Genomic DNA, 220,125 nt, shown 5'->3' on the forward strand with positions numbered 1-220,125 from the left:
GGGCGCTGACGAACTCGTCGTGGACCGACTCGTGGACCAGGACGCGGGTGGCCGCCGTGCAGTCCTGCCCGGCGTTGAAGTAACCCGCCTCCGAGATGCCCTCGACGGCCTTGGGGATGTCGCTGTCCTCGAAGACGACGACCGGCGCCTTGCCGCCCAGCTCCAGGTGGACCCGCTTGAGGTCCTTGGCGGCCGACTCGGCGACGGACATGCCGGCCCGCACCGAGCCGGTGATGGACGCCATCGCCGGGGTCTCGTGCTCGACCATCAGGCGGCCGGTGTCGCGGTCGCCGCAGACGACGTTGAAGACGCCCTTGGGCACGATCGAGCCGATGATGGCGGCCATCAGGGCCGTGGAGGCGGGGGTGGTGTCCGAGGGCTTGAGGACGACCGTGTTGCCCGCGGCGAGCGCCGGGGCGAACTTCCACACGGCCATCATCATCGGGTAGTTCCACGGCGCGACCTGCGCGCAGACGCCGATGGGCTCGCGGCGCACGAAGGAGGTCAGCCCCTCCATGTACTCACCGGCACCGCGTCCTTCGAGCATCCGCGCCGCGCCCGCGAAGAAGCGGATCTGGTCGACCATCGGCGGGATCTCCTCGGAGCGGGTCAGCCCGATCGGCTTGCCCGTGTTCTCCACCTCGGCCGCGATCAGTTCCTCGGCCCGCTCCTCGAACGCGTCCGCGATCTTCAGCAGGGCCTTCTGCCGCTCGGCCGGGGTGGTGTCGCGCCACGCCGGGAAGGCCGCCGCCGCGGCCGCCATCGCGGCGTCCACGTCCGCCTGCCCGGACAGGGGGGCGGTCGCGTAAGCCTCGCCCGTGGCGGGGTTGACCACTTCGGTGGTCCGTCCGTCGGCGGCGTCCCGGAACTCACCGTCGATGTAATTGCGCAGACGACGCAGCTCGGTGCTCACTGCCGGCCCTCCAAATTCGCTGTCCAGTGACTGAGACACCCACCCTAGACGGAGTCCCGACGTTTTCAACACCCCCACCGGCCCCCGGGGTGCGATATCCGCAGATTGAGACTCGCCAAACAACGAATTTCATCGATCCGGCCTTGCGAAACTGTCGATACGTCGTGCACAGTGAAGCCGTGGCCAGTCGAAGCGCAGACCAGAAGGACTCCCGCGAGTCCAGGAACGGCGGTCCCCAGTTGGACGCCGTCTCCCTCGCCATCATCGAGCAGCTCCAGGAGGACGGCCGCCGGCCGTACGCCGCCATCGGCAAGGCCGTGGGCCTGTCGGAGGCGGCCGTGCGCCAGCGCGTCCAGAAGCTCCTCGACCAGGGCGTGATGCAGATCGTCGCCGTCACGGACCCGCTCACGGTGGGCTTCCGGCGCCAGGCGATGGTCGGTGTCAACGTCGAGGGCGACGTGGAGTCCGTCGCCGACGCGCTGACGGCCATGTCCGAGTGCGAGTACGTGGTGATGACCGCGGGCTCGTTCGACCTGATGGTGGAGGTCGTCTGCGAGGACGACGACCACCTCCTGGAGGTCATCAACCGACGCATCCGGGCCGTGCCCGGCGTGCGCTCCACCGAGAGCTTCGTCTACATGAAGCTCAAGAAGCAGACCTATATGTGGGGAACCCGATAATCGTGAGCACCGACAGCCCCAAGGACCTCAGCAGGACCGCCTACGACCACCTGTGGATGCACTTCACCCGCATGTCGTCGTACGAGAACGCCCCCGTCCCCACCATCGTCCGCGGTGAGGGCACCCACATCTACGACGACAAGGGCAAGCGCTACCTCGACGGTCTCGCCGGCCTCTTCGTGGTCCAGGCCGGACACGGCCGCCAGGAGCTCGCGGAGACCGCCTCGAAGCAGGCGCAGGAGCTCGCCTTCTTCCCGGTGTGGTCCTACGCCCACCCCAAGGCCGTCGAGCTGGCCGAGCGCCTGGCGAACGAGGCCCCCGGCGACCTCAACAAGGTCTTCTTCACCACCGGCGGCGGCGAGGCGGTCGAGACCGCCTGGAAGCTCGCCAAGCAGTACTTCAAGCTGACCGGCAAGCCGACCAAGTACAAGGTCATCTCCCGCGCGGTGGCCTACCACGGCACCCCGCAGGGCGCCCTGTCCATCACCGGCCTGCCGGGCCTCAAGGCCCCCTTCGAGCCGCTGGTCCCCGGCGCGCACAAGGTGCCGAACACCAACATCTACCGCGCCCCGCTCTTCGGCGACGACCCCGAGGCCTTCGGCCGCTGGGCCGCCGACCAGATCGAGCAGCAGATCCTCTTCGAGGGCCCGGACACCGTCGCCGCGGTCTTCCTGGAGCCCGTGCAGAACGCCGGCGGCTGCTTCCCGCCGCCGCCCGGCTACTTCCAGCGGGTGCGCGAGATCTGCGACCAGTACGACGTGCTGCTCGTCTCGGACGAGGTCATCTGCGCCTTCGGCCGCCTGGGCACGACCTTCGCCTGCGACAAGTTCGGCTACGTACCGGACATGATCACCTGCGCCAAGGGCATGACCTCGGGCTACTCCCCGATCGGCGCGTGCATCATCTCCGACCGCCTCGCCGAGCCGTTCTACAAGGGCGACAACACCTTCCTGCACGGCTACACCTTCGGCGGCCACCCGGTCTCCGCCGCGGTCGGCATCGCCAACCTCGACCTGTTCGAGCGCGAGGGCCTCAACCAGCACGTGCTGGACAACGAGGGCGCCTTCCGCGCCACCCTGGAGAAGCTGCACGACCTGCCGATCGTCGGCGACGTCCGCGGCAACGGCTTCTTCTACGGCATCGAGCTGGTCAAGGACAAGAACACCAAGGAGTCCTTCACCGACGAGGAGACCGAGCGCGTCCTGTACGGCTTCCTCTCCAAGAAGCTCTTCGAGAACGGCCTGTACTGCCGTGCCGACGACCGCGGCGACCCGGTCATCCAGCTCGCCCCGCCGCTGATCTCCAACCAGGAGACCTTCGACGAGATCGAGCAGATCCTGCGCGCCACGCTGACGGAGGCGTGGACGAAGCTCTGATCCTCCGTCCGGTCGCCCCGGTCCGGCCCCCGGTCCGGCCCCCGGTCCGATCGCACCGGCCGATCACCGGTCGTCCTGTCGGATGATCATCACGGCCCCGGTGCCGCCCGTTCGAGTGAGACACGGCGGCCCGGGGCCTCGTGCTGTCCGGCCCGTGCGCGGGGACTGCTTAGCGTGCCCAGTGACCGATCGGCCCCGTCTTCGTTCCCCCGGAAGGGGGACGACCCGACCGGGGAAATACGGATCAGAACCGAGGTGTACGCCCATGGAGGCCCCGCCGGACAACGACGTGCTCTGGGCCCGCGCCCTGCACTTCCAGCACCACGACGGCTCCCCCGCGCTGCAAGGCGTGTCGCTCGGCGTGCGCGAGGGCGAGATCCTCGCCGTGAGCGGCCCGCGCGGCAGCGGCAAGACCACGCTGCTGCGCTGTCTGTCCGGCCTGGTCAAGCCGCAGGACGGCGAGGTGTGGTTCAACAGCGTGCCGGTGCACACCATGGGTCCGCTCGGCCGCGAACGGCTGCGCCGCGACCGCTTCGGCTGGATCGACCCCGTCCCGGCGCTCGTCCCGGAGCTGAACGCCTGGGAGAACGCCGCTCTCCCCCTCATGCTGCGCGGCACCGGCCGGCGCCGGGCCAAGACCGCGGCCCTGGAGTGGCTGGACCGTCTCGACGTCGGCGGCAAGGCCCGCAGGCGCCCGCACGAACTCCAGCAGGCCGAGCGGCAGCGCGTCTGCATCGCCCGCGCGCTCGCCGTCGCCCCGACGGTCCTCTTCGCCGACGAGCCGACCGCCCCCCTGCACCGTGCCGACCGCGCCCACGTGCTGCGGACGCTCACCACGGCCGCCCGCTCGCACGGCATCACCGTGCTGCTCGCCACGCACGACGCGCAGACCGCCGCCCTGGCCGACCGCTCGGTGGCGCTGCTCGACGGACGGCGGGTGCGGACCGTGCACCTCCCCCCGCTCGCCGAGACCACGGTGGCCACGGGCGCCGCCGGGACTCCCGGAACGGAAGGCCGGGCGGCGTGCTCGCTCTCCGCCTGACCCGCACCGCCCACCTCGCCGTCCACCTGCGCCGCCTGCTGGTCGCGGTGGCCTCGGCGGGAACGGGCTTCCTGCTGCTGTGCGCCCTCGGCCACGCGCTGAGCCACCCGGACGCGCCCGGCGCCTCGGCCCTGCGCCTGGCCTGGTGCGCGGCGCCGCTCGCCGCCGCGGTGTACCTCGCGGTCGCCGTGGCCCGCACCGATCCCGGCACCCGGCCCCGCTCGGGACTGTCGGCGATCGGTCTGGGCCCCGGCCGGCTGATGGCCGTCTCGGCGACGACGACGGCCCTGTCCGCCGCGCTCGGTTCGGTGGCGGCCCTGCTCGCCTTCCTCCACCTGCGCGGTGACCTGACCGGCGGCCGGCCCTCCGGCCGCGTGGCGGCCGACGCCCTGGCCGTCGGCCAGTCCCTCCCGGCCCCGGCCGCCCTGACCCTGCTGGTCCTCGTACCGGCCCTCGCCTCGGCCGCGGTCGCCCACACGCTGCGCCCCCGCGACCCCCGGCCCGCCAAGGCCACCGCACCCCGCGGTTACGGCCGCTTCGGCGCGTACGGCTGGGGCAAGGCCCGCGAGACCTTCGGCGCCTACGGCCGCTTCGGCGCCCGCACCGCCCCGGCCGCCGCGCCCGCCGGCACCCACGCCGCCGTAGCCGCGGACGCTCAGGCCGCCGTAACTGCGGGCAGTCGTGCCGCTGGGGCGGCACGGGTGGGCGAAGGCGGCGCCCTGCTCACGCAGGCGAGTGATCCCCACCCCTCAGCCCTCGCGGACGCCACCCCGCAGACACCGGACACGCACCCCGACCCTGCCCCCCGCCCCCAGAGCACCACCGCCCTCCCCTGGGGCATCGCCGTACTCGCCGCGGGCCTCACCGTCGAGACCTACACCGGCAACGCCTCCGCCGCCCCCGCCCCCGGCACCGCCCCCTCCGCCGGCGTCCTGATCGGCTGGGCCCTCACGGCCCTGGGCCTCGCCCTGGCCGGGCCGGGCCTCACCCACTGGTGCGGCCGCCTGCTCCAGGCCGGCCGCCCCGGTGCGCTGCGCCTGCTGTCCGGCCGCGTCCTCATGGAGGAGTCGCACCGCGTCGGCCGCCCCCTCGGCGTCGTGGCCGCCGTCGCCGCCGCGGCGTACGTGGCCGCCACGGTGTACGACGGGGACGGGCCGGCCTTCGGGCCGCTCGCCGGCCTGGGCGCCCTCCTGGTGGCCGGCTGCACGGTGGCCACCCTCCTGACCGCCGCCGTGGAGGCCAAGCACGCCCGGGCCGACACCACGGACGCCCTGCTGCGGCTGGGCGCGCCCCCGGCGACCCTGCGTGCCGCCGCCGCCGTACGCGCCGCCGCCCTGCTCGCCCTGTTCGGTCCGCTGACCCTGATCGTCGCGGTGCTCGCGGCGCTGCCGCTGGACCACTGAGCGGGGGGAAACTTCTTTCGAGAAAGTCCGCCGAGCGCCGATGACTTCCGGCGCCGTCCCCCGTCTACCTCTTCGAACGGCACGACATCGGCAGCACCTCGAACGGGAGAGACCCCCATGTACCAGCAGATGATCTTCGTGAACCTGGCGACCGGCGACCTCGACGCCGCCAAGAAGTTCTTCACCGGACTGGGCTGGGAGCTCAACGCCCAGTTCAGTGACGACTCCACCGCCTCGTTCCCGGTGAGCGACACCATCGTCGTGATGGTCCACACGCCGCAGAAGTACCGCCAGTTCACGAAGAAGGACATCGCCGACTCGACGAAGTCCAGCGAGGTGCTGATCGCACTGAGCGCCGAGAGCCGCGAGAAGGTCGACGAGCTGGTGGAGAAGGCGGTCGCGGCCGGCGGTTCGGTCTCCGGCGAGACCCAGGACCACGGCTTCATGTACGGCCGGGCCTTCGACGACGTCGACGGCCACACCTTCGAGGTCGTGTGGATGGACCCGGCGGCGGTCCAGGGCTGACCGGGGCGCATGCCTAGCATGGGCGGGTGGATCCGATACCCGCCCAGCGCAGGGCCCGGCCAGAGCACGGGCCGCTGTCCCAGTTCCAGTCCCACCACGCCTCCCACGACCGCGAGATCGAGAGCCTCGACGCATTCGACGCCGTCGTCTCGGCGCACGGCTCCCTCGCCCATCACCGCGTCCAGGCGGTCGACCTGACGGACCGTACGGACGTTCTGCTCGCCACGGACACCGAGGGGGCCGTCTTCCTCGGCTGCCCGATGGACCCGGGTGCCGCCGCCCGGGTGCGTGCCGCAGGCGCCCTGGTCTTCCCGCCCGTACCGGGCCTCCCGTTCGACCCCTACCGGGGGCACCTCTACTCCCCCGGCGAGCTGTTCGCCCGTCTCGACGAGGGCTACGCGGCGACACCGGACGCCCTGGCCTACGAGTGGTTCCAGCAGACCGGGGCCGACGGGGACGTGTTCGCCTCCATGCTGCGCGCCATTCACGACGACTCGGTCTCGGACGCCCTGGACGAACTCGTCGCCGGCGCCCGGGTGGTGGGCGTCATGGGCGGTCACGCCATGGCCCGGGGCACCGTGGAGTACGCGGGGGCCGCGCGCCTGGGCCGTGAACTGGCCCGCGCCGGGCTCACGGTGGCGACGGGCGGCGGACCGGGCGCGATGGAGGCGGCCAACCTCGGGGCGTACGCCGCCCCCTTCGCGGACGGCATGCTGGACGACGCCCTGACGCTGCTCGCCAAGGTCACCTCGTTCACGCCGTCGGTCACCGACTGGGCGCGGGCCGCGTTCGAGGTGCGCGAACGCTGGCCCGGCGGCGGGGAGTCGGTCGGCATCCCCACCTGGTTCTACGGCCACGAGCCGCCCAACGCCTTCGCCGCGCACATCGCCAAGTACTTCGCGAACGCCACCCGCGAGGACGGCCTGCTGGCCCGCTCCACCGCGGGCGTGGTGTTCCTGCCGGGCGCGGCCGGCACCGTGCAGGAGATCTTCGACAACGCGACGCCCAACTACTACGAGTCGCGCGGCGAACCCACCCCCATGGTGCTCGTGGACCGGGAGCACTGGACCAGGACGCTGCCGGCGTGGCCGCTGCTGCGGTCGCTCGCCAAGGGGCGGGCGATGGAGTCCCGGATCGCGTTGGTCGACCGGATCGAGGAGGCGCCCGAGGCGCTGAAACGCGTCGGCGGTTAATAAGAAGGCAAAGTCAACGTCCGGCGCGGGCATATGCGTTGACACTTCTTACGCTCCGCTTATAGACCTGTGAGGCTCATGGGTGTGCTGATGCCGCGCCATCGAGCGTCGGCACTCTCTCCACCCCCCGCATCCGCGCTCCCGTAAAGGACAAACGTGGCAGCCCTGTCCATAATCAGCCGTACGGCATCACGCCGTGGCGTCCGCGCCCTCGGCGTCGTCGCCGCCTCCGCGGCCCTGGCGCTCAGCGCCTCGGGTTCCGCCCTCGCCTGCAACATCGGCGAGTTCTCCGCCGAAGCCATCTGCGACGGGGACAACGGTGTCATCACCGTCACCGACGTGGACCCCGCCGGCGTCCCGGCCACCGTCACCGTCTCCCTGAAGAGCACCGGCGAGCAGGTCGGCCAGGAGACGGTGAAGGGCTCCAAGGAGGGCACCACCGTCTCCTTCGCCGTGGACTGGAAGCCGAACACGGAGTACCGCGTCCACGTCAAGGCGGACCGGTACGTCGACGAGTACATCAAGCCGGACGTGACGACCCCGTCGACGCCGTGCAAGACCGAGGAGACCCCGTCTCCGACGCCGACCCCGTCGGAGAGCTCCTCCACCCCGTCCGACGAGTCCCCGGCGCCCGAGCCGTCCACGTCGGCGCCCGCTCCGTCGCAGCCGGAGAGCAGCGCCCCGGCGGCCGCGCCGAGCGAGAACGCCCCGTCCCCGGCGGCCGGTGACTCCAACCTCGCCGAGACCGGTGCCAACTCCAACACCGGCATGATCGCCGGTATCGCGGCGGCCCTGGTCGTCGTCGGTGGCGGCGCCGTCTTCTTCGGCCTGCGCCGTCGCGGAGCGAACAGCAACAGCTGACGCCCGCACCCCGCTCACGCACCGCGGTGGCCCGTCCCGTTCCGGGGCGGGCCACCGTCGTGTCAGCGGCTGCCCGCGGCGGATGGCGGCAGGGCGTCCGTGCGGGGCCCGCGCGGGTCGTGCCCCGTGCCCCGTGCCCCGTGCCCCGTGCCCCGGGAACGGGACGATCACCCGAGCACGACGATTTCCGCCCCGTCGAACTCCACCCCGACCGCGTCCCCGACCTCCGGCGCGTCCCGCAGGGCGCACGCCGCCTCCAGGCGGGGCGCGTCCTGCGGCTGGAGGTGCACGGCGACGTGGGTGCCGCGGAAGGTGCGGGCCGTGACCGTACAGCGCAGGCCCTCGTCGGCGGGGACGACGCGGACCCCGGCCGGCCGTACGAGCACCGTCCGCGTGCCCTGCGGGGCGCCCTCGGGGACCGGCACCTTGCCCCACGGCGTGTCCGCGGCCTGTCCGGCGACGGACGCCTCGGTCACGTTGTCGAAGCCGAGGAAACGGGCCACGAAGGCGTCGGCGGGCCGCTGCCACACCTCCAGGGGCGTCCCCGACTGTGCGATCCGTCCGTCCCGCATCACCACGACCCGGTCGGCGAGCGCGAACGCCTCGCCCTGGTCGTGCGTGACGGCGAGCACCGTGGTGCCCAACCGCCCGAACAGCTCCCGCAGTTCCACCACGAGACGCTCCCGCAGCGAACGGTCCAGCTGGCCGAGCGGCTCGTCCAGCATCAGCAGCCGGGGGCGGGGCGCGAGGGCGCGGGCCAGCGCCACCCGCTGCTGCTCCCCGCCGGAGAGCGCGGCGACGGACCGGCGGGCGGCGCCCGGCAGTCCGACCAGTTCCAGCAACTCCGCCACCCGGGCCCGCTGCTCGGTCCGGGACGCGCCGCGCATCCGTGGTCCGAAGGCGACGTTCCCGGCCACGTCGCGCTGCGGGAACAGCTGGTGGTCCTGGAACATCAGCCCGAGCTCACGCCGGTGCGCGGGCACTCCCGACTGGTCCCGCCCGTCGAGCGTCACCCGTCCGGCGTCCAGCGGCTGGAGCCCGGCGACCGCCCGCAGCAGCGTCGACTTGCCGCTGCCGCTGGGCCCGAGCACGCACACCACCTCGTGCTCGGCGACATCGAGGTCGACGGCGTTGAGCACGGCCCGCCCACCGAAGCGGACCGTGGCACCCTCAAGACCCAGCAGGCTCGGCGGCATGTCAGAACTCCCCGCTCCGGTCGGTCCGCAGTCGCTCCAGCACCACCAGGGCCACGGCGCACACCAGCATCAGAATCGTCGAAAGGGCCATCGCCTGGCCGTAGTTCATGTCCCCGGGCCGGCCCAGCAGCCGCGCCACGGCGACCGGCAGGGTCGGGTTGTCCGGCCGCGCGATGAACACGGTCGCCCCGAACTCCCCCAGCGACACCGCGAAGGCGAACCCGGCCGCGACCAGCAGCGCCCGCCGCACCATGGGCAGGTCCACCTCGCGCCACACCCGCCACGGCGACGCGCCCAGCACCGCCGCCGCCTCCCGCAGCCGCCCGTCCACCGCCCGCAGCACCGGCAGCACGGTCCGTACGACGAAGGGGACGCCCACCAGCGCCTGCGCGAGCGGCACCAGGATCCAGGAGGACCTGAGGTCCAGCGGGGGTTCGTCCAACGCGATCAGGAATCCGAAACCGACCGTCACGGCCGACACCCCGAGCGGCAGCATCAGCAGCGCGTCGAAGCCGCGCACGAAGCGGCCCGCGTCGCGCCGGGTGAGCGCGGTCGCGGCCAGCGCGCCGATCACCACGGCGATGGCGGTGGCGGCGACGGCGTACTGGAGCGAGTTGCCGATCGCCTCGATCGGCGGGACGAGGAAGGCACCGCCGTCCTCGTCGGCCAGCGCCCGGTAGTAGCCGAAGCCGGACGCGCCCAGCGACCGCTGCACGAGCACCGTCAGTGGCAGCACCAGCAGCACGAGGACGGTGCCGAGGACCCCGGCGAGCAGCGCCCACTGCCCGGCTCCGCGCGGCCGGCGCGCGGTGGTGGCCGCGTCCACCAGCCGCAGAGCCGTCTCGCGCCGCCGTACGGTCCAGGCGTGCACGGCGAGGATCGCGGCGACGGCCGCGAACTGGACCATCGTCAGCACGGCGGCCGTGGACAGGTCGAAGAGCTGCGAGGTCTGCCGGTAGATCTCCACCTCGAGGGTGGAGAAGGTGGGCCCGCCGAGGATCTGGACGACACCGAAGGAGGTGAAGGTGAACAGGAAGACCATCAGCGCGGCGGCGGCCACGGCGGGCGCCAGCGCGGACAGCGTGACCCGCCGCCAGGCCCGCAGCCGGGAGGCGCCGAGCATCCGCGCCGCCTCCTCCTGCCGCGGGTCGAGCTGCGCCCACAGGCCGCCGACGGTGCGGACGACGACGGCGTAGTTGAAGAAGACGTGCGCGAGCAGGATCGCCCACACCGTGGTGTCCAGGCGTACGCCCCACAGCTCGTCCAGCAGCCCGCCGCGCCCGACCAGGGCCAGGAACGCGGTGCCGACCACGACCGTGGGCAGCACGAACGGCACGGTCACCACGGCCCGCAGCAGCTGCTTGCCGGGGAAGTCGAAGCGGGCGAAGACGTACGCGCCGGGCAGCGCGACCAGCAGGGTGAGCGCGGTGGACGCGAGCGCCTGCCAGCTGGTGAACCACAGGACGTGCCGCACGTCGGACTGCGCGAGCACCTCCCCGATCCGCCCGAGCCGCCAGGCCCCGTCGGTTTTGAGGCCGCGGGCGACGATCGCGGCGACGGGGTAGGCGAAGAACACCGCGAAGAACGCGACGGGCACGGCCATGAGCCCGAGCCGCACCGCGCCGCCGCGCCCGGTCCGCGCCGGCCTCACCGGCCGTTTGACCGCCTGCTTCACCGCCTGCTTCACCGCCCGCGTCCCTTCGTGGCTCGCTTCAGGCTCACTTCAGTACGAGCGAGGTCCACGACTTGACCCACTGGTCACGGTTGTCCGCGATCTTCGCCGGGTCCAGGGTCTGCGGGTCCTTCGCCTGCGGCCCGTACTTCGTGAACACCTCGGGGAGCCGCGCGCCCTCCCGCACCGGGTGGACGAACATGTTCAGCGGCATGTCCTCCTGGAAGTCCTTGCTCAGCAGGAAGTCGAGGAGTGCCTTGCCGCCCTCGGGGTTCCCGGCGTTGGCGAGCAGGCCGGCGTACTCGATCTGGCGGAAGCAGGTGCCGTCGGCGACGCCCGTGGGAGCGGTGGCCGGCTGCGGGTCGGCGTAGACGACCTCGACGGGCGGGGAGGACGCGTAGGAGACGACGAGGGGCCGGTCGCCCTTGGCCTTCTTGCCGCCGGCCGAGCCGGAGAACTCCTCGTTGTACGCCTGCTCCCAGCCGTCGACGACCTTGACCCCGTTCGCCTTGAGCCTCTTCCAGTAGCCCTCCCACCCGTCGTCACCGTACTTGGCGGCGGTGCCGAGCAGGAAGCCCAGGCCGGGCGAGGACGTGCCGGCGTTCTCGGTGACGAGCAGGTTCTTGTACTCGGGCTCGACCAGGTCGTCGAAGGACTTCGGCGGGGTCAGGCCGTGCCGGTCGAAGTAGGCCTTGTCGTAGTTGACGCAGATGTCGCCGGTGTCGATCGGCGTGACCCGGTGCTCCTCCCGGTCCGCCTGGTAGTCGGCGGGCACCTGGTCCAGGCCCTTGGCCTCGTACGGCTGGAACAGGCCGTTGTCGAGGGCGCGGGACAGCAGGGTGTTGTCGACGCCGAAGAAGACGTCGCCCTGCGGGTTGTCCTTGGTCAGGATGGCCTTGTTCACGGCCTGCCCGGCGTCGCCGTCCTCCAGGACCTTGACCTTGTAGCCGGAGCTCTTCTCGAAGGCGGCGATGACGTCCTTGGACGCGGCCCACGAGTCGTGGCTGACCAGGGTCACGGTCTTGGAGTCGCCGGAGCCGCTGCCGGCGTCGTCGGACGACGATCCGCAGGCGGCCAGCGTGCCGACCATGCCGAGTCCGACGGCCAGGACACTGACCTTCTTGGTGATGCTCACTGAATTCCTCCTGGGTGACCAGGAGAAGACGCGGCCCCGCCCGGGCCTCTGGCGAGGGTCCCGGGCAGGGCGCAACAGCTCGAGTGGTGACCGATCTCCCTACCCAGAATGACCTGGGCCAGGTTCGGAGGGTCTGCGGCCGGTGCCGCACTCTCAGCGCTGTGGCGCTCCCCTGTCGGAATATGAAGATGTGACTGTGCTGACGTACTTCCGCCGGTCAGGTTACCGCTCGCTCGCGGCCAGCTGACCACACGCCCCGTCGATCTCCTGCCCACGGGTGTCCCGGATGGTCACCGGCACACCGTGCGCGGCGATCGCTTCCACGAACGCCTTCTCGTCCTCGGGCCGCGAGGCGGTCCACTTGGAGCCCGGCGTGGGGTTGAGCGGGATCAGGTTCACGTGCACGGGCCTGCCCTTGAGCAGCCGCCCGAGACGGTCACCGCGCCAGGCCTGGTCGTTGATGTCGCGGATCAGGGCGTACTCGATGGACAGCCGGCGCCCGGACTTCGCCGCGTACTCGAACCCGGCGTCCAGCACCTCGCGCACCTTCCACCGCGTGTTGACGGGGACGAGGGTGTCGCGCAGCTCGTCGTCGGGGGCGTGCAGGGAGATGGCGAGGCGGCACTTGAAGCCCTCACCGGTGAAGCGATGGATGGCGGGGACGAGACCGACCGTGGAGACGGTGATCCCGCGCTGGGAGAGCCCCAGCCCGTCCGGCTCGGGGTCGGTGAGCCGGCGAATCGCGCCCACCACCCGGTTGTAGTTGGCGAGGGGCTCGCCCATGCCCATGAACACGATGTTGCTGAGCCGCGCGGGGCCTCCCGGGACCTCGCCGTCCCTGAGCGCCCGCATGCCGTCCACGATCTGGTGCACGATCTCGGCGGTCGACAGGTTCCGGTCCAGGCCGGCCTGGCCGGTGGCGCAGAAGGGGCAGTTCATGCCGCAGCCGGCCTGAGAGCTGATGCACATGGTCACCCGGTCCGGGTAGCGCATGAGGACGGACTCGACCAGCGTCCCGTCGAACAGCTTCCACAGCGTCTTACGGGTGGTCCCCTGGTCGGTCGACAGGTGCCGCACGACCGTCATCAGCTCGGGCAGCAGCGCTTCCCTGAGCCCCTCCCGCGCACCGGCGGGGATGTCGGTCCACTGCTCGGGGTCGTGCGCGTACCGCGCGAAGTAGTGCTGCGAGAGCTGCTTCGCACGGAACGGCTTCTCACCGATCGCGGCGACAGCCTCCTTGCGCTCGGCAGGCGTGAGATCGGCAAGGTGCCGCGGCGGCTTCTTGGCTCCGCGCGGCGCGACGAATGTGAGTTCTCCGGGCTTAGGCATGACCTTCCCAGTGTGGCAGATCATCTCCGGGAGCCCAGGCCAGAGCGGGGTGGGGGTGGTCACCCGTGGGTGCCGACTGTCAGCGCTGGTCGGCCTCGGACCGCCCAGGGACGGCCCAGGACTCGGTCAGCCGTCGTCGTAGGTACCCAGGTGGCGGCGCCACGGCCCGTCATTCCATCTGCGCTGGAGGGACCGGGAGCTGTTCCTTGTACGGCCATGTGAAGGTGCGGTCGGGCTCTAGATGGGCGTCGCCCCAGTGAATGGCATGGACGCCGTTCTCGGCGTCGGCCGTGAAGAACACGCAGACGAGCTTGGTGGAAGCTCCCAGCTCCTCGAACGCTTCGTGCAGCCCCAGGTACTCCTCGGTCACCAGGTCGTCGTCGACCTCGAACAGCCCCTCCGGAGAATGCGGCCCGTGCGCCCGGAACAGCCGTTGCCGCGTGGGCGAAGCATTGGCGGGCAGCCGGCCCGGTCCAGTGGCCTGGGCCTGTCGGCGCCGCCAGGGCGACACCGTACGGACTCCGCTTCTTCAGCCCCGCAGCGAGGTGCGCGGCATGTACGCGCACCTGATGCCGTCGAGCCAAGAGCGCAACAGGAAGGCCGTGGACCGGGCATTCCTGCCTATGGAGCCGGGCACACGCGAGGAATGACCTCCTGTCTCGCGGCATCGGTTCAACTGGCAGAGCGCTGGGACGGCCCTCCGTGGTTCAAGTGGGCCTTCTTGGGCGCGTGGGTGCTCTGCGGAGTGTTCGTGCTCTACAAGCTGAGCCAGAACGGTTGGAAGTTCCCCCGGCGACGTTGAGGCGGCCTCACTGGGCAGAGGTGATACGGCCCTGCGAGTCCGACGGCCCGAAGACGGCCCGGCACCACGAAACAGGCCCCCTATCCGCACTGAACGTGCCGGTAGGGGGCTTGTTCTGGTCTCTTGCCTGCCAGTCCTCCAGGCTTAAGCACGGCTGTACCAGTGGTGCAGATCGACTCCGAGGGCCCGTTCCGGTGCGGGGTGGGGGTGGTCACCCGTGGTCACCCGTGGCTGCCGGCTGTCGGCGCCGGTCGGCCTCCGACGCCTCAGGACCGCCCAGTGACGGCCCAGGGACGTCCCAGTGACCGCCCAGGACTCGGTCACCCGGACGAGCGCGGCGTTCTCCGCCTACGCCTTGAGCCAGGTGACCCAGGTCGGCATGGCCTCGCGCATCACGGCCATCGCGTTCACCGATTCCCGGAGTCTCCGAGCGAAGCCGGCCCGGTACTCCGGACTCCCGCCCCGGTGGCCGCAGGCCACCCACAGCTCCCACGCCGCCACTCCCACGTGTCCGGCGAACATGCCGGTGAACGCCGACTCGTCGACCGCCCCGACCGCCCCTCCCGCAGCGACGTACCCGGAGAGGCACGCTTCGACGACACGGCGTTCGGGCACCTCCGGGCCGCGGTCGAAGCCGGCCAGCTGGAAAGCGGTGTAGACCAGCTCCCACCAGGGGTCCTGCGCCCCGGCGGCATCGAAGTCCAACAGGACGGGCCCACCGGAGCCGATCAGGATGTTCTGGTGCCGGATGTCGCGATGCATGACCAACCTGGACTGCCACAGCTCCTGTTGGTCCTCGATCATGGCCTCGGTCCGCTCCACCGACAGCCTGAAGGTGCGGACGTGCTCGGCACCGAGGACCTCTAGGCGTTCGGCATGAGCGAACCATTCCTCCCACTCGTCATGGGAGTTCGGCGAGTAGTCGCCACCGACGGTCGGGTCGGCCGGAATCGCGCACCGTGCGAGGTCGGCGACGAGCCCGCCCGCCCAGGCCACCGACGCTTCCGACATCGGCCCCGTCGGATGCGCGCCCTCGGCGAAACGCACCGCACGGGCGTAGAAACCGTCCCCGACCGGTCGCCACAGACCCGCTTCTGCCAGAGCCGTCGACTGCGGCTCGGGCATCGCGACACCGATCTCCCACGCGGCGGCTTCCAACCTCCCCGCCTGGGCAGCCATGGGCAGCCAGAAGTCACCCCCGGGCTGGGCGATCTTCACCACCCATGAGCCGGAGTCGGTAACGGCCTTCCACACCGGGCTCCGCTCGTCATCCTTGAGCAGCAGCGGGACATCCAGCAACCGCCCCAATCCGAGCCGCTCGGCCACCTGCGCCAGGTTCATGACCAGTCATTCAACGGTCCCACCGCCCCGGCAACAACCGAATTAGGGAGCGTTTGATCCTGATTCTGGCTGGTTCGGCAGATCCGATGGGGCAACCTGTGGCGCCCGCGAGTGGGCCCCGGCCGTGGCCGCGACCGGGGCCCCTCACTCGCTCCCCGTACGCCTAGCCGCAGGCACAGCTCGCGGCATCCGGGGCCTCTCGGGTGGTCCGACCGGTGCAGCAGCCGTCTCCGTCGGTGTCGGGGGCGGCGCTCTTGCCGAGGGTGTCGGCGTCGGCCTTCACGACGTAGACCTCCCAGGGCTCCTTCCCGGGGCCGTGCACCCACACCTTGTCCTGGAGGGCGTAGCAGCAGGAGGTGTCGTTCTCCTCGAAGGTGGCCAGACCGGCGTCCTTGAGGCGGGTCGTGGCCGCGGCGACCCGGTCGGTGGACTCGACCTCCACGCCGAGGTGGTCCAGCCGGGTCTCCTCGCCGGGCTCGCCCTCGATCAGGACGAGCTTGAGCGGGGGTTCCGTGATGGCGAAGTTGGCGTAGCCCTCGCGCCGCTTGGCCGGGTCGGTGCCGAACAGCTTCGCGTAGAAGGTGATCGACGCTTCCAGGTCGCTGACACGCAGGGCGAGCTGAGCGCGGGACATGGCAGGGCTCCCATCGGTTTGTTTCGATGTTCTTCGATACACGATTGCGCAGTGCATCGAAGGATGTCAACATAGAGGCATGTCGAATCAAGACGAGGTGGCGCTCGGCCGGACCGACGAGCCGGGGGCCTGCTGCCCCGGGCTGCTGACCGCTCCTCTGGACGAGGACCAGGCCGTGGACCTGGCGAAGGTGTTCAAGGCACTGGGTGACCCGGTGCGGCTGCGCCTGCTGTCGATCATCGCCTCCCGGGCGGGCGGTGAGGTGTGCGTGTGTGATCTGACCCCGGCCTTCGACCTGTCCCAGCCGACGATCTCGCACCACCTGAAGCTGCTGCGGCAGGCCGGTCTCGTCGACTGCGAACGGCGCGGCACGTGGGTCTACTACTGGCTGCTCCCGGAGACGACCGACCGGCTGGCGGGCATCCTGTCCCGTCCCGTGGGGGAGCCTCTTCCCGACCGCCGCGCGCCGGCCGGGGCCGCTTCGTGAGCACTGCCGCACCTGAGCGGGGCGTGGCGGGGCGCCTGTCCTTCCTGGACCGCTTCCTCGCCGTCTGGATCCTCGCCGCCATGGCCGCCGGACTGGTCCTGGGCCGCCTGGTCCCGGGCCTGGGTGACGCGCTGGCCGAGGTGACCGTCACGGGGGTGTCCCTGCCGATCGCCCTGGGACTGCTCGTGATGATGTATCCGGTGCTGGCCAAGGTCCGCTACGACCGCCTCGACACCGTCACACGCGACCGCCGTCTCCTGCTGCCGTCCCTGCTGCTCAACTGGATCATCGGCCCGGCGCTGATGTTCGCCCTGGCCTGGCTGCTCCTGCCGGACCTGCCCGCCTACCGCACCGGGTTGATCATCGTCGGCCTGGCCCGCTGCATCGCCATGGTCGTCATCTGGAACGACCTCGCCTGCGGTCACCGCGAAGCCGCCGCCGTCCTCGTCGCCCTGAACTCCGTCTTCCAGGTCATCGCGTTCTCGGCACTCGGCTGGTTCTACCTCTCCGCCCTGCCCGGCTGGCTCGGCCTGGAACGAACCGCCCTGGACGTCTCGGTCTGGGAGATCGCCCGCAGCGTGCTCATCTTCCTCGGCATCCCGCTCGCAGCCGGCTACCTCACCCGCCGCATCGGCGAGCGAACCAAGGGCCGCACCTGGTACGAGGCCACGCTCATCCCGCGCATCGGCCCCTTCGCCCTGTACGGGCTTCTCTTCACGATCGTCATCCTCTTCGCCCTCCAAGGCGACGCCATCACCTCGCAGCCTCTGGACGTCGCTCGCATCGCCCTGCCGCTGCTGGTCTACTTCGCGATCATGTGGGCCGGATCAATGCTCCTGGGACGCGCCGTCGGCCTGGACCACCCGCGTGCGACGACGCTGGCCTTCACGGCTGCGGGCAACAACTTCGAACTGGCCATCGCGGTCGCCATCGCCACCTTCGGCGCCTCCTCCGGGCAGGCCCTCGCCGGCGTCGTCGGCCCCCTCATCGAGGTCCCCGTACTGATCGGCCTCGTGTACGTCGCCCTGCACGCTCGCCGCTACTTCACCACCCCGGCCGCCGCCCCCGCGACCCAGGAGGACGCCGCCCATGCCTGACACCGCCGTCCCGTCAGTCCTGTTCGTCTGCGTCCACAACGCCGGACGCTCACAGATGGCCGCCGCCTTCCTCACCCACCTCGCGGGCGACCGCGTCCAGGTCCGCTCCGCCGGCTCCGCTCCCGCCGACACCGTCAACCCCGCCGTCGTCGAGGCCATGGCGGAGGTGGGTGTCGACATCGCCGCCGAGGTACCCAAGGTGCTCACGACCGACGCGGTCCAGGCGGCCGACGTCGTGATCACGATGGGCTGCGGCGACACCTGCCCCGTCTTCCCCGGGAAGCGGTACCTCGACTGGGACCTCCCCGACCCGGCCGGGCAAGGGGTCGAAGCGGTCCGCACGATCCGCGACGAGATCGAGAAGCGCATCCGCGGCCTGGTCGACGAGGCGAACCTCACCGGGCCGTCGTCGACAGGACCGGCGGATCCGAGCCCCGACCGTCAGCGCTGCCCCTGAGCAGGACGAACCGCCGGTCCGGCGAGCAGCGAGCGCGCGAGTCGGGGCAGCCGCGCAGCGCCGCTCCCTTGGGCGGAGACGAGTCCTTCTCCGAACCGCCCGCCGACGCGGTGAGCCCGGCTGCCCGCCACCACGGCCGGCAGCAGAGCCACCCAGCGCTCGCGATTTCTTCCCCTCCAGTGGTGACGCGGGAGCACCACGTCGGCCGGCGTGGAGCTCCGAAGGGCTCCGCCGCCTGCCGACGACTCACCGCCGCCGCGGAGGGGGTGACGGGAACCCCGGCCGCATGCGTTCCGCCGACGCCCGCAGGGACGAGGCGAGCCGCCCCGGAACGCACCGCGCCCCTCCCGCGGGGGCGGCCACGCGTCGTGCGGCCGCGGATGCGGGAGGGGCGGGGGCGCCGGTACGTCGGCGGCGGCCGGCCCGGCGTCAGCCGGATCCGACGAAGATCACCAGCAGCAGCCACACCACCGGCGCCGTCGGCAGCAGGGAGTCCAGCCGGTCCATGATGCCGCCGTGGCCCGGCAGGAGGGTGCCCATGTCCTTGATGCCGAGGTCGCGCTTGATCATGGACTCGCCGAGGTCGCCCAGGGTGGCGCTGACGGCGACGGCGAGGCCGAGCAGCAGGCCCTGCCACCAGGTGCCGTCGTCGATCAGGAACTGCGTGCACAGCGCGCCCGCCGCCATCGCGAACCCCACCGCGCCCAGCAGGCCCTCGCGGGTCTTGCCGGGGCTGATGCGGGGGGCGAGCTTCTTCTTGCCGAAACGCCAGCCGACGGCGTACGCCCCGGTGTCGCTGACGACCGTCAGTATCAGGAAGACCAGGACGCGCCAGGCACCGTCGTCCGCCATCAGCATCATGGTGACGAACGTGGCCAGGAACGGTACGTAGAACGCGGCGAACAGGCCGGCCGTGACGTCCCTCAGGTAGCCCTCGGGGGGCTCCGTCATCCGCCAGACGAGGACCGCGAGCGCCGTGAGCGCCATGGCGACCCACGCCCCCTCGGCGCCGCGGGCGTAGCCGGCGACCACCATCGCCGCGCCGCCGATGGCGAGCGGCACGAGGGGCGCCTTGATGCCCTTGCGCTCCTCCAGCCGCTTGGTCAGCTCCCACAGGCCCACCACGACGGCGATGACGACCACACCGACGAAGACGGCCTTCACCACGAACAGCGACGCGATGATCACCACGCCGAGGCCGACGCCGACTCCTATCGCGGACCCCAGGTCGCGCCCCGCGCTCTTCTTCTGCGGCGGCTGGGAGTGCGCCGGCTGCGGGGCGTCGGGCATGGGCTCCGGATTCTGCGGCACCACCGCATACGGCTGCGCCGGCGGGGTCTGGTCGCGGTACGGCTCGTCGCGAGCGGGCTGGGCGTGGAACGGCTCGTCCCGGAACAAGGGACCGCTCAGCCGAGCGGTCCCCTGGTCGTCGTCCTGGTCACCGCCGTGTTCGGGTACGTCGGGCACGATGGGCATGGGGCGAGTCTGCTGCGCGTAGTGCGCATCGTACGCGGGACCCGCCGGGTCGGCGCCCTGGGCGGGTCCCCGGTCGGACGGCCCCCAGTACCCGGCTTGTGGCGGCGCCCCCCAGGAAGAGTCGTTCATCAGACCTCGAGCAGCTCCGCTTCCTTGTGCTTCAGGAGCTCGTCCACCTGTGCGACGTACTTGGCGGTGGTGTCGTCGAGCTCCTTCTCCGCACGGCGGCCCTCGTCCTCGCCGACGTCGCCGTCCTTGACCATCTTGTCGATGCCGTCCTTGGCCTTGCGGCGCACGGAGCGGATCGAGACCTTGGCGTCCTCGCCCTTGGCCTTGGCGACCTTGATGTACTCGCGGCGACGCTCCTCGGTGAGCTCGGGGAACGTCACCCGGATGATGTTGCCGTCGTTGCTCGGGTTGACGCCCAGGTCGGAGTCGCGGATCGCCTGCTCGATGTTGCGCAGGGCGCTCTTGTCGAAGGGCGTCACCACGGCCATGCGCGGCTCGGGCACGGAGAACGAGGCCAGCTGGTTGATCGGCGTCAGCGCGCCGTAGTAGTCGGCCACGATCTTGTTGAACATCGCCGGGTGCGCACGGCCGGTGCGGATCGCGGCGAAGTCCTCCTTGGCGACCACGACGGCCTTCTCCATCTTCTCCTCGGCCTCGAGGAGGGTCTCTTCGATCACCACTTGCTCCTGCGTGTCTTGAGTAGGCCCGGCTGCGGTTCCCTGGGGACGGCGGCCGGCTGCGTCGCGTTCTTCCTGCACGGTTCCCGACCGGTGGGACATTGTCCATCCCCCGGCCCGGTCCCGTCCCGTCCGTCCCCCGGACAGGGGGCGTCCGCGGACGGGAGGTGTTCTCCGGTCAGTCCCGGCTGCCCTGGTCCCCCACGAGCGTGCCGATCTTCTCACCCTTGACGGCGCGGGCGATATTGCCCTCCTTCAGCAGCTCGAACACCACGATCGGAAGGCTGTTGTCGCGGCAGAGGGTGACGGCCGTGGCGTCGGCGACCTTCAGCTCGCGGGTGATGACCTCGCCGTAGCCGAGCGCGTCGAACTTCACCGCGTCCGGGTTGGTCTTGGGGTCGGAGTCGTAGACACCGTCCACGCCGTTCTTGCCCATGAGCAGGGCCTCGGCGTCGATCTCGAGGGCACGCTGCGCGGCGGTGGTGTCGGTGGAGAAGTACGGCATGCCCATCCCGGCGCCGAAGATGACCACGCGCCCCTTCTCCAGGTGGCGCACGGCGCGCAGCGGGATGTACGGCTCGGCGACCTGGCCCATGGTAATGGCGGTCTGCACGCGGCAGTCGACGCCCTCCTTCTCCAGGAAGTCCTGGAGGGCCAGGCAGTTCATCACGGTGCCGAGCATGCCCATGTAGTCGGAGCGGGCCCGGTCCATGCCGCGCATCTGCAGCTCGGCGCCGCGGAAGAAGTTGCCGCCGCCGATGACGATCGCGATCTCGGCGCCGTCCCGGACGACGGCCGCGATCTCACGGGCGATGGCGTGCACCACGTCGGGGTCGACGCCCAGGCCCCCACCGCCGGAGAAGGCCTCTCCGGACAGCTTCAGCATGAAGCGGCCGCGTACTTTGCCGTCGTCGCTCTTCTCGGCCTTGGTGGTCATGGAGATCTCGCCTCTTTTACGTGGGTCACACACACGAAGAAGGCCACTGCCGGTGGGGGCGTGTTTCGCATCCCATACGCGGCAATGGCCTCCTCGTCAGATCTGCTGTCGTCCGCCGCCACGCGCGTGTACGCAACGGCATACGCGAACGGCGCCGACGACTGCTGTCGACCCTACCGGGGTCGCACGTCCGTCGCGGTACGGACTCAGATGCCGACCTTGATGCGCGAGAAGCGCTTCAGGCTGACACCGGCCTCTTCCAGCACCTTCTGGACGGACTTCTTGTTGTCCAGGGCGTAGGGCTGGCCGAGCAGGGTGGCGTCCTTGAAGAAGCCGTTGAGGCGACCCTCGACGATCTTCGGCAGGGCGGCCTCGGGCTTGCCCTCGGCGCGGGTGGTCTCCTCGGCGACGCGGCGCTCGGACTCGACGACGTCGGCCGGCACGTCCTCCTTGGAGAGGTACTTCGGCGCGAAGGCGGCGATGTGCTGGGCGACGCCCTTGGCGATCTCGGCGTTCGGCTTGTCCAGCTCGACGAGGACACCGATCTGCGGGGGCAGGTCGGGCATCGTGCGGTGCATGTACGCGGTCACGAAGCCGCCGGAGAACTGCGCGAAGCGGTCCAGGACGATCTTCTCGCCGAGGTTGGCGTTGGCCTCGTCGACGTACGCCTGGACGGTCTTGCCGGGCTCGATCTCGGAGGCGAGCAGCGCCTCCAGGTCGGCCGGGGCGGCCTTGGCGACGTGCTCGGCGATGGCCGTGGCGACGCCCTGGAACTTCTCGCCCTTGGCGACGAAGTCCGTCTCGCACTTCAGCTCGACGAGCACACCCGAGGTGTTGTCGTCGGCGATGATCGAGACGACGGCACCATTCTCGGCAGAGCGGCCCTCGCGCTTGGCGACGCCCTTCTGGCCCTTGATACGGAGCGCCTCGACGGCCTTCTCGACGTTGCCCTCGGCCTCGTCCAGCGCCTTCTTGCAGTCCATCATGCCGGCGCCGGTGAGCTCGCGGAGCTTCTTGACGTCGGCGGCGGTGTAGTTCGCCATGATTCCGGAATCTCTCTCGAAGTCTGAAGATCTACGGGCCGGACGGCGGGGGCTTCGTGGGCCCCCGCCGTCCGGCACCCGAAGGTGGTGAGGGGTCAGGCCTGCTCGGCGTCCGCGGCCGGAGCCTCGGTGGCCGGGGCCTCGGCGGCGGGCTCCTCGGCGGCAGGGGCCTCGGCAGCCGGAGCCTCGGCGGGCTTCTCGGCGGTCTCGGCGTCGTCCTTCTTCTCGGCCTTCTCGCCCTCGAGCAGGTCGCGCTCCCACTCGGCGAGCGGCTCGCCGGCGGCCTTCTCGCCCTTGGCGCCACCGGCGGCACCGGAGCGGGCGATGAGGCCCTCGGCGACGGCGTCGGCGATCACGCGGGTGAGCAGGGTGACGGAGCGGATCGCGTCGTCGTTGCCCGGGATCTTGTAGTCGACCTCGTCGGGGTCGCAGTTGGTGTCGAGGATGGCGACGACCGGGATGTTGAGCTTCCGGGCCTCGCCGACCGCGATGTGCTCCTTCTTGGTGTCCACGATCCAGACGGCGCTGGGCACCTTGGACATCTCGCGGATACCGCCGAGGGTCTTCTCCAGCTTGGCCTTCTCGCGGGAGAGGACCAGCAGCTCCTTCTTGGTGAGGCCGGAGGCGGCCACGTCCTCGAAGTCGATCTGCTCGAGCTCCTTCAGGCGCTGCAGGCGCTTGTAGACGGTCGAGAAGTTGGTGAGCATGCCGCCCAGCCAGCGCTGGTTGACGTAGGGCATGCCGACGCGGGTGGCCTGCTCGGCGATGGCCTCCTGCGCCTGCTTCTTCGTGCCGACGAACATGACCGTGCCGCCGTGGGCGACGGTCTCCTTGACGAACTCGTAGGCGCGGTCGATGTACGACAGCGACTGGAGCAGGTCGATGATGTAGATGCCGTTGCGCTCCGTGAAGATGAAGCGCTTCATCTTCGGGTTCCAACGGCGGGTCTGGTGACCGAAGTGGACGCCGCTTTCCAGCAGCTCCCGCATCGTGACGACGGCCATGGCCGTATCTCCTTGATTTTCTCGGTTGTGCCGCGCGAGCCGGACGGCTCCCGCGCCTGACGCCCGGATGCGCCTGCCGCAAGGGACCGAGGGGCGCTGACACGGACCTGTACGGGCCTCGTGCCGGGGCGTGCGAAGTCGACCCGGTGACCCGGATCGCCACCAGAAGTGTACGGGACCCGCGGGGTACCGGGTGACGCGGCTGTCCACAACCGGAGCGCGGTCCACAGGGCGGGGCGGCGACGGGCGCCGGCGCGGCACGGTGCTCGTATGCGAACGACGCGATGGACGAGTGCGCGCAGGTGGCCGGTGGTGCTGCTGGCCGGTCTGACGCTGCTGACCGGGGGGCCGCCGCACCCGGCGCCGGCAGTGGCCGTGATGGAGGCCGCGGAGGCGGGGCGGAGGGAGCCGGCCGGGCCGGCGGCCTCGGGGCCAAAGGCGGCGCGAACGGCTCCCGCCGGTGCACGGAGGCTGCTTCCGGGGGCGATGCCGGACCCGGCGGTGCCGGACCTGGCCCGCTTCTGGCCGGTCGGCGACCGGCCCACGGTCGTCCGGGGCTGGGAACCCCCGGCCACCCCGTACGGACCGGGCCACCGCGGCGTGGACCTCGCCGCGGCGGGCGGGACTCCGGTACGGGCGGTGGCCGCGGGGCGGGTGTCGTTCGCGGGGCCGGTGGGGGGCCGGGGTGTGGTCTCGCTGGAGCTGGCGGGGACGGGTGAGCCACCCCTGCGCACGACGTACGCACCCGTCGGGGCGGCGGTGGAGAAGGGCGACCGGGTCGCGGCCGGCGACGTGCTCGGCACGGTGCAGCCGGCGGGCTCGCACTGCACGGCCTGTCTGCACTGGGGCCTGCTGCGGGGCGAGGTCTATCTGGACCCGCTGACCCTGCTGCCGCCGTGGCTGCTGGACACGGGCCCGTCCAGGCTGCTGCCGGTCCTCGGGGTGCCGCTGCCCGGCCGCACCGAGGTCAGCCCCGCACGCCCCGCAGCGCCATGGAGACCGCCGCCCGCGTGATCGCCTCGGGTTCCTCCGCCGCGCCCAGCTCGATCCGGCGCACGGCCGCGTCCACGACGCCCTGGAGGAGCATCGCCGCCAGCCGCGGCTGCTCGTGCCCCATCTCTCCCAGCGCCTCGACGATCATCGCGACCAGCCCACCGTGCGCCGCCCGGATCTTCTCCCGCGCGCCGGCGTCCAGCTCGCTCGCGGAGATGGCCACGACGGCCCGGTGCCGCCGGTCCCCGACCAGGTCGAGCTGACTGCGCACATACGCCTCGACCTTGGCCTCGGGAGCCGTCTCGCGCTCCATCGCCGCCTCGACCTCCGCCGCCCAGACGGGGAAGTCGACGGCGCACAGCTCCTCGACCACGGCCGCCCGCGACCGGAAGTACTCGTAGACGGACGACCGGGCGAGACCCGTCCGCTCGGCGAGGGCGGGGAAGGTCAGCGCCTCCGTCCCGCCGTCGGACAGCAGGGATCGTGCCGCGTCCAGCAGGGCGGCACGCTGCATCGACCGGTGCTCGGCCACAGAGGCCGCTCGAATCCTTGGCACGTCACCACTTTACGGACGCGGCACCCGGTACGGGAGTCACTCACCCGGCCGCACGACCGCCCGGCCGGGTCACCGGCGGCGCCGATCCGCCTCCGGGCGCCCGATCAGCGGCCGAAACCGGCCAGCTTGGCGCGCAGTTGCAGCACCGACTTGGTGTGGATCTGGCTGACCCTGCTCTCGGTCACACCCAACACGTTGCCGATCTCGGCGAGCGTGAGGCCCTCGTAGTAGTACAGCGTGACGACGGTCTTCTCGCGTTCCGGCAGCGTGTTGATCGCCCGGGCCAGCAGCCGGCGCAGCTCCCGGCCCTCGGCGACCTCCACCGGGTTGTCGGCGGCGGTGTCCTCCAGCGTGTCCATCAGACTCAGCCGGTCGCCGCCCTCGCTGCCCGCGTGCAGCAGCTCCTCCAGGGCCACCACGTTCGCCAGTGACAGCTGGCTGAAAACCGCGTGGAGGTCCTCCACCGCGATCCCCATCTCCGCGGCCACCTCGCTCTCCGACGGGGTGCGGCGCAGCCGTGCCTCCAGCGTCGCGTAGGCGCGCTCCACGTTGCGCGCCTTCTGGCGCACCGACCGCGGGATCCAGTCGAGGGCGCGCAGTTCGTCGATCATGGCGCCGCGGATCCGGGTGATCGCGTACGTCTCGAACTTGATCTCGCGGTCGACGTCGAACTTCTCGATGGCGTCGATCAGGCCGAACACCCCGGAGGAGACGAAGTCGGCCTGCTCGACATTGGACGGCAGTCCCACGCTGACCCGGCCCGCCACGTACTTCACGAGGGGCGAGTAGTGCAGGATCAGCTGTTCCCGCAGCCGCTCGTCGCCGGTCGCCTTGTACGACCGCCACAGCTCGTCGAGTGTCGAGGGGGCGGACGGTCGCACGCTGCCACCGTCACGGGCGGCTGGGGGGATCGCCGCCCGGTCGGACCCGGAGGTGTGCTGGGGCATTCGTCGCCTAGTGCCGTTTCTGCCGTGTCGTGGTCTGTCTGAGGCCGCCGGTCTGCTCTCTGGTCGTCGCCCCGTGGTCGGCCGTCCGCGTGGGCTCCGTGAGCGTAGCGTGACTGAGCCGTCGCGGTGTGCGAAGGAGAGGGCGGTGACCCTACGCAGATACGTTCCGCTGAACGCTCCGCAGGGGAAATGATGATCGCTCTGAGTGATCACTCGAATACCTCAACTGCCCGAATCCCCATGGGCGTCGGGGATCCCCCGGACGGCCGAACACGGTGCGTCAGCACGGGCTGCGACCACCGCGAACCGAGATCATCGCCTGGCGTGTCAACTTCCAGCCGTCGCCGTGTCGTTCGACGTAACCAAGTGCGCGAAGCTCGTACAGCCTCGCGATGGCGTCGTCCTCGGTGGTCTGCGCTCGGCTCGCCACCCGGGCCGCAGTGGCCGTCCCGCGTCCGGGGAGCCCGGCCAGCACGTGGCGGGTCCTGGGCTCCAGGAGGTCGGTGGGCAGGACGGGCCCGCGCCGCTCCGGAGGCAGCTCGCCCATGTCCCCGACCAGCTCGACCACCTCCGCGGCGTCGCCGACGAGGACCGCGTCGCCGCGCAGCAGTTCGTGCACGCCCGCGGAGAGCGCGCTGGTCGCCGGCCCCGGTACGCCCATCACGTGCCGGCCCAGACGCCGGGCGGCCCGGGCGGTCACCAGCGAACCGCTGCGGTAGGCGGCCTCGACGACCACGGTGCCCCGGGTGAGTGAGATGTTCTGTATGGCTACTGACGAGTAGAACAGTCTCCGCCCTGCCGCATGCCTGGTTGAGCGGGGGTAACGCTCGACGGGTTCTCGCGACAGGTGTCGTGCACGGGTTCCGGCTTCCATCAGGTCACTCCCTTCGTGGTGTTGAGCTTGGCCATGAGCTGGCGGTTGGCTGAGCGGGCCGCGTCGAGGTCCTCGTCGCGGTCAGCGATTTGTCGTTGCAGGTCGGTGACCTGCTGTTCCAGGTAGTTGACCCGCTTTTGCAGGGCCTCGTGGTCGGGAGGTCCGCCGAGGCCGGCTCGTTGCCAGACCTGTTCGCCGAGGGATTCGGCGAGGCGTTGTTCGAGGTGGCGGATGTGGGCGTCCTGGCGACGAACGCGGTCCGTGAGGTTCGCGATGTCCGTGAGGAGCGACTGTTTGCTCGCGCTCGGACCGGTGGCCGTGCTGATCTGCGGCTCGGCGGCGCGCGTGATGACAGCGGCGTGCAGGTCGGGGTGGCGATAGATGAGGCTGCGATGCACTCCGGCGGCCCGCGAGACGGCGGAGACGCTGATGTCATCGCCGCGGGCGACGAGTTGATCGAGCGCGGCCAGAACCTTGGCGCGTCGGCGTTCGCTGTCCTGGCGGCGCCCGTCGGTGAGGCACTTGGTGTTGTTCATGGGCGGTGCTCGTTCCTGGTCTGGTCGACGAACGAGCCGATGACGGGCATGCCGAGGTCGACGACCTGGCGGGTGCGACGCAGGGCGGTGGCGGCTTCCTTGATCTGCTCGCGATCATCGTCGGTGAGCTCGTCCATGGAGTCCTCGACGCGGTGGATGAGCTGGCGGAGTTTGGCGATCTCGGTCTCGGAGGGTGCCGCTTCGGCGCGGGCCCACGAGTCGAGTTCCCCGGTGGCCAGGGCGCGTTCGCGGTCGCGCAGGAGGGTGGCGAGGTAGTCCTTGAGTTCGGGGAGGTAGGACGCGTCGGTGCGGAAGTGGCCGCAGCCCAGGCAGCGGAACCGGAACGGGCAGGCGTGTCCGCCGGCCTTGACGTTGCTGGGTTCCATGCAGATCCCGAAGGGGACGGAAACCTGCCCGATGCGGAGACGGACGTGTTCGTCGTCCAGGGTTCCCTGGATCTTCTGCCAGGTGCGTTGTCCGTTGCGGTCGAATTGGTGGGCCGCCACTCGCTCGACCGCCTGACGCATTCGCTTGCCCGTAATGCGGTAATAGGTCTGGGTTGTGACCATTGATCGATGGCCCATCAGATCGCGCAGGACGTCGGGCGGCACTCCGGCGTCCGCATGCCGTTGGGCATAGCTGTGCCGGTAGGCGTAAGGGAAGACGGACTGCTTGTTGAACTCGATGTCGCCGTCGGCAAGGAGGACGGGCAGGGCGTCCACCCAGCTCCGGTGGGCTGAGCTGAGCGAGGTGTCCGTCAGGCGCCGGGTGCCGTGGGGATTGCGCTTCGGGGCGGGCAGCAGGGCGAGCTCGCCCAGTGGGGTGTCGGGGAAGCGATCCTGGACGGCGCGTTGCTGGTTGCGTACGACTTCAGCGGTGGCATCGGCGATGGGGAGCCGGCGGCCGGAGCGGTTGTTCTTGTAGTCGTGATAGATCAGCATGCTCTTGCCGCTGGCGTCGGTGGCGAGGCAGTCCCAGGGCAGTCGGCAGATCTCATCGGGCCGGCGGCCCGTGTCGATCAGGAGCTCTGTGGCGACGCGGATCGAGGAGCCGGAGCGTTCTTCCAGCTCCGGAAGACTTCGGCAGAGCTGGGCGAGAACGGTTTCGGGAAGGCAGCGGCCCGGTTCGTCGCTGGTGTCCTGGCGAGGGATGTCCTCGGGGAAGAAGGAGAACTCCAGCGGCAGTGCGGCGATGTCGTGGCCGGGCAGTCTCTTCCCGCGGTTGCGCAGGTCGCCCAGGATTCGCTTGACGTTGCGGCAGTCCTTGATCCGGGCGTCCTGGCTGATCTTGCCGACGCTGACCAGGTAGGCGAGACGGTTGAGGAAACTGATGGCGTCGCCGCGGCTGAGCTTTTCGGGAATGTCGCCGTGGTCATCGGCGCGATGCAGACGCAAGCTCTCGGAGAGCCGGGTCATGCTGTGCACGTAGTGCTGCATGACGCCGCCGACCGAGTCGCCGCGACGACGTGGCATGTCCTCTCCGACCCAGTACTTGACCATCTCGCGGAGCCAGGGCTGGGTGATCCCGGTGAAGTCGAGGGTTCGGTTGCCCTGCCCGAACACGGCCAGGTTCCAGAAGTCCTTGCGCCGTTCGGAGTCGGGGTCGGCAGCGGCAAGGTAAGCGGCTCTGGCGATGGTCGACCGCAGTGACTCGATGTTGCGTGTGGGGGTGACCAGGTCCTGGAGGGTTGTGACCTGCTGGGTGCGTGCCTGGGTGGCGAGCAGGCTCAGGCGGGGCATCTCCGTGATGTTCCCGGCCCGGTAGCGTTCCTGAAGCCCGACCAAGATCTCGGCGACGACCCTGGGTGGCAGGCGCCGGAGGTCGACTTGACGGGCATCGTGGCGGGCCGGTGCGGTCCGCAGCCAGTGCTCCAGGTCGAAGTCCGGGTCCTTCCTCCGCAGGACCTGGACCCTCTTGGTGTGCGGATTGCAGAGCCCTAGGCCCTGCGTCGTGTGACTGCGCCAGTCGCAGAGTTCCACCCGGCAGAAGCCAGGGTGGGAATAGCGGGGCAGATCGGGGCGGGCGAGGAACTGTTCGAGGCTCAGGTCGCTGCGCTGAAAGTGCCAGAGATGGGCCGCGCAGATCTTCGCTCGGCCCGTTTTGGCGGGCCGCTCGCAGTGGCCGACCGCGCAGATGGTCTCGTCCCAGACCTTGACGTTGCGCCGGTATGTCGCCTGGAATTCCTCCTTGCCCCGTCCGCTGGTCCTCCATTGATTGGTGCAGGCGTGACACCACTGCCGACGATGGCCGATCACGGTGTTGCAGCCGTCGATGCGGCAGATCGCGTAGCCGACGAGCGGGTCTTCGCGGGGCGGGCGCCAGAGCAGCTTCTCCTCGATCCAGCCGATCCTCGTCAGGAAGTCGAGGTCCAGCTGGGCTCGAAGACGTCCGACGACCTCATCGTCTTCCGACGGGACGTCGTCGGGCGGACTGACCACCTGGATGGCCATGGTCATGAGTGCGGTCCTTCCGGGAAGAGGCGCGGGCTGGGGACTCGTTCGACGGCCTCCCGCAGGCGCTCGTGCGAGGGGTGCAGGTAGGGCTGGGACGACAGCAGCGAGTCGTGGCCCAGCAGCTCGGCCAGTTCGTCGAGCTTCCCGCCGGCGGCCACGATGTTGTCCGCGAAACCGTGGCGCCCCTGGTGCGGGCGGACGCGGCGTTGCAGACCGGCCCGGCGGCTGAGAGAGGTGATCAGTTCGTTGATCGCTCCGAGCCGCATCGGAGCCCCGATGCGGCCCCGGAAGAGGTTCACCAGCAGGAAGTCGCTGTCCGCGGCCGCCGCGATGCGGGCCCGCTCGATGACGTACTGGTCGTGGGCCTGCATGAGCAGTGCATCGACCGGGATCGCGCGGGAATTGCGGGACTTGGCGGAGGCCCGGTTGATGTTGTCGCGGCGGATCACGTGGAGGTGACTGCCCGGAACGGGGCAGCCCAGAGGGCGGGCATCGAGCACAAAGTGCAGGTCAGCCCTGCGCAGGCCGGCGAGTTCACCACGGCGGATGCCGGCGCGGGCCATCAGCAACACGATCAGGCGGTCTCTCGCCGAGCGGCAGGCCCTGACCAGGGCGACGATCTCCTCATCGGTGGCCCGGTCGACCGGCTCGTCCGGCTCGTGAAGGCGGTGGCGGACCTTCGCGTAGCCGTGTGGGACGCCGTACTCGCCCCGCACCTCGGTCGGAAGGTCCTGGCCGTCGCCGACCTCGTAGAGCTGGTCAATGACCCAGGCCGGGGCCGAACCGATACTGACCGTGTACTTCAAGTACTCGCGTACCGCGGCGAGTACGACGTTCACGCGACGCGGACCCCGAACTTGCTTGGCGCCCTGGCTGGGAACCACCGGTGCCCCTGTCGGGTGCTGCGGCGCGTACTTGAGCCAGACCATGAACATGCCCAGATGGCGGGCTCCGGCGGCCCAGGCCCGGCCGCTCTCCCTGCACCAGCGCAGATACAGGGCGACGGCTCCGGCGTACGACTCTGTCGTGGACTCCGCACGCTCGCGGCCGAACCGCAAGTGCCGCAGGAACTCGTCCGGTGTGTCGATGACGCGCAGTTCACTGTCCAGGACGGTCCAGTAGGCGACGCCTGAGGGCAGGACCACGCGGAAGGACCGAAAGGCGGCTGAAGGAAGCGTTTGTAGGCTCACGCGATCACAACGACATGACCGACGTGCACGACACCCCTTCGGATGCTGTCCCACTCGACCGGGTTGCCCCAGGTTCTACGACAGTGCACGACACGCTTCCCAACCCAACAGAAGCGGCGATGACCCGGTTGCGCAGGATGAATCTGCTGGGCGTCGGGTGGTCCCCCGGTGGCAGCTCCCCGACGACCAGGCCCTGCTCGGCGATCCTGGTGATCAGGGCGGTGTGCCCGGGAGGGTAGGGGCGGTCGACCCCGCAGGCGAGGACCGCCGCGGTGGCTCCGCCCGCGCCGAGGGCGCCGCGGTGGGCGGCGCCGTCCACGCCGTAGGCGCCGCCGGACACGACGACCCACCCCCGTTCGGCCAGGCCGGCGGCGAGGGTGGCGGCCATGTGGGCGCCGTACTCGGTGCAGGCGCGGGCGCCGACGACGGCGACCGACCGCAGCGCCCACATGCGCAGACTGGGAGCGCCCCGCACCCACAGGCCGAGCGGCCGGGCGTCACCGAGGTCGTCGAGCTGTCCCGGCCACTCGACGGTCCCCGGCGTCACGAACCGCGCGCCCGCGGACCGCGCGACGGCCAGGTCCCGTCCCGGGTCGGCCGTGCTCGCCCGGGCGCACAGTCCCGCCCACCGCTTCGCGCTGATCCCCGGCAGGGCGCGCCCGCCCTCGCGCAGCCGCCGCGCCACGTCCAGGACGCCGTGCTCCCGCACCCACCGGCCGACCGTCTCGTCACCGGGCTCGGTCACCCGGGCGAGGAAGACCCGGCCGAGCGTCTCACCGTCGGCCGGTCCACCGCCGTGGGCTCCGCTCGCACCCGAGCAGGAGCCCCCGACGCCCGGCTCGTCGGCACCACGTGCATCACCGGCACCACGTGCATCACCAGCACCATCTGCAGCGTGAACCCCACGAGCATCGCGGGCATCACGGGCAGCGGCACCGGCACGGAACCCGTTCGCGCCGTCTCCGGCCGCCTCATCGCCGAGGGCCACGCCGTCGTCGCCGAACAGGGCGCCCTCCCCCGCCGGCACACCGTCCCCGCTCACGTCAGCGCTCCCAGGGCCATCGGGACGCCCCGCGGCACCCCGGTGCGCAGCTGCAGGGCGAGGGCGACGTCCCGCGCGTCGGGGCGGTCCCGACCGACGAGGTCCGCGACGGTCCAGGCAACGCGCAGCACCCGGTCCAGCCCGCGGGCGGTGAGCACGCCGCGCTCCAGACTGCGCTCCGCCTCCTCCATCGCGCCGGGAGCCGCGCGCCAGCGGCTGCGCAGCTCCCGGCCCGGCACCTCGCTGTTCGACCGCCACGGGGTGTCCGCGAGGCGGGCGGCGGCCCGCTCCCTGGCCGCGCGCACCCGGTCGGCCACCGTCGCGGTGGCGTCGCCCCGGGGTCCGTCGCCCGCCAGCTGGCCGCGCGTGACCCGGTCCACCTCGACCCTCAGGTCGACCCGGTCGAGCAGCGGCCCGGAGAGCCTGGCCTGGTAGCGGCGGACGGAGGCCGGCGAACAGTCGCACAGCTCGTCCGTCCGGGAGAACCGCCCGCACGGGCAGGGATTGGCGGCCAGCACCATCAGGAACCGCGCCGGGAAACGCATCACCCCCGCACTGCGCGCGATGACGACGTGCCCCGCCTCCAGCGGCTGGCGCAGGGCGTCCAGGGCGTGGCCGCTGAACTCCGGGGTCTCGTCCAGGAACAGCACGCCTCGGTGTGCCAGCGACACGGCTCCCGGCCGCGCGACGCCGGGGCCGCCCCCGACGAGGGCCTGCATCGTGGCGGAGTGGTGGGGAGCGCAGTAGGGGGCCACGTCGATCAGGGGCTTGCCCGGCGGCAGCAGTCCCGCCACCGAGTGCACGGCGGTGACCTCCAGGGACTCCGTCCGGCAGAGCCGGGGCAGGATGGCGGGCAGCCGCTCGGCGAGCATCGTCTTGCCGGCACCCGGCGGCCCCTCCAGGAACAGGTGGTGCCGTCCCGCGGCGGCCACCTCCACCGCGGTGCGCGCCGACTCCTGGCCGACGACGTCGGCGAGGTCGTGGCCGTGGTCGTGCTGCGCCGCCCCGACGGTGTGCATGCCGGTGGCCGCGCCGGTGCCGGGCATGCGCAGGCCGGCCAGGAGCGGATCCGGGCGGCCGGGCGGGTCCTGCTCCTCCTCCGGCACGGGTTCGTCGGCGAGGACGGCGATCAGCTGGCGCAGGCTGCGCACGCCGAGCACGGACACACCCGGCACCAGGGACGCCTCGGCCGCGGCGCACTCCGGTACGACCACCTGTTCGTAGCCGGCCTCGGCCGCGGCCAGCACGGCCGGCAGGATGCCGCGCACGGGCCGCACCCGGCCGTCCAGCCCCAGCTCACCGATCATGACGATGTCGGCGAGCACCCGCGGGTCGATCCGCTCCGCGGCGCCCAGGACACCGGCGGCGACGGCGAGGTCGAAGCCGCTGCCGCTCTTGGGCACCGAGGCCGGGCTGAGTCCCACCGTCAGCTTCTTCTGGGGCCACTCCGCGCCCGAGTTCACCACGGCCGCCCGTACCCGGTCCCGGCTCTCCGTCAGGCTCTTGTCCGGCAGTCCCACCAGCGTGAAGGCGGCCACGCCCGGTTCCAGGTCGGCCTGGACCTCGACCACCACGCCCTCGACGCCGACGAGGGCCACCGAGCACGTACGCGCGAACCCCATCACGCCACCCCCCGGGCGTGCTCGACCACGGGCGCGCCGCGCTGCGGGAGGAGCACGCCGACCAGGTCGATGCGGACACCGCCGGGCGGGGCTCCCCCGTGGGTCTGGATCCAGCGCTCGGCGAGCCGCCGCAGCCGCTCCGCCTTCTCGGGGGTCACGGCGGCCATCGGGTGCTCGAAGGAGCCGCTCCTGCGTGTCTTGACCTCGCAGACGACCAGGACGTCCCCGTCCCGGGCCACGATGTCGATCTCGCCGGTCCTGCCACAGCGCCAGTTGCGCTCCAGGACGGTCATTCCGGCCCCGGTCAGCCGGCGGGCGGCGAGCGTCTCGCCGTACCTGCCCATCGCACCTCGTGCGTTCATGTCGGCACCACCTCCGGCGCCAACGATGAGGGCGGTTCAGCGAGTTGTTGGATCTTGGTGGACGGCCGCGGGACTGTGGACAACCCCGCCACCCGCACGGGTGAAAAGCGGTGCCTTCCAGGCCGGTCGGCCGGGAAGGCACCGGGCGAGCCGCGGGCGGGGTGCGTCGCTCAGCTGCCGGGAAGCTCCAGGTCGCTCTTGTTCAGCTCCTCGATGTTCACGTCCTTGAACGTCAACACCCTCACCTGCTTGACGAACCGGGCCGGCCGGTACATGTCCCACACCCAGGCGTCAGCCATGGAGACCTCGAAGAACACCTCGCCCTGGACCGAGTGCACCTGCATCTCGTAGTCGTTGGTGAGGTAGAAGCGCCGCTCGGTCTCGATCACGTATTTGAACAGACCGACGACATCGCGGTACTCCCGGTAGAGCTTCAGCTCCATCTCGGTCTCGTACTTCTCGAGGTCCTCGGCGCTCATGGCATGTTCCCCTTCAGCCGTACGGTCTCCCCATTGTGCGCCAGTCCCGTGCGCCCCTAGACGATTTCGGTGTCCAAGGTCACCGGCCCGGCCGGGGGACCTTCGTCGAGCAGCGTGCGCAGCAGCCCGGCGAGTCTGGTCGGGTACACCGTCTCACGCGCCCGGGCCAGTTCCTGACACGTCCACCAGCGCGCTCCGGCGACGCTGCGCCGCTCCAGTTCGGTCAGGCCGGCGGCCTCGGTGGCGGTCTGGCTCGTGCGGGCCAGGTAGTACCACTCGTCCTGGTCCCAGCGGCGGCCCGCGAAGGGGAAGGAGCACCTGCGCCGCCACAGCACCGGGCCCAGCTCGACCTCGGTGATGCCGGTCTCCTCCAGCAGCTCTCGCCGGGCGGCCTCCTCCCGGGTCTCGTCGCCCTCCACGCCTCCGCCGGGGGTGAACCACCAGTCGTCGGCCGGATCGTCCGGTTCGTGCCCGTGCAGCAGCAGGATGCGGTCCTCGGGGTCGAGCAGCACGACCCGGGCGACCCGGCGCACTCCGCCCTCGTAGGTGTCCTCTCCCGCCGGGGTCACCTCAGCGGCCACCGGCCGGCCCCGCTCCCCGCCGCGCGCGGGAGGCCCCGGCCCGCTTGGCGAGGGGGCCGTAGGCGGCGCCGCCCAGAATCAGCACGGCACCGGCGACCACCAGCGCGACGACCGTCCGCAGCGGACCCGGCGACGAGAGGTCGCCCAGGGTCCGGAAGCCGGTCGGCCGCTCCAGCATGCCGTTCATCGGCCAGGCCACGGCGTCGACGCGGGCGTTCACCGCACCGCGCGACACGGTGCCGCCGGCCGCGTCGGTGAGGTGGGCGGTGGAGTCCACGGAGTTGTCGCGCTCGTCACCCAGCAGGAACAGGCGTCCCTCGGGGACGGTCACGGTCTGGAAGTCGCTGATCTCGGCCGGGGTGCCGGCGGGCAGGTACGGCTCGTCGATCACCTTGCCGTTGACCTTCAGCTTGCCCTGCTGGCAGCAGGAGACGGTGTCCCCGCCGACGGCGACGACCCGCTTGACCATCGGGGCGTTGGCCCAGGTGGCGTCCTTGAACACCACGACGTCGCCCCGGCGGACGTCGGCGCCGTCGATGCGCTGCGCCAGGACCCGGTCACCGGCGTCGATCGTCGGCGTCATCGAGCTGGTCGGCACGGTGTAGGGCCGGTAGATCACCGCTCCCCAGCCGAAACCGCCGAGGAACAGCACCAGGCCCAGCGCCACGGCGATGCCGGACAGCCGCTGCCCGGTCCGGCCGCCCCCCGCGCCCTTGTTCGCTCCACCGCCGCGCGGGACCGTACGTGTCGTGCTCTCGCCACCCATGGAGCCGCACCTTACCCGGCGGTACGCCGACGGGGCAGCCCCTCCCGGAGGCCGGAGAACGGCCGGGAGGGGCTGCCCCGTCGAGAAGCGGCCGAGGAAACGGCCGCGGAGCCACGACCGGGATGCTCAGGATGTCAGGATGCTCAGCGGTTCTCGGTCCGCGTGGAGGGGCCGGAAGCGGCAGACGCGGCGGACGCGGTGCGACGACGGCGCCACCACACGACAGGGACCACGCCGGCGACGGCCATGCCCTGGGGGGCGACCGACAGTGCGGCGGCGGCCGAGGACGCCTTCAGGCCGTCCTGGTCGAAGGTGTCGGGGATCGACAGGGTGCTCCAGCGGTTCATCGGCCAGGCGACCACGATGGCGCGGCCGACGACCTCGTCCACGGGGACCATGCCGCCGTTCTTGTCCGCCTGGTTGTAGCGCGAGTCCCGGGAGTTCTGCCGGTGGTCGCCCATGACCCAGATTTTGCCCTCGGGCACCGTGATCTTGAATCGTCCGCCCTGGTCGTCGTCCGAGCACGGCGTGTTGCCCGGGTAGACGTACGGCTCGTTCAGCGCCTTGCCGTTGACCTTGAGCGGGCCGGTCTTGTTGCACTCGACCGTGTCGCCGGCGACACCGATGACGCGCTTGATCAGGTCCTTCTCGTCCGCGGACGGCATCAGGCCGATCCAGCTGAGGACCGTCTGCAAGGCGTTCGGATCGGGCGTCGGCTCGCCCGCCAGCCAGTCGTCCGGGTCGTGGAAGACGACGACCTCGCCGCGCTCGGGCTCCGAGCCGAACCAGGGGGTCAGCTTGTCGACCAGGACCCGGTCACCGATCTGAAGGGTGTTCTCCATCGAGGACGACGGGATGGAGAACGCCTGCACCAGGAACGTCTTGATCAGCAGGGCGAGCACCAGCGCGATGCCGATCAGGATCGGCAGTTCCTTCCAGAAGGAACGCTGCTTCTTCTCCGCGGGAGGTGCCGCGGGCGGTGTCCCGCCGACTCCCTCGTCCTCGGTCCCGCCGTTGTGCGCGTTCCCGCCGCTCTGTCCGTTCGTCACCCTGCCGTCCTCGGTTCCGGAGCCGTACCCGGAGTCCGGGGCGTCGGCCCGGGCCGGGCCGGCCGTCTCCACGGGGCGTCCGCGGTTCTCCTCGCCGTCGTGTCCGGACCGTGCGCCAACCGCCACATCCCCCACGCCAACTCCTTACTCTCTGCCGCCGCCCGCCCCGGAAACGGCGCAGGCCCACCACTCCCATAACGAGCGGGAGTTCCGCAGGGGTCGGGAGTTGCATCATCGCGTTCGGATCGTAGGGGGCAACCCTATGCGACACGTCGGGAGCGGCGGTCGCACCGGGAGCCGCGTCGGAGACGGTCGCGTAGGTTTTCGGCTCGTCCAGGGTGGTCCAGTGACCGAACGGCCACGCGATCACCATGGCCCGGCCCACCACCTCGTCCTCGGAGACGGTGCCGAAGTCGGTGTCCTGGTGGAAGCGGGAGTCGGCGGAGTTGGACCGGTGGTCGCCCATCACCCACAGCCGTCCCTCGGGGACGGTGACGTCGAACGGCGTCCGGGACGGGCTGTCCCCCGGGTACAGGTAGTCCTCGTTCAGGGGAACGCCGTTGACGGTGACGCGGCCCTGTGTGTCGCAGCACTTGACGTGGTCCCCGCCCACACCGACGACGCGCTTGATGAGGTCCTTCTCGTCGTCGGACGGCAGCAGTCCGATGAAGGCGAGGCCCTCCTTGACCTGCTTGACGCCGACGGGGTCGTCCTTCTTGGTGGTCTGCTCGCCCGCCAGCCAGCCGCCGGGGTCGCGGAAGACGACGACGTCCCCGCGTTCCGGCTCGGAGCCGAACCAGGGGGTGAGCTTGTCCACCAGGACCCGGTCTCCGATCCGGATGGTCTGCTCCATGGAACCGGACGGGATCACGAAGGCCTGGACGAGGAACGTCTTGAGCACCAGCGCGATGAGGACGGCGACCCCGATGAGGAGCGGGATCTCCTTGACGGCGCCGCGTCTGCGCCGCCGTTTGACCTTGCGCTGGAGCTTGCGGCGCTCGGCGCGCGAGCGGCCGCCGGACGGCGCGGCGGTGCGCCGCGAACCGGTGGGCAGCAGGTTCTCCGCGGGGCTGCCGGCCGCTCCCCTCGGCTTGCCCCGGCTACCCATCGGCGTCCCCGGCGCGCGCCGCCCCGGTCCCGGCATCGGACGCGGCGCCGGCGTCGGCCTCCGCCTCCGCCTCCGGCACGCGCGCGTAGGCGTCGGGCCGGTCGATGCGGGTGGCGTGTCCGACCGGCCAGACGATCCAGTCGGCGCGGCCGATCACGGCGTCCAGCGGGACCATCCCACCGCCCGGGGAGCCCAGGTGGTCGCGGGAGTCGCTGGAGTCGGCGCGGTGGTCGCCGAGGACGAAGAGGGTGCCGTCGGGGACGACGACGTCGAAGGGGACCGTGGACGGGCGGTCGCCGGGGTGGAGGAAGGCCGACTCGTCGACCGACTGGCCGTTCACCCGGACCCTCCCCTCCTCGTCGCAGCAGACGACGTGGTCCCCGCCCACACCGACGACGCGTTTGATGTAGTCGCCGTCACCGAAGAGCCCGGTGCCGTCGAAGACGACGATGTCCCCGCGTCGCGGCCGACCGTCGAAACGGTACGCCAACTTGTTTACGAGAACGCGGTCGCCGATCCTCAATCCCCGCTCCATCGATCCGCTGGGGATCTGGAACGGCTGCAGCACGAAGGTGCTGAGCAGGAGCAGGAAGAGCATCAGGACCAGCAGGGTCACGGTGATCCGGCCGCCCGGCACCCAGTGCGAGATCCGCCCGGGGAACGCGGAACGCGACCGTCCCTCCGGGCCCTCCGCGTCCGAGGGGTGCTCGGAGTCGGAGGGGCGGGAGGAGCGGTCGCGCTCCGTGTGCTGTGCTTCGGTGTCCATCGGGGCCAGATGTTATCCGGCCCCGGCACGGACCTCGGAGGGCGCTCAGCTCTCGCGCTTCTCCTTGATCTTCGCGGCCTTGCCGCGCAGCTCGCGCAGGTAGTACAGCTTGGCACGGCGGACGTCACCGCGGGTGACGAGCTCGATCTTCTCCACGATCGGGGTGTGCACCGGGAAGGTGCGCTCGACGCCGACGGAGAAGGAGACCTTGCGGACCGTGAAGGTCTCGCGCACGCCGGCGCCCTGACGGCGGATGACGACGCCCTTGAACTGCTGCACACGGGAGCGGTTGCCCTCGATGACGCGCACGTGGACGTTGACGGTGTCGCCGGGGCGGAAGGCCGGGACGTCGCTGCGCAGCGACGCGGCGTCGACGGAGTCGAGCAGGTGAGACATTTCGTCTGCTTTCCTCGCTGATGCCACAGGTCATCAGCGGAAACTAGGTGTTTCGGAATCAGGGTCGTGCGGGTCGGGACGGGCGTCGTCTCCCCCTGTGGCAGGGGCGCGCTCCGGACGGACGCACAACAGCCGCCTATTCTTCCATGCCCGGGGTCCTGCGCCAAAATCGGCCGTACGGTTCCCCGTCCGGGTCGGGCTGCCAGCCCAGGATGGAGAGCATCTCGCGGTCCTTCTTGTCGAAGGCGGCGGGCTCGCACCGTTCGATCAGGTCGGGCCGGTTGGCCGTGGTGCGTCGCAGGGCCTCGTCGCGGCGCCAGCGGGCGATCCTGCCGTGGTGGCCGCTGAGCAGCACGTCCGGGATGCCGCGCCCGCGCCACTGCGGCGGCTTGGTGTGGACGGGGCCCTCCAGCAGGTTGGCCATGGCGCCGGGGGCGAAGGAGTCGTCGCGGTGGGACTCGGCGTTGCCGAGCACGCCGGGCAGCAGCCGGGCCACGGCCTCGGTGACGACGAGGACGGCCGCCTCGCCGCCGGCCAGGACGTAGTCGCCGATGGACACCTCGTACACCGGCATCCGGGTCGCGTACTCGTCGACGACGCGGCGGTCGATGCCCTCGTAGCGGGCGGGGGTGAAGATCAGCCAGGGCCGCTCGGAGAGGTGGACGGCGAGTTCCTGGGTGAAGGGCCGGCCGCTGGGCGTGGGCACGACGAGGGCGGGCTCGCCGGAGCCGCGCTCGTAGCCGTCCGCCAGGACGGAGTCCAGGGCGTCGCCCCAGGGCTCGGTCTTCATGACCATGCCCGGGCCGCCGCCGTAGGGGGTGTCGTCGACCGTGTTGTGGCGGTCGTACGTCCAGTCGCGCAGGTCGTGCACGTGGACGCCGAGCTGTCCGCGCGCGCGTGCCTTGCCGACCAGGGAGACGTTCAGCGGTTCCAGGTACTCGGGGAAGATCGTGACGACGTCGAGCCGCATTACGCGCCGGCCCTCTCGTCGCCGTCCTTCTCGTCGCCGTCCCCCGCGTCGCCGTCCGCCTCGTCACCCGCGGCGTCGCTACGGCCGTGAGCGACTTCGTCGCGGGCGGAGGCGATCTCCGCGCGGTCGTCGATCAGGCCGGGCGGCGGGTCGATGACCGCGCGCTGCTCGTCCAGGTCGATGTCGGTGACGATCTCGGAGACGAACGGCACGTAGACCTCGCTGCCGTCGGGACGCTCCACGACGAACAGGTCCTGCGTGGGCAGGTGGGAGATCTCGGTGATCCGGCCGACCTCGGTGCCGTCGGCGGTCACCACGTCGAGGTCGATCAGCTGGTGGTCGTAGTACTCGTCGTCGTCCTCGGGCCGCTCGTCCGGGTCCACGTCGGCGATCAGGAGGGTGTTGCGCAGGGCCTCGGCCCCGGTGCGGTCGTGGACGCCGGCGAAGCGCAGCAGGAGGCGGCCGCTGTGCACCCGGCCGGTCTCGATGGTGAGCGGCCCGACGGAGGCGGGGTCGGTGGTCAGTACGGCACCGGGCCCGAGCCTCAGCTCCGGCTCGTCCGTGCGGACCTCGACGGTCACCTCGCCCTTGATCCCGTGGGCGCGGCCGATGCGCGCGACTACCAGCTGCACTGTGCTTGATCTCCTGTCGGAACTGCGGACGAGCCGCTCGGGGCCGTACGGCTCCGGGGCTCTTACGACTGCGGGCCGGGGACGGCCCAGTGGCCTTCCCCGGCCCGAGCCGGTGCTGCGATTGCCGTCAGCGGACGTGGTCCACGTCGACGAGGTCGACACGGACACCGCGGCCGCCGATGGCGCCCACGACGGTGCGCAGGGCGCGTGCGGTGCGGCCGTTGCGGCCGATCACCTTGCCGAGGTCGTCGGGGTGTACCCGGACCTCGAGCACCCGCCCACGGCGCAGGTCGCGCGAGGCGACCTGCACATCGTCAGGGTTGTCGACGATGCCCTTCACGAGGTGCTCGAGAGCCTCCTCGAGCATGCTCAGGCCTCGGACGCGGAGGACTCGGCGGCGGCCTCGTCCTTCTTGTCGGCCTTCTTCTTCTGGGTGATCGCCTCACCCTTGCCCTCGTCCTCGCCACCGATCGCCTCGAAGGACGGGCGGGCCGCCTTCTCGGCCGGCTGCAGCAGCGGAGCCGGGGCGGGCTCGCCCTTGAACTTCTGCCAGTCGCCGGTCTTCTTCAGGATGGCGAGCACGGGCTCGGTCGGCTGCGCGCCGACACCGAGCCAGTACGCGACACGCTCGGCGTCGACCTCCATCACCGACGGGTTGTACGTCGGGTGGTACTTGCCGATCTCCTCGATGGCCCGGCCGTCACGGCGGGTACGGGAGTCGGCGACGACGATGCGGTAGTGAGGCGAACGGATCTTGCCCAGACGCTTCAGCTTGATCTTGACTGCCACGGGAGTGGGTTCTCCTGGTTTTGACGTGGTTGGGCACGGCGAGAGAGCCGCGTGGGGTTGCGGTACCCGAGTGCCCGATGGACGCGTCAGCCGGAGGAGAGAGGGGTCCTGTGCGACTGTCGAGTACAGCTAGCCATTGTGCCACACGCGGGCGGGCCCGCCGGACCGAGGGCTCGGCGCCCGCCCGGGGGCGGGCCGCTCGGCCCCGGACGACGGGCCCCGGCCGGCTCCGGCTGCCACGAGCAGCCGGACGCTCAGCCCACTCCCGCGCCGACCACCTCCGGAATCCGGAACGGCTTGCCGCAGCCGCCGCACATGATGGGGGCCTGGGCCAGCACCGACGGGACGACCCGCACGTTGCGTCCGCAGTCGCAGACCGCCTTCACGCGCACCCCTCCCCCGGAGGAGCCGTGACGCGCGGCCGGACCGCGGAAGCTGCGGGCCGTGTCGGTCGCGGTGGCGACGGTGTGGGCCTTCAGCGCGCGCTGGAGGCGTTCGATCGTCGGACGGTAGCGGCGCTTCGCCTCGGGGGTGAGCGTGACCAGCGAGAAGCCGCTGCTGGGATGCGGCTCCTCGGGGTGGTCCAGGCCCAGCTCCTCGGCGATCGCCAGGAATCGACGGTTGTGATAGCGCCCCGCGCGGGAGGTGTCGCGTACTCCGCGCGCGGCGGCGATGCCGTGGACTGCCTCGTGAAGCAGTCGCTCGAAGGAGAGTTCGTGCCCGCAGGCGGACGACGACTCTCCGATCAGGGACTCGGGCGCGGCAAGATCGGGCAGCTCGGTGTGGTGCCGCTGAATGTCGGCCCACGCCTGCGCCAGCTCTGCGGCGAGAACAGGTGGTGTCGTGCTCACGTAATGACAACGAGCCGGGGGGCCGCTGTGTTCCTATTCCGGGGCATCCCAAATAATTTGCACGTACCAGTCAGTTGCCGCTGATGCGTCCCGACGAGGGCGGGTGCGCTGATCTGCGGAGAAGCCTCACAGCTCGTACCAAGCTGGTGCGTAGTCCGACGTACGCGCCGGCGCGTAGCCGCCGTCCACGCGCCGGGGCGGGTGGGATCCGCGCGGGCGCAAGAGGCGTTTCGGCCGCCGTCACGCCGGAGGAAGGCGCTCCGAGCCGGAGCGCCGGCGGAGGTGACGTTACCCGGTGCGCCGCGGACGTCCGGCACCGCCCCGCCCCACGGCGCTCCCCGGCCCCCGGCGACGACCGCCGCGCCGGTCGACCTTGGCCGGAACCGTCCCCCCGGCGCCTCGGCCACCCACGGTCATCGACCGGCGACACGATCCGGCCATCCGGCCGGGGCCGCGGAACGGGGCTACTCGGGGTACCACGCGGCCAGGCCCATGTTGCCGGGAAGTGAATTCTCGCCACGGTGACCGGGACCGGGCAAACCGGGCCCCGCTACCACTGGACGCCACGGCGAGCCCGGAGTTTCCTGGCATACGGGGGGAGTGCGAGCGCACTGCACGGGGGCCATGGAATCGGGCACGGCGGCAACACTCGGCGATTGGGGCGCTTTCCTATGACACCTACGCTCGTGCGGCAGCACACATCTCACGCGGGGGCGACGCCTCACGTGGACCTGCGTGCACGCGCGCGTGACTGGTCCGAGATACAGGAACGGATGCTCGTACCGCTCTACGAGGCCGTCCACGAACGACTGAACGTCGGCGAGGGCACCCGCGTGCTGGGCCTGGGCTGCGGTTCCGGTCTCGCGCTGCTGATGGCCGCCTCGCGCGGCGCCGCGGTGACCGGGGTCGACTCCCGCTCGCCGGAACTCCTGGCCCTGGCCCGTCGGCGCCTGCTGCCCGGGACGTCCGGGGAGTCCGGGGAGCCGGGGACGTCCGAAGGGCCGCAGTCCCCCGGGGCGGGCGCCACGCGCGCGCCGGGCGAGGAGCCCCGGATCGTCGAGGGCCCGCCCGAGGACGCGGCGGACCCGACGGCACCGGCGTTCACCCTGGTGACCGCCTTCGAGCCCATCGGGTGCCTGGCGGGCGACTCGGAGGGACTCGGTGACCTGCTCACCCGGGCGACACCGCTCGCCGCGCGGGGAGCGGCCGTGGTGCTGGCCGGCTGGGGCCCGCCCGAGCGGTGTGCCACGACCTCGGTGCTGCGGGTGGCCACCAAGCTCTCCGACCCGCTGCACGGCAGCTGGCGCCCCGCCCTGCGCGACGACCTGGAGGAGGTGGCGCAGCGGGCCGGTCTCCGGCCGGACGGCTCGGGACGGGTGGCGTGCCCGTTCGGTTACGCCGACACGGACAGCGCGGTGCGCGGGCTGCTGTCGACCGGGCTGTTCGACGCGGCGGTCGCGGCGACCGACCGGGTACAGGTCGACAAGGAGCTGACCGAGGCGCTGCACCCGCACCGGCGGCCGGACGGCACCGTGTGGATGCCGAACGTGTTCCGCTACCTGATCGCCCGGGTCCCGTGACGACCGATCGCCCGGGTTCCGTGACGACCGGTTCCGGCCGGGTCGGTGCGAAGCGTGACCGACTCGTGGTGCGCCGGGGCCGATGCAGGTGTGAATGATGTGAAGGAGCCCGTCCGGGGCTCCTGAGGTTCCTCCTGGTGGATCATGGTCCTCTACTCTGATCCACCGTTCGGAGGAACCAACACATCTGCATACAGGAGCCTTTCGTGCCGCACCGCAAGACCGCACTGCGCCTCGCCGCGCCCGTCGCCGTCCTCGCCCTGGCCCTCACCGCCTGCGGCGGCGGGGACGACGACTCCGGCGCCGACGCGAAGGGCGGGACGGCCGCCACGGCCTCGCCCTCGCCCTCCGCGCCCACCTCGGGCGGCGACATGGCGCAGGGCGAGAGCGCGACGGGCAAGGTCGCGGAGGACCCCGGCCAGGTGACCTACGACGTGGTGGCGCAGAAGGTCGAGGTGGGCACGGAGGCGGAGGCCGCGAAGGCGGTGGCGGACGCCGCGGACGCCAAGGGCAAGGTGCTGGCCACCGCGTACGTCGAGTACACCCACAAGAGCGGTCCGGCCCTGACCGAGGGCTCCGACGTGCACGACGCCACCACCGTGTTCGCCGACGGGCAGCGCGGCGGCGTCCTGATCGGCGCCTCCGAGGACGCGCCGGGCTGCGAGGACCCGTACGACGTGGACAGCTGGAAGCAGGGCGAGAGCCACGTCTTCTGCGAGACCTACGTGATCCCCGCGAACGCCACGAGCGTCGAGGTCCACTGGTCGGAGGAGGACGGCGAGCCGTACGTGTGGACGTTCCCGCAGAAGTAGTGCGGGAGGAGCTCACGCCTCGGGGTCGTCCTTCGTCAGCCGGGTGATCCCGGCGATGCGGTACGCCTCCGCCTCGTCCAGCGTCTCGTTCGCCAGCAGCGACCCGGCGAGCGCGTCGAGCTGACCCCGGTGGTCGCGCAGCTTGCGCACGGCCTCCTCGTAGCAGGAGTCGACGACCCTGCGCATCTCCCCGTCGATGGCGTCGAGCGTCTGGGGTGCGGCGGCGAGGCCGTACGCCTGCTGGGCGTCGCCGGGGAGGGCGGAGAGCCGTCCGACCCGCTCGCTCATGCCCCAGCGCGCGACCATGCCGCGCGCGATGTTGGTGACCTGTTCGAGGTCGCTCTCCGAACCGGTCGTGATCACCCCGTACACCACGTGCTCGGCCGCCATGCCGCCGAGCGCGCCGATGATCCGCCCGCGCAGGTACTCCTCCGTGTACGCGTACTTGTCCGCGTCCGGCGTCGAGAGCGTCACCCCGAGTGCCCGGCCGCGCGGCACGATGGTGATCTTGCGTACGGGGTCGGCGCCCGGCTGCAGCATGCCCAGCAGGGCGTGCCCGCTCTCGTGGTAGGCGGTGCGCCGGCGCTCCTCCTCGGGCATGACCAGCGGGCGCTCGGCCCCCAGCTGGACCTTCTCCAGCGCCTCGGAGAGGTTCGCCTGCGTCACCCGGTCCTGCTTGCGCTTCACCGCGAGCAGCGCCGCCTCGTTGGCGAGGTTGGCCAGTTCCGCGCCGGTCATGCCCGGTGTCGTACGGGCGACCTGGGCGAGGTCGACGTCCGGGGCGAGCGGGATCTCGCGGGTGTGGATCTCCAGGATCGCCTTCCGGCCGCTCCTGTCCGGCGGCGAGACGCTGACCACCCGGTCGAACCGGCCCGGGCGGGTCAGGGCGGCGTCCAGGATGTCCGCGCGGTTGGTGGCGGCGATGACGATCACCCCCTCCGAGCCGGAGAAGCCGTCCATCTCGGTGAGGATCTGGTTGAGGGTCTGCTCGCGCTCGTCGTGGCCGCCCATGCCGGAGCCGCCGCCGCGGGCCCGGCCGATGGTGTCGATCTCGTCGATGAAGATGATCGACGGCGCCACCTTGCGCGCCTCGGCGAACAGCTCCCGCACCCGGGAGGCGCCCACCCCCACGATCATCTCGATGAACTCGGACGCCGAGGCGGAGAAGAACGGCACGCCCGCCTCGCCCGCGACCGCGCGCGCGAGGAGCGTCTTCCCGGTACCGGGCGGACCGGTCAGCAGCACCCCGCGAGGCATCTTGGCGCCCATGCGGCGGTAGGCGTCCGGGTTCTTCAGGAAGTCGACGACGTCACTCAGCTCGCCCTCCACCTCGTCGATCCCGGCGACGTCGGCGAAGGTGGTGCGCGGCTCCCCGGCCTCCAGCTCGACGGGCTTGGGCGGCGCCTTGCGGCCGAGCATCCCGCCCGCCCCGCCGCCCAGGGCGCCCCGCATGCGCCGCGCGATGAAGATCCACAGCACCACGAGGATCAGCATCGGGGCCAGTGCGATCAGCAGGTTGGACAGGAAGCTGCGGTGCTGCACGACGGGCTCGGCGGTGACGGTGACTTCGTTCTTCGTCAGCTCGCTCCAGAGCCGGTCGTCCGCGAAGGTCGGCCGCTCGGTGGTGAACTTGGTGTAGGTGCCGTCGCCCTCGGGATTGTCCCGGGCCTTCTTCAGCTGCCCCTGGATCGCGTCGCCCTTGGCGTAGATCTTGCTGACGTTGCCCTCGTCGACCTGCTTGCTGAACTCCGTGTAGGAGATGGTCGGCTCGTCGCCCTCGTTGAAGAACGAGAGCACGAGGTTGGCGATGAGGTAGACGATCAGCGCGGCCAGGACCAGGTTCCACCAGCCGCCGCGCATCCTCCTGCCGCCGGACGGCGGCTTGGGCGGCTCGTCGGGGGTGCCCTCGGTGCGCCAGGGCGGCTCGGAGGCCTTGCGCGGCGGGGACGGATTGGTCATATCCGGACGCTACGACAGGAAAGCCGCCCGGGCATGTGGGTGTACGACGTCGGGGCGCCCTCCCTTGCGGGAGAGGCGCCCCGGCGACGTGCTGGTGCCGAACCGGCCGAATCGGCGGTCAGCCCATGAACTTCTTGAACTCGTCCGGCAGCTCGAAGTCCTGTCCGCCCTGCTGCGGCAGACCGAGGGCGCCCCCGTTCTGCGCGGCGGCGGCACGGCGGGCGGCCTCCTCCTGCTCCTGCTGCTTGCGCTTCATCGGGTTGCCGGAGCGCTGCTTGCCCTTGGCCTTCTTCTGCTGCTTCTTCTGCCGGCCGGGCCCGCCCCCCATGCCGGGAATCCCGGGCATGCCCGGCATGCCGCCGCCCTGGGCCATGCGGGACATCATCTTGCGGGCCTCGAAGAACCGCTCCACCAGGTTCTTCACCGCGCTGACGTCGACACCGGAGCCCTTGGCGATGCGGGCGCGGCGCGAGCCGTTGATGATCGTGGGCTCCTGGCGCTCGGCCGGGGTCATCGACTTGATGATGGCGGCCGTGCGGTCGACGTCGCGCTCGTCGAGGTTGTTGATCTGGTCCTTCATCTGGCCCATGCCCGGCAGCATGCCGAGCAGCTTGGAGATGGAGCCCATCTTGCGGACCTGCTCCATCTGGGCCAGGAAGTCGTCCAGGGTGAAGTCCTGGCCCTTCTTGGACGCCAGCTTGGAGGCCATCTTCTCGGCCTCTTCCTGGCTGAACGTCTTCTCCGCCTGCTCGATCAGGGTGAGCAGGTCACCCATGTCGAGGATGCGGGAGGCCATCCGGTCAGGGTGGAAGGCGTCGAAGTCCTCGAGCTTCTCGCCGTTCGACGCGAACATGATCGGCTTGCCGGTCACCGAGGCGATCGACAGGGCCGCGCCACCGCGGGCGTCACCGTCGAGCTTGGACAGCACCACGCCGTCGAATCCGACGCCGTCGCGGAAGGCCTCCGCGGTGTTGACCGCGTCCTGACCGATCATCGCGTCGACGACGAAGAGGATCTCGTCGGGGCTGACGGCGTCACGGATGTCCGCGGCCTGCTGCATCAGCTCCTGGTCGATGCCGAGGCGGCCGGCGGTGTCGACGATGACCAGGTCGTGGACCTTGGTCCTGGCGAACTCGATGGAGTCCTTCGCGACCTTGACCGGGTCGCCCACGCCGTTGCCCGGCTCGGGGGCGTAGACCGCGACGCCGGCCCGCTCGGCGACGACGCTCAGCTGGTTGACGGCGTTGGGGCGCTGGAGGTCACAGGCCACGAGGAGCGGCGAGTGGCCCTGCTCCTTGAGCCAGCGGCCCAGCTTGCCCGCGAGGGTGGTCTTACCGGCACCCTGGAGACCGGCCAGCATGATCACGGTGGGCGGCTGCTTGGCGAAGCGCAGGCGCCGGGTCTCGCCGCCGAGGATGCCGACCAGTTCCTCGTTGACGATCTTGAGGACCTGCTGGGCCGGGTTGAGCGCCTTGGAGACCTCGGCGCCCAGGCAGCGTTCCTTGACCTTCTTGATGAACGCGCGCACGACGGGCAGGGCCACGTCCGCCTCGAGGAGCGCGATGCGGATCTCGCGGGCCGTGGCGTCGATGTCCGCCTCGGACAGCCGCCCCTTGCCGCGCAGGCTCTTGAAAGTCGCTGAGAGGCGGTCGGAGAGAGTATCGAACACGGCGGCGTAGGTCCTCGCGTCGGCGTTGGTGTGGGTCGCCCTCCAGGGTATCCGGCCCGGCGAGCAAATCGTCCCTGCCCGTCGCAGAGAGCGGGCGGGGACCCGGAGGGCCCACCGGCGGCGCGGTCACGCCCGCAGCGACTCCTCCAGCTCCCGGGCCACCGACGCCGCCTCCTCGCCCGGCAGCGGCGCACCCCGGTCCCGCGTCACGTAGAAGGCGTCCACCGCGTTCGCACCCAGCGTCGACACGTGCGCGCTGCGCACCCGCACCCCCGCCGCCTCCAGTGCCCGCCCGAGCCGGAACAGCAACCCCGGGGCGTCCTGGGCGCGCACCTCGATCACCGTGGCGAGGCGGGACGCGGCCGGGGCGACGGTGACCCGGGGCGGGGGCGGCTCGACGCCCCGGCGCCGTGGGTGGGCCGCGTCCCGTTCGGCGAGCCGCGCGGCGATGTCCAGCGTGCCGTCCAGGGCCCTGACCAGGTCGGCACGGAGCCGGGCTGCCTGGGGCAGGGAGCCGTACTGGGCCGCGACCCGCCAGTCGAGGAGCAGGACGGAGCCGTCGACGCCGTCCGGCAGCGGGAGCGTGCGCAGTTCGGCGGTGCGGACGGTGAGGCGGTGCACGGCCAGGACCCCGGCGACCGCGGGGAGTACACCCGGCTGGTCGGGCACGGCGATCAGCAGCTCCACGCCGAGCGGCTCCGGGCCGTCCGCCGGTGCCGAACCGGCCGGCGGTTCGGTCTGCGCCCGCAGGGCCAGGACCGGGCCGCCGGTGCGGGAGGCCTCGACCGCGAGCCGCTCCTGTTCCGCGGTGGGCGCGGCGGCCGCGGGCTCGGGCTGCGGCTCCCCGGCCAGCACCCCGGTGACCCGCTTCACCAGGTCGGCGACGAGGGAGGCGCGCCAGGACGACCAGGCGGCCGGTCCGGTCGCCAGCGCGTCGGCCTCGGTCAGGGCGTGCAGCAGCTCCAGCGTGTGCTCCGTGCCGACCGCCTCCGCCACCGCGCGCACGGTGGCCGGGTCGTCCAGGTCGCGCCGGGTGGCGGTCTCCACGAGCAGCAGGTGGTGGCGGACGAGGGTGGCGAGGACGGCGGCGTCCGCGCGGTCGAAGCCGATGCGGGCGGCGACGTCCCGGGCGATGGTCTCCCCCGCCACGGAGTGGTCGCCGGGCCAGCCCTTGCCGATGTCGTGCAGCAGCGCGGCGACCAGGAGCAGGTCGGGGCGGTGCACGCGGCGGGTGAATCCGGCGGCGCGGACGGCGGTCTCGATCAGGTGCCGGTCGACGGTCCACAGGTGCACGGCATTGCGCTGCGGGCGGCAGCGGACCCGCTCCCAGTCCGGCAGCAGCCGCGTGACCAGGCCCTCGGCCTCCAGCGCCTCCCATACCTGCACCGTGGGCCGGCCCGAACCGAGCAGGGTCACCAACTGCTCACGGGCCTCGGCGGGCCAGGGCGCCGGCAGGGGGCGCGCGGTGGCCGCCAGGCGCCGTACGGCGTGCAGCGAGAGCGGGAGTCCGGCCTGTGCGGCGGCGGCCGCGGCACGCAGCGGGAGCACGGGATCGCGTTCGGGGCGTGCGGTGCGGGCGAGGACGACCTCGCCGTCCTGCTCCACGACCCCCTCGGCCAGCGGGGAGCGCTCGGCGACCGGTTTCCCTCCGCCGATCATGGCGCGCAGCCTGGGCCGCACGGACCGCGAGCGCAGCACACGCCCCACCTCCCGCCAGGTGACGTCGCCCGCGTAGGAGACGACACGGGCCGCCTCGTACACCTGCCGCAGCAGCGCGTCGGCGTCCAGCAGGCCCAGCTCGGCCGCCACCTGGTCCTGTTCCTGCAGCGCCAGCCGGTCGGTGGCCCGGCCCGTCGCCAGGTGGAGGGCGTCGCGTACGTCGAGCAGCCGGCGCCGGGCGTCGGCGAGGCCCTCGCGCGGGGCGTCGGCGAGCCAGGAGGCGGCGACGGCACGCAGCGCGGTCGCGTCGCGCAGGCCGCCGCGGGCCTCCTTGAGGTCCGGTTCCAGCAGGAACTGCAGCTCGCCCTGGCGTTCGGCGCGCTCGGCGCACAGGTCGCGGAGCTCGGGCAGCCGCTTGGGTGCCTGGTTGCGCCAGTCGGCGAGGACGGCGGTGCGCAGGGAGGCGGTCAGCCCGAGGTCCCCGGCGAGGTGGCGGGCGTCCAGAAGGCCGAGGTGGACTTTCAGGTCCTCGCCCGCCGTCTTCCGGGCCTGCTGCGGGGTGCGGACGGAGTGGTCGAGGTCGAGGCCGAGGTCCCAGACCGGGTACCAGAGGCGGTCGGCGAGGGCGGCGACCGCCTTGTCGTCGCGGCCGTCGTGCAGCAGGAGCAGGTCCAGGTCGCTGCGCGGGGACAGCTCACCGCGCCCGTATCCGCCGACCGCGACGAGGGAGACCCCCGCGGCTCCCCCGGTGCCCGCGCCGAAGAGACCCGCCAGCCAGTCGTCCGTGAGGTCGGCCAGCGCCCTGCGGCGCGGCGGCCCGGACCGCGCCCCCTCGGTGAGGAGGCGCAGCCGGGCCGCCGCGTAGCCGCCGGGTTCCGAGTCCTCTGCTTCGTGCGTCACGTCCGTACTCGTCACCCGGCGACTCCTGTTCGTTGGTCGTGTCAGAGCGCGTCGGGGCCGCGCTCGCCGGTCCTGACCCGTACGGCCGTGTCGACCGGGACCGCCCAGACCTTGCCGTCGCCGATCTTGCCGGTGCGGGCCGCCTTGACCACGACGTCGATCAGCTGCTCGGCGTCGCCGTCCTCGGCCAGGACCTCGATGCGAATTTTGGGCACCAGGTCGACGGTGTACTCGGCACCCCGGTAGACCTCGGTGTGTCCGCGCTGGCGGCCGTAGCCGCTGGCCTCGGTGACGGTCAGGCCGTGGACCCCGAAGGCCTGGAGGGCCTCCTTGATCTCGTCGAGCCGGTGCGGCTTGACGACGGCGGTGATGAGCTTCATGCGTCCACCTTCTTGCTCGTGGCCGACGCCGCCGCCGAGGCGGCCGGCGTGGCGGTCGTCCGGGCGGCACCGCCACCGGCGCCGCTGAAGTCGTATGCGGTCTCGGCGTGCTCGGCCTGGTCGATGCCGGCCACCTCGACGTCCTCGGATACCCGCATGCCGATCGTCTTGTCCAGCAGGAAGGCGAGGACGGCGGAGACCACCAGGGAGTAGGCGAGGACGCCGAAGACACCCGCGCACTGCTTCCAGAACTGGTCGAGGCCGCCGCCGTAGAAGAGGCCCTCGACGTCGGACTGGCCCTTGCCGCTGGCGAAGAAGCCGATGAGCAGCGAGCCGAGGATGCCGCCGACCAGGTGGACACCGACCACGTCGAGGGAGTCGTCGTAGCCGAACTTGTACTTCAGGCCGACGGCCATGGCGCACACCACGCCGGCGATGAGCCCGACGGCGATCGCTCCGAGCGGGGAGACGGCGCCGCCCGCCGGGGTGATGGCGACCAGGCCGGAGACGGCGCCGGAGGCCGCGCCGAGGGTGGTGAAGGCGCCGTGCCGGATCTTCTCGTAGGCGAGCCAGCCGAGGACGGCGGCGCCGGTGGCGACCTGGGTGTTGACGAACATCAGCGCGCCGACGCCGTCGTCGTTGCCGAGCCAGGAACCGGCGTTGAAGCCGAACCAGCCGAACCAGAGCAGACCGGCGCCGAGCATGACCAGCGGCAGGCTGTGCGGGCGCATCGGGTCCTTCTTGAAGCCGACGCGCTTGCCGATGACCAGGATCACGCCGAGCGCGGCGGCGCCGGCGTTGATGTGCACGGCCGTGCCGCCCGCGAAGTCGATCACGCCCAGTTCGAAGGCCCAGCCGCCGGTGCCCCAGACCCAGTGGGCGACCGGGAAGTACACGACGGTGACCCACAGGGCGATGAACAGGGCCCAGGCCGTGAACTTCACGCGGTCCGCGAGGGCGCCGCTGATCAGGGCCGGGGTGATGACGGCGAACATCAGCTGGAAGACCAGGAAGACGAAGACCGGGATGGTGTAGCCGTCCCACAGCTCGGTCAGGCCGATGTCGCTGAGTCCGACCCAGTCGGAGTTCCAGCCGACGACACTGCCCGAGTCGGTGCCGAACGCCATGGAGAAGCCGTAGAGCACCCACAGGACGGTGACGATGCCGAGGCTGATGAAGCTCATCATCAGCATGTTCAGGGTGCTCTTGACGCGGACCATGCCTCCGTAGAAGAAGGCCAGGGCCGGCGTCATCAGCATCACCAGGGCGGAGCAGATGAGCATGAAGCCCGTGTTGGCGGCAGAGAGCTCCGTCTCTGCGGCGAGCGTGATGGCTGGAGCCATCGGCGTCTCCTCGTCGTTGGTACGGCCCCGTGCGGGCGAAGCCTGGCGGGCGGGCGGTGAGGGGTGGGCCGGTTATGCGCCACGAGATTGACGCAGCGCGGTTTCGGTGGAAGCCCCTCGTTGTTTCGCCGCCGTGACGAAGGCGCGGTGCGTGTTACGCGTGGGTGAACGGCCGGGGGGCGGTCGCCGTCGTGACCGAGCCGTCCCGGCCGGGACGCAAGCCGGCCGCGGCGGCCTCCGAATGACCTGGCATGGGGGAGCCGAGTCGGGCAGTTCGGGAGGGCCGGCCGCGGCCGGGGCTGGTGGGGTTTCAGACCGCTTCGGCGGTCTCCGGCAACTCGACGGCGAGCCGCTCGGTGAGGTCGACGACCTCACCGAGGTCGCCGAAATCGCGTACGGCCGTGTCGACGGTCTTGCGGATGCGGGTGTTGACGCGTTCGGAGCGGACCTTCTTGGCGATGCTCATGGCCTCCATGGCCAGGACCGTGCTCTCCTCGGGTTCGCGGCGCAGCAGGTGCACGGTGGCCATGCCGATCAGGTTGAGCGCGTAGGAGCGCTGGTGTTCCTCGTCCTTGGCGAACAGCTCCACGGCCCGGCGCATGAGGGGGTCGGCCAGCGAGGCGTAGGCGGGACTGCGGCCGGCCACGTAGGCGAGGTCGCGGAAGGAGTGGCTGTTCTCGCCGTACAGCTCGGCCTCGGAGAAGAAGCGGATCCAGTCGGGGTCCGGCTCGTCCCACTCGTCGGCCTCGGTGAAGATGTCCTCCGCCATGCGCACCGCGCGTTTGGTGCGGCCGGGCTGCCCCATGTTGGCGTAGGCGCGGGCCTCCATCGCGTACAGCATCGACTGGGTGCGGGGGCTCGCGCAGTCCCGGCTGCCGTACTGCGCGAGGTGGATCAGCTCCAGGGCGTCGTCGGGCCGGCCGAGGTGGATCATCTGGCGGCTCATGCTGGAGAGGATGTACGAGCCGAGCGGCCGGTCCCCCGCCTCCTTGGCGGCGTGCAGGGCCAGCACGAAGTACTTCTGCGCGGTGGGCTGGAGCCCCACGTCGTACGACATCCAGCCGGCCAGCTCGGCCAGCTCGGCGGCGACCTTGAAGAGCTTGGCGCGGGTGGTCTCGGCCTGGGGTTCCTGGAGCAGGTCGGTGACCTCGTGCAGCTGGCCGACCACGGCCTTGCGGCGCAGACCGCCGCCGCACTGGGCGTCCCAGCGGCGGAACATCACGGCCGTGGACTCCAGCAGCTCCAGCTCCGGCCTGGACAGGCGGCCGCGCGCACGGGAGGCGGGCGCGGTCTCCTGGCCGGCGGACGGGGCGGCCGCGGGCGTGGGGACGAGCCAGCGCTGCATGGGTTCGATGAGGGACGGCCCCGCGGAGAGGGCCAGCGAGCTCCCGAGGAAGCCGCGCCGCGCCAGCATGAGGTCGCTGCGCGAGAACTCGCTGAGCAGGGCCACGGTCTGCGGGCCCGTCCAGGGGAGGTCGACGCCGGTCGCGGAGGGCGTGGGGCGGGTGGAGCGCAGGCCCAGGTCCTCGACGGAGACGACGACGCCGAAGCGCTCGGAGAACAGCTCGGACAGGATCCGCGGGATCGGCTCGCGCGGGTTCTCCCCGTCGAGCCAGCGGCGCACCCGCGAGGTGTCCGTGGAGATGTGGTTGGCGCCCAACTGGCGGGCCCGGCGGTTGACCTGGCGGGCCAGCTCGCCCTTGGACCAGCCGCTGCGGGCGAACCAGGAGGTGAGCAGCTCGTTCGGGCGCTTGTCGGCGTGCGACGCGCTCCCCGCGCTCGTACTGCTTCCGCCGTTGCCGCTCACTGGAACGCCCCCATCCCTGAGACCACCTGTCGCCGAGTGCGCCAAGCCCTATCAGAATGCCGGTGGTTACGGCCCCCCGTCCGGCGGTTGACACCCTTCGAACGGAGAACCGAGTTGCCTCCGGCATACCCACGAGTGCATGTGCCCCACGGCTCCATGCACACAAAGTAGTCCCGCGATCACTCGTTCAGCCATGGCGATCGCGGAATCGCCACCATTCGCCACCCCTTCGAATGAACTCGCGGTGGCGGGGACGCGATTCACTTGACATAGGCCAACCAGGCGCCGGTGCAACGGTGCGGATCGGGGCGCGCGCGGACGGACGCACCACCCGGAACGCCTCCGGACGCCGTCTGAACCGCGTCGGACTGGGGAGCTGGAAGCAGAGAGTCACGTTTCACGTCCGCTGCGTAACCGCCGCTGCGTCGGACCCGTTGGAGGGGGCATGGGCTTCACGATCGGCATCGGCAGCACCCGGGGCATGCGGGACATCCGGTCCGGCGCGCGTCGCCGCGGCCGCACCGGCGAGTGCACCGTGGTGGCGGAGTACACCGGGCTGTGGGGCTGGGACGTGGTCCCGGGCGCCAGGGCGGCGGCCGGCGTCTGCTCCTGCGGCCTGTCCGACTGTCCCGCGCCGGGCGCGCATCCCCTGGACTTCGCACCCGAGGTTCCCGCCGGGGCGAGGCTGGACGAGGCGAGCGAGGCGTGGGCCCGCTTCCCGGGCGCCGCGGTGATGCTGGCGGTCGGGCGGACCTTCGACGTGATCGAGGTGGCCGAGCCGGCCGGCGTGCGGGCGCTCGCCCGCCTGGAGCGCATGGGGCTGCCGCTCGGCCCGGTCGCGGCGACGCCCGAGGGCCGCGCCCAGTTCTTCGTCGCTCCCGGTGCCGCGGCCGAGCTGCCCCGGCTGCTGTACCGCATGGGCTGGGACGATCCGTCCGCCCTCGACCTGTGCGGTCTCGGCCCCGGAGCGTACGTCACGGCACCGCCCTCCGACCGCGGCGGCCGCGGTCCGGTGCGCTGGCTGCGCCCGCCGGCCCTCGATTCGACCACGAGACCCCCGGCGGCACGGCTCCTCCTGGGAACCCTGGCCTACGTCGCCCACCGGTCCCGGGCATGACCCTGCTCCGACGCCGACGACCCCTGTGACCTCCGGCATCACACGCAAAAGCGCCCGTCCCCCGAGTGGGAGACGGGCGCTTCTCGCTCGCGCGGCCTGCGTGGGACGCAGACCGTGTCACTCGCCGATGAGGGCGTCCACGAACGCCGCGGGCTCGAACGGTGCCAGGTCGTCCGCACCCTCGCCGAGTCCGATCAGCTTGACCGGCACGCCCAGCTCGCGCTGCACGGCGACCACGATGCCGCCCTTGGCCGTGCCGTCCAGCTTGGTGAGGACGATGCCGGTGATGTCGACGACCTCGGCGAAGACCCGGGCCTGGATCAGACCGTTCTGGCCGGTGGTGGCGTCGAGGACGAGCAGGACCTCGTCCAGGGGCGCGTGCTTCTCCACGACGCGCTTGACCTTGCCCAGCTCGTCCATGAGGCCGGTCTTGGTGTGCAGGCGGCCGGCGGTGTCGATGAGCACGACGTCCGACCCGATCTCCTTGCCCTCCTTCACCGCGTCGAACGCCACGGAGGCCGGGTCGCCGGCCTCCGGCCCGCGCACCGTGTGGGCGCCGACCCGCTCGCCCCAGGTCTGGAGCTGGTCGGCGGCGGCGGCACGGAAGGTGTCGGCGGCACCGAGGACGACGCTGCGGCCGTCGGCGACCAGGACGCGGGCGAGCTTGCCGGTGGTGGTGGTCTTGCCGGTGCCGTTGACACCGACGACCATCACGATGCCGGGCTTGCCGGTGGCGGGCTCGGTCTTGACCTCGCGGTCCATGTCGGGGCCGACGAGGTTGATCAGCTCCTCGCGCAGCAGCCCGCGCAGCTCGTCGGGGGTGCGGGTGCCGAGCACCTTCACCCGCTCGCGCAGCCGCTCGACCAGCTCCTGGGTGGGCTGGACGCCGACGTCGGCGGTGAGCAGCGTGTCCTCGATCTCCTCCCAGGTGTCCTCGTCGAGGTGCTCCCGCGACAGCAGGGTCAGCAGGCCCTTGCCGAGGGCGTTCTGCGAGCGGGAGAGGCGGGCACGGAGCCGGACCAGTCGGCCGGCGGTGGGCTCGGGAACCTCGATCTGCGGGATCTCGAGCTCTTCGACGACGGGCGGCTCCTCGACGGTGGCGGTGCCGCCGTCCGGGAGGTCGACCTCCTCTATCGTCCGGCGCGTTTCGTCGCGCGGCGTCTCGGCCTCGTCGCCGACGTGCGGCTCGGCCGGAGGGGCGGTGATGTCGGGCGTCGAGGGAGGCGGCGGAGGCAGCTGCTTCTTGCGGCGACTGCCCACGACCAGCCCGCCGAGCGCGCCGATCACGACCACGGCGATGACTACAGCAAGGATGACGATTTCCATAACGGCTCCAGTATGCGGGACCCCCGGCACGGCGCCCCGCTGTCGGTCCCTTGTGGTTTCGTCCGAAGGACAAAGGTCCCTGGAAGGCACGAGTCGGATCAAAGTACGATGGAAGAGGACGCGTCAACGCGCGTAGAGTCCCGACCGCCCCTCTTCCCCACGATCGAGGCACGGACCCCCCACATGAGCAAGACCGCCGAGAACGAAGGCGCCCTGGAGACCCGGGGCATCGAGCAGGTGCCCGACCACGAGCGCACCGCCCGGATCCGCGAGCTGTTCCCCACCTGGGTCGGCGCCAACATCAGCGTGCTGCTGCTCACGATGGGCGCGAGCCTCGTCGTGGCGTACCGGCTCAATTTCTGGCAGGCCCTGGTCGTCGCGGCCGCGGCGCCCGTCGTGTCGTACGGCCTGGTGGGTCTGATCGGCATCGCGGGCAAGCGGGGCGGCGCGCCCGGCATGGCGCTGTCGCGTGCCGTGTTCGGGCAGCGGGGCAACCTGCTGCCGGGCTCGCTGATCTGGGTGGCCCGCTGGGGCTGGGAGACGATCAACGCGGTGACCGGCGCCTATGCCGTGCTCACCGTGCTGGACATCGTCTTCGGCATACGCGCGAACAGCGTGCTGGACATGGTGACGCTGCTCGCCTTCGTCGTGGCGACGTTCGCGATCTCGGGTCTGGGCATCAACGCCGTGCAGAAGTGCAACAAGTACGCGACCTACCTCTTCGGTGCCTTCTCGGTGCTGGTGCTGGGCTACCTGGTCGTCGACACCGACTGGTCCGCGGTCTTCGACCGGCCCGCCGGTACGGTGGCCGCGATGATCACCGGTGTGGGTCTGATCGCGGCCGGCGGCGTCAGCTGGATCCCGTCCGCCCCGGACTTCACCCGGTACCTGCCGCGTACGGCCTCGTCGAAGGGGATCGTGGGGGTCACGGTCGGCGGCGCCGGCATCGTCGTCCTGCCCATGGTCCTGATGGGCATGATCATGGCCGTCTCCACGCCGGACCTGGCCTCGGCCGCCGACCCGGTGTCCTTCCTGGGCGAGATCCTGCCGACCTGGATCGCGGTGCCGTACCTGCTGATCGCCCTGATCGGCATGCTGCTGATCAACTCGATGTCGATGTACTCGGCGGGCTTCACCGCGCAGACCCTGGGCTTCAAGGTCCCGCGGCACTGGGCGGTCTCAGTGAACGCCGTGATCTCGCTGGTCTTCGGCGGTGTGCTGATGCTGGTGGCGACCAGTTTCATGGGGTCCTTCATCGCCTTCCTGTCGCTGCTCGCGGTCGCCTTCTCCGCCTGGGTCGGCGTCTTCGGCGCGGACATGCTGCGCGGCCGGGAGTACGACGGCGAGGCCCTGGCCGACACCGGCCGCACCAGCGCCTACTGGTACCGCGGCGGCTTCTCCCCCGCCGCCGTCGCCGCCTGGGCGGTGGGCCTGGTCGCCGGTCTGATGTTCACCACGTCCGACTGGTTCACCGGCCCCCTCGCCGCGAACAACGTCGTCGGCGAGTACGGGCTCGGCTGGGTGGCCACGGTGGTGGTCTCCGCGGTGCTGTACGCCGTGCTGCCGAAGCCGGCGCTGGTGGTTCCCGCGGCGCCCCGGGAGCGGGCCGAGCAGTCCGAGGCCGTGACCGTCTGACGTACACCGACGGCGCCCCCGCTCCCGAGCGTTCGGGAGCGGGGGCGCCGTTTCGCGTCCCGTCACACCGCCGCCCCGCCCGGTCGAGGACCGGGCGGGGCGGCGGACGGTACGGGGAGAGGGGCAGCGGGGACTTGGCCCTCCTCCCCGGGTTCGGGAGGGCGGGCGGGTCAGCCCATTTCCTCCAGGGCCTTGCCCTTGGTCTCCTTCACGAACTTGAGCACGAAGGGGATGGAGAGGGCGGCGAAGACCGTGTAGATCACGTAGGTGCCGGACAGGTTCCAGTCGGCCAGCGACGGGAAGCTCGCGGTGATGGCCCAGTTGGCGATCCACTGCGCGGAGGCGGCCACGCCCAGGGCGGCGGCGCGGATCCGGTTGGGGAACATCTCGCCGAGGAAGACCCACACGACCACGCCCCAGGACAGGGCGAAGAAGAGGACGAAGACGTGGGCGGCGATCAGGGCGACCCAGCCCTGGGTGGCCGGGAGCTTGCCGTCGACCAGGTGGAAGGAGAAGGCCCAGGCCTCCAGCGCCAGACCGATCACCATGCCGACGGAGCCGACCAGGGCGAGCGGCTTGCGGCCGACGCGGTCCACGAAGATCATCGCGATCACGGTGCCGACGATGTTGATGATCGACGTCGTGAACGAGTAGAAGAACGAGTCCGCCGGGTCGACACCCACCGACTGCCACAGCGTCGAGGAGTAGTAGAACGCGACGTTGATGCCGACGAACTGCTGGAAGACCGAGAGGCCGATACCGATCCAGACGATCGGCTTGAAGAAGAAGCTGCCGCCCAGCAGGTCCTTGAAGGAGGACTTCTCCTCGCGGTGCATGGCGTGCTCGATCTCGTTGACACGGGCGTCGAAGTCGACGTCCTTGCCCTCGACCTCTTCGAGGATCTGCTTGGCCCGCTCGCGCTTGCCCACCGAGATCAAGAAGCGGGGCGACTCGGGGATGGCGAAGGACAGCAGGCCGTAGAGCACGGCCGGGATCACCATGACGCCGAGCATCACCTGCCAGGCCTCCAGGCCCATCAGCTCACCGCGCTGGTCGCCGCCCGCGGCGTTCAGCAGGCCCCAGTTGACCAGCTGGGATACGGCGATGCCGATGACGATCGCGGCCTGCTGGAAGGAGCCGAGCCGGCCGCGGTAGGCGGGCGGGGAGACCTCGGCGATGTAGGCGGGGCCGATCACCGAGGCCATACCGATCGCGAAGCCGCCGATGATCCGCCACATGGCCAGGTCCCACAGCGCGAAGGGCAGCGCGGAACCCACGGCACTGACGGTGAACAGCACCGCCGCGATCTGCATGCAGCGGATACGGCCGATGCGGTCGGCGATACGGCCCGCGGTGGCCGCACCGATCGCGCAGCCGATCAACGCGACGGCGATGACCTGGGCCAGCACCGCGGAACCGACGTCGTAACGGTCCCGGATGGCCTCGACGGCGCCGTTGATCACGGAACTGTCGTAACCGAACAGGAAACCGCCCATCGCGGCCGCCGCCGCGATGAAGATGACGTGCCCGAGATGATCGGGGTGAGCCGTCCCGGCTCCTGGACTGGGCGCCTGCGATGTGCTGGCCACGTGAACTCCTCGGGCTACCGGCAACGCTGCCGGGGCGGTTCGCCCTTCGAGGTACCACTGAAGGGACCTGAAGGTAAAAGCAACGTTGCAGAGACTATGCCTTCAAGTTTCGAAGTCAATAGGACGAGAGGTATGAGATTCGGAGCGAAGAACCGGTCTACTCGTTCAAGACTTGAAGATAGAGAGGTCGGAGACTAGCGCAGCCGCTGACTGATGACCTTCGACACACCGTCGCCCTGCATGGAGACGCCGTAGAGCGCGTCGGCGACCTCCATCGTGCGCTTCTGGTGCGTGATCACGATCAGCTGCGACGCCTCCTGCAGCTCCTGCATGATCCGGATCAGCCGCTGCAGGTTGGTGTCGTCGAGCGCCGCCTCGACCTCGTCCATCACGTAGAACGGACTCGGCCGTGCCTTGAAGATCGACACCAGCATCGCCACCGCGGTCAGCGAGCGCTCCCCGCCGGAGAGCAGCGAGAGCCGCTTGACCTTCTTGCCCGGCGGCCGGGCCTCGACGTCCACACCCGTGGTGAGCATGTTGTCGGGGTCGGTCAGGATCAACCGTCCCTCGCCGCCCGGGAAGAGCCGGCCGAAGACGCCCTCGAACTCCCGGGCAGTGTCCCGGAAGGCCTCGGTGAAGACCTGCTCGACGCGCTCGTCGACCTCCTTGACGACCTGGAGCAGGTCGGCGCGGGTCTTCTTCAGGTCCTCCAGCTGCTCGCTGAGGAACTGGTGCCGCTCCTCCAGCGCCGCGAACTCCTCCAGCGCCAGCGGATTGACCTTGCCGAGCTGCTGGTAGGCGCGTTCGGCGGCCTTCAGGCGCTTCTCCTGCTCGGAGCGGACGAACGGCCGCGGCCGGTTGCGCGGGTGGTCCGGATCCTCGGGGAGCACCTCGCCCTCGGCGGGGGGCGAGGGCGGCACCTCTTGATGGGGGCCGTACTCGGCCGCGAGTCCCGCCGGTTCCACACCGAGTTCCTCCAGCGCCTTGGTCTCCAGCTGCTCGATGCGCAGCCGCTTCTCGGCCCCGAGTACCTCGCCCCGGTGAACTGAATCCGTCAACTTGTCCAGCTCCGCCTTCAGGTCGCGCCCGGCGGTGCGCGCGGCGGCCAGTTCCTGTTCGCGCCGGGTCTTGGCGGCCTCGGCCAGGCCACGCTCCTCGTCGGCACGGGTCAGCGAGACCTCGACGTGGGCGAGCAGCTGCCGGGCGCCGGCGGCGACCGCCTCGGCCACGGCCGCCTCGTGCCGCAGCCTGGCCCGCCGCTGCTCGGCACGCGCGCGTGCCTCGCGTTCGGCGCGCGCGGCCCGGTCCAGGGAGTCGGCCCGCCCGGCGAGCCCCTTGACCCGCTCCTCGTGGGTACGGACCTGGAGACGGGCCTCCATCTCGGTCTGGCGGGCGTTGGCCCCGTCGGCGGCGAGCCGGTCGCGGGCAGCGGTGTCGGGCTCCTCCTCGACCGGCATCTCCTCGGCGACCGCGAGCCGCTCGGCCAGCTCCTCGACCTCCATGAGCGCCTTGTCCAGCGCTTCCTGCGCCCGGGTGGCCGCGGCGGCGGACCGTTCCGCCTCCCCGGCGGCGCCGCGCGCCTGCCCCGCGAGCCGGCCCAGCTGCTGGGCCACGGACGACTTCTCCCGGTCGGCCGCCCTGCGCCGCTCCCCCAGCTCCTCGACCAGCGCGGCGCACTCCCGGCGCCGCGCCACGGCCGCGTCCTGGGCCCCGGCCAGCTCCTCGCACCGCACGCCCAGCTCCGCCAGCCCGGCGGCGGCCTGGTCCACGGACGCCTGGACCTCCAGGAGGCTCGGCGCCCCGGCGGAGCCGCCCTGCGCGAAGTGCGCCCCCAGCAGATCGCCCTCGGTGGTGACGGCGGTCAGGCCGGGGCGGGCGTAGACGAGGTCCTCGGCGTCCTCCAGGGTGGCGACGACGACGATCCCCCGCAGCAACCGCCGTACGGCGGGCATCAGGTCCGCGGGCCCCCGGACCAGGTCGGCGGCGTACGGCGGCCCGTCGTCGCGCGGCTCGTGCGGTACGTCGTCGGGAGCGCCGGCCAGCAGCAGGGCGGCCCGGCCCGCGTCCTGCTTGCGCAGCAGGCGGATGGCGTCGGCGGCGGCCGCAGGGGAGGTCACCGCGAGGGCGTCGGCGGCCGCGCCGAAGGCGGTGGCGAGGGCCACCTCGTGGCCCGGCGTCACGGTGAGGAGAGAGGCGGCGGGGCCGAGCAGGCCGGTGAGCCGGTCCCTGGCGGCGAGCAGCGCGCCGGTGCCGTCCTTGCGGCGCAGGCCCAGCGCGAGGGCGTCGTGCCGTGCCTGTGTGGCGGCGCGTTCGCGTTCGGCCGCGGTGGCGGCTTCGCGGGCGGCGCCGAGGGCGGCCTCCGCCTCGGTCAGCTCGCGCCGGGCGGCGTCGTGCCGCTCGGCGAGTTCCCGGTCGCCGGCGTCGAGCCCGTCGACCTCCGCCTGGAGGCTCTCGTACTCCTCCTGGGCGGCGGCGGCGCGTTCCCGGGACTCGTCACGGGCGGCGGCCAGCCGCTCGATCTCCGCCTGGGCGGAGGCCGCGCGGGAGCGGGCGGCGCCGACCTGACCGCTGAGCCGGGCCAGCCCCTCGCGCCGGTCGGCGATCGCGCGGGCGGCGTCCTTGAGGCGGCGCTCCTCCAGGGCCAGTTCGCGTTCGAGGTCGGCGCGGTGGGCGACCGTGTCCTCCAGGGCGTGTTCGGCCGCCTCCAGGGCCGCTTCGAGCTCGGCCTCCTGCTCACGGACGCGGGCGGCCTCGCGCTCCAGCTCCTCCGGGTCGCGGCCCCGGCGCTCCTCGGGCGGCGCGGAGGTGGCGCTCTTCACCCGGGCGTCGGCCAGCGAGATCGTGCCCCGCACGCGTTCGGCGAGCTGGGACAGCTCGTACCAGGTCTGCTGGGCGCGCTGGAGGCGCGGCGCGAGCCGGCGCACCTCGTCCTCCAGGTCGGCCTCGCGGCGCAGCGCCTTGCCCAGCTCCTGTTCGGCGCTCTCCTTGCGTTCCTTGAGCGCGGCCTCGTCGGCGATCTCGGCCTGGAGCGCCTCCCGCATGCGCACGAGGTCGTCGGCGAGGAGCCGGAGCCGGGCGTCCCGGAGGTCGGCCTGGATGACGGCGGCCCGGCGGGCGACGGCGGCCTGACGGCCGAGCGGCTTGAGCTGGCGCCGCAACTCGTCGGTGAGGTCCTGCACGCGCGCGAGGTTGGCCTGCATCGCGTCCAGTTTCCTGAGCGCCTTCTCCTTGCGCTTGCGGTGCTTGAGGACGCCGGCGGCCTCCTCGATGAAGGCCCGGCGGCCCATCGGGTCGGCGTGCAGGACGGAGTCGAGCTGGCCCTGGCCGACGATGACGTGCATCTCGCGGCCGATGCCGGAGTCGGAGAGGAGTTCCTGGATGTCGAGGAGGCGGCAGGTGTCGCCGTTGATCTGGTACTCGCTGCCGCCGTTGCGGAACATGATCCGCGTGATGGTGACCTCGGCGTACTCGATGGGCAGGGCGCCGTCGGAGTTGTCGATGGTCAGCGACACCTCGGCCCGGCCGAGCGGCGGGCGGCCGGTGGTGCCGGCGAAGATGACGTCCTCCATCTTGCCGCCGCGCAGCGACTTGGCGCCCTGTTCGCCCATGACCCAGCTGAGCGCGTCGACGACGTTGGACTTGCCCGAGCCGTTCGGGCCGACGACACAGGTGATGCCCGGTTCGAACCGGAGCGTGGTCGCCGAGGCGAACGACTTGAATCCGCGGAGGGTCAGGGCCTTCAGGTGCACGCCGTCGGACTCTACCTCTCGGGTGTGTCTCACTCCATGAACCGGTGAACCGCCGCGGTTTCGCGGGTGAACGCGCAGGGCACATCAGACGTTGAAGAGGGTGAAAGGTTGCGCGGGGCAGTGCCGGGGGCCGGAGGCGGGGGCGCGGAGCGAGGCCGGCGGGTGCGACGAGGCCGACGACGAGGCCGACAGGGACGGGGGCCGCGGACAAGAAAGAAGGGACGCCGAAGCGTCCCTTGCAGACTCTGACACCTGAGCGGTTGTACGGGCGGGCCCGAACACTGCCGTGCCGTGATGGAGCGATGCAGTGATCAGGTGAGCGCAGGCTCCGCCTGGTGTGCGTCAACGCTCTCCATGCTCTCCATGATCCTGTCGTGAGAAGCGGCAGCCGCCAGCGCGTCGTTCTCCGCCTGGATTCGTCCGAGCTCGGATTCCAGGTCCTGGACGCGCTGCTGGAGCCGTCGCATCTCGGCGAGGAGTCGCGGGTCGGAGCCGCCGACGTAACCGAGAAGCGCCTTTGCCATGATGGATGGTCCTCCACAATGAGTGACGACCGAAGCGGTGTGGGTCGTGAGGGAATCGCACCCGCGGTGCTTGGCACTCTTGAGTTTTTACTGCCGTTCAACCATGCCAAACAGCTAAGGTGCGCGGGGCTTTCAGCGTCTCACCAAAAAGTTTGACGGTCAACACGATCACGCCCCGTACTGGCGGGCGCCCGGGGGCATGCGGCCGGGAAACGGCGACGCTGCGACTCCTGCGGGCCCCTCGGGGCGTGGCGATCATTCTGCGTGCGGAGCCTGCCACGAGCGGCCGCCCTTGGCAACTACCTGCCCGTTTTCGCCCCGACCACCCCTGCGGGGCGGGCCGGACCCGTCGTCCGCCGGCCCTCCCGCGGCCGGACGTCAGCGGATGGCGAAGCCGTCGTAGCCCCCGCGGGGTGTGTCCCAGATCTCGGTGACTCCGTCCACACGTCCGGGCGTGTCGTCGCCGCGCAGCCAGTCGAGCAGCCCCTCGCAGCGCTCGCGCGGGCCCTCCGCGACGACCTGGACACGGCCGTCGCCCAGATTGAGAGCAAAACCACTCATCCCGCCGAGCTCCAGTGCCCTGGCCCTCGTGAACCAGCGGAAACCCACGCCCTGGACCTGTCCCCGCACCCATGCGACCAGCCGTACATCCTCACTCATGACGGCAACCTAACCAGTCAATGTCTCGCGGGACACTTCACCCCCTTGCGTCATGCGGTACCGTCCCGACCCAATGAATCCCACCTGAAACTCACTCGATGGTGTGAGTTCCGTGTGGATCGTGAGCACAGTCGACCGCAGGGCACGCCCAGCGCGAGGACGAGGAAGGCCAGGACATGGGACGCCACCGACGCTCCGCCGCCGACCGCGCCGCCACGGGCCGCGCCGCGCAGGACCGGCAGCCGGACGGCACGACGGGGCGGGACCGCGGCCGGGCGGCGGGCCCGGACGAGACCCCCACCACGATGGGGATCGCGCCCTACCTGAACCCCGAGGCCTACGCCGAGGCCCGGGCCAGGAGCGACGCCTACCTCTTCGCGGACGGCCCGGACGGCCCGGACGGCGGCGAGGGCCCGGGGTCCGGCCGCACCGTCGCCTTCCCCAGCCACGGCTACACGCCCGACGGGGGTTCGCAGCCCGGCGGCGGGCGTCGCCGACGCCGCAGGAAGGTCGCCACTCCGGTCCGCACCGGCCTGCTCGGTGTGTCCGCCGCGGTCGCCATCGGCACGGTGGCGGTGGCCACGGGTGTGGTGCCCGGTCTGGACAACTACCGGATCGGCGGCAGCACCGGCGGGGGCGACCGGGTGCAGGCCCAGGACGTCCCGACGAACAGCCCCTCCCAGCAGGGCGGCACCTCGGGCAGCGCCGAGGCGGGCCGCGGCGACGACACCGCCACGAGCCGCGGCACCGACCGCTCCGCCTCGCCGTCCCGGTCCTCCGAGGCACCGTCCGAGGAGGAGTCCTCCAAGGACGCCCGCACCCCTTCCGCGTCCTCCGCCGCTCCCTCCACCTCGGCGCCCGCCTCCGAGCCCGCGGCCCCGGCGCAGACGCCGTCGAAGACGAAGAAGCCGAAGACGACGCCGAGCACCGGCTCGAAGCCCACGCCCTCCCGCACGGCCACCGGGAAGCCCGCCGAACCCAGCGCGCCCGCCGCCGTCTCGGAGGCGGCCGTCGCCCAGGCGCAGGTGCTCAAGCTGGTCAACGACGAGCGGGCCAAGGTGGGCTGCACCCCGGTGGCCGCCAACAGCGCCCTGCGCGAACTGGCCGAGGACTTCAGCCAGGACATGGCCACCCAGGGCTTCTTCGACCACACCGACCCGAGCGGCGCCACTCCCTGGGACCGGGCGGCGGCAGCGGGCATAAGCGGCCTCGGGGGCGAGAACATAGCCCGCGGCCAGGCGGACGCCCAGGCCGTCATGGACGCCTGGATGGCCAGCCCCGGCCACCGCGCCAACATCCTGAACTGCGACTTCCAGACCCTGGGCGTCGGAGTCCACTTCGGCACCGGCGGCCCTTGGTGGACACAGGACTTCGGCTACTGACCGCCCCCGGGGGGCGGCGCTTCCCCGCGCTGTCCGCCGCTCCGCGCAACCTGCGGCGCAGCGCTGTGCTCACGTACGCTGGTGACATGTCGACCACGCAGGAGTCCACTCAGGAGCAGGACCTGCCGTTCGACGTGTTCTCCCGGGCCTGTCCCTCGCGCGGCACCCTGGAACACGTCACGGGGCGCTGGGGCGCGCTGACGCTCGGCGCGCTGTACGAGGCGTCCTTCCGGTTCAACGAGTTGCGGCGCCGGGTGGACGGCGTCAGCGAGAAGATGCTGGCCCAGACCCTGCACGCGCTGGAGCGCGACGGGCTGGTGCACCGCGAGGCCCAGCCCACCAATCCGCCCCGCGTGGACTACGACCTCACGCCGCTGGGGCGTGAGGTGGCCGAGCGGCTGACGGCGCTCATCCAGTGCCTGGAGGGGCGGATGGACGAGGTGCTGGCGTCGCGCGAGCGGTACGACGCGCAGCGCACGCCTACGGCGTGATCCTCGGCGGCCGCTGGCACTTCGGGCAGAAGTAGCTGGAGCGGTTCATCCACGGCCGGCGGCGGATCGGTGTGGCGCAGCGGCGGCAGGGCATGCCTTCACGGCCGTACGCGTCGAGCGTGCGGTCGAAGTAGCCGGACTCGCCGTTGACGTTGACGTAGAGGCTGTCGAAGCTGGTGCCGCCGACGGCGAGGGCCGCGTTCATCACGTCCCGGGCGTGGCCGAGGAGTTCGGTGGTGCGGGGGCGGGTGAGGGTCGCCGTGGGGCGCTCGTAGTGCAGGCGGGCGCGCCACAGCGCCTCGTCGGCGTAGATGTTGCCGACGCCGCTGATCAGGGACTGGTCGAGCAGGGCCCGCTTGATCGTGGTGCGCTTGCGGCGCAGGGCGAGGTGGAAGGCCTCGTCGTCGAAGAGGGGGTCCAGCGGGTCGCGGGCGATGTGCGCGATGACGTCGGGCAGTCCGTCGGGGCTCGTTTCGTGCAGGGACAGGCCGCCGAAGGTGCGCTGGTCGACGAAGCGGAGCTCGGTGCCGAGGGCGTCGGCGAAGCGGACGCGGATGCGCAGGTGCTTCTCGGCCGGCGCCTCGTGCGGCTGGACCAGGAGCTGGCCGCTCATGCCGAGGTGGGCGAGGACCGCCTGGTCGGTGTCCTCCAGGGGCAGCCACAGGTACTTGCCGCGCCGGCTGGGGGTGCCGATCCGGTGGCCCTCCAGGCGGTGCGCGAAGTCGTCGGGTCCCGCGACGTGCCGGCGTACCGCGCGCGGGTGCAGCACCTCGGCGTCGGCGACGGTCCGGTGGGCGACCCAGCGCGCGAGGCCGCGCCGTACGACCTCTACCTCGGGCAACTCGGGCATGGCTTCCCCTCGGGTGCGCCCTGGACCGGTCCGGTGAGCCGGGCGGGTGGACGGGCCTGGTGGACGGACGACGAGTCCGAACGCCCGCCCCGGGTGCGGGACGGGCGTTCGGATCGTGCGGTGGGTGGGGTCAGGCGGAGGCGGACGTCTCGTCGGGGTCCACGTCGACGGCGTTCGCCGCCGCCTTGGCGCGCTCGTCCGCCGCGGCCCGGATGGACCGCCACGCGGATTCCGCGGCCTGCTGCTCCGCTTCCTTCTTGCTGCGGCCGGTGCCGGTGCCGTACGAGACGCCTCCGACGCGGGCGGCAGCAGTGAAGGTCTTCTCGTGGTCCGGGCCGGTCTCCGTGACCAGGTACTCGGGGACGCCGAGCCCTTCGGTCGCGGTCAGCTCCTGGAGGCTGGTCTTCCAGTCCAGGCCGGCGCCGAGGTTCGAGGACTTCTCGATCAGCGGGTCGAACAGGCGGTGCACCAGTTCGGAGGCCGCGTCGAGGCCCTGGTCGAGATAGACCGCGCCGATCACCGCTTCGAGGGTGTCGGCGAGGATGGACGCCTTGTCCCGGCCGCCCGTGCCCTCTTCACCGCGGCCGAGCCGGATGAAGGAACCGAGGTCGAGCCCACGGCCCACCTCCGCCAGCGCACGCGAGTTGACCACCGCGGCCCGCAACTTGGCCAGCTGGCCTTCGGGCAGGTCGGGGTGGGTGCGGTACAGCGTGTCCGTGACGACGAGGCCGAGGACGGAGTCACCGAGGAACTCCAGCCGCTCGTTCGTCGGCAGACCGCCGTTCTCGTACGCGTAGGAACGGTGGGTCAGCGCACGCACCAGAAGGGCGGACTCGAGCTGATAGCCGAGCCGCCCTTCCAGAAGCGTGTGGGACGAGGCCTGGGTGTCCGCCTTCTTCTTGGCGGGTGGGTCCGCCTTGGCGTCTTCCGCCTTCTTGGGGACTGACACAGTGCCTCTCACCAGCCGCTCAGACCTCGAGGACCTGGCGCTTGTTGTACGTGCCGCAAGACGGGCACGCGATGTGCTGCTGCTTGGGCTCGTGGCAGCGCTCGCACGCAACCAGGGTGGGGACCGCAGCCTTCCACTGCGACCGGCGGTGGCGCGTGTTGCTGCGCGACATCTTCCGCTTCGGAACAGCCACGGCTACTTCTCCTGCTTCTCGGCGGCGTCCGCGGATTCTGGCCCGTCGCCGCTCATCTCGTCCTTCTCGCCGTCTCCGAGTGAACCGGCGAGTCCCTGCAATGCCGCCCAACGAATGTCGACGGCGTCGTGGTGGTGGTCCGGGTCGTCCGACAGGCGCACTCCGCACTCGGAGCACAGACCCTGGCAGTCTTCCTGGCACACCGGCTGCATCGGCAGTGCGAGCACCACCGCGTCGCGCAGCACGGGTTCGAGGCCGATCAGGCCGTCCTCGACGAAGAACCTGTCCTCGTCGTCCTCGGCGTCGTCGCCCGGTTCCGCCACGGGGCGGCCACGGTCGTCGGCGTCAGGGTACGAGAACAGCTCCTGGAAGTCCGCTTCGAGCTGCTGCTCGAGCGGCTCCAGACACCTTACGCACTCCCCCTCGGCCCTGGCACGGGCGGTACCCGTGACGAGCACCCCTTCCATGACCGACTCGAGCCGCAGATCGAGCTCCACCGGGGCGCCTTCCGGCACTCCGATGACTCCCTGGAGACCGAAGTCCTTGGGAGCGTCGACCGTGCGGGTCAGGCGCTGGAGCGCACCGGGCCGCCGTCCCAGCTCGTGTGTGTCGAACACGAGGGGATCGCGGTGGTCGAGACGCGCGTTCAGAACCATTCCTGCTTTCGGTCTTCGTGGTGGGGGACGCCGCCCTTCGGTGTTCCCGGGCAGCGGCGATCGCGGACGTACGCGCGACCGAAGAGCCAGGATACTGGACCATTCGCTCTCGGCCCAATCCGGTCCTGGGCCGCCCCCGTGGCCCAGGCGGCGGCGGTCCCGCTCCTAGAGTCCGCGGCCCTGTTCGTACGCCCGCAGCTGTTCGGCGCTGATCATGCTGGTGTCGAAGAGGCTGGTCTCGTCGAGCGCCTGCGGCTGGGTCTGCGGGGGCTGCTGCGGCTGCGGGGGGTGGGCGTAGCCCTGCTGTCCTTCGTAGCCGTGCTGCCCGCCGTCGTACGGGTAGCCGTACGGGTCGGCGCCCTGCTGCTGGTAGCCGTAGGGGTCCTGGCCGCCGTCGTAGGCCTGCGGGTAGGCCGCGTACGGGTCGGGCTGCTGCGGGACGTAGCCGTACGCCGGGTCCTGGGCCGGCATCTCCGGCACGGCCTGCGCCGGCACCTGGGCCGCGGCGGGCTGCTGCTCGCCGTACGCGGGCTGCACGGGGTGCTCGGCCGGGGCGGGGGCGTCGGCGAGGCCCGCGAGGCCGGCGAGGTAGTCGGCGTCGCTGGAGTGCTGGACGGTCGTCGGGTCGTCCGCGAGGGCGCCGAGGTCGTCGGTGGCGATCCGGCCGTGCAGCTTCTGGCGGCCCCGGCCGACCGCGTCCAGGGTCTTGGCCAGCACGGCCTCGAAGGCGCCGAGCTTGGTGTCGACGTAGGCGTCGGCGTCGCGGCGCAGGGTCTCGGGGTCGTGGCTGCGCTCGGGGGCGTCCTCGTCCTCGTAGCCGTTCTCGTCGAGGCCGGGTCCGGTGCCGAGGAGCTTCTCGCGGCCCCGGCCCACGGAGCCGAGGGTCTTGGTGAGGACGACCTCGAAGTTGGCGAGCTTGGAGTCGACGTAGTCGTCGGCCTCGGCGCGGACCTCCTCGGCCTCCTGGCGGGCCTCGGCGAGGATCCGGTCGGCCTCGGCCTGGGAGCGGCGGGCGACCTCGGTGCCGGCGATCAGGGAGCCGCGCTCGGCGTGCGCGCCCTCGATGATCCGGTCGGCCTCCTGGCGGGCCTGGGCGACCATCTGCTCGCGGTCGCCGATCAGTTCCTGGGCCTGGGCGAGGGAACCGGGCAGTTCGGCGCGCAGCTCTTCCAGCAGCGAGAGCAGTTCGGCGCGGTTGATCACGCACGAGGCCGACATGGGCATGGCGCGGGCGCCGGAGACCATCGCGGTGATCTCGTCGAGCTTCTTCTGCACGTCCACCGTGTGCTCGCCACTCTCTACAGCTGTGTTGGAGACGGACGGGACGACTGTACGACCCCGGAACGTTCCGGGGACACCGGGTGACGGGTTGTCAGTCTCCGTGGGCCGTGCGAGGTGGCGGTCAGCGGTCCTTCAGGCGCTCCGTGAGGGCTTCGAGGACCAGCGGCGGCACCAGGTGGGAGATGTCCCCGCCCCAGGTCGCGACCTCCTTGACCAGGGAGGAGGACATGAAGCTGTAGGTGGGGTTGGTGGGGATGAAGAGGGTCTCCACGCCCGAGAGGCCGTTGTTCATCTGGGCCATCTGCAGCTCGTAGTCGAAGTCGCTGACCGCGCGCAGGCCCTTGACGATCGCCGGGATCTCGCGCTGCTTGCAGAAGTCGACGAGCAGGCCGTGGAAGGACTCCACACGGACGTTCCCGTACTCGGCGGTCACCTGGCGGATGAGGTCGATCCGCTCCTCGATCTCGAACAGGCCCTTCTTGGACCGGTTGATCATCACCGCGACGTAGACCTCGTCGTAGAGGCTGGAGGCACGGGCGATGATGTCGAGGTGTCCGTTGTGGATCGGGTCGAACGACCCGGGACAGACGGCACGGCGCACTTGAGTTCCCTCGCTCTCCGGTCCGGTCATCGTGCGTCTTCGCACGTAGCGGCGGCGCGACCGTACCAAAACGTTCCCTCGCCGTAGCGGCGGGCCCGGATCGCTTCGAAGCCGTCCGGCCAGCGGAATTCGCCGCCCCTGGTGCTGCGCTCCACGGTGACCAGCGCTTGCGCCCCGAGCCACCCCTGGGTGCGGAGTGTGAGCAGGATCTCCCGGAGATCGTCGTCGGAGACGGCGTACGGCGGGTCCAGGAAGACGACGTCGTACGGCTCGGCCGGAGCCTGGGCGTGGATGATCTGTTCCGCTTTGCCCGTCCTGACCTCGGCGCCGGGCAGACCGACGGCCTTGACGTTCTCCCGGACCGTGCGGGCGGCGCGGGCGTCGGCCTCGACGAGCAGCACGTGTCCCGCGCCGCGGGACAGCGCCTCCAGGCCGACGGCGCCGGAGCCCGCGTACAGGTCGAGGACCCGCTCGCCGTCCAGCGGGCCGCCGAGCAGCGACTGCCAGGTCGAGAACAGGCCCTCGCGCGCGCGGTCGGAGGTGGGGCGGGTGCCGGTCCCCGGCGGGACGGCCAGGCGGCGTCCGCCGGCCTTGCCGGCGATCACGCGGGTCATTTCAGCGTCCTTGTCGGTGTGCTCGGGTGTGCGGAGGGTGTCCGCCCCCAGTCTGTCAGCCCTTCTCCAGGTACTGCTCCCGCTCGTCGTCCAGCAGGGCCTGAAGGGCCGTGCGCAGTCCCGGCAGCCCGCTCAGCTCCGGGTCGGCGGCGACGACGGCGGCCGCCTCCTGCCGCGCCTGCGCGATGATCTCCTCGTCCTCGATGACGGCGAGCACCCGCAGGGAGGTGCGGGCGCCGGACTGGGCCTGGCCGAGGACGTCGCCCTCCCGCCGCTGTTCGAGGTCGATGCGGGAGAGCTCGAAGCCGTCGAGGGTGGCGGCGACCGCGTTCAGCCGCTGCCGCGCCGCGCTGGCCTCGGGCATCTCGCTGACCAGCAGGCACAGGCCGGGTGCGGAGCCGCGCCCGACCCGGCCGCGCAGCTGGTGCAGCTGGGAGACGCCGAAGCGGTCGGCGTCCATGATCACCATCGCGGTGGCGTTGGGGACGTTCACCCCGACCTCGATGACGGTGGTGGCGACCAGGACGTCGGTCTCCCCGGCGGCGAAGCGGCGCATGACCGCGTCCTTGTCGTCGGGCTGCATCCGGCCGTGCAGGACCTCCACCCTGAGCCCCTGGAGCGGGCCCTCGGCCAGCTGCCCGGCCACGTCCAGGACGGCGAGCGGGGGCCGCTTCTCGGCGTCGCCCTCGGGCGGCGTGTCCGGTGCGGCCTTCTTCCCGGCGTCCTTCTTCGGGGCGTCGTCCTCGTCGCCGATGCGCGGGCACACGACGTACGCCTGGTGGCCGCCCGCGACCTCCTCGCGGACCCGCTCCCAGGCCCGGGCGAGGAAGTGCGGCTTGTCGGAGGCCGGGACGACGTGGCTGGCGATCGGGGAGCGGCCGGCCGGGAGCTGGTCCAGGACGGAGGTCTCCAGGTCGCCGAAGACGGTCATGGCCACGGTGCGCGGGATGGGCGTGGCGGTCATGACGAGCAGGTGCGGGGGCTGCTTGCCCTTGCCGCGCAGGGCGTCGCGCTGCTCGACGCCGAAACGGTGCTGTTCGTCGACGACGACCAGGCCGAGGTCGTGGAACTGCACCTTGTCCTCGATCAGGGCGTGGGTGCCGATGACGATGCCCGCCTCCCCGGTGGCGAGGTCCAGCAGGGCGTGCCGGCGGGCGGCGGCGCCCATGGAACCGGTGAGCAGCACCACCTTGGTCGCGTGCTCCGCGCCGCCCAGCATCCCCCCCTCGGCCAGCTCGCCCATCATCTCGACGACGGACCGGTGGTGCTGCTGGGCGAGCACCTCGGTGGGGGCCAGCATCACGGCCTGTCCGCCCGAGTCGACGACGGCGAGCATGGCCCGCAGGGCGACCAGGGTCTTGCCGCTGCCCACCTCGCCCTGGAGCAGCCGGTGCATCGGGTGGTCGGTGGCGAGGTCGTCGAAGATCTCGCGGGAGACCTTCTGCTGGCCGTCGGTGAGGGTGAAGGGGAGCCGGTCGTCGAAGGCGGTGAGCAGGCCGTCGGGGCTGGGCCGCCTGGGGACGGCGGGGAGTTGGGTCTCGGCGTGGCGGCGGCGGGCGAGGGCCACCTGGAGGACGAAGGCCTCGTCCCACTTCAGGCGGGCGCGGGCGTCCTCGATGTCGGCCTTGGTGTGCGGGCGGTGGATCTTGACGAGGGCCTCGGGCAGGGGGACCAGGCCCCGGCCCTCGCGCAGCGAGCCGGGGAGCGGGTCGACGGCCTCCTGGGCGCTGGGCAGCACGGTCTGGATCGCCTTGGCGAGCTTCCAGGACTCCAGCTTGGCGGTGGCCGGGTAGAGGGGGATGAGGGCGCCCGCCCACGACTCGACGCTCTCGGCGGCGCCGTCGTCGCCGTCCTCGGCCCGCAGCAACTCGTACGCCGGGTGCGCCAGTTGCAGCCGGCGGTTGAAGACGGAGACCTTGCCCGCGAACATCGCGCGGGTGCCCGGCAGGAGTTCCTTGTGGGGCTTGTGCACGCCGTTGCCGAAGAAGACCAGTTGGAGGCGGCCGCTGCCGTCGGTGATGGTCACCTCCAGGCGCTGCCCCTTGCCGCGCGGCGCCTTCGAGGAGGCGAAGGTGTGCAGGCGGGCGTCGGCGACCTGGGCGACCACGGTGACGTGCTCGTCCATGGGCAGGTCGGCGAGGTGGGTGAGCTGGCCGCGCTCCTCGTATCTCCGGGGGTAATGGTGGAGGAGGTCGCCGACGGTGTGCAGGCCGAGGTGCTCGGCCATCACCTTCGCGGTGGCGGGGCCGAGCACCTTCTTGAGGGGTTCTTGCAGTGCGGGCACGAGATCCATTGCACACCACGCCACTGACAACGGCCCACAAGGGCGCCGTGGCGGGTCCTGCCCGTGCGCCTACTCCACGCCGACCAGCAGCAGGGCGCCCTGCCGGCCGCCCCGGTAGACCACCGTGTCCACCGCGAGGTGGGTCTCCCGGACGCGGGTCTCCAGGTGGTCGGCGACGGTGCGGGGCGCCTCGTCGCCGATGACGAGGGTGACCAGCTCACCGCCCGCCGACAGCATCCGGTCCAGGACGGTCGCGGCGACCTGGGCGACGTCCGCGCCGATCACGGCCACGTCGCCGTCGATGAGGCCGAGTACGTCGCCGGCCTGGCAGATGCCCGCCGTGGTCCAGGACTGGCGTTCGGCGACGGTGACCTCGGCGTGGCGGGTGGCGCCGGCCGCCGAGGTCATCGCCACCACGTCCTCGTCGAAGCGCCGCTCGGGCTCGTGCACGGCGAGCGCGGCGATGCCCTGGACCGCGGAGCGGGTCGGGATGAGGGCGACGCGGATGCCCTCGGTGCGGGCCTGCTCGGCCGCCGCGGCGGCGGTGTGGCGCAGTTCGGCGTCGTTGGGCAGCAGCACCACCTCGCGCGCGTGGGCCCGCCGGAGGGCCTGGACCAGCTCGCCGCTGGCGGGTGGCTCCCCGGGGCGCGCGAGGAGGGTGGTCGCGCCGCCCTCGGTGTACAGCGCCGCCAGCCCCTCCCCCGGCACGACGGCCACCACGGCGCGCTGGGCCCGCTCCCGAGGGGTGCGCACGCTCGCGGTGGTGTGCGCGTCACCCTGTCCGAAGTGCGTGATGCGGATGCGGTACGGCCGCCCGGCCTCGACACCCGCCTCCACGGCGGCGCCCGCGTCGTCGACGTGCACGTGGACGTTCCACAGTCCGTCGCCGCCGACCACGACGAGGGAGTCCCCCAGGGCGTCGAGTCGCTGCCGCAGCCGGGTCACGGCCGCGTCCCCGGCCTCCAGCAGGTAGATCACCTCGAAGGCGGGGCCGTTCCCGGCATCCGGCTCCGGGCACTCCTTCCCCGGGGCGTGCTCCCCGGCGGGGTGCTCGGCACCGTGCTCCACGCGCGCGTGGGGCACGGCGAACGGTTCCGGCGCCCGGCCGGTGAACGTCTCCACCAGGGCCGCCAGGACCGTCACCAGGCCGCGTCCGCCCGCGTCGACCACTCCGGCGCGCTCCAGGACGGGCAGCCGGCCGGGGGTGGCGGCGAGCGCCAGGCGGGCGCCCTCGTAGGCGGCGCGGGCCACCTCGGCGCAGTCGCCCTCGACGTCCTCGGCCGCGTCGGCGGCGGCCGAGGCGACGGTCAGGACGGTGCCCTCCACCGGGTGGGCCACGGCCTGCCGGGCGGAGACGGCGGCGTGCCGCAGGGCCAGCCGCAGACCGGGACCTCCGGTGTGGCCGGAGTCACCTCCCGTGGTGAGCACCTGGGCCATGCCGCGCAGCAGCTGCGCGAGGATCGTGCCGGAGTTGCCCCGGGCGCCGATGAGCGCACCGTGCGCCATGGCGCCCACGGCGTCGGCCAGCGAGGGCCCGCCGCCCGCGCCCTCGACCCCCTCGCCCGCGCCCGCGGGCCGGTCGTCCGTCTCGTGCGCCGCGAAGACGGCCTCCACCGCGGCGACGGCCGACTCGACGGTCAGGTAGAGGTTGGTGCCGGTGTCCCCGTCGGCGACGGGGTAGACGTTGATGGCGTCGATCTCCTCGCGTGCCCGCCCCAGCGCGCGCAGCGACAGACCGCACCAGGTACGCACCGCCAGAGCGTCGAAGAACCTCTGCGGCACCTGCGCCACCTGCGCCTCCCTGGACTGCGGACGTGGCTGGCAGCGTAGACCTTGGCGGGCCGGCCCACCGGAAGAGGGCCGGGACGGGCCCCTGAGCTGCCGTGGTAGTTTCGTTGTACGGGAGCAGCCGTTGTATGCTGCTCCGGTTGCCCGATCCCGATCGGGCTCTCCCCCTGGCACCGCCACTCAGATCCCGGACCGTTCGCGACTCCGAGAGCTTGATCCCGGCATGCCGGGATCAACCGTAAGTGCATCTGAAGTCTTTGGAGTGACCCGTGGCTGCCAACTGCGACGTCTGCGGCAAGGGGCCGGGCTTCGGCAACAACATCTCGCACTCGCACCGCCGTACGTCCCGTCGCTGGAACCCGAACATCCAGCGTGTGCGTACCGTGGTCGGCGGGACGCCGAAGCGCGTGAACGCTTGCACCTCGTGCATCAAGGCCGGCAAGGTCTCGCGCTGACGCATCAGCTGAGCGCGCGGCCACTGCCTGGTCCGCTGCATGGAGCCGGTCCACCTCGTGTGGGCCGGCTTTCTGCCGTGCCCTCTTTCCTCGCCGGGCCGGAACGCCGGTGGGCCGGCGTGCCAAGGTCCCGGGAGCGCACTCCGGGGTTCTCGTCGGCCCCCTGCCCGTCCGTACCGGCGGCGGCGTTCCCGTCAGCCCCGGCGGCCCCAGGTCCCGAGCGCTCCTGACGCTCCCTCTCCCCGACGCCGCCGACCGTACGGTCTCCCGGCCCGGCCGAGCGGCGGCCTGTACGGCGGCGAGACGCCCGCCGGTGCCGCGAACGCGCTCCAGCCGAGGGACGGGGAAGACCTCCCCGACGGGACCGGGTGCCGCGCCCGGTCCACCGCTCAGGGAGTATCCCGCGTGAGCTCCCAGCCGTGGTCCACCGGTCCGATGCCGCCGCCGAGCGCGAAGCCGGCCGCGATCGCCCCGGTGACGTACTGCTTGGCCGCCGTCACCGCCTCCGGCACCGGCTGGCCCTTCGCCAGGCCGCAGGCCACGGCCGAGGCGAGGGTGCAGCCCGTGCCGTGGGTGTGCCGGTTGTCGAGGCGCGGGGCGCGCAGCCAGTGCTCCTCCGATCCGTCGGTGAGCAGGTCGACCGCGTCCCCGGCCAGGTGACCGCCCTTGATCAGCACCCAGCGCGGCCCGTACTCCAGGACGGCCGCCGCGGCACGGCGCAGATCGGTGTCGGACTCGACGCGTACGCCGGTGAGTTGGGTGACCTCGTCCAGGTTCGGCGTGGCGACGGTGGCGACCGGGAGCAGTCTGGTGCGGACCGACTCCAGGGCGGAGGCGGCGAGCAGCGCGTCCCCGTGCTTGGAGACGCCGACCGGGTCGACGACGGCGGGCGCGTCGGTGCCGGCCAGCAACTCGGCGACCGTCTCGACGAGTTCGGCGGAGGACAGCATCCCGGTCTTGACCGCCTGCACGCCGATGTCGTCCACGACGCTGCGGTACTGGGCCCGCACCGCGTCCACGGGCAGTTCCCAGGCGCCCTGCACGCCGAGGGAGTTCTGTGCGGTGACCGCGGTGAGGACGCTCATGCCGTGGGTGCCGAGGGCGAGCATCGTCTTGAGGTCGGCCTGGATGCCGGCGCCGCCGCCCGAGTCGGAGCCCGCCACCGTGAGGACCAGGGGCGGCCTCACGACTCCGCGTCCCCGCCGAAGTGGTCCCAGCCGCCCTTGCTGGTCCAGGGGGCGCCGTCGACCGTCACCTGGGGCAGCGCGGAGGGGTTGAGGACCTCGCCGATGACCTTCCAGCGGGCGGGCAGCTTCACGTCCGGCGGGAAGGTCGCCACGATCGCGTGGTCCTCACCCCCGGTGAGCACCCACTGCATGGGGTCCACGCCGACGGCCTGCCCGATGTCGTTCATCTGGGACGGGATGTCGATCTGCCCGGAGCGCACGTCGATCCTGACCTTGCTGGCCTCGGCGATGTGCCCCAGGTCGGCGATCAGGCCGTCGCTCACGTCGCACATGGCGGTGGCGCCGAGGCCCGCGGCGGCCGGGCCCGCGTGGTACGGCGGCTCGGGACGGCGGTGGGCCTCGACGAAGGCGCGCGGCGAGCGGAAGCCGCGGGACAGGACGGCGAACCCGGCGGCGGACCAGCCCAGCCAGCCGGTCACCGCCACGAGGTCGCCGGGCTGGGCGCCGGCCCGGGTGACCGGTTCCTGGTTGCGCAGGTCACCGAGGGCGGTGATGGAGACGGTGATGGTGTCGCCGCCCACCACGTCGCCGCCGACCACGGAGGCGCCCGCGACCTGGCACTCGTCGCGCAGCCCGTCCATCAGCTCGGTCGCCCAGGTCACCGGCAGTTCGGCGGGCACGACCAGGCCGAGCAGCAGCGCGGTGGGCACGGCCCCCATGGCGGCGATGTCGGCCAGGTTCTGGGCCGCCGCCTTGCGGCCCACGTCGTACGCGGTGGACCAGTCCCGCCGGAAGTGCCGCCCCTCCACCAGGATGTCGGTGCTGGCCACCACCCTGCGGTCGGGCGCGGCCACCACCGCGGCGTCGTCGCCGGGACCGACCCGGACCGCGGGAGTGGTGGTGAGACGGGAGGTGAGCTCCCTGATGAGCCCGAACTCCCCCAGCTCACCAACAGTGCCCTTCATCGCCTTGGCTCCCCTTCTGTCCCAGTCCCTGTCCGTGCCCGTGTCCGTGCCCGGTCGCGCGTCATCTCTGTGCTCGTTACGGTCGACATGACCGTCGCCACGGTCGGCGTGATCGTCGACTCGTGCCCCTCCGACGCCCCGACGCGGGAGGTCCGCGGCCCGCGGGTCTCCCCGAGGGGAGCGGCTACGCGATACCGTGGCGTTCCTTTTCCCCACATGATCCTCGTGGCCGCTCTGGAGGTTCCGTGGTACAGGCGTACATCCTGATCCAGACCGAGGTCGGCAAGGCGTCGACCGTAGCCGAGACGATCGGCAAGCTCCCTGGGGTGATCCAGGCCGAGGACGTGACAGGACCCTACGACGTCATCGTCCGCGCGCAGTCCGACACCGTCGACGAACTGGGCCGCATGGTGGTCGCCAAGGTCCAGCAAGTGGACGGCATCACCCGTACCCTGACCTGCCCGGTCGTCCATCTCTAGCCCCTCGCCGCCCGTTCGCCGCCTGCCTGCTGCCCGCTTGCTCGCCCTGTTGATCGCCGTCGCGGGCTGCTCCTCGGCAGACGACAGCGAGTCGGCGGCGGTTCCCGGACCGGACGGGAAAACCCGCTGATCATACTGCGAGAAGGCGACCCCCGAGGGGATCGCCTTCTCTGCCGTCCGGGGAGCGGGGTGTCAGCGCAGCCCCGTGGACCGCCGCAGCGCCGCCTGGACCAGCCGGTCCACCAGCTCCGGGTAGCTCACACCGGTCGCCTGCCACATCTGCGGATACATGGAGATGGGCGTGAAACCGGGCATGGTGTTGATCTCGTTGATCACGAACTCGTCGTCCTCGGTGAGGAAGAAGTCCGCGCGCACCAGCCCTTCGCAGGAGGCCGCGTCGAACGCCGCCACGGCCAGCCGCCGGACCTCGGCCGTCTCCTCCTCGGTGAGCGGGGCCGGGACGATGCCGGGCGTGGAGTCGATGTACTTGGCCTCGAAGTCGTAGTACGCGTGCTCCGAGGGCGGCGGGATCTCGGCGGGGACCGAGGCCCGGGGGCCGTCCTCGAACTCCAGCACCCCGCACTCGATCTCCCGGCCGCGCAGCGCCGCCTCGACCAGGATCTTCGGGTCGTGGCGGCGGGCCTCCTCGATCGCCTCGTCGAGCCCGGAGAGGTCGTCGACCTTGGTGATGCCGATCGAGGAACCCGCGCGCGCGGGCTTCACGAAGAGCGGCCAGCCGTGTTCCCCGGCGAAGTCGGTGATCTTCCGGCGGGCGGCGGAACGGTCCTGCTCCCACTCGCGGGGCCGGATCACCACGTACGGGCCGACCTTCAGCCCGTAGGAGGAGAACACCGCCTTCATGTACTCCTTGTCCTGGCCGACGGCGGAGGCGAGCACGCCCGCGCCGACGTAGGGCACACCGGACAGCTCCAGCAGGCCCTGGAGGGTGCCGTCCTCGCCGTAGGGGCCGTGCAGCACGGGGAAGACGACGTCGACCTCGCCCAGCGCCTTGGGCACCGAGCCGGGTTCGCTGTAGACGACCTCGCGGCTCGCGGGGTCGACGGGAAGCAGCACGCCGCCCTCGGTCGACTCGGCCAGTTCCTCGACGTCGGGCGTACGGCGTTCGGTGATCGCCATGCGTTCCGGTTCGTCGGCGGTGAGGGCCCAGCGTCCGTCCCTGGTGATGCCGATCGGCAGGACGTCGTAGCGCGTCCGGTCGATGGCCGCGAGGACGGCGCCGGCGGTGACCACGGAGATCCCGTGTTCGGAGCTGCGCCCGCCGAACACGACGGCCACCCGCGGCTTGCGGGGCGGCCGCTGAGGGCTCTGCTCGGGGTTCTGGGGGAGGTTCTCGGTGCTCATATCGCGTTGAGAGTACCCGCCCTCGGTGCCGCGAGACAGCGTCGACGGGGCCGCGTGGCGCGGGTGGCGGACGGGTTCCGGGTCCGGTTGCGGTGCGGCCCCGGCCGGGCGTCGCTCAGCGTCGTTCGGGCTTCGCGCTGCGCGACATCAGTTCCTTCACGGCCACCACCGGGGACTTGCCCTCGTGCACGATGGCGACGACCGTCTCGGTGATGGGCATGTCGACGCCGTGCCTGCGGGCCAGGTCCAGCACCGACTCGCAGGACTTGACGCCCTCGGCGGTCTGCCTGGTGACCGCGATGGTCTCCTCCAGCGTCATGCCCTTGCCGAGGTTGGTGCCGAAGGTGTGGTTGCGCGACAGCGGCGAGGAGCAGGTCGCCACCAGGTCGCCCAGTCCGGCGAGTCCGGAGAAGGTCAGCGGGTCGGCGCCGAGGGCGACTCCGAGCCGGGTGGTCTCCGCGAGGCCGCGGGTGATGAGGGAGCCCTTGGCGTTGTCGCCGAGGCCCATGCCGTCCGCGATGCCGACGGCGAGGCCGATCACGTTCTTCACGGCGCCGCCCAGTTCGCAGCCGACGACGTCGGTGTTGGTGTAGGGGCGGAAGTACGGCGTGTGGCAGGCGGCCTGGAGCCGCCGGGCGACGGACTCGTCGGGGCAGGCGACCACGGCGGCGGCCGGCATGCGCGCGGCGATCTCGCGGGCCAGGTTGGGTCCGGTGACCACGGCGATGCGTTCGGCGCCGACCTTGGCGACGTCCCCGATGACCTCGCTCATCCGCATCGCGGAGCCGAGTTCGACGCCCTTCATCAGTGACACCAGGACGGTGTCGGGCGCGAGCAGCGGCGTCCAGTCGGCGAGGCCCGCGCGCAGGGTCTGGGAGGGCACGGCGAGGACGGTGAAGTCGGCGTCCCGGGCGGCCTCGGCGGCGTCGGTGGTGGCCCGCAGGTTCCCGGGGAGCTCCACGCCGGGCAGGTAGTCCGGGTTGGTGCGGGTGGAGTTGACGGCGTCGGCGAGTTCGGCGCGGCGTCCCCACAGGGTGACGTCGCAGCCCGCGTCGGCGAGGACCGTGCCGAAGGCGGTGCCCCAGGACCCGGTGCCGAAGACGGCCGCCTTGAGGGGCTTGCTCACGTGCTCCGCCCTTCTGCCCGCGGTCCGTGCGTCCGCGGCGGCGCCGACTGCGCCTGCTGCGTCCGGCGCCGCTGTTCGATCCGCTCGCGGCGCGGGTCGTAGGGGGTGTCGGGTGCCTTCTCGCCGCGGATCGCCTCCAGCTGGTGGGTGACGGCGGCCATGATGACCTCCGTCGCCTCCCTCAGCACGTCCGCGGTCATCTCCTTGCCGTAGAAGCGCGACAGGTCGACCGGCGGACCGGCGAGCACCTGGTGGGTCTTGCGCGGCAGGAGGTTCGGCTTCTTGGCGTACGGCGGCAGCAGTTCGTTGCAGCCCCACTGGGCGACCGGGATCACCGGGCACCTGGTCTGCAGGGCGACGCGCGCGGCACCGGTCTTGGCGGTCATCGGCCAGCCGTCCGGGTCGCGGGTGAGGGTGCCCTCGGGGTAGAAGGCGACGCACTCGCCGCGCTCCACGGCGTCGATCGCGGCCCGGAAGGCGCTCAGCGCGTCCGTGCTCTCGCGGTAGACGGGGATCTGGCCGGTCCCCCGCATCGCGGCGCCGACGAAGCCCTTCTTGAAAAGGCCGCTCTTGGCCAGGAATCGCGGGACGCGTCCGGTGTTGTACTGGTAGTGCGCGTACGCGAAGGGGTCGACGTGCGAATTGTGGTTCACGGCGGTGATAAATCCACCCTCGGCCGGAATGTTCTCCATTCCCCGCCAGTCCCGCTTGATCAGAACCACCAGCGGCGGTTTGCAGATCACCGCGGCCAAGCGGTACCAGAAGCCGATTCTGCGGCGGGGCACACTGACACCTTTCCTCCAGGGCCTGGGGCCGGACAAGTGTCGCCCCGGGCCGCCCGTCTGTCGAGAACACCGTACGCCCCGAAGAGTGAACCGCCAGGTGTCACGGGTGACAATGACGGCGACGAGAGAAGGACGGAACGCTCGTGCAGTGGACCTTGGTCGTACCCGTGAAGACCCTCGCCCGGGCCAAGAGCAGGCTGGCGGACACCGCGCACGACGGGGTGCGGCCGGGACTCGCGCTCGCGTTCGCACAGGACACCGTGGCAGCGGCGCTGGCCTGCCCGGCGGTCGCGGATGTGGCAGTCGTCACGGACGACGCGCGGGCCGCGCGGGAGCTGGCGGCGCTCGGCGCGGGCATCGTCGCGGACGAACCCGACGGCGGCCTGAACGCCGCGTTGGCGCACGGAGCGTCCGTGGTACGGGCGCGCCGGCCCGACAGTGCGGTGGCCGCGCTCAACGCGGATCTTCCCGCACTGCGGCCGGCCGAATTGGCCCGGGTGCTCGCCGCGGCCGGGCAATTCCCGCGTTCTTTCCTGCCGGACGCCGCCGGAATCGGCACCACCTTGCTGGCCGTGGCACCGGGCCGCGAATTGGCCCCGGCATTCGGTGCGGATTCACGTTCCAGGCACCGGGCGTCCGGCGCGGTGGAACTGTGTCCCGAAGCGGTGGATTCCGTACGCCAGGACGTGGACACCGGCGGTGATCTGCGCTCCGCGCTGTCGCTCGGGGTGGGCCCCCGTACGGCCGCGGTGGCGGCGCGGCTGCTGATCGCCGGGCAGTAGGCTGCCGGCATGCAGGCGACCGCGTACACGTACGACCCCGAAAGCCGCAGCGGGCAGGTGCTGCTCGACGACGGCACGCCCGTGCCCTTCGACGCGGCGGCGTTCGACGCGGGCGGCCTGAGGCTGCTGCGGCCCGGGCAGCGGGTGCGCATCGAGACCGAGGACGCGGCCGAGGACGCGGGCGCCGGCGCGGGCCGCCGGATCACGCTGGTGACGCTGCAGACGTTCTGATCCGCGGGGCACGCCGCCCCGCACACGCCGCGGGCCGGACTCCGAGAGGGAGTCCGGCCCGGCGCGTGAGTGCCCTGTGCCCGTTCGCCTGCTGCTGCTCGTCGCTGCCTGCTACTTCTTGCGGGCGGTGGCCTTCTTGGCGGTGGTCTTGCGGGCCGTCGACTTCTTGGCCGGGGCCTTCTTGGCGGTCGCCTTCTTCGCGGGGGCCTTCTTGGCGGCGGTCTTCTTCGCCGCCGCCGTGGTGCTCTTGGCTGCGGACTTCTTGGCGGTGGTCGTCTTCGCCGTCGTCTTCGCCGCTCCGGTGGTCTTCTTCGCGGTGACCTTCTTCGCCGCGGAGGCCGTCTTCTTGGCCGCGCCCGTGGCCTTCTTCGCGGCGCCCGTGGCCTTCTTGGCGGCGGCCTTCTTGCCCGCGGCCTTGGAGATGGTGGGCGGCGGGCCGGACAGGCTGCCCTTGGGGGCCTTCTTGACCGCGATGTCGTTCTTCGGGAGCTTCTTCGAGCCGCTCACCAGGTCCTTGAAGCCCTGGCCCGCGCGGAAGCGCGGCACCGAGGTCTTCTTGACCCGAACCCGCTCGCCCGTCTGGGGGTTGCGGGCGTAGCGGGCGGGACGGTCGACCTTCTCGAAAGAACCGAAGCCGGTGACCGAGACCCGGTCGCCCGCGACGACGGCACGGACGAGGGCGTCCAGGACCGCGTCGACAGCGTCGGCGGCCTGCTGCCGGCCGCCCAGCTTGTCGGCAATCGCTTCTACGAGCTGCGCCTTGTTCACGTCTTCCCCTTCGGAGACATCGCCAGAACGAATGTGTTCAAGCTTTTTCGCACGTTAGGCAGATATATACCGCAAATCAAACACGAAACGGGCTTATCACCCTTGTGCCGCAACGGATTCGGGCTCTCCCGGCCGGTTCAGCCTTCCTCTTCGGGGAATCGACCCGCGTCGAGGTCGTCGGTGAACCGATCCAGGCGCCGTGCCGCACCGGCGAGATCGTGTTTGGCCGCGGCCGTAATGACCAGCAGCTTCCGGGTCAGCGCCATCCGTACGCCCTCCGGGACTTGCAGTGCGCGCACTCTTGTGTGCGCTTCCTTGAGCCGGACCGCGACCGCCGTATAGAGCTCGAGTTGGCCGTCGTGTTCCATGCACAGATTGTGCCATCTGGGGCGAGTTGTCGCCTGCGCAGGGGGCAACTGCCGCCTCGAACGGCCTTCCCGGCGCACTCGGAAGTCGGTCCTCAGGACTGGAAGTACCCCGGCAACCACGCCTCTAACGTGGGAAGTTGTCCGTCGCACCCGCCGCGGACGGCCTCGGGCGGATCCGGAAACGGCCGTACCCCCGATCGGGCTGATCGGGGGTACGGCGGGAATGTTGGGTGGCCGAAACTCGACCTTGCGGGAGCCCTGGGGAGACGCGCCGGGGCTCCGGGGGTCAGACCTGGAGGGTCTGCGGCTTGTAGGACGGGCGCTTCGCCTCGTACGCGGCGATGTCCGCCTCGTTCCGGAGGGTGATCGAGATGTCGTCCAGCCCGTTGAGCAGGCGCCAGCGGGAGTTCTCGTCCAGCTCGAAGGGCGCGGTGACGCCCTCGGCGCGGACCTCGCGGGCCTCCAGGTCGACGGTGATCTCGGCCTGCGGGTCCTTCTCCACCAGCTCCCACAGCGTGTCCACGGTCTTCTGGTCGAGGACCACCGTGAGCAGGCCGTTCTTCAGCGAGTTGCCCCGGAAGATGTCGGCGAAGCGGGAGGAGATCACGGTCTTGAAGCCGTAGTTCTGCAGCGCCCAGACGGCGTGCTCGCGGGAGGAGCCGGTGCCGAAGTCTGGGCCCGCGACCAGGACGGTGGCGCCCTCGCGCTCGGGCCGGTTGAGCACGAACTCGGGGTCCTTGCGCCAGGCCTCGAACAGCCCGTCCTCGAACCCGTCCCGGGTCACCTTCTTGAGCCAGTGGGCGGGGATGATCTGGTCGGTGTCGACGTTGCTGCGGCGCAGCGGGACGGCCCGGCCGGTGTGCTTGGTGAACGCTTCCATGACTCTCAGACTCCAGCGGGCGTGGGGACGTCGGCGTCGGACAGGTCGGCCGGGGAGGCGAGGTGGCCCAGGACCGCCGTCGCGGCCGCGACCTGCGGCGACACCAGGTGGGTTCGGCCGCCCTTGCCCTGGCGTCCCTCGAAGTTGCGGTTGGAGGTGGACGCGGAGCGCTCACCCGGGGCCAGCTGGTCCGGGTTCATGCCCAGGCACATCGAGCAGCCCGCGTGCCGCCATTCGGCGCCGGCCTCCTTGAAGACCACGTCCAGACCCTCGGAGACGGCCTGCAGACCGACCCGCGCCGAACCCGGGACGACCAGCATGCGTACGCCGTCGGCGACTTTGCGGTCCCGGACGATCTCGGCGGCGGCGCGCAGGTCCTCGATGCGGCCGTTGGTGCAGGAGCCTACGAAGACCGTGTCCACCTGGATGGAGCGCAGCGGCTGACCGGCCTCCAACCCCATGTACTCCAGCGCCTTTTCGGCGGCGAAGCGCTCCGAGGCGTCTTCGTACGAAGCCGGGTCGGGGACGGCGGCGGAGAGCGGCGCGCCCTGGCCCGGGTTGGTGCCCCAGGTGACGAAGGGAGCCAGCTCGGCGGCCTCGATGACCACCTCGGCGTCGAACTCCGCGTCGTCGTCCGTGCGCAGCGTCTTCCAGTACGCGACCGCGGCGTCCCAGTCGGCGCCCTCGGGGGCGTGCGGGCGGCCCTGGAGGTAGGCGAAGGTGGTCTCGTCGGGGGCGATCATGCCCGCGCGGGCGCCGGCCTCGATCGACATGTTGCAGATGGTCATGCGGGCCTCCATCGAGAGCTTCTCGATGGCCTCGCCGCGGTACTCCAGGATGTAGCCCTGGCCGCCGCCGGTGCCGATCCGCGCGATGATCGCCAGGATCAGGTCCTTGGCCGTGACGCCGTCGGGCAGTTCGCCGTTGACGGTGATCGCCATGGTCTTCGGGCGGGCCATGGGCAGCGTCTGGGTGGCCAGCACGTGCTCGACCTGGGAGGTGCCGATGCCGAACGCCAGCGCGCCGAAGGCGCCATGCGTCGAGGTGTGCGAGTCGCCGCAGACCACGGTGGTGCCGGGCTGGGTCAGGCCCAGCTGGGGGCCGACGACGTGCACGACGCCCTGCTCGACGTCACCCAGCGGGTGCAGCCGGACACCGAACTCCGCGCAGTTCTTGCGCAGCGTCTCCAGCTGGGCCCGGGAGACCGGGTCCGCGATGGGCTTGTCGATGTCGAGCGTCGGGGTGTTGTGGTCCTCGGTGGCGATGGTCAGGTCGAGCCGCCGCACCGGGCGGCCGCTCTTGCGGAGGCCGTCGAAGGCCTGCGGGCTGGTCACCTCGTGCAGCAGGTGCAGATCGATGAAGAGGAGGTCGGGCTCGCCCTCGGCGCGCCGGACGACGTGGTCGTCCCAGACCTTCTCCGCGAGTGTCCTACCCATCGCTTTCCCTTCGGTCGGCGACGAGGCGCCGACCCAACTAGAGATCTTGGGGAAGCGGTGCCCGCACCCCTGTGCTTCCGGGCAGCCGCCACCAGGCCCTCTCGTCACGGGCCGTTGTGACTTCCTGCCGTCCAGGGTGGCGCGTTCCATGGAAAATTGAACTTGCGTTTCACAGAGTGAGACGGGAGTATCGTGTCATGGACAACAGTAGCGGCGTCGGCGTTCTGGACAAGGCGGCCCTCGTCCTGAGCGCTCTGGAGTCCGGCCCGGCCACCCTCGCGGGGTTGGTCGGTGCGACCGGACTGGCACGACCCACGGCCCACCGCCTGGCCGTGGCACTGGAACACCACCGCATGGTGGCGCGCGACATGCAGGGACGTTTCATTCTCGGCCCGCGCCTGGCCGAGCTGGCCGCGGCGGCCGGCGAGGACCGCCTGCTCGCCACGGCGGGCCCGGTCCTCACGCACCTGCGCGACGTCACCGGCGAGAGCGCGCAGCTCTACCGCCGCCAGGGCGACATGCGCATCTGCGTGGCCGCGGCCGAGCGCCTGTCGGGCCTGCGGGACACGGTCCCGGTCGGCTCCACGCTCACGATGAAGGCCGGTTCCTCGGCGCAGATCCTGATGGCCTGGGAGGAGCCCGAGCGTCTCCACCGCGGCCTCCAGGGGGCGCGCTTCACCGCCACGGCCCTCTCCGGTGTGCGGCGCCGCGGCTGGGCCCAGTCCATCGGCGAGCGCGAGCCGGGCGTCGCGTCCGTCTCCGCGCCGGTCCGTGGCCCGTCCAACCGCGTGGTGGCCGCCGTGTCCGTCTCCGGACCCATCGAGCGCCTCACCCGGCATCCCGGCCGTATGCACGCGCAGGCGATCATCGACGCCGCCGGACGCCTCTCCGAGGCGCTGCGCCGCAACGGCTGACCGTCCCCGGACCCTTCCGACCGGTCACGGGCCCGCCTCAACGCCGCGGCGGGCCCGGCGCCGCTCTCGGACCTTTCGGGGGCCGCCCGGGGCCTCGGAGCGACTGCGGCCTTCTCCGCCCCTCTCCCTGCGCGGAGTTGATGACTCTCGCGGAGTCGACGGCGGAGGTGGGCCGGTGGCACCCGGACCTCGTCGGTGAACGCCGAAGGGGGCTCCCGCCTCAGCGGGAGCCCCCTTCGGGACTCGTGTACCCCCGACCGGATTCGAACCGGCGCTACCGCCTTGAGAGGGCGGCGTGCTAGGCCGCTACACAACGGGGGCGTGGATCTTGCAGGCGTTCCGTACTGCATCGCCGCAGATCCGAGCTGGTCTACCAGGACTCGAACCTAGACTAACTGAACCAGAATCAGTCGTGCTGCCAATTACACCATAGACCAATGTGGTTTAGACCAGTTCGTACCCCCGACCGGATTCGAACCGGCGCTACCGCCTTGAGAGGGCGGCGTGCTAGGCCGCTACACAACGGGGGCCCTAGCGATCCTGCATCGAGAACAGTGGGAGCTACCCGGGCTGTCCTCGCGGGAAGGATCTGTACCCCCGACCGGATTCGAACCGGCGCTACCGCCTTGAGAGGGCGGCGTGCTAGGCCGCTACACAACGGGGGCTTTGCAGATGAGCTCTGCGAGCTGGCCTACCAGGACTCGAACCTAGACTAACTGAACCAGAATCAGTCGTGCTGCCAATTACACCATAGGCCACTGGAACGCAAGCCCCGGAGGGTTCTTGTTCTAGCGTTGCGCTTCCGGTTCCCGGCCCTTGGGCCCGCTCTCCGGCGGCGCAGGAAGAACATTACCCGAAGGTGGACGGGGCTCCAAAACGGGTATCGGCGCCGAGGAGCGCGGGAAGTTCGGAGAGTGAGGCGATACGGCGCGGTCCGGCCGGCGGGTCGACGGCCGCGTAGGCGCCGCCGCGGTCGATCCAGACGGAGAGCAGCCCCGCGTCGGCGGCGCCGCGCCCGTCGATCTCCGGGTGGTCGCCGACGTACGCGACCTCTGCCGGGGGGAGCCCGAGGGCGTCACAGGCCGCGAGGAAGGCCCCGGCCTCCGGCTTGGAGACGCCCAGCTCGGCGGCGCACAGGATGGCCTCGAAGCGGTCGTGCACGCCGAGGACGCGCAGCTTGCGGTCCTGGACGGTGAGGCTGGAGTTGGAGAGCACGGCGTGCCGGTGGCTGTCGGCCAGGGCGTCCAGCACGGGCATCACGTCCGGGAAGAGGGACCAGGCGGCCTCGTAGTGCGTGACGTAGCGCTGGAACCACGCGTCGGCCTCGGCGTCCGTCAGCTCCGGGCGGCCCAGGAAGACCCGGGTGCGGTCGCGCCGCTGTGTGAGGAAGTCCACCTCGCCCGCCGCGAAGCGCGCCCATTGCCGGTCGGTGATCTCCCGCCAGCGCCCGAGGGCCTCCTCGGCCGACCCGTACCCGGCGAGCAGCCCCTCGGCGGCCAGGTGGGCGTGCATGCCCTCGCGGTCGGCGGTGGTGTAGTCGAAGAGGGTGTCGTCGACGTCCCAGACCACGGCGCGGATGCTCATGATCCGACGGTAACGCCGGGACACCGGCCGTGTCCGCCGTACGCCCGAGGGGCGGCCCCGGGAAGTCCGGGAGCCGCCCCTCGGGCGCGCCTGCGTGCCGTTACGCCGCCAGCCGGGCCAGCGCCGCGTCGATCCGGGCCAGCGCCTTCTCCTTGCCCAGGACCTCGAGGGACTCGAAGAGGGGCAGGCCGACCGTGCGGCCGGTGACGGCGACGCGGACGGGGGCCTGGGCCTTGCCGAGCTTGAGGCCGTGGGCCTCGCCCGCGGCCAGGACGGCCTCCTTGAGCGACTCGGGAGACGACCAGTCGGCCGCGTCGAGCTTCTCGCGGGCCGTGGTCAGGAGGGCGTCCGAGCCCTCCTTCATCGCCTTGGTCCAGCTCGCCTCGTCGAGGACCGGCTCCGGCAGGAACAGGAAGTCGACGTTGTCGGTGATCTCGGAGAGGACCTTCAGGCGGGTCTGCGCGTGCGGCGCGATCGCCTGCCACTTGGCCTCGTCGAAGTCCTCGGGCGCCCAGGGGGCGGCGGGGGCCTTCAGCCAGGGCCGGCAGCGCTCGGTGAAGTCCTTGGTCTCCAGCAGCCGGATGTGGTCGCCGTTGATCGCCTCGCACTTCTTCAGGTCGAAGCGCGCCGGGTTGGGCTGCACGTCGGAGACGTCGAAGGCGGCGACCATCTCCTCGACCGTGAAGATGTCCTGGTCCGCGGAGAGCGACCAGCCGAGGAGGGAGAGGTAGTTCAGCAGGCCCTCGGGGAGGAAGCCGCGCTCGCGGTAGAGGTTGAGGCTCGACTGCGGGTCGCGCTTGGAGAGCTTCTTGTTGCCCTCGCCCATGACGTACGGCAGGTGGCCGAAGGCGGGGATCTCCTTGGCGACGCCCAGCTCGATCAGCGCCTTGTACAGGGCGATCTGGCGCGGGGTGGAGGAGAGCAGGTCCTCGCCGCGCAGGACGTGGGTGATCTCCATCAGGGCGTCGTCGACCGGGTTGACCAGCGTGTAGAGCGGGGCGCCGTTGGCACGGACGATGCCGTAGTCCGGGACGTTCTCCGGGAGGTAGGTGATCTCGCCGCGGACCAGGTCCGTGAAGGTGATCGCCTCGTCGGGCATCCGGAAGCGGACGATCGGCTCACGGCCCTGGGCCCGGTACTCCTCGACCCGCGCGGCGCTCAGGTCGCGGCAGTGGCCGTCGTAGCCGGAGGGCTTGCCGGCGGCACGGGCGGCCTCACGGCGGCTGTCCAGCTCCTCCTGGGAGCAGTAGCAGTGGTAGGCGTGTCCGGCGTCGAGCAGCTTGCGGGCGACGTCCTTGTAGAGGTCCATGCGCTGCGACTGGCGGTACGGCGCGTGCGGGCCGCCGACCTCGGGGCCCTCGTCCCAGTCGAAGCCCAGCCAGCGCATCGAGTCGAGGAGCTGGTTGTACGACTCCTCGGAGTCGCGGGCCGCGTCGGTGTCCTCGATGCGGAAGACCAGCGTGCCCTGGTGGTGGCGCGCGAAGGCCCAGTTGAACAGGGCGGTGCGGACCAGACCCACGTGGGGGTTGCCGGTGGGGGACGGACAGAATCGGACGCGTACGGGGGAGCCGGATGCGCTAGCCACGCTTGACAACCTTGTTGGTGAGAGTGCCGATGCCTTCGATGGTGACGGCGACCTCGTCGCCGACGTTGAGGGGGCCGACGCCGGCCGGGGTGCCCGTGAGGATCACGTCGCCGGGGAGCAGCGTCATCGCCTCGGAGATGTTGACGATCAGATCCTCGATGGAGTGGATCATCTCGCTGGTGCGGCCGAGCTGGCGCTGGCCGCCGTTGACCGTGAGCTGGATCGTCAGGTCGGACGCGGCCGCGATGTCGAGGTCCGTCTCCACCCAGGGACCCAGCGGGCACGAGGAGTCGAAGCCCTTGGCCCTGGCCCACTGCTTCTCGCGGCGCTGCACGTCGCGGGCGGTGACGTCGTTGGCGCAGGTGTAGCCGAAGATCACGTCCTGGACGCGGTCGCGCGGGACCTCGCGGCACATGCGGCCGATGACGACGGCGAGTTCGGCCTCGTGGTGCAGTTCCTCGGAGAAGGAGGGGTACTGGATGGCGTCGCCGGGGCCGATCACCGAGGTGGACGGCTTGAAGAAGGCGAACGGGGCGTCGGGCACCTCGTTGCCGAGTTCACGGGCGTGCTCGGCGTAGTTGCGCCCGAAGGCGACGACCTTGTTGGGGAGTACCGGCGGCAGGAGCCGCACCTTGCTCAGGGGCACCTTGGTGCCGGAGAGCTCGAAGTCCGCGAACGGGATGCCCTTGATGATGTCGAGGACGAGCTGGTCCGGCTGGTCGCCCTCGACCGCGCCGAAGGCGACGTTGCCGTCGATGGAGAACCTGGCGATGCGCACGGGTTGCTTGGCCCCTTGACTGAGCTGGCTGGAGTCTGACGCTCCAGGCTAACGCGGGGGAAGAGGCCGGGGGGCCGCCGGGAGAAGGGCGGCCCTGTGTCGTACTACTTTGCGACCGACGCCGCGACCGGGGCTTCCATGAGGATCGTGCGGCGGGGGTTGGCGGTCTGGGTGGGGAGCTCGACGGCGTGCTCCGGCTGCTCCGGCGTCTGCAGGTCGCCGGTGCCCTCGAGGTGAGCCAGCGTGGTGCGGCGCGGGTTGGCGATCTTGTGGAACATCATCGTCGTCTTCACGGTTGAACGAGGCCCTGTCGTGTCCGGGCGCCCGAGGGCGTGGAAAGCCCCTGCGTGGGCGCGGGTTGTCGGTTTTGCCTTCTCTGTAAAGCGTCAGGCTAAACATGTGATTCCCCGCCGACCGCGGGGGAGCCGGTCACCAGGGTGTGAGTTTGCTCACTTATCAAGGGGCAAACAGGTCAATTGCGACAGCCTGGCGACTCCGACCAATCCGACATTGCACGTCTGAAGCCATCATTCCGCTGCTGATCATGTCGACTGGGACACCTCCCCCACCTCGGCGACTCGCACGCTTTCGTCCGGTTTGCGGGTGATCATCTTCTACGTCTGGTGACTCGACCCTCACGTGGTGTCACGTATCTCACGGCCTGCCCCACGGGCCTTGTTGGAGATCCTGCACTGTGCTGGAATTCCACGGACCGCCGCAGGATCGAGCCGGCGCGCAGGGGGCGCACACCAGCGCCGAGCGGCGGCGAGAAGGGGGAACCAGCGCCGGTCACTCACGACCAACACAGGGGCGTATTCAGGGCGCCCCGATGACGCCGACACCGTGTCCGTCCGTTCACGCGGAAGGGCGCCTGGTCCAGAGGTTGCGACGCTAGTGCAGGGACGTTTCAAGAGGGATGGCAGCGCTTCGGCGGAGCCGGAGCCGCAGGGCGGGACTGGCCCCAAGGCCGTCAGCTCCTCGCCCCAGCACGCCCAGAACCCGGGCCAGACCCAGCCCGGCGACGGCGGGGAGCGCGCCGGTCAGGCGGCGGGCTCGTCCGCTCCCGGCCAGCAGCCGCCCGCCCGGCCGGCCGCCGGTTCGACCGGCCCCGGCCCGCGAATAGCCCTGCGCAACTGGCGGATCTCCACGCGTCTGGTCTCGCTGCTGGCCCTTCCGGTGGTCGCGGCCACCTCGCTGGGCGCCCTGCGCATCAACCAGTCGGTCGACGACATCCAGCAGCTCGAGAACATGAAGCTGCTGACCGAGATGACCAAGCAGGCCACCGAGCTGGCGCACGCCCTCCAGGAGGAGCGCGACCAGTCCGCCGGCCCCTTGGCCCACGGCTCGAAGTCCAGCGCGATCGCCGTCAAGGGCGACCGTGAGCAGACCGACCGGGCCCTGAAGAACTTCCTCGACAAGTCCGAGCAGATCGACGCGGCGAGCAAGGACGGCAAGCTCGTCGGCGTCCGGGACAGCCTCGTCGGCATCGCGAGCGACCTGAACGACCTGACCAAGATCCGCAGCACGGCGTACACGGCGAAGGACAACTCGACCCAGACGGTCGAGTCCTACCACCGCCTGATCACCCACCTGCTCGACCTCTCGCAGGACATGGCGGAGGCGACCAGCAACTCCGACATGATCCAGCGCACGCGCGCCCTGTCGGCCTTCTCCTCGGCCAAGGAGTACGCGTCCATCCAGCGCGCGGTCCTCGCCGCGGCGCTCCCCGCGAGTACCAAGGACAAGGGCGACCTCGCCGAGAACGACCGGCTGTACGCCCAGTCCGCGCTGCAGAGCCAGACGTCCGAGATCCGCAGCTTCAGCAGCATCTACGGCGACGGCGCGGAGGACCTGCTCAAGCCGATCACCGAGGGCAACCCGGTGATCGAGGCGTCCGACCAGTACGCGGGCCGCGCCCTCAGCAAGACCAACGGTCTGGGGAGCCTGAAGGTCCGGTCCTACCAGGACTGGCTGGACGACAGCTCCACCAAGATCCAGCAGATGAAGAACATCGAGCTGAAGCTGCTGGAGGACATGGAGCAGCAGGCCCGAGAGCTGCGCAACGAGTCCGAGCAAGAGGCCATCATCTCCGGTGTCCTCATCCTGCTCGTGCTCGGCGTCTCCCTGGTCGGCGCGTTCGTCGTGGCCCGGTCCATGATCCGCTCGCTGCGCCGCCTGGAGGACACCGCGACCAAGGTCGCCCAGGACCGCCTGCCCGAGCTGGTCAAGCAGCTCTCCGAAACCGACCCGCAGGACGTCGACACGTCGGTGGAGTCCGTCGGTGTGCACTCCCGGGACGAGATCGGCCGAGTGGCCGCGGCCTTCGACGACGTGCACCGCGAGGCGGTCCGACTCGCCGCCGAGCAGGCCCTGCTGCGGGGCAACGTCAACGCGATGTTCACCAACCTCTCGCGCCGTTCCCAGGGCCTCATCCAGCGTCAGCTCTCGCTCATCTCCGAACTGGAGTCCCGCGAGGCCGACCCGGACCAGCTGTCCTCGCTGTTCAAGCTCGACCACCTCGCGACGCGCATGCGCCGTAACGGTGAGAACCTCCTCGTCCTCGCCGGTGAGGAACCCGGTCGCCGCTGGACGCGTCCGGTGCCGCTGGTCGACGTGCTCCGTGCCGCCGCCTCCGAGGTGGAGCAGTACGAGCGCATCGAGCTGGCCTCGGTGCCGAGCACCGAGGTCGCCGGCCGTGTGGTCAACGACCTCGTGCACCTGCTCGCCGAGCTGCTGGAGAACGCGACCTCGTTCTCCTCGCCGCAGACCAAGGTCAAGGTCACCGGTCACGCGCTGCCCGACGGCCGCGTGCTGATCGAGATCCACGACACCGGCATCGGCCTGTCGCCGGAGGACCTGGCCGCGATCAACGAGCGGCTCGCCTCGCCGCCCACCGTGGACGTCTCCGTCTCCCGCCGCATGGGTCTGTTCGTGGTCGGCCGCCTCTCGCAGCGTCACGGCATCCGCATCCAGCTGCGTCCGTCCGACTCCGGCGGTACGACCGCGCTGGTCATGCTGCCCGTCGACGTCGCGCAGGGCGGCCGCAAGCCGCAGCCCAAGCCGGGTCAGCCCGCCTCGGGCAACGGCGGTCCGGCCGCCGCCCAGGCCGCCGCCGGTGTCGCCGCGGCCCGCCGTGGCGGTCAGGGCGGCGGTGCCCTCGGTGGCGGTGGCGCCTTCGGCGGCGGTGGCGGTGGCGGTGCCCTCGGCGCCGGCTCCCCCGGGGGCCGGCTCGGTACCGGTCAGGGGCCGCGGGCCGCACTGCCCGGACGCGACGCGGGTGGCCGTCCGGGTGCGCCGGGCGCGCCGGGTGGCCCGCGCGGGCCCCAGGCCCCGGCGGCCCCGGGTCAGCAGAACCGCCCGGCCCCGGCCGGAGCGGGTGCCGGCGCCGGTCAGGCGCCCGGTGCCCCGCAGGGCCTGCAGGCCGCGGGCATGAACGCGCCGCAGGGCAACGCACCGGCGAACAGCGCCCCGCAGGGCCAGGACATGTTCGGCGGCCCGCGCACCCCCGCGGCGCCCCCGCAGCGCGGCAAGCGCGGGACCAACGGCGACGCCGAGCAGGGCCGTCGTCCGCAGCTGCCGCCGCGCGGCGGTCCGCGGGCCGAGCTGCCCGGCGGCAACCCGCAGCCGCGGGTGCCCAGCTGGAGCGACGAGAACGCGCAGCCGCCCGTGCCGCGGGCGTCGCTGGACGCCCCGCGCGGTCACGACGAGCCGGACAGCTCCCGCACCGACCGGTCCCCGCGCCCCGACGAGCGGCAGGGCCCGGGCTCGACCGCGGAGATGCCGGCGGTGCCCCGGTTCGGCGAGCCCCAGTCCCCCGCCGCCACGGCCGAGTTCGCCCGCCCCGACTTCGACGCCCCGGCGCCCGGGCGCGGCGAGCCGCAGGACACGGGCCGGTTCGCCCAGCCCGGCCAGAACCGCTTCGAGGGCCAGGCCCCGTACGAGAACCAGTACGGGCAGGGTCAGTACGGTCAGGGCCAGTACGGTCCGGGCCAGTACGACCAGGGGCAGTACGACCAGGGCCGGTTCGGTGCGGAGGCCCCGCAGGACGACCGGTTCGCCCGGCCCGAGCCGGCCGCCCCGCAGCAGGGCGGCGGCCCCTTCGTCCGCTCGGACGTCTTCGGCGGGCAGCCCGCCCCGACGGCGCCGAACGGCCCGTCCCCGGCCGACCGGTTCGCCGGTGCCCAGGGCTACGACAACGGCTCGGCCGGCCAGCAGGACCTGCCGGTCCGTCAGAACCCGGCGGTCACGGGTCAGTTCGAGCGTCCCCAGGCGGGCGGCGCGCAGGGCGGCAACGACTTCGGCGCTCCGCGTCCGCCGGCCCCGCAGCGGCCGGCCGCGCAGGAGCCGTCGGGCCGGAACCCGGGCGGTACTCCCCCGCAGCGACCCGGAGACGGTTGGGCCCTGCCCCCGGCCTCCGGTCCCGGTGACGGACGTACGCCGCTGTACGACACGCTGGAGACCAACTGGTTCCACGGGGACCGCGAGACGAGGGCGCCGCAGGCCGCCCCGGCCGCGGCCCAGGAGCCGCAGGCCGCCCAGCCCCAGACCCCGGCGGCCCCCCAGCGGCCGGCCACCTCGGCCTGGCGCAGCTCGCCGAACGACGACCTCGTCCGGCAGGCGGAGCGCGTCAGGCAGCCGGCCGCGGGCGGGGTCACCACCTCCGGCCTCCCGCGCCGGGTCCCCCGGGCCAACCTCGTCCCGGGGACGGCTCAGCAGCAGTCGCACCAGAGCGGTCCGGCGGTTTCGCGTGCGCCCGACGACGTGCGCGGCCGGCTGACCAATCTCCGTCGGGGAATCGCACAGGGCCGTCAGGCCGGTACCAACCAGACCGGCAGCTACCCGCGGCCCACTCACCAGCAGGAGCGTTAGTTGAGCCCGATGAGCCAGGCGGCACAGAACCTCAACTGGTTGATCACGAATTTCGTGGACAACACCCCGGGGGTGTCCCACACCGTCGTCGTGTCCGCCGACGGACTCCTCCTGGCGATGTCGGAGGGCTTCCCTCGCGACCGCGCCGACCAGCTCGCGGCCGTGGCCTCGGGGCTGACCTCGCTGACCGCCGGGGCGTCCCGGATCTTCGAGGGCGGCAATGTGGCGCAGACGGTCGTGGAGATGGAGCGGGGATTCCTCTTCCTCATGTCCGTCTCGGACGGCTCGTCCCTGGCCGTCCTCGCGCACCCGGAGTGCGACATCGGCCTCGTCGGCTACGAGATGGCGCTCCTGGTCGACCGCGCGGGCGCGGTGCTCACACCCGACCTGCGCGCCGAACTACAAGGCAGTCTGCTCCACTGATCGGCCCCGGCACCACCCGTGTTACCAAATCACCGTCCGGCCGCCACAATCCCCCCACCGGCCTCGTCAGACGGCTTGACTGACCGACTTGCTGTCCCGCCCGGAGGATTCATGACCCCGCCCACCGCCTCTCATGATCCGTACGCGGAGCCGTACGAGGACGAGGGCGACCAGCCGCTGGTACGTCCTTATGCGATGACCGGCGGCCGGACCAGGCCGCGCTACCAGCTCGCCATCGAGGCGCTGATCAGCACGACGGCCGACCCGGCAGCGCTCATGGGACTGCTCCCCGAGCACCAGCGGATCTGCCATCTGTGCCGCGAGGTGAAATCGGTGGCCGAGGTGTCGGCCCTGCTGGCGATGCCGCTCGGTGTGGCCCGGATCCTGGTCGCGGACCTCGCGGAGGCCGGACTCGTCGCCATCCACCAGCCGGGCGGCGACGAGAACAACGGCGGTGCGCCTGACGTGACACTGCTCGAAAGGGTGCTCAGTGGACTTCGAAAGCTCTGACGGAGGGCGGGCGACCACCTCCGCGAAGATCGTGGTGGCCGGCGGCTTCGGCGTCGGCAAGACCACGTTCGTGGGCGCCGTCTCCGAGATCAACCCGCTGCGCACCGAGGCCGTGATGACCTCGGCGAGCGCCGGGATCGACGACCTCACGCACGCCGGGGACAAGACGACCACGACGGTCGCCATGGACTTCGGCCGCATCACGCTCGACCAGGACCTGATCCTGTACCTGTTCGGTACGCCGGGCCAGGACCGGTTCTGGTTCATGTGGGACGACCTGGTGCGCGGCGCCATCGGCGCGGTCGTGCTGTGCGACACCCGCCGGCTGGCCGACTGCTTCCCCGCGGTCGACTACTTCGAGAACAGCGGCCTGCCGTTCGTCGTCGCCCTCAACGGCTTCGACGGTCAGCAGCCGTACTCTCCGGACGAGGTACGCGAGGCGCTGCAGATCGGTCCGGACACTCCGATCATCACGACCGACGCCCGGCATCGCGCCGACGCCAAGTCCGCACTGATCACGCTGGTCGAGCACGCGCTGATGGCCCGCCTGCGGTAGGCCCGTCAGCCGTCGCAGCCAAGTCGGCGGGTTTCTACGTCACTTGTAGTAGACGGATCGGAGCCGGCTGTGTCGTTTGACACGGTCGGCTCCGCTGTTCATAACGTTTCGGCAGAGGAATCGGGTGGTGCCGACACGCGACGCGGTCAGCTGGTCTCACTGCGCGCACGAAGGCCTCGTCTTTTGACGGGCCTCGCTCTTTATGACCGTTTTACGTAGGGCTTACATCACGTGTAACCCCCGCGTTCCACTGTTTGGAAGAGCGCTGGTCGCCGTGCTGGAATGCCGGAACTGCCCAATGGTCAAAGACGTACTCAGCAGTAGCGCGTACTTGATGACGACGGGGTTCTGAGACACAGCGGCACGACACAGGTGCCGACCGCCGAGAGGTTGTTGGTCGAGTGAGGCGAAGCAAGAGCAGTCCCGAGCCATCGGCCCGGGGCAACTTCACCCCGCCGCCGCGTGCAGCGGCGCCCGCCCCCACGCCCGCCGCGGAACCCAAGGCCGAGCCCGCGCCGAGCGGTGGCCGGTTCACGCCGCGCAACTGGCGGGTGCCCACCCGGCTGAACGCGATCCTGCTGATCCCGGTGCTGGTCGGCCTCGTCATGGGCGGCTTCCAGGTGAAGAGCTCGATCGACACCTGGCAGGACGCCCAGGACGCCGAGAACACCGCGCGCCTGGTGCGCGCCTCCCTCGGCTACGCCAACGCCCTCTACAACGAGCGCGACCTCACCGCGGCCCCGCTGCTCCAGGGCAAGGGCGACAAGGACGCCACCGTCGCCGGGGCCCGCCGGGCCACCGACGAGGCGGCCGACGCCTTCGACCAGGCAGCCCAGAACATGCCCGCCAAGTCGGGCCTCGAACGCCGGCTGAAGGTGTTCCGCGAGCAGGAGCCCAAGCTCCAGACGCTGCGGGCGGCCGCGTACACCTCCAAGCTCAAGGGCGTGGAGACCGAGGAGGCCTACACCGGCGTCGCCCACCCCCTGATGGAGTTCGCCAACGAACTCGGTCTGGGCACCGGCAACATCACCTCCTACGGCCGTACCGTCTACGCGATCTCGCTGACGAAGGCCGCGCTCTCCCTGGAGCGCTCGATCGGCATGCACATGCTGGTCAAGCCGGGTCCCGAGCCCAGCCACCTGGCCAGCCAGCGCGTGGCGCTCTCCTCGTACGCCTACCTGGAGCGCATCGCGATCGAGGAGTACATCGGCGGCGGTACCGAGGCGGACGCGCAGAAGCTCGAGGACTCCGAGGCGAAGCTCAAGGAGGACGGCGCGGCCATGGCCAAGGAGGCCAAGGCCAAGGACCCGGACTACGTGGCGCCGCCGTCCAACCCGACGACGATGATCTCCGAGCTGGCCGGCTTGCAGTCCACGGACACCAGCGCGCGTGCGGAGCTGGCCCAGCAGGGCATCACGCCGGAGAACTGGTGGGCGGTCAACACCCTCAAGTTCGACGCGTACCAGAAGATCGAGTCGGACCTGGCCGACAAGGCGGTGTCCGAGGCCTCGGCGATCGCCGACGACGCCGAGCGCGACGCCTACATCACGGGTGCCGCGGTCGTGATCGCGCTGCTCGCCGCGTTCATCCTGGCCGGCATGGTGGCCCGCCAGATGAGCCGTTCGATGCGCCAGCTGCGCAACGCCGCCTTCGGCATCGCCGAGCAACGCCTGCCGATGCTGGTCGACCAGCTCTCCCGCACCGACCCGGGCCGGGTCGACACCCGGGTGCAGCCGATCCCGATCTCCTCGACCGACGAGATCGGCGAGGTCGCCCGCGCCTTCGACCAGGTGCACCGCGAGGCGGTGCGGCTCGCCTCCGAGCAGGCGCTGCTGCGGGGCAACATCAACGCGATCTTCACCAACCTGTCGCGCCGCAACCAGTCGCTGATCGAGGGCCAGCTGAGCCTGATCACCGACCTGGAGAACAACGAGGCCGACCCCGACCAGCTGGAGAACCTCTTCCGCCTGGACCACCTGGCCACCCGTATGCGCCGCAACGGCGAGAACCTCCTGGTCCTCGCCGGCGAGGAGCCCGGCCGCCGCTGGGACCAGCCGGTTCCGCTGGTCGACGTGCTGCGCGCCGCCTCCTCCGAGGTGGAGCAGTACGAGCGCATCGAGCTGTCCGGTGTGCCGGAGGCCGAGATCCACGGCCGCGCCGTGACCGACCTCGTGCACCTGCTCGCCGAGCTCCTCGAGAACGCCACCACGTTCTCCTCCCCGCAGACCAAGGTCCGGGTCACCGCGACCCGGCTGCCCGACGGCCGCGTGATGGTCGAGATCCACGACAAGGGCATCGGCCTCACCGCCGAGGACTTCGCGGACATCAACCACAAGCTGGCCAACCCGCCGACCGTGGACGCCGCGATCTCCCAGCGCATGGGCCTGTTCGTGGTCGGCCGGCTGTCCGACCGGCACGGCATCCGCGTCCAGCTGCGTCCCTCGGGCGAGCAGGCGGGCACCACCTCGCTGGTCATGCTCCCGGACGCCATCACCCACGGTGGCGGTGGCGAGCAGCAGCCGCGGGACGAGTTCACCGTGTCGCAGATCATCCCGGAGCAGAACTTCGGCGGGGAGAGCTTCGCGCAGGTCGGTCAGCCGATGCGGACCGCCGCCGAACTGGGCTTCGACGACAGCCGGTACGCCGAGATCCCCGACGACATACGCGAGCTGGACCCGGTCGGCCGTTCGCTGATGCGCGAGGAGCGCCGTGCGGCCCTGGAGGCCCAGTCGCACCCCGAGCTGCCGGGTCCGGCGGACCGCGGGGGCGAAGGGAACACCGAGGCCACCGGCTTCCAGGACCGGTTCACCGGTCAGCAGCCCGGGTACGACCAGGCCCACGACGGCTACCGGCAGCAGCCGAACGGCGGGTACCAGCAGCCGTCCGACGGCGGGTACCAGGAGCAGTCGACCGGCGGGTACCAGGAGCAGCCCGACGGCGCCTACGACCAGCGGTCGGCGAACGGCGGCTACGACCAGCAGTCCGTGAACGGCGCCTACGACCAGCAGTCGGCGTACGTCGACCAGCAGCAGGCCTACCGGGAACCGCAGCAGGCGTCGTACGACGAGCAGTACTACGCGCCGAACGGCACCGCGCCGGAGTCCGGGAACTACTCGCCCTTCGAACAGCGGCGCCACCAGGACGACTGGCCCCAGCAGGACGGATACCAGAACGGTTATCCGGACCAGTACCCCTCGGGTGCCCCGCAGGCGCAATCCGCGCAGGCCGCTGACGTGAACGAGGCGGACCGCGTAGGCTTCGACCGTCCGGGGCCGGCCCCCTCCGCCCCCCACGAGCTGACCGACGCCGGTCTTCCCCGCCGCGGATCCACCGCGAGCGGCGCGGGCGAGGCGGGGCCCGTGGGCCAGGAGACGCCGGCCGCCGCACCGGGGGCGGGCGGCGAGGACTCCTGGCGGTCGGCCAACGACGACCGCTGGCAGCAGGCCTCGGCGCTGCGCAGGCCCAAGGCGGGCGGGGTGACCTCCTCGGGTCTGCCGCGGCGGGTGCCGAAGGCCAACCTGGTCGAAGGCGCGGCCGAGACCACTCCCCAGGGAGGCCCTCAGGTCTCCCGCGCTCCGGAGGACGTCCGGGGCAGGCTGAGCAACCTGCGGCGCGGCGTCGAGCGAGGCCGCAACGCAGGCAGTGAAACGAACGGCCAGGACACAAGGAATGAACACCGTGGTCCTGACAGCACCTACAACCAGGAGCGTTAGTGTGAGCCCGATGAGCCAGGCGGCGCAGAACCTGAACTGGTTGATCACCAACTTCGTGGACAACACCCCGGGGGTGTCCCACACGGTGGTGGTCTCCGCCGACGGACTCCTTCTGGCGATGTCCGAAGGGTTCCCTCGCGACCGAGCCGATCAGCTCGCGGCCGTCGCCTCCGGCCTGACCTCGCTGACCGCCGGTGCCTCGCGCATCTTCGAGGGCGGCAGCGTGAACCAGACGGTTGTGGAGATGGAGCGCGGATTCCTCTTCATCATGTCCATTTCCGACGGCTCGTCCCTCGCGGTTCTCGCACACCCCGAGGCGGACATCGGTCTCATTGGGTACGAGATGGCCCTTCTGGTGGACCGTGCCGGCACGGTCCTGACGCCCGATCTGCGGGCGGAGCTCCAAGGGAGCCTTCTCAACTAAAGGACAGACGGTGCGTTTTGGCGTCCCGTGGCCGTAAAGTTTCGGGACGCGGCTCCACAGCGATGGGTGCCAGGCACAGTCGGAGGAGGAACACGTGGCAACACCCCCAGGCGGTCCGTCATCGGGCAACTGGTCGTACGGCCCTGGACAGGGCCAAGGCGACGGCTCGGCGAACGGGTACGGCTACCCCTCCGTACCGGGTCACCGGCAGCCGTACGCGCCGCAGGGCCCCGGCCCTTCGCCGTACGACCAGCCGCAGGCTCCGCGCATCCAGCCGGTGCAGCCGCAGCGCCGCACCCCTGAGCCGGCGCCCGCCGGGGCGTCGAACAACCCCCTGGTGCGCCCGTACGCCATGACGGGTGGCCGCACCAGGCCCCGGTACCAGCTCGCCATCGAGGCACTGGTGCACACCACCGCGCAGCCGCACCAGATGCAGGGCCAGCTGCCCGAGCATCAGCGGATCTGCAACCTCTGCCGGGAGATCAAGTCGGTGGCCGAGGTCTCGGCCCTCCTGACGATCCCTCTCGGCGTGGCCAGGATCCTCGTCGCCGACTTGGCGGAGGCGGGACTGGTCGCCATCCATCAGCCCGGCGGCGACGAGAGCGCCGGCGGCCAGCCAGACGTGACACTGCTCGAAAGGGTGCTCAGTGGACTTCGCAAGCTCTAGCGGCGGTCCTTCCCGCTCCACCACTTCCGCGAAGATCGTGGTGGCGGGCGGCTTCGGCGTGGGCAAGACCACGTTCGTCGGCGCTGTCTCGGAGATCAACCCGCTGCGCACAGAGGCCGTGATGACATCCGCTTCCGCGGGTATCGACGACCTCACCCACACGGGGGACAAGACGACCACGACGGTCGCCATGGACTTCGGCCGCATCACGCTCGACCAGGACCTGATCCTGTACCTGTTCGGTACGCCGGGCCAGGACCGGTTCTGGTTCATGTGGGACGACCTGGTGCGCGGCGCCATCGGTGCGATCGTGCTGGTCGACACGAGGCGGCTCGCCGACTGCTTCCCCGCCGTCGACTACTTCGAGAACAGCGGCCTGCCGTTCGTCATCGCGCTGAACGGCTTCGACGGTCAGCAGCCGTACAACCCGGACGAGGTCCGGGAGGCGCTGCAGATCGGCCCGGACACCCCGATCATCACGACGGACGCGCGGCATCGGGCCGACGCGAAGTCGGCGCTGATCACTCTGGTGGAGCACGCGCTGATGGCCCGCCTGCGCTGAGGGCTGCGCCGCAGCCTGCGAGCAGTCGTGCCTCCCCCGGGGAGGCACCCCGTCAACGCCGGCTTGTACGACGCCCCCTGCGGCCACTGGGCTGCCGGGGGCGGTTTCGTTGTGAGTTGCCCGACCCCGTGTCATGCGCGGAAGGCCCCCCTCCTGAACCGGAGGGGGGCCTTCTGCGTGGCTGAGAGGTCAGCGCCAGCTGTGCGGGGCGCGGAAGCCGGGCTCGCGCTCCAGGCGGCGCCAGCCCGCGCGGGCCCGGCCGCCGCCGTGGGCCGGGGCGATCTCGACGGGGCGGGCGGCGGCGCGGGCCAGGAGGAGGGCCGTGATGGCGGCGACTTCCTCGGGCTCGGCGTGGCCCTTCTCGACGCGGATGTCGGGAGTGGACATGGAGGTGGCTCCTCGGGTCACTGCGGCGGGTTGCCGTGCTTGCGGGAGGGCAGGTCGGCGTGCTTGGTGTGGAGCATCGCCAGGGACTTGATCAGCACCTCGCGGGTCTCGGCGGGGTCGATGACGTCGTCGACCAGGCCGCGCTCGGCCGCGTAGTAGGGGTGCATCAGCTCGGACTTGTACTCCTTGACCATGCGCGCCCGCATGGCCTCGGGGTCCTCGGCGTCGGCGATCTGCCGGCGGAAGATGACGTTGGCGGCGCCCTCGGCACCCATGACGGCGATCTCGTTGGTCGGCCAGGCGTAGGTGAGGTCGGCGCCGATGGACTGGCTGTCCATCACGATGTAAGCACCGCCGTACGCCTTGCGCAGGATGAGCGAGATCCGCGGCACGGTCGCGTTGCAGTACGCGTACAGCAGTTTGGCGCCGTGGCGGATGATGCCGCCGTGTTCCTGGTCGACGCCGGGCAGGAAGCCGGGTACGTCCAGAAGGGTGACGATCGGGATGTTGAAGGCGTCGCACATCTGCACGAAGCGCGCGGCCTTCTCGGACGCCTCGATGTCCAGGACGCCGGCCAGGGCCTGCGGCTGGTTGGCGACGATGCCGACGACCTGTCCGTCCAGGCGGGCCAGGGCGCAGATGATGTTGCGGGCCCAGCGCTCGTGGACCTCCAGGTACTCGCCCTCGTCGACCAGTTCCTCGATGACCTTGGCCATGTCGTACGGGCGGTTGCCGTCCGCCGGGACCAGGTCGAGGAGCACGTCGCTGCGGCGGTCGGCGGGGTCCGAGGACTCGTGGCGGGGCGGGTTCTCCCGGTTGTTCTGCGGGAGGAGGGAGAGGAGGTAGCGGACCTCGGCGAGGCAGGTCTCCTCGTCGTCGTAGGCGAAGTGGCACACGCCGGAGGTCTCGGCGTGCACGTCCGCGCCGCCGAGGCCGTTCTGGGTGATCTCCTCGCCGGTGACCGCCTTGACCACGTCCGGACCCGTGATGAACATCTGCGAGGTCTCACGGACCATGAAGACGAAGTCGGTGAGGGCGGGGCTGTAGGCCGCGCCGCCGGCGCACGGGCCGAGCATCACGCTGATCTGCGGGATGACCCCGGACGCCTTGGTGTTGCGCTGGAAGATGCCGCCGTACCCGGCCAGCGCGGACACGCCCTCCTGGATACGGGCGCCGGCGCCGTCGTTCAGCGACACCAGCGGGGCACCGGCCGCGATGGCCATGTCCATGATCTTGTGGATCTTCGTGGCGTGCGCCTCGCCGAGCGCACCGCCGAAGATCCGGAAGTCGTGGGCGTAGACGAAGACCGTGCGGCCCTCGACCGTGCCCCAGCCGGTGATGACGCCGTCGGTGTACGGCTTCTTGGCCTCCAGGCCGAAACCGGTGGCACGGTGCCGCCGCAACTGCTCGACCTCGCGGAAGGAGCCCGCGTCCAGCAGCAGCTCGATGCGCTCACGCGCCGTCAGCTTGCCCTTGGCGTGCTGCGCCGCCGTCGCCTTCTCGCTCGGTCCGGCCAGCGCCTGCGCACGGATCTCGTGCAGCTCGGCCACTCGCCCGCGCGCGTCCGTCGGCTCACCCGGCGCCTCATCCAAAACGGTCATGTAGCGACTCTACGAAGCGGACCCGGGAATGCGAGCCGTCGACTCCGTACAGTCTCCGGCCCGTTTTCCTGGTAGCACCGAACAGAATCCCCACCGCATGCAGCCTTTTCGACTGCTCAGGGGGCCTCTGCCTTGTAGGGGTCGTACAAAGCCGTCAGCTGAGAGTCACCTCACATTCATACGTGGTACATACCACCCCTGGAGTGACGCGGAGGTGCAGCCGGCGGCCCGTCCGGAGGATCTCGACCGTCTCGTCGGCCCGTAGCACCGCTCCCGCCGGGTGCTCCCAGATGATCTCCAGGGGCTCCCCCGTGCGCGGCGGTTCGCTCACGCAGAGCGTAGCGGTACGGCCCCGCCGGCGGACCAGCACGCTCGCCCCGGCCGTCGCGGTGAGCGGGCCCGCGGTGCCGGCCTGCCAGAAGTTGGCTGCCGTGAACCCGAGGGAGGGCACGGCCACCGCCTGGCACCGGTCGTCGTTGGCGAGGATCTCCAGCCAGCGGCGGTCGGCGGCCCGGCGCGCGACCGTCCCCCGGGAGGCGCCCGGCATGACGGTGTAGACGTAGTCGGCGCCGTCCGGGTCCGTGCCGTGGTCGAGCCAGAGGGTCTGCCGGCGCCGGGTGCGGCGCTCGGTGGTGCTGGTGGTGTTGATGTCGGACCAGGCACCGGTGCGGTCCTCGCGCAGCGTCCGCAGGCCGCGCCCGGGCACGATCCAGCCGCCGTGGCCCTCCAGGTGGGCCCAGTCCCGGCCGCGTACGAGAGCCTGGGTGCCGCCCTCCCCCAGGTTGCGGTCGTCCACGACGGTCTCCACCGGGACGCCGTCCGCGCAGGTGATGCCGGCGCCCAGGCAGACCACCGCGTCGTGCAGGAAGAACCAGGACTTACGGGCCTCCAGGGTCGAGCCGAGACCCTTCAGGTGCTGTCCCACGGCGGCGTACTCGCCGTCGGTCGTGCCGCCCACCCAGCGCACGTCGGGCTTGGGCGCACCCCATTCGCCGCCCGCCCGGTCGGCGAGGCGCTTGGTGGAGACGGTGGTCCCGGGCAGCCGGTACCAGTCGGCGGTCGGCCAGAACCAGTCCGTGTACTGATCGGACACGGTCCCGTTCGCCCACCAGGTGAGCATCCCCGCGCCGGTGTGCCAGCCGCGCGGGTTCTCGCCGTTGCCGCACTCGTAGTGGGCGATGCGGTCGCTGGCCATGGCGAGGGCCGCCGTGAAGGCGGGGCGGCGGTGGACCGCGCGGTCCATGGCGGCGAAGAGGTGGTGCCCCGTGGGTTCGGGCGCGGCCTCGCCGGGGTCGTCGGCGATCGCGTGCAGCCGGGCCAGGTCGGCGACCGGGAACTGGGGTGCGGTGAGGAGCGGCGTGACGGTGTCGCGCGCGATCCAGCCCTTGATCCGGGCGTACCAGCGTGCGCGCTCGGCGTCGCTCGCGCCGCCCGCGAGGACCGCCATGGCGGCGATGAGCTGCTGCCCGTGGAAGTGGTCGCTGCGCATGACGTGCAGGTCGTCGCTTGCCAGGTAACCCCGGCTGATCGCGCGGCCGTTGACCACGTCCATGACCAGGCCGTCGTGGATCAGGGGCGCGTAGGCGTGCTCGACGCTGTCCAGGACGGTCTGCCGGCCCGGGTCCGTCACCTCCCACGGTGAGCCGGCCAGCAGGGTGAAGAGCCTGCCCAGCCCGTCGAGCATGACCTGGCCGTACGTCCCCGAGTAGGCGACCCAGGTGTGCTGGACGAACGAGCCGTCGGCGTAGAGCCCGTCACCCCCGGTGACGTACGGGAAGACCGGCGAGAGGGCGTCGCGGGCCAGGGCGAGCTTGGCGGGGGTCCGGCCCAGGACACCGCGCAGGGCGACGGAGCGGCACAGGTCGACGCGGTTGGCGCCGGTGGAGGTGCCGGAGTAGTCGCCGAGCATCGCGTCGGGGACGAAGTGGTCGACGGCGGCGCAGGCGGCGGCGACGCGTTCGGCTCCGAGGTGGTCGTGGAGGGCGGCCGTGATGTCCATCAGGAGGCGGGGACTGCCGATCTGCCACTCCCACCAGTTGCCGTAGGGGGTGGTGCCGGGGTGGTAGACGGTTGCCGAGAGGTGGTCGAGGCCGCGCAGGATGTCGGCGAGGAGGGCCTGGTCGCCGGTGCTACCGGTGCCCTCCTGGACGTACGCCTCGGTCATCGTCCACAGGCGGCTGTAGGCGAAGGTGATGCCGGCGGGCGGGTCGAAGGGGTGGCCGGGCCACAGGGAGGTGGGGGTGGGCGCCATGGTGGCGCGGTGGGCGCGGGCTCGTTCGCCGGTCTCGGCGAGGCGGGAGGCGTAGGGCTCGGCGGCCGGGTCGTAGCCGGTGCCGAGAGCGATGCCGAGCCAGCGCAGGCGGAGGGCGTCGTAGGGGTCGGCCGCGGCGGCCGCGGCCCGGGGCACGGCCGAGAGGGCGGCGGCGGCCGCGGTGGCGAGCAGGACCGCGCGGCGGCTGGGAGCGGTGGGGCGCTGTGGGGTCATGCTCATGCCGTCTATCACGCCCGGGACGGCGGGGGAACGGCACCGCGACACGTTCGGGCGAAGTGGTTGATGGTTTGACGGAATAGCCCTAGAGTCGTGCTCGTTGAACTGGTTGAACATTCAACATCAAGACCTTCTCCGGAGGACACCATGACCGCGACCGCCGACCTCTCCACGCTGACCGGCGACTACACCGTCGACCCCGCCCACACGACGATCGGTTTCACGGCCCGCCACGCCATGGTCACCAACGTCAAGGGCAAGTTCCTGGACTTCACCGGCACGCTGCACCTGGACGGCGCCGACCCGTCCCGCTCCACCGCGTCCCTGGACATCACCATGGACAGCATCGACACGGGCTCCCCCGACCGCGACGGGCACCTCAGGAGCGCGGACTTCTTCAACACGGGCGAACACCCGACGATGACCTTCCGCTCCACCAAGGCGGAATCCCTGGGCGGCGACGACTACCGCATCACCGGTGACCTGTCGATCCTCGGCACGACCAGGCCGCTCACCATCGACCTGGAGTTCAACGGCGCGGCCAAGGACCCGTTCGGCAACGAGCGCGTCGGCTTCGAGGGCAAGGCGGAGATCAAGCGCTCGGAGTGGGGCCTCACCTGGAACGCGGCCCTGGAGACGGGCGGCGTGCTGGTCTCCGACAAGATCAAGCTGAACTTCGACATCTCGGCGATCAGGCAGGCCTGACGCACCACACCCCCTCGGCGGCGAACCCCACCTCGGCGGCGGCCCGGACCCGGATGCGGCGTCCGGGCCGGCTCGTCATGCGGCAGACGGCGCTGCGCCGGGCGATCGAACGGTCCGCCGGGACGAGATCGCGTCCGCCTCGGCCCGCACCGCCGTTGTGTGCCCGTCGGCGATGCGGCGCGCACCCCTGGCGGTCGCCGCCCGCCTCACCCGCCCAGCAGCTCCCGCGCCCGGCCCAGTGCCTGGCCGAAGGGGTCGGGCAGGACACCCAGCCCGTACGACACCAGGGCGCCCTCGTGCAGCAGCATCAGCGCGCCCCCGAGGCGCTGCGCGCCGGCCGGGTCGAACTCTCCGGCGAGGCGGGTGAACAGGGCGAGCATCCACCGCTTCTGCCCCGTGATGACCGGGTACGCCGGGTGGGCCGGGTCGCTGATCTCCGCGTGCGCGTTGATCATGCCGCACCCCCTGCGCCCGTGGACCTCCGCCCATACGCGCGAGGCCTCGAACACCTCCAGGATCCGGGCGGCCGGCCCCTGCTCCGCGACCGCGCCGAGCCGGTCCGCGAGCAACGCGCGCCAGCGCTCGTCGCGTCCGGCCAGGTACTCCACGACGATCTGCTCCTTGGAGCCGAACCGGTCGTACAGCGTCTTCTTGGTCACCCCCGCCTCGGCGGCGACGAGGTCGACGCCCACGGCGTGGATGCCGTGCGCGTAGAACAGCCGCTCGGCGGCCTCCAGCACCCGCCGGGCGCCGGGCGTCATCCGGACGCGGTGCGGTGTCTCTTCTGGACCCATGCCAGCAAGTATACCGGTCTGTATAGTGGGCACTCCGCACAAGTAAACCGATCTGTCTACTGCGGATTGCGGACTACGGACTTCCTGGATGTGGTCGACATGAACGCCTTGCTCTCGGTCGCCTTCGTTCTGTGCTGGAGCTCCGGCTTCATCGGCGCCAAGCTGGGCGCGGGGACCGCCGACGCGAGCACGCTGCTGATGTGGCGCTTCCTGCCGCTCGCCGTGCTCCTGGCGGCCGCCGCCGCCTTCTCCCGGTCGGCGTGGCGCGGCCTGACGCCCCGGGCCGCCGGCCGGCAGGTCGCCGTCGGAGCGCTGTCGCAGAGCGGCTACCTGCTCAGCGTCTACTACGCCATCCAGCTCGGCGTCTCCAGTGGCACCACCGCCCTGATCGACGGCGTCCAGCCCCTCGTGGCCGGCGCGCTCGCCGGGCCGCTGCTGCGGCAGTACGTCTCGCGCCGGCAGTGGCTGGGGCTCTGGCTGGGACTGGCCGGCGTCGCCACGGTCACCTTGGCCGACGCCGGGGCGGCGGGGGCGGACGTGCCCTGGTGGGCGTACTTCGTGCCCTTCTTCGGCATGCTGTCGCTGGTGGCGGCCACCTTCCTGGAGGGCCGCTCACGCGCGCCGGTGCCGCCCCGGGTGTCGCTGACGATCCACTGTGCGACCAGCGCGGTCCTCTTCTCGGCCCTGGCCGCCGGTACCGGGACCGCGGCGCCGCCCGCCGACTCCTCGTTCTGGCTGGCGACCGCCTGGCTGGTGGTGCTGCCCACCTTCGGCGGCTACGGGCTCTACTGGCTGATCCTGCGCCGCTCCGGCATCACCGAGGTCAACACCCTCATGTTCCTCATGGCGCCGGTCACGGCCGTGTGGGGCGCCCTGATGTTCGGCGAGCCCTTCGGTCCCCAGACCGCCGTCGGCCTCGCCGTGTGCCTCGTCGCCGTGGTCGTCGTCCGGCGCCGGGACGGAGCGGATCGGACACGGCGGTGGCACGCGCGCTCCGGCCTCCGGCATCGACCTCAGGCTGCCGCGAGGCCGACGGAGGTCAGGCGCTGACGCCCGACGCCGGCACGCCGCGGGCAAGCCGCCGCGAGCACGCCCGCCGCGAGCCCGGGGGCCAGGGCGTCAGAAGCCGCCGCCGAAGTCACCGCCGCCCCCGCCGAACCCGCCTCCACCGCCGAAGTCACCGCCGCCGAAGCCGCCGCCGAAGTCGCCGGGGTCGAAGTCGCCGCCCGAGACGTCACCGCCCTCGTAGCCGCCGAAGTCGCCGTACCCGGTGCCGTAGCCCGCTCCGTAGGCGGGGCCCGCCATCAAGCCGCCCAGCATGGTGCCGACCAGCAGGCCGGGCAGGATGCCGCCGCCGAAGTAGCCGCCCGCCCAGGGGCCGTAGGCGGGGCCCGCGTCCCAGTAGGGGCGGCGGCCGTACTCGGTGTCCACCTCGCGGATCATCGGGTCCCGTCCGTCGGCCAGCCGGGCCCGGTCGGCCGCGCAGACCGGGACCTCACGGGTGACGCCGCCCGGCGGGGTCCAGGTGGCGTCGGCGACCGACGGGCCGTGGCGCGGGTCGAAGAAGCAGGGTGGCCGGCGTTCGGGCAGCGCCCTGCCCTCGCGGCGGGCGGCGAGCCGGGTGAGCGAGAAGCGGCCGTCCTCCACCGCCTGGGTGACGGCCCGCACGTCCTCCGGTCTGCGGGCGTTCGCCATGTACGTCTTGGCCTGCTCGTAGGCGTCGAGGGCACGTTCGTAGTCGGCCCGCATCGCGTCGTCGGCACCGGGTTCCGCCGGGTGGAAGTCCAGGCGGTCCAGCTCTTCGCCGAACGCCGTGATGTCCTCGTCGACCACCACCCTCAGCCGCTCCAGTGCCTCCCGCTGTTCCGCCTCGCGGCGGTGCCGGTTGCGCCGGGAGAGCGCGTAGACGCCCGCGCCGCCGACGACCACCACCGCACCGGCGGTGATCAGGGCGCCGGTGGGCGCGGAGGCACCGCCGGAGTCCCAGGACGAGGGGGCGGAGCCGCGCACGCTGCGCAGCGCGTCGTCGACGAAGTCGTTGAGCTGGGCCTTGGGATCGCCCGCGCCCTGGACCGCGGTGACCAGGTTCTGCACGCCCTGGCGGCTCAGCACGCTGCTGTCGGCGCGGGCGTCGAAGCGGTCGCCCAGGCGGACGCCGTACAGACCGGTGATGCCGGTCTCGGTGCGGAGGTTCTGGAAGAGGTTCCCGGTCGGGTAGCCCTCCGGGAGGACCGCGACGAAGACGGGTTCGCCCGCGTCCTCGATCTTGTCGGCGAGCGCGTCCGCGTCCGACCGCGACAGCAGGTCGGTGGCGGCCGGGTCCACGTACACGGGACTCTCGCGCAGGGCCGCGCCGATCTCGGAGACGTCGGTCTGCGCCTGTGCGCCCGGCGCACCGGTCATCAGCAGCGCGAGCGCGGCGACGACCGGCGCGATCAGGAGGCGTATGAGGACTTGCGGTCGAACGTCCTTCATACGTGTGGCGTACCCGAATGGGCATCGATCAGACATAAAGCGCAGAGATATCGAAAGGGCCGCGGCCGCTCACTCGGCCGGGGTGACCCCCGCCCGCAGCAGCCCGTACGTGTAGGCGTCCTCCAGGGCCTGCCACGAGGCGGCGATGACGTTCTCCGCGACGCCCACCGTGGCCCACTCCCCCGTGCCGTCCGACGTGGAGATGAGGACCCTGGTCGTGGACTGGGTGCCGTGCACGCCCTCCAGGATGCGGACCTTGTAGTCGACCAGGTCGAGCTTGGCCAGCTCCGGGTAGATCTTCTCCAGGGCGACGCGCAGGGACCGGTCCAGGGCGTTGACCGGGCCGTTGCCCTCGGCGGTGGCGACGATGCGCTCGCCCTTGGCCCAGAGCTTGACCGTGGCCTCGTTGGCGTGGCTGCCGTCGGGGCGGTCCTCGGTGATCGCGCGCCAGGACTCGACCTCGAAGTACTTCAGCGGCCTGCCCTCGGCCTCGGCGCGCAGCAGCAGCTCGAAGCTGGCGTCGGCGGCCTCGTAGGTGTAGCCCGCCAGCTCGCGCTCCTTGACCCGCTCCACGACCCGGCCGACCAGCTCCCGGTCACCGCCGAGGTCGATGCCGAGTTCCTTGCCCTTCAGCTCGATGGAGGCCCGCCCGGCCATGTCGGAGACCAGCATCCGCATGGTGTTGCCGACCAGTTCGGGGTCGATGTGCTGGTAGAGGTCCGGGTCGACCTTGATCGCGGAGGCGTGCAGGCCGGCCTTGTGGGCGAAGGCGGAGACGCCGACGTAGGGCTGGTGGGTGGAGGGGGTGAGGTTGACGACCTCGGCGACGGCGTGCGAGATGCGGGTCATCTCCCGCAGCCGGCCCTCGGGCAGGACCCGCTTGCCGTACTTCAGCTCCAGCGCGGCCACGACCGGGAACAGGTTGGCGTTGCCCACCCGCTCGCCGTAGCCGTTGGCCGTGCACTGGACGTGGGTCGCGCCCGCGTCCACGGCGGCGAGGGTGTTGGCGACCGCGCAGCCGGTGTCGTCCTGGGCGTGGATGCCGAGCCGGGCGCCGGTGTCGGCGAGCACCGTGGCGACCACGGCCTGCACCTGCGCCGGGAGCATGCCGCCGTTGGTGTCGCACAGGATGACGACGTCGGCGCCGGCCTCGGAGGCGGTGCGCACGACGGACTTCGCGTACTCGGGATTGGCGCGGTAGCCGTCGAAGAAGTGCTCGCAGTCGACGAAGACCCGGCGGCCCTGCGCCTTGAGGTGGGAGACCGTGTCGGCGACCATCGCGAGGTTCTCGTCCAGCGTGGTGCGCAGCGCCAGCTCGACGTGCCGGTCGTGCGACTTGGCGACCAGGGTGATCACCTCGGCGCCGGACTCGAGCAGCGCCTTGACCTGGTGGTCCTCGGCGGCGGTCGCGCCGGCGCGGCGGGTGGAGCCGAAGGCGACCAGCTGGGCGTGGCGGAAGTCGATCTCCTGCCGGGCGCGGGCGAAGAACTCGGTGTCCCGCGGGTTGGCGCCGGGCCAGCCGCCCTCGATGAAGCCCACACCGAAGTCGTCCAGGTGCCGTGCGATGGCCAGCTTGTCCGCGACCGTGAGGTTGATGCCCTCGCGCTGCGCGCCGTCGCGCAGGGTGGTGTCGAAGACGTGGAACGAATCGTCGAGTTCGCTGGTTGCGGTCATGATCTGAAGGCTCCTGTTGGGGATCTCGGTCTACCGGAATGACCGGTTCCACCGTCCGTCTATGATCCCTCGCGCTCTCTTCCCGGCTCGGGGTGGGTCCAGGAAAACGAAAAACCCCTCGCGGGTGCGAGAGGTCTGCGCGCGGGTCGAGGACGACGGTGTCCACCCGTACCTGGTCGTACGTGGTGGTCACTGCGGACCGGCGCGCCTGCTGCCAATAATCATGGCGAACGAGAGCACGGGGGAAGTCTGGCACATCCCTCCCGCCGTCCACAGCCCGTCTCAGGATGCGGGCGACGGGCGTCCGGATCAGGACGGCGCGAGGAGTCCGTCGGCGAGGAACTCCCGTACGTGGCCGAGCACCTGCTCGCGGTCCGTGCCGCGCAGGCCGATCGCCACGTGGATGGCGAAGCCGTCGAGGAGGGCCCGCAGCCGGGACGCGAAGCGGTCGGGGTCCACGGGACGGAACTCGCCGCGGGAGATGCCCTCGGCCAGCAGGGCGACCAGGTCGCGGTGCCAGGCCCCCTCGATGGCCGCCTGCCGGTCGCGGGCCGCCTCCGGGGCGTTCTGCGACCGGTTCCAGACCTCCAGCCACAGCGTCCAGTGCGGGTCGCGGTGGCCGTCGGGGACGTACAGCTCGACGTAGGCGCCGAGGCGGGCCGCGGCGGTGCCGGGCCGGGTGAGCAGCCGGCCGCGCTCGGCGCCGAGGCGGCCCTCGCTCCACTCCAGGGTGCGCAGCAGCAGCTCGTCCTTGGAGCCGAAGTAGTACAGGAGGTGGCCGCTGCTCATGCCGACCTCGCGGCCGAGCGCCGCCATGGTGAGCTTCTCCAGGCCGCGCTCGGCGATCATCTCCATGGCGGCGGCCAGCACGTCCTCCCGCGGCGGGGCCTGCCTGCGCCCACCACCGGCCATCTGCTGCTCCTACGTCCTCGGCTGCTGCTGCGTGATGCAGTGGATGCCCCCGCCACCCGCGAAGATCGTACGCGCGTCCACCAGGGTCACCGTGCGGCCCGGGTGGAGGCGGCGGAAGATGCCCGCCGCGAGTTCGTCGTTCGGGTCGCCGAAGGCGCACAGGACGACGCCGTTGTTGCACAGGTAGTGGTTGATGTACGAGTAGTCGACCCAGTCGCCCTCCTCGTCCTTGAGGACCGTCGGGGCGGGCACCTCGACGACCTCCAGGCGGCGGCCCCTGGCGTCGGTCTCGCCGCGCAGGATCTCCAGGTACGTGCGGGAGCGGGCGTGGTCGGGGTGGCGCGGGTCGCGCTGGCTGTGCACGACGACGGTGCCCGGCCGGGCGAACGCCGCGACGATGTCGACGTGGCCCTGGGTGCCGTACCTGCCGTAGTCGCCGCTCAGGCCGTGCGGGAGCCAGATCGCCTTGGTGGTGCCGAGCTTGGCGTGGATCTCCGCCTCGACCTGCTCGCGGGTCCAGCCGGGGTTGCGGCCGGAGCCGAGCTGGACGGTGTCGGTCAGCAGGACCGTGCCCTCGCCGTCGACGTGGATCGCGCCGCCCTCGTTGACGAGCGTGCTGCTCAGTACGGAGGCGGTGGCGAGGTCGGCGACGTGGCGGGCGATCTTGGAGTCGTGCTCCCAGCGGGCCCAGTCCTGGGCGCCCCAGCCGTTGAACACCCAGTCCACGGCGGCGAGCCCGCCCCGCCCGTCCGTCACGAAGGTCGGACCGATGTCCCGCATCCAGGCGTCGTCCAGCTCGCGCTCCACCAGCTCGACGTCCGGGCCGAGCAGTTCGCGCGCGCTGTCGCCCTGGCCGGGCCCGTGCACCATCGTCACCGGTTCGAAGCGGCGCACCGCGCGGGCGACGGACGCCCAGGCCGCACGGGCCCCGGCCAGCTCCTCGTCGTCGGTGAACGTCGCGTTGGGGCCGGGCCAGGCCATCCAGGTGCGTTCGTGCGGGGCCCACTCGGGGGGCATGCGGAAGGTCATGGAGGCGTCCCAGGGGGTCAGAGGAAGTAGAGGCGGTTGAGGGAGACCGACTCGGCGGGGTCGGAGCGCAGCGGGTCGCCGTCGAGAGTGACCAGACCGGTGCGCTGGTCGACGTCGACCGCGCCGGTGCGGGAGTTCAGCCGCAGGTCGGCCGGGCCGATGCCGCGGGTGCCGCGCACGGCGACCCGGCGGCGGCGGGTGGGCATGGTGTCGCCGCCCTGGTCGAGGGCGGCCTGCGCGACGAAGGCCACCGATATCTCGGCGGGCGTGGCGCCGTGCGCGCCGAACTGGGGGCCGAGGACGAGGGGTTCGCAGGTGTCGGTGGCCGCGTTCGGGTCGCCGACCACGCCGTACGCCGGGAAGCCCGACTTGAGGACGAGCTGCGGCTTGGCGCCGAAGTGGTCCGGGCGCCACAGCACGATGTCGGCGAGCTTGCCGACCTCGATGGAGCCGACCTCGTGGGCGAGACCGTGGGCGATGGCGGGGTTGATGGTCAGCTTCGCCATGTAGCGCAGGACGCGGTCGTTGTCGTCGTCCCCGTCCGCGCCGAACTGCGCCTTCATCTTGCCGGCCATGGCGAAGGTGCGGCGGACGGTCTCCCCGGCGCGGCCCATGCCCTGCGCGTCGGAGGAGGTGATGCCGATGGCGCCCAGGTCGTGCAGCACGTCCTCGGCGCCCATGGTCCCGGAGCGGATGCGGTCGCGGGCCATGGCGGCGTCGCCCGGCAGGTCGGTCTTGAGGTCGTGGACGGAGACGATCATGCCGTAGTGCTCGGCGACCGCGTCCCGGCCGAAGGGCAGCGTGGGGTTGGTGGAGGAGCCGATGACGTTGGGGACGCCGGCCATCTTCAGCACGTTGGGGACGTGTCCGCCGCCGCAGCCCTCGATGTGGAAGGCGTGGATGGTGCGGCCCTCCAGGACGCGGAGGGTGTCCTCCACCGAGAGGCACTCGTTCAGGCCGTCGCTGTGCAGGGCGACCTGGACGTCGTGCTCCTCGGCGACGCGCAGCGCGGTGTCCAGGGCGCGGGTGTGGGCGCCCATGTCCTCGTGCACCTTGAACCCGGACGCCCCGCCCTCGGCCAGCGCCTCGATCAGCGGGGCCTCGTGGGACGAGGAGCCCCGGCCCAGGAAGCCGATGTTGACCGGCCAGGCGTCGAAGGCACCGAAGGCGTGCTTCAGCGCCCAGGGGGAGTTGACGCCGACGCCCCAGACCGGGCCGAACTCCTGCCCGATGACCGTCGTCACGCCGGAGGCCAGCGACGCCTCCATGATGCGCGGGGAGAGCAGGTGGACGTGGGTGTCCACGGCTCCGGCGGTGGCGATGAGCCCCTCGCCGGACACGATCGAGGTGCCGGTGCCGACCACGACGTCGACACCGTCGAGGGTGTCGGGGTTCCCGGCCCGGCCGATGGCGTGGATGCGCCCCTCGCGGATGCCGATCGACACCTTGCGGATGCCCTGCACCGCGTCGATGACGACGACGTTGCTGATGACGACGTCGCAGGTCTCGCGGACGGCGGCGGCCTTGAGGTGCAGTCCGTCGCGGGCGGTCTTGCCGAACCCGGCGAGGAACTCGTCGCCGTGGCGCTGCGCGTCGGACTCGACGCGGATCACCAGCCCGGAGTCGCCGAGGCGGAGCCGGTCCCCGGCGCGGGGGCCGTGGGTGGCGGCGTACTCGTACGGGCTGAGGCGGCGGGCCTCGGCGGGGTGCCCTCCGGGGCGGCTCATCGCTCTGTCTCCTCTCCGGTGACTCCGAGGTATCCGCAGGCGAAGGCCCGGCGCAGTGCCTCCTGTTTCGCGCCCGGCGCGTCCAGTGGTCCGTCCACCAGCCCCGCGAACCCGATGGCGACGCGCGCACCGCCGATCGGCACGAGACCCACCTCGGCGTGTTCGCCGGGGCCGAAGCGGACCGAGGACCCGGCCGGGACGGCGAGGCGCATGCCGTAGGCCCGCTCGCGGTCGAAGTCCAGCCGCGGGTTGGTCTCGAAGAAGTGGAAGTGCGAGGTCACGGAGACGGGCACGGTCGCGGTGTTGACGACCGGGAGCCGCAGCGCCGCCTCGGGCTCGGCGTGGTCCTCCCCCGGCAGCAGGACACCGGGGGCGTCGGCGCCGAGGCCGCCGCCCCCGACGGGGTCGGAGACGACGGCCAGCCGCGAGCCGTCGTCGAAGACGGCCTCCACGTGCACCTCGGTGACCACGTCCGCGACGCCGGGCAGGACGTCGTCCGGGCCGAGCACGGACCGGGCGCGCTCGATGGCTTCGGCGAGCCGCGCTCCGTCGCGGGCCGCCTCGCACACGGTGTCCGCGATCAGCGCGGTCGCCTCCGGCACGTTCAGCCGCAGCCCGCGGGCCCGGCGGGCCCGGGCCAGCTCGGCCGCCCCGAAGAGCAGCAGCCGGTCACGTTCCGTGGGGGTCAGTCTCACGACGCGGCACCTCCTTGCCTTCCCAGAATTAGAGCACCACTCTAAGCGTGAACCTCACACTAATCACGGAGTACGTGCAAGAGAACCGTTGACGAGCAGCCGGGACAACCGTCACATTGAACGTCGCTCTAACTCTCAGGCGGCCGTCGAAGGAGACCAGCCATGCCGATAGAACAGCGCGGAGTCGACACCATCCCCGAGGAGGAACGCACCAGCGTGCCCCGGGACCTGGTGTCGATCCTGCTGGGGTCCAACCTCTGCCTGGGCGTGATCGTCTTCGGCTGGCTGCCGCCGTCCTTCGGCCTCGGCTGGTGGGCGTCGGTGAGCGCGGTGGTCGCGGGAACGGTCGTCGGCACGCTGTTCACGGCCCCGCTGGCCCTGATCTCCCTGCGCACCGGCACCAACCTGTCGACGTCCTCGGGCGCCCAGTTCGGCGTGCGCGGACGGCTGGTCGGCTCGGTGGTCGGCCTGCTGCTGGCCCTCGGCTACACCGCGCTGACCGTGTGGATCGGCGGGGACGTGATGGCGGGCGTACTCGGGCGCCTGGTCGGCCTCCCGCAGGGCGGCACGACCTACGCCGTCGTCTACGGCCTGCTGGCCGCCGCGACCGTCGCGGGCGCGGTCTACGGCTACCGGGTGCTGCTCGCCATGTCCCGGGTGCTGGCCTACGGCATGACCGCACTGCTGGTCCTCGGCGTGATCGCCTACGCCCCCGACTTCACCACCGCCGCGCTGCCGGAGGCGGGCGGATATCTGCTGGACGGGTTCTGGCCGACGTGGCTGCTGGCCGTCGTGGCCGCCGGACTGTCCGGGCCGATCGCCTTCATCACCCTGCTCGGCGACTACACCCGCTACATCTCGCCGGCCCGCTTCTCCTCCCGCCGGGTGCTGCACGCGACCTGGCTCGGGCTGGTCCTCGGCCTGCTGGTCCCGCAGCTCTTCGGCACCTTCACGGCGTACGCCGCCCGCGCCGCGCTGGACTACGCGGGTCCGCTGGTCGGCGCCTCCCCCACCTGGTACCTGGTCCCGCTGCTGCTGGCCGCCACGGCCGGCTCGGTCGGCAACGCCGGTCTGATGCTGTACTCGATGGGCCTGGACCTGGACGCCATCCTGCCGCGCGCCTCCCGCGCCCGCGCCACCTGTGCGGTCGCCGTCGTCGCCACGGCCTGCGTCTTCGCGGGGCACTACGCCTGGGAGGCGCAGTCGGCGATGACGTCCTTCGTGCTGCTGCTGACGGCGATCGGCACCCCGTGGGCGGTCATCACGATGATCGGCTCGGTGCGCTGCCGCGGGATCTACGACGCGGACGCCCTCCAGGTCTTCAACCGCCGGGCGCGAGGTGGGATCTACTGGTACCGGTCCGGCTGGAACGTCCCGGCGACGGCGGCCTGGGCGGTGGGCGCGGCGGTCGGCGTGCTGGCGGTCTCCCTGCCGTCGTACGAGGGGCCGCTGCTGTCCCTCACCGGCGGGGTGGACTGCAGCTTCCTGCTGTCGGGGCTGGTGGGCGGGGTGGTGTACGTGATCGCCGTGCCGGGCGCCACCGTGCCCACGGCGCCCGGGACTCCGGTGGCCGCGCCCGCCGCCGGTCCGGCCGAGTCGGGCGGCGGGCGAGCCTAGGCCGGGCGGGGCGGGCCCGGGCCGAGGGCGCGGGGCGAGCCTAGGCCGAGGACGCGGGGCGAGCCCGGGCCGAGGGCGCGGGGCGAGCCTGGCCGGGGGCGTCGGAGGCGAGCCTGGCCCGGAGAGCCGGAGGCGAGCCTGGCCCGGGGAGCCGGAGGCCGCCGGGCACGGGCACAGGCCGTGAAGGCCCGGGGCGCCCGGGAGCGGGCCTGGGGCAGGCGGCCGGGGGTGTGGCCCCCGGCGCGGCCCGCCCCCGCCCGGGGTGCGTCAGGCCAGGGTGTGCATCCACCCGTGCGTGTCCTCGACGGTGCCGCGCTGGATGTCCAGCAGCGCGTCCCGCAGCCGCTGCGTCACCTCGCCCGTCTCGCCGCCGCTCTGCTGCCACTGGGCGCCGGAGCGCTTGACCGTGCCGACCGGCGTGATCACGGCCGCGGTCCCGCAGGCGAACACCTCGGTCAGGGTGCCGTTCTCCGAGTCGCGCTGCCACTGGTCGACCGAGACGCGGCCCTCCTCGGCCTCGTAGCCGAGGTCACGGGCGACGGTGAGCAGGGAGTCACGGGTGACGCCCTCCAGGATGGAACCGGTGAGGGTGGGGGTGACGATCTTGTTCCCGTAGACGAAGTACAGGTTCATGCCGCCCAGCTCCTCGACCCACTTGCGCTCGATCGCGTCGAGGTAGCAGACCTGGTCGCAGCCCTTGGCGGCGGCCTCGGCCTGGGCGAGCAGGGAGGCCGCGTAGTTGCCGCCGGTCTTGGCGTCGCCCATGCCGCCGGGGACGGCGCGGACCCGGTCCTCGGAGACCCAGATGGAGACCGGCTTGACGCCGCCCGGGAAGTAGGCGCCGGCCGGGGAGGCGATGACGAGGAAGAGGTACTCGTTGGCCGGCTTGACGCCCAGGCCGACCTCGGTGGCGATCATGAAGGGGCGCAGGTAGAGCGACTCCTCGCCGCCGTGCGCCGGGACCCACTTCTCGTCCTGGCGGACCAGCGCGTCGCAGGCCTCGATGAAGGTGTCGACCGGAAGCTCGGGCATGCCGAGACGGCGGGACGAGGCCTGGAAACGGGCGCCGTTCTTCTCCGGACGGAAGGTGGCCACCGAGCCGTCGGGCCGCCGGTAGGCCTTGAGACCCTCGAAGATCTCCTGCGCGTAGTGCAGCACCATGGTGGCCGGGTCGAGGGAGAGCGGGGCGTACGGAACGAGCTGGCCGTCGTGCCAGCCGCGGCCCTCGGTCCACTTGATCGTCACCATGTGGTCGGTGAAGTGGCGGCCGAACCCGGGGTTGGCCAGGATCGCCGCGCGCTCGGAGTCCGAGAGCGGGGTGGCGGAGGGCTTGAGCTCGATCGTGGGCGTCGTCATGGGTGGCTGTCCTTCACCGGTATTGGTTGTGACGGTCCGCGGTCACGCCCGTACGGCCGGTGGCCGGTGCTAGGACGTCCGAGCATTCCCTCATATCGCGGCTTCGCGTTCGATTATCGCGCGCGGCCCGCGACGGGTGAAACGGGGTGAATGCGGCCCAGGAGTCGATGGTCGCACCTGGCGGACGCAGGAGAAAGCCGCCGGGTGCCTTGTTTCTCGGACCCGGCGGCTTCGAAAGGGTTGGATTTCGAGCGTGCCGGGGTCAGCCGGCTACTCGTCCGGCGAGCGCGTCGCCGATCTCGGAGGTGCTCCGAACGGGCAGGCCGCCGCGCTCGCCGAGGTCGGCGGAGACGGCTTCCTCGATCCGGACGGCCTCGTCCTCGTAGCCGAGGTGGCGCAGCAGCAGGGCGACGGACAGGACCGTGGCGGTGGGGTCGGCCTTGCCCTGGCCGGCGATGTCGGGCGCGGAGCCGTGCACCGGCTCGAACATCGACGGGAAGTCGCCGGACGGGTTGATGTTCCCGCTGGCGGCGACGCCGATGCCGCCGGAGACGGCCGCGGCGAGGTCGGTGATGATGTCGCCGAACAGGTTGTCGGTGACGATCACGTCGAAGCGGGCCGGGTCGGTGACCAGGTAGATGGTCGCGGCGTCGACGTGGATGTAGTCGGTGGTGACCTCGGGGAACTCCGCGGCGACCTTGTTGAAGACGTCGGTCCACAGGTGGCCCGCGAAGGTCAGCACGTTGTTCTTGTGGACCAGCGTGAGCTTCTTGCGGGGGCGGGCCTGGGCCCGGGCGAAGGCGTCGCGGACGACGCGCTCGACGCCGTAGGCCGTGTTGACGGAGACCTCGGTGGCGACCTCGTGCTCGGTGCCCTTGCGGATGGTGCCGCCGTTGCCCGTGTACGGGCCCTCGGTGCCCTCCCGGACGACGACGAAGTCGATCTCGGGCTGTCCGGCGAGCGGGGTGGCGACGCCGGGCAGGAGCTTGCTCGGCCGCAGGTTGACGTGGTGGTCGAAGGCGAAGCGGAGCTTGAGCAGGAAGCCGCGCTCCAGCACCCCGGACGGCACCGACGGGTCGCCGATCGCGCCGAGCAGGATGGCGTCGTGCGCCTTGAGGGCGTCGAGGTCGGCTTCGGTGAGGGTCTCACCGGTGGCGTGGTAGCGCCGGGCGCCGAAGTCGAACTCCTTGGTCTCCAGCTTCACATCCTGCGGAAGGACGGCGGAGAGGACCTTGAGACCTTCGGCCACGACCTCCTGGCCGATGCCGTCACCGGGGATCACTGCGAGATTGAGGCTGCGAGAACTTGCCGACATGAGCGGCACCCTACCTCTCGTCCCACGGGATGACACGCGGCGTCCGGCATGCGGACGCCGCCCGTCGGCCTCAGTGCCCGGTGGAGCCGCCGTTGTCCCGGCGGTCGAGGGCGCGCTGGAGGGCGGCCGCGGCGTTCTTGCGGTCGGAGTCGCTCGTACGGGAGAGGTGACGGACTCGGCGGCGGACGGTCGTCTCGGCCATGGGAATCGACTCCTTCGGCACAACGGGAGCACGGAAACGAGGGTGGTGAGAGACGCCGGAAGGGGCGGGGAGCGTGGCGCCGCAGGGGTTGCCTGCACGGGGCACGGGCTCACGACCGCCATTCGCTCGATCGAGCGGTACGTTCGGCTCCTACAAAGCTAAGGGAGCGCGCCGCGTCTGTCTCCACAATTACTCGGACTTCCTACTATCTGAGACGGTGCCTTCGCTCACACCGCCCCGGCCTGCGAAAACGCCCGGCGGGCCAGGTCGGTCGACCTGGCCCGCCGGGCGTTTCGCGCGCGGGTGTCAGCCCATGTGCGGGTAGGTGTAGTCGGTCGGCGCGACCAGCGTCTCCTTGATGGCGCGGGTCAGCGTCCAGCGCATCAGGTTCTGCGGGGCGCCCGCCTTGTCGTTGGTGCCGGAGGCGCGGCCGCCGCCGAAGGGCTGCTGGCCGACGACGGCACCGGTCGACTTGTCGTTGATGTAGAAGTTGCCGGCCGCGTAGCGCAGCTTCTCCATGGTGTACGCCGCCGCCGCGCGGTCGTTGGAGATGACGGACCCGGTGAGCGCGTAGTCCGACACCGACTCCATCTGGGTCAGCATCTCGTCGTACGCGTCGGCCTTGCTGTCGTCGTACACGTGGACCGCGAGGAACGGGCCGAAGTACTCGGTGCGGAAGACCTCGTTCTCCGGGTCGGTGCACTCCACGACGGTCGGGCGCACGAAGTAGCCGACCGAGTCGTCGTAGGAGCCGCCCGCGACGATCGTGCAGGTGTCGTCCGCCTTGGCACGGTCGATGGCGGCCTTGTTCTTGGCGAAGGACCGCTCGTCGATGACGGCGCCGAGGAAGTTCGACAGGTCGGTGACGTCACCCATGGTGAGGTAGTCGACCTCGGCGGCGAACTCCTCCTTGAACCCGTCGTTCCAGATGGACGCCGGGATGTACGCGCGGGAGGTGGCGCTGCACTTCTGGCCCTGGTACTCGAAGGCGCCGCGGGTCAGTGCGGTCTTGAGCACGGCGCGGTCGGCCGACGGGTGGGCGACCAGGAAGTCCTTGCCGCCGGTCTCGCCGACCAGGCGCGGGTAGGTGCGGTACTTCTCGATGTTGTTGCCGACCGTCTTCCACAGGTGCTGGAAGGTCTTGGTCGAGCCGGTGAAGTGGATGCCGGCCAGGTCCCGGTGCTCCAGGGCGACCTCGGAGACCGCGATGCCGTCGCCGGTGACCAGGTTGATGACGCCCTTGGGCAGCCCGGCCTCCTCCAGGAGCTGCATGAGCAGCACGGCGGCGTGGGTCTGGGTCGGGGACGGCTTCCAGACCACCACGTTGCCCATCAGGGCGGGGGCGGTGGGCAGGTTGGCCGCGATCGCGCTGAAGTTGAAGGGCGTGATCGCGTAGACGAAGCCCTCCAGCGGGCGGTGGTCCATGCGGTTCCACACGCCCTGCGAGTTGGCCGGGGGCTGCTCGGCCAGGATGTTGCGGGCGTAGTGGACGTTGAAGCGCCAGAAGTCGACCAGCTCGCAGGGGCTGTCGATCTCGGCCTGCTGGGCGGTCTTGGACTGGCCGAGCATGGTGGAGGCGGCGATGGTCTCGCGCCACGGACCCGACAGCAGCTCGGCCGCGCGCAGGATGATCGCGGCGCGGTCGTCGAAGGACATCGCGCGCCAGGCGGGGGCGGCGGCCAGGGCGGCGTCGATCGCGTCCCGGGCGTCCTGCTGGGTGGCGTTCGCGTACGTGCCCAGGCGGGACTTGTGGTTGTGCGGCTGCACGACGTCGAAGCGCTCACCGCCGCCCATCCGCTTGACACCGCCGATGGTGCAGGGCAGGTCGACCGGATTGTCGGCCAGCTCCTTGAGCTTGACCTCCAGACGGGCGCGCTCGGGCGAACCGGGGGCGTAGCCGTGCACCGGCTCGTTGACGGGGGTGGGGACCTGGGTCACAGCGTCCATGGGTTCCGTAACTCCTTTAACTGAGCGGTCTTGCGAGCGGGTGGGCTCAGCCCTTGGTGACCATCGAGCGGGCGAAGAACCGGAGGTTGGCCGGCTTCTCCGCCAGACGGCGCATGAAGTAGCCGTACCAGTCGGTGCCGTAGGCGGTGTACACACGCATGCGGTGGCCCTCGGCGGCGAGCCGGAGGTGCTCGTCGCCGCGGATGCCGTACAGCATCTGGAACTCGTACTCGTCGAGCTTGCGCCCGGCGGTGCGGGCCAGCTCCTGGCCGATGGCGATCAGACGCGGGTCGTGCGACCCGATCATCGGGTAGCCCTCGCCCTCCATCAGCGTGCGCAGGATGCGGACGTACGCCTTGTCGATCTCGTGGCGCTGCTGGTACGCGACCTCTGCGGGCTCCTTGTAGGCGCCCTTCACCAACCGTACGCGAGAGCCGCTGTCGGCGAGGCGGCGCGCGTCGGCCTCGGTGCGGAAGAGGTAGGCCTGGATCACACAACCGGTCTGCGGGAAGTCCTTCCGCAGTTCCTCGTGGATGGCGAACATCGAGTCGAGGGTGGTGTGGTCCTCGGCGTCGAGCGTGACCGTGGTGCCGATCTCGGCGGCGGCCTCGACGACCGGGCGGACGTTCTTCAGGGCCAGCTCGTGGCCGCCCTCCAGCGCCTGGCCGAACATCGAGAGCTTCACGGACATCTCGGCGCGGGTGCCGAGGTCGAGCGGCTTGAGCCGGTCGATCAGCTCCAGGTAGGCGTCGCGGGCGGCCTCGGCCTGCGCGGGGGTGGTGATGTCCTCGCCGACGACGTCCATCGTCAGTTCCAGGCCCTGATCGGTGAGCTCCCGGATGATCGGCACGATCTGGTCGACCGTCTCGCCGGGGATGAACCGGTCGACGACCGGCTTCGTCACGGGCGCGGCCGAGACGAGACGACGCATCCGGTCGCTGCGCGACGCGGCGAGAATCACGGGACCCAGCACGGGGCACCTCCACTTACCAACCAACACAGGGGCCGCGACCCCGGGAACGGGGAACGGCACGGAGAACCACCGTGAAATCTAAGGATGCTCCCGATCGTCGGCCATCGACAGCTGTCACGCATCCGTGCGCCGGATCTCATACACATGTATGAAGAGCGGGCGTGCATGCGGCAGAATGTCCGGGTGACGTCCGATTCCCGAGGGTCCACAGGTCCGGCTGGTGCCCGTGGTGACTACCAGGAGCTGGTCGACGAGGTCTCCGAGCTGCTGGGCGCGCCGGCGACCCTGGAGAACCGCGACTTCGAGCTGATCGCCTTCGGCGCGTACGACAGCGAGGGCGACCTGGACCCCTCCGTCCTGGATCCGGTGCGCACCCGCTCGATCCTCACCCGGCGCTCCACCGCCGCGGTCCGGGCGTGGTTCGAGAGCTTCGGCATCACCCGCGCGACCGGGCCGGTCCGCATCCCGCCCACCCCCGAGGCCGGGGTGTACCGAGGACGCACCTGCCTGCCGGTACGCCATCGGGGTGTGGTCCTCGGCTACGTGTGGCTCCTGGACACCGAGCCGGGCCCGTCCGAGCGGCAGCTGACGGCAGCCATGGGGGTCACGGCCCGGATCGGCGCGCTGCTCGCCGACGAGGCGCAGCAGGGCGCGGACCTGAGCCGGGAGCTGCGGGCGGTGCTGACCGCCGAGCGGGAGTGGCAGCGGGACATGGCGGTGGCGGAGTTGCGCAGCGCGCTGGGCTCCCGGGCGGACACCCCGCACGCGGTGGTCTGCGTGGCTCCCTGGCCCTCGGCCGACCCGGACGACGCACCCTCGGTGCGCACGGTGCCGGGAGCGACGGCCCTGTGCACGGTGCCGTGGGGGGCCTCGGCCGTGTCACTGGCCTTGCTGGTCAGGCTGCGCTCGGCGCATGTGCCGACCCCGGCGACGGCGGCGGCGGGGCGGCTGCTGGAGCGGGCGGGGACCCCGCAGGGCGCGGGCTCGGGCGGGCCGGCCGGTGCCGCACCGGGGGCCGCGGCGGGTGTGTCCGCGCCCCGCACGGGTCTCGCGGACCTGGGCACGGCCTGGACGGAGGCGTCGGCGGCCGCCCGGGCGGCGCGCGCGGAGTCGCGGTTCGGGCCGGTCGCGCAGTGGACGTCGATCGGGGCGTTCCGCCTGCTGACGTCGCTGCCCCCGCACTCCGGTGACGACCCCGCGGTGCGTGCGCTGCTGGCCCCCGCCCACCGCGAACTCGCCCGCACCGCCGAGGTGTACCTGGACTGCGCGGGCCAGGCCGGGCGGACCGCCGCCGAGCTGGGCGTCCACCGCCAGACGCTGTACTACCGCCTGTCCCGTGTCGAACAGCTCACCGGCCTGGACCTCGACGACGGCGAGGACCGTCTGCTGCTGCACATGGCGCTCAAGGCGCAGCGCCTGTAGCGGCCTCAATCACCCGGCGCAGGCCCTCGGTGAGCTGCTCCGCCTCGGGGGCGGACTTCGGATCGAAGGTCCACTGCGCGATGAGCCCGGTCATCAGGGTCACGTAGAACATGCCGAGCGTGTCCGCCGTCTCGTCGGAGACGTCCTCCTCCCGCCCGCCCATGAGCGACGGGACGAGGCCGCGCCCGGCCTCCCGCTGGGCCCGCGCCAGATGGTCGCGGACCTCGGGCATCCGGTCGCCCATGACCAGGATCTCCATGCTGAGCCGCCAGATCGACCCCGGCTCCCGCATGGTCGCGATGATGTTGGACCACACCACCTGGAACCTCTCCGCCGAACCCGGCGCGGTCGCGTCGAGTGCGGCCCGATCCCCCTCGAACGCGTCACCCATCCCCTCGACCAAGGAGACGTAGGCCTGGGCGAGCAGCGCGTCCTTGGAGCCGTAGTGGTAGCCGATGGACGCCAGGTTGGTCCCCGACTCCTTGACGACGTCCCGCGCGGTCGTGCGCGCGAAGCCCTTCTCCAGCAGGCAGCGCTTGGCGCCTTCGAGCAGATCCTCACGGTGTCCCATGCCGTCACCTTACCCAGCGGCCCATACGGACGTCTTAAACAATCGTTCTAGACAGACGTATAAGACGTGCGTACAGTCTCCGTCATGACAACGAACCCGTCCCGGGCCGGCCGCCGCGAGTGGACCGCGCTGGGCGTACTGATGCTTCCGCTGCTGCTCGTCTCGATGGACGTCTCGGTCCTCTACTTCGCGATCCCCGAGATCAGCGCCGACCTGGACCCGAGCGGGACCCAGCAGCTGTGGATCTTCGACATCTACGGCTTCGTCCTGGCCGGCCTGCTGATGACGATGGGGGCGCTGGGCGACCGCATCGGCCGCCGCAGGCTCCTCCTGGCCGGGGCGGTGGCCTTCGGCGCCGCCTCCCTGCTCGCCGCCTACGCGCACTCCGCGGAGACCCTGATCGCAGCCCGCGCGGTCCTCGGCATCGGCGGCGCCACCCTGATGCCGTCGACGATGGCACTGGTCCGCACGATGTTCACCGACCCCGCCCAGCGGGCGAAGGCGATCGGACTGTGGTCCGGGGTGATGACGGCCGGGATCGCGCTCGGCTCGGTGATGAGCGGGGTGCTGGTGGAGCACTTCTGGTGGGGCTCGGTCTTCCTGGTCAACCTGCCCGCGATGGCCCTGCTCCTGGTCCTCGGACCGGTGCTGCTCCCCGAGTCGAGGAACCCCTCCCCCGGCCGCTTCGACTGGCTGAGCGTCCCGCTGTCGATGGCGGCGGTCCTGCCCGTGGTCTACGGCCTCAAGGAGCTGCCCTCCGAGGGCTGGCACGTCCGCTACGTCGTCTCCATCACCGTCGGCCTGCTGTTCGCGGCGCTGTTCGTGCACCGCCAGCGCACCTCGGCCTCGCCGATGATCTCGCCGTCCCTCTTCCGCGGGCCCGGTTTCACCCCGGCGCTGGTCCTCAACACCCTGTCGGCCTTCGGGATGATGGGCTCGGCGTACTTCACCACCCAGTACCTTCAGTCGGTCCTGGGCAAGAGCGCGCTGGAGGCCGCGCTGTGGAGCCTGCTGCCGTCGGTGCTCATCGGCGCCGCCGCGCCGGCCGCCGCCCGGCTGGTGCAGCGCGGGGTCGAGCGCGCGTACCTGGTGACCGCCGGTTTCGTCGTCGCGGCCGGCGGCTACGGACTCCTCGCCCTGGCCGGTACGGACTCCCTGTGGCTGGTGCTGGCCGCGTGCGGCGTCCTCGCCGCCGGCATCGTCGTCGTGATGTCCCAGCTGACCGACCTCGCGCTGGGCTCCACCCCGGTCGAGAAGGCGGGCGCGGCGTCCTCACTGCTGGAGACCGGCACCGAGTTCGGCGGTGCCCTCGGCATGGCCGCCCTCGGCTCCATCGGTACGGCCCTCTACCGCCACGCCGTCCCCGCGGACGCCCCCGCTCCGGCGCAGGAGACCCTGGGCGGCGCGCTGTCCGTCGCCGCCGGACTTCCCGGGCGCACGGGAGACGCCCTGGCCTCGGCGGCACGGGAGGCGTTCACCGACGGGATGCAGGGCGCGGCCGTCGCGGGGGCGCTGCTGCTCCTCGGGGCGGCTGCGCTGGCGGCGCTGGGCCTGCGGCACATCCGGGTGCGCCCGGAGCCGGTCACGGAAAACGCCGGACAGGCTGACCTGGTCAGCCCGTCCGGCGTCTGAGAACGAGGCCCGCTCGGGGCCGCGGCGGGGTCCGGGGGCAGCGCCCCCGGGCCTCACACCAGGTTGACGGACCGGGCCGACGTCGCCCCGATCTCCGCCGAGACCTCCGCCAGTACCCCGGCGGGCACCGTGTCGTCGACGGTCAGCACGGCGAGCGCCTCGCCGCCCACCGTCGCCCGGGCGACCTGCATGCCGGCGATGTTGATGCCGGCCTCGCCGATGATGCGGCCGACGGTGCCGACGACGCCGGGACGGTCCTCGTAGCGCAGGACGACCATGTGGTCGGCCAGGGCGAGGTCCACGTCGTACTCACCGACGGCGACGATCTTCTGCAGGTGCTTCGGGCCGGCCAGCGTGCCGGAGACCGACACCTCCTCGCCGTCGGCGAGGGTGCCGCGCACGATCACCACGTTGCGGTGCTCCGGGGACTCCGAGCTGGTGGTCAGCCGGACCTCGACGCCACGCTCCTGGGCGAACAGCGGGGCGTTGACGTAGGAGACGGTCTCGTCGACGACGTCCTCGAAGACGCCCTTGAGGGCGGAGAGTTCCAGCACCTTCACGTCGTGCTGGGTGATCTCGCCGTAGACCTCGACGTCGAGGCGGACGGCGACCTCGCCGGCGAGCGCGGTGAAGATGCGGCCGAGGCGCTCGGCGAGCGGCAGGCCGGGCTTGACGTCCTCGGCGATGACACCGCCCTGGACGTTGACCGCGTCCGGGACCAGCTCACCGGCGAGGGCGAGGCGCACCGACTTGGCGACGGCGATGCCGGCCTTCTCCTGGGCCTCGTCGGTGGAGGCGCCCAGGTGCGGGGTGCAGACCACCTGGTCGAACTCGAACAGCGGCGAGTCGGTGCAAGGCTCCTTGGCGTACACGTCGAGGCCCGCGCCGGCCACGCGGCCCTCCTTGAGCGCCGAGTACAGCGCCTCCTCGTCGACGATGCCGCCGCGCGCGGCGTTGACGATGCGGACGCTCGGCTTGACCTTGCGCAGCGCCTCGTCGCCGATCAGGCCGAGGGTCTCGGGGGTCTTGGGCAGGTGCACCGTGATGAAGTCGGAGACCTCGAGCAGCTCGTCGAGCGACAGCACCTTGACGCCCATCTGCGCGGCCCGCGCGGGCTGGACGTAGGGGTCGTAGGCGACGACCTTCATGCCGAAGGCCGACATGCGCTGCGCGACCAGGGCGCCGATGCGGCCGAGACCGACGACGCCGAGGGTCTTCTCGGCCAGCTCGACGCCGGTGTACTTGCTGCGCTTCCACTCGCCGTTCTTCAGCGCGGCGTTGGCCTGCGGGATGTTGCGGGCGGTGGCGATCAGGAGGCCGCAGGCCAGCTCGGCGGCGGTGACGATGTTGGAGGTCGGGGCGTTGACCACCATCACGCCGGCCTTGGTGGCGGCGGAGACGTCCACGTTGTCCAGGCCGACGCCGGCACGGGCGACGACCTTGAGCTTCTTGGCGGCGGCGACGGCCTCGGCGTCGACCTTGGTGGCCGAGCGGACCAGGATCGCGTCCACGTCGGCGATGGCGGGGAGCAGTTCGGCCCGGTCCGCGCCGTTGCACTGGCGGATCTCGAAGTCGGGGCCGAGCGCGTCCACGGTCGCGGGCGACAGCTCTTCGGCGATGAGTACGACGGGTTTCGAGCTCACGTGAGTCCTCACAAGTCCAATGCGGACGGCCGTCCCGACGGCCGCATTCGGTGTCGCTGAGCCGCGTGGAAGACGCACGACGCTGTGGGCCTGACGCGTATGTTGTGCTGCAGTCTAGTGGCGTGACGCGGGTCGTCCTGCGCCTCTGCGGAAGGATCACCCGTCCGTGGCCGGACGGATTGGACAACGCCGCGAGTCCGACGTTACCCCGGGTTCGCCGAAGGGGCCGGAGCGGCATCGCCCCGGCCCCCGGCGGTGAGGCTTACGCCTCCTCGTCGACCCAGCTCATGAGCTTGCGCAGCTCCTTGCCGGTGGTCTCAAGCAGGTGCTCGGAGTCCTGCTTCTTGTACTCGTTGTACTTCTTCAGACCGCCGTGGTACTCGTCCATCCAGTTCTTGGCGAAGGTGCCGTCCTGGATCTCGGCGAGGACCTTCTTCATCTCGGCCTTGGTGGCGTCGGTGATGATCCGCGGGCCGGTGACGTAGTCGCCCCACTCGGCGGTCTCGGAGATCGACCAGCGCATCTTCTCCAGGCCGCCCTCGTACATGAGGTCCACGATCAGCTTCAGCTCGTGCAGGCACTCGAAGTAGGCGATCTCGGGCTGGTAACCGGCCTCGGTCAGCGTCTCGAAGCCCGCCTTGACCAGCGCCGCGGTGCCACCGCACAGCACGGCCTGCTCGCCGAAGAGGTCGGTCTCGGTCTCCTCGGTGAAGGTGGTCTTGATGACGCCGGCGCGGGTGCCGCCGATGCCCTTGGCGTAGGACAGGGCCAGCGCGAAGCCGTTGCCCGTGGCGTCCTGCTCGACGGCGGCGATGCACGGAACGCCGCGGCCCTCCTCGTACTGACGGCGCACCAGGTGGCCCGGGCCCTTGGGGGCGACCATGCAGACGTCCACGCCGGCCGGGGGCTTGATGAAGCCGTAGCGGATGTTCAGGCCGTGGCCGAAGAACAGCGCGTCGCCGTCCTTCAGGTTGTCCTTGATGTCCTTCTCGTAGACCTCGGCCTGGATGGGGTCCGGGACCAGGATCATGATGACGTCGGCCTCGGCGGCGGCCTCGGACGGGCTCACCACGCGCAGGCCCTGCTCCTCGGCCTTGGCCTTGGACTTGGATCCCTCGTGCAGACCGACGCGCACGTCGACACCGGAGTCGCGCAGCGACAGGGCGTGGGCGTGGCCCTGGCTGCCGTACCCGATGACCGCGACCTTGCGGCCCTGGATGATGGACAGGTCGGCGTCGGCGTCGTAGAACAGCTCGGCCACTGGGTTCTCTCCTTGTGTGCAGGTGTTGCGTCCCACCGTATGCCGGTGGGCGGAAGGGAAGTTTCGGGGTCTCGGCATACGGGCGGCCGCTGGTGCCGTCGGCCGCCCGTTTCCGTCGTTATGCGGACCGGTCGAGTGCGCGCAGCGAGCGGTCCGTGATCGAACGTGCGCCACGACCGATGGCGATCGTGCCGGACTGGACGAGTTCCTTGATGCCGTACGGTTCCAGCATCCTGAGCATGGCGGTCAGCTTGTCGCTGCTGCCGGTGGCCTCGATGGTGACGGCCTCCGGGGAGACGTCGACGGTCTTGGCGCGGAACAGCTGGACGATCTCGACGATCTGGGAGCGCGTCTCGTTGTCGGAGCGCACCTTCACCAGAACGAGTTCGCGCTGGACGGCCTGGGCGGGCTCCAGCTCGACGATCTTGAGCACGTTGACCAGCTTGTTGAGCTGCTTGGTCACCTGCTCCAGCGGGAAGTCCTCGACGCTCACGACGATGGTGATGCGGGAGATGTCGGGGTGCTCGGTGACGCCGACGGCGAGCGAGTCGATGTTGAAGCCGCGGCGGGAGAAGAGGGCGGTGATCCGCGCCAGGACGCCGGGGGTGTTCTCCACCAGGACGGAGAGCGTGTGCTTGGACATGGTCTCTTCGGTCTCTCTCGCTCAGTCGTCTTCGTTGTCGCCGAAGTCGGGGCGGACGTCCCGGGCGGCCATGATCTCGTCGTTGGAGGTGCCGGCGGCCACCATCGGCCAGACCATCGCGTCCTCGTGGACGATGAAGTCGACGACGACGGGGCGGTCGTTGATGGAGTTGGCCTCCTCGATCACCTTGTCGAGGTCGGCGGGGTCCTCGCAGCGGATGGCGTAGCAGCCCATGGCCTCCGACAGCTTCACGAAGTCGGGGACCCGGGTGCCGCGGGCGTCCGGGTTCACGTCCTCGGGACCGGAGTGCAGCACCGTGTTGGAGTAGCGCTGGTTGTAGAACAGGGTCTGCCACTGGCGGACCATGCCGAGGGCGCCGTTGTTGATGATGGCGACCTTGATCGGGATGTTGTTCAGGGCGCAGGTGGTCAGTTCCTGATTGGTCATCTGGAAGCAGCCGTCGCCGTCGATCGCCCAGACGGCCCGGTCGGGCACCCCGGCCTTGGCGCCCATGGCGGCCGGGACCGCGTACCCCATGGTTCCGGCGCCGCCCGAGTTCAGCCAGGTGGCGGGCTTGTCGTACTGGACGAAGTGGGCGGCCCACATCTGGTGCTGGCCGACACCGGCCGCGAACACCGTGCCCTCGGGGGCCAGCTGCCCGATGCGCTCGATGACCTGCTGCGGGGAGAGCGAACCGTCCTGGGGCTGGTCGTAGCCGAGCGGGTAGGTGTCGCGCCAGCGGCTCAGGTCCTTCCACCAGGCCGCGTACTTCGACGCGGCGGCCTCGCCCCTGTTGCCGTCGTCGTGCTCCTTCTGGACGGCCTGCACGAGGTCGGCGATGACCTCGCGGGCGTCGCCGACGATCGGGACGTCCGCGGCCCGGTTCTTGCCGATCTCGGCCGGGTCGATGTCGGCGTGCACGATCTTGGCGAACGGGGCGAAGCTGTCCAGCTTGCCGGTGACGCGGTCGTCGAAGCGGGCTCCGAGGGCGACGATCAGGTCGGCCTTCTGCAGCGCGGTGACGGCGGTGACCGCACCGTGCATGCCCGGCATCCCCACGTGCAGCGGGTGGCTGTCGGGGAACGCGCCGAGCGCCATCAGGGTGGTGGTGACGGGCGCTCCGGTGAGTTCGGCGAGGACCTTCAGCTCGGCGGTGGCCCGTGCCTTGAGGACGCCGCCGCCGACGTAGAGCACGGGGCGCTTGGCGGCGGTGATGAGCTTGGCCGCCTCGCGGATCTGCTTGGCGTGCGGCTTGGTGACCGGGCGGTAGCCGGGCAGGTCCATCACCGGCGGCCAGGAGAAGGTGGTCTTCTTCTGGAGGATGTCCTTGGGGATGTCGACCAGGACCGGGCCGGGGCGGCCGGTGGAGGCGATGTGGAAGGCCTCCGCGATCACCCGGGGGATGTCCTCGGCCTTCGTGACCAGGAAGCTGTGCTTGGTGATGGGCATGGTGATGCCGACGATGTCCGCCTCCTGGAAGGCGTCCGTGCCGATCGCGGAGGAGACCACCTGCCCGGTGATCGCGACCAGCGGCACGGAGTCCAGGTTGGCGTCGGCGATCGGGGTGACCAGGTTGGTGGCACCGGGACCCGAGGTCGCCATGCAGACGCCGACCTTGCCGGTGGCCTGCGCGTAACCGGTGGCCGCGTGGCCGGCGCCCTGCTCGTGGCGGACCAGGACGTGGCGCACCCGGGTGGAGTCCATCAGCGGGTCGTAGGCCGGCAGGATCGTGCCACCGGGGATGCCGAATACGGTGTCGGCGCCGACCTCCTCGAGAGAGCGAATGAGGGACTGCGCACCCGTGACGTGCTCGGGGGCGGACTGTCCTCCGGATCGGGGCCGGGGCTGCGGGTGAGCCCCGGTGGCCTGCTCGGTCATCGGCATTCTCTTCTCGATGCTGAGGGTTTTTGCGAGGGTTGTGCGGTCTGTGCTGCTGCTCGGCAGGTGCCTGTGCAACAAAAAACCCCTCGTGCCGTAAGGCAAGCGAGGGGAGCGCGTCGGTGTGGGTCGCGGGGAGTCCGGGTCGGTCCGGACGTCACCAGCTTCAGCCGACGCGCTTTCCAAGTACGAGAATTCGGGTGCGCATGGCACTGACCCTCCCTCCGGCGCCCACTCACTGTCAAGTGGGTGGGACGGGAGTCTCATTATGTGAGCGCAGGGCCGTGCCGCCACCCAGGACGGCCGGCAGCCCGGCGGCCACACCACTGGTGAGCTGCCCGGGAGCGGTGCTGCCGACACCCGCGGTGTACACCCCGGTGCCGCGCCCGCCCGCGAAGGCCGGTTCGGCCGGTCCGTGCGGCACCGGGTAGTGGCCGGTGCCGAGCGCTCTGCGCAGCCGGTACTCGTCCAGCGCCCCGGAGAACGCCATCCCCTGGCCGTGCGTGCAGCCCATCGCGCGCAGTGCGACGATCTGCTCGGGCAGGTCGACGCCGTCGGCCACGGACTTCAGTCCGAGGTCGGTGGCGATGCGCAGCAGACCGCTGGTGATCTTGTGCAGCCGCGCGGACTCCACCACGCCCTCGATCAGGCCGCGGTCCAGCTTGAGGACGTCCACGGGCAGGCGCCGCAGCGCGGTGATCGCCGCGTACCCGCTGCCGAAGCCGTCCAGGGCGATCCGGACGCCGACTCTGCGCAGGGCGTTCAGCCGGCGGTCCAGCTCGTCGAGGCCGACCCGTGGGTCGATGTCCGACAGCTCGATCACCAGGGAGCCGGGCGGCAGTCCGTGCCGGGTCAGCAGGGCCTCCACGGAGCCGAGCGGCATGGAGCGGTCCAGCAGGCGGCGCGCGCCGATCCGCACGGCCACGGAGACCGACAGCCCGGCCGCGGCGCGCTCGGCGGCCTGCTCGACGGCCTCGCGGAGCACCCAGCGGTCCAGCTCGGCGGTTCTGTCGCCGTCCTCGGACACCCGGAGGAACTCCGCGGGGGTGAACAGCACGCCCTGCGAGGAGCGCCAGCGCGCCTGGGCGCAGACCGACGTGATCCGGCCGTCCGTCAGGGCGACCACCGGCTGGTGCAGCAGGGCGAACTCCCCGTCGTGCAGCGCGGCCCGCAGCCGGGTGGCCAGCTCGGCCTTGCGGACGACGTCCTGCTGCATCTGCGGCCGGTACAGCTCGACGCGGCCCTTGCCGCCCGCCTTGGCCCGGTACATGGCGAGGTCGGCGTTGCGCAGCAACTCGCCGGCGCCGAGGCCCGGTTCGGCGAAGGCGACGCCGATGGAGGCGTTGACCCGGACTTCGTTGCCGTCGATGAGGTAGGGCTGGGAGAGGGTCAGCCTGAGCCGGTCGGCCAGCTCCCGGATGTGGCCCTCGCGGGCGGCCCGGTCCCGGGCGCCGTCCCCGACGATCAGGGCCGCGAACTCGTCACCGCCGAGCCGGGAGGCGGTGTCCCCCTTGCGGACGGCCTCGTGGAGCCTGCGGGCGGCCTGGACGAGCAACTCGTCCCCGGCCTGGTGCCCGATGGTGTCGTTGACGCCCTTGAAGCCGTCGAGGTCGATGAAGAGCACCGCCGTGCCGCGCAGGGCCGCGCCCCGGTCGGAGGCGCGTCGGCCGGAGAGGGCCTGCTGGACGCGCCGGGTGAACAGGGCGCGGTTGGGCAGGTCGGTGAGCGGGTCGTGTTCGGCGTTGTGCTGGAGCTGGGCCTGCAGGCGCACTCTCTCAGTGACGTCCCGGCTGTTGAAGATGAGGCCGCCGTGGTGGCGGTTGACGGTCGACTCGACGTTGAGCCAGCCGCCCCCGCCGGATCGGAAGCGGCACTCGATGCGGGTGGTGGGTTCCTCGGCCGGACTGGCGGCCAGGAACCGGCGCACCTCGTGCACCACGCAGCCCAGGTCCTCGGGGTGGATGAGCCCGGCCAGTTCGCTGCCCACCAGCTCTTCGGCGGGGCGTCCGTAGACCCCGGCGGCGGCCGGGGAGACGTAGCGCAGGATGCCGTTGGGCGCGGCGATCATGATGACGTCGCTGGAGCCCTGGACGAGGGAGCGGAAGTGGTTCTCCTTCTGCGCCAGCTCCTGGGTGAGGACGATGTTGTCCAGCAGCATGATGCCCTGCCGGACGACGAGCGCCAGGACCACGGTGCCGCCGGTCAGCAGCACCACGCGGTCGACGCTGCGGCCGTTGAGCACGTTGTAGAGGATGCCCAGGGTGCACACGGCGGCCGCGAGGTACGGGGTGAGCGCGGCCAGGGACCCGGCGATGGGCCGGGCCGCCGGGTAGCGGCCCCGCTCGCCGCCCTGTCCGGCCCCGGGCAGGGCGGCGAGCGGGGCGGTCGGCGCGGCGGGCGGCGGTGCGGTCGGCGCGGCGGGGTGCGTGGGCCGGTGGCCGGAGCCGCGCTGTCCGGGCAGGTGCTCGCGCACCACGCGGCTGTGCCCGCCCGGCCCCTGCTCGTCCGGGGCCGTCCGCCCCCGCCGGGACGCGGCCCAGGGGGCGTACGCGAGCAGCAGGGAGCCGGCGAACCAGCCCGCGTCGAGCAACTGCCCGGAGCGGTAGCTGTTGTGCAGCAGCGGCGAGGTGAACAGGGCGTCGCACATCACCGTCAGGGCGAGGGCGCCGATGGCCGTGTTGACGGCGGACCTGCAGACGGGCGACCGCCGGAAGTGCAGCGCGAGCACCATGCTGACCAGGGCGATGTCGAGCAGCGGGTACGCCACCGAGAGCGCGGAGCGCGCGACGCTCGACCCGCCCTCGGCCTTCGCCGCCTGGGCGAGCGCGAGGCTCCAGGCCAGGGTCAGCAGCGAACCGCCGATCAGCCAGGCGTCCAGGCCCAGGCAGATCCAGCCGGCCTTCGTCACCGGCCGCTTGGCCAGCACGAGGAGCCCCACGATGGCGGGCGGGGCGAAGCACAGGAAGAACAGGTCCGCGTAGCTGGGGGTGGGCACCGGCACGCGGAGCACGACCTCGTACCACCCCCAGACCAGGTTCCCCAGGGACGCCATCGCCGAGGAGAGCGCGAAGAGCAGCCAGGCCGGCCGAAAGCGGACGCGGCGCCCGCGGGCGTAGAAGAAGCAGGAGACGGCGGCGGCGCCCGCTGCGGCGCTCAGCCCGAAGTCGCCCATGATCTTGGCGACGTACGGCGAACCCCAGCCCAGCGCGGCGCCGACGCCGTACCCCGCGCAGACCACGGCCAGAACGAGCTGTCGGACGAGAGGGGTCGCGCCGGCGGCGCCCGAGGGCCTGGGCAGCAGCGGCCCGGGCGAGGCCTGGCCGCGCACGGCTCCGTCCAGCGTGGGCACGGCGGGCGGGCTCACCGGGGCCTCCCGGTCCACACCGCTCCCGCGCCCCACGGGGACCGGTGGGCCGGCCGGTTCTGCCTCCTGCGGCCGCCCGGCGGGGGCGGATGGGGGAAGCGCCGGACGGGCCGGTCGCCGTGGCGGCTCGGCCGGCCCCGCTCCCGCGCGGTCGAGGCGGTCGTGCGCCAGGGTCGCCGGCGGCGGCTCCGCCGCGTCGGATCGTTGGTCCACAGGCCGTGCATCGCCCGTCGCCCCCCTCACAGTCTGAGATGTCCATCCCCGGCGCCGTGACGGTGCGCGGCGCATCCCCTGTCGGACGATACACCAGGATCGTCACTCAGGGACATAGGTTCTCTACGCTCCGTGACGACCAGCGGATATGCGCGCACCCACCGCATCCGAGGGGTTGCGGAGGGTGCCTGAAACGGATTACACGCCCGTCGTCAGGATCACGTTGCGCAACGGCTCCCGGTTCACGAAACGGTTCAACTGGTCCACCAGCAGCCGCTTGGCGCGCGGCAGGAAGGCGGTGGTCGGGCCCCCTGCGTGCGGGCTGACGACTATGCCGGGAGCATGCCACAGCGGATGGCCCGGCGGCAGCGGTTCGGGGTCGGTCACGTCGAGGGCCGCGGTGAGGCGTCCGCTCTCCAGTTCGGCGAGCAACGCCTTCGTGTCCACGACCGGTCCGCGGGCCACGTTGACGAGCAGGGCGCCGTCCTTCATCCGGGCCAGGAACTCGGCGTCGACCAGGCCGCGGGTGGCCTCGGTGAGCGGTGTGGACAGGACGACGACGTCGGCCTCCGGCAGCAGGGCGGGGAGTTCGGTGAGCGGATGCACGGGACCGCGCTCCGTGGCGCGGGCGGAGCGCGCGACGCGCACCACCGGCGCGACCTCGAACGGCACGAGCCGGTCCTCGATCGCGGCGCCGATCGATCCGTACCCGACGATGAGGACCGTGCGGTCCGCGAGCGCGGGCCTGAACCCGCCGAGCCACTCGCCGCGGTCCTGCGCCCGCACGAAGTCCGGGATGCCGCGCAGCGACGCCAGGATGAGCGCCAGCGTCAGCTCCGCGGTGCTGGCCTCGTGCACGCCGCGCGCGTTGCACAGCCGTACGCCCGCCGGCAGGTGCCGCAGACCGGGCTCGACGTGGTCGATGCCCGCGGAGAGGGTCTGGACGACCTGCACGGAACGCATCCCGGGCAGCGGACGTACGCCGACCCCGCTGGGCTTCATGTAGGGGACGACGTAGTACGCGCAGTCGGCCGGGTCGGCGGGAAAGGTCTCCTCGCCGTTCCAGAAGCGGTAGGCGGGACCTTCGGGGAGCCCCTCGATGTCCTCCGGCGGGATGGGCAGCCACACGTCAGATGTCATGGTCAGGAGGCTATGTCAGGGGCGCGAAACCCCAGAGGTTAGGTTGGGTGGCCTGACGAGGGAGGGTCACGACCGGTGGAGCGCAGGACGATCGGCGCGACGGCACTCGCGGTGGGGGCCGTCGGACTGGGGTGCATGCCGATGAGCTGGGCGTACAGCGCCTCGCGGCAGCGGGGCGACGAGTCGCTCAGGGCGGTGCACCGGGCCCTCGACCTCGGGGTCTGTCTGCTCGACACGGCGGACATGTACGGCCCGTTCACCAACGAGCTGCTGCTGGGCCGGGTGTTGAAGGAGCGGCGGTCGGACGCCTTCGTGTCGACCAAGGTCGGTCTCCTGGTGGGCGAGCAGCACATCGTGGCCAACGGCCGCCCCGGCTATGTGCGGCGCGCCTGCGACGCGTCCCTGCGCCGGCTCCAGACGGACGTCATCGACCTGTACCAACTGCACCGCGCCGACCCGGAGATACCCGTCGAGGAGACCTGGGGGGCGATGGCCGAGCTGGTCCGGGCCGGGAAGGTGCGGGCGCTCGGGCTCTGCGCGGTCGGGGCGCGGTCGGCCCGACGGCCGGGGGCACGGCTGTACGACGCGACGGTCCGCCAACTGGAGCGGGTGCAGCAGGTCTTCCCGGTGAGCGCGGTCGAGGCCGAGCTGTCGGTGTGGTCGCCGGAGGCCCTGCGCACGCTGCTGCCGTGGTGCGTCTCGCGCGGGGTCGGCTTCCTGGCCGCCATGCCGCTGGGCAACGGCTTCCTGACCGGCACCCTGACGCCGGGCCAGGGCTTCGAGCCGGAGGATCTGCGGGCCCGCCACCCCCGCTTCACCGCCGAGATGATGGCCGCCAACCAGCCGATCGTGGCCACGCTGCGCCGGGTCGCGGCCCGGCACGGCGACGGGGTCACCGCGGCGCAGGTGGCGCTGGCCTGGGTGCTGGCGCAGGGACCGCACGTGGTGCCGGTGCCGGGCACCAAGCAGGAGCGCTGGGTGACGCAGAACGCGGGCGCGGCCCGGGTGCGGCTGACCGAGCGGGATCTGGCGGAGCTGGCGGCGCTGCCGCCGGCGCAGGGGTCGTGGGAGTGACGCGTGCGGCGCCCCGGGCCGGGAGCCGCCGGGTTCGGGATTCGGCGATCGGGAACCCGGGGAGCCCTTGCGGTGTATGACAGGGAGAACCCGCCGCGTCGAAGGGACCAAGATCGTGCAACGTCGAGCCGTGCCGGCCGTGCTGGCCGCCGCTCTCCTGCTGACGGCCGGCTGCTCCTCCGACTCCTCCGGCGGCGCGGATCCGTCGGGTGCGGACGGCGGCGCCTCGGCTCCGGCCCGTACGGGGGCGCCGTCCTCGCCCGCCGGCTCGCCCACCGAACAGGCCCCGCCCGCCAAGGGGTCGGTGAAGGTGCTCCGGACGGTCGCCACGGGACTGAAGAGCCCCTGGGGGCTCGCCCCGCTGCCGGGCGGCGACCTGCTGGTCTCCTCCCGCGACGAGGCCACGATCACGCGCGTCGACGCGAAGACGGGCGAGAAGACGGAGCTGGGCGGGGTGCCCGGGGTGTCGCCGTCCGGTGAGGGCGGCCTGCTCGGTATCGCGCTCTCCCCCGACTACGCCTCGGACCACATGATCTACGCGTACTTCACCTCGGCCTCGGACAACCGCGTCGTGCGCATGCTGTACGACGAGAAGAAGCCGCCGGGCGAGCAACTGGGCGCGCCGGACACGGTCTTCCGGGGCATCCCCAAGGGCGTGATCCACAACGGCGGGCGGATCGCCTTCGGCCCCGACAAGATGCTCTACGCGGGCACGGGTGAGAGCGGTGACACGGGGCTGTCGCAGGACAAGGAGTCCCTCGGCGGGAAGATCCTGCGCCTGACCCCGGACGGGGAACCGGCGCCCGGCAATCCCTTCCCCGACTCCCCCGTGTACTCCTACGGCCACCGGAACGTGCAGGGGCTGGCCTGGGACGACAGGCAGCGGCTGTTCGCGTCGGAGTTCGGCCAGGACACCTGGGACGAGCTGAACGCGATCAAGCCGGGTGACAACTACGGCTGGCCCGAGGCGGAGGGCAAGGGCGGCGGCTCCGGGTTCCACGACCCGGTCGCGCAGTGGAGGACCGACGACGCCTCCCCCAGCGGCATCGCCTACGCGCAGGGCTCCGTGTGGATGGCGGGGCTGCGCGGTGAGCGGCTGTGGCGGATCCCGCTGAAGGGCACGGAGGCGTCCGCGGACCCGCAGGCCTTCCTGGAGGGCGAGTACGGCCGGCTGCGGTCGGTGGCGCCGGCGGGCGGCGACAAGCTGTGGCTGGTCACCAGCAACACGGACGGGCGCGGCGACGCGAAGGGCGACGACGACCGGGTCCTGGAGCTGGAGGTGAGGTAGGCGGCGGCCTACGCGTCCCCCGGCTCCGGGTCGGCGTCCCGGGCTTCGGGGGCGTCGGCGGCGTCGGTGCGGGGCCGCTGGACGACCACCTTGCCGGAGGTGAGGTCTATCGGGCCGTGACCCGGGTCGCCGTCGCCGACGTCCGTACGGGTCAGCTCCAGGCGGTTCTGCTCGTCCCTGGTGTGTTTGCGGCCGGGGGAGAACAGTTCCTCGAACGGGTTGAACACGGTGCCTCCGTCGCTCGGCGTCCCTTACAGCGTAAGCCTCAGTCCGCCGGACGGGACGTGACCGGTTCGGCGGGGAACAGCGCCAGCCGGTGGGCCAGGGCCGCCGCCTCGCCGCGGCCGGAGACGCCCAGCTTGGCCAGGATGTTGGACACGTGGACGCTGGCCGTCTTGGGCGAGATGAACAGCTCCTCGGCTATCTGGCGGTTGGTGCGGCCGTTGGAGACCAGCCGCAGGACGTCGCGTTCCCGGCCGGTGAGGCCCAGGGCCTCGGCCGGGTCCGCAGGCTCGGACGCGGGTGCCGGTCCGCCGGGGTGGCCCAGGGTGAGGCGGGCGCGGCGGCCGAGCAGGGCGACGGCGTCGGACAGCGGACGCGCGCCGAGGTGGTCGGCGACGGTGCGGGCCAGGCGCAGCAGCTCCGTGGCGCGGGCGCGCTCGTCCTCGCCGCCGGTCGCCAGGAGGGCGCCGGCCAGCCGGTGCCGGACGCGGGCGAGCTCGTAGGGGCGCTCCAGGCACTCGAAGGCGGTGACGGTCTCCGACCACAGCTGCGGGGTGTCGTGCCCCCTGGCCCGGTGGAGTTCGGCGCGGACCCACCGCTCGTGGGCCGCCCAGAGGGGGACGCCCGTCGTCAGGTGCTTCGCGGCGTCGGCGAGGCGCTCCAGGATCTCCGCCCGGCCCTCCTCGGCGGCGGGCAGCGCGCTCGCGTCGGCCTCCGCCTCGGCGGCGGCCAGCAGCAGCGGCCAGCCGTAGCGCTGGGTGCCGGGCGGGAAGCCCGCGTCCAGGACGCGGACGAGCTCGGCGCGGGCCTGCGGGAGGCGGCCCTCGGCCGCGGCGAGGCCGATGGTGAGGGCGGCCAGCGGCAGCTGGTACTGCGGCATGGGGTCCTGGGTGCCGTAGGCCGCGCGCGCCTCGGCGAGCAGCCGGACGGCCTCGGCCTGCTCGCCGCGGGCGAGGGCGACGGCGGTGCGCTTGAGCGCGGCGCCGCCGCGTGGCGCGGGGCTGCGGCCCGGTGCCGCGGCGATGTCCGCGGCTTCGAGCGCCTCGTCCCAGCGGCCCAGGGAGATGAGGGAATCCGCCAGGTTGCCCCACACCCAGGCCTCGGACTCCAGCAGGCCCATCCGCCGGGTGAGGTCGATGCCCTCGCGCAGGATGCCGAGCGCGTCCCGCGAGCGGCCGACGCTCTCCAGGGAGGAGGGCAGGTTGACGTGCGTGCGCGCGATCACCGTGGACCGGTTCTGTGCCACCACCCGATCCCTGACCTGGAACATCTCGGCGAGTCCCGCGTCGATCTGCCCGGCGTCCACCATGAGGCCGCCGAGGGTGAGCCGGGCGTTCAGCTCGATCTCTTCGGCGCCCACCATGCGCGCGTACTCGACGGCCCGTTCCGCCGCGGTCATGGCGTCGGGTCCCGGGCTGTGCAGCATCGACCAGTTGGCGGACATGGCCAGCACCTCGGCGTGCACCTGGGAGGGCGGCAGGCCGCGGACCAGTTCCTGGGCGATGCCCAGTTCCCGCCAGCCGTCGCCGCGGCCCTGCGCCTGGACGAGCAGCGAACGCTGGGTCCAGAACCAGGCGGCGCGCTGCGGGTCCCGGCCGCCGGCCCCCGTCCCGGCGACCGGGTCCTGTTCGTCCTCCAGCAGGCGCAGCGCCCGCTTGGTGATCTTCAAAGCCCGCTCGCGCTCCCCGCACAGCCGCCCGGCGACGGCCGCCTCGGCCATCAGGTCCAGGTAGCGCAGGGGTTTGGTGGCGGGGTCGCAGCCGCAGGGCGGGTAGACCTCGGTGTGGTCCACGGGGCGCAGGGTGGCCCGGACGTCGTCCGGCACGGCCTCCCACAGCTCCATCGCGCGTTCCAGCAGCCGCAGCTGCTCGGAGTACGCGTGCCGGCGGCGGGCCTCGACGGAGGCGTCCAGGACGGCGGGCAGGGCCTTGGCGGGTACATGGGCGTGGTACCAGTAGCTGGCCAGGCGCATCACGCGCTCGGCGGCGGGCACCAGGGTGGGATCGGCGTCGAGGGCTTCGGCGTAGCGCCGGTTGAGGCGGGAGCGCTCGCCGGGGAGCAGGTCGTCGCCGACGGCTTCGCGGACCAGTGAGTGGCGGAAGCGGTAGCCGTCACCGTCGGGTGCGGGCAGCAGGATGTTGGCGTTCACCGCGGCGCGCAGCGCCTCGATGAGGTCGTCCTCGGCGAGCCGGGCGACGGCGGCGAGCAGCCGGTACTCGACGGTGGAGCCGCCCTCCGCGACGATCCGGGCGACCCGCTGGGCGCCCTCGGGCAGGGCTTCGACGCGGACCAGGAGCAGGTCGCGCAGGGAGTCGGTGAGGCCGGTGCAGCTGCCGACGCGCGCGGCGACGGCCAGCTCCTCGACGAAGAAGGCGTTGCCGTCGGAGCGCTCGAAGATCTCGTCGACCTGGAGCGGGTCGGGCTCGTGGGCGAGGATGCCGGCGATCTGGCGGCTCACCTCGTCGCGGGTGAAGCGGCCGAGTTCGAGACGGCGGACGGTGCGCAGCCGGTCGAGTTCGGCGAGCAGGGGGCGCAGCGGGTGGCGGCGGTGGATGTCGTCGGAGCGGTAGGTGGCGAGGACGACGAGCCGGCCGGTGCGCAGGGTGCGGAAGAGGTAGGCGATCAGGTGGCGGGTGGAGGCGTCGGCCCAGTGCAGGTCCTCCAGGACGAGGACGACGGTGTGCCGGGCGGCGACGCGCTCCAGGAGGCGGGCGGTGAGCTCGAAGAGGCGGGCCATGCTCTCCTCGTCGTGCCGGCCGCCGCCGGTGACCGGGGCGCCCTCGGCCAGTTCGGGCAGCAGCCTGGCCAGCTCCTCCTCCTGCCCGGCGGCAGCGGCGGCCAGTTCCTCGGGCAGTTGTCTGCGCAGGGCGCGCAGGGCGGTGGAGAAGGGCGCGAAGGGCAGCCCGTCGGCGCCGATCTCGACGCAGCCGCCCAGGGCGACGACGGCGCCCCGCCGGCCCGCGGCGTCGGCGAACTCCTCGACGAGGCGGGTCTTGCCGACGCCGGCCTCACCGCCGAGCAGCACGGCCTGCGGCTCTCCCCCGGGGGAGGACGCGCGGGCGGCGTCCGCTCCGGCGGCACGGGCGAGCGCGTCGTTCAACGCGTCCAGTTCGCCGAGGCGGCCGACGAACACGGGACTGACGGACCTGGTCTCCACGGACCCGAGCATCGCACGCGGGTACGACAGCGGGTCACCGGTTTTCGACGGGTGGACGGGGTGGAGGAGGGGGACGGTGTGAAGCGGGGCGGTGTGAAGCGGGACGGTGTGAAGCGGGGCGGGAACGACGGCGGGGAGGGAGGCCGTGCGGCCTCCCTCCCCGGCTCCCCCGTTCACGCGGCCCGGGCGAACCGGGGCCGGCGCGGTCGCGGCGTATGGCTCTCCGCCTCGACGCCGCCGTGCCGGGCTTCTCGGCGGGCGGCGCGGCGGGCCCGGATCACCTCGCGGGCCAGCCGCGCCTCGTCGGCGCGGCGGATCAGCTCGGCGGAGTGGTACTGCTGGATCTCGTACTCGTACATGGTGTGTCCCTCGGTCTCTCGTCGGTTTCGGCTTCGCTCGTTCGCGATGCCTCAACCTTCGTCTCCCAGGGGGGCGGACCACATCGGGTAAGTTCCGCATCTTCGGCGCCGCGCGGGGCCTTAGACGTGCGTGAGGGGTCTTAGGGCGCGCGCTACAGGCGCGCTCCGGCCCTAAGACCCCTCAGAGATGCCCGGTCAGCCGGTGGAGGGCAGTCCCAGCAGGACGTCCGTGTACTTCAGGACGGCGAGCAGCAGGCCGATGACGCCGAGGGCGACGCCCGCCCAGGCGACCGACTTGATCCACGGGGCCTGCGGGCGGCCGGGCGCGCCGAACGCGGGGCGAGCCAGCACGAAGACGCCGACGACCAGCGCGACCAGCGCGAAGACGCCGCCCCACATCGCGGTGGCCTGCCAGGCGTTTCCGTAGCCCTTCTCGATCAGGGTGCCGACGTCGGACGACGAGGACGTCTGCAACTGACCCATCAGCGACTCGCGCGCGGAGGCCACGGTGCCGACCCAGCTGCCGGTCAGGGAGACGATGCCCAGGGCGGCGGAGACGACGGCGCCCGCGCCCTGGCCGACGCCGGTGGGGCCGGCCTCGGCCGCGTCGGTGCCGTCGCTCTTGTCCGTGACGTCGGCGTCCTCCGGCGTGCCGGTGCCGTCGGTGTCCGTCTCGGCCCGTCCGGCCGTCTCGGCGGTCGTGGCCGCCTCGGTGCCTTCGGCGGCCTCGGTGGACTCGGTGGTCCCGGTCGCCTCGTCCGTCTTGTGCATGTCGGTCTTCACGCCGGTCTCGTCCACTGTCTTCGTTCCCATGCCTCGCACCGTACGGACGCTGTCTGAGAGGTCCCTTAATGATCCCTGTGTGCGGCACGCGCGCGTACCTCGCGTGCCGCACGCCACTCGGGTGCGAGCACCGCCCACACCTCCATGTCCTGGCGCGTGCCCCGGTAGGGGAAGCTCTCGCGCAGCACGCCCTCACGCATCATGCCGAGTCGCCGCGCGGCGTTGACACTCGGGGTGTTCGCCGAGGAGGCGCGCCACTCCACGCGGTGCATGCCGCGCTCGTCGAAGGCCCAGTCGATCAGCACCCGGGCGCCGCGGGTGACCAGGCCGCGGCCCGTCCCGGCGGGCTCCAGCCAGCAGCCGATCTCGCAGACGCCCGAGGAGGCGTCGAAGACGCGGTAGAGCAGGCCCCCCACGAGCGTGCCGTCCAGCCACAGCCCGTGCAGGAAGCCGCCGTCCCGGGCGCGCCGGTCGGCGTAGGACTGGAGCACCTCGCGCGCGGAGCCGACGTCGGTGGCCGTCGCCCCGAAGGGGATGTGCTCGGTGATGAAGTCCCTGCCGCGGTCCAGATGGGCCAGGAACTCCTCGGCGTGCCAGGTCTCCAGCGGGCGCAGTTCGGCTCCGTCGTCACCCAGTGGTATCGCGTACATCCCGCCGTCGCTCCTCCTCCGCGAGGACGTCCGCCACCTCGGCGTCCGTCACGGCGGCCAGCCTCTCATGGGCACAGCGGCACTCGGGCGGTTCGATGCTGATGCGCGGCAGGACGGCGTCCAGGCGGCGCGGCAGCCACCAGTTGGCGCGGCCGAGCAGGTGCATGAGGGCGGGCACCAGGAGCGTGCGCAGCACGAAGGCGTCCAGGGCGACGGCGGCGGCGAGCGCGATGCCGAACATGGCGATCACCCGGTCGCCGCTGAGGACGAAGGCGAGGAAGACCGAGATCATGATGACCGCCGCGGAGTTGATCACGCGGCCGGTCTCGGCGAGTCCCACCCGGACCGCGCGGCGGTTGTCGCCGGTCTCCAGCCACTCCTCGTACATCCGGCTGACGAGGAAGACCTGGTAGTCCATGGAGAGCCCGAAGAGCACCGAGACCATGATCACGGGCAGGAAGGGTTCGATCGGTCCGGCGCTGCCGAGGCCGAGCAGTTCGCTCCCCCAGCCCCACTGGAAGATCGCCACGACCACGCCGAAGGCGGCGGCCACCGCGGCGACGTTCATGGCGGCGGCCTTGAGGGGGATGCCGACTGAGCGGAAGGCCAGCAGGAGCAGCAGGCAGCCCAGGCCGACGACGACGCCGACGAAGAGGGGCAGCTTGCCGACGATGACGTCGGCGAAGTCGTCGTAGCCGGCCGTCACACCGCCCACGTGCACGTCGAGCGCGGTGCCCGACTCGGCGCGCGGCAGCACCTCGTTGCGCAGCCGCTCCACCAGCTCGCTGGTCTGCCGCGACTGCGGCGCCGACTCGGGTACGACGGTGAGGTACGCGGCGTCGCCGCCGGAGCTGTACGTCACCGGCGTCACCGAGGAGACGCCCTCGGTGGTGCGCAGGGTCGCGTCGAGGTTGTCGAGGGCGAGGCGGTCCTCGGCGCCGCGGACCTCGGTGACCAGGGTGAGCGGCCCGTTGACGCCCGGACCGAAGCCGTCGGCCAGCAGGTCGTAGGCCTGGCGGGTGGTGGTGCTCCTCGGGTCGTTGCCCTGGTCGGAGGTGCCCAGGCGCAGGCCGAGGGTGGGCAGGGCGAGGACGGTGACGACGACGAGGGCGAGGACGCCGAGCAGCTTGGGGTGACGCTCGACGAAGGCCGACCAGCGGGCGGCGAACCCGGCCGCCACCTCGGGCTCGGGTCCGTGCTCGGCGAGCCGGCGCCGCTCGCGCCGGCTGAGGGCGCGCGGACCGATGTACGACAGCAGGGCCGGCAGCAGCGTCACGGAGGCCGCGACGGTGAGCAGCACGGTCAGAGAGGCGGCCACGGCGACGCCGTTGAGGAAGCTCAGCCGGAGGATCAGCATGCCGAGGAGGGCGATGCACACGGTGGCGCCCGCGAAGACGACGGCCCGTCCGGTGGTCGCGACGGCCTCCGCGGCGGCCTCGGCCACGGACAGGCCGCGCTTCAGCCCGCGCCGGTGCCTGGTGACGATGAACAGGGCGTAGTCGATGCCGACGCCGAGCCCGATGAGGGTGCCGAGCATGGGCGCGAAGTCGGCGACGGTCATGGCGTGACCGAGGAGGGTGATACCGGCGTAGGCGGTGCCGACGGAGACCAGCGCGGTGGCGATGGGCAGCAGGGCCGCGGCGACGGTGCCGAAGGCGAGGAACAGGACGACGGCGGCCACGGCCACGCCGACGGCCTCGGCGAGGTGGCTGCCGCCGGACTCGGTGAGCGCTATGGCGCCGCCGCCCAGTTCGACGCGGAGCCCGTCCGTCTCGGCCGCCTCGGCGGCGTCGACCACGGCTCGCGCCTCGCCCGCGTCGACGTCCTGGGAGGCGTCCTCGAAGGTGACCGTGGCGTACGCGGTGTCGGCGTTCTCGCTGATCAGAGGCGAGTCGGGGTCGTCGTACGGGTTGGTCACCGCGGCCACCGAGGGCAGCTCGGCGATGCGGTCCAGCGTGCGGGTCATGGTCTGTTCGACGTCGGCGGCGCGGACGGTGCCGGTCGTGGTGTGCCAGACGATCGTGTCGCTGTCGCCGTCGAGGCCGGGAAAGCGGGATTCGAGCAGCCGGGAGGCGCGGTCGGAGCCGGTGCCGGGGATCCCGTAGTCGTTGGAGTACGCGGACCCGGCGACGACGGCGGCCGTGCCCACGCCACCGAGGGCGAGCAGCCAGAGCAGGACGGCTACGAGGCGACGTTGAACACACCAGCGTGCGAGGGCTGCCACGAACGTGCTCCCAGGGATGTCTGATTGTGGATCTTCGACCGGGAACACACGGAAGGCCGGGTACGCCGGAAAAGGCCGTCCGTGGGGTGAACGACCCGCAAAGAACGCATGAGCGATGCGACATCACTCTTGCAGGCAGAAGTGATCCTTTGCGGACTTAGTGGGCTTGTTCACAACAACGGCCCTGGGGGGACGCGCCGTGCTCGGCGCGTCCCCCCAGGGCTCGTGATGTACCGGGTGTCAGCCTTCGGTGACGCCCAGCTTCTCCAGGATCAGTTCCTTGACGCGGGCCGCGTCCGCCTGGCCCCGGGTCGCCTTCATGACGGCGCCGACCAGGGCGCCGGCCGCGGCCACCTTGCCGCCGCGGATCTTGTCCGCGACGCCCGGGTTGCCGGCGATGGCCTCGTCGACGGCGGCGGTCAGCGCGCCCTCGTCGGAGACCACCTTCAGGCCGCGCTTGTCGACGACCTCGTCCGGGGTGCCCTCCCCGGCGAGGACGCCGAGGATGACCTGGCGGGCCAGCTTGTCGTTCAGCTCGCCCTTCGTCACCAGTTCGGCGACGCGGGCGACCTGGACCGGGGTGATGGCCAGCTCGTCGAGCGACTTGCCCGACTCGTTGGCGCTGCGGGCCAGCTCGCCCATCCACCACTTGCGGGCGGAGGCCGCGTCGGCACCGGCGTCGATGGTGGCGACGATCGGGTCGAGCGCTCCGGCGTTGAGGATGGACTGCATGTCGTTGCCGGAGATGCCCCACTCCTCGCGGAGCCGGTTGCGGCGCACCAGCGGCAGCTCGGGCAGCTGCGCCCGGAGCTCCTCGACCCACTCGCGGGACGGGGCCACGGGCACCAGGTCGGGCTCCGGGAAGTACCGGTAGTCCTCCGCCTCCTCCTTCACGCGGCCCGAGGTGGTGGACCCCGTGTCCTCGTGGAAGTGGCGGGTCTCCTGGATGATCGTGCCGCCGTCGTTCAGCACCGCGGCGTGCCGCTGGATCTCGAAGCGGGCGGCGCGCTCGACGGAGCGCAGCGAGTTGACGTTCTTCGTCTCGCTGCGGGTGCCGAACTTCTCCCGGCCGTGCGGGCGCAGCGACAGGTTCACGTCGCAGCGCATCTGGCCCATCTCCATGCGGGCCTCGGACACGCCGAGGGCCCGGATGAGTTCGCGCAGCTCGCGGACGTAGGCCCGGGCGACCTCGGGGGCACGCTCGCCCGCTCCCTCGATCGGCTTGGTGACGATCTCGATGAGCGGGATGCCGGCGCGGTTGTAGTCGAGCAGGGAGTGCGAGGCGCCGTGGATGCGGCCCGTCGCGCCACCGACGTGCAGCGACTTGCCGGTGTCCTCCTCCATGTGGGCGCGCTCGATCTGGACGCGGAAGGTCTCCCCGTCCTCCAGCTGCACGTCGAGGTAGCCGTCGAAGGCGATCGGCTCGTCGTACTGGGAGGTCTGGAAGTTCTTCGGCATGTCCGGATAGAAGTAGTTCTTCCGGGCGAAGCGGCACCACTCGGCGATCTCGCAGTTCAGTGCGAGGCCGATCTTGATCGCCGACTCGACACCGGTCGCGTTGACGACCGGGAGCGCGCCGGGCATGCCGAGACAGACGGGGCAGGTCTGGGTGTTGGGGTCGGCACCGAGTGCGGTCGAACAGCCGCAGAACATCTTGGTGTGGGTGCCGAGTTCGACATGGACCTCGAGGCCCATGACGGGGTCGTACGACGCGAGTGCGTCCTCGTACGACACCAGGTCGGTCGTGGTGGTCACGGTGAAACTTCCCTCTCAGCCCAGCAGGACGTCGTCGTCGCCGAGACGCTTCAGCTCGCGGTACAGGATGGCGAGGTTGGTGACGACGGCGGCGCCGGTGACGACGGCGTCGAGCAGCCGCAGCGTGTCGCTCTCGCTCCGGGCCTTCTTGATCTGCTTGTAGACCCCGACGGCGCCGAACGCCGACGTGGCCATCGAGACGTACAGACCGGACTTGGACTTCTTGAAGCCCTTGGCCTTGGTCAGTGCACTCACAGCGACGGAGCCTCCTCGATCAGCGGGTGGCCCCACTTTTCCACGAAGGCGGCCTCGACGGCGGCGCCGACCTTGTAGAGCCGGTCGTCCTTCATGGCGGGGGCGATGATCTGCAGACCCACCGGCAGGTTGTCCTCGGGGGCGAGGCCGCAGGGCAACGACATGGCCGCGTTGCCCGCCAGGTTGGTGGGGATGGTGCACAGGTCGGCCAGGTACATCGCCATCGGGTCGTCGGCGCGCTCGCCGATCGCGAAGGCGGTGGTCGGGGTCGTCGGGGAGACGATCACGTCGACCTGCTCGAAGGCCCGCTCGAACTCCTGCTTGATGAGGGTGCGGACCTTCTGCGCGCTGCCGTAGTACGCGTCGTAGTACCCGCTCGACAGGGCGTACGTGCCGAGCATGATGCGGCGCTTGACCTCGGGGCCGAAACCGGCCTCGCGGGTGAGGGAGGTGACGTCCTCGGCGGAGTGCGTGCCGTCGTCGCCGACGCGCGCGCCGTAGCGCAGGCCGTCGAAGCGGGCGAGGTTGGAGGAGCACTCGGAGGGCGCGATCAGGTAGTACGCGGAGAGCGCCAGGTCGAAGGACGGGCAGTCCAGCTCGACGATCTCGGCGCCCAGCGACTTCAGCAGTTCGACCGACTCGTCGAAGCGCTGCACGACACCGGCCTGGTAGCCCTCGCCGCGGAACTGCTTGACGACGCCGACGCGCATGCCGTCGACGCTGCCGTTGCGCGCGGCCTCGACGACGGCCGGGACCGGGGCGTCGATGGAGGTGGAGTCCATGGGGTCGTGCCCGGCGATCACCTCGTGCAGCAGGGCCGCGTCCAGGACCGTGCGGGCACAGGGGCCGCCCTGGTCGAGGGAGGACGAGAAGGCCACCATGCCGTAGCGGGAGACGCCGCCGTACGTCGGCTTGACGCCGACCGTGCCGGTGACGGCCGCGGGCTGGCGGATGGAGCCGCCGGTGTCGGTGCCGATGGCGAGCGGGGCCTGGAAGGCGGCGAGGGCCGCGGAGGAGCCGCCGCCGGAGCCGCCGGGGATCTTGGTGAGGTCCCAGGGGTTGCCGGTCGGGCCGTAGGCGCTGTTCTCGGTGGAGGACCCCATGGCGAACTCGTCCATGTTGGTCTTGCCGAGGATGACGACGTCGGCGGCCTTCAGGCGCTGGGTGACGGTCGCGTCGTACGGCGGGATCCAGCCTTCGAGGATCTTCGAGCCGACGGTGGTGGGGATGCCCTCGGTGGTGAAGATGTCCTTGAGCGCGAGGGGGACGCCGGCCAGCGGGCCGAGCTTCTCGCCGCGCTCGCGCTTGGCGTCCACCGCGCGGGCCTGGGCGAGGGCTCCCTCGCGGTCGACGTGCAGGAAGGCGTGCACCTTCTCGTCGACGGCCTCGATGCGGGCCAGGTGGGCCTCGGTGACCTCGACCGCGGTCAGCTCGCCGGAGGCGATCTTCGCGGCGATCTCGGCCGCGGTGAGCTTGATGATGTCGCTCATGGCGGTTACTCCTCCCCCAGGATCTGCGGCACCTTGAAACGCTGCTGCTCCTGGGCCGGGGCGCCGGAGAGCGCCTGCTCGGGCGTGAGCGACGGACGGACCTCGTCCGGCCGCATGACGTTCGTCAGCGGGAGCGGGTGCGAGGTCGGCGGTACGTCTTGGTCGGCGACCTCGCTGACGCGGGCGACCGCGCCGATGATGTCGTCCAGCTGTCCCGCGAAGTGCTCGAGCTCTTCGGGCTTCAGCTCCAGACGCGCCAGCCGGGCGAGGTGGGCGACCTCCTCGCGCGTGATGCCAGGCATGCAGCGTTCCTCTGGGTGAGTGTGTGGTCGGGGCACGTCGGCCGGGACAAGTCGCTTGTCCCCGTCGCGTCGGCCCGATCGGTTTGGCCCAATCCTATGGGGCCGGGCACCGTGGCCGTTAAACGGTTTCCCCGGGAGCGGCTCCACGGCGCCGCGCGTCCCAGGCCGTGCTGCTCAGGAAGTGGTTGTCGTACCGCTCCTGCACCTCCAGCAGGCTCTCCCGGGTGGCTTCGCCGAGGGCGATGCGCCGCAGGTGACGGAAGTACTCGAAGCGTTCGGTGCCGGGTGTGAGGACGATGAGCAGGTCGGCGTCAGCTCCGGGTACGGCGGCGAAGGCGTGCGGTCTGCCCGGCGGGACGACGACGAGGTCGCCGGGGCCCGCGGTGAGGACCTCGTCGCCGGAGAGGATGTCGGCGGCTCCGTCGAGCAGGAAGAACATCTCGGCGGAGCGGTCGTGCCAGTGCGGTGCGGCGCCGGCGGCGCCGGCGGTGAGGGTGACGCGCTGGGTGGACAGGGCGCCGCCGGTGGAACTGCTGTCGGCCAGCAGGCGCACGGTGGTGGGCGCGCGCCCTACGACTTCGGCCTCGGCCTCGCGGACGATCACGGACTCGTCGAACTTCGGAACGAACAGCGACATGCCAAGACCTCCTGGGGCGGGGTGACGGACGGCCGTGCGGGGCGGCGCGGGCTCAGACCGCGAAGAGCAGCCCGGCACTGATCAGGACAACGACCGCGGTGGCGAAGTGGATCCCGAAGGCCACCGCCTTCTCACCCCCGTGGCGCAGCACGACGATCGTGTCCGCCAGCGGTATCAGGGCGACGCAGAGCATGAACCACGCCTCGGGGCGGGCGCCGGCGAAGGCCAGCAGCGCCAGTCCCACCACGCCGAGCGTGCCGTCCCGGATGCCCTTGATCGTCAGGTAGGCGCCGGCGTCGCCGCCGGGGTCGGCCGGGACGCCGTAGCCGGCGGCGGCCGGGCCGGGCTGGAACAGGAAGCGGTAGCCGAGGAACAGGCAGAACAGGTTGAGCACGACGGCCAGGGTGTACGCGGTGATGGTCATGACCACTCCTTGCTAGCAGCGCTAGTGACAAGAGTGACGCTAGCAGAGCATCGACAAAATGACTAGCGCTGCTAGAATCCAAGTCATGACGATCCAGACGCGCCGGGAGCGCGAACGAGCGGAACGTGAGCGGCTCATCGTGACGGCCGCGCGGGACCTGGCCGAGGCGGAGGGCTGGGACGCGGTCACCACGCGTCGGCTGGCCGCCGAGATCGAGTACAGCCAGCCGGTCCTGTACAGCCACTTCAAGGGCAAGGGCGCGATCATGGCGGCGGTCGCGGTACGGGGCTGCGAGGAGCTGACGGTCGAGCTGCGGGAGTCGACGGCGGCGGCCGAGGGGGCGCGGGCGACGCTGGCGGCGATCGGCCGGGCGTACACGGACTTCGGACGCCGGCGGCCCGCGCTCTACGACGCGATGTTCACGCACCTGGTGGACCTGCCGTTCGCCACTCCCGAGGCGCCGGCGCCGCTCCAGGAGGCGTTCGGCGAGATGCTGCGGGCCGTGGAGGCCGTCGCGGGCGAGGGGGAGGACCTGGGGCTGCTCACGGAGACGTTCTGGGCGGGGCTGCACGGGCTGGTGACGCTGATGCGCAGCGGCCGGCTCCCGCAGGAGGCCCACGACCGGCGACTCGCCCTGCTGATCGGACGCTTCGCACCGGGGAGCAGCGCGAGCTGAACGGCGTCGAGCGGCGCGTCCGGCGTCAGTCCGGAGCCTCGCGGCACGGCAACGCCACGGGTCGCGCGGCACGGCACCGCGGTCCGCGGTCGCACCACGGCGGCGGCCCGGAGCCACGCGGCACGACGGCACCGTCCCTGCCGGGCCGCCCGCGCCAGGGTCACGGGTTTCGGCCCTGGTCCCCGGCCGGGGGACGGCCCGGTCGGTGGACGCGGGAGTCGGGGACGGGCGAGTCGGCCGGCCGGCGGGCGTGGTGGAGCGGGCCGCCGGCCAGCGGTACGTCCCGGCCGCTGGCCACAGGCCCCGGGCCACCCTCCCGGGTCCACCCCGGTCCGGCCGGGGGACGGCCCGGTCGGCCGACGCGGGAGGCGGGGCGGAGGAGTCTGCCGGCCGGCACGGGTGTGGTGCGGGTCCGGGTCAGGTCACTCGTCGCTCGCCGCTGCCGGGAGTGCGGCGGCGGTCCGGACCCAGCCCCGCGAACCCCGGGCGAGCAGCCAGGCGGTGGTCTCCTCGGGCGGCATCGCGGCCGCGACCAGCCAGCCCTGTACGGCGTCGCAGCCCAGGTCGCGCAGGCGCTCCCAGGTCTCGTCGTCCTCCACGCCCTCGGCGACGACGAGCAGGCCCAGCGAATGGGCGAGGTCGACGGTGCAGCGCACGATCTCGGCGTCCTCGTTGTCGATGGCCAGCCGGGCCACGAACGAGCGGTCGATCTTCAGCTCGCTGACGGGGAGCCTGCGCAGGTGGACCAGGGACGAGTAGCCGGTGCCGAAGTCGTCCAGGGACATCTTCACGCCGTGCCCGGTCAGCGCGTTGAGGGTGTCGGCCGCACGTTGCGGGTCCTCCAGCAGGACGTGCTCGGTGATCTCGAGTTGGAGCGCTCCCGCGGGAACGCCGTGCCGGGCGAGCCGCGCGGCCACGGAGCCCGCGAAGCCGGGGGTGTGCACGTCGCGCGGGGAGACGTTGACCGCGACCGGCACGAACAGGCCCTGGGAGCGCCACCGGGCGACCTGGCCGAGCGCGGTCTCCAGGACGTACTCGGTGAGGTGGGGCATCAGCCCGGACGACTCGGCGATGGCTATGAACTCGTCCGGGGGGACCTTGCCGCGCTCGGGGTGCACCCAGCGCACCAGGGCCTCCAGGCCGGCGACCTGTCCGTCGAAGCGGACCTTGGGCTGGTAGTGCAGCTGCACCTCGTGGGCGTCCAGGGCGCGGCGCAGGTCGCCCAGGAGGCCGAGCCGGTCGGGGGTGTTGGAGTCCCGCTTGGACTCGTAGACCTCCACGCCGGTGCGGTCCCGCTTCGCCTGGTACATCGCCACGTCCGCGCGGCGCAGCAGGCCCTCGGCGTCCAGCGCGTGGTCGGGGAAGACCGCGACGCCCGCGCTGGCCTCCAGGACCAGGGTGAGACCGTCCAGGTCCATCGGGGAACTGAGCGCGGACACCAGCCCCCGGGCGATCCGGGTCGCCGACGTGGTGGAGTCGGCGACGGGGAGTAAGACGGCGAACTCGTCCCCGCCGAGCCGCGCGGCCTCCGCTCCGCGCGGCAGGGCCTGCCGCAGCCGGTCGGCGGTCTGCAGCAGCAACCGGTCACCGGCGAGGTGCCCGAGCGTGTCGTTGACCGACCGGAAACGGTCGAGGTCGATCAGCATGAGGGCGGCACGGGCGCCGATGCGCTCGGCGTCGTCCAGCGCGCTCCAGGTGCGCTCCAGGAGCCACTGCCGGTTGGGCAGGCCGGTGAGCGGGTCGCGCAACTGCTCCTCGGCACGGGCGCGGGCGATCCACAGCGTGGAGTCGAGGGCGATGAGCGGGATGGCGAACAGCGGCAGCAGCAGCGGCTTGGCGACGGCGACGACGCAGACCAGCGGGGCGATGCCGAGCAGAGCGACGGCGAGCAGGCCCTGCCGGACCAGGGCGGTGCGGGCGACTGTGGGCAGCCCGGGGCGCGGGGTCTGCACGTACCACAGCAGGGCGCGGGTGACGGCGAGGTAGGCGACGGCGACGAGCACCACCTTGGGCACCGCGTACACACCCCAGGTGTCGGGGTCCCAGGGCTGCTCGACGGACGGTACGGAGCCGCAGACGCCGAGCAGCAGGGCACCCGCGGCGATGCCCAGGATGTCCACCGCGCCGTGCACGACGCCGTGCCGCCAGGGGCCCCGCCGGGCTATGCCGACCAGCACGACGACGGTGAGGCTGACCATGCCGGCCGGCAGCCAGCCGTACAGCAGCAGGACGGCGAGGGTGAGGGCGGCGCCCGAGCCGGTGCCGCCCCACCAGCGGGAGCGGCCGAGCATGACCAGGTGGCCGACGACGATGCCGGCCAGCACGGCCAGGGACCAGCCGACGGTGCCGGACGGGAAGAGGGCGTGGCCGTCGCTGAACGCCCGGTAGAAACCGGCGCCCAGGACGAAGGCGGCGGTCGCGACGATCGCCGCGGGCAACGCGGGCCAGGACAGGTGCCGTTCACCGTCCGGGTCGGCCGGGCCGGCGGTGGGTCCGGCGGGCGGCGGCATGCGGGTGCCCGCCGTGGGATGCGGGGCGCCACCGGCGCGTTGCCCGGGCCTCAGGCTCACGTGCCACGCGCCCACTCTGCGACGCAGGCTCAGCCGTGAGCCCGCGGCGGCGCTCTCGGTCGGTTCCATTCCCGTCCCTCTCACAGCCGGCGGTGCCCACACCACACGGCCCCCGCCTCGACCACCTTCAACGGCTCCGCGTCGAAGTCCCCTCCCCCTGTCGCTCGGGGCAGGGGGGCGCCCCGACCGCAGCTGGGCACGGCGGGCGCACACCTCAACAGTAGGCCGCGGAAGGCTTCCAGGGGCACTGGTCGTCGACGGTTGCCCGAATGCCACCCGGCCACCCGTATGCATCTGATATGCGCCGATCGGGCGGCCTTCAACCGCTATTCCTCAGCCGAAAGCGCGACACCCGCCGCCGCCTCGGCCCCTTGTTCGAGCAGAACGACGAAGCCGTCCTCGTTCAGAACCGGAACCTTCAATTGCATCGCCTTGTCGTACTTCGACCCGGGGTTGTCACCGACCACGACGAACGACGTCTTCTTGGACACCGATCCGGTCACCTTGGCGCCGCCGTTCTGCAGGGCCTCCTTGGCACCGTCCCGGGTGAAGTTCTCCAGGGTGCCGGTGACGACGACGGTGAGCCCTTCGAGCGGCCGCGGACCCTCGTCCTCCCCCGTCGAACGGTCCTCCAGCGGGACTCCGGCCGCCTTCCACTTCCGGACGATCTCGCGGTGCCAGTCCACGGCGAACCACTCCTTGACGGCGGTGGCGATGGTGCCGCCCACCCCGTCCGTGCTCGCCAGCTCCTCCTCGGTGGCCTGCTCGATGCGGTCGATCGAGCGGAACTCCCGGGCCAGGGCCTGGGCGGCGACCGGTCCGACGTACCGGATGGAGAGGCCGTTGATGAAGCGGGCGAGCGGGCGGGCCTTGGCCTCCTCGATGTACTTCAGCAGGGCGAGGGTGTTCTTCTTCGGCTCGCCCTCCTTGTTGGCGAAGACCGTGGCGATCTTCTCCTCGCCGGTCTTCGGGTCCCGCTTGGGCAGCCCGCTGTCCGGGTCGAGGACGTACGCCTTGATGGGCAGCAGCTTCTCGACGGTGAGGTCGAAGAGGTCGCCCTCGTCCACCAGCGGGGGCTCGGCCGGCTCCAGCGGCGCGGTCAGCGCGGCGGCCACGACGTCACCGAAGTGCTCGATGTCCAGGCACTCCCGCCCGGCGAGGTAGGACAGCCGCCCGCGCAACTGCGCCGGGCACTTGCGGGCGTTGGGGCAGCGGAGGTCGATGTCGCCCTCCTTCATGGCCCGCAGCGGCGTCCCGCACTCGGGGCACTCGGCCGGCATCACGAACTCCCGCTCGCTGCCGTCCCTGAGGTCGGCGACCGGCCCGAGGATCTCCGGGATCACGTCACCGGCCTTGCGCAGCACCACGGTGTCGCCGATGAGCACGCCCTTGGCCTTGACGACCTCCTGGTTGTGCAGGGTGGCGAACTCCACCTCGCTGCCGGCCACCGTGACCGGCTCGACCTGCGCGTACGGGGTGACGCGGCCGGTGCGGCCGACGCCCACCTTGATGTCGAGGAGCTTGGTGTTGACCTCCTCCGGCGCGTACTTGTAGGCGATGGCCCAGCGGGGCGCGCGGGCCGTGGAGCCGAGCCGGCCCTGGAGGCGGATCTCGTCGAGCTTGACGACGACGCCGTCGATCTCGTGCGCGACGGAGTGCCGGTTCTCGCCGTAGTAGGCGATGAACTCGCGTACGCCGTCCAGGCCGTCGACCACCCTGTTGTGCGGGGAGGTGGGCAGGCCCCAGGTCTTCAGCAGGTCGTACGCCTGGGAGAGGCGGGTCAGGCCCGAGTAGCCCTCCAGGATGCCGATGCCGTGGACCACCATGTGCAGCGGGCGGGAGGCGGTGACGCGCGGGTCCTTCTGGCGCAGCGAACCGGCCGCCGCGTTGCGCGCGTTGGCGAAGGGCTTGTCCCCCGCCTCGTTCAACCGGGCGTTGAGCTCCTGGAACTTCTCCATCGGGAAGTAGACCTCGCCCCGGATCTCCACGAGGTCGGGGACCTTCTCGCCCGCCAGGCGCTCGGGGATCTCCGCGATGGTGCGGACGTTGGGCGTGATGTCCTCGCCCGTGCGGCCGTCGCCGCGGGTGGCGGCGCGGACGAGGCGGCCGCGCTCGTAGGTGAGGTTGACGGCGAGTCCGTCGACCTTCAGCTCGCACAGGAAGTGGTACTCCTGCTCGCCCAGCTCCCGGGCGATGCGGTCGAACCAGGCGGCCAGCTCGTCGTCGTTGAAGGTGTTGTCCAGGGAGAGCATCCGGGTGGGGTGCTGCACGGCCGTGAACTCGGTCGCGTAGGAGCCGGAGACCTTCTGGGTCGGGGACTCGGGGGTGCGCAGCTCCGGGTACCGCTCCTCCAGCTCCTCCAGGCTGCGCAGCAACCGGTCGAACTCCGCGTCGCTGACCACGGGAGCGTCGTTCACGTAGTACCGGAAGCGGTGCTCCTCGATCTGCTCGGCGAGCTGCACGTGCCGCTCCCGCGCCTCGGCGGGCACGCTGGTCGTCTCCGCCTGCTTGTCGCCCTGCTTGTCGCCGGCCACCGTATGGTCCTCCCGTTACTCTGGGTTGTCCGCGAGGGATCTCGCCGCCCGGACGCAGTGGGCGAGCGCGCGCCGGGCGTACTCCGGAGAGGCGCCCGCGAGTCCGCATGCCGGAGTGACGGTGACCGCCTCCGCGAGCAGCTCCGGTCGCAGCCCCAGCCTGCGCCACAGCGTTCTGACACCCATGACGCTACCGGCAGGGTCTGACAATGCGGAGTCCGTGCCCGGCACGACACCGGCGAACAGCCGGGTGCCGCCCTCGACGGCCTCACCGATCGCGTGGTCGTCACGCTCGGTGAGCAGCGAGAAGTCGAAGGAGACGCCCGCGACGCCGGCCCGGCGCAGCAGGGCGAACGGCACGTCCGGTGCGCAGGAGTGGACCACGACGGGGCCGCCGTCCTGCACCCCGGCGACCTCGCGCAGTGTCGCCTCCACCACCTGGCGGTCGACGGCCCGGTGGGTGCGGTAGCCGCTCGCGGTGCGCACCTGGCCGCGCAGCACGGCGGTCAGGGAGGGTTCGTCGAGCTGGAGCACGGGCCGGGCGCCGGGCACCCGGCGGCGCAGCTCGGCCAGGTGCAGGCGCAGGCCCTCGGCGAGCGAGGCGGCGAGGTCGCGGCAGGCGCCGGGGTCGGAGAGGACCGCCTCGCCGCCTCGCAGTTCCAGGGCGGCAGCGAGGGTCCACGGGCCGACGGCCTGGACCTTGAGCGGCCCCTCGTAGCCCTGGGTGAACTCCTCCAGGGCGTCGAGGTCCTCCCCGAGCCAGGCCCGGGCCCGCTTGGTGTCCCGCCCGGGCCGGTCGCCGAGCCGCCAGCCGCTGGGCTCCACGCGCGCGTACAGCTCGACGAGCATCCCCGCGGTGCGGCCGATCATGTCGGCGCCGGGGCCGCGGGCGGGCAGTTCGGGAAGGAAGGGGAAGTCCTCGAAGCTGCCGGTGGCGGTCTTGGCGGCCTCTCGGGCGTCCTGGCCCGGGAGGCTGCCGACGCCGGTGGCGGGACCGAAGCGGGGGCTGGTCTGGCTGTTGTCGCTCACCCGGCCAGCCTAAGCGGCCGTCACCGCCCCGGGCGCACCGTCAGGTCGTTGACCTCCGCGTCCCTCGGCAGGTCCAGGGCCATCAGGATCGTGGTGGCGACGGACTCGGGGTCGATCCACTTCGCCGGGTCGTACTCCTTGCCCTCCTGCTGGTGGACCTTCGCCTGCATGGGGCTGGCGGTGCGGCCCGGGTAGACCGAGGTGACGCGCACGCCGTTGCCGTGCTCCTCCTGGCGCAGGGCGTCGGCCAGGGCCTTCAGGCCGTGCTTGGAGGCGCCGTACGCGGCCCAGCCGGCGTGGGCGTTGAGGCCGGAGCCGGAGTTGACGAAGAGCACCTGGCCCTGGGCGACGCGGAGCTGGGGCAGCAGGAGGCGGGTCAGTTCGGCGGGGGCGACCAGGTTGACGTTGAGCTGGTTGATCCAGGTCTTCGGGGTGAGGTCGCCGACCGGTCCGAGGTCGACGACGCCGGCGATGTGCAGCAGCGAGTCCACCCGGTCGGGCAGGCTCTGGTGGGAGAGGGCCCAGGACAGCTTGCCCGGGTCGGAGAGGTCGCCGACCAGCGTCTTCGCGCCGGGGAACGCGGCGGCCAGTTCCTTCGCGCGGCCCGCGTCGCGCGCGTGCAGCACGATGTCGTCGCCGCGCTCGTGCAGGCGGCGGGCGACGGCCGCGCCGATGCCGGAGCCAGCTCCGGTGATCACATGTGTAGCCATGCCCGCCATGCTCGCATCACCGGCGCCTCACTCGATGCCCTGGCTCTCCTCCAGGTAGGCGAGCGCGCCGACCGGCTCCTCGGCGAAGAACACCAGCTCGGTGAGGGGGCGGGGCAGGAAGCCCTCGTCCTCCATGCGGCGGAACTGCTCCCGCAGACCGTCGTAGAAGCCCGCGGTGTTCAGCAGGACGACCGGCTTGTCGGTGTGCCCGTGCTTCTTCAGCTCCAGGATCTCGGTCGCCTCGTCGAGCGTGCCGGTGCCGCCCACCATGATGACGACGGCGTCGGCCTTCTCCAGCAGCAGCCGCTTGCGCTCGGCCAGGTCCTTCGCGATCACCATCTCGTCGGCGCCCTCGCGCGCCTTCGCCGCCAGGAAGTCCACCGAGACCCCGAGCAGCCGTCCGCCCGACTCCTGCACGCCGTCGGCGACGACCTTCATCAGACCGGTGTCGGAGCCGCCCCAGACGAGGGTGTGGCCGCCCTTGCCGAGCAGTCCGCCGAACTCCTTGGCGGGACGCGTGTAGCGCTCGTCGAGGTCGGCGGCGGAGAGGAAGACACAGATGTTCATGGCTCAACGGTACGGCCCGGCCGGAACGGGAAGAACCCGGCGTCCGTGCGCGCTCCAGTGAAGGAGACCACTACGGACAGCACTGCCTCCGGGAGGACGATCGTGACCAAGGGACTCAGGGGACTCAAGGGACACCGCATCACCGTCGAACCGAGCGACCGGCACGTGCGCGTGGTGCACGGCGGGCAGGTGCTGGCGGAGAGCGACGGGGCGTTCGTCCTGCACGAGACGGGCTGTCCCGACCGGTACTACATCCCGCCCCAGGACGTGCGCCTCGACCTGCTGACGCCGTCCGGCACGACCACCCACTGCCCCTTCAAGGGGGACGCCTCCTACTGGTCGCTGCCGGACGCGGCGGACCTCGTCTGGGCGTACCCCGATCCGAAGCCCGAGGTGGCGGAGATCAAGGACCATCTCTGCTTCTACGAGGTCGAGGTGTCCTGAGGCGACGGCCGGGCCGTCCGTGTCCTGACCGATGATTCGCGTGCCGTAGGGCAGTCTGCACAGGCATGGAGAAGAAGACTGTTTCGCGCGACGGCACCGGCATCGCCTACCGGCGCTCCGGGAGCGGGCCGGCGGTCGTGCTCGTCAGCGGCGCGATGTCGACGGGTGCCACGATGGCGCCGCTGGCCGCCGAGCTGTCGGACCGTTTCGACGTCGTCGTGTACGACCGCCGGGGGCGCGGCGAGAGCGGTGACACGGCGCCCTACGCGGTGGAACGCGAGGTCGAGGACCTGGCGGCGCTGATCGACGCGCTGGGCGGCGAGGCGTCGCTGTTCGGCATGTCGTCGGGCGGCGCGCTGGTGCTCCGGGCGGCGGCGAGCGGGCTGCCGGTGCGCCGGGTCGCCGTGTACGAGGTGCCGTACGCCGGGGACGACGAGGCCGTGCGGGCCGGGGCGGAGTACACCGAGCGGCTGGCCGAGGCCCTCGGGGCGGGCCGGCGCGGGGACGCCGTGGAGCTGTTCCTGCGCCGTACCGGGCTGGGCGAGGAGATGATCCGGGGGGCCAGGCAGTCCCCGATGTGGGCGGGGATGGAGTCGGTGGCGCCCAGCCTGGCGTACGACGACGCCGTGATGGGCGACGGCCGGGTGCCCACGTCCGCGATCGCCTCGGTCACCGCTCCCCTGCTGGCCCTCGCGGGCGGCGCGAGCGACGCGTGGTGGCACGAGGCCGCCCGCGCGATCGCCGGGGCGGCCCCGGACGGGAGGTACGCCGCCGTGGAGGGGCAGACCCACATGGTGGAACCGGGCGTCCTGGCACCGGTGCTGGCGGAGTTCCTCGCGGGCTGAGCCGGTGGGGACGGGGTGCCGCCCCGCTCCCGCCGGACGGCCGGGACCGCGCCCGCCGTCGCGCGCCCCGGTGCCGGGGCAAGTTCCCTACCGGACCGGCCGAGCCGACCGGCACGAGGTGCCGCCGCAGCGCCCGCCGGACGGCACACGCCCCGGCCGTTGCGCACGTCGAGGACGGCCGTACTGCGGAAACCCCACCGGGCCCGCCGACACGCACGAGGATGCCGCCGCGGCGCCCGCCGGGCGGCTCAGGCCGCGCCGGCCGTCGCGCGCGTCGTGGACGCGATGGTCGCCGAGCCCACCACGCGCGTGCCGTCGTACAGCACGATCGCCTGGCCGGGGGCGACCCCGCGCACCGGCTCGGTGAACGTCACCTCCAGGGTGCCGTCGACCAGTTCGGCGCGGACCTCGGTCTCGCCGCCGTGGGCGCGGAGCTGGGCGGTGTACGTGCCGGGCCCGGTGGGGGCGGCGCCGCACCAGCGGGGCTTGATCGCGCGCAGGGCGTCGACGTCGAGGGCCTCGGCCGGGCCGACCGTCACGGTGTTGTCCACCGGGGAGATGTCCAGGACGTAGCGCGGCTTGCCGTCGGGGGCCGGGGTGCCGATCCTGAGGCCCTTGCGCTGGCCGATGGTGTAGCCGTAGGCGCCCTCGTGCGTGCCGAGCCGGTTGCCCGCCTCGTCGACGATGTCGCCCTCGGCCTTGCCCAGCCGGCCGGCGAGGAAGCCCTGGGTGTCGCCGTCGGCGATGAAGCAGATGTCGTGCGAGTCGGGCTTCTTGGCCACCGCGAGGCCCCGGCGCTCGGCCTCCGCGCGGATCTCGTCCTTGGTGGTGACCGTGTCGCCGAGCGGGAACATCGCGTGGGCGAGCTGCCGGTCGTCGAGCACGCCGAGGACGTAGCTCTGGTCCTTGGCCATGTCGGAGGCGCGGTGCAGCTCGCGGACGCCGTCCTCGCGCAGGACCACCTGGGCGTAGTGGCCGGTGCAGACGGCGTCGAACCCGAGGGCCAGCGCCTTGTCGAGCAGCGCGGCGAACTTGATCTTCTCGTTGCAGCGCAGGCACGGGTTGGGGGTCCGGCCCGCCTCGTACTCGGCGACGAAGTCCTCGACCACGTCCTCCCGGAAGCGGTCGGCGAGGTCCCACACGTAGAACGGGATGCCGATGACGTCGGCGGCGCGGCGGGCGTCGCGCGAGTCCTCGATGGTGCAACAGCCCCGGGCGCCCGTGCGGAAGGACTGCGGGTTCGCGGAGAGCGCCAGGTGGACGCCGGTCACGTCGTGCCCCGCCTCGGCCGCGCGGGCGGCGGCGACGGCGGAGTCGACTCCGCCCGACATGGCGGCGAGGACGCGGAGGGGACGGGTGCGCTGCGGGGTCTCAGTCATAACCCCTCCAGGGTACGGGGAGGCGGGAACCGGAGCGCGCGAGTATGCGTTGAAGATCGTATGGGGGCGAAGCAGGGATCCTCGGGCGGATCCGCGGGCGGCGGCCCGGCGGACGGTGACCGGCGCATCGGCCGGCGGGCGCTGATCGTCGGCGGTGCGGCGGCGGCCGCGGGCACCGCCGTGCTGGCCCGCGACGAGCTGTCCCGCCTGTGGTGGCGGACGCCGGGGGTGGACCGGCCCCGCGAGGAGGGCGCCGTCGACTACGCGGGCGCGCGCTGGGTGGCCGCCTCGGACGCCAACTGGCGGCGGGCGGACCGGCCGGACGACTACGGCATCGACATGGTGATCGTCCACGTCACCCAGGGCAGTTTCGCCAGTGCGGTGCGCGCCTTCCAGGACCCGGGGCACCAGGCGGCCGCGCACTACATCGTGGGGCAGGACGGGCGCGTCACCCAGATGATCCGCGAGCTGGACGTGGCGTACCACGCGGGCAACCGCGACTACAACGAACGCAGTGTCGGCATCGAGCACGAGGGCTTCGTCAACCGCCCGCGGGACTTCACCGACGCGATGTACGCCGCCTCCGCGCGGCTGACGGCGGGCATCTGCGCGCGCTACGACATACCCGTGGACCGGGAGCACGTCCTCGGCCACGTGGAGGTGCCCGGGACCGACCACACCGACCCGGGGCCGCACTGGGACTGGGACCGGTACCTGAAGCTGGTGCGGCGGGCGGCCACCGGCGGCCCGTCGACGCCGCCGGCGAAGGCCTGAGCCCTCCGGCGGCCTCCGCGACCGACGGCCTCTACGACAGTCCCGCCGCGCGGGCCCTTTCCACCGCGGGGCCGATCGCCTGGGCGAGCGCCGCCACGTCGGCCGCGGTCGAGGTGTGCCCCAGCGAGAAGCGCAGCGTGCCGCGGGCCAGGGCGGGATCGGTGCCGGTGGCCAGCAGGACGTGGCTGGGCTGGGCGACGCCCGCGGTGCAGGCGGAGCCGGTGGAGCACTCGATGCCCTGGGCGTCGAGCAGCAGGAGGAGGGAGTCGCCCTCGCAGCCGGGGAAGGTGAAGTGGGCGTTGGCGGGCAGGCGCCCCTCCCGGACCGGGTCGCCGCCGAGGATCGCGTCCGGGACCGCCGTGCGGACGGCGTCGACCAGGTCGTCGCGCAGGGCGCCGATCTCGCGGGCGAACCACGCGCGCTGCTCGGCGGCGAGGCGTCCGGCGACGGCGAAGGAGGCCACCGCCGGGACGTCGAGGGTGCCGGAGCGCACATGGCGTTCCTGTCCGCCCCCGTGCAGGACGGGGACCGGGGTGTACTCGCGGCCCAGCAGCAGCGCGCCGATGCCGTAGGGGCCGCCGATCTTGTGGCCGGACACCGTCATCGCCGCGAGCCCGGAGGCGGCGAAGTCGACCGGCAGCTGGCCGAAGGCCTGGACCGCGTCGGCATGCAGCGGCACGTCGAACTCGGCGGCCACGTCGGCGAGTTCCCGCACCGGCATGATCGTGCCGATCTCGTTGTTGGCCCACATCACGGTGGCGAGGGCGACGTCGCCGGGGTCGCGGGCAATGGCCTCGCGCAGCGCGTCCGGGTGGACACGGCCGTACGCGTCGACCGGGAGGTATTCGACGGTGGCGCCCTCGTGCTCGCCGAGCCAGTGCACGGCGTCGAGGACCGCGTGGTGCTCGACGGGGCTGGCCAGGACCCGGGTGCGGGCCGGGTCGGCGTCGCGGCGGGCCCAGTACAGGCCCTTGACGGCGAGATTGTCGGCCTCGGTGCCGCCGGAGGTGAGGACCACTTCGCTGGGGCGGGCGCCGAGCGCCTCGGCGAGGCTCTCGCGGGCCTCCTCGACGGTGCGCCTCGCCCGGCGGCCGGACGCGTGCAGGGAGGAGGCGTTGCCGGTGACGCTCAGGTGCGCGGCGAGTGCCTCGACTGCCTCGGGAAGCATCGGGGTGGTCGCGGCGTGGTCGAGGTAAGCCATGGTGCGGCCGATTCTACGGGCGGCCCCGCCCGGTCCCGGACCGAGGCCCGCCTCGTCGCACGGGGGTGCGGCGGCTCACAGGCTCCACGACAGGGTGCTGTCCGCGGACATGAACGCCACCAGGACCAGCAGGTCGGCGACGCCCAGGCCGAGGCCGAGGAGGGCCCGGCCGCGGCGGGCGGTGCCGCGCCACAGCGCGACGCTCGCGAGGGCGATGGCGATCGGGCCCAGGAAGACGTTGAGGACGAGCAGACCGAGCAGACCGAGGACGAAGGCGGCGACGGCCATGCCGTCGGTGTCGTGGATGCCGGTGCGGCGGGCGGCGCGGGTGGTGCGGGAGGAGTCGGTGGAGTCGGCGGTGCGGTTGGCCGGTGCGGTGAGCTGCATGGTGGTCTCCCTGCCGTGCGTCGGTGGGCCGTTGCGTCGGTGGAGCTGCGTCGGGGCGCGAGGGGCGAGGTGCGTCAGGACGCGAGGGGCGTCAGTGCGCGGAGGTGCTCCGTCGGCGGCCGTGCCGCTCGCGGAGCGCGAAGATGCCGAGCCAGACGGCGATGACCAGGCCGGCCGCGACCGAGAAGGTGAGCGGTGCGTGGGCCACGGCGCCCAGGACCACGCCGAGGAGCAGGAGCGCGACGACGAGAAACAGCATGGAACGGATCCCCCAATCTTGCGTGGACTCTTCGGTGAACATTTGTGGTTACAGTTGTTCACTGACTTCCCAGTCTAGCGCGCTCCATGGCTTTGCAATTCCGGAGAACAGTTGTTAACTGCATGGCATGAGTCACACCTCCGGCGTTCGGCAGGCGCAGAAGCAGAAGACCCGGCAGGCACTCCTGGACGCGGCGCTCGGCCTGCTGGAGGAGCAGAGCCTGAGCAGTCTGGGGCTGCGCGAGGTCACCCGCGCCGTGGGGGTCGCGCCGACCGCCTTCTACCGGCACTTCCACTCCACGGCCGATCTCGGCGTGGCCCTGGTCGAGGAGGCGCTGGGCAGCCTGCACCCGATGATCCGGACCACGATGTCACCGGCGGAGGACGACGAGGAACGCATCGCCCGCGCGGTCGAGCTGATCGCCGGTCATGTGGCCGCGCACCCGGCCCACGTCCGTTTCGTGGCGCGGGAGCGGCACGGCGGAGTGCAGCCGGTGCGCCAAGCCATACGGGAGCAGCTGGCGCGGTTCGCCGAGGAGGTGCAGGCCGAGCTGGCCACGGACGCGTCGGCGGCGGGCTGGAGCGAGACCGACCTGCGCATGCTGGCGAGCCTCTACGTCGACCAGATGCTGATCACGGCGTCCCTCTTCCTGGAGACCCTGGACGCCCCCGAAGACGAACGCCGCCGGGCCGTCGAGACGGCACGGCGGCAACTGCGGCTGATCAGCGTCGGCCGCACGCACTGGCTGGATTGAGACGTCGCCGGTTCAGCCGAGCCGCACCCGGGCCAGCTGACGGGACTGGGCGACCAGGCGGTCGGCGCTGTCCCAGACCTCGGCGTCCTCCTCCAGGAAGCCGCCGGCCAGGTTGCGGGTGGCGACGGAGACCCGGAGCGGGCCCGGCGCCGGGCGGCAGCGCACGTGCACGGTCAGCTCGACCGTCGGCACCCAGCCCTTGAGCCCCAGCTCGAAGGCGGTCGGCGGCAGCGCGTCCACCGCGAGGAGCAGCGAGAGCGGGTCGGCGTCGCGGCCGTCGGCGAGCCCGAACCAGGCCCGCATCTCACCCCGGCCCGAGGGCTGCCCCAGCGCCCAGCCCAGGGTGGCGGGGTCCAGCTTGAGCTTCAGGCGGTCGGTGATGGCCGAGCTGCCCTCGACGGGGGCGGGACCGTCCTCCGGGCCGAAGCACTGGTCCGGCGGCGGGATCGCGGGCGGCTTCGCCGAGGTGCGGACGTCGTCCGGCAGCGCGTCGAGGTCCCCGTAGGAGGCGAGGACGCGGATGCGCTCGACCTCGCGACCCTCGTCGTCGTACTGGAAGAGGGAGGCCTGGCCGGTGGAGAGGGTGCGTCCGGTGCGGACGGTCTCGGTGCGCACGACCGCCGGGCCCGGCTGGGAGGCGGTGAGGTAGTGCGCCGAAACGGTGAAGGGGTCGGGGTGCGGGAGCGCGTCGCCGAGGGCCCGGCCCAGGACGGCCAGCAGATAGCCGCCGTTGACGGCGTTGATGATGGTCCAGCCGGCCGACAGGTCGATGTCGTAGACCCCGGGGGCGCGCCGGGTGACGGCGGTGTCCCGGTCGAACTCGCTGTCGCCGATGGTGGCCCGTGTGGCCGCTGCGGAGGCTGCTTCTGGCATGACAGCACGGTACAACAGGAAACTACTAAGCGGTAGCTTTTTTCTGTCGTTCCCGCGCGCCGAGATACGCCTCCAGCTCCGCCGCCCCGGCCACCATCGCCCGGCCCCGGGCGGTCACCCGCTCCTGCCACTCGCGCAGGGCGGTCTCCAGCGGCTCCACTCCCCCGGCCGACCGCACCCGGGCGATGACGGACGCGATCCGCTCCAGCGGGTAGCCGCCCCGCCGCAACTGGTGCGCGAGGCGGGCGTCCCGTACGTCGGCGGCGTCGTAGCGGCGGTATCCGGTGACCGGGTCGCGGCGCGGGCGCACCACACCGGCCCGCTCCCACGCGCGCAGGGTCGCGGGCCGGACACCCAGCTCCGCCGCGAGGGGCCCGATGAAGCCGCCCGCCGCACCCGGCACGTCCCCGGCGGCCTCGGGCACCAAGTCCCGCAGCGCGCCCTCCACGGCCTCCAGCGTCCGCCGGTCGTCGAGCAGCCGGGCGTGGCTCTCGTCGATCAACCGGAGCCCGTCGTCCACCGCGTCCTCGTTCACGGCCCGCATCACCGAGCCCGCCGTCCGGTGGCCGTGGCCCGCCAGCAGGGCGAGGAACGCGTCCAGGGCCCGGGCGTGCAGCGCGGTGTAGACGCGGTAGCCGTGGGCCGTGCGCTCGGCGGCCGGGAGGATGCCGGCCGCCTCGTAGTTCCTGACGGCCTGCGCCGACAGACCGTGCGCGCGAGCCAGGTCGACCGGCCGGAGCTTCCTCGTGCTTTGAAGGTCGGCGACCACAACTCCCCCGTCTCCGCGCAAAAGTCTCAACCGGAAGTTCAACGATACCGTTGAAGCCATGGCCGAACGCACCGAGACCACAGCCGACATCGCCGACATCGCCCGTCCCCTGGACGCGGCCGCCGTCATGCGGCTGTTCCCCGCCCCGCCCCGGCTGCTCGCCCTGGGCGAGCCCACGCACGGCGAGGACGCCCTGCTCGACGTCCGCAACGCCCTCTTCCGGCAACTCGTCGAGCGGCACGGCTACCGGACGATCACGATCGAGAGCGACTGTCTGAGAGGGCTGGTCGTGGACGACTACGTCACCTGGGGCACCGGGACCCTCGACGAGGTCGTGGAACGGGGATTCAGTCACCCGTGGGGACCGAGCGCCCCCAACCGGGAGCTGGTGCGCTGGATGCGCGCGTACAACGAGGACCGGCCCGTGGAGCAGCGGATCCGCTTCGCCGGTTTCGACGGCCCGCTGGAGATCACCGGCGCCGAGAGCCCCCGGCAGGCCCTCACCGCCCTGCACGGCTGCCTCTCCGCCTGGCTGGACCCCGGCCTGCTCCCGTGCACCGCGGGGACTCTGGACCGCCTGCTCGGCGCCGACGACCGGTGGACCGAGCCCGAGGCGATGACGGACCCGGGGCGTTCGGTGGGACGGTCGGCCGAGGCCAGGGAGTTGCGGACGCTCGCCGAAGACCTCGTGTCGCTGCTGGACGAGCAGACGCCGCACCTGCTCGCGTCCTCCTCCCGGGACGAGTGGGAGCGGGCCCGCCTGCACGCCCGTACCGCCACCGGCCTGCTGACGTACCACCACGCGATGGCCGACGGCTCCCCGGCCCGCATGACCAGGATGCTGGGCGCGCGGGACCGGATGATGGCCGGCAACCTCCTCGCGCTCGCCGAACGGGGGCCGACCTTCGTCCACGCCCACAACTCGCACCTCCAGCGCGAGAAGAGCTCCATGCGGATGTGGCAGGGAGCGCTGGAATGGTGGAGCGCGGGGGCTCTGGTCGGCGCCCGGCTCGGCGGGGAGTACGGCTTCGTGGCCACGGCCCTGGGCACGATCCGGCACCAGGGCGTGGACACCCCGCCGCCGGACACCGTCGAGGGGATCCTGTACGCGCTCCCCGACGACCCCTGCGTCGTCGAGCCCGCGCGACTGGCCGGCGCCCTCGGCGATCCGCGGCCAGCGCCCCGGGTCTCCTCCTGGTTCGGCTACGCCCCGCTCGACCCCGGCCACCTGGACGCGGTCGACGGCGTCGTCTTCGTCAGGGACATGCCGCACCCCTGACGGATGCCGGGGTCAGTCCCCCTCGACCACCGTCGACCGGCGGTTCCAGGCGCGGGGCGCCCGCCAGTGGTAGCGCATGGCGAGCAGCCGCAGGACGAAGGCGGTGACGACCGCCAGGCCGCTGGTGAGCGGGGTGAGCGCCTCGTAGCGGATGCACAGGGCCACCATCGCGGAGCCGACGATCGCCGGGACGGCGTACAGGTCGCGGTCCCAGCGCAGCAGTGAGGGCACCTCGTTGGCGAGCACGTCGCGCAGCACGCCGCCGCCCACCGCGGTGGTCAGTCCCAGGCAGGCGGAGGCGGTCAGACCGAGACCGTAGTCGTACGCCTTGGTGGTGCCGGCGACGCAGAACAGGCCGAGCCCGGCCGCGTCGAAGATGTTCACGCCGGTCTGGAGGCGCTCCACGTGGGGGTGGAGGAAGAAGACCAGCAGCGTCGCGAGCAGCGGGGTGAGGAAGTACCCGAGGTCCGTGAAGGCGGCGGGCGGCACCGCGCCGATCACCAGGTCCCGGAACAGTCCGCCGCCCAGCGCGGTGACCTCGGCGAGGACGGCGATGCCGAAGACGTCGAAGTTCTTGCGTACGGCCAGCAGCGCGCCGGAGATGGCGAAGACGAAGATGCCGACCAGGTCGAGCGTGTGCTGGACGGTGGGACTGAAGAGTTGCTCGTACACCCTTCCATTCTCACTTGCCAGTGAGCCCCCGCCTTGCAAACGAAGGCGGGGGCTCACGGGCAGTCGGGTGAGTGCGGTCACTTCTCCTTGGCGGGAGGCTCCTCGTCACCGTTTCCGGCACTGTCGGCGGCGGGCTCGGCGCCCTCGGCAGCGGGTTCGGCACCCTCGGCGGCAGGCTCGGTCTCCCCGCCGGCCGGCTCGGCCTTCCCGGCGATGGGCTCAGCCCTCTCGACAACCGGCTCGGCCACCTCGGCAGCGGGCTCCGCCTTCTCGCCCGCGGGCTCGGCCACCGCGACAGCGGGCTCGGTGCCCTCGGCGCCAGGCTCGGCCTTCTCAGCGGCGGGCTCCGCCTTCTCGGCGGCGGGCTCAGTCACCTCGGCAGCGGGCTCCGCCTTCTCGCCGGCGGGCTCAGCCACCGGGGCGGCGGGCGCCGCCTTCTCGGCGGCCGGCTCGTCGGTGTCGTCCGACGCGGTGGGCGCCGAGGCCCCGACCTCCGCGGCCACCGCCGCCGAGGTCGCCGCGGACTCGGCCAGCGCCTCCTCCGACACCAGCTCCGCCGCCTCCTTCGCGGCGGTGAGCAGGACGACGTCCTGCGGGGCCTGGTCCGCGAAGTTCTCCGGGTGGTGGCAGGCCACCTGCTGGCCCGGCCGCAGCTCCTTGAGCGGCGGCTCGGTGGTCGTGCAGATCTGCGTCGCCTTCCAGCACCGGGTGTGGAAGCGGCAGCCGCTCGGCGGCGCGATCGGCGAGGGCACGTCGCCCTTGAGCAGGATGCGCTCGCTCTTGGCCGACTTGCGGGCCGGGTCCGGGATCGGGACGGCCGACATCAACGCCTTGGTGTACGGGTGCATCGGCGACTTGTAGAGCAGGTCGCGGTCGGCCAGCTCCATGATCTTGCCGAGGTACATCACCGCGATGCGGTCCGAGACGTGCCGCACGACGGACAGGTCGTGCGCGATGATCACGTACGTCAGACCCAGCTCGGCCTGGAGGTCGTCGAGCAGGTTGACGACCTGGGCCTGGATGGAGACGTCGAGCGCGGAGACCGGCTCGTCGGCCACGACCAGCTTCGGGTTGAGCGCGAGCGCGCGGGCGATGCCGATGCGCTGGCGCTGGCCGCCGGAGAATTCGTGCGGGTAGCGGTTGTAGTGCTCGGGGTTGAGACCGACCACCGACAGCAGCCGCTGCACCTCCTTCTTGACCCCGCCCTCGGGCACGACGCCCTGGAGCTTGAAGGGGGCGCTGACGATCGTGCCGATGGTGTGGCGCGGGTTCAGCGAGGAGTACGGGTCCTGGAAGATCATCTGCACGTCGCGGCGCAGCGGACGCATGCCGCCGACCCCGAGGTGGGTGATGTCCTTGCCCTGGAACTCGACCTTGCCCGCGGTCGGCTCCAGGAGCCGGGTGATCAGCCGGCCCATGGTCGACTTGCCGCAGCCGGACTCGCCCACGACGCCCAGCGTCTCGCCGGAGCGGACCTCGAAGTCGATGCCGTCGACGGCGCGGACCGCGCCGACCTGGCGCTGCAGCAGGCCCTTCCTGATCGGGAAGTGCTTCTGCAGCCCGGTCACCTTGAGCAGGGTCTCGCCGGGGGCGGCGTCCTTGGTCAGGGTGGCACCGCTGGTCTGTGCGGGGATGGTCACCGCTTTGTCCTCTGCCTGGTCGCTCACAGCTTCGGCGCAATCTCTTCGGTCCAGATACGCTCCCGCTGCTCCTGCGACATGTGGCAGGCGGCCCAGTGCTTGCTGCCGACCTCGGACAGCTCGGGGCGGACCGTGCGGGTGACGTCGTCCTTGGGCACGTCGGCGTACGGGCAGCGCGGGTTGAAGGCGCAGCCGGACGGGAGGTTGATGAGGGAGGGCGGCGATCCCTTGACCGGGATGAGGCGTTCCTGCTGGTCGCGGTCGAGCCGCGGCATCGAGCCGAGCAGGCCCCAGGTGTAGGGGTGCCGGGGCTCGTAGAACACCTTCTCCGCCGGCCCGCGCTCGACGCACCGGCCGCCGTACATGACGAGGAGGTCGTCGGCCAGCTCGGCGACGACTCCCAGGTCGTGGGTGATGATGATGACCGCGGAGCCGAACTCCTTCTGCAGGTCCCGGATGAGGTCGAGGATCTGCGCCTGGACGGTCACGTCCAGGGCGGTGGTCGGCTCGTCCGCGATGAGCAGCTCGGGGTTGTTGACCAGCGACATCGCGATCATCGCGCGCTGGCGCATACCGCCGGAGAACTCGTGCGGGTAGCTGTCCACCCGCTTGTCGGGCTGCGGGATGCCGACCCGGTCGAGCATCTCCACCGCGCGGCGCTTGGCGGTCTTCTTGTCCACCTTGTGGTGGATGCGGTACGCCTCCACGATCTGCTGGCCGATCGTGTAGTACGGGTGCAGCGCCGACAGCGGATCCTGGAAGATCATCGCCATCTCGCGGCCGCGCAGCTTGCGCACGTGGTCGGGGTCGGCCGACAGCAGCTCGGTGCCGTCCAGCCAGATCTCGCCGGATATCTGCGCCTTGCGCTTGCCGTACTGGCCGGCGGTGTGCAGGCCCATGATGCCGAGCGAGGTCACCGACTTGCCGGAGCCGGACTCGCCCACGATGCCGAGGGTCTTGCCCTTCTCCAGCTGGAAGGAGAGCCCGTCGACGGACTTGACCAGGCCGTCGTCGGTCGGGAAGTGGACCTTGAGGTCGCGTACTTCCAGGAAGGCGGTCGGCGCGGGCGAGGCGCCGGTGGGCTCGCCCACCGCTGCCCCGCTCTTGCTCAGTTCGGTCATGAGAGCCTCACTCGGGGGTCGATCACGGCGTACAGGACGTCCACCACGAGGTTGGCGATCAGCACCGCGAGAGAAGTGATCAGGACGACGCCCAGGATGAAGGGCAGGTCGTGGTTCTTGATCGCGTCCAGCACCTTCTGGCCGAGGCCGGGGAGGCTGAACGTGGTCTCGGTCAGGACCGCGCCGCCCATCAGGGCGCCCAGGTCCATGCCGAGCATGGTGAGCAGGGGGGTCAGGGTCGAGCGCATCGCGTGCTTGCTGATGACGACCTGTTCCTTGAGGCCCTTGGCCCGTGCGGTGCGGATGTAGTCCTCGCCGAGGATCTCCAGCATGGTGGCGCGGGTGATCCGGGCGTACATCGCGGCGTACAGGAAGGCCAGCGTGATCCAGGGCAGGATCATGCCGCCGAACCAGCCGCTGAAGCTGTCCTCGAGCGGGACGAACTCACCGTCGATCCAGCCCAGTCCGTAGGAGAAGATCGCCAGGCTGAGCAGGCCGGTGAAGTAGATGGGGAGCGAGACACCCGCCAGGGCGACGACCATCGCGCCGCGGTCCCACAGCGTGCCGCGCTTGAGGGCGGAGAGCACGCCGGCGGCCACGCCGAAGAGCAGCCACAGCACGGCGGCGCCGAGCGCGAGAGCCAGGGTCACCGGGAAACGCTCGGTCAGGACCGGCCAGACCGACTGCTCGGTCTTGAAGGAGTAGCCGAAGCAGGGCGCGGCGCAGTGGGTCACGTCGCCGCCGGCCGCGTAGGTGCGGCCCGCGAAGATGCCCTTGAAGAACTCCCAGGCCTGCACGAGGACCGGGTCGCCCAGACCCAGCTTCTCCCGCACACCCTCGACGGCGGCGGGGTCCGCCTGCTTGCCGACGAAGTTCAGGGCGATGTCGACCCCTGCCCACTTGGGGACGAGGAAGAAGATGCAGAAGACCACCAGGACGATGACCACGAGCATCACTGCGGCGGCGAACAGCCGCCTGATGAGGTAAGCGAGCACGGGTTGCGGCCCGCTGCGCCCCGCGGGCCGCCGGAGATTGTCCGACGGCCCACGGTCACGCCGCGCCGGCCTTCACCTGCCTTTCGTGCCGTACGGCGGGTGTACCGGTTACTTCTTGGGGTTCTTCAGGCCGAGGTTGACGAAGTCGTACATACCGCTGTACGCGTCGGTGGTGTAGACGTTCGCCACGTTGCTGGAACGCCAGTTGATGAACTTCTCGAAGACGAAGGGCAGGTAGTACGCGCCCTCCATCACCTTGTGGTTGATCTCCGAGGCGATCTTCGTCTTGCCGGCGTCGTCCAGCTCGGTGAGGTAGTCCGCGAAGAGACCGTCGATCTTCTTGTCGTCGATCATCGCGAAGTTGTTGTTACCGCTGTCGAGGATGTAGTCGCTGTGCCACAGCGGCAGACCGTAGCCCTGCACGGACGGGAAGTCCGGGCCCCAGCCCATGATGATGATGCCGTAGCCCTTCTTCTGCACGTTCGAGGGGCTGCCGATGACGCTGGCGTACTGCGAGCCGTCGTACTGGTCGATCTCGACGTCGACGCCGATCTTCTTCAGCGAGGCCTGGAGGGACTCGGCGGTGGCGACCTCGACCGGCTTGTTGTTGCGGACCGCGACGGTGGTCTTGAAGCCGTTCGGCTTGCCGCAGGCCTTCAGCTCTTCCTTGGCCTTCTCGACGTTGCCCTTCTTGTTGGCGCCGGCCATCTCGTACGGGTCGTACTTCTGGCCCTCGGAGCCCGGGACGGCGGGCGGCAGCATGTTGGTGCCGATGTCACCGCCGGCCACCGGGCCGCCGCGCGCGGTCTGCAGGGAGACGTGGTCGGCCCCGTAGAGCACGGCCTTGCGGCAGTGGATGTTGTCGAAGGGCTTCACGTTCTGCGGGAACGTGGCGTACCGGATGTAACCCGAGACCGGGTTGTCCAGGTTCGCCTTGTGCTCCTTCAGCGCCGTGGTGCGACCCTGCGGGGACAGACCGGTCTGGGCCAGGTCGATGTCGTAGTCGCCGGCGATCAGGCGGGCGTCCAGGTCGTTGGCGTTGGTGAAGAACTTGATCGTGACCTTGTCCGGGTACGCCTTGCGGACCGGGTCCGAGCTCTGCTTCCACTCGGCGTTGCGGACCAGGGTCAGGTCCTTGCCGGGGTTGTAGGACTCGAACTTGTACGGGCCCGAGGAGAACGGGTGCAGGCCGTACTTGGACTTGGTGTCCTTGTCCTGGCGGACCGGGGACGCCGAGGTCAGCGCGAGCATCTCCTCGAAGTCCGAGTTGGCCGCGGGCAGGTGGAAGACGATCGTCTTGTCGTCCGGCGTCTCGATCGCCTTCAGACCGAGCTTGTCCTTGGCCTTGTCCTTGTACGGGCCCTGGTACTCGTCCTTGGGGTCGAGCACCTCCTTGAGGTACGTCGGACCGCCGGACAGCACGTCCTGCGCCCAGACGCGCTCGATGCCGTACTTGACGTCCTTGGAGGTGATCGGCTTGCCGTCCTCCCAGGTGACGCCGTCACGCAGGGTGTACGTGTAGGTCTTGCCGTCGTCCGAGACCTTGGCGACGTCGGAGGCGAGGTCGGGGGTGACCTCCGCACCGGTCTTGCCCGGCTCCGTCTTGTTCGTGACGAGCTGGCGGCTGTAGTAGCGGGAGAAGTTCCACATGAAGCCGTAGTAGCCGCGCGTGGTGTCCCACGAGTCGGCGTCCTGCGAGCTGGCGAACTTCAGCGTGCCGCCCTTCTTGGCCTCGGAGGCCTGGGCGACCTTGTTGTTGGCCGCGTCGAAGCCGGCCGCGCCGTTCTTCGAACCGCTGCCGCCGTCGTCGTCGCCGCCGCCGCCGCACGCCGCCGTGGTCAGCAGCGCGGCGACCACTGCGGCAGCGGCCACAGCCTGCTTGCGCCGCCCTGAGGTGCGTTGGGTAGTCACGATCTCGGATCCTCCGGATTAGATGAGAGACCCCGTGCAGGTGCCACGGGTCGCCTTGCGGTACGGCGGGTCAGCGGGAGCCCTTCGGGTCCAACGCGTCGCGCACGCCGTCACCGAAGAGGTTGAAGGCAAGAACGGTGATGAAGATCGCCACACCGGGAACCACCATGTACATGGGGTCCGACTTGTAGTAGTCGATCGCGCTCGAGAGCATCTGCCCCCAGGACGACGTGGGCGGCTTGACGCCCACGCCGAGGAAGCTGAGCGCCGCCTCGGTGAGGATGTTGGTGGGGATCATCATCGTCGTGTAGACGATGATCGGCGCCACCAGGTTGGGCAGCAGTTCCTTGAACAGGATGTAGAACCGTCCGGCCCCCAGCGACCGGGCCGCCTCGACGTACTCCCGTTCACGCATGGAGAGGGTCTGACCGCGGACCACACGGCCGATGTAGGGCCAGCCGAAGAATCCGATCACCACGATCATCATGAGCAGGCGCACGCCCGTGCCGCTCAGTCCCAGCATGGAGTCCGGCAGCACGGAGACCAGCGCGATGATGAACAGGAGCTGGGGGAAGGCCAGCAGACCGTCCATGATGCGGCTGATGAGGGAGTCGACCCAGCCGCCGAAGAAGCCGGCCAGGACACCGAGGACGGTGCCGATGATCACGGCGACCATCGCGGACAGGAAGCCGACGAGCAGCGAGATCCGGGCACCGTGGACGATGCGGGCGAAGATGTCGCGGCCGTTGACCGGCTCCACGCCCAGCCAGTGGTCGCCGCTGATGCCGCCCATGGAGCCCGTGGGGGTGCCGAACAGCGGGTCGATCATGTCCTCGTTGTACGCGTTGGGCTCCTGCCCGTACAGGGAGGTGATCACGGGCGCCAGCACGGCGATCACGATGAGCACCAGCACCACGATGCCGCCCGCGAGCGCCAGCTTGTCCCTCTTCAGGCGCTCCCAGGCGATCCGGCCAAGTGAGCGCCCTTGTACCGACTTGGCCTCGGCGCCGGCGACCGCCGCTTCCTCTGCCGCACTCGGGGCCGCTTCCGCGGTCGGCTCGTGCAATGGTGCCGTCATCTGGCAGGGACCCCTCTCAACCGGCGGTAGCCGGCCCGCACTTGCCGCTGTAGCGGCGTGATCAGTCCGTCGTACAAAGAGGCGAGCATCCACCCCTTGTTGCGGGAGTCTTCAACGCTTTGGCGATCTGTAGCCAGTGCTGACGGGGAATGGATGCGCAAACGTGATGCTGTTCGAGGTGTTCCGTTATCCGGACAGTGGGTAACGGGGGCCGGACGCGGGCGAGTTGGGACATCGGGGACAAGAAGGCGCTTTGCGTCGCCATCTACGCGCGAAGATGTCCTCTGCCGCCCCGGTCCCGGGCCCCTGCCCGGCGGTCGGGCCGACGGTTTCGACCGTCAGTGACGGCCGCCGGCCGGAGGGTATCCGTACCCGCCCGCCGGCGCCTGGGCGGGGGCGTGGGCCTCGCGGTCGTAGAACGGACGGGCGTTGGCGCGCAGCCACAGGGCCACCGGGTCGTGGGCGTCGGTCATCGCCACCGTCGACACCGGCAGCCCGTCCGGCACCGCGCCGACGGACTGCTGCATCATCGCGCGCACCGCGTCGACGGCCGGCGGGGAGGTGTCGTACACGTCGAGGCCGATGGCGAGGTACGGCGCGCCCAGCGCCGGCTGCACCCAGGCGCGGCGCAGCGCGCGGACCGCCGGGGTGCGGTGGGCGTTCTGCGCGAGCAGGGCGTAGAACTGCGGGAGTTCGATGGCCGGTTCGGACAGGCGCAGGGGGCCGGCCGGCTGGCGGTCCAGGCCCGAGGCGATCCGCCGCAGGTCGAGCCAGGGAATGCCGACGCCGCCGCCGGGGGCGTGCGGGTTGAGCCACAGGCCGTAGTGGTCCGGGTAGAGGGCGCGGGCCACCTCCAGGCCGTCGACCACCTCGTACGACCGGTTCCAGCCGCTGGCGGACAGCTCCTGGGCGGAGGTCACGCAGGGCGCGTAGCCGTAGCCCTGGACCTCCATCTTCCCGTACTGGGCGTCCGGCGAGCCGGCCTGGCCGTGCCACAGCAGCATCCAGACCTGGCCGGAGGCGGGGGTGGCGAGGGCGCGCAGCAGGGCCTCGTAGGCGTCGTAGCGCCCGGGCGTCACCTGGCGCAGCATGTGCTCGACCTGCCCGGTCGTGGTGCCGCTGGCGCTCACGCGTATCGCCCCTTCGAGAAGTCCCCCGTTGTCGGAACCAGCTTACGGCTCCGCCGGGTGCGGGGGGCTATGCGCTCGGGGCGTGCTGCCGTCCCCGGTGCGGTGGTCCCGTCGTGGCCCGTCGCGCCCGTGCGGCGCAGCCGCACACGTCGCGGCGCCCGCGCCCCTCCGCCGCCCCGTCCTGACCGGCGGTCAGAAGCCCTGGTCGTAGAAGGGCCTGACCGTGTCCCGCATCCAGTCGCAGACCGGGTCCTGGGCCGCCTCCAGGAGGACCAGGTTGACCTGCCACTTCAGCGGGGACCTGGCCAGGGCCCGGCCCAGGGCGTCCAGGGGGAGGGCTCGGGCGTCGCCCTCCCAGTGGGAGAGCTCGACGCCTATGTAGAGGACCGGGTCGGCGGTCTCGACGGCGGCCAGGCAGCGGCGCGCGCTGCGGACGACGCCGGTGGCGGCGAACTCGGCGGAGGCCGCGGCCAGGAAGTCCACCGGGTCGTCCTGCCAGTCCGGCTCGAAGAGACGGACCCGGCCGCCGGACGCGGGCCCGTCCAGCGAGGTGCGCCCGGCCCGGCACAGCTCGGCCACGGCCGGCGGCGGCAGCGGGATGCCGACGACGCCCTCCGGGTTCACCACGATGCCGACCTGCGGGGGCAGCCCGCGCGCGAACTCCACGGCGGGGGCGACGGTGTACGCCATCTGCGCCCCGGCGACCTGCCGGAACTGCTCCTCGGAGCTGAACACCGGCACGTAGGCCTGACCGTCGATCTCCAGCGAGGGCAGGTCGAGGGGGCCGCTGTGCGGGCCACCGCCGTTGGGCAGGGGTATCCACAGGTAACTGCGGCCGAGGACCTCCACGATCCGGCCGCCTGCCGTCGGCACGCCGAGGGAGACGGACAGCACCTCTTCCAGCTCGTTGCCGGGCCACCCGCCGTGCGGATGGGGGTGTGCCTGTGCCGGGAAGTCCATCTGCCTACCTACCGCCTGCCTGGTACCGCTGTCCGTGGCTGAAAGGCTAACCCGTTCGATCCGGGGTCCTCCCGTGTGTCACCCCGTGAAGGAGATCCGCCGCAGGGCGTCGGCGGCGTCGCGGTCCAGGACCACCGCGGAGGCGCAGCCGGCCGGCAGGGCACCCTCCGTCACCGCGCGCAGCAGGCGGGAGTTGGCCGTGCGGTGCCTCAGGAACGCGTACCGCGACACGCCCCGGCCGCGCTCGCGCTGGCCGGCCAGGGCCTCGCCGGGAGCGACGTCGAGGAGCAGCAGGTGCAGGGCCCCGCCCCGGCGGCGGGCGGCGCGGGCCAGCCAGCCCCGCACCCAGGTCTGGGTGCCGCAGTCGTGCACGACGACGCCCTCGCCGGAGCGCAGCGCGCGGCGCAGCCCGGCGTAGTGGGCGAGGCGGACGAGGGGGCGGTAGAGCGCGTAGGGCAGCAGGCGCGGCATGCGGTGGTCCCAGCGGTCGCGCGTGTCCTGGGAGTCGACGCGCCCGCCGCGCACCGTGCGCCGCATCAGCGTGGACTTGCCGCTGCCGGGCAGTCCGGTGATCACCACCAGGTCCCGGGGCCCGAAGAGCAGGGCGTGCGGACTGCGGCCGTCGCGGTCCCGCAGGTCGCGGACGACGGGAGCGGGCAGCGCGGTGCCCGCCCGGGAGGCCGGGGCGGCGGGCTGCTCGGGCAGCGCGAGTCCCGAGGTCGTGGCGCAGGCCGTGGTCCTGTTCACCGTGATCGTCCTCCCCTGGGGCGGTTCACGAGTCCCTCTCCCCGTCGAGTGTAAAGAGAAGGTAATGCGCAGGTCTCGCGTTTTGGTTCGCTTACTGCCACAAGCCGGTTACAGATCACGGTCTCCCACGAAAGAGCCGGTCGTGCAATGATGGCGGCGCCAACTGCATACCGGCCGTTTGAATCCGCGCGGGAGAGTCCCCGGCCGCGCCGGGGCGCCGAAGGAGCAAGTCCCTCCCTTGAATCTCTCAGGCACCGTTACCGCGTGGGCGAGGCACATCTGAAAAGCGGACCGCCCCCGACGGCGGTCCCACCCAAGGTGCAAGCCCTGATCGCCGTACTCCGGTGGACGGGGCGAACCTCTCAGGTTCCGATGACAGATGGGGAGGATCGACCTCGCCACGTCCTGTCATGGGAGACGACCGACCGATGAGCAGCACCGAACCCCGCCGTACCGCACTCGACGCGACGCATCGCGCACTGGGCGCGACGATGACCGACTTCGCCGGCTGGGACATGCCCCTGCGCTACGGCTCCGAGCGTGACGAGCACCTCGCGGTGCGCACCCGCGCCGGTCTCTTCGACCTCTCGCACATGGGCGAGATCACCGTCACCGGGCCGCAGGCGACCGAGCTGCTGAACCACGCGCTGGTCGGCAACATCGGCACCGTGAAGCCGGGCCGCGCCCGCTACACCATGATCTGCCGCGAGGACGGCGGCATCCTGGACGACCTGATCGTCTACCGCCTGGACGACACCGGGGCCGACGCCGCTCACTACATGGTCGTCGCCAACGCCTCCAACGCCCAGGTCGTGCTCGACGCGCTGACCGAGCGGGCGGCCGGCTTCGACGCCGAGGTGCGCGACGACCGCGACGCCTACGCGCTGCTCGCCGTGCAGGGTCCCGAGTCCCCCGGCATCCTGGCGAGCCTCACCGACGCGGACCTGGACGGCCTGAAGTACTACGCCGGTCTGCCCGGCACGGTGGCGGGCGTCCCGGCGCTGATCGCGCGCACCGGTTACACCGGCGAGGACGGTTTCGAGCTGTTCGTGAAGCCCGAGCACGCCGTCGAGCTGTGGCAGGCGCTGACCAAGGCGGGCGAGGGGGCCGGCCTGGTCCCGTGCGGCCTGTCCTGCCGGGACACGCTCCGCCTGGAGGCGGGCATGCCGCTGTACGGGCACGAGCTGACGACCGCGCTGACGCCGTTCGACGCCGGTCTGGGCCGGGTGGTGAAGTTCGAGAAGGAGGGCGACTTCGTCGGGCGCGCCGCGCTGACGGAGGCCGCCGAGCGCGCCGCCACGCAGCCGCCCCGCGTGCTGGTCGGCCTGGTCGCCGAGGGCCGCCGGGTGCCGCGCGCCGGGTACCGGGTGGTCGCGGACGGCGAGGTGATCGGCGAGGTCACCTCCGGCGCCCCGTCCCCGACGCTGGGCAGGCCGATCGCCATGGCCTACGTCGACCCCGCGCACGCGGCCCCGGGCACGTCGGGCGTCGGTGTGGACATCCGGGGCAGTCACGAGCCGTACGAGGTCGTGGCGCTGCCGTTCTACAAGCGCCAGAAGTAGCCCCGGCGGCGCCGCCCGGCGGCGTTCGTCTCCTCCCCCTCACCCCCTTCACCAGCCCCTTCCTCGCGTACAGGAGAATTCAGGTCATGAGCAACCCCCAGCAGCTGCGCTACAGCAAGGAGCACGAGTGGCTGTCGGGCGCCGAGGACGGCGCCTCGACGGTCGGCATCACGGAGCACGCGGCCAACGCGCTCGGTGACGTCGTCTTCGTCCAGCTCCCCGAGGTCGGCGACCAGGTGACCGCGGGCGAGACCTGCGGCGAACTGGAGTCGACCAAGTCCGTCTCCGACCTCTACTCCCCCGTCTCCGGTGAGGTCACCGAGGTCAACGAGGACGTCGTCAACGACCCGTCCCTCGTGAACAGCGCCCCCTTCGAGGGCGGCTGGCTGTTCAAGGTGCGGATCACGGACGAGCCGGCCGAGCTGCTCTCCGCCGACGAGTACACCGCCTTCACCGCCGGCTGAGGAGTCCCGACCGCATGTCGCTTCTGAACACACCCCTGCACGAACTGGACCCGGACGTCGCGGCCGCCGTCGACGCCGAGCTGGACCGTCAGCAGTCCACCCTCGAGATGATCGCCTCGGAGAACTTCGCCCCGGTCGCGGTCATGGAGGCCCAGGGCTCGGTCCTCACCAACAAGTACGCCGAGGGCTACCCCGGCCGCCGCTACTACGGCGGCTGCGAGCACGTCGACGTGGTCGAGCAGATCGCCATCGACCGGGTCAAGGCGCTCTTCGGTGCCGAGCACGCCAACGTGCAGCCGCACTCGGGTGCCCAGGCCAACGCGGCCGCGATGTTCGCGCTGCTCAAGCCCGGCGACACGATCATGGGTCTGAACCTCGCCCACGGCGGGCACCTGACCCACGGCATGAAGATCAACTTCTCCGGCAAGCTCTACAACGTCGTGCCCTACCACGTGGGCGACGACGGCCAGGTCGACATGGCCGAGGTGGAGCGTCTGGCCAAGGAGACCAAGCCGAAGCTGATCGTGGCCGGCTGGTCGGCGTACCCGCGTCAGCTGGACTTCGCCGCCTTCCGCAAGGTCGCGGACGAGGTCGGCGCGTACCTGATGGTCGACATGGCGCACTTCGCCGGCCTGGTCGCGGCGGGCCTGCACCCGAACCCGGTGCCGTACGCCCACGTGGTCACCACCACCACGCACAAGACGCTCGGCGGCCCGCGCGGCGGTGTGATCCTCTCCACGGCCGAACTGGCCAAGAAGATCAACTCCGCCGTCTTCCCCGGTCAGCAGGGTGGCCCGCTGGAGCACGTGGTGGCCGCCAAGGCCGTCGCCTTCAAGGTCGCCGCCAGCGAGGACTTCAAGGAGCGCCAGACCCGTACGCTGGAGGGTGCCCGCATCCTGGCCGAGCGCCTGGTGCGGGACGACGCGAAGGCCGCGGGCGTCTCCGTCCTGACCGGCGGCACGGACGTCCACCTGGTCCTGGTGGACCTGCGCGACTCCGAGCTGGACGGTCAGCAGGCCGAGGACCGCCTCCACGAGGTCGGCATCACGGTCAACCGCAACGCCGTCCCGAACGACCCGCGTCCGCCGATGGTGACCTCCGGTCTGCGCATCGGTACGCCGGCCCTGGCGACCCGAGGCTTCACCGCCGAGGACTTCGCCGAGGTCGCGGACGTGATCGCCGAGGCGCTGAAGCCGTCCTACGACGCGGAAGCCCTCAAGGCCCGGGTGAAGACCCTGGCCGACAAGCACCCGCTGTACCCGGGTCTGAACAAGTAGACACCGCGTCCGAGGGTGGGGCGCCCGTCCGCCACAAGCGGGGTCGGCGCCCCACCCGAAGCACCCCCTCCGCACCACCCCCGTTCTGAGGAGTCCCCGTGGCCATCTCGGTCTTCGACCTGTTCTCGATCGGCATCGGCCCGTCGAGCTCGCACACGGTCGGCCCGATGCGCGCGGCCCGCATGTTCGCCCGCCGCCTGCGCAACGAGGAGCTGCTGGACTCCGTCGCCTCGGTCCGCGCCGAGCTGTACGGCTCGCTCGGCGCCACCGGCCACGGCCACGGCACTCCCAAGGCGGTGCTGCTCGGCCTGGAGGGCGACTCGCCGCGCACGGTGGACGTGGAGACGGCGGACGACCGGGTGGAGATGATCAGGTCGTCCGGCCGGATCAGCCTCCTCGGTGACCACGAGATCGCCTTCTCCTACGACGACGACATGGTCCTGCACCGCCGCGAGACCCTCCCCTACCACGCCAACGGCATGACGCTGTGGGCGTACGACGCCGAGGGCGCCGAGGTGCTGACCAAGACCTACTACTCGGTCGGCGGCGGCTTCGTCGTCGACGAGGACGCGGTGGGCGCGGACCGCATAGTCCTGGACGACACCGTCCTGAAGTACCCCTTCCGCACCGGCGACGAGCTGCTCCGCCTGACCCGCGAGACGGGCCTGTCCATCTCCGCCCTGATGCTGGAGAACGAGCGGGCCTGGCGCGACGAGGACGAGATCCGCGCCGGGCTGCTGGAGATCTGGCGCGTGATGCAGGCGTGCGTGGAGCGCGGCATGACCCGCGAGGGCATCCTGCCGGGCGGCCTGAAGGTCCGCCGCCGCGCCGCGAACACCGCCCGCAAGCTGCGCTCCGAGGGCGACCCGCAGGCCCTGGCGATGGAGTGGATCACCCTCTACGCGATGGCCGTGAACGAGGAGAACGCGGCGGGCGGCCGGGTCGTCACCGCCCCCACCAACGGCGCGGCCGGCATCATCCCCGCGGTCCTGCACTACTACGTGAACTTCGTCCCCGGCGCCGACGAGGACGGCGTGGTCCGCTTCCTCCTGGCGGCCGGCGCCATCGGCATGCTCTTCAAGGAGAACGCCTCCATCTCCGGCGCCGAGGTCGGCTGCCAGGGCGAGGTCGGCTCCGCCTGCTCGATGGCGGCCGGCGCCCTCGCCGAGGTCCTCGGCGGCTCTCCGGAGCAGGTGGAGAACGCCGCCGAGATCGGCATGGAGCACAACCTCGGCCTGACCTGCGACCCGGTCGGCGGCCTGGTCCAGATCCCGTGCATCGAGCGCAACGGCATGGCCGCGGTCAAGGCGGTCACGGCGGCCCGGATGGCGATGCGCGGCGACGGGTCCCACAAGGTCTCCCTGGACAAGGTCATCAAGACCATGAAGGAGACCGGCGCCGACATGTCGGTCAAGTACAAGGAGACGGCGCGGGGCGGGCTCGCGGTGAACATCATCGAGTGCTGACCGGGCGGTCCGGCCGGCCGGGAGGCAGGTGCCCCGCGCGTCCCGGACCTCTCGGCGTCCGGGAGTCTCGACGTCTCACATCGTGACATCGGCTTTCCGAAAAACAAGACGACTGAGATCGTTGCAGGGCCCATGTTTCGCGCGTGAAAGACCGAGCCATGCCCGCACCTTCCTCCGGCCCAGCAGCACAGACACCCGTCAATCCCCGGTCGCGGGTCATCGTCGCCAGCCTCATGGGCACGACGATCGAGTTCTACGACTTCTACATCTACGCGACCGCCGCCGTCCTCGTCTTCCCGAAGCTCTTCTTCCCGAGCAGCGACCCCACCACGGCACTGCTGTCGTCCTTCGCGGTCTTCGGCGCCGCGATGGTCGCCCGGCCGATCGGCGCCGTCTTCTTCGGGCACCTCGGTGACCGGCTCGGCCGCAAGAAGACACTGGTCGTCTCGCTGCTCACCATGGGCGTCGCCACCTTCCTCATCGGCGCCCTGCCGACCTACAGCCAGGCCGGCTGGGTCGCCACCGCACTGCTCGTACTGCTGCGGATCGCGCAGGGCTTCGCGCTCGGCGGCGAGTGGAGCGGGGCCGCGCTGGTCGCGACCGAGAACGCGCCCCGCGGCAAGCGCGCCCTGTACGGGACCTTCCCGCAGCTCGGCGCCCCGCTCGGCTTCATCATCGGCAACGGCCTGTTCCTGATCATCGGGGCGCTGCTGCCGTCCACCGCCGGCGCCGACCCCACCCAGCCGTCCGAGGCCTTCACGAGCTGGGGCTGGCGCATCCCGTTCCTGTTCTCCGCCGTGATGGTCGCGATCGGCCTGTGGGTGCGCTCGCGGCTCGTGGAGTCGACGGTGTTCGCCAGGACCCGCGACGCCGGCAAGGTGCGCAAACTCCCGCTGGCCACCGTCGTCCAGGGCCACTGGAGGCAACTGCTCCTCGGCACCTTCATCATGCTGGCGACGTACGTGCTCTTCTACCTGATGACCACGTTCTCGCTGAGCTACGGCCGCGCCGCGAAGGACGCCGACGTGCCGGGGCTCGGGTACAGCTACACCACGTTCGTCCTGATGATGATCTTCGGCGTACTGTTCTTCGCCGTGTTCACCCTGGCCTCCGGCCCCCTCGCCGACAAGTACGGGCGCCGCACCACCCTGATCTGGATCACCGCCGCGATCGCGGTCTTCGGCCTGGTCTGGGTGCCGCTGATCGGCCTGGGCACGCTCGGCGTGGTGCTGTGGCTGGTGCTCGGCTTCACGCTGATGGGCATGACGTTCGGGCCGATGGGCGCGCTGCTGCCGGAACTGTTCCCGACGAGTGTGCGCTACACCGGCTCCGGCATCTCCTACAACGTCAGCTCGATCCTCGGCGCGGCCGTCGCCCCGTTCATAGCGGTGGCGCTGTGGGAGGCCGCGGACGGTTCACCGTGGCTGGTCGGCGTCTACCTCTCCGCGATGGCCGTGCTGACGCTGACCGCCCTGCTGCTCGGCAAGGAGACCAAGGACGTCTCCCTGGACGAGGGCGAGCCCGGCTCCGCGGAGCCGGGCCCCCGGGCGGCCGGGGAGAGCCCCCGGACCGCGGCCGAGGTCGCCTCCCCCGCCCCCTGATCCGCCCGGCGGCCACCCGCACCGCCCCACGGCGCGCCGGGCCGACCTCCCGGTGGCTCAGATGCCGCAGTTGGGTGCCGACCAGTACGGGGACGGGTCGAGGGCCACGTGGGTGTGGTCGTTGTGGTCGGGGTAGCCCGGGCCGAGGATCTCCGAGAAGCCGTGCGTCCTGGCCTGCTGGGCGAGCCGGCAGAAGCTGGGCGAGCCGGTGAGGTCGGCGGCGTCGCCGTAGAGGTGGCGGCTGGTGGACGAGCCGCCCACCGCGCTGTTGCAGGCGCGGGAGCGGAAGCCGCTGGAGACGGTGAGCGGCACGTCGCCCAGGGCGTGCCGCATCGCCTCCAGCTTCCACATGGTCTTCAGCGCGTTCGACTTGGCGGTGGCGGCGGAGACCGCGCCGCCGGACCAGTCCGAGTTGCACTTGTTGAGCTCCGCGTAGGTGAAGTGGACGGGCGTGCAGTCCGCGTCCTGGAGCGCGTAGATCTTGCTGAAGGTCGCGGGGCCCGCGACGCCGTCCGCGCCGAGGCCGTAGGCGGCCTGGAACTTCTTCACCGCGGCGGTGGTCCGGGCGCCGTACTGGCCGTCGTAGGAGAGCCGCTCGCCGGAGGTGACCCAGCCGGCGACGCGGATCTGGAGCTGCGTCACGTCGCTGCCCGAGGAGCCCTGGGAGAGGGTGCGGTTCCAGGTGTAGCAGGAGTCGGCGTGCGCGGCGCCGGCGGTGGCGCCCACACCCACGGCCGCTCCAGCCATGAGCATGACAAAAGAGAGAAGGAGACGTGACACGCGTCTGAACATCCCGGCCTCCCGACCGTCGAGTCGTCGCTGATCCGGAGCCCAGCGTGCGGCACCGCGCTACGCGCGTCAATGGCGCCCGGACGAACCGAAGTCGACTTTTCCACTTCCTGCGGGGATCACCCGTGCCATCGTGGGGAATAAGCAACTCCCGTCCGCCCCACCGTTCTTCAGGGAGGCCCCATGCTGCGCGGCATCGACGTCAGCGCGTACCAATCCTCCAGCTACGGCACCAGCGGCCTCTCCTTCGTCTTCGTGAAGGCGACGGAAGGCCGGTCGTACGTCAACCCCAAGCTCGCGGCCCAGACGGCGCGGGCCCGCGACGCCGGACTCGTCGTCGGCTTCTACCACTTCCTGTGGCCGGGCAACCTCACCGCCCAGGCCGAGTACTTCCTCTCCAAGGCCCCGGACCGCAAGGGCGACATCCTCGCCGTCGACTGGGAGACCAACGGCGAGGGCACGCACCCGAGCAACGCCGAGAAGGACAGCTTCATCAGGAAGCTGAAGGCCCTGCGGCCGGACAACCGGGTCCTGCTCTACTGCAACCGCAACTTCTGGCTGAACGTCGACACCACCTCGTACGCCGGTGACGGTCTCTGGATCGCCGACTACGTCTCGGCGGGCAAGCCGCGCATCCAGGCGAAGTGGCGCTTCCACCAGTACACGGACGACCCGGTCGACACCAACGTGGGCGACTTCGCGAGCAAGGCCGCGCTCAAGGAGTGGGCGCAGAGCGCCTGAGGGGCGGGGTCAGCCCCGGAAGGCAGCGGGCCGCTCCGGGGAGGCCTCGGCCAGCGCCTTGGTGATGCCGTCGACGCCCTCACGCAGGCCGTACACCGGGGTGTCGGGCTGCTGGCGCCAGGAGTCGTCGATGCCGCCGGCGTCGACGGTGTCGAAGCCCAGCTCGTCGATCAGGGCGCGGACCTTCGTCTTGGCCGCCTCGTCGTCGCCGGCCACCGGGAGCGCGATCCGGTCGGGCGCACCGGCCGGCCGTGGGCGGTCGAGGATGTCCTGGGCGTAGGTGCCGTTGAAGGCCTTGACCACCGGGTGACCGAGGTGGCCTTCGGTCCAGCGGCTCTCGGTGAGGCCCTCGTCCTCGATGGCGGCGATCCGGCCGTCCCGCTGCTGCGGGTAGTAGTTGCCGGTGTCGATGACCGCGACGCCGTCGGCCGCCCCGTCCAGGACGCCGGAGGGGAGATCCGGGACCCGCTTGAGCGGGATGGTGACGACCACGATCTCGGCACCGCGCGCCGCCTCCTCCACCGGTACCGGGGTGGCGCCGGTCTCGTCCGCCAGCGCCGTCAGGGTGTGGGGTCCGCGCGAGTTGGCGACGAAGACGTCGTGTCCGAGGGCGGTGAGCCGCCGGGTGAGGTTGCCGCCGATGTTGCCCGCGCCGATGATGCCGATCTTCATGATGCCGACTCGCCTGCTTCCGGAGGTCGTGTCGTGCGGAGCCCCGTGGCTCGCGCCCGTGACCCGCGTCAACCTCCGGCAGAGGTGCGCTATTCCGCACGGAGGCGCCCGTCCGGGTGACCGGCGGGCGCCTCTCGCGGCACGTCGTCGTTACTTGTTCAGGTGGGCCCAGAACTCGTCGAACGACAGCTTCTTGTCGCCGTCGAGGTCGCGGTCGGCGATGATCACCTCGGCCACCGACTCGGTGACGTTCCAGTCGCCGCCCTGGGCGAGCGCGGTCTTGAACTCGGCCGCGGTGATCTGGCCGTCACCGTCCGTGTCGATGCGGTCGAACTGCTTGCGTGCTTCCTCGATGTCGGCCACCGGTCCGCCCCTCGTTCCGTGCATTGGGTCCATCTGACGCAGGTCAGACTAGCTGCCGGTCCCAGCCTCCAGGGCGGCGACCACCCACCCGAACCGCTCCTCGCGGGCCTCGGACGGCCGGAGGTGGCCGTGAGGTGGCGGCGGGGGCCCGGTACCGGAGGCCGGGGCGGCGGCGGGTCACCGGCCGATGGGCTCGGAGGCGCCGTTCCCGCGGCTCTGAGCCCGGGCCGCCGCGCGAGGGGTGCGAGGGTCAGTGCCAGGGGCGGTAGTGCGGGTTGCTCTCGCACTCGCTCATGATCTCGGTCCTGGTCTGCCGGTCGACCGGGCAGACGCCGATGACGTACGTGCGGTGGATGCCGCCGGGGAAGGCGACCTCGACCTGGTCGGCCCACCGGTGGGTGTCGCCGATGGTCTTGTTGACGTCGATGCCGCCCGGGGCGTCGATGTAGTAGTTGTAGCCGGACTTGTACCAGGTCTTGTACAGGTCGTGGTCGTAGCTCGTCGAGACGAATGGCGAGGGCTGGTTGACCAGGACGTACTTCTCGACGTCGTACTGGCCGTTCACGACGTCCTTGGCGTGGAAGCCCTCCTCGAAGACGACCTGCGGTCCGCGGGTGTCGCTGCGGTAGAGCGTGCCGCAGGTGGTGCGCCAGACCGGCTCGGGGGTGATGCGGCCGACGTCGACGCCGCGGTCCGCCGCGGCCTTGGTCCTGTCGTCGAACTGGGGGCAGGCCGGGGCGGCCTTGGCGGGGGGCGTCGCCGGGGGCGCGGCCGCGCCGGGGGCGGTGGCGGCGGTGGTGGCGAGGACGGCGGAGAGCGACAGGACGGCGGCGGCGGTCCGGCGGCGCAGACGAGTGGTGATCATGCGGATACGATCGCGGCCGCGGAGGGGTGCGTTCCGGATTCTCACCCGTAGGCGGCGTGTCAGGCGAACGGGGTTGCCGGCGGGGGCAGATGAGCGGTCAGCGGTCCGTGACCCGGATCTCGAACCAGGTGGTCTTGCCGCGCGGCAGCAGGTCGACGCCCCACCGGTCGGAGAGCTTGTCGACGAGGAAGAGGCCCCGCCCGCTGATGTCCGTCTCCTGCACCGGCATCAGGCAGGGCAGCCCCCGGGAGGGGTCGCGGACCTCGACGCGGATCCAGCCGGGGCGACGGCGCATGTGGAGGCCGAAGACGCGGGCGCCGGTGTGCCGTACGGCGTTGCCGACCAGCTCGGAGACGAGCAGGACGACGTCTTCCGTGACCTTGGGGCCGAGCTTCCACTGGCGCAGGGCGACGACCTGGGCCAGCCGGCGTGCGGTGGCGGCGGACTCGGGGCGGGAGGGTAACGGAACCTCGCGCTCCGTCGGGTTGCCGAACAGGTCCAGCGCCTCGAGTGCGCGCTCGTCCTCGACCGCCGGCGACCAGCGCGCCGCGGTCGCACGTCCGGCTCCCCGCGGCTGTTCCGTACCATCCAGCCCCGCCATGCCCCCATCATGGCCGCCTTCCAAGGGCTCCGGGGTGGTTCCCGGGGAATACGCCCCTGCGGGCGCGGGGTGGACAGACGGTCGACCGGCATATGCCAAAGGCAGTTCGGAACCGGAAACAGGCTCACTGACCTGGGGGAACGGCTCGGCCGGAGACAAGCGTCGGACTCCCTCGACAAGGCGCGCTTAATGGTGCGTTAAGGCTCCCATAAACCGCCCCGCCGAGGGGCCCGGATCAGACATCACGTCAACAGCGGGAACGACGCGGGGACTTCCTCCGGGATGCCGGTCCGCATCCGGCGCGGGTCAGAGGAACTTCGCCTTGCCGGGGCCCTCTTCCACGAAGCTGCGCATGCCGCGCTCGCGGTCCTCCGTGGCGAACAGGCCGGCGAACCAGTTCCGCTCGACGGCGAGGCCGGTCTCGATGTCCGTCTCCAGACCCGTGTCGATCGCCTCCTTCGCCGCGCGCAGCGCGATGGCGGGCCCCTTGGCGAGCCGCGCCGCCCACGCGTGCGCCTGCTCGTAGACCTCGGCGGCCGGCACGACGCGGTCCACCAGGCCGATGGCCAGCGCCTCGTCGGCCCTCACCTGGCGGCCGGTGAAGATCAGGTCCTTGGCCTTGGAGGGGCCGACCAGCCGGGACAGCCGCTGGGTGCCTCCCGCGCCGGGGATCAGGCCGAGCAGGATCTCGGGCTGGCCGAGCTTGGCGTTCTCCCCGGCGATGCGGAAGTCGGCGCAGAGCGCGAGTTCGCAGCCCCCGCCCAGCGCGTAGCCGGTCACGGCCGCGACCACCGGCTTGGGGATGCGGGCCACGGCGGTGAAGGAGTCCTGGAGGGCGCGGGACCGGGCGATCATCGCCGCGTGGTCCATCACCTGCATCTCCTTGATGTCCGCGCCCGCCGCGAACACCTTCTCGCCGCCGTGGATCACGACGGCGCGGACGTCGTCGCGCCGGGTGACCTCCTCGGCCAGCTCCTTCAGCCGGTCCTGGGTGGCGACGTCCAGCGCGTTCATGGGCGGGCGGTCCAGGCGCAGCGTGCCGACGCCGTCCGCGACTTCGAGGTGTACGGTCATGCTCCGCAGGTTAGCGGGCGTTCACTCGCCGTGGGGCCGCGGGTGCGTCTGCCGGCTTCAGGCCGGTGGTGGGTTGCTCGCGCGGTTCCCCGCGCCCCTGCGGGGCGCGGGTCGCGGGTCGCCCCGGCGCTTTACGCCTTCCACTTCTCCCAGGACATGTTCCAGCCGTTGAGGCCGTTGTCGGGAGCGATGGTGGCGTCCTCGGAGTTCTTCACCACCACCACGTCGCCGATGATCGAGTGCTCGAAGAACCAGCTGGCCGGGGTCCCCTTGTCCCAGCCGCCGCGCACGTCGCGCAGGCCGATGCAGCCGTGGCTGGCGTTGCTGTTGCCGAAGACGCCGCCGCCCCAGTAGTTGCCGTGGATGAAGGTGCCCGAGGTGGACAGCCGCATGGCGTGCGGGACGTCCTTGATGTCGTACTCGCCGCCGTAGCCGACCGTCTCGCCGTTCATCCGGGTCACCGCGAGCCGCTCGGTGATGACCATCTGGCCGTTCCAGGTCTCGTAGCCGGGGGCGCCGGTGGTGACGGGGATGGTCTTGAAGAGCTTGCCGTCGCGCATGACCTTCATCGTGTGCTTCTTGGCGTCCACGACGGAGACCTGACTGCGGCCCACGGTGAAGGAGACGGTCTTGGCCTGCTTGCCGTAGACGTCGTCCCGGCCCTCGACTCCGTCGAGGGCGAGGTCGACGGTGACCTTGGTGCCGGGCTTCCAGTACTTCTCGGGGCGGAAGTCGAGGCGGTCGTTGCCGAACCAGTGGCCCTCGACCTCGACGGCGGGCTCGGTCTTGACGGTGATGGCCTTCTCGACGTCCTCCGGGTTGGTGATGCCCCGGGTGAAGCGGATCGAGAACGGCATGCCGACGCCGACCTTCGAGCCGTCCTCGGGCGTGAAGGTGCCGACGAAGGTGTTCTTCGGCGTCAGGGTGGTGAAACGGGAGTCCTCGGCGGCCGTGCGCCCCTCGGAGTCCTTGGCCACGGCGTGCACGCTGTACGTGGTGGAGGCGGCGAGGTGGGTGGACGGCGTCCAGGAGGCGCCGTCCCCGGATATCTTCCCGTCGACCTTCGCGCCCTTGGTGTCCTCGACGACCACCTCGGTGAGCTTGCCGTCCGTGGCGCCGATCTTGAGCGCGCCCTTGGTGTCGACCGCCTTCGCCCCGTTCTCCGGGGCGATGGTGACGACGGCCCGGGACTGCTCGCTCTGCGCCGCGGTGGCGTCCTTGCCCTTGTCCCCCTTGCCGTCCCCGGTCCCCGAACCCGAGCCGCCGCCACCGCACGCGGTGACGGTCAGCATCAGCAGCCCGATCACCGCCCCCGCCATCGGACGCACGTTCACCTTGTCTCCCCTCGCCGGGCCTGGTCGGGCCCGCACCCCGGTGCGCCCGCTCGCGCACCGGCGCATCGTAACCGCAGGCCAGGGGGATGAGGGACTGGTGAATTGTCACCGTTCCGTACCGAGTTGGCGGACCGGTGGTGCCGGGCGCGCAGGCGTCACTTCACCGCGCCGCCCGCCTTCCACTGCTTCCATTTCATGTTCCAGCCGCCCAGCCCGTTGTCGGGGTCGACCGTCCTGTCCTTGCTGTGCACCACTTCGACGACGTCACCGATGAGGCTGCGGTCGAAGAACCAGCCCGCCGGGGTGTCGGAGCCGCCGCCCTTGTCGTCGCGCAGTCCGACGCAGCCGTGGCTGACGTTGGCGCGACCGAAGGTGTCGGCCGGGGCCCAGTAGTTGCCGTGCAGGAAGGTGCCCGAGCTGGTCAGGCGGATGGCGTGCGGGACGTCGGGGATGTCGTACTCGCCGCCGAAGCCGACCGTGCGGCTGTTCATGCGGGTGACCTCCAGCATCTCGGTGATCACCATCCGGCCGTTGTAGGTGGGCGTAGTCGGGGCCCCCGCGGTGATCGGCACGGTGGCCAGCAGGGTGCCGTCCCGGCGCACCTCCATGGTCCGTTCGAGGGCGTCGACGCGGGAGACCTGGCTGCGGCCGACGGTGAAGGAGATCGTCTTGTGCTGGAGCCCGTAGACCCCCTTCGCGCCCTCGACGTCCCGCAGGTCCAGGGCGACGGTGACCTCGGTGCCCGGCTTCCAGTACTCCTTGGGCCGGAAGTCGAGGCGGTCCTTGCCGAACCAGTGGGGGCGGACCTCGGTGGCGGGCTTCGCGGTGACCCTGACGGCGCGTTCGACGGCGGCGCGGTGGGCGATCTCCCGGTTGAACTCCAGCGAGACGATCATGCCGGTGCCGACGACCGAGCGGTTCTCGGGGGCGACGTAGGCGATGAAGCGTTCCTCGGGCACCTCGGTGGTGAACGTGGTGTGCCGGGCCGAGCGGCGTCCCTCGCCGTCCAGGGCGACGGCGTCGACGGTGTACTTGGCGGCGAGGGCGAGCCTGCCGTCGTCGGGCCGCCAGCCCAGGCCGTCCTCGGAGATCCGGCCGGGCACCGGGGTCTCCCGGGCGTCCTGCGACCTGACGACCTTCACCGATTCCAGGCGTCCGTCGGGCACCCGCACCGACAGTTCCCGGTCCGGCCCGACGGCCTTGCTGCCGTCGTCGGGGGTGACCCGGATGACGTCCTCGGGGGCGGGTCGCTTGCCGAACATCTCACCGATGCCCGAGCCGACGCCACCGCCGTCCGAGGTGCATCCGGCGGCCCCGGCCAGCAGTCCTGCCCATGTCAGTAGGGCGCCCAGAGCGGCCCCCGCGCGCCGTGCGCGCCCGTGTACGTGCCTCACATCCACCCGTAACGACCGGTCGGCCCTGGGGAAACGTGAGTGCGAGCCACCCGGTGGGCAGAACTGTGGGGAGGACGACGCGACGGGGAGCAGCGGCCGGGACGCCGTACGCCCTCCTGCCGGACGTCGTTCCACGAGCCGTGGGAGGCTGACAGGTGTCCAGCGCAGCCGAGCAGGAGGCGGTGGCCGGGAAGCGGGCCGCCGCGGAGGGGCGGAGCACCGCGGACGGCCGGACCGTCGCGGACGGGCGCCCGGCCGTCGTGGTGAACGGCGGACGGCGGGCCGCGCCGCCGCCCGCCGCGCCGGCCTGGCCGGGTACCGCGGTGCCGCTGGGTGCCCGGTTCCGGACCGGCCCGGACCAGGTGGCGGGGACCAACTTCGCGCTGTGGGCGGGCGGGGCGGAGGCGGTGGAGCTGTGTCTGTTCGACGGGCCGGGCCCCGGTGCCGGGGAGCGGCGGGTGCCGCTGACGGAGCTGACGCACGAGATCTGGCACGGCTTCGTGCCGGGCGTCGTGCCCGGCCAGCGCTACGGCTACCGGGTGCACGGACGCTGGGACCCGTGGACCGGCGCCCGCTGGAACCCGGCGAAGCTGCTGCTCGACCCGTACGCCCGCGCCGTGGACGGTGACTTCGCCCTGCCGCCCGAGGTCTACGGACACGTCCGCGACTGGCCCGAGCAGCGGGTGGCGGACACCGTGCGCGACGACCGGGACTCGGCGCCGTACGTCCCCAAGGGTGTCGTGGTCCACGACGACGCCACCGACGACGAATGGGCGTACGACCGGCGGCCCAAGACGCCGTGGGCGGACTCGGTCATCTACGAGCTGCACGTGCGCGGCTTCACCAAGCTCCACCCGGACATCCCGCCCGAGCTGCGCGGCACGTACGCGGGCCTCGCGCACCCGGCGGCGATCGGGCACCTGACGCGGCTCGGCGTGACGGCGGTGGAGCTGCTGCCGGTGCACCAGTTCGCGCACGAGAGCCATCTGCTGGACCGGGGTCTGAAGAACTACTGGGGTTACAACTCGGTCGGCTACTTCGCCCCGCACGCCGCCTACGCCGCCTCCGGCACCGCCGGTGGACAGGTCGGCGAGTTCAAGCGGATGGTGCGGGCGCTGCACGAGGCCGGCATCGAGGTCATCCTCGACGTGGTCTACAACCACACCGCGGAGGCGGGCGAGCTGGGCCCGACGCTCTCCCTCAAGGGCATCGACAACCGCGGCTACTACCGCCTCCAGCCGGACGCCCGCCGGTACGCCGACTACACCGGCTGCGGCAACACCCTGCACGTCGTCCAGCCGCACGTGCTGCGCCTGATCACCGACTCGCTGCGGTACTGGGTCACCGAGATGGGCGTGGACGGCTTCCGCTTCGACCTGGCGGCGGCGCTGGCCCGCTCGATGCACGACGTCGACATGCTCTCGCCGTTCCTCGCGGTGATCGCCCAGGACCCGGTGCTGCGCCGGGTGAAGCTGATCGCCGAGCCCTGGGACGTCGGCTCCGGCGGCTACCAGGTGGGCGCGTTCCCGCCGCTGTGGACCGAGTGGAACGACCGCTTCCGCAACGCGGTGCGGGACTTCTGGCGGCACGCCCTGCCGGACGTGCGGGAGATGGGGTACCGCCTGTCGGGCTCCAGCGACCTGTACGCGTGGGGCGGGCGCAGACCGTACGCCTCGGTCAACTTCGTCACCGCCCACGACGGCTTCACCCTGCGCGACCTGGTGTCGTACGAGCGCAAGCACAACGAGGCCAACGGTGAGGGCAACCGGGACGGCACGGACGACAACCGGTCCTGGAACTGCGGCGCGGAGGGGGAGACGGACGACGCGGAGATCCGGGCGCTGCGCAGGCGCCAGCTCCGCAACCTGCTGACCACGCTCCTGCTGTCGACCGGGGTGCCGATGCTGGTCGCGGGCGACGAGATGGGCCGCACCCAGGGCGGCAGCAACAACGCGTACTGCCAGGACAACGAGATCGGCTGGGTGGACTGGAGCCTGCTGGACGACCCGGAGTGGCGTCCGCTGTTCGAGCTGGCCTCCCGGTTGATCGCGCTGCGCCACCGGCACCCGGTGCTGCGCCGCAGGGCCTTCTTCTCCGGCCGCGCGCACTCCCCCCACGGCCTGCGCGACCTGGCCTGGTTCACGGCGGGCGGCACGGAGATGACGGAGCGGGACTGGTACGCCCCGGCCGCCACCCTCGGCATGTACCTGTCCGGGCGGGACATCCCGGGCCGCGACGAGCGCGGCGACCCGATCGCCGACGACAGCTTCCTGGCCGTCCTGCACGCGGGTGAGGGACCGGCCGGGTTCGACCTGCCCGGTCCTCCGTGGGCCGAGCGCTACGAGGTGGTCGTCGACACCGGCCGGGAGGAGCAGGACGAGGCGCCGGGCGCCGTGCATCCGGCGGGTACCCGGATCACGGTGCCGGGCCGGACGGTGCTGCTGCTGAGGGCGGTCGGCTGAGGGCGGTCGGTTTAGGGCGGTCGACGCACGCCGCACCGGGCCGTTCGTTGAGGCCTCGTTTCGGCTCCGTGAACGCGGCGGCGATCTTCTTGACCGGCACTTCGCGTGCCTGGAAACGTCCCCGGTCGGCGCCTCTTCGGGCGCACCTCCGACCTAGTCCTCCAGAGGATCACCCATGCCCGAGATGTCCCGCCGCGTCTTCGGCGGCCTGGTCGGCGGCGGTGCGGTGAGCGCCGTCGCCGGTACGTCCGCCGCCGAGGCCGCCACGTCCTCCACCGCCGCCTCCGCGCCGGCCGAACGTCCCTTCGCCGCCCGCACCCGCCCCGCGTCCCGGCCCGGCAGGCGTCCCAACATCCTGTTCATCCTCGGCGACGACCTCGGCTGGGCCGACCTGTCCTCGTACGGCGCCCCGCACATCAGGACCCCGCACCTGGACCGGCTCGCCGCGCAGGGCGTGCGGTTCACCCAGGCGTACTCGGGGTCGGCGACCTGCTCCCCCACCCGGTTCAGCCTGTACACCGGGCGGTATCCGGGCCGCACCGAGGGCGGGCTCGCGGAGCCGATCGGCGACCGCAGCCAGGGCCTCGACCCGAACCACCCGACCCTCGCGTCACTGCTGAGGCAGGCCGGTTACGCCACAGCCCTGATCGGCAAGTGGCACTGCGGCTGGCTCCCCGACCACAGCCCGACCAAGTCCGGGTGGGACGAGTTCTTCGGCAACTTCGGCGGTGCGCTGGAGTACTTCTCCAAGCTGGGCCAGCTCGGCGACTACGACCTGTACGAGGGCGACGCCACGTACCAGGACCTGCGGTACTACACCACCGTCCTGACCGAGCGGGCCGTCGAGTACGTCGGCCGCGAGCACCGCCGGCCGTGGCTGCTGAACCTGAACTTCACCACCCCGCACTGGCCGTGGCTGACCGAGGACGACGAGGAGACCGGCGCCGCGATCGCCGCGGAGGTGCGCGACGGGAACGTCCTGGGCGCGCTGCTGCACAACGACGGCGGCTCGGTGGAGAAGTACCGGGAGATGGTGGAGAACCTGGACGCCTCGGTCGGCAGGGTGCTCGCGGCGCTGCGCCGGTCCGGCCAGGAGGAGAACACGGTCGTCGTCTTCGCCAGCGACAACGGCGGCGAGCGCTTCTCCTACCAGTGGCCGCTCAGCGGCGGCAAGTCGCAGCTGCTGGAGGGCGGCATCAGGGTGCCAACCGTGCTGCGCTGGCCGGCCCGTGTCGACGGACGGCAGGTCAGCCACGAGCCGGTCTACTCGCCCGACTGGACGGCGACGCTGCTGGAGCTGGGCGGCGCCCGGCCGGACCCGGCGTACCCCCTCGACGGCCACAGCCTCGCCGACTACCTGCTGCACGGCCGCGAGCTGCCCGAACGCGACCTGTTCTGGCGGGTGCGGGGCAACCGCGCGCTGCGGCGGGGCGACTGGAAGTACTACCGGGACGCCCAGGGCCGCGACCACCTGTACGACCTCGCCGCCGACGCCCGCGAGCAGGCTGACCGTGCGCAGGACCGGCCCGAGCTGCTGGCCGAGTTGCGGGCGGCCTGGGAGCGGACCGACCACGAGCTGCTGCCCTACCCGGCGGCCTGAGGCTCCGGCCGGGGGCGTCAGCCGAGGATGCGACGGTCGTACGCGGTCGCGACGGCCGCCGCGCGGTCGCTCACGCCGAGCTTGGCGTACAGGTGGGTGAGGTGGGTCTTCACGGTCGCCTCGCTGATGAACAGCTCCCGGGCGATCTCCTTGTTGGAGGTGCCCCGGGCGACCAGGGCGAGCACCTCGCGTTCGCGGGCGGAGAGGGGCTCGCCACCGGGTGCCTTCGGGCCGCGGACGGCGGAGACCAGGCGGGAGGCGACCGCCGGGGAGAGGACCGTGCGTCCCTCGGCCGCCGCGCGGACCGCGGTGAACAGGTCGTCGCGGGGCGCGTCCTTGAGGAGGTAGCCGGTGGCACCGGCCTCGATGGCGGGCAGGGTGTCGGAGTCCGTGTCGTACGTGGTGAGCACGAGCACGCGCGCGCGGGCACCGCGCCGGGTCAGCTCCCGGATGGCGTCGACGCCCGAACCGCCCGGCATCCGCAGGTCCATGAGGATCACGTCGGGGTCGAGCGCGGCGGCCCGCTCCAGTGCCTCGGCGCCGCCCGCGGCCTCGCCGAGGACGCGGAAGCCGGGCGCGGACTCGAACATGCCGCGCAGACCGTCGCGGACCACGGGGTGGTCGTCGACGACGAGGAGGGTGATCACGCCGTCCGGGGTCGTCGCGTCACCGGTGGGGACGTAGCCGGTCGGGGCGTCGCCGGTCGTCGCATCGCCGGTCGTCGCGTCGCCGGTCGGGACGTCGTGGGTCGGGGCGTCGTCGGTGGGGGCGTCGTCGGTGGGGGCGTCATCGGTCATGGCGGACCAACGGTACGCGAGCGGAGACGGCCGTGCCGTGCCCCGGTTCCGCCTCCACGGTGAGCGAACCGGCGATGCGCTCGGCGCGGGACCGCATGCCGTCGAGGCCGAAGCCGCCGGCGGGGGTGCACGCGCGCGCGGTCGGCGGATCGAAGCCCCGGCCGTCGTCGCGGACGTCGAGGGTGACCTCGTCGCCCATGTAGGAGAGGGTCACGCCCACCCGGCCGGCGGCGGCGTGCCGGGCCGTGTTGGACAGGGCCTCCTGGGCGATGCGCAGGAGTGTGGCGGCGACCTCGTCGTGGAGTTGCTCGGCGGTGCCGGTGACGGTGAACCGGGCCTGGACGCCGGTGCGCTCGCCCCATTCCGTCACCGTCTTCTTCAGCGCGTCCGGCAGTCCGTCGTCGGCCAGCGCGACCGGCGAGAGGTTGTGCACGGAGCGGCGGGCCTCGCCGAGGCTGTGCCGGGCCAGGGCGAGGGCCCGGTCCAGGTGCGCGCGGCCGAGCGCCCGGTCCGGGGTGGCCGCCACGACCTGGAGCTGCGCGATGATGCCGGTCAGGCCCTGGGCGATGGTGTCGTGGATCTCGGCGGCCAGCCGCCTGCGCTCGTCGGCGACCCCCGCCTCCCGGGCCTGGACGAGGAGCTGGGCGTGAAGGGCGGCGTTCTCGTCGAGGGCCTGCTGGAGGGCGGTGTTGGTGCGCTCCAGCTCGGCGATGGTCTCGACCCGGGTGCGGCTGCGGGCCTCCTCCAGGGCGGCGAAGTGCCCGAAGACGGCCAGCAGCATGCTGTTGACGGTGAGGATCGCGCCGAAGAGGACCCAGCCCATGAGCCCCCGGGGCGGCAGCCCGCCGGACTGCGACCCCGCGAGCGTGACGGCGGTGGCGAACAGCCCTGCCATGCGCAGCCGGCGCGGCAGCAGGTGCTGGGCGCCGAAGTAGCCGACGACCGCGTAGAAGGCGAAGAGCGGGTTGAGCCAGGTGAGCGCGAATCCGATGGCCCAGCGGACGGCGTAGTAGCAGGTGCCGGCCGGGGACGGTCCCGGGCGGCTCCGCACGGCTCGGTTCCACCACACTTGCAGCGCGACGGCCGCGCCGATCAGGGCGCCGCTCGCCCGGCGTTCGCCGGTGGTCATGCCGATGGCGTCGGCGGCCGACCAGGCGATCAGGGTCCCGACGGCCAGCAGGGCGTACGGGCCCCAGCGGTGGAAGGCCGCCCACCGTTCGTCGACCGTCGCCGTCCGCGTCATGGGGTCATTGTCGGACATGCCGCGGCGTCCCTCCCTCTCTCGTTCCCGGCGCTCGCTCCCGGCGCTCGCTCCCGGCCCTCGCTCGCGGCGCTCGCTCCGGGCCCTCGCTCCCGGCTCACCGGCGATCCGCTCCCCGGCGCTCACTCCCAGCGGAACCAGCGCGAGGCGGCCGCCGTGAGCAGCACCGTCCAGGCCACCAGCACCGCCAGGTGGGTCCAGCCCGGCCAGTCGCCCGCGGCGGCCTCGTTCAGGGCCTGCGCGGCCGCGCCGAACGGGGTCCAGCCCACGACGCGGGCGAGCAGGTCCGGCATGGCCTGCACCGGCAGCCACACGCCCGCGCAGAACATCGCCGGGAACAGCGCGGCCGACCCGATCGCACCGGCGATCTTCGTGGTGCGGGACAGCGCGGAGAGCACGGCCCCAAGGGAGAGCGCGGCGAGTACCGCGAGCAGCAGCGCGAGGAGGTAGCCGAGGGGCTGCCCGGGCAGCGCCACGTCGAAGGCAAGCCGGCCGACCGCGAGCGCGAGCAGCGCCGAGACCAGCGCGGCCGCGCCGCACACCGTCATCTGCGCGGACAGCAGTGCCGCCGGACGCACCGGCGTGGCGGACATCCGGCGCAGGATGCCGCGCTCGCGGTAGCCGGTAAGGACCTGCGGCATGCCCTGGAGGCCGCCGACGGTCAGGCCGAGCAGCACGGCCACCGGTACGTAGGCGTCGACCGGCCGCAGCCCGCCGAGGGAGGGGTCGGCCTCCCGGAAGGACGGGACGGAGCCCAGGATCACCAGCAGCAGGGTCGGGAACACCAGCATCCAGAACAGGGCGCCGGGTTCGCGGCGGAACAACCGCAGCTCGGTCCGCAGGACGGCGGTGTCGAAGACGTCGGTGCTCATGCGGTGGCCTCCGTGAGGTCCAGGAAGGCGTCGTCCAGCGTGGTGTCGGTGACCCGGAGCTGGTGGGCGGTGACGCGGGTGCGGGCGAGCAGGGTGATGACGGCGTTGACCGTCTCGTCCGTGCCGGACAGGGTGACGCGGCCGTCCTTGTGGTCGACGGAGACGAGTTCGGGCAGCGCGCGCAGGTCCGCCTCGGGCAGCGGGGCGGACGGGGTGAAGCTGATGACGGTGGCGCCCGCCGTGCGCCGGATCAGCCCGGCCGGGGTGTCCAGCGCGGCGACCCGGCCCCGGTCGATCACCGCGATCCGGTCGCACAGGCGCTGGGCCTCCTCCATGAAGTGGGTGACCAGCAGGACGGTGACGCCTCCCGCGCGGATGTCCTCGATGAGCTGCCAGGTCTCCCGGCGGGCGCGCGGGTCGAGGCCGGTGGTCAGCTCGTCCAGGACGACGACACGGGGATCGCCGACCAGGGCGAGCGCGATGAACAGGCGCTGCTTCTGGCCGCCGGACAGCTTGGCGAACCGGGTGTCCAGCAGGGGGGTGAGCTCGAGCCGCTCGGCGAGCGGGCGCCAGTCGGCCGGGGCCGGGTAGAAGGCGGCGTACAGCTCCAGGGCCTCGCGGACGGTGAGCTTGGGCTGGAGTTCGCTCTGCTGGAGCTGGGCGCCCAGGACCCGGGCGACCCGCTCGTGGTCGGCGACGGGGTCGAGGCCGGTGACCCGGACCCGGCCGGCGTCGGGGACGCGCAGTCCCTCGACGCACTCGACGGTGGTGGTCTTGCCGGCGCCGTTGGGTCCGAGGACGCCGAAGATCTCGCCCTCCTCGACGGCGAAGGACACACCGTCGACGACGGGGCGGCCGCCGTAGGACTTGCGCAGGTCGGTGACTTCGATGACGGGCATGGTGCAAGCGTCCCCGCGGCCCGGGGCCCCGCACATCGGCCGACGCGCTCGAAGGCGCATCAGCCGATCGGTTGATGCGCCCGTACGACCCGGCGGGGCACCGCCGCGACCCGGTGAGCCCTGCGTACGACTCCGGTGAGCCCTCCGCCGACCCCGGCGGGCCGGAAAACCCGGTGGGCAGTGTCAGTGGTGAACCGTAGGCTCGCTGCTGATGTCCACGACACCTGCACCCGCCACGGATCTCGGTCCGGACCCCGTTCCGCCGGCCGCCGCGGACCTCGCCGAGAAGCGCTCCACCGTGCGTGCCCTGCTGCGGCTGTGGCCCTATGTGCGGCCGGTGCGCGCCCGGTTGGGGACGGCGGCGGTCATAGCGATCCTCGCCTCCTGCGTCGGGCTGGTGATCCCGCTCGTCCTGAAGTGGATGGTGGACGGGCCGGTGGCCGACGGCGACCCGGCCGGGGTGTGGCTCGGGGCGGGGTACCTGCTGCTCCTCGGAGTGGCGGAGGCACTGCTGTTCGGGCTGCGGCGGTGGCTGGTGGCCAGGCCGCTGGCCGGGGTCGAGGCGGGCATGCGCGCGGACCTCTACCGGCATCTGCAGCGGCTGCCGGTGGCCTTCCACGACCGCTGGGCCTCGGGGCAGTTGCTGTCGCGCGGGACGACCGACCTGATGCTGCTCCGCATGTTCCTCGCCTTCCCGTTGACGTTCCTGCTGGTCAACGGCGTGACGATCCTGGTCGGCGTCGGCATCATGCTGGTCCAGGACTGGACGCTGGGGCTGGTCGTGCTGGGGCCCGCCATTCCGGTGATGATCACCTGCGGGATCTTCGAGAAGAAGTACTCCGCGGTCGCGCGGCGCGCGCAGGACCAGGTCGGCGATCTGACCACCGTGGTCGAGGAGAGCGTGCTCGGCATCCGGATCATCAAGGGCTTCGGCCGGCACCGCAGCCAGGCCCGCGCCTTCCACGAGCTGTCGCACACGCTGCGCGGCACGGAGCTGCGCAAGGCGCGGCTGCTCGCGGCGATCTGGGCGGTCATCGTGACGCTGCCCGAGGTGGCGATCGGTGCGGCGCTGGTGGTCGGCTCGGTGCAGGTGGCGGACGGGACGCTGTCGGCGGGGACGCTGGTGGCGTTCCTGTCCACGGCGCTGGCACTGCGGTGGCCGGTGGAGTCCATCGGCTTCCTGCTGGCGATGAGCCAGGAGGCGGCGACGGCCACGGACCGGTACTTCGAGGTGATGGACGCGGAGGTCGAGTCGGCGGGGGGTGCCGGCGACCGTACGCCGGAGCCGGAAGGCGGGGAGCACGGCCCGGCGTCGCGGGGTGCGTTGCCGGCCGTTCCGGCACGGGGGGAGGCACGATCGCCCGCGGTGACGGACGGCCTGCGGTTCGAGAACGTGCGGTTCCGCTATCCCGACGCGGCCCCCGACTCCCCGCCCCTCCTCACCGACGTCGACCTGCACATCCGCTCCGGCGAGTCCATGGCCCTGGTCGGTGCCACCGGCAGCGGCAAGACGACGCTGACCGCGCTCGTCCCCCGCCTGCACGAGGTGACCGGCGGCCGGATCACGCTGGACGGCGAGGACATCACCGCCCTGTCCCGCGAGGAGCTGCGGGCCATGGTCGCCGTCGCCTTCGAGGAGCCCACCCTCTTCTCGGCCACCGTCGGCGAGAACGTGCTGATGGGGGCCGCCGAGGACGCCGGCGACGCGGAGCTGGACCGCGCGCTCGCCGTCGCGCAGGCCGACTTCGCGCACGCCCTGCCCGAGGGCACCGGCACCCAGGTCGGCGAGCAGGGCCTCAGCCTCTCCGGCGGCCAGCGTCAGCGCCTGGCGCTCGCGCGGGCGGTGGTCGGCAGACCGAGGTTCCTCGTCCTGGACGACCCGCTGTCCGCCCTCGACGTGCACACGGAGGCCGCGGTGGAGGCCGCCCTGCGGCAGGTCCTCGCGGACACCACCGCGCTGATCGTGGCCCACCGCCCGTCCACCGTGCTGCTCGCCGACCGTGTCGCCCTGCTCTCCGAGGGCCGTATCGCCGCCGTCGGAACCCATCACGAACTGCTGCGCACCAGCCCCGAGTACGCCCGTCTGATGTCGGGCCTCGACGGGGCCGGGAACGACGAGGACCTCCAGGAAGGGGACGGCCGATGACCGCGCCCACGGCCACCGTGCCGGACCGGGGACAGCCGGAGGACCCGCGGCAGGCGGACCCGGCCGAGGCGGGGGCGGGATCCGCCGGCGACGTCTTCGACCAGGACGTCCTGCCCAGCCCGGCCGGCGCGACGGCCGCCCTGCTGCGCTCCCTGCTGGCTCCCTCCAAGGCGCGGGTGGCCCTCACCGTCCTCCTCCTGCTGCTGCAGCAGGCGGCCGTGCAGGCGGGCCCACTGCTGGTGGCGTACGCCATCGACCACGCCGTGCCGGCCCTGCGCGACGACGACCACGGACCGTTGATCGCGGTGGGGGCCGGATACCTGCTGTGCTCGCTGGCGGCGGGCGGGCTGCAGTACGCCTTCATCGCGGCGGCGGCCCGGGTCAGCCAGGACGTGCTGCTCGACCTGCGCGGCCGCATCTTCCGGCACGCGCAGGCGCTCAGCGTCGACTTCCACGAGCGCTACACCTCGGGCCGTCTCATCTCGCGGTCCACCACCGACGTGGAGTCGCTGCGCGAGCTGCTCGACGAGGGACTCCAGGAGCTGGTGACGGTCATCCTGTCGTTCGTCTACATCGCCGCGCTGCTGCTCTGGCTGGACCTCGGCCTCGGTGCCGTGGCGGTGGCGTCGTTCGTGCCGCTGTACGCGCTGGTGCGGCTCTACCGGCGGCGCGCGGGGCGGGTGTACCGGCAGCGGTCGACGGCGATCGCGGCGGTGATCGTGAAGTTCGTGGAGACGATGAACGGCATCCGGCCGGTGCGCGCCTTCCGCCGGGAGGCCGCCAACGACGCCGACTTCGCGGTCCTGAACCACCACCACGAACGGACCAACGGCGACGCGCTGCTGGAGATGGCCCGGTACGTCGTCGGTTCGCGGCTGGTCGCCAACACGGCCGTCGCGGGAATCGTGCTGTGGGGCGCCTACCGGGTGGCCGACGGCACCCTGGCGCTCGGCGTGCTGGCGGCGGCGGTCCTGTACCTGCGCCGCCTGTACGACCCGATCGACCGGCTCGGCATGTTCCTGAACTCGTACCAGTCCGCGGCGGCCTCCCTGGAGAAGATCGCCGGGCTGCTGGCCCAGACGCCGACGGTGCCCGAGCCGGCCGCGCCGAAGGAGCTGCCGCCGCCGGCGTCGGAGCTGCCCGGCCGCGAGGTCGTCTTCGAGTCGGTGAGCTTCGGCTACCGCACCGGCGGCGAGGTGCTGCCGCGCTTCGAGCTGACGCTCCCGGCCGGGCAGACCGTCGCCGTGGTGGGCTCGACCGGCGCGGGCAAGTCGACGCTGGCCAAGCTGCTCGCCCGGTTCTACGACCCCTCGGCGGGGCGGGTGCTGCTGGACGGCACCGACCTGCGCGACCTGGCCGTGCCCGAACTGCGGCGCGGGGTGGTCATGGTGACGCAGGAGGCGTTCCTGTTCTCCGGCACGGTCGCCGACAACATCGCCATCGGCCGTCCGGAGGCGACGCGGGAGGAGATCGAGCGGGCCGCGAAGGCGATCGGCGCGCACGACTTCATCGCCGCGCTGCCCGACGGCTACGACACCGACGTGCGCAAGCGGGGCGGTCGTATCTCCGCCGGCCAGCGGCAGTTGGTGGCGTTCGCGAGGGCGCTGCTCGCGGACCCGGCGGTGCTGATCCTGGACGAGGCGACCAGTTCGCTGGACATCCCCGGGGAGCGGGCGGTGCAGCGGGCGATGACGACGGTGCTGAAGGGCCGTACGGCGGTCGTGATCGCGCACCGGCTGTCCACCGTGGAGATCGCCGACCGGGTGCTGGTGATGGAGCACGGGCGGATCGTCGAGGACGGCGCCCCGGACGAGTTGATCGCCGGCACGGGCCGGTTCGCGGACCTGCACCGGGCCTGGCGGGACAGCCTGGCATGAGGATCGACGCGTACGCGGATCCGGGCGCACCGGACCGGCGGGGCGGCTGGCGGTACCTGGCGTGGCTGGTCCGGCGGCAGTGGCCGCGGTGTCTGGCGGGGGCGGTGCTGGCCAGTGTCTGGATGGTGCTGCTGGCGGCGACGCCGTATCTGATGGCGCGGGCCGTCGACCACGGTCTGGAGCCCGGTGACATGGGCGCGCTGGCCGGCTGGACGGGTGCGATGGTCGCCGTCGGCGCGGTCAACGCCTGGCTGGGCATGATGCGGCACCGCACGATGACGAAGGTGCGGATGGACGCCAACTTCCGCACCGTCAAGGTGGTCGTCGGCCAGGCGACGCGCCTGGGTGCGGCGCTGCGCGCCCAGGTGGGGACCGGTGAGGTCGTCACCATCGGGGTGGGCGACGTGCAGACCGTCAGCACCTCCCTCACGGCCGTGGGGCCGGGCGTCGGGGCGGTCGTGGCCTACGCGGCGGTCGGCGGACTGATGCTGTCGGTGTCGGTCCGGCTCGCCCTGGTGGTGCTGCTGGGGGTGCCGCTGCTCGGGGTGGTGCTCGGTCCGCTGATGGGCCGGCTGCAGGGCCGGGAGACCGAGTACCGGGAGCGGCAGTCGGTGCTGACCGCGCGGATCGGCGACCTCGCGGGCGGGCTGCGGGTGCTGAACGGGCTGGGCGGCAAGGGCCTGGTCGCGGACGCCTTCCGCCGTGACTCGGGCCGGCTGCGCGAGCAGGGCTACCGGGTCGGCGCGGTGACCAGCTGGATCCAGGCCCTCGGGGTGGGGCTGCCGGTGCTGTTCCTGGCCCTGGTGACCTGGCTGGGCGCCCGGCTGGCGGCCCAGGGGCAGATCAGCGTGGGCGAACTGGTGTCGGTGTACGGCTATGTCGTCGCGCTGGGCTGGCCGGTGGCGTTCCTCATCGAGATGGGCCACCAGCTGAGCCGCGGTGTGGTGGCCGCCCGCCGGGTCGTGGCCTTCCTGCGCCTGGAACCGGAACCGGACACGGGCACCCGGGACGCCCCGGCGGAACCCTCGGTGCTGTACGACCCGGCGTCGGGCGTCCGGGTCTCCCCCGGCCGCATGACCGCGATCGTCGCCTCCCGCCCGTCCGACGCCACCGGCATCCTGGACCGCCTGGGCCGCTACGCCCCGTCCGACGCGGTCTGGGGCGACGTCCCGCTGGCCGACATCCCCCTCACCCAGATCCGCTCCCGCATCCTGGTCGCCGACCCGGAGGCCGACCTCTTCGCAGGCACCCTGAGCGAAGTGATGGGCGGTCCGGACACCGGCCTCAGGGGCGCGGGCCGCGCCGACGTGGGGCTCCGCCGCGTGGGCGCGACAAGCGACGAGGCACCCGCACTCGGCGAGCAACCCACCGGGGCAGACGGGACGCCGCGCCTCACCGCGGCCATCCACGCGGCCGCGGCCGAAGACATCGTCCGCACCCTCCCGGACGGCCTGAGGACCCGGGTCGCGGCGCAGGGCCGCGACCTGTCCGGCGGACAACGCCAACGCATCCGCCTGGCGAGGGCCCTCCTGACCGACCCGGAAGTCCTCCTCGCCGCCGAGCCCACCTCCGCCCTGGACGCCCACACCGAGGCCGCGGTGGCCGACCGCCTCAAGCACGCCCGCCGGGGCCGGACCACGGTGCTGGCCGCCACCTCACCGCTCCTCCTCGACCGCGCGGACGTCGTGCACCACCTGGTCGACGGCAAGGTCGCGGCGACCGGCACGCACCGCGAACTCCTGGACACGGAACCGGAGTACCGCGCCCTGGTCGCGCGGGACGACGCGGAGGACACCGCAGACGCCGCAGACGCCGCAGACACCGCAGACGCCGGAGTCACCGAGAGCGCCGCGAACGCCGAAGAAGGGGAGCCGGCCCGATGACCCACCTGCCCGTCGCCGAGCGCGCCGACGTCCGCCGCGCGGCGACCGGTCTCGTGCGCGCCGATCTGAGGTCCTTCGCCGTCGTCCTGGGCCTCAACGCGCTGGCGGCGCTCGCCGGTCTCGCGGGCCCCTGGCTGCTGGGGCGGATCGTCGACGAGGTGCGCGGCGGGGGCGGGGTCGGCGCCGTCGACCGGATGGCGCTCGCCATCCTGCTGTGCTCGCTGGCGCAGCTGCTGCTGGCCCGCTGGGCGCGGTACGTGGGGCACCGGTTCGGGGAGCGGACGCTCGCCCGGGTGCGTGAGCGTTACGTGGACCGGGCGCTGGCGCTGCCCGCGTCGGTGGTGGAGCGGGCGGGGACCGGGGACCTGACGACGCGCGGGACCGCCGATGTGACCGCCGTCGGCACGACACTGCGCGACGCAGGTCCCGAGCTGCTGGTCAACGCCGTGCAGGCGCTGTTCCTCATCGGTGCGGTGTTCGTGCTGGACCCGCTGCTGGGGCTGGTCGGGGTGCTGGGGCTGACGCCGGCCTGGCTGGCGCTGCGCTGGTACCTGCGCCGGGCGCGGGCCGCCTACCTCGCCGAGGGCGCGGCCGGGTCGGACGTGGCGGAGAGTCTCGCGGCCACCGTCGCGGGGGCCCGCACGGTGGAGGCGTTCGGGCTGGCCGAGCGGCGCGTCACGACGAACCGCGAGGCGCTGGAGACCTCGCGGCGCACTCGCTTCCGCACGCTGTTCCTGCGCAGTGTGTTCTTCCCGGCGGTGGACGTCTCCTACGTGCTCCCCGTGGCGGGCGTGCTGCTCCTCGGCGGCGTCCTGCACGCCCACGGGTCGGCCAGTCTCGGTGCGGTGGTGTCCTGCGCCGTGTACCTCCAGCAGCTGGCCGGGCCGCTCGACGAGGTGCTGATGCGGACCGAGCAGTTGCAGGCCGGTGCCGCCTCCTTCGCCCGGGTGGAGGGGCTCGCGCGGGCCCCACGGGGGTCGGCGGACGAGTCGGCGGTGCCCGCGGACGACCGCATCGACGTGTCCGGGGTGCGGTACGCCTACGAGCGCGGCGGCGAGGTGCTGCGCGGGGTGGACCTGAGCGTGCGGCCGGGCGAGCGGCTGGCGCTGGTGGGCCCTTCGGGGGCCGGCAAGACCACGCTGAGCCGGCTGCTGGCGGGGATCGACGCGCCGACCGAGGGCTCGGTGACGGTGGGCGGGGTGCCCGTGGTCGCGCTGGGCCCGGAGCGGCTGCGCCGTCAGGTGGTGCTGGTCACCCAGGAGCACCACGTGTTCCTGGGCACGGTTCGCGACAATCTCCTCATCGCCGAACCGGCCGCCTCGGACGAGGAGTTGTGGGCCGCTCTCGCCACCGTCGGCGCCGAGGGGTGGGTGCGGGAGCTGCCGGCGGGCCTCGACACCGAGCTGGGGGCCAGGGAGCACGCGCACGCCACGGACGGCTCGCAGGCCCAGCAGCTCGCGCTGGCCCGGGTGGTGCTGGCCGACCCGCACACGCTGATCCTCGACGAGGCCACCGCCCTGCTGGACCCGTCCACGGCCCGGCACACGGAGCGGGCGCTGGCCGCCGTGCTGAAGGGCCGTACGGTCATCGCCATCGCGCACCGCCTGCACACCGCGCACGACGCCGACCGGGTGGCGGTGATGGAGGACGGCCTGCTGTCCGAGCTGGGCACGCACGACGAACTGGTGTCGGCGGGCGGGGCGTACGCGGCCCTGTGGGGCTCCTGGCACGGGGAGCGGTCCCCCGTTACTGACTGACCGCACAGCAACGGGGCCCGAACGGCAACGATTCCGTTTATCGAACGTGAACGCCCGGTCAACGAACCATTTCCAGCCAAGTTACTGACGCGCTCCTGACAAGAAGCGCATTCTCCTGCCACTCTTCCGTCGGCCCCTTCACAGCGCCCCCACAGCTTCCCCACGAGCGCTGTGCCGCGGCCAGCTCCTAGCACGTGGTTTCTGCGTACCGCACAGTTCCGCCCGGCCGGCCACCCGCCGACCGGTCTCCCTGGCCGCGTGACCCGCGGCCACGCAGAAGGAGTCGGTGTTGAGCAGCAACACTCCCCACAGACGCACCTCCCACACCACCTCTCACATCTCCTCGCGCCGCGCCACGCACCGGCGCGCCGCGGCCGTCGCCCTGGCGGGCGTCGCCGCGCTGATCGCCACGGCGGTCCAGTCCGGTGCCGCCACCGCGGCCCCCGGCCCGTCCCCCGCGAAGGGCAGCGAGTTGGTCAGGCTCAGCCCTGCCCAGCGCGCCGAACTGATCCGCGACGCCAACGCCACCAAGGCGAAGACCGCCGACGACCTGGGCCTGGGCGCCAAGGAGAAGCTGGTCGTCCGGGACGTGGCCAAGGACAGCGACGGCACCCTGCACACCCGCTACGAGCGCACCTACGACGGCCTGCCCGTCCTCGGCGGCGACCTCGTGGTGACCAGTGACGCGGGCAAGACGGAGCAGGTCGTGAAGGCCACGGCGAAGGCCATCAGGCCGGCCACCGTGACGCCGAAGATCTCCGCCGCCAAGGCCGAGTCGCAGGCGCTGTCCGCCGCGAAGGCGGCCGGGGCCGGGCAGCCGGACGCCGACCGCGCCCCGCGCAAGGTGATCTGGGCGGCGAACGGCACGCCGGTCCTGGCGTACGAGACGGTCGTGGGCGGCCTCCAGGAGGACGGCACCCCGAACGAGCTGCACGTCGTCACCGACGCCGCCACCGGTGCCAAGCTGTACGAGTACCAGGGCATCGAGAACGGCACCGGCAACACCATGTACAGCGGCACGGTGACGCTGGGCACCGCGCAGTCGGGGTCGTCGTACACGCTGACCGACACCGCGCGCGGCAACCACAAGACGTACAACCTCAACCGCGGCACCTCCGGCACCGGGACGCTCTTCTCCGGGCCCGACGACGTGTGGGGCAACGGCACCGCGTCCAACGCCGAGACCGCCGCCGCCGACGCGCACTACGGTGCCGCGCTGACCTGGGACTACTACAAGAACGTGCACGGCCGCTCGGGCATCCGCGGGGACGGCGTGGGCGCGTACAGCCGGGTCCACTACGGCAACAACTACGTCAACGCCTTCTGGTCGGACAGCTGCTTCTGCATGACGTACGGCGACGGCACGGGCAACGCCAACCCGCTGACCGCCATCGACGTGGCCGGTCACGAGATGACCCACGGCGTCACGTCCAACACCGCGGGCCTCAACTACAGCGGCGAGTCCGGCGGTCTGAACGAGGCCACGTCCGACATCTTCGGCACGTCGGTCGAGTTCTACGCCAACAACTCCTCGGACGTCGGTGACTACCTCATCGGCGAGGAGATCGACATCAACGGCGACGGCACCCCGCTGCGCTACATGGACAAGCCCAGCAAGGACGGCGCGTCCAAGGACTACTGGTACTCGGGGATCGGCGGGGTGGACGTCCACTACTCGTCGGGTCCGGCGAACCACTTCTTCTACCTGCTCAGCGAGGGCAGCGGCACCAAGACCATCAACGGTGTCACCTACAACTCGCCCACCTCGGACGGCCTCCCGGTCACCGGCATAGGCCGCGCCAAGGCGGAGAAGATCTGGTTCCGCGCGCTGACCACCAAGTTCACCTCGACCACCAACTACGCGGGCGCCCGCACCGGCACCCTCGCGGCGGCCGGTGAGCTGTACGGCACGACCAGCGCCGAGTACACGGCCGTGGCGAACGCGTGGGCGGGCATCGCCGTCGGCTCGCGGCCCGGCGGCGGCGACCCCGGCGGCGGCACCACGTTCGAGAACGCCGCGAACGTGAACATCCCCGACTACGGGTCGGCGGTCACCTCGTCCGTCACGGTCTCCGGCCGCACCGGGAACGCGCCGAGCAACCTCAAGGTGGGCGTGGACATCGTGCACACCTGGCGCGGTGACCTGCAGATCGACCTGGTCGCACCCGACGGCTCCACGTACCGCCTGAAGAACAGCGGCAACGACTCGGCGGACGACGTGCACGAGACCTACACGGTCAACGCCTCCTCCGAGACGGCCAACGGCACCTGGAAGCTGCGCGTCCAGGACCTGGGCCCGGCGGACACCGGCTACATCGACGCCTGGCGGCTCACCTTCCCGTAGGCCGGCCGGCCCACGGGTGCACCACCCCGAGTCAGGGCGCCGCCCCGGAGGTTCGATTCCTCCGGAGCGGCGCCCTCTCCATGTCCGCGCACCCCGGCGCCCGTCCGCCGGTTTTTTGCCAAGCACTTACGCATGCCTTGTTGCGGCTTGAACCAGGTCACGCGGCCTTCACATTTCCACGACAAAGGCCCCGACGGCACTTTTCGGCCAACATCATTCCGCCCCCCTGACATGTACGCGCCTTCGGTGTCAGTCTTCCGTCACCCACAGCACAACTTCGCAGCAACCGGCCGGACACCCCACGCCGTCCGGGACCCCCCACCGAAGGAGTTTGTGTGTCTCACCTCATCGCGCGTCACCACCGCACGACGCTGGCCCTCGCCACCGCGGTCGCCGCAGGAGCGCTCCTGACCACCGGTCTGACCGCGGGCAACGCCGCCGCGGACAGCAGCGCGCCGCAGGCACTCGCGGGCGCTCCCGTCCTGCTGTCGGACACCGCGCGCAGCGCGCTCATACAGGAGCAGCAGGCCGGCGCGGCGGCCGCGGCCCGGGAGCTGGGACTGGGCGCCAAGGAGAAGCTGGTCGTCAAGGACGTGGTCAAGGACCGCGACGGCACCGTGCACACCCGCTACGAGCGCACCTACGCCGGTCTGCCCGTCCTCGGCGGCGACCTGGTCGTGCACCGGTCGAAGTCGGGTGCCACCGAGGGCGTCACCAAGGCGACCAGAGCCGCCGTCGAGGTCGCCACCGTCACGCCGAAGGTGAAGGCGGCCAGGGCCGAGCAGCAGGCGCTGTCCGCCGCCAAGGACGCCGGTTCGTCGCGGACCGCGGCCGACTCCGCGCCCCGCAAGGTGATCTGGGCGGCCGAGGGAAAGCCCGTCCTCGCCTACGAGACCGTGGTCGGCGGCCTCCAGGACGACGGCACCCCGAACGAACTGCACGTCATCACCGACGCCGCCACCGGCGCCAAGCTGTACGAGCACCAGGGCATCGAGACCGGCTCCGGCAAGAGCCTGTACTCCGGCACGGTCGAGCTGGGCACCACCAAGTCGGGCTCGTCGTACCAGCTGTACGACACCGGGCGCGGCGGCCACAAGACGTACAACCTGGCCCGCAAGACCTCCGGCACCGGCACCCTGTTCACCGACGCCGACGACGCCTGGGGCACCGGCACCGCCTCCAGCGACGCCCAGGACCAGACCGCCGCCGTCGACGCCGCCTACGGGGCCCAGGCCACCTGGGACTTCTACAAGCAGACCTTCGGCCGCAACGGCATCAAGAACGACGGCAAGGCGGCCTACTCCCGCGTCCACTACGGCAGCAACTACGTCAACGCCTTCTGGTCGGACGACTGCTTCTGCATGACGTACGGCGACGGCACGGGCAACACCAACCCGCTGACCTCGCTGGACGTGGCCGGTCACGAGATGAGCCACGGCGTCACGTCCAACACCGCGGGCCTCGAGTACAGCGGCGAGTCCGGCGGCCTCAACGAGGCGACCAGCGACATCTTCGGCACCGGCGTGGAGTACTTCGCGAACAGCTCGACCGACAAGGGCGACTACCTCATCGGCGAGGCCATCGACATCAACGGCGACGGCACCCCGCTGCGCTACATGGACAAGCCCAGCAAGGACGGCGCGTCCAAGGACTACTGGGACTCCGGTCTCGGCGGCGTCGACGTGCACTACTCCTCGGGCCCGGCCAACCACTTCTTCTTCCTGCTGGCCGAGGGCAGCGGGTCGCGGACGGTCGACGGGGTGACGTACGACTCCCCGACCTCCGACGGCTCCACCGTCACCGGCATCGGCCGCGCCAAGGCGCTGCAGGTCTGGTACAAGGCGCTGACCGAGTACATGACGTCGACGACCGACTACGCGGCCGCCCGCAAGGCGACCCTGAGCGCGGCGTCGGACCTCTACGGCGCCGACAGCACCGAGTACAAGACGGTGGGCGCGGCCTGGACCGCGATCAACGTGGGCTGACCGGGAGCGACCCCGGCACCGACACGACGGGCGGCACCCGGAACCAGCGGTTCCCGGGTGCCGCCTTAGTCTTGGTGCCCATGTCCTTCACGTACGACGACGTCGGTGCCACCCGCGAGCAGGGCCACTGCCCGCCCGGCTTCCGCCCCATGCACGTACGCACCCGCCTCGGGGAGGGCGAACCGGTGTTCCGGCGGGCGGCCGAGGCCGTACTCACCTGGGAGATGCACCGGGAGATGGGCGTCGGCATCGACGCGGACGCGGAACGTGCCGCGCCCGGCGTCGACGTCACCGTCACCCTCGCCGGCATGATCAAGGCGCCCTGCCGGGTGGTGTGGACCCTGGAGGAGCCCCGCCGGGCCGGCTGGGCCTACGGCACGCTGCCCGGTCACCCGGAGTCCGGCGAGGAGGCCTTCGTGGTGGACCGCACGGGCGACGGCACGGTGTGGCTGACCGTGTCCGCCTTCAGCCGCCCCGCCAAGTGGTACGCCAGGGCCGGCGGACCGGCCGCCCGGGCCTTCCAGCACGCCTACGCCCGGCGCTGCGGCACCGTACTGCGACGGCTGAGCGGCGGCGAGGAGGACTGAGCCCTCCTCGCCGTCCGCTGCCGGCACCTCACCGCATCAGCAGCCCGGCCGCCTCTCCCAGATCGCCGGAGGGCACCGTGACCAGGCCGGTCTCCACGCCGGAGGCCAGCAGCCGGTGCGCGGGCAGGACACGGACCGTGTACCCGAAGGGACCGGTGCGGTCCAGGGCGAGCGGGCCCTCGTACACCCAGCGGCCCTCCAGGTCGGGGCCGCCCACCGGTTTCAGCGGCACCTTCGCCGCGTCGGTGATCCGGTCCTCGGAGTCCACCCGGCCGGAGACCGCCTGCACCTCCACGTCGTCCGGCGCGAGGTCGCCGAGCTTCACCCGCACCCGCAGCGCCAGGGTGGTGCCCAGCTCGGCGCTGGCGGTGGCGGCGGACGTCTCCACGTGGTCGACGCTCACCCCCGGCCAGGCCGCCCGCACCCGTGCCTTCCATTCGGCGAGCCCGCGCGCGGAGTCCGGGTCCAGCGCGCGGTGCGCCTCGGCAGCTGGGGCGTAGAGCCGCTCCACGTACTCGCGGACCATGCGGCCGGCCAGCACCTTCGGGCCGAGCAGGGAGAGGGTCCGGCGGACCATCTCCAGCCACCGGTCGGGCAGCCCGCTCGCGCCCCGCTCGTAGAAGCGCGGGGTGATCCGCTGCTCCAGCAGGTCGTAGAGGGCGTTGGCCTCTATGGCGTCGCGCCGGTCCGGGTCGGTGCCCACGCCGTCGGCGGTGGGGATCGCCCAGCCGAAGTCGGGCCGGTACCACTCGTCCCACCAGCCGTCGAGCACCGACAGGTTGAGGCAGCCGTTGAGGGCCGCCTTCATGCCTGAGGTGCCGCACGCCTCCAGGGGCCGCAGGGGGTTGTTGAGCCAGATGTCGCAGCCGGGGTAGAGCTTCTGGGCCATCGCCATGCCGTAGTCCGGCAGGAACACGATGCGGTGCCGCACCCGCGCGTCGTCCGCGAACCGCACCAGCTCCTGCACCAGCCGCTTGCCGCCGTCGTCCGCCGGGTGCGCCTTGCCCGCCACGACGATCTGGATCGGCCGCTCGGGGTGCAGGAGCAGCTCCGTCAGCCGCTCCCGGTCCCGCAGCATCAGCGTGAGCCGCTTGTACGAGGGGACGCGCCGCGCGAAGCCGATGGTGAGCACGTCCGGGTCGAGGACGTCGTCGATCCAGCCCAGCTCGGCCGTCCCGGCACCGCGCTGCCGCCAGGAGGCGCGCAGCCGCTCGCGCACCTCCTCCACGAGCTGTTCGCGCAGGGTGCGGCGCAGCTCCCAGATGTCCTGGTCGGGGATGTCGGCGACCGAGTCCCAGCGCTCCGAGCCGCCGACGGTCAGCGCGTCCTCGGCCCGCTGCACGCCGATCTGCCGGGCGCCCAGCCGGAACACCTCGGGCGCCACCCAGGTCGGCGCGTGCACCCCGTTGGTGACGGAGGTGATGGGCACCTCGTCGGCGTCGAAGCCGGGCCACAGTCCGGCGAACATCTGGCGGCTGACTCCGCCGTGCAGCAGGGAGACGCCGTTGGCGCGCTGGGCCAGGCGCAGACCCATCACGGCCATGTTGAACAGGTTCGGCTCGCCACCGGGATAGGTCTCCATGCCGAGCCGCAGGACGCGCTCGACGTCGATGCGCGGGAGCTCGGAGTCCGGGCCGAAGTGGCGGGCGACCAGCTCGCGGTCGAAGCGGTCGATACCGGCCGGGACGGGGGTGTGGGTGGTGAAGACGGTGCCCGCCCGCACCGCTTCCAGCGCCGACCCGAACTCCAGGCCCTCGTCGCACAGTTCGGCGATGCGCTCCAGCCCGAGGAAGCCGGCGTGGCCCTCGTTGGTGTGGAACACCTCCGGCGCGGCGTGGCCGGTGAGCCGGCAGTACGTGCGCACCGCCCGGACACCTCCTATGCCCAGGAGCATCTCCTGGAGCAGCCGGTGCTCGCTGCCGCCGCCGTAGAGCCGGTCGGTGACACCGCGCTCGCCCGGGTCGTTCTCCTCCACGTCGGAGTCGAGGAGCAGCAGCGGCACCCGGCCGACCTGGGCCAGCCAGATCCGGGCGCGCAGCTCCCGGCCGCCGGGCAGCGCGAGGGCCACGTGGGCGGGGGTGCCGTCGTGCTCCTTCAGGGGGACGAGGGGCAGCTCGTGGGGGTCGAGGACGGGGTAGTGCTCCTGCTGCCAGCCGTCCCGGGACAGGGTCTGGCGGAAGTAGCCGTGGCGGTACAGCAGGCCCACGCCGACGAGCGGCACGCCGAGGTCGCTGGCGGCCTTCAGGTGGTCGCCGGCCAGGATGCCGAGGCCGCCGGAGTACTGGGGCAGGGCGGCGGTGATGCCGAACTCGGGCGAGAAGTAGGCGACGGCGGCGGGCAGTCGGCCCGGCTGGGTCTGGTACCAGCGGTCGCCGGTCATGTAGTGGTCGAGGTCGTCGGCCACCGCGGTCAGCCGGCGCAGGAAACGCCGGTCCTCGGCCAGCTCCGCGAGGCGCGCGGGCGGCACGGTGCCGAGCAGCCGTACCGGGTCGCGGCCGGACGCGGTCCAGCACTCGGGGTCGACGGACTGGAAGAGGTCGCGGGTCTCCGGATGCCAGGACCAGCGCAGATTCCGGGCCAGATCACTGAGCGGCCGGAGGGGGTCGGGGAGAACGGGACGGACGGTCAGTCGACGAATCGCCTTCACCCCGACGACGTTACCTCGCGATGTGTCCCGAGTTGGGGCCTTGGCCCCCGGCCCTCCGATTCGGCCTGAACGGGTCCGTCCTCGCACCCCGGACGGGCTAACGCGCACGGCGTGTCGCGGCGGTGCGGTGTCGCGTGTGCCGATATGGCCGGATCTTTCCCCGTCGGCCTTCTTGTGATGCCTGGGTCCGCACGAAAAGCTGCACATGTCGCGAAGAACGCTGATTGCGGGAGCGGCATCCGGGAACGCGACCGTCAACCGCCGTGTGTGCCGCGAGTGTCGACATACGCGGGAGTAGTTAACAAAGCGCCGGATTGCCCACCGGAAGAGTGTGGGAAGGCTCCTGCGGTACGCCCCGTAAGCATCTCGCAGGACCCACCTCCCCAGAGTCATCCGGCCACCCAGTTGACGCGGACAGGAGCGGTCATGCCCGCCACGCACCACTCGTCAGCAACCTCCACGCAGAGCACGGCCGTCGTCGGACGCATCCCCGTGCTGGACGTCCGCCCGGTGGTCCAGCGCGGGCGCAGGCCCGCCAAGGCCGTCACCGGCGAGTCGTTCGAGGTCACCGCCACCGTGTTCCGGGAGGGGCACGACGCGGTCGCCGCCAACGTCGTCCTCACGGACCCACGGGGCCGGCCGGGACCGTGGACGCCGATGCGGGAGCTGGCCCCCGGCACCGACCGCTGGGGCGCCACCGTCACGGCGGGGGAGCCCGGACGGTGGTCGTTCACGGTGGAGGCGTGGAGCGATCCGGTCACCACCTGGCGCCACCACGCGGGCGTCAAGATCCCGGCCGGGATGGACACGGACCTGGTCCTGGAGGAGGGCGCCCGGCTGTACGAGCGGGCCGCCGCGGACGTGCCCGCGAGCGCGGACCGGCGTGAGCTGCTGGCCGCCGTCGACGCGCTGCGCGACGAGAGCAGGCCGGCCGCGTCCCGGCTGGCGGCGGCGCTGACGCCGGAGGTGGACGCGGTGCTGGCCCGGCATCCGCTGCGGGACCTGGTCACCTCCTCCGAGCCGCTGCCGCTGCTGGTGGAGCGCGAACGCGCCCTGTACGGCGCCTGGTACGAGTTCTTCCCCCGCTCCGAGGGCACCCCCGAGCAGCCCCACGGCACCTTTCGCACCGCCGCCCGCCGCCTGCCCGCGATCGCCGCCATGGGCTTCGACGTCGTCTACCTCCCGCCGGTCCACCCCATCGGCACCACCCACCGCAAGGGCCGCAACAACACCCTCTCCGCCACCCCCGACGACGTCGGCGTCCCCTGGGCCATCGGCTCACCCGAAGGCGGCCACGACACCGTCCACCCCGCGCTCGGCACCCTCGACGACTTCGACCACTTCGTCGCCGAAGCCGCCCGCCACGGCCTCGAAGTCGCCCTCGACTTCGCCCTCCAGTGCTCCCCCGACCACCCCTGGGTCCACAAACACCCCGACTGGTTCCACCACCGCCCCGACGGCACCATCGCCCACGCCGAGAACCCGCCCAAGAAGTACCAGGACATCTACCCCATCGCCTTCGACACCGACCCCGAAGGACTCCACGCGGAAACGGTGCGGGTACTGCGGCACTGGATGGAGCACGGGGTGCGGATCTTCCGCGTCGACAACCCCCACACCAAACCGGTCGCCTTCTGGGAACGCGTCATCGCCGACGTCAACCACACCGACCCCGACGTCATCTTCCTGGCCGAGGCCTTCACCCGCCCCGCGATGATGGCGACCCTCGCCCAGATCGGCTTCCAGCAGTCCTACACCT

191 protein-coding genes, 5 tRNA genes, 2 pseudogenes and 2 riboswitches (1 of these 200 only partly in view) are annotated in these 220,125 nt (G+C 71.9%); of the genes and pseudogenes, 59 read left to right on the plus strand and 139 right to left on the minus strand.

The genetic code is table 11. From position 1 onward, the window contains the following. A protein-coding gene (locus ACIBCJ_RS29165) for a gamma-aminobutyraldehyde dehydrogenase (protein ID WP_365981123.1) crosses the window boundary here: on the minus strand, positions 1-913 show its 5' portion. 527 nt of this gene lie to the left of the window's left edge; only the first 913 of its 1,440 coding nucleotides appear in the window; it begins with the start codon at positions 911-913; its stop codon lies beyond the left edge, outside the window. A gap of 164 nt (positions 914-1,077) precedes the next feature. Here ACIBCJ_RS29165 and ACIBCJ_RS29170 point away from each other — a divergent pair, with 164 nt between their 5' ends. From ACIBCJ_RS29170 to ACIBCJ_RS29200, 7 genes are all read left to right on the plus strand, one after another. After that, entirely contained in the window at positions 1,078-1,593 is a 516-nt protein-coding gene (locus ACIBCJ_RS29170) for an Lrp/AsnC family transcriptional regulator (protein ID WP_133889441.1), read from the plus strand. A gap of 2 nt (positions 1,594-1,595) precedes the next feature. Continuing rightward, complete coding sequence (locus tag ACIBCJ_RS29175) at positions 1,596-2,969, plus strand: aspartate aminotransferase family protein (protein ID WP_362103749.1); 1,374 nt, start codon at positions 1,596-1,598, stop codon at positions 2,967-2,969. Between the two features lie 265 nt (positions 2,970-3,234). Continuing rightward, complete coding sequence (locus ACIBCJ_RS29180; RefSeq protein WP_362508468.1) at positions 3,235-4,011, plus strand: ATP-binding cassette domain-containing protein; 777 nt, start codon at positions 3,235-3,237, stop codon at positions 4,009-4,011. Beyond that, the gene (locus ACIBCJ_RS29185; protein WP_365981124.1) at positions 3,993-5,414 is read left to right on the plus strand and encodes a hypothetical protein; all 1,422 of its coding nucleotides are present in this window, start codon (positions 3,993-3,995) and stop codon (positions 5,412-5,414) included. The genes ACIBCJ_RS29180 and ACIBCJ_RS29185 overlap by 19 nt, the downstream gene beginning before the upstream one ends. Positions 5,415-5,531: 117 nt before the next feature. Next, positions 5,532-5,939 (plus strand): VOC family protein, encoded by a 408-nt coding sequence (locus ACIBCJ_RS29190; RefSeq protein WP_362103746.1) that lies wholly within the window; start codon positions 5,532-5,534, stop codon positions 5,937-5,939. 74 nt (positions 5,940-6,013) lie between these two features. Beyond that, positions 6,014-7,132, plus strand: coding sequence for an LOG family protein (locus ACIBCJ_RS29195; protein WP_365981189.1), 1,119 nt, complete (start codon positions 6,014-6,016; stop codon positions 7,130-7,132). 156 nt (positions 7,133-7,288) lie between these two features. Beyond that, the gene (locus tag ACIBCJ_RS29200) at positions 7,289-7,993 is read left to right on the plus strand and encodes an LAETG motif-containing sortase-dependent surface protein (RefSeq protein ID WP_362103745.1); all 705 of its coding nucleotides are present in this window, start codon (positions 7,289-7,291) and stop codon (positions 7,991-7,993) included. A 167-nt stretch (positions 7,994-8,160) separates the two neighbouring features. Here the strand turns inward: ACIBCJ_RS29200 and ACIBCJ_RS29205 are convergent, their stop codons facing one another. The 7 genes from ACIBCJ_RS29205 to ACIBCJ_RS29235 all read right to left on the minus strand — a co-directional run bounded on the left by ACIBCJ_RS29205 (position 8,161) and on the right by ACIBCJ_RS29235 (position 16,102). Continuing rightward, positions 8,161-9,189: an ABC transporter ATP-binding protein gene (locus ACIBCJ_RS29205; RefSeq protein WP_365981125.1), complete on the minus strand. Its 1,029-nt coding sequence runs from the start codon at positions 9,187-9,189 to the stop codon at positions 8,161-8,163. A gap of 1 nt (position 9,190) precedes the next feature. Further along, a complete protein-coding gene (locus tag ACIBCJ_RS29210; RefSeq protein WP_365981190.1) occupies positions 9,191-10,792 on the minus strand; it encodes an iron ABC transporter permease in 1,602 nt (533 codons plus the stop codon). Positions 10,793-10,907: 115 nt separating this feature from the next. Beyond that, positions 10,908-11,996 (minus strand): thiamine ABC transporter substrate-binding protein, encoded by a 1,089-nt coding sequence (locus ACIBCJ_RS29215; RefSeq protein ID WP_365981126.1) that lies wholly within the window; start codon positions 11,994-11,996, stop codon positions 10,908-10,910. A 78-nt stretch (positions 11,997-12,074) separates the two neighbouring features. Continuing rightward, positions 12,075-12,180, minus strand: a riboswitch (TPP riboswitch). Between the two features lie 38 nt (positions 12,181-12,218). Further along, positions 12,219-13,325 carry a 23S rRNA (adenine(2503)-C(2))-methyltransferase RlmN gene (rlmN, locus tag ACIBCJ_RS29220; protein ID WP_133889450.1) on the minus strand — a complete coding sequence of 369 codons (1,107 nt, stop codon included), beginning with the start codon at positions 13,323-13,325 and terminating at the stop codon, positions 12,219-12,221. A 169-nt stretch (positions 13,326-13,494) separates the two neighbouring features. After that, entirely contained in the window at positions 13,495-13,836 is a 342-nt protein-coding gene (locus tag ACIBCJ_RS29225; RefSeq protein WP_365981127.1) for a hypothetical protein, read from the minus strand. Positions 13,837-14,475: 639 nt separating this feature from the next. Continuing rightward, the gene (locus ACIBCJ_RS29230; protein WP_399283720.1) at positions 14,476-15,468 is read right to left on the minus strand and encodes an aminoglycoside phosphotransferase family protein; all 993 of its coding nucleotides are present in this window, start codon (positions 15,466-15,468) and stop codon (positions 14,476-14,478) included. Between the two features lie 163 nt (positions 15,469-15,631). Then, positions 15,632-16,102, minus strand: a complete 471-nt coding sequence (locus tag ACIBCJ_RS29235) for an ArsI/CadI family heavy metal resistance metalloenzyme (protein ID WP_365981129.1) — start codon at positions 16,100-16,102, stop codon at positions 15,632-15,634. Between the two features lie 79 nt (positions 16,103-16,181). Here ACIBCJ_RS29235 and ACIBCJ_RS29240 point away from each other — a divergent pair, with 79 nt between their 5' ends. The 3 genes from ACIBCJ_RS29240 to ACIBCJ_RS29250 are packed head-to-tail and all read left to right on the plus strand — an operon-like array spanning position 16,182 to position 18,143. Continuing rightward, entirely contained in the window at positions 16,182-16,589 is a 408-nt protein-coding gene (locus ACIBCJ_RS29240; RefSeq protein WP_365981130.1) for a metalloregulator ArsR/SmtB family transcription factor, read from the plus strand. Then, positions 16,586-17,686 carry an ACR3 family arsenite efflux transporter gene (gene arsB, locus ACIBCJ_RS29245; RefSeq protein ID WP_365981131.1) on the plus strand — a complete coding sequence of 367 codons (1,101 nt, stop codon included), beginning with the start codon at positions 16,586-16,588 and terminating at the stop codon, positions 17,684-17,686. Before ACIBCJ_RS29240 ends, arsB begins: the two co-directional genes overlap by 4 nt. Beyond that, entirely contained in the window at positions 17,679-18,143 is a 465-nt protein-coding gene (locus ACIBCJ_RS29250; RefSeq protein WP_365981132.1) for an arsenate reductase ArsC, read from the plus strand. The genes arsB and ACIBCJ_RS29250 overlap by 8 nt, the downstream gene beginning before the upstream one ends. A 429-nt stretch (positions 18,144-18,572) precedes the next feature. Here ACIBCJ_RS29250 and ACIBCJ_RS29255 read toward each other — a convergent pair whose 3' ends face one another. The 5 genes from ACIBCJ_RS29255 to rpsB form a co-directional block, all read right to left on the minus strand. Beyond that, positions 18,573-19,748 (minus strand): phosphatidate cytidylyltransferase, encoded by a 1,176-nt coding sequence (locus tag ACIBCJ_RS29255; RefSeq protein WP_362103736.1) that lies wholly within the window; start codon positions 19,746-19,748, stop codon positions 18,573-18,575. After that, positions 19,748-20,305: a ribosome recycling factor gene (gene frr, locus ACIBCJ_RS29260; protein WP_133889456.1), complete on the minus strand. Its 558-nt coding sequence runs from the start codon at positions 20,303-20,305 to the stop codon at positions 19,748-19,750. Before frr ends, ACIBCJ_RS29255 begins: the two co-directional genes overlap by 1 nt. A gap of 178 nt (positions 20,306-20,483) precedes the next feature. Continuing rightward, the gene (gene pyrH / locus ACIBCJ_RS29265) at positions 20,484-21,242 is read right to left on the minus strand and encodes a UMP kinase (RefSeq protein WP_133889457.1); all 759 of its coding nucleotides are present in this window, start codon (positions 21,240-21,242) and stop codon (positions 20,484-20,486) included. Between the two features lie 206 nt (positions 21,243-21,448). After that, positions 21,449-22,285, minus strand: a complete 837-nt coding sequence (gene tsf, locus ACIBCJ_RS29270) for a translation elongation factor Ts (protein ID WP_362103735.1) — start codon at positions 22,283-22,285, stop codon at positions 21,449-21,451. Between the two features lie 95 nt (positions 22,286-22,380). Beyond that, positions 22,381-23,289, minus strand: coding sequence for a 30S ribosomal protein S2 (gene rpsB / locus ACIBCJ_RS29275; RefSeq protein WP_362103734.1), 909 nt, complete (start codon positions 23,287-23,289; stop codon positions 22,381-22,383). Between the two features lie 270 nt (positions 23,290-23,559). On the opposite strand from rpsB, the gene ACIBCJ_RS29280 reads away from it, so the two are divergent. After that, on the plus strand, positions 23,560-24,303 hold the full coding sequence (locus ACIBCJ_RS29280) for a M23 family metallopeptidase (RefSeq protein WP_365981133.1): 744 nt from the start codon (positions 23,560-23,562) through the stop codon (positions 24,301-24,303). Here the strand turns inward: ACIBCJ_RS29280 and ACIBCJ_RS29285 are convergent. The 21 genes and pseudogenes from ACIBCJ_RS29285 to ACIBCJ_RS29385 form a co-directional block, all read right to left on the minus strand. Beyond that, a complete protein-coding gene (locus tag ACIBCJ_RS29285; RefSeq protein ID WP_133889604.1) occupies positions 24,257-24,814 on the minus strand; it encodes a TetR/AcrR family transcriptional regulator in 558 nt (185 codons plus the stop codon). The genes ACIBCJ_RS29280 and ACIBCJ_RS29285 overlap by 47 nt on opposite strands. A gap of 128 nt (positions 24,815-24,942) precedes the next feature. Continuing rightward, a complete protein-coding gene (gene whiG, locus ACIBCJ_RS29290; RefSeq protein ID WP_133889461.1) occupies positions 24,943-25,785 on the minus strand; it encodes an RNA polymerase sigma factor WhiG in 843 nt (280 codons plus the stop codon). A gap of 280 nt (positions 25,786-26,065) precedes the next feature. Next, positions 26,066-26,539, minus strand: a pseudogene (locus tag ACIBCJ_RS29295) (DNA-processing protein DprA); the annotation flags it as partial. Positions 26,540-26,658: 119 nt separating this feature from the next. Then, entirely contained in the window at positions 26,659-27,195 is a 537-nt protein-coding gene (locus ACIBCJ_RS29300) for a DUF6262 family protein (protein ID WP_365981134.1), read from the minus strand. Next, positions 27,192-29,651: a tyrosine-type recombinase/integrase gene (locus tag ACIBCJ_RS29305; protein WP_365981135.1), complete on the minus strand. Its 2,460-nt coding sequence runs from the start codon at positions 29,649-29,651 to the stop codon at positions 27,192-27,194. Before ACIBCJ_RS29305 ends, ACIBCJ_RS29300 begins: the two co-directional genes overlap by 4 nt. Then, complete coding sequence (locus ACIBCJ_RS29310; protein ID WP_365981136.1) at positions 29,648-30,793, minus strand: tyrosine-type recombinase/integrase; 1,146 nt, start codon at positions 30,791-30,793, stop codon at positions 29,648-29,650. Before ACIBCJ_RS29310 ends, ACIBCJ_RS29305 begins: the two co-directional genes overlap by 4 nt. Positions 30,794-30,842: 49 nt before the next feature. Then, positions 30,843-31,826, minus strand: coding sequence for a DNA-processing protein DprA (locus ACIBCJ_RS29315; RefSeq protein ID WP_399283805.1), 984 nt, complete (start codon positions 31,824-31,826; stop codon positions 30,843-30,845). A 50-nt stretch (positions 31,827-31,876) separates the two neighbouring features. Beyond that, positions 31,877-33,502 carry a YifB family Mg chelatase-like AAA ATPase gene (locus ACIBCJ_RS29320; RefSeq protein ID WP_365981137.1) on the minus strand — a complete coding sequence of 542 codons (1,626 nt, stop codon included), beginning with the start codon at positions 33,500-33,502 and terminating at the stop codon, positions 31,877-31,879. Next, the gene (locus ACIBCJ_RS29325; RefSeq protein WP_133889463.1) at positions 33,502-33,864 is read right to left on the minus strand and encodes a YraN family protein; all 363 of its coding nucleotides are present in this window, start codon (positions 33,862-33,864) and stop codon (positions 33,502-33,504) included. The genes ACIBCJ_RS29320 and ACIBCJ_RS29325 overlap by 1 nt, the downstream gene beginning before the upstream one ends. Positions 33,865-34,034: 170 nt before the next feature. After that, positions 34,035-34,343 carry a DUF2469 domain-containing protein gene (locus ACIBCJ_RS29330; RefSeq protein ID WP_005311352.1) on the minus strand — a complete coding sequence of 103 codons (309 nt, stop codon included), beginning with the start codon at positions 34,341-34,343 and terminating at the stop codon, positions 34,035-34,037. A gap of 56 nt (positions 34,344-34,399) precedes the next feature. Next, a complete protein-coding gene (locus ACIBCJ_RS29335) occupies positions 34,400-34,924 on the minus strand; it encodes an NUDIX hydrolase (protein WP_362103730.1) in 525 nt (174 codons plus the stop codon). Continuing rightward, positions 34,914-35,690, minus strand: coding sequence for a signal peptidase I (gene lepB, locus ACIBCJ_RS29340; protein WP_365981138.1), 777 nt, complete (start codon positions 35,688-35,690; stop codon positions 34,914-34,916). Before lepB (ACIBCJ_RS29340) ends, ACIBCJ_RS29335 begins: the two co-directional genes overlap by 11 nt. Before the next feature lie 143 nt (positions 35,691-35,833). Continuing rightward, positions 35,834-36,874, minus strand: coding sequence for a signal peptidase I (lepB, locus tag ACIBCJ_RS29345; protein ID WP_365981139.1), 1,041 nt, complete (start codon positions 36,872-36,874; stop codon positions 35,834-35,836). After that, a pseudogene (lepB, locus tag ACIBCJ_RS29350) lies at positions 36,768-37,847 on the minus strand (signal peptidase I); the annotation flags it as partial. The gene lepB (ACIBCJ_RS29345) and the pseudogene lepB (ACIBCJ_RS29350), both read right to left, overlap by 107 nt. Continuing rightward, positions 37,840-38,613, minus strand: a complete 774-nt coding sequence (lepB, locus tag ACIBCJ_RS29355; RefSeq protein WP_365981140.1) for a signal peptidase I — start codon at positions 38,611-38,613, stop codon at positions 37,840-37,842. The gene lepB (ACIBCJ_RS29355) and the pseudogene lepB (ACIBCJ_RS29350), both read right to left, overlap by 8 nt. Positions 38,614-38,658: 45 nt before the next feature. Continuing rightward, positions 38,659-39,009, minus strand: coding sequence for a 50S ribosomal protein L19 (gene rplS, locus ACIBCJ_RS29360; RefSeq protein WP_016432403.1), 351 nt, complete (start codon positions 39,007-39,009; stop codon positions 38,659-38,661). Positions 39,010-39,145: 136 nt separating this feature from the next. Beyond that, a complete protein-coding gene (gene trmD, locus ACIBCJ_RS29365; RefSeq protein ID WP_362103726.1) occupies positions 39,146-39,979 on the minus strand; it encodes a tRNA (guanosine(37)-N1)-methyltransferase TrmD in 834 nt (277 codons plus the stop codon). Further along, a complete protein-coding gene (rimM, locus tag ACIBCJ_RS29370; RefSeq protein ID WP_365981141.1) occupies positions 39,979-40,611 on the minus strand; it encodes a ribosome maturation factor RimM in 633 nt (210 codons plus the stop codon). The genes trmD and rimM overlap by 1 nt, the downstream gene beginning before the upstream one ends. Positions 40,612-40,738: 127 nt before the next feature. Beyond that, complete coding sequence (locus tag ACIBCJ_RS29375; protein WP_005479813.1) at positions 40,739-40,978, minus strand: RNA-binding protein; 240 nt, start codon at positions 40,976-40,978, stop codon at positions 40,739-40,741. 2 nt (positions 40,979-40,980) lie between these two features. Next, positions 40,981-41,400, minus strand: a complete 420-nt coding sequence (gene rpsP / locus ACIBCJ_RS29380) for a 30S ribosomal protein S16 (RefSeq protein ID WP_007444852.1) — start codon at positions 41,398-41,400, stop codon at positions 40,981-40,983. A gap of 254 nt (positions 41,401-41,654) precedes the next feature. Beyond that, on the minus strand, positions 41,655-42,251 hold the full coding sequence (locus tag ACIBCJ_RS29385; RefSeq protein ID WP_133889470.1) for a hypothetical protein: 597 nt from the start codon (positions 42,249-42,251) through the stop codon (positions 41,655-41,657). Between the two features lie 671 nt (positions 42,252-42,922). Between ACIBCJ_RS29385 and ACIBCJ_RS29390 the strand changes: the two genes are divergently transcribed. Both ACIBCJ_RS29390 and ACIBCJ_RS29395 read left to right on the plus strand, forming a co-directional pair. After that, entirely contained in the window at positions 42,923-43,831 is a 909-nt protein-coding gene (locus tag ACIBCJ_RS29390; RefSeq protein ID WP_365981142.1) for an SAM-dependent methyltransferase, read from the plus strand. 206 nt (positions 43,832-44,037) lie between these two features. Continuing rightward, positions 44,038-44,643 carry a hypothetical protein gene (locus ACIBCJ_RS29395; RefSeq protein WP_362103723.1) on the plus strand — a complete coding sequence of 202 codons (606 nt, stop codon included), beginning with the start codon at positions 44,038-44,040 and terminating at the stop codon, positions 44,641-44,643. Positions 44,644-44,655: 12 nt separating this feature from the next. Here ACIBCJ_RS29395 and ftsH read toward each other — a convergent pair whose 3' ends face one another. The 6 genes from ftsH to ACIBCJ_RS29425 all read right to left on the minus strand — a co-directional run bounded on the left by ftsH (position 44,656) and on the right by ACIBCJ_RS29425 (position 54,360). Then, positions 44,656-46,602 (minus strand): ATP-dependent zinc metalloprotease FtsH, encoded by a 1,947-nt coding sequence (gene ftsH, locus ACIBCJ_RS29400; RefSeq protein WP_365981143.1) that lies wholly within the window; start codon positions 46,600-46,602, stop codon positions 44,656-44,658. 118 nt (positions 46,603-46,720) lie between these two features. After that, a complete protein-coding gene (ffh, locus tag ACIBCJ_RS29405) occupies positions 46,721-48,271 on the minus strand; it encodes a signal recognition particle protein (RefSeq protein WP_365981144.1) in 1,551 nt (516 codons plus the stop codon). A gap of 126 nt (positions 48,272-48,397) precedes the next feature. Next, positions 48,398-50,845, minus strand: coding sequence for a [protein-PII] uridylyltransferase (locus ACIBCJ_RS29410; RefSeq protein ID WP_365981145.1), 2,448 nt, complete (start codon positions 50,843-50,845; stop codon positions 48,398-48,400). Between the two features lie 26 nt (positions 50,846-50,871). Then, entirely contained in the window at positions 50,872-51,210 is a 339-nt protein-coding gene (locus ACIBCJ_RS29415; RefSeq protein WP_133889476.1) for a P-II family nitrogen regulator, read from the minus strand. Beyond that, positions 51,207-52,553, minus strand: coding sequence for an ammonium transporter (locus ACIBCJ_RS29420; RefSeq protein ID WP_362103719.1), 1,347 nt, complete (start codon positions 52,551-52,553; stop codon positions 51,207-51,209). Before ACIBCJ_RS29420 ends, ACIBCJ_RS29415 begins: the two co-directional genes overlap by 4 nt. A 310-nt stretch (positions 52,554-52,863) precedes the next feature. Then, positions 52,864-54,360 carry a hypothetical protein gene (locus tag ACIBCJ_RS29425; RefSeq protein WP_362103718.1) on the minus strand — a complete coding sequence of 499 codons (1,497 nt, stop codon included), beginning with the start codon at positions 54,358-54,360 and terminating at the stop codon, positions 52,864-52,866. 445 nt (positions 54,361-54,805) lie between these two features. Here ACIBCJ_RS29425 and ACIBCJ_RS29430 point away from each other — a divergent pair, with 445 nt between their 5' ends. Then, on the plus strand, positions 54,806-55,477 hold the full coding sequence (locus ACIBCJ_RS29430) for a bifunctional DNA primase/polymerase (RefSeq protein WP_365981146.1): 672 nt from the start codon (positions 54,806-54,808) through the stop codon (positions 55,475-55,477). 117 nt (positions 55,478-55,594) lie between these two features. Here ACIBCJ_RS29430 and ftsY read toward each other — a convergent pair whose 3' ends face one another. Further along, positions 55,595-56,803, minus strand: a complete 1,209-nt coding sequence (ftsY, locus tag ACIBCJ_RS29435) for a signal recognition particle-docking protein FtsY (RefSeq protein WP_166662013.1) — start codon at positions 56,801-56,803, stop codon at positions 55,595-55,597. 183 nt (positions 56,804-56,986) lie between these two features. Here ftsY and ACIBCJ_RS29440 point away from each other — a divergent pair, with 183 nt between their 5' ends. After that, complete coding sequence (locus ACIBCJ_RS29440) at positions 56,987-58,438, plus strand: cytosine permease (RefSeq protein WP_362508599.1); 1,452 nt, start codon at positions 56,987-56,989, stop codon at positions 58,436-58,438. Between the two features lie 170 nt (positions 58,439-58,608). Here the strand turns inward: ACIBCJ_RS29440 and ACIBCJ_RS29445 are convergent, their stop codons facing one another. The 4 genes from ACIBCJ_RS29445 to ACIBCJ_RS29460 all read right to left on the minus strand — a co-directional run bounded on the left by ACIBCJ_RS29445 (position 58,609) and on the right by ACIBCJ_RS29460 (position 64,960). Continuing rightward, entirely contained in the window at positions 58,609-60,027 is a 1,419-nt protein-coding gene (locus ACIBCJ_RS29445; RefSeq protein WP_362508596.1) for a sugar porter family MFS transporter, read from the minus strand. Positions 60,028-60,221: 194 nt separating this feature from the next. Then, positions 60,222-63,776: a chromosome segregation protein SMC gene (gene smc / locus ACIBCJ_RS29450; RefSeq protein WP_365981147.1), complete on the minus strand. Its 3,555-nt coding sequence runs from the start codon at positions 63,774-63,776 to the stop codon at positions 60,222-60,224. 311 nt (positions 63,777-64,087) lie between these two features. Continuing rightward, positions 64,088-64,300: a hypothetical protein gene (locus tag ACIBCJ_RS29455; protein ID WP_003973418.1), complete on the minus strand. Its 213-nt coding sequence runs from the start codon at positions 64,298-64,300 to the stop codon at positions 64,088-64,090. Positions 64,301-64,678: 378 nt separating this feature from the next. After that, positions 64,679-64,960 (minus strand): acylphosphatase, encoded by a 282-nt coding sequence (locus ACIBCJ_RS29460; protein WP_007444898.1) that lies wholly within the window; start codon positions 64,958-64,960, stop codon positions 64,679-64,681. A 176-nt stretch (positions 64,961-65,136) separates the two neighbouring features. On the opposite strand from ACIBCJ_RS29460, the gene ACIBCJ_RS29465 reads away from it, so the two are divergent. Both ACIBCJ_RS29465 and ACIBCJ_RS29470 read left to right on the plus strand, forming a co-directional pair. After that, positions 65,137-66,342 carry a CAP domain-containing protein gene (locus tag ACIBCJ_RS29465; RefSeq protein ID WP_365981148.1) on the plus strand — a complete coding sequence of 402 codons (1,206 nt, stop codon included), beginning with the start codon at positions 65,137-65,139 and terminating at the stop codon, positions 66,340-66,342. A gap of 86 nt (positions 66,343-66,428) precedes the next feature. After that, positions 66,429-66,833 (plus strand): helix-turn-helix domain-containing protein, encoded by a 405-nt coding sequence (locus ACIBCJ_RS29470; protein ID WP_362102383.1) that lies wholly within the window; start codon positions 66,429-66,431, stop codon positions 66,831-66,833. Here ACIBCJ_RS29470 and mutM read toward each other — a convergent pair. From mutM to ACIBCJ_RS29515, 9 genes are all read right to left on the minus strand, one after another. Then, a complete protein-coding gene (gene mutM / locus ACIBCJ_RS29475) occupies positions 66,823-67,683 on the minus strand; it encodes a bifunctional DNA-formamidopyrimidine glycosylase/DNA-(apurinic or apyrimidinic site) lyase (RefSeq protein ID WP_362102386.1) in 861 nt (286 codons plus the stop codon). The genes ACIBCJ_RS29470 and mutM overlap by 11 nt on opposite strands. A gap of 130 nt (positions 67,684-67,813) precedes the next feature. Beyond that, complete coding sequence (rnc, locus tag ACIBCJ_RS29480; protein ID WP_362102389.1) at positions 67,814-68,644, minus strand: ribonuclease III; 831 nt, start codon at positions 68,642-68,644, stop codon at positions 67,814-67,816. A gap of 7 nt (positions 68,645-68,651) precedes the next feature. After that, positions 68,652-68,825: a 50S ribosomal protein L32 gene (gene rpmF / locus ACIBCJ_RS29485; RefSeq protein ID WP_003951102.1), complete on the minus strand. Its 174-nt coding sequence runs from the start codon at positions 68,823-68,825 to the stop codon at positions 68,652-68,654. Positions 68,826-68,827: 2 nt separating this feature from the next. Continuing rightward, positions 68,828-69,481 carry a DUF177 domain-containing protein gene (locus ACIBCJ_RS29490; protein WP_133889488.1) on the minus strand — a complete coding sequence of 218 codons (654 nt, stop codon included), beginning with the start codon at positions 69,479-69,481 and terminating at the stop codon, positions 68,828-68,830. Between the two features lie 165 nt (positions 69,482-69,646). Next, on the minus strand, positions 69,647-70,762 hold the full coding sequence (locus ACIBCJ_RS29495) for an ATP synthase F0 subunit B (protein WP_362102393.1): 1,116 nt from the start codon (positions 70,760-70,762) through the stop codon (positions 69,647-69,649). 121 nt (positions 70,763-70,883) lie between these two features. Further along, on the minus strand, positions 70,884-71,363 hold the full coding sequence (gene coaD, locus ACIBCJ_RS29500; protein ID WP_362102704.1) for a pantetheine-phosphate adenylyltransferase: 480 nt from the start codon (positions 71,361-71,363) through the stop codon (positions 70,884-70,886). A gap of 26 nt (positions 71,364-71,389) precedes the next feature. Further along, positions 71,390-71,977 (minus strand): 16S rRNA (guanine(966)-N(2))-methyltransferase RsmD, encoded by a 588-nt coding sequence (gene rsmD / locus ACIBCJ_RS29505; protein ID WP_362102396.1) that lies wholly within the window; start codon positions 71,975-71,977, stop codon positions 71,390-71,392. 55 nt (positions 71,978-72,032) lie between these two features. Next, positions 72,033-74,270, minus strand: coding sequence for an ATP-dependent DNA helicase RecG (gene recG / locus ACIBCJ_RS29510; RefSeq protein ID WP_362508581.1), 2,238 nt, complete (start codon positions 74,268-74,270; stop codon positions 72,033-72,035). A gap of 60 nt (positions 74,271-74,330) precedes the next feature. Continuing rightward, on the minus strand, positions 74,331-76,052 hold the full coding sequence (locus ACIBCJ_RS29515; RefSeq protein WP_365981149.1) for a DAK2 domain-containing protein: 1,722 nt from the start codon (positions 76,050-76,052) through the stop codon (positions 74,331-74,333). Between the two features lie 266 nt (positions 76,053-76,318). Between ACIBCJ_RS29515 and rpmB the strand changes: the two genes are divergently transcribed. After that, a complete protein-coding gene (rpmB, locus tag ACIBCJ_RS29520) occupies positions 76,319-76,504 on the plus strand; it encodes a 50S ribosomal protein L28 (RefSeq protein ID WP_003993230.1) in 186 nt (61 codons plus the stop codon). A gap of 389 nt (positions 76,505-76,893) precedes the next feature. Here rpmB and thiD read toward each other — a convergent pair whose 3' ends face one another. Together thiD and ACIBCJ_RS29530 are read right to left on the minus strand one after the other, a co-directional pair. Next, positions 76,894-77,691 carry a bifunctional hydroxymethylpyrimidine kinase/phosphomethylpyrimidine kinase gene (gene thiD, locus ACIBCJ_RS29525; protein ID WP_362102405.1) on the minus strand — a complete coding sequence of 266 codons (798 nt, stop codon included), beginning with the start codon at positions 77,689-77,691 and terminating at the stop codon, positions 76,894-76,896. Next, complete coding sequence (locus tag ACIBCJ_RS29530) at positions 77,688-78,656, minus strand: thiamine-phosphate kinase (protein WP_133889495.1); 969 nt, start codon at positions 78,654-78,656, stop codon at positions 77,688-77,690. The genes thiD and ACIBCJ_RS29530 overlap by 4 nt, the downstream gene beginning before the upstream one ends. A gap of 245 nt (positions 78,657-78,901) precedes the next feature. Between ACIBCJ_RS29530 and ACIBCJ_RS29535 the strand changes: the two genes are divergently transcribed. Further along, entirely contained in the window at positions 78,902-79,135 is a 234-nt protein-coding gene (locus ACIBCJ_RS29535; RefSeq protein ID WP_133889496.1) for an Lrp/AsnC family transcriptional regulator, read from the plus strand. 192 nt (positions 79,136-79,327) lie between these two features. On the opposite strand, the gene ACIBCJ_RS29540 is transcribed toward ACIBCJ_RS29535, so the two are convergent. The 3 genes from ACIBCJ_RS29540 to ACIBCJ_RS29550 all read right to left on the minus strand — a co-directional run bounded on the left by ACIBCJ_RS29540 (position 79,328) and on the right by ACIBCJ_RS29550 (position 82,408). After that, complete coding sequence (locus ACIBCJ_RS29540; RefSeq protein WP_133889497.1) at positions 79,328-80,497, minus strand: D-alanine--D-alanine ligase family protein; 1,170 nt, start codon at positions 80,495-80,497, stop codon at positions 79,328-79,330. Between the two features lie 115 nt (positions 80,498-80,612). Continuing rightward, complete coding sequence (locus tag ACIBCJ_RS29545; RefSeq protein ID WP_362102410.1) at positions 80,613-81,623, minus strand: NAD(P)H-dependent glycerol-3-phosphate dehydrogenase; 1,011 nt, start codon at positions 81,621-81,623, stop codon at positions 80,613-80,615. Then, entirely contained in the window at positions 81,620-82,408 is a 789-nt protein-coding gene (locus ACIBCJ_RS29550) for a lysophospholipid acyltransferase family protein (protein ID WP_362102413.1), read from the minus strand. The genes ACIBCJ_RS29545 and ACIBCJ_RS29550 overlap by 4 nt, the downstream gene beginning before the upstream one ends. 143 nt (positions 82,409-82,551) lie before the next feature. Between ACIBCJ_RS29550 and cofC the strand changes: the two genes are divergently transcribed. Continuing rightward, positions 82,552-83,190 carry a 2-phospho-L-lactate guanylyltransferase gene (gene cofC / locus ACIBCJ_RS29555; protein WP_365981150.1) on the plus strand — a complete coding sequence of 213 codons (639 nt, stop codon included), beginning with the start codon at positions 82,552-82,554 and terminating at the stop codon, positions 83,188-83,190. A gap of 9 nt (positions 83,191-83,199) precedes the next feature. Then, a complete protein-coding gene (locus ACIBCJ_RS29560) occupies positions 83,200-83,421 on the plus strand; it encodes a hypothetical protein (protein ID WP_362508572.1) in 222 nt (73 codons plus the stop codon). A 111-nt stretch (positions 83,422-83,532) separates the two neighbouring features. Here ACIBCJ_RS29560 and ACIBCJ_RS29565 read toward each other — a convergent pair whose 3' ends face one another. From ACIBCJ_RS29565 to leuC, 4 genes are all read right to left on the minus strand, one after another. Then, positions 83,533-84,189 carry an HU family DNA-binding protein gene (locus ACIBCJ_RS29565; protein ID WP_362102422.1) on the minus strand — a complete coding sequence of 219 codons (657 nt, stop codon included), beginning with the start codon at positions 84,187-84,189 and terminating at the stop codon, positions 83,533-83,535. A gap of 137 nt (positions 84,190-84,326) precedes the next feature. Further along, positions 84,327-84,557 carry a hypothetical protein gene (locus tag ACIBCJ_RS29570; RefSeq protein ID WP_133889503.1) on the minus strand — a complete coding sequence of 77 codons (231 nt, stop codon included), beginning with the start codon at positions 84,555-84,557 and terminating at the stop codon, positions 84,327-84,329. A gap of 286 nt (positions 84,558-84,843) precedes the next feature. Next, positions 84,844-85,437: a 3-isopropylmalate dehydratase small subunit gene (gene leuD / locus ACIBCJ_RS29575; RefSeq protein ID WP_362508569.1), complete on the minus strand. Its 594-nt coding sequence runs from the start codon at positions 85,435-85,437 to the stop codon at positions 84,844-84,846. Positions 85,438-85,442: 5 nt separating this feature from the next. Continuing rightward, positions 85,443-86,873 carry a 3-isopropylmalate dehydratase large subunit gene (gene leuC, locus ACIBCJ_RS29580; RefSeq protein ID WP_362102429.1) on the minus strand — a complete coding sequence of 477 codons (1,431 nt, stop codon included), beginning with the start codon at positions 86,871-86,873 and terminating at the stop codon, positions 85,443-85,445. 197 nt (positions 86,874-87,070) lie between these two features. Here leuC and ndgR point away from each other — a divergent pair, with 197 nt between their 5' ends. Beyond that, positions 87,071-87,787, plus strand: coding sequence for an IclR family transcriptional regulator NdgR (gene ndgR / locus ACIBCJ_RS29585; protein WP_011030305.1), 717 nt, complete (start codon positions 87,071-87,073; stop codon positions 87,785-87,787). Positions 87,788-88,035: 248 nt separating this feature from the next. Here ndgR and ACIBCJ_RS29590 read toward each other — a convergent pair. From ACIBCJ_RS29590 to ACIBCJ_RS29630, 9 genes are all read right to left on the minus strand, one after another. Next, positions 88,036-88,108, minus strand: a tRNA-Glu gene (locus ACIBCJ_RS29590). Positions 88,109-88,152: 44 nt separating this feature from the next. Then, positions 88,153-88,224 (minus strand) — tRNA-Gln (locus ACIBCJ_RS29595). 20 nt (positions 88,225-88,244) lie between these two features. Next, positions 88,245-88,317: transfer RNA gene (locus ACIBCJ_RS29600), tRNA-Glu, on the minus strand. A 62-nt stretch (positions 88,318-88,379) separates the two neighbouring features. Beyond that, positions 88,380-88,452, minus strand: a tRNA-Glu gene (locus ACIBCJ_RS29605). Between the two features lie 21 nt (positions 88,453-88,473). Further along, positions 88,474-88,545: transfer RNA gene (locus tag ACIBCJ_RS29610), tRNA-Gln, on the minus strand. A gap of 91 nt (positions 88,546-88,636) precedes the next feature. Beyond that, positions 88,637-89,371: an HAD family hydrolase gene (locus ACIBCJ_RS29615; RefSeq protein WP_365981151.1), complete on the minus strand. Its 735-nt coding sequence runs from the start codon at positions 89,369-89,371 to the stop codon at positions 88,637-88,639. 100 nt (positions 89,372-89,471) lie between these two features. Continuing rightward, a complete protein-coding gene (gltX, locus tag ACIBCJ_RS29620; protein WP_362102436.1) occupies positions 89,472-90,956 on the minus strand; it encodes a glutamate--tRNA ligase in 1,485 nt (494 codons plus the stop codon). Beyond that, on the minus strand, positions 90,949-91,734 hold the full coding sequence (locus tag ACIBCJ_RS29625; protein ID WP_133889508.1) for a fumarylacetoacetate hydrolase family protein: 786 nt from the start codon (positions 91,732-91,734) through the stop codon (positions 90,949-90,951). The genes gltX and ACIBCJ_RS29625 overlap by 8 nt, the downstream gene beginning before the upstream one ends. Positions 91,735-91,838: 104 nt before the next feature. Then, positions 91,839-92,027 carry a hypothetical protein gene (locus tag ACIBCJ_RS29630; RefSeq protein WP_365981192.1) on the minus strand — a complete coding sequence of 63 codons (189 nt, stop codon included), beginning with the start codon at positions 92,025-92,027 and terminating at the stop codon, positions 91,839-91,841. Between the two features lie 601 nt (positions 92,028-92,628). Between ACIBCJ_RS29630 and ACIBCJ_RS29635 the strand changes: the two genes are divergently transcribed. The 8 genes from ACIBCJ_RS29635 (at position 92,629) to ACIBCJ_RS29670 (ending at position 103,458) form a co-directional block, all read left to right on the plus strand. Continuing rightward, positions 92,629-96,603: a nitrate- and nitrite sensing domain-containing protein gene (locus ACIBCJ_RS29635; protein WP_365981152.1), complete on the plus strand. Its 3,975-nt coding sequence runs from the start codon at positions 92,629-92,631 to the stop codon at positions 96,601-96,603. Positions 96,604-96,612: 9 nt separating this feature from the next. Beyond that, positions 96,613-97,026, plus strand: a complete 414-nt coding sequence (locus ACIBCJ_RS29640; protein WP_003973453.1) for a roadblock/LC7 domain-containing protein — start codon at positions 96,613-96,615, stop codon at positions 97,024-97,026. A 111-nt stretch (positions 97,027-97,137) separates the two neighbouring features. Further along, positions 97,138-97,536 (plus strand): DUF742 domain-containing protein, encoded by a 399-nt coding sequence (locus ACIBCJ_RS29645; RefSeq protein ID WP_003973454.1) that lies wholly within the window; start codon positions 97,138-97,140, stop codon positions 97,534-97,536. Beyond that, a complete protein-coding gene (locus ACIBCJ_RS29650; RefSeq protein WP_003973455.1) occupies positions 97,517-98,092 on the plus strand; it encodes an ATP/GTP-binding protein in 576 nt (191 codons plus the stop codon). The genes ACIBCJ_RS29645 and ACIBCJ_RS29650 overlap by 20 nt, the downstream gene beginning before the upstream one ends. A gap of 401 nt (positions 98,093-98,493) precedes the next feature. Further along, on the plus strand, positions 98,494-101,805 hold the full coding sequence (locus tag ACIBCJ_RS29655; protein ID WP_365981153.1) for a nitrate- and nitrite sensing domain-containing protein: 3,312 nt from the start codon (positions 98,494-98,496) through the stop codon (positions 101,803-101,805). Between the two features lie 10 nt (positions 101,806-101,815). Beyond that, positions 101,816-102,229 (plus strand): roadblock/LC7 domain-containing protein, encoded by a 414-nt coding sequence (locus ACIBCJ_RS29660; protein WP_004983065.1) that lies wholly within the window; start codon positions 101,816-101,818, stop codon positions 102,227-102,229. A gap of 94 nt (positions 102,230-102,323) precedes the next feature. Next, on the plus strand, positions 102,324-102,896 hold the full coding sequence (locus tag ACIBCJ_RS29665) for a DUF742 domain-containing protein (protein ID WP_362102447.1): 573 nt from the start codon (positions 102,324-102,326) through the stop codon (positions 102,894-102,896). Further along, positions 102,877-103,458, plus strand: coding sequence for an ATP/GTP-binding protein (locus ACIBCJ_RS29670; RefSeq protein ID WP_009314218.1), 582 nt, complete (start codon positions 102,877-102,879; stop codon positions 103,456-103,458). The genes ACIBCJ_RS29665 and ACIBCJ_RS29670 overlap by 20 nt, the downstream gene beginning before the upstream one ends. Positions 103,459-103,647: 189 nt before the next feature. Here the strand turns inward: ACIBCJ_RS29670 and ACIBCJ_RS29675 are convergent, their stop codons facing one another. The 3 genes from ACIBCJ_RS29675 to ACIBCJ_RS29685 all read right to left on the minus strand — a co-directional run bounded on the left by ACIBCJ_RS29675 (position 103,648) and on the right by ACIBCJ_RS29685 (position 107,931). Continuing rightward, entirely contained in the window at positions 103,648-103,845 is a 198-nt protein-coding gene (locus ACIBCJ_RS29675) for an acyl-CoA carboxylase epsilon subunit (RefSeq protein WP_133889511.1), read from the minus strand. 17 nt (positions 103,846-103,862) lie between these two features. After that, on the minus strand, positions 103,863-105,446 hold the full coding sequence (locus ACIBCJ_RS29680; RefSeq protein WP_362102452.1) for an acyl-CoA carboxylase subunit beta: 1,584 nt from the start codon (positions 105,444-105,446) through the stop codon (positions 103,863-103,865). A 154-nt stretch (positions 105,447-105,600) separates the two neighbouring features. Then, positions 105,601-107,931: a polysaccharide lyase 8 family protein gene (locus ACIBCJ_RS29685; RefSeq protein WP_365981191.1), complete on the minus strand. Its 2,331-nt coding sequence runs from the start codon at positions 107,929-107,931 to the stop codon at positions 105,601-105,603. Between the two features lie 150 nt (positions 107,932-108,081). On the opposite strand from ACIBCJ_RS29685, the gene ACIBCJ_RS29690 reads away from it, so the two are divergent. Then, a complete protein-coding gene (locus tag ACIBCJ_RS29690) occupies positions 108,082-108,639 on the plus strand; it encodes a YceI family protein (protein WP_362102455.1) in 558 nt (185 codons plus the stop codon). A 206-nt stretch (positions 108,640-108,845) separates the two neighbouring features. Here ACIBCJ_RS29690 and ACIBCJ_RS29695 read toward each other — a convergent pair whose 3' ends face one another. Beyond that, positions 108,846-109,433, minus strand: coding sequence for a helix-turn-helix domain-containing protein (locus tag ACIBCJ_RS29695; protein WP_365981154.1), 588 nt, complete (start codon positions 109,431-109,433; stop codon positions 108,846-108,848). A gap of 99 nt (positions 109,434-109,532) precedes the next feature. Here ACIBCJ_RS29695 and ACIBCJ_RS29700 point away from each other — a divergent pair, with 99 nt between their 5' ends. Continuing rightward, positions 109,533-110,483: a DMT family transporter gene (locus ACIBCJ_RS29700; protein WP_365981155.1), complete on the plus strand. Its 951-nt coding sequence runs from the start codon at positions 109,533-109,535 to the stop codon at positions 110,481-110,483. Positions 110,484-110,552: 69 nt separating this feature from the next. Here the strand turns inward: ACIBCJ_RS29700 and ACIBCJ_RS29705 are convergent, their stop codons facing one another. The 6 genes from ACIBCJ_RS29705 to ureA all read right to left on the minus strand — a co-directional run bounded on the left by ACIBCJ_RS29705 (position 110,553) and on the right by ureA (position 117,945). After that, a complete protein-coding gene (locus tag ACIBCJ_RS29705; RefSeq protein ID WP_365981156.1) occupies positions 110,553-111,908 on the minus strand; it encodes a hypothetical protein in 1,356 nt (451 codons plus the stop codon). 69 nt (positions 111,909-111,977) lie between these two features. Further along, positions 111,978-113,582: a citramalate synthase gene (gene cimA / locus ACIBCJ_RS29710; RefSeq protein WP_362508545.1), complete on the minus strand. Its 1,605-nt coding sequence runs from the start codon at positions 113,580-113,582 to the stop codon at positions 111,978-111,980. A gap of 309 nt (positions 113,583-113,891) precedes the next feature. Further along, positions 113,892-114,494 (minus strand): TetR/AcrR family transcriptional regulator, encoded by a 603-nt coding sequence (locus ACIBCJ_RS29715; protein ID WP_362102470.1) that lies wholly within the window; start codon positions 114,492-114,494, stop codon positions 113,892-113,894. Positions 114,495-114,503: 9 nt separating this feature from the next. After that, entirely contained in the window at positions 114,504-115,523 is a 1,020-nt protein-coding gene (locus ACIBCJ_RS29720; RefSeq protein WP_362508542.1) for an agmatine deiminase family protein, read from the minus strand. 17 nt (positions 115,524-115,540) lie between these two features. Next, entirely contained in the window at positions 115,541-117,250 is a 1,710-nt protein-coding gene (locus tag ACIBCJ_RS29725; RefSeq protein WP_362508539.1) for an urease subunit alpha, read from the minus strand. Then, positions 117,247-117,945: an urease subunit gamma gene (ureA, locus tag ACIBCJ_RS29730; RefSeq protein ID WP_362508536.1), complete on the minus strand. Its 699-nt coding sequence runs from the start codon at positions 117,943-117,945 to the stop codon at positions 117,247-117,249. The genes ACIBCJ_RS29725 and ureA overlap by 4 nt, the downstream gene beginning before the upstream one ends. A gap of 162 nt (positions 117,946-118,107) precedes the next feature. Between ureA and ACIBCJ_RS29735 the strand changes: the two genes are divergently transcribed. Then, positions 118,108-119,562 (plus strand): cytosine permease, encoded by a 1,455-nt coding sequence (locus tag ACIBCJ_RS29735; protein ID WP_365981157.1) that lies wholly within the window; start codon positions 118,108-118,110, stop codon positions 119,560-119,562. A gap of 267 nt (positions 119,563-119,829) precedes the next feature. Here ACIBCJ_RS29735 and ACIBCJ_RS29740 read toward each other — a convergent pair whose 3' ends face one another. The 5 genes from ACIBCJ_RS29740 to ACIBCJ_RS29760 all read right to left on the minus strand — a co-directional run bounded on the left by ACIBCJ_RS29740 (position 119,830) and on the right by ACIBCJ_RS29760 (position 125,355). Next, complete coding sequence (locus ACIBCJ_RS29740; RefSeq protein WP_362102483.1) at positions 119,830-120,918, minus strand: branched-chain amino acid aminotransferase; 1,089 nt, start codon at positions 120,916-120,918, stop codon at positions 119,830-119,832. 262 nt (positions 120,919-121,180) lie between these two features. Continuing rightward, the gene (locus ACIBCJ_RS29745; RefSeq protein ID WP_365981158.1) at positions 121,181-122,233 is read right to left on the minus strand and encodes a 3-isopropylmalate dehydrogenase; all 1,053 of its coding nucleotides are present in this window, start codon (positions 122,231-122,233) and stop codon (positions 121,181-121,183) included. Between the two features lie 70 nt (positions 122,234-122,303). Next, a complete protein-coding gene (locus tag ACIBCJ_RS29750; protein WP_302185845.1) occupies positions 122,304-122,435 on the minus strand; it encodes a hypothetical protein in 132 nt (43 codons plus the stop codon). A gap of 306 nt (positions 122,436-122,741) precedes the next feature. Then, positions 122,742-124,382: an L-glutamate gamma-semialdehyde dehydrogenase gene (gene pruA / locus ACIBCJ_RS29755; protein ID WP_362512760.1), complete on the minus strand. Its 1,641-nt coding sequence runs from the start codon at positions 124,380-124,382 to the stop codon at positions 122,742-122,744. Positions 124,383-124,428: 46 nt separating this feature from the next. Next, on the minus strand, positions 124,429-125,355 hold the full coding sequence (locus ACIBCJ_RS29760; RefSeq protein WP_362102494.1) for a proline dehydrogenase family protein: 927 nt from the start codon (positions 125,353-125,355) through the stop codon (positions 124,429-124,431). Between the two features lie 165 nt (positions 125,356-125,520). On the opposite strand from ACIBCJ_RS29760, the gene ACIBCJ_RS29765 reads away from it, so the two are divergent. Beyond that, the gene (locus tag ACIBCJ_RS29765) at positions 125,521-126,777 is read left to right on the plus strand and encodes a helix-turn-helix domain-containing protein (RefSeq protein ID WP_365981159.1); all 1,257 of its coding nucleotides are present in this window, start codon (positions 125,521-125,523) and stop codon (positions 126,775-126,777) included. Here ACIBCJ_RS29765 and ACIBCJ_RS29770 read toward each other — a convergent pair. Further along, entirely contained in the window at positions 126,758-127,348 is a 591-nt protein-coding gene (locus tag ACIBCJ_RS29770; protein ID WP_362102500.1) for a TetR/AcrR family transcriptional regulator, read from the minus strand. The two genes, ACIBCJ_RS29765 and ACIBCJ_RS29770, sit on opposite strands and share 20 nt — an antisense overlap. An 84-nt stretch (positions 127,349-127,432) precedes the next feature. Between ACIBCJ_RS29770 and ACIBCJ_RS29775 the strand changes: the two genes are divergently transcribed. Further along, entirely contained in the window at positions 127,433-128,980 is a 1,548-nt protein-coding gene (locus ACIBCJ_RS29775) for an MFS transporter (protein ID WP_365981160.1), read from the plus strand. A 53-nt stretch (positions 128,981-129,033) separates the two neighbouring features. Here ACIBCJ_RS29775 and serA read toward each other — a convergent pair whose 3' ends face one another. The 6 genes from serA to ACIBCJ_RS29805 all read right to left on the minus strand — a co-directional run bounded on the left by serA (position 129,034) and on the right by ACIBCJ_RS29805 (position 139,122). Beyond that, on the minus strand, positions 129,034-130,623 hold the full coding sequence (serA, locus tag ACIBCJ_RS29780) for a phosphoglycerate dehydrogenase (protein ID WP_362512766.1): 1,590 nt from the start codon (positions 130,621-130,623) through the stop codon (positions 129,034-129,036). Between the two features lie 262 nt (positions 130,624-130,885). After that, positions 130,886-131,884, minus strand: coding sequence for a ketol-acid reductoisomerase (ilvC, locus tag ACIBCJ_RS29785; protein WP_007444763.1), 999 nt, complete (start codon positions 131,882-131,884; stop codon positions 130,886-130,888). Between the two features lie 118 nt (positions 131,885-132,002). Continuing rightward, positions 132,003-132,527 (minus strand): acetolactate synthase small subunit, encoded by a 525-nt coding sequence (ilvN, locus tag ACIBCJ_RS29790; protein WP_133889532.1) that lies wholly within the window; start codon positions 132,525-132,527, stop codon positions 132,003-132,005. A gap of 21 nt (positions 132,528-132,548) precedes the next feature. Further along, complete coding sequence (locus ACIBCJ_RS29795) at positions 132,549-134,405, minus strand: acetolactate synthase large subunit (RefSeq protein WP_208298434.1); 1,857 nt, start codon at positions 134,403-134,405, stop codon at positions 132,549-132,551. A gap of 241 nt (positions 134,406-134,646) precedes the next feature. Continuing rightward, positions 134,647-137,769: an EAL domain-containing protein gene (locus ACIBCJ_RS29800; RefSeq protein ID WP_365981161.1), complete on the minus strand. Its 3,123-nt coding sequence runs from the start codon at positions 137,767-137,769 to the stop codon at positions 134,647-134,649. Between the two features lie 411 nt (positions 137,770-138,180). Beyond that, a complete protein-coding gene (locus ACIBCJ_RS29805; RefSeq protein WP_362102513.1) occupies positions 138,181-139,122 on the minus strand; it encodes a 2-hydroxyacid dehydrogenase in 942 nt (313 codons plus the stop codon). Positions 139,123-139,197: 75 nt separating this feature from the next. Between ACIBCJ_RS29805 and ACIBCJ_RS29810 the strand changes: the two genes are divergently transcribed. Beyond that, positions 139,198-140,196 carry an aldo/keto reductase gene (locus ACIBCJ_RS29810; protein WP_365981162.1) on the plus strand — a complete coding sequence of 333 codons (999 nt, stop codon included), beginning with the start codon at positions 139,198-139,200 and terminating at the stop codon, positions 140,194-140,196. A gap of 76 nt (positions 140,197-140,272) precedes the next feature. Further along, positions 140,273-141,484, plus strand: coding sequence for a PQQ-dependent sugar dehydrogenase (locus tag ACIBCJ_RS29815; protein ID WP_362512772.1), 1,212 nt, complete (start codon positions 140,273-140,275; stop codon positions 141,482-141,484). 8 nt (positions 141,485-141,492) lie between these two features. Here ACIBCJ_RS29815 and ACIBCJ_RS29820 read toward each other — a convergent pair whose 3' ends face one another. From ACIBCJ_RS29820 to ACIBCJ_RS29875, 12 genes are all read right to left on the minus strand, one after another. After that, a complete protein-coding gene (locus tag ACIBCJ_RS29820; RefSeq protein ID WP_365981163.1) occupies positions 141,493-141,711 on the minus strand; it encodes a DUF6191 domain-containing protein in 219 nt (72 codons plus the stop codon). 38 nt (positions 141,712-141,749) lie between these two features. Further along, the gene (locus tag ACIBCJ_RS29825; RefSeq protein ID WP_362102525.1) at positions 141,750-144,875 is read right to left on the minus strand and encodes an AAA family ATPase; all 3,126 of its coding nucleotides are present in this window, start codon (positions 144,873-144,875) and stop codon (positions 141,750-141,752) included. Positions 144,876-145,036: 161 nt separating this feature from the next. Further along, the gene (locus tag ACIBCJ_RS29830; protein WP_362102528.1) at positions 145,037-145,222 is read right to left on the minus strand and encodes a hypothetical protein; all 186 of its coding nucleotides are present in this window, start codon (positions 145,220-145,222) and stop codon (positions 145,037-145,039) included. 195 nt (positions 145,223-145,417) lie between these two features. Next, positions 145,418-146,035 (minus strand): hypothetical protein, encoded by a 618-nt coding sequence (locus ACIBCJ_RS29835; protein WP_362512783.1) that lies wholly within the window; start codon positions 146,033-146,035, stop codon positions 145,418-145,420. A gap of 35 nt (positions 146,036-146,070) precedes the next feature. After that, positions 146,071-146,655 carry a GNAT family protein gene (locus tag ACIBCJ_RS29840; RefSeq protein WP_362102534.1) on the minus strand — a complete coding sequence of 195 codons (585 nt, stop codon included), beginning with the start codon at positions 146,653-146,655 and terminating at the stop codon, positions 146,071-146,073. Beyond that, positions 146,633-148,879, minus strand: coding sequence for an MMPL family transporter (locus ACIBCJ_RS29845; RefSeq protein WP_362102537.1), 2,247 nt, complete (start codon positions 148,877-148,879; stop codon positions 146,633-146,635). Before ACIBCJ_RS29845 ends, ACIBCJ_RS29840 begins: the two co-directional genes overlap by 23 nt. Positions 148,880-149,119: 240 nt before the next feature. Continuing rightward, positions 149,120-150,634, minus strand: coding sequence for an Asp-tRNA(Asn)/Glu-tRNA(Gln) amidotransferase subunit GatB (gene gatB, locus ACIBCJ_RS29850; RefSeq protein ID WP_362102540.1), 1,515 nt, complete (start codon positions 150,632-150,634; stop codon positions 149,120-149,122). Positions 150,635-150,649: 15 nt separating this feature from the next. Next, the gene (locus tag ACIBCJ_RS29855; RefSeq protein ID WP_133889545.1) at positions 150,650-150,889 is read right to left on the minus strand and encodes a hypothetical protein; all 240 of its coding nucleotides are present in this window, start codon (positions 150,887-150,889) and stop codon (positions 150,650-150,652) included. Continuing rightward, on the minus strand, positions 150,886-152,379 hold the full coding sequence (gene gatA / locus ACIBCJ_RS29860) for an Asp-tRNA(Asn)/Glu-tRNA(Gln) amidotransferase subunit GatA (RefSeq protein ID WP_362102544.1): 1,494 nt from the start codon (positions 152,377-152,379) through the stop codon (positions 150,886-150,888). The genes ACIBCJ_RS29855 and gatA overlap by 4 nt, the downstream gene beginning before the upstream one ends. 5 nt (positions 152,380-152,384) lie before the next feature. Then, entirely contained in the window at positions 152,385-152,681 is a 297-nt protein-coding gene (gene gatC / locus ACIBCJ_RS29865; RefSeq protein ID WP_003973500.1) for an Asp-tRNA(Asn)/Glu-tRNA(Gln) amidotransferase subunit GatC, read from the minus strand. 118 nt (positions 152,682-152,799) lie between these two features. Then, positions 152,800-153,318: a cupin domain-containing protein gene (locus ACIBCJ_RS29870; protein WP_365981164.1), complete on the minus strand. Its 519-nt coding sequence runs from the start codon at positions 153,316-153,318 to the stop codon at positions 152,800-152,802. A 52-nt stretch (positions 153,319-153,370) separates the two neighbouring features. Continuing rightward, positions 153,371-153,742 carry a DUF4267 domain-containing protein gene (locus ACIBCJ_RS29875; RefSeq protein ID WP_365981165.1) on the minus strand — a complete coding sequence of 124 codons (372 nt, stop codon included), beginning with the start codon at positions 153,740-153,742 and terminating at the stop codon, positions 153,371-153,373. A gap of 85 nt (positions 153,743-153,827) precedes the next feature. On the opposite strand from ACIBCJ_RS29875, the gene ACIBCJ_RS29880 reads away from it, so the two are divergent. Continuing rightward, positions 153,828-154,418 carry a TetR/AcrR family transcriptional regulator gene (locus ACIBCJ_RS29880; RefSeq protein ID WP_362508156.1) on the plus strand — a complete coding sequence of 197 codons (591 nt, stop codon included), beginning with the start codon at positions 153,828-153,830 and terminating at the stop codon, positions 154,416-154,418. A gap of 422 nt (positions 154,419-154,840) precedes the next feature. On the opposite strand, the gene ACIBCJ_RS29885 is transcribed toward ACIBCJ_RS29880, so the two are convergent. From ACIBCJ_RS29885 to ACIBCJ_RS29905, 5 genes are all read right to left on the minus strand, one after another. Beyond that, on the minus strand, positions 154,841-157,057 hold the full coding sequence (locus ACIBCJ_RS29885; RefSeq protein ID WP_362102557.1) for a bifunctional diguanylate cyclase/phosphodiesterase: 2,217 nt from the start codon (positions 157,055-157,057) through the stop codon (positions 154,841-154,843). Positions 157,058-157,314: 257 nt separating this feature from the next. Beyond that, entirely contained in the window at positions 157,315-159,522 is a 2,208-nt protein-coding gene (gene ligA / locus ACIBCJ_RS29890) for an NAD-dependent DNA ligase LigA (RefSeq protein WP_362102560.1), read from the minus strand. Between the two features lie 15 nt (positions 159,523-159,537). Continuing rightward, entirely contained in the window at positions 159,538-160,551 is a 1,014-nt protein-coding gene (locus ACIBCJ_RS29895) for a methionine synthase (protein WP_365981166.1), read from the minus strand. Positions 160,552-160,571: 20 nt separating this feature from the next. Continuing rightward, positions 160,572-161,261: an SDR family oxidoreductase gene (locus tag ACIBCJ_RS29900; protein WP_362102566.1), complete on the minus strand. Its 690-nt coding sequence runs from the start codon at positions 161,259-161,261 to the stop codon at positions 160,572-160,574. A 27-nt stretch (positions 161,262-161,288) separates the two neighbouring features. Next, entirely contained in the window at positions 161,289-161,828 is a 540-nt protein-coding gene (locus ACIBCJ_RS29905) for a TIGR00730 family Rossman fold protein (protein ID WP_365981167.1), read from the minus strand. Positions 161,829-161,930: 102 nt separating this feature from the next. Here ACIBCJ_RS29905 and ACIBCJ_RS29910 point away from each other — a divergent pair, with 102 nt between their 5' ends. Beyond that, on the plus strand, positions 161,931-162,272 hold the full coding sequence (locus tag ACIBCJ_RS29910) for a DUF427 domain-containing protein (protein ID WP_362102572.1): 342 nt from the start codon (positions 161,931-161,933) through the stop codon (positions 162,270-162,272). A gap of 65 nt (positions 162,273-162,337) precedes the next feature. Continuing rightward, positions 162,338-163,117, plus strand: a complete 780-nt coding sequence (locus ACIBCJ_RS29915) for an alpha/beta hydrolase (RefSeq protein ID WP_362102575.1) — start codon at positions 162,338-162,340, stop codon at positions 163,115-163,117. 248 nt (positions 163,118-163,365) lie between these two features. On the opposite strand, the gene mnmA is transcribed toward ACIBCJ_RS29915, so the two are convergent. Then, positions 163,366-164,496 (minus strand): tRNA 2-thiouridine(34) synthase MnmA, encoded by a 1,131-nt coding sequence (gene mnmA, locus ACIBCJ_RS29920; RefSeq protein WP_362508137.1) that lies wholly within the window; start codon positions 164,494-164,496, stop codon positions 163,366-163,368. 60 nt (positions 164,497-164,556) lie between these two features. Here mnmA and ACIBCJ_RS29925 point away from each other — a divergent pair, with 60 nt between their 5' ends. Beyond that, positions 164,557-165,270 carry an N-acetylmuramoyl-L-alanine amidase gene (locus ACIBCJ_RS29925; RefSeq protein ID WP_365981168.1) on the plus strand — a complete coding sequence of 238 codons (714 nt, stop codon included), beginning with the start codon at positions 164,557-164,559 and terminating at the stop codon, positions 165,268-165,270. 31 nt (positions 165,271-165,301) lie between these two features. On the opposite strand, the gene ACIBCJ_RS29930 is transcribed toward ACIBCJ_RS29925, so the two are convergent. The 3 genes from ACIBCJ_RS29930 to ACIBCJ_RS29940 all read right to left on the minus strand — a co-directional run bounded on the left by ACIBCJ_RS29930 (position 165,302) and on the right by ACIBCJ_RS29940 (position 167,117). Continuing rightward, the gene (locus tag ACIBCJ_RS29930; protein ID WP_362102584.1) at positions 165,302-166,471 is read right to left on the minus strand and encodes a cysteine desulfurase family protein; all 1,170 of its coding nucleotides are present in this window, start codon (positions 166,469-166,471) and stop codon (positions 165,302-165,304) included. 75 nt (positions 166,472-166,546) lie between these two features. Beyond that, positions 166,547-166,858, minus strand: coding sequence for a DUF4190 domain-containing protein (locus tag ACIBCJ_RS29935; protein WP_362102587.1), 312 nt, complete (start codon positions 166,856-166,858; stop codon positions 166,547-166,549). 91 nt (positions 166,859-166,949) lie between these two features. Continuing rightward, a complete protein-coding gene (locus ACIBCJ_RS29940) occupies positions 166,950-167,117 on the minus strand; it encodes a hypothetical protein (protein WP_282089901.1) in 168 nt (55 codons plus the stop codon). 127 nt (positions 167,118-167,244) lie between these two features. Between ACIBCJ_RS29940 and ACIBCJ_RS29945 the strand changes: the two genes are divergently transcribed. Further along, entirely contained in the window at positions 167,245-167,871 is a 627-nt protein-coding gene (locus tag ACIBCJ_RS29945) for a TetR family transcriptional regulator (protein WP_362102590.1), read from the plus strand. A 12-nt stretch (positions 167,872-167,883) separates the two neighbouring features. Here the strand turns inward: ACIBCJ_RS29945 and ACIBCJ_RS29950 are convergent, their stop codons facing one another. Together ACIBCJ_RS29950 and ACIBCJ_RS29955 are read right to left on the minus strand one after the other, a co-directional pair. Further along, complete coding sequence (locus ACIBCJ_RS29950) at positions 167,884-168,744, minus strand: thioesterase family protein (RefSeq protein ID WP_362102593.1); 861 nt, start codon at positions 168,742-168,744, stop codon at positions 167,884-167,886. Positions 168,745-168,769: 25 nt separating this feature from the next. Beyond that, positions 168,770-169,513 carry a TioE family transcriptional regulator gene (locus ACIBCJ_RS29955; protein WP_365981169.1) on the minus strand — a complete coding sequence of 248 codons (744 nt, stop codon included), beginning with the start codon at positions 169,511-169,513 and terminating at the stop codon, positions 168,770-168,772. Between the two features lie 58 nt (positions 169,514-169,571). Between ACIBCJ_RS29955 and ACIBCJ_RS29960 the strand changes: the two genes are divergently transcribed. Then, on the plus strand, positions 169,572-170,792 hold the full coding sequence (locus ACIBCJ_RS29960; RefSeq protein ID WP_365981170.1) for an erythromycin esterase family protein: 1,221 nt from the start codon (positions 169,572-169,574) through the stop codon (positions 170,790-170,792). 12 nt (positions 170,793-170,804) lie between these two features. Here the strand turns inward: ACIBCJ_RS29960 and ACIBCJ_RS29965 are convergent, their stop codons facing one another. The 9 genes from ACIBCJ_RS29965 to ACIBCJ_RS30005 all read right to left on the minus strand — a co-directional run bounded on the left by ACIBCJ_RS29965 (position 170,805) and on the right by ACIBCJ_RS30005 (position 181,046). After that, positions 170,805-171,464, minus strand: a complete 660-nt coding sequence (locus ACIBCJ_RS29965; RefSeq protein WP_133889564.1) for a trimeric intracellular cation channel family protein — start codon at positions 171,462-171,464, stop codon at positions 170,805-170,807. A 77-nt stretch (positions 171,465-171,541) separates the two neighbouring features. Continuing rightward, a complete protein-coding gene (locus ACIBCJ_RS29970; protein ID WP_365981171.1) occupies positions 171,542-173,104 on the minus strand; it encodes a dipeptide ABC transporter ATP-binding protein in 1,563 nt (520 codons plus the stop codon). Between the two features lie 23 nt (positions 173,105-173,127). Further along, complete coding sequence (locus ACIBCJ_RS29975) at positions 173,128-174,225, minus strand: ABC transporter ATP-binding protein (RefSeq protein WP_362102605.1); 1,098 nt, start codon at positions 174,223-174,225, stop codon at positions 173,128-173,130. Then, entirely contained in the window at positions 174,222-175,220 is a 999-nt protein-coding gene (locus ACIBCJ_RS29980) for an ABC transporter permease (RefSeq protein WP_362102608.1), read from the minus strand. Before ACIBCJ_RS29980 ends, ACIBCJ_RS29975 begins: the two co-directional genes overlap by 4 nt. A 108-nt stretch (positions 175,221-175,328) precedes the next feature. Beyond that, a complete protein-coding gene (locus tag ACIBCJ_RS29985) occupies positions 175,329-177,131 on the minus strand; it encodes an ABC transporter substrate-binding protein (RefSeq protein WP_362102611.1) in 1,803 nt (600 codons plus the stop codon). A gap of 70 nt (positions 177,132-177,201) precedes the next feature. Continuing rightward, positions 177,202-178,209: an ABC transporter permease gene (locus ACIBCJ_RS29990; RefSeq protein ID WP_362102614.1), complete on the minus strand. Its 1,008-nt coding sequence runs from the start codon at positions 178,207-178,209 to the stop codon at positions 177,202-177,204. A gap of 338 nt (positions 178,210-178,547) precedes the next feature. Continuing rightward, positions 178,548-179,339: an enhanced serine sensitivity protein SseB C-terminal domain-containing protein gene (locus tag ACIBCJ_RS29995; protein ID WP_362102617.1), complete on the minus strand. Its 792-nt coding sequence runs from the start codon at positions 179,337-179,339 to the stop codon at positions 178,548-178,550. 192 nt (positions 179,340-179,531) lie between these two features. Further along, positions 179,532-180,299, minus strand: coding sequence for an enhanced serine sensitivity protein SseB (locus ACIBCJ_RS30000; protein WP_362102620.1), 768 nt, complete (start codon positions 180,297-180,299; stop codon positions 179,532-179,534). A gap of 78 nt (positions 180,300-180,377) precedes the next feature. Further along, the gene (locus tag ACIBCJ_RS30005; protein ID WP_362102623.1) at positions 180,378-181,046 is read right to left on the minus strand and encodes an AAA family ATPase; all 669 of its coding nucleotides are present in this window, start codon (positions 181,044-181,046) and stop codon (positions 180,378-180,380) included. Between the two features lie 179 nt (positions 181,047-181,225). Then, positions 181,226-181,319, plus strand: a riboswitch (glycine riboswitch). Between the two features lie 155 nt (positions 181,320-181,474). On the opposite strand from ACIBCJ_RS30005, the gene gcvT reads away from it, so the two are divergent. The 5 genes from gcvT to ACIBCJ_RS30030 all read left to right on the plus strand — a co-directional run bounded on the left by gcvT (position 181,475) and on the right by ACIBCJ_RS30030 (position 187,416). After that, complete coding sequence (gene gcvT / locus ACIBCJ_RS30010) at positions 181,475-182,608, plus strand: glycine cleavage system aminomethyltransferase GcvT (RefSeq protein ID WP_362102625.1); 1,134 nt, start codon at positions 181,475-181,477, stop codon at positions 182,606-182,608. Between the two features lie 86 nt (positions 182,609-182,694). Then, positions 182,695-183,072: a glycine cleavage system protein GcvH gene (gcvH, locus tag ACIBCJ_RS30015; RefSeq protein WP_362102628.1), complete on the plus strand. Its 378-nt coding sequence runs from the start codon at positions 182,695-182,697 to the stop codon at positions 183,070-183,072. A gap of 14 nt (positions 183,073-183,086) precedes the next feature. Next, a complete protein-coding gene (gene glyA, locus ACIBCJ_RS30020; RefSeq protein ID WP_365981172.1) occupies positions 183,087-184,349 on the plus strand; it encodes a serine hydroxymethyltransferase in 1,263 nt (420 codons plus the stop codon). 98 nt (positions 184,350-184,447) lie between these two features. Continuing rightward, entirely contained in the window at positions 184,448-185,815 is a 1,368-nt protein-coding gene (locus tag ACIBCJ_RS30025) for an L-serine ammonia-lyase (protein WP_365981173.1), read from the plus strand. A gap of 158 nt (positions 185,816-185,973) precedes the next feature. Next, positions 185,974-187,416 carry an MFS transporter gene (locus tag ACIBCJ_RS30030; RefSeq protein ID WP_365981174.1) on the plus strand — a complete coding sequence of 481 codons (1,443 nt, stop codon included), beginning with the start codon at positions 185,974-185,976 and terminating at the stop codon, positions 187,414-187,416. 57 nt (positions 187,417-187,473) lie between these two features. On the opposite strand, the gene ACIBCJ_RS30035 is transcribed toward ACIBCJ_RS30030, so the two are convergent. Beyond that, the gene (locus tag ACIBCJ_RS30035; protein ID WP_362508108.1) at positions 187,474-188,208 is read right to left on the minus strand and encodes a D-Ala-D-Ala carboxypeptidase family metallohydrolase; all 735 of its coding nucleotides are present in this window, start codon (positions 188,206-188,208) and stop codon (positions 187,474-187,476) included. 180 nt (positions 188,209-188,388) lie between these two features. On the opposite strand from ACIBCJ_RS30035, the gene ACIBCJ_RS30040 reads away from it, so the two are divergent. Beyond that, a complete protein-coding gene (locus ACIBCJ_RS30040; RefSeq protein WP_362102642.1) occupies positions 188,389-188,946 on the plus strand; it encodes a glycoside hydrolase family 25 protein in 558 nt (185 codons plus the stop codon). 9 nt (positions 188,947-188,955) lie between these two features. Here ACIBCJ_RS30040 and ACIBCJ_RS30045 read toward each other — a convergent pair whose 3' ends face one another. From ACIBCJ_RS30045 to ACIBCJ_RS30075, 7 genes are all read right to left on the minus strand, one after another. Continuing rightward, a complete protein-coding gene (locus ACIBCJ_RS30045; RefSeq protein WP_362102645.1) occupies positions 188,956-189,690 on the minus strand; it encodes an NAD(P)-binding domain-containing protein in 735 nt (244 codons plus the stop codon). 78 nt (positions 189,691-189,768) lie between these two features. Next, positions 189,769-189,981, minus strand: a complete 213-nt coding sequence (locus ACIBCJ_RS30050; protein ID WP_362102648.1) for an EF-hand domain-containing protein — start codon at positions 189,979-189,981, stop codon at positions 189,769-189,771. A gap of 250 nt (positions 189,982-190,231) precedes the next feature. Beyond that, on the minus strand, positions 190,232-190,846 hold the full coding sequence (locus ACIBCJ_RS30055; protein ID WP_362508102.1) for an ADP-ribosyltransferase: 615 nt from the start codon (positions 190,844-190,846) through the stop codon (positions 190,232-190,234). Between the two features lie 97 nt (positions 190,847-190,943). Further along, on the minus strand, positions 190,944-191,447 hold the full coding sequence (locus ACIBCJ_RS30060; protein ID WP_365981175.1) for an ATP-binding protein: 504 nt from the start codon (positions 191,445-191,447) through the stop codon (positions 190,944-190,946). Between the two features lie 306 nt (positions 191,448-191,753). Then, positions 191,754-192,521 (minus strand): enoyl-CoA hydratase-related protein, encoded by a 768-nt coding sequence (locus tag ACIBCJ_RS30065; protein ID WP_365981176.1) that lies wholly within the window; start codon positions 192,519-192,521, stop codon positions 191,754-191,756. 131 nt (positions 192,522-192,652) lie between these two features. Continuing rightward, positions 192,653-193,855, minus strand: a complete 1,203-nt coding sequence (locus ACIBCJ_RS30070; protein WP_393527723.1) for an Ig-like domain-containing protein — start codon at positions 193,853-193,855, stop codon at positions 192,653-192,655. A 155-nt stretch (positions 193,856-194,010) separates the two neighbouring features. Further along, a complete protein-coding gene (locus ACIBCJ_RS30075) occupies positions 194,011-195,249 on the minus strand; it encodes an Ig-like domain-containing protein (protein ID WP_362102658.1) in 1,239 nt (412 codons plus the stop codon). Between the two features lie 155 nt (positions 195,250-195,404). On the opposite strand from ACIBCJ_RS30075, the gene glgX reads away from it, so the two are divergent. Beyond that, positions 195,405-197,711 carry a glycogen debranching protein GlgX gene (gene glgX, locus ACIBCJ_RS30080; protein ID WP_362102660.1) on the plus strand — a complete coding sequence of 769 codons (2,307 nt, stop codon included), beginning with the start codon at positions 195,405-195,407 and terminating at the stop codon, positions 197,709-197,711. 175 nt (positions 197,712-197,886) lie between these two features. After that, positions 197,887-199,311 (plus strand): sulfatase-like hydrolase/transferase, encoded by a 1,425-nt coding sequence (locus ACIBCJ_RS30085; RefSeq protein WP_365981177.1) that lies wholly within the window; start codon positions 197,887-197,889, stop codon positions 199,309-199,311. A 17-nt stretch (positions 199,312-199,328) separates the two neighbouring features. On the opposite strand, the gene ACIBCJ_RS30090 is transcribed toward ACIBCJ_RS30085, so the two are convergent. The 4 genes from ACIBCJ_RS30090 to ACIBCJ_RS30105 all read right to left on the minus strand — a co-directional run bounded on the left by ACIBCJ_RS30090 (position 199,329) and on the right by ACIBCJ_RS30105 (position 203,140). Then, on the minus strand, positions 199,329-200,108 hold the full coding sequence (locus ACIBCJ_RS30090) for a response regulator transcription factor (protein ID WP_365981178.1): 780 nt from the start codon (positions 200,106-200,108) through the stop codon (positions 199,329-199,331). Beyond that, positions 200,098-201,369, minus strand: a complete 1,272-nt coding sequence (locus tag ACIBCJ_RS30095) for a sensor histidine kinase (protein WP_365981179.1) — start codon at positions 201,367-201,369, stop codon at positions 200,098-200,100. Before ACIBCJ_RS30095 ends, ACIBCJ_RS30090 begins: the two co-directional genes overlap by 11 nt. 122 nt (positions 201,370-201,491) lie before the next feature. Next, positions 201,492-202,241, minus strand: a complete 750-nt coding sequence (locus ACIBCJ_RS30100) for an ABC transporter permease (RefSeq protein ID WP_365981180.1) — start codon at positions 202,239-202,241, stop codon at positions 201,492-201,494. Then, positions 202,238-203,140: an ABC transporter ATP-binding protein gene (locus ACIBCJ_RS30105; protein ID WP_365981181.1), complete on the minus strand. Its 903-nt coding sequence runs from the start codon at positions 203,138-203,140 to the stop codon at positions 202,238-202,240. Before ACIBCJ_RS30105 ends, ACIBCJ_RS30100 begins: the two co-directional genes overlap by 4 nt. Positions 203,141-203,351: 211 nt before the next feature. Between ACIBCJ_RS30105 and ACIBCJ_RS30110 the strand changes: the two genes are divergently transcribed. The 7 genes from ACIBCJ_RS30110 (at position 203,352) to ACIBCJ_RS30140 (ending at position 215,719) form a co-directional block, all read left to right on the plus strand. After that, positions 203,352-205,286 (plus strand): ABC transporter ATP-binding protein, encoded by a 1,935-nt coding sequence (locus ACIBCJ_RS30110; RefSeq protein ID WP_365981182.1) that lies wholly within the window; start codon positions 203,352-203,354, stop codon positions 205,284-205,286. Beyond that, positions 205,283-207,163 (plus strand): ABC transporter ATP-binding protein, encoded by a 1,881-nt coding sequence (locus ACIBCJ_RS30115; protein ID WP_362102680.1) that lies wholly within the window; start codon positions 205,283-205,285, stop codon positions 207,161-207,163. The genes ACIBCJ_RS30110 and ACIBCJ_RS30115 overlap by 4 nt, the downstream gene beginning before the upstream one ends. Next, entirely contained in the window at positions 207,160-209,046 is a 1,887-nt protein-coding gene (locus tag ACIBCJ_RS30120) for an ABC transporter ATP-binding protein (protein WP_365981183.1), read from the plus strand. The genes ACIBCJ_RS30115 and ACIBCJ_RS30120 overlap by 4 nt, the downstream gene beginning before the upstream one ends. Continuing rightward, positions 209,043-210,803: an ABC transporter ATP-binding protein gene (locus ACIBCJ_RS30125; RefSeq protein ID WP_365981184.1), complete on the plus strand. Its 1,761-nt coding sequence runs from the start codon at positions 209,043-209,045 to the stop codon at positions 210,801-210,803. Before ACIBCJ_RS30120 ends, ACIBCJ_RS30125 begins: the two co-directional genes overlap by 4 nt. 289 nt (positions 210,804-211,092) lie before the next feature. After that, a complete protein-coding gene (locus tag ACIBCJ_RS30130) occupies positions 211,093-213,147 on the plus strand; it encodes a M4 family metallopeptidase (protein ID WP_362102689.1) in 2,055 nt (684 codons plus the stop codon). Positions 213,148-213,482: 335 nt separating this feature from the next. After that, positions 213,483-215,132: a M4 family metallopeptidase gene (locus tag ACIBCJ_RS30135; protein WP_365981185.1), complete on the plus strand. Its 1,650-nt coding sequence runs from the start codon at positions 213,483-213,485 to the stop codon at positions 215,130-215,132. An 80-nt stretch (positions 215,133-215,212) separates the two neighbouring features. Then, positions 215,213-215,719, plus strand: a complete 507-nt coding sequence (locus ACIBCJ_RS30140) for a DUF1990 domain-containing protein (protein ID WP_362102695.1) — start codon at positions 215,213-215,215, stop codon at positions 215,717-215,719. Between the two features lie 28 nt (positions 215,720-215,747). Here the strand turns inward: ACIBCJ_RS30140 and ACIBCJ_RS30145 are convergent, their stop codons facing one another. Continuing rightward, positions 215,748-218,366, minus strand: a complete 2,619-nt coding sequence (locus ACIBCJ_RS30145; protein WP_362102698.1) for a glycosyltransferase family 1 protein — start codon at positions 218,364-218,366, stop codon at positions 215,748-215,750. Between the two features lie 426 nt (positions 218,367-218,792). Between ACIBCJ_RS30145 and ACIBCJ_RS30150 the strand changes: the two genes are divergently transcribed. After that, a partial coding sequence (locus ACIBCJ_RS30150; RefSeq protein WP_365981186.1) for a maltotransferase domain-containing protein occupies positions 218,793-220,125 on the plus strand: 1,333 nt, incomplete at its 3' end.

It is taken from the genome of Streptomyces sp. NPDC051136, from assembly GCF_044455745.1.
GTDB lineage: Bacteria > Actinomycetota > Actinomycetes > Streptomycetales > Streptomycetaceae > Streptomyces.

Coding starts and splice junctions, on each gene's coding strand:
- ACIBCJ_RS29750 (WP_302185845.1), bottom strand. CDS start 122,435: ATGGCCGAGACGACCGTCCGCCGCCGAGTCCGTCACCTCTCCCGTACG.
- ACIBCJ_RS30110 (WP_365981182.1), top strand. CDS start 203,352: ATGTCCACGACACCTGCACCCGCCACGGATCTCGGTCCGGACCCCGTT.
- ACIBCJ_RS29975 (WP_362102605.1), bottom strand. CDS start 174,225: ATGACCGAACTGAGCAAGAGCGGGGCAGCGGTGGGCGAGCCCACCGGC.
- ACIBCJ_RS29255 (WP_362103736.1), bottom strand. CDS start 19,748: ATGAACGACTCTTCCTGGGGGGCGCCGCCACAAGCCGGGTACTGGGGG.
- ACIBCJ_RS29925 (WP_365981168.1), top strand. CDS start 164,557: ATGGGGGCGAAGCAGGGATCCTCGGGCGGATCCGCGGGCGGCGGCCCG.
- ftsY (WP_166662013.1), bottom strand. CDS start 56,803: ATGGAAATCGTCATCCTTGCTGTAGTCATCGCCGTGGTCGTGATCGGC.
- ACIBCJ_RS29330 (WP_005311352.1), bottom strand. CDS start 34,343: ATGAGCGCCGAGGACCTCGAGAAGTACGAGACCGAGATGGAGCTGAAG.
- ACIBCJ_RS29210 (WP_365981190.1), bottom strand. CDS start 10,792: ATGGCCGTGCCCGTCGCGTTCTTCGCGGTGTTCTTCGCCTACCCCGTC.
- ACIBCJ_RS29840 (WP_362102534.1), bottom strand. CDS start 146,655: ATGTACGCGATACCACTGGGTGACGACGGAGCCGAACTGCGCCCGCTG.
- ACIBCJ_RS29325 (WP_133889463.1), bottom strand. CDS start 33,864: ATGAACGCACGAGGTGCGATGGGCAGGTACGGCGAGACGCTCGCCGCC.
- ACIBCJ_RS29660 (WP_004983065.1), top strand. CDS start 101,816: ATGAGCCAGGCGGCGCAGAACCTGAACTGGTTGATCACCAACTTCGTG.
- ACIBCJ_RS29490 (WP_133889488.1), bottom strand. CDS start 69,481: ATGGTTCTGAACGCGCGTCTCGACCACCGCGATCCCCTCGTGTTCGAC.
- ACIBCJ_RS30090 (WP_365981178.1), bottom strand. CDS start 200,108: ATGACCGATGACGCCCCCACCGACGACGCCCCCACCGACGACGCCCCG.
- ACIBCJ_RS29300 (WP_365981134.1), bottom strand. CDS start 27,195: ATGAACAACACCAAGTGCCTCACCGACGGGCGCCGCCAGGACAGCGAA.
- rlmN (WP_133889450.1), bottom strand. CDS start 13,325: ATGCCTAAGCCCGGAGAACTCACATTCGTCGCGCCGCGCGGAGCCAAG.
- ACIBCJ_RS29430 (WP_365981146.1), top strand. CDS start 54,806: ATGGGCTTCACGATCGGCATCGGCAGCACCCGGGGCATGCGGGACATC.
- ACIBCJ_RS29690 (WP_362102455.1), top strand. CDS start 108,082: ATGACCGCGACCGCCGACCTCTCCACGCTGACCGGCGACTACACCGTC.
- ACIBCJ_RS29745 (WP_365981158.1), bottom strand. CDS start 122,233: ATGTCGGCAAGTTCTCGCAGCCTCAATCTCGCAGTGATCCCCGGTGAC.
- ACIBCJ_RS30115 (WP_362102680.1), top strand. CDS start 205,283: ATGACCGCGCCCACGGCCACCGTGCCGGACCGGGGACAGCCGGAGGAC.
- ACIBCJ_RS29305 (WP_365981135.1), bottom strand. CDS start 29,651: ATGACCATGGCCATCCAGGTGGTCAGTCCGCCCGACGACGTCCCGTCG.
- ACIBCJ_RS29875 (WP_365981165.1), bottom strand. CDS start 153,742: ATGACCATCACCGCGTACACCCTGGCCGTCGTGCTCAACCTGTTCTGC.
- ACIBCJ_RS29935 (WP_362102587.1), bottom strand. CDS start 166,858: ATGCAGCTCACCGCACCGGCCAACCGCACCGCCGACTCCACCGACTCC.
- ACIBCJ_RS30100 (WP_365981180.1), bottom strand. CDS start 202,241: ATGAGCACCGACGTCTTCGACACCGCCGTCCTGCGGACCGAGCTGCGG.
- ACIBCJ_RS29615 (WP_365981151.1), bottom strand. CDS start 89,371: ATGAGCATCCGCGCCGTGGTCTGGGACGTCGACGACACCCTCTTCGAC.
- ACIBCJ_RS29770 (WP_362102500.1), bottom strand. CDS start 127,348: ATGGGACACCGTGAGGATCTGCTCGAAGGCGCCAAGCGCTGCCTGCTG.
- ACIBCJ_RS29795 (WP_208298434.1), bottom strand. CDS start 134,405: ATGACCGAGCAGGCCACCGGGGCTCACCCGCAGCCCCGGCCCCGATCC.
- ACIBCJ_RS29180 (WP_362508468.1), top strand. CDS start 3,235: ATGGAGGCCCCGCCGGACAACGACGTGCTCTGGGCCCGCGCCCTGCAC.
- ACIBCJ_RS29725 (WP_362508539.1), bottom strand. CDS start 117,250: ATGAGCCGCCCCGGAGGGCACCCCGCCGAGGCCCGCCGCCTCAGCCCG.
- ACIBCJ_RS30105 (WP_365981181.1), bottom strand. CDS start 203,140: ATGCCCGTCATCGAAGTCACCGACCTGCGCAAGTCCTACGGCGGCCGC.
- ACIBCJ_RS29390 (WP_365981142.1), top strand. CDS start 42,923: ATGACACCTACGCTCGTGCGGCAGCACACATCTCACGCGGGGGCGACG.
- gatC (WP_003973500.1), bottom strand. CDS start 152,681: ATGCCTGGCATCACGCGCGAGGAGGTCGCCCACCTCGCCCGGCTGGCG.
- gatA (WP_362102544.1), bottom strand. CDS start 152,379: ATGAGCGACATCATCAAGCTCACCGCGGCCGAGATCGCCGCGAAGATC.
- ACIBCJ_RS30085 (WP_365981177.1), top strand. CDS start 197,887: ATGCCCGAGATGTCCCGCCGCGTCTTCGGCGGCCTGGTCGGCGGCGGT.
- trmD (WP_362103726.1), bottom strand. CDS start 39,979: ATGCGGCTCGACGTCGTCACGATCTTCCCCGAGTACCTGGAACCGCTG.
- ACIBCJ_RS29700 (WP_365981155.1), top strand. CDS start 109,533: ATGAACGCCTTGCTCTCGGTCGCCTTCGTTCTGTGCTGGAGCTCCGGC.
- ACIBCJ_RS29280 (WP_365981133.1), top strand. CDS start 23,560: ATGCGAACGACGCGATGGACGAGTGCGCGCAGGTGGCCGGTGGTGCTG.
- ACIBCJ_RS30030 (WP_365981174.1), top strand. CDS start 185,974: ATGCCCGCACCTTCCTCCGGCCCAGCAGCACAGACACCCGTCAATCCC.
- ACIBCJ_RS29915 (WP_362102575.1), top strand. CDS start 162,338: ATGGAGAAGAAGACTGTTTCGCGCGACGGCACCGGCATCGCCTACCGG.
- ACIBCJ_RS29680 (WP_362102452.1), bottom strand. CDS start 105,446: ATGACCGTTTTGGATGAGGCGCCGGGTGAGCCGACGGACGCGCGCGGG.
- ACIBCJ_RS29740 (WP_362102483.1), bottom strand. CDS start 120,918: ATGACGACGCCCACGATCGAGCTCAAGCCCTCCGCCACCCCGCTCTCG.
- ACIBCJ_RS29815 (WP_362512772.1), top strand. CDS start 140,273: ATGACAGGGAGAACCCGCCGCGTCGAAGGGACCAAGATCGTGCAACGT.
- rsmD (WP_362102396.1), bottom strand. CDS start 71,977: ATGACCCGCGTGATCGCCGGCAAGGCCGGCGGACGCCGCCTGGCCGTC.
- ACIBCJ_RS29775 (WP_365981160.1), top strand. CDS start 127,433: ATGACAACGAACCCGTCCCGGGCCGGCCGCCGCGAGTGGACCGCGCTG.
- pruA (WP_362512760.1), bottom strand. CDS start 124,382: ATGGACGCTGTGACCCAGGTCCCCACCCCCGTCAACGAGCCGGTGCAC.
- ACIBCJ_RS29735 (WP_365981157.1), top strand. CDS start 118,108: ATGCCGATAGAACAGCGCGGAGTCGACACCATCCCCGAGGAGGAACGC.
- mutM (WP_362102386.1), bottom strand. CDS start 67,683: ATGCCCGAGTTGCCCGAGGTAGAGGTCGTACGGCGCGGCCTCGCGCGC.
- ACIBCJ_RS29765 (WP_365981159.1), top strand. CDS start 125,521: ATGCGGCAGAATGTCCGGGTGACGTCCGATTCCCGAGGGTCCACAGGT.
- ftsH (WP_365981143.1), bottom strand. CDS start 46,602: ATGACCAATCCGTCCCCGCCGCGCAAGGCCTCCGAGCCGCCCTGGCGC.
- ACIBCJ_RS30000 (WP_362102620.1), bottom strand. CDS start 180,299: ATGGACTTCCCGGCACAGGCACACCCCCATCCGCACGGCGGGTGGCCC.
- lepB (WP_365981140.1), bottom strand. CDS start 38,613: ATGGACACCGAAGCACAGCACACGGAGCGCGACCGCTCCTCCCGCCCC.
- recG (WP_362508581.1), bottom strand. CDS start 74,270: ATGGATCTCGTGCCCGCACTGCAAGAACCCCTCAAGAAGGTGCTCGGC.
- ACIBCJ_RS29250 (WP_365981132.1), top strand. CDS start 17,679: ATGCCTGACACCGCCGTCCCGTCAGTCCTGTTCGTCTGCGTCCACAAC.
- ACIBCJ_RS30120 (WP_365981183.1), top strand. CDS start 207,160: ATGAGGATCGACGCGTACGCGGATCCGGGCGCACCGGACCGGCGGGGC.
- ACIBCJ_RS29715 (WP_362102470.1), bottom strand. CDS start 114,494: ATGGCCGGTGGTGGGCGCAGGCAGGCCCCGCCGCGGGAGGACGTGCTG.
- leuC (WP_362102429.1), bottom strand. CDS start 86,873: ATGGGTAGGACACTCGCGGAGAAGGTCTGGGACGACCACGTCGTCCGG.
- whiG (WP_133889461.1), bottom strand. CDS start 25,785: ATGCCCCAGCACACCTCCGGGTCCGACCGGGCGGCGATCCCCCCAGCC.
- ACIBCJ_RS29685 (WP_365981191.1), bottom strand. CDS start 107,931: ATGACCCCACAGCGCCCCACCGCTCCCAGCCGCCGCGCGGTCCTGCTC.
- ACIBCJ_RS29825 (WP_362102525.1), bottom strand. CDS start 144,875: ATGCTCGGGTCCGTGGAGACCAGGTCCGTCAGTCCCGTGTTCGTCGGC.
- ACIBCJ_RS29205 (WP_365981125.1), bottom strand. CDS start 9,189: ATGCCGCCGAGCCTGCTGGGTCTTGAGGGTGCCACGGTCCGCTTCGGT.
- tsf (WP_362103735.1), bottom strand. CDS start 22,285: ATGGCGAACTACACCGCCGCCGACGTCAAGAAGCTCCGCGAGCTCACC.
- ACIBCJ_RS29805 (WP_362102513.1), bottom strand. CDS start 139,122: ATGACATCTGACGTGTGGCTGCCCATCCCGCCGGAGGACATCGAGGGG.
- ACIBCJ_RS29950 (WP_362102593.1), bottom strand. CDS start 168,744: ATGCCAGAAGCAGCCTCCGCAGCGGCCACACGGGCCACCATCGGCGAC.
- ACIBCJ_RS29705 (WP_365981156.1), bottom strand. CDS start 111,908: ATGAAGGACGTTCGACCGCAAGTCCTCATACGCCTCCTGATCGCGCCG.
- ACIBCJ_RS30060 (WP_365981175.1), bottom strand. CDS start 191,447: ATGGCGGGGCTGGATGGTACGGAACAGCCGCGGGGAGCCGGACGTGCG.
- ACIBCJ_RS29560 (WP_362508572.1), top strand. CDS start 83,200: ATGCAGGCGACCGCGTACACGTACGACCCCGAAAGCCGCAGCGGGCAG.
- ACIBCJ_RS29835 (WP_362512783.1), bottom strand. CDS start 146,035: ATGGGAACGAAGACAGTGGACGAGACCGGCGTGAAGACCGACATGCAC.
- gcvT (WP_362102625.1), top strand. CDS start 181,475: ATGAGCAGCACCGAACCCCGCCGTACCGCACTCGACGCGACGCATCGC.
- ACIBCJ_RS29870 (WP_365981164.1), bottom strand. CDS start 153,318: ATGTCGCTGTTCGTTCCGAAGTTCGACGAGTCCGTGATCGTCCGCGAG.
- ACIBCJ_RS29440 (WP_362508599.1), top strand. CDS start 56,987: ATGAGCAAGACCGCCGAGAACGAAGGCGCCCTGGAGACCCGGGGCATC.
- ndgR (WP_011030305.1), top strand. CDS start 87,071: ATGGACAACAGTAGCGGCGTCGGCGTTCTGGACAAGGCGGCCCTCGTC.
- ACIBCJ_RS29465 (WP_365981148.1), top strand. CDS start 65,137: ATGGGACGCCACCGACGCTCCGCCGCCGACCGCGCCGCCACGGGCCGC.
- ACIBCJ_RS30035 (WP_362508108.1), bottom strand. CDS start 188,208: ATGTTCAGACGCGTGTCACGTCTCCTTCTCTCTTTTGTCATGCTCATG.
- ACIBCJ_RS29930 (WP_362102584.1), bottom strand. CDS start 166,471: ATGGCTTACCTCGACCACGCCGCGACCACCCCGATGCTTCCCGAGGCA.
- ACIBCJ_RS29940 (WP_282089901.1), bottom strand. CDS start 167,117: ATGCTGTTTCTCGTCGTCGCGCTCCTGCTCCTCGGCGTGGTCCTGGGC.
- ACIBCJ_RS29415 (WP_133889476.1), bottom strand. CDS start 51,210: ATGAAGCTCATCACCGCCGTCGTCAAGCCGCACCGGCTCGACGAGATC.
- ACIBCJ_RS29880 (WP_362508156.1), top strand. CDS start 153,828: ATGACGATCCAGACGCGCCGGGAGCGCGAACGAGCGGAACGTGAGCGG.
- ACIBCJ_RS29240 (WP_365981130.1), top strand. CDS start 16,182: ATGTCGAATCAAGACGAGGTGGCGCTCGGCCGGACCGACGAGCCGGGG.
- rplS (WP_016432403.1), bottom strand. CDS start 39,009: ATGTCTCACCTGCTCGACTCCGTCGACGCCGCGTCGCTGCGCAGCGAC.
- ACIBCJ_RS29460 (WP_007444898.1), bottom strand. CDS start 64,960: ATGAGTGAGGATGTACGGCTGGTCGCATGGGTGCGGGGACAGGTCCAG.
- ACIBCJ_RS30040 (WP_362102642.1), top strand. CDS start 188,389: ATGCTGCGCGGCATCGACGTCAGCGCGTACCAATCCTCCAGCTACGGC.
- rpsB (WP_362103734.1), bottom strand. CDS start 23,289: ATGGCCGTCGTCACGATGCGGGAGCTGCTGGAAAGCGGCGTCCACTTC.
- ACIBCJ_RS29830 (WP_362102528.1), bottom strand. CDS start 145,222: ATGTACGAGTACGAGATCCAGCAGTACCACTCCGCCGAGCTGATCCGC.
- ACIBCJ_RS29540 (WP_133889497.1), bottom strand. CDS start 80,497: ATGAGCACCGAGAACCTCCCCCAGAACCCCGAGCAGAGCCCTCAGCGG.
- ACIBCJ_RS29230 (WP_399283720.1), bottom strand. CDS start 15,468: ATGAACCTGGCGCAGGTGGCCGAGCGGCTCGGATTGGGGCGGTTGCTG.
- ACIBCJ_RS29530 (WP_133889495.1), bottom strand. CDS start 78,656: ATGAAGGGCACTGTTGGTGAGCTGGGGGAGTTCGGGCTCATCAGGGAG.
- pyrH (WP_133889457.1), bottom strand. CDS start 21,242: ATGACCACCAAGGCCGAGAAGAGCGACGACGGCAAAGTACGCGGCCGC.
- ilvN (WP_133889532.1), bottom strand. CDS start 132,527: ATGTCCAAGCACACGCTCTCCGTCCTGGTGGAGAACACCCCCGGCGTC.
- ACIBCJ_RS29960 (WP_365981170.1), top strand. CDS start 169,572: ATGGCCGAACGCACCGAGACCACAGCCGACATCGCCGACATCGCCCGT.
- ACIBCJ_RS29320 (WP_365981137.1), bottom strand. CDS start 33,502: ATGGGGTTCGCGCGTACGTGCTCGGTGGCCCTCGTCGGCGTCGAGGGC.
- ACIBCJ_RS29640 (WP_003973453.1), top strand. CDS start 96,613: ATGAGCCAGGCGGCACAGAACCTCAACTGGTTGATCACGAATTTCGTG.
- ACIBCJ_RS29570 (WP_133889503.1), bottom strand. CDS start 84,557: ATGGAACACGACGGCCAACTCGAGCTCTATACGGCGGTCGCGGTCCGG.
- ACIBCJ_RS29375 (WP_005479813.1), bottom strand. CDS start 40,978: ATGCTCGAGGAGGCTCTCGAGCACCTCGTGAAGGGCATCGTCGACAAC.
- ACIBCJ_RS29945 (WP_362102590.1), top strand. CDS start 167,245: ATGAGTCACACCTCCGGCGTTCGGCAGGCGCAGAAGCAGAAGACCCGG.
- ACIBCJ_RS29905 (WP_365981167.1), bottom strand. CDS start 161,828: ATGAACATCTGTGTCTTCCTCTCCGCCGCCGACCTCGACGAGCGCTAC.
- ACIBCJ_RS29455 (WP_003973418.1), bottom strand. CDS start 64,300: ATGGCAAAGGCGCTTCTCGGTTACGTCGGCGGCTCCGACCCGCGACTC.
- ACIBCJ_RS29235 (WP_365981129.1), bottom strand. CDS start 16,102: ATGTCCCGCGCTCAGCTCGCCCTGCGTGTCAGCGACCTGGAAGCGTCG.
- gcvH (WP_362102628.1), top strand. CDS start 182,695: ATGAGCAACCCCCAGCAGCTGCGCTACAGCAAGGAGCACGAGTGGCTG.
- ACIBCJ_RS29900 (WP_362102566.1), bottom strand. CDS start 161,261: ATGGCTACACATGTGATCACCGGAGCTGGCTCCGGCATCGGCGCGGCC.
- ACIBCJ_RS30065 (WP_365981176.1), bottom strand. CDS start 192,521: ATGACCGTACACCTCGAAGTCGCGGACGGCGTCGGCACGCTGCGCCTG.
- ACIBCJ_RS29190 (WP_362103746.1), top strand. CDS start 5,532: ATGTACCAGCAGATGATCTTCGTGAACCTGGCGACCGGCGACCTCGAC.
- ACIBCJ_RS29695 (WP_365981154.1), bottom strand. CDS start 109,433: ATGGGTCCAGAAGAGACACCGCACCGCGTCCGGATGACGCCCGGCGCC.
- ACIBCJ_RS30095 (WP_365981179.1), bottom strand. CDS start 201,369: ATGTCCGACAATGACCCCATGACGCGGACGGCGACGGTCGACGAACGG.
- ACIBCJ_RS30125 (WP_365981184.1), top strand. CDS start 209,043: ATGACCCACCTGCCCGTCGCCGAGCGCGCCGACGTCCGCCGCGCGGCG.
- ACIBCJ_RS29420 (WP_362103719.1), bottom strand. CDS start 52,553: ATGGCTCCAGCCATCACGCTCGCCGCAGAGACGGAGCTCTCTGCCGCC.
- ACIBCJ_RS29990 (WP_362102614.1), bottom strand. CDS start 178,209: ATGACGGCACCATTGCACGAGCCGACCGCGGAAGCGGCCCCGAGTGCG.
- lepB (WP_365981138.1), bottom strand. CDS start 35,690: ATGGGTGGCGAGAGCACGACACGTACGGTCCCGCGCGGCGGTGGAGCG.
- ACIBCJ_RS29675 (WP_133889511.1), bottom strand. CDS start 103,845: ATGTCCACTCCCGACATCCGCGTCGAGAAGGGCCACGCCGAGCCCGAG.
- glyA (WP_365981172.1), top strand. CDS start 183,087: ATGTCGCTTCTGAACACACCCCTGCACGAACTGGACCCGGACGTCGCG.
- leuD (WP_362508569.1), bottom strand. CDS start 85,437: ATGGAAGCGTTCACCAAGCACACCGGCCGGGCCGTCCCGCTGCGCCGC.
- ACIBCJ_RS29470 (WP_362102383.1), top strand. CDS start 66,429: ATGTCGACCACGCAGGAGTCCACTCAGGAGCAGGACCTGCCGTTCGAC.
- ACIBCJ_RS30055 (WP_362508102.1), bottom strand. CDS start 190,846: ATGATCACCACTCGTCTGCGCCGCCGGACCGCCGCCGCCGTCCTGTCG.
- ACIBCJ_RS30140 (WP_362102695.1), top strand. CDS start 215,213: ATGTCCTTCACGTACGACGACGTCGGTGCCACCCGCGAGCAGGGCCAC.
- ACIBCJ_RS29720 (WP_362508542.1), bottom strand. CDS start 115,523: ATGACCTTCCGCATGCCCCCCGAGTGGGCCCCGCACGAACGCACCTGG.
- ACIBCJ_RS29645 (WP_003973454.1), top strand. CDS start 97,138: ATGACCCCGCCCACCGCCTCTCATGATCCGTACGCGGAGCCGTACGAG.
- cimA (WP_362508545.1), bottom strand. CDS start 113,582: ATGACCGCAACCAGCGAACTCGACGATTCGTTCCACGTCTTCGACACC.
- mnmA (WP_362508137.1), bottom strand. CDS start 164,496: ATGACTGAGACCCCGCAGCGCACCCGTCCCCTCCGCGTCCTCGCCGCC.
- ACIBCJ_RS29885 (WP_362102557.1), bottom strand. CDS start 157,057: ATGGAACCGACCGAGAGCGCCGCCGCGGGCTCACGGCTGAGCCTGCGT.